This window comes from Streptomyces sp. NPDC005408 (assembly GCF_040606445.1).
Lineage (GTDB): Bacteria > Actinomycetota > Actinomycetes > Streptomycetales > Streptomycetaceae > Streptomyces.
On sequence record NZ_JBEXEX010000008.1, the window covers coordinates 1 to 224828 of the forward strand.

The following is a 224828-nucleotide window of genomic DNA, read 5'->3' on the forward strand; positions in this document are numbered from 1 at the left end:
ATTTGATCTTGCTCCGGATGGCGTTAGGTGGTGTTCACCGACGCGCCTATCGGTGCCGCACCCCCCGGGACGGTGACTCGTGTCTTCGCACCCCGGAAGCACCGGGCTCACCGCTGCACCATTCGCACCACCTCCCTGCACCCGCGTCACCGCCAGACGCGTAACCGACCGGAGGAATCACCCGTGGCCGCACAGCCCAGGTTTCCGAAAGATGCAGTCGCAGCACCGGAGGGAAGGCATCCGGTCGATGAGACCCTGCCTCCTCTGAAAATGTTCACCAGCGGACTGCAGCATGTGGCCGCGATGTACGCGGGCGTGGTGGCCCCGCCCATGATCGTGGGGCCCGCCGTGGGCCTCAGCGCCAAGGAGACCGCCTTCCTGATGGGGGCGAGCCTCTTCACGGCCGGTATAGCCACCCTCCTTCAGACCCTCGGTTTCTGGAAGGTCGGAGCGAAGCTCCCGTTCGTCAACGGAGTCTCCTTCGCCGGTGTGACGCCGATGATCGCCATCGGCAAGGACCGGGGAGCCGACGGCATCACCGTCATCTTCGGCGCCATCATCGTCGCCAGCGTGCTGGGCTTCGTCCTCACTCCGTACTTCTCGAAGCTCGTACGCTTCTTCCCGCCCGTCGTCACGGGCACGGTGATCACCCTGATCGGTGTCTCGCTGCTGCCCGTCGCCTTCCGCTGGTCCCAGGGCGGCAACTCCACGGCCTCCGACTACGGCTCGATGAAGAACATCGGGATGGCCGCGCTGACCCTGGTCATCGTGCTCGCCCTGCGCAAATTCCTGCGCGGCTTTCTCCAGCAGATCGCCATCCTCCTCGGTCTCGTCGTCGGCACGGTCATCGCCGTCCCGATGGGCATGACCAGCTTCGACGCCATCAAGAACGCCGATGTGGTCGGCTTCCCGACGCCGTTCCACTTCGGCGCCCCGCAGTTCGAGATCGCCGCGATCGTCTCGATGTGCATCGTGATGCTGGTCTGTATGACCGAGTCCACCGCGGACATGCTCGCGCTCGGCAAGATCGTCGAACGGCCGGCGGACGAGCGGACCATCGAGGGCGGTCTGCGTGCCGACACCCTCGGCAGTGCGATCAGCCCGCTCTTCAACGGCTTCATGTGCAGTGCCTTCGCCCAGAACATCGGCCTGGTCGCAATGACGAAGGTCCGCAGTCGGTTCGTCGTCGCCGCGGGCGGCGGCATTCTGATCCTGCTGGGTCTGTGCCCGGTCGCCGCGTCCGTCATCGCCCTGGTTCCGCTGCCGGTCCTCGGCGGCGCAGGCATCGTGCTCTTCGGCTCGGTCGCCGCAAGCGGCATCCAGACGCTGGCTTCGGCCGCCCTGGAGAAGGGCGAGAACGCGCTGATCGTCGCAGCCTCCGTCGGCATCGGACTGATCCCGATCGCCGCGCCGGAGTTCTACCACGCCTTCCCCAAGGACGCCCTCGTCGTCCTCGACTCTGGCATCTCCACCGGGTGCATCGTGGCGATCGCTCTCAACCTCGCCTTCAACCACCTGGGACAGAAGAGGAGTTCGGACACCCCGGTGACCACATCGACCGGCTCGGAGGCGGTCGCGGTCCACTGATCCGCCCTCCACCGACGTCCGAATCCCGTTACGCGAACGTATCGATCGCAACCGATCGATACGTTCGCGTGTCCGGGTGTACGATCCGGCGGATCGGAACCAGGGGGAACGATGCGATTCCATGTCGGCCAACGTCATGAGCGGGTGCTCGAACTCGTCCGCGAACGCGGCAGTCTGCGGATCTCCGACCTTGCCACCGAACTCGAGGTCTCGGCCGTGACCCTGCGCCGCGATGTCGAACTGCTCGCCGCCCAGGGGCGGCTGGGGCGTCTGCACGGCGCCGTGGTCTGGCCGGGTGGATCCGACGCGCGAGCGCTCGAGCCGGAGCCAGCTACGGACGCCGCATCCGGCGCGGTCATCGCCATGATCGTGCCGACCACGAACCACATCTTCGCCGACGTCGTACGCGGCGCCCGCGACGCCGTCGAGGCGCGGGGCGGACGGCTGGTGCTCGGCATGTCCGGCTATCTCGACAGCGAGGACCCGGTGCAGGCCGAGCGGTTGCTGTCCGCGGGCGCCGACGGGCTGCTGGTCGCACCGGGCTGGTTCGGCGGAGTGCCCGTCGGGGGCCAGGAGAAATGGCTGCTCGACTGCACCGCGCCGGTGGTGCTCGTCGAGCGCTGGGCGCCGGCCGGCAATCCGGCCGCCGTGCTCGACCGGGTGCGTACCGACCGGGCCCATGGCGCCGCGGCGGCAGTCGGTCACTTCGCGGCGCTCGGCCATGAGGCGGTGGCCGCGGTGATCCAGGACGGCCCGCACGCCTCGCAGATAACCACGGGATATCTGGCCGCGGTGGAGACACTCGGCCTGCGGCCCGTACCGGGCTCGCCCTTCGGCACGGAGCCCAGAAGCACCGAACAGGAACGCTACGACGCGTCGGTGGAGTATCTCGTCGAGGCCGTGACCGAGCACGGCGTCACCGCGGCGCTGGTCCACAGCGACGAGGACGCCATCGTGCTGCTGCCCCGGCTGCGGGCGCGCGGCATCTCCGTGCCCGGGGATCTGGCCCTGATCGCCTACGACGACGAGGTGGCGGAACTCGCGGATGTGCCGCTGACCGCCGTCGCCCCGCCGAAGCGCTCGGTCGGCGAGCTCGCGGCGAAGCTGCTGCTGCAACGGCTGGGCGAGGCGGGATGCGGACAGCCCCAGCAGCCGCGCAGACACCTGGAGTTGCTCCCGGAGCTGCGGATCCGCTCCTCGTGCGGTGCCGCCGGGACTGCTCCCTGATCGATTTTCGATCATGTTGAGCGTCTTGTGTGTTCACCCTTGACGGCAATAGGTCGTCCGCAAAGGATGGGCCGCACTATGACCGACTCGACTGAGCCCGACACCAGTTACGTCGAATCCCGGGCCCCGGGCAGCGGCCGCCGCGCGCCCCGCGCCGCCTTCGACTCCGACGCTCCGCGCATCCCCCTGGACGGCGAGTGGCGCTTTCACGTCGCCCCCGGACTCGCCGGGCTCACCGCCGGATTCGAGGATCCCGGCTTCGACGACTCCGGCTGGGGCAGCATCGCCGTACCGTCCTGCTGGCAGATGCAGGGCATCGGCGCTCCCGCCTACACCAATGTGGTCTACCCCTTCCCGGTCGACCCGCCGCGCGTCCCGGACGAGAACCCCACCGGCGAGTACCGGCGGGAGTTCGAGCTCCCCGGTGCCTGGCCCGCAGGCAGGAGCGTCCTGCGCTTCGACGGCGTCGACTCCTGCTTCGCCGTGTGGCTCAACGGCGAGCACCTCGGCGACGGAAAGGGCAGCCGACTGCCCACCGAGTTCGATGTCACGAGCGCCCTGAAGCCCGACCGCAACACCGTTGCCGTACGCGTCCACCAGTGGTCCGCAGGCAGCTATCTGGAAGACCAGGACATGTGGTGGCTGTCCGGCATCTTCCGGCCCGTCGCGCTGCTGTCCCGCCCCGAAGGGAGCATCGACGACTTCTTCGTCCACGCCGACTTCGACCATCTGACGGGCGCCGGAACCCTGTCCGTCGACACCGGCGGCGCACCCGCCAGGCTCAGCGTCCCCGGCCTCGGCATCACGGACGCGGACCCGTCAGGCCCGCACACCGTCGCCGGTGTCGTTCCCTGGACCGCCGAACAACCCCACCTCTACGAAGCCGAGGTGACCACCGACACGGATCGCGTCACGATCCGGATCGGCTTCCGTCGCGTATCCGTCGAGGGCGGTCAGCTGCTCGTCAACGGCCGCCCCATCCTGCTGCGCGGCGTCAATCGCCATGAATGGGATCCCCAGACCGGGCGCACCCTCTCGTACGAGACGATGCTGCGCGATGTCCTGCTGATGAAGCAGCACAACATCAACGCCGTGCGCACCAGCCACTATCCGCCGAGCAGCCAATTCCTTTCCCTGTGCGACGAGTTCGGGCTCTGGGGCGTCGACGAATGCGACCTGGAGACCCACGGCTTCTATCTCGACGACTGGCGGGACAACCCCAGCGACGACCCGAAATGGCGCGACGCATATCTCGACCGGATGTCCCGCACGGTCGAGCGGGACAAGAACCATCCCAGCGTCATCATGTGGTCGCTGGGCAATGAGAGCGGCACCGGCGCCAACCTGGCCGCGATGGCCGAGTGGGCCCGCACCCGCGACCCTGCCCGCCCCATCCACTACGAGGGCGACTGGGACAGCGGCTATGTCGACGTCTACAGCAGGATGTACGCCGACCATGCCGAGACCGAGCTGATCGGGACCGGCAAGGAGCCCGAAACCGAGGATCCGGCTCTCGACGAGCACCGGCGCCGACTGCCCTTCATCCTCTGCGAGTACGCCCACGCCATGGGCAACGGCCCCGGCGGGCTCAGCGAGTACCAGCGGCTGTTCGAGACCTACCCGAGGCTCCAGGGCGGCTTCGTCTGGGAGTGGATCGACCACGGCATCGCGCGGCGCACCGAGGACGGCAGGAAGTATTTCGCGTACGGAGGCGACTTCGGCGAGCCCGTCCACGACGGGAACTTCGTCGCCGACGGGCTGGTCTTCCCCGACCGGACACCTTCGCCGGGACTGATCGAGTACAAGAAGGTCGTCGAGCCGCTGCGTATCGACCTCTCCGCCGCGGAGATCCGGGTCCGCAACGGCCATGACTTCCGCGACACCGCACATCTGCGTTTCCGCTGGCATGCGGAGGACGGGGAAGGGCCGTGCGGGGCGGGGGAGTTGGCGGTCCCGCCGCTCGCGCCCGGCGAGAGTGCGGCCGTGCCCCGGCCCGTGCTGCCTGCCCCGTCCACCGGCGAGCAGGTGCTGACCGTCGTCGCCGAACTCGCCGATGACGAGCCCTGGGCCCGGAAGGGACACGAGATCGCCTGGGGCCAGGCCGTATCCGCGGCGGCCCCGGTTCCGCACACCCCCGGCCCCCGCGCCGCCGCCACCCGCGACGGCGGACGGATCACACTCGGCCCGGCCGTCTTCGACGCGGCCACCGGACGACTGCGCGCGCTCGGCGGTCTCGACCTCGACGGGCCGCGCCTGGATCTGTGGCGCGCCCCCACCGACAACGACGAACTCGGCCCGCGCCTCGCCGACCGCTGGCGGGAGCGTGGACTGCACCGGCTCACCCACAAGCTCCTCGGCCTCGACGCAGGTCAGGACGGGCTGACCGTCACCACCCGCGTCGCGGCAGCCGGCACCGACGCCGCCATGACCGCGACGTACCGCTGGCACACCGACGGCGACCTGCTGTGGCTCGATCTCACGGCCGAGCCCACCGGCAAGTGGCCCGACCCGCTGCCGCGCATCGGCGTGCGGATGGAGTGCCCGGGATGGATCGACACCGTGGAGTGGTTCGGCCTGGGCCCCGGTGAGGCATACCGCGACACGACGGCAGCGGCCAGGACCGGCCGCCACCGCCTCACGGTCGACGAGATGCAGACTCCGTACGTACGCCCGCAGGAGAACGGCAACCGCCGCGAAGTGCGCCGGGCGCTGCTGAGTGGCGACGGCGGCGGACTGCTGCTCACCGGAGCGCCGCACTTCGACCTCACGGTCCGCCGATGGACCTCCGAGGATCTCGATGCGGCCCGGCACGCTGCCGAACTCACCCCGCGCGACGGGGTGTTCGTGAACCTCGACGCCGGCCACCACGGCATCGGCAGCGCCTCCTGCGGACCGGAGACGCTGCCTCAGCACACGCTGCACGCGGGGGTGACGACGCTGCGGATCGGCTTCAGCCGAGCCTGACGGTTGGCGACGGGAGAGCGTTGCGAAGTGGTCGGTTTTTACCATTTTGGTCAAGTGCTCAAGTAGTTCACCGGAGATGAGCGAATCGATCGTTTCTGAAAGGCCGGAGGGCCGGGGCCTGTGCGTGTCCGCACGGGTCCCGGCCCTCCATTCGTTCGATGCGCCGTTCGATGCGTCAGTCGATGTGGAAGCTCTCTCCGTACACCTTCCAGTCGAGCGGGGTGTTGAGGTTGAAGTTGTTCTTCCTGACGAAGACGCGCTGGGCCGTGTCGACCCGGCTGGTGTCCTCGTGCGCCTCCTCCTGCTTCATCGCCCAGACCCGGGCGTCGAGGAACGCATTGAGATAAGTCTTCTCGTCGCCGCCCTGGGCCGGTGTCTTGGCCTTGGCGAGGGCCTTCTTGCGAATGCTGGTGAAGCTGGTGGAGTCGCCGCCGTCGCCGTGCATCACGATCGCGTCGTAGTAGATGAACTGGCCGAGGGCGCCGATGCCGTCCTGCTTGCCTCGGTTGACTGCGGGGTTGAAGTAGACCCGGTCGCGCTCGTCGTTCTGGGCCTTCTTGAACTCCGAGTCCTGGGCGGCCTTCTTCCAGTCCTTGGTGAAGTTCGGGTCGAGGCCCTGGTGCGAGTCGCTGCCGTCGACCTTGCGCAGCGCGGGCAGGTACTTGGCCAGTACGTTCCCGGGCTTGCGGTCGGTGTAGAGCTCGACCAGATCCAGCATGTCGCCGGTGCCGGAACAGAAGCCGATGATCCCGGCGGTGTAGCCGCGGCCGTCGCCTATGTCCTCGATGTACTTGTACTGGGCCTTCCAGTCCAGCGAGGAGTTCTCCGCGCTGGACACGATCTGCATGGCGATCTCCTTCTTCGCCGGGTCGTCGAGGCCGACGGCGGCCGGGGCTGCGGTGACGCCGGCCTGCGGCGCGGGCTCGCCGGACGTGGCCGCGAAGGCGGTGGCAGGCACAGCGAGCAGAGCCACGCCGAGCGCGATACGGGGGATGAGCTTGAGCGGACGTGCAGGGCGAGCGTGGGGGGCGGGCACCTTGCCTCCATAGGGAGTTCGTCGTTCCGGGTGTTCTGTTAGGAAGCTTTCCTATCAGAGTGCGGAAGTGTCGTACAGCCCTCCGGCGCGCGGAAGTTCAGCCCAGGAGCTCCGTGCTGCTCGCCGGCTCCACCCGCGGCTGCCCGTTGATGCGGTGCCGCTCGATGGACGAGCGGCGGTACACCTCCTCGCGGACCCGCTGGATCTCACCGATCGGCCGGTGGTCCTCACGGGTGCGCCACGGCGTGATCGAAGTGCCGTCCGCGGCGGCCAGGTTCTCCTCGCCGCCGATGTCCTGCCGCGGAATGGCGATCGTCGCCACCGTCACCCACGGCGACAGCTGCTCGGGCCACTCCACCGAGGTGTTGTCCACCGGCATCCGTGCGAGATCGGCATTGAGCTGCACCTGCAGCTCGAAGACGTGGTCCCGCTCGGCGGCCTCCGCGACGAGCGTGGTGCGGAACGCCTCGCCGTCCGCCTGCACATCGACCGTCGGGTGCGTGACGGGCGAGACCGGCACGGTCCGCACCTTGGCGATGTGGTCGCCGTAGCGGAAGGCGCCCATGCTGTTGTACGTGTACGAGAAGAGGTTCTGCCGCGGGACCCGCGTGAAGGACAGCATCGCGAACAGCTCGTCCCACAGCCACTCGTCCGAGGTGTCCAAGGTTCCCCGCCGGGTGAGGAATTCGCCCATCCACGACTTCCGCCGCGCCGGGTTCACCAAGGCGTCGGGCAGCTCGGCGAACAGCTCCTCGATGACCATGTAGTCGTAGGCCGTATTGGCGAAGAAGACCTTGTTGTTGATCAGGTTGAGGTCGAAGGTCGTCGCCTCGGCCTCGTCGGCGAGCAGCGATGCGCCGGGCACGCCGAACATCTTGATGCCCATGCCGCATGCCGCGCCGAGCAGTGAGTCGGCCCGCAGATGGCCGAGCCCGTTGGAGTACCTGACGACCGCGTCGTAGGTGCCGGGCCCGGCGAAGATCCCCTGGGCGTACGGCCCCGGAACCTCACCCACCGTGACGGCTGCCTTGAGCAGTCCGTATGTCTTGCCGTGAGCGGTCCGGACCGCTCGGCCCACGTGCTGCCGCTCGACCGACTCCCGGGTGCGCCGGCCGACATTGCGGACGACCTCGTCCAGTTCCTGCTGGTAGGTGGGCCGCTCGACGGGGGTGTACGACTCGTACCTGACGAAATCCATGGCGGGCTTCTCCTTCGCCGCGTCCTGCGTGGCTGTGTCCTACAAGAAAGTAGCCCGCTATTCAGTTGTGCACAACTTAACTGCTTGTGACGGCGCCCGCTGTGGTGTGCCCGGGGTCAGGGCGGTGGCCGTCGGAGCCCGCGCGGGATCAGCGCCCCGGCCACGCCATGAGGTTGCTGAACAGCTCCGCCTGCTCGATCGCGTCGTCCAGGGCGTGGTGGGTGTGGGGCCGGCGGGAGAGCAGTTCGCGTGGCATCGTGCCCTTGGCGACAGCCCGCAGCGGGAGCCGCGCCTTGGTCGCGTACAAGGTCTTCATGTCCAGGCATCCGGAGTGCCCGAAGGGGCTCGCCCCGGTGAAGCGGATCAGATACCAGTACAGAAAGGTCCAGTCGTACGAGGCCGGGTAGCCGCACATCACCGGCTGGGCGCCCGGGCTCACCTCGCGCACCCAGTCGCTGAACTCGGCCAGCGCGACGGCCGGTTCGCTGCCCTCGGCGATCAGCCGGTCCCGGTCGAGCCCGCTGACGGCCAGGGCCTCGGGCACGAAGTCCTCGCTGATGGGACGCAGTTCACGGTAGAAGGTGTACGCCTCGGGGTCCTCCGGCGCATAGCCGTCACCGTCCTGGCGGCCCGCCACCGCCGCGCCGAGGCTGATCATCGAGTACGGGCCCGGGATCGGACCGTCGGCCTCGATGTCGACGGAAAAGTAGAGACTGGGTTTCACACGACGTGCCATGCCGGGAGCATCGCATCGGGCTGCTCCCGGCACATCCGGTTTTGTCCGCGGGCCGGTCAGACCCGGCTGCCCGGTCCCGGTCAGTCCCCGGGCCGCCAGTCGGGCCGGCGGCCGCTGAAGCCCACGACCTGGTCGAGCAGCGGCGCGTCCTCGGGCACGGCCACGACCGGGCCGAACATCCCGTCCTGGCTCGGGTCGTCCCCCGTCGGCTTCATCAGCTCGTACGACACCTGAAGGCTCGCCTCGCCCGGCTGGTAGTCCTGCCCGGTGGCGCGCGCCAAGTCCCAGCCGTGGATGACGAGTTCGTTGACGGCGACGCGTCCGGCGATCGCGGCCGGGAAGGTGACGCCGCCCGCCTGGGTGTCGCCGTCCCATGCGCCCGGCCGCTGCCGGGCCTCCGCCAGTTCGTCCAGTCGCTGGGGAAGCACGGTGCGCCAGTCGCCGTGGAGCGTCGGCAGCACGGACCCCGGGTCCGTATCGGTCGTGGGGCCGAGGTCCTTGCGCGCCGCGTCCCGGAAGGCGGTGGACAGCCCGACGAGATGGCCGAGCAGCTCCCGTACGGCGTACTTGGGACATGGTGTCGGGTCCCCGAGCCGATCGTCGCCGATGCCGTCGATCAACTGCGCCACGGCGCGTGCGGCGGGGTGGAGGTCGGGGGCGGGGGTCTGCGAAGTGTTGTCCATACACAGGCAGACCCCACCGGCCCCCGAAACTCATCGCCCGCTACGACTTTCCCGGTTTGCGGGCCAGGAGGAAGGCCTGCGGGGTGTTCTCGCGCCGGTCGGGCTCGCGCACCAGCCGGGCGACCTCCACCAGACCCGCCCCGGCGAGCTGCTCGGCGACACGGTCGGGCGGCAGCCGGTAGACGCCGAGCGACGGCGCGTGACCGTAGGCGTGCTCAAGGCGCACCTTCACTCAACCCGAGGAAGTCCAGATGCACCGTCACGCGGCCGGGCCCACAGCCGATATCCGCGACCGGCCCGGCCCCGTCGGCCGCTGTCAGACGCCTTGCTTCGGGCCGATCCGCAGCTCGTGCTCCTGCTCCCCGTGACCGAGCCCGCGGAGCGTCTTGTCCTCCACCGTGAAGTGCTCCTGGAGGCCGAGAACGAGCCGCTGGATGTCTTTCGGGCGACCGTAGACAAGCGCGGGGACGGCTTCGGGAAGCAGAACCGGTTCGTTCAGAGGCCGCCGCCTGCGTACGTCGAAGGACAGCGTGGACACCACGGGGCCGCCGTCCGAGAGGATCCGCCCTGCCCCGGGCGGGGCAGGGGCAAGGCCGAAGATCGCGCTCAGCGTCTCGTAGACGAGGCCACCTGCCCGAGTGGGCTCGATGTGCACCCCGACCGTTCCGTGCCCGCGGTGGTGGGCGGACTTCCGTTCCTTCAGTCGCAGCCGCATGTCTCCAGGATCTGGCGGATGGCGCGAATCCGCCCGGCGGACCTGACCGGGACGCCTCGGCCCCCGGGCGCGGGGGCACGAAACCCCTGACCCCGGGAACAAACCACTCCGGTCCGCAGTTCCGCCGAGCATGACGACCAAGGCCGCAGTCCTGCGTTACACCGCCTTCTCCGGCGACCCCGAGGGGGGCAACCCCGCAGGGGTCGTCCTCGACGCTTCCGGGCTCGACGATGCCGACATGCTTTCCATCGCCGCCGACCTCGGGTACAGCGAGTCCGCCTTCCTGTCCGCGCCGCCCGAGGGGCTCGGCGGGGAGCCCGGACGGGCGTTCACCATCCGGTACTTCAGCCCCAAGGCGGAGGTGCCGTTCTGCGGGCATGCCACGGTCGCCACCGCCATCGCCCTCGGCGAGCGCATCGGGACCGGCGACCTGCTGTTCGCGACGCGTGCGGGGGCCGTGCCGGTGACGGTGGACGAGGAGGGCGGGGCGCTGCGGGCCACCCTCACCACGGTCGAGCCGCACAGCGAGGACATCGCGGACGCCGACCTCGCCGAGGCGCTGGCCGCGCTCGACTGGCCGGCCGCCGATCTGAATCCCGCGCTGCCGCCCCGTATCGCCTTCGCCGGCGCCCGGCATCTGGTTCTCGCCGCCGCGACCCGTGAGCGGCTGGCGGATCTGGCGTACGACTTCGAACGCCTCGAGGCTGTGATGCGCCGTCTCGATCTGACCACGGTGCAGTTGGTGTGGCGGGAGTCGGAGAGCGTCTTCCATGTGCGCGACCCGTTCCCGGTGGGCGGCGTGGTCGAGGACCCGGCGACGGGCGCTGCGGCAGGTGCGTTCGGCGCGTACGCCCGAGAACTCGGCCTGGTCCCCGGGGCGGCGGTGCTCACCCTCCACCAGGGCGAGGACATGGGCCGCCCGGGGGTGCTGACCGTGGAACTGCGCCAGGGCGACACCCGGGTGCGGGTCACGGGGACGGGGACGCGGATCGCCTGACGCGGGCCCTCCGCCCCGTTGGGCGGCGGGCGAGACGTGTGCCGTGAAGGCGCCCGGGACGGTGCTGAGACCGGGCGCCCTCAGAAGGACGTCTCGCGCACACTGGCCCGGTCCGAGGGAACGGTCGTCGCCGTGATCTCCGAGCGGTGCCGGTCGCCCGCGAACGTCACCGTCAGGGTGTCGGGCGCGCTCTGTGTGGTGCTCGCCGTGAAGCCCTGGTTCGGCACCGCCGAGATGAGGCACACCCCTCCGCTTCCGTAGCGCACGGTGGCCTTCCCTCCCTGGGACGCGATGGTGTGCACACCCGAACCGCCCTGTTCGCAGCCCTCGCCACCCGACGCCCCGGACGGCTCCTCCGGAGGAGGAGGCGTCGTGCGGGCGGCGGGGGTTGGCGACGCCGTACGGGGTCTGTCCGTCTTCCGGGGCGGAGTTGGCCTGGACGAAGACGGGCTCGGGGTGGGCTCCGGGCTCGGGGAGGCGCTGGGGCGCGGTGTCTCCGAGGCATGCGGCGAGGCGGCGAAGTCCTTTGCCGCCGACTGCGCGACCGGCGCCGTCGGTCTGGTCGAACCCACGACGAAATGGACCGTGATCATGACGGCCGTGACGCTGGCGGTCGTGCAGGACAGCCAGATGAGCACGTAACGCAGGTACCGGGGCACGACACCATCTTGGCGGACGCGCTAACGTGCCTGCTCATGGCCTCCGTACTTGTCGTCGAGGACGACCCAGTCATCCGGGCCGCGCTGATCGAGGTCCTCACCGGACACGGGTACGCGGTGAAGACCGCTCACCAGGGTTTCGAGGCGCTGCGGCAGGTCACCCAGGGCCCGCCCGACATCGTCGTGCTCGACCTCGGACTGCCCGACCTGGATGGTCTCGACGTGCTGCGGATGATCCGGGGCATCTCACGTGTGCCTGTGCTGGTCGCCACGGCCCGCGACGACGACACGGAGGTCATCAGGCTCCTCAATGCCGGAGCCGACGACTACATGGTCAAGCCCTTCTCGGGCGGCCAGCTCGCCGCGCGGATCGCGGCCGTGCTGCGGCGGTCCGGGCCGGCCGTGGACGACGGCGGCCGGCAGCCGGTTCTCCAGGTCGCCGGGCTCAGGATCGACCCGCTCGCCCGAACCGCGCACCTGGACGGCGGCGAACTCTCTCTGACCCGGCGGGAGTTCGACCTGCTCGCCTATCTCGCGCGCAACGCCGACCAGGTCATATCCCGGCAGCGCATACTCGCCGAGGTGTGGCAGCAGCCGTATCTCGAGGACCAGACGGTCGACGTTCACCTCTCGGCACTGCGCAGGAAGCTGGGTGAAAAGCCCGCGGATCCCCGCTATCTGCACACGGTGCGCGGTATCGGGATCAAGCTGGTCGCCTCTCCGTCATGAGACGCGCTCTCGCAGGGATGTCCCTCGCCGCGACGCTGATGGTCGCGCTGTCCTTTCTCGTTCCGCTCGCCCTGCTCGTACGCGAACAGGCCCGGGACCGGGTGACGACCGCCGCCGAGCAGCGTGCGGCCGCTCTCTCGCCGGTACTCGCCCTGACCACCAGACCCGCCGATGTGCAGCAGGCGGTCTCGGGCCTGGGCTCGGACGACCGGCTCGCCGTACGGCTCCCGGACGGCGGGCTCGTCGGCACTCTGCATGCGCCGCAGGATGCGCTGAACCGCGCGGTGGGCAAACGGGAGACGCTGGCGCTCGACACCGACGAGGGATGGGTCTATCTCCAGCCCGTCGTCCTCGCCCAGAACCGGGTGGCGGTCGTCGAGGCATACGTGCCCGCCGGGGATCTGACCCGGGGTGTGTGGGCCTCGTGGGGCGTCATGTCGCTGCTCGCGCTCGGCCTGGTGGGCGGCTCGGTGCTGGTAGCCGACCGGCTGGGCGCCCGCGTCGTCCGCTCTTCCAGGAGCCTGAAGCGTGCCTCGCTGGCCCTGGGGTCGGGGGATCTCGACGTACGGGTGGACCCGGACGGTCCGCCGGAGCTGCAGGAAGCGGGGGCCGCGTTCAACACCATGGCCGACCGGGTCGTGGAACTGCTCGCCATCGAGCGGGAGATGGTCGCCGATCTCTCGCACCGGCTCAGGACCCCGCTGACCGCGCTGTATCTGGAGGCGGACCTGCTGGGTGGTTCACCGGGCGCTCGGCGGATCACGGAGGCCGTCGCGCAGTTGGAGAGCGAACTGGACTCGATCATTACCGCCGCCCGCACCCCGCTGGCCGCAGGCCCCGCGAACGGGATGATTCCGGCGCGCCCCTGCGAGGTGACCGAAGTGGTGGCGATGCGGCTCGACTTCTGGTCGGTGCTCGCCACCCAGCAGGAGCGGCTGTACGAACGCTCTTTCACGCCGCGGCCGACGCCCGTGCGGTTCCTCGAGGACGACCTCGCCGCGGTCGTGGACGCGCTGATCGGGAACGTCTTCCGGCACACTCCGCAGGGCACTGCCTTCGCCGTACGCGTGGAGCGCACCGACCGGCATGTGCTGCTGACGGTGGAGGACGCGGGTCCCGGCGTTGCCGACCCGGAGGCCGCGCTCACCCGGGGCGTCAGCGTCGGCGGCTCCACGGGCCTCGGCCTGGACATCGTGGCGCGTGCGGCCGGAGCGGCGGGCGGGGAGCTGGAGATCACCCGCGCGTCGATGGGCGGGGCTCGGGTGCGAGTGTCGTTCGGGCTGGCGGGCGACGAGCGGTAGTCGGTCCTACCGGCTTGCGCCAGTCGGTCCTACCGGCTTGCGCCGAAGTCCTGCGTCCACCAGGGGCCGCCGTCCCCGAAGTGCACGCCTATGCCTATCTCCTTGTAGGAGCAGTTGAGGATGTTGGCGCGGTGGCCGGGACTGTGCATCCACGCGTCCATGACGGCCGCGGCGTCGGACTGCCCCTGGGCTATGTTCTCGCCCAGCGCGGACCAGAGATATCCGGTGGCGTCGACGCGGCCGGCCATCGTCGATCCGTCGGGCCCGGTGTGGGACATCACGCCACTGCGCGCCATGACATCGCTGTAGTCGTCCGCGGCCCGGGTCAGCTTCGCGTTGGACATGAGCGCCGAGCAGCCGGCCGACGCGCGCTCCTTGTTGACGAGTGCGAGGACCTGGGCCTCGGCGCCGCTCGAGGACCCGGACCCCGAGCCGGACCCCGACCCGGAGTCGGTCCTCGGCGTGGGTCGCTCCCCGCCACCCGAACTACCCGTGCCGCTCCCGCTCTTCGCCGTCACCTTCGGTGATGCCGCTCTCGCCGACGGCTTGGGCTTGGCGGAGGCCTTCACGCTGGGGCTGGGGGAGGCGGTCACGCTCGGGTTGGCCGAGGGTGTGGCAAGGGGGGTGGCGCTGCCCGCCGCGGCATCGGCCGGTCCGGGGACATCGGCGGCAGCGTCCGTCTTCACCCGGTCCGTTGCGCCGCCCTGGCCGCCGCTCGTGGCAAGAGTGACTCCGACGCCCGTCACGACGGTGATCGCGCCGAGTGCCAGGACGACATTGCGCGCCCGCAGTCCACCCTTGGGGCGGGCATGGGAACGGGACACGGGTCTGGCGGCTCGGCGGGAACTCATGCGTACGGCACCTCGAAAGGAAAAGTCGGTCCTACAAGGGGACCCCGGCAGGCGCGTCCGCGCCCACCGGGATCGTGGGGGGTTGACGAGAGCGTATGCGTGACCGGGTACGGGATGGGCGTTCGATGGACCTTCTTCAAGAAGCCCTAAGAAAGCCCTAAGACTCCCGTCGGCTACGCCGGACATTCACCGTAGGCACGGAGCCGACGGGGCACGACTCGACGAAGGCTCCAGCACGGCCTCCCAGGCGGGCGGGAAGCCGCCGTTGGGCCTCTACGATCCTTGCGTGGACGAGGTACGCGCGCGTGCTGGATCGTGTCGTGACGGAACTGTCGGCGCTGAGCCGTACGGGCGATCACCGACGGGACGCCTGGACCATCCCGATGCCGGAGTGCGCGAGGAGGCGGCCCTGGCAATCGCCGAACTCGACGCCGTCCGTCGTCGGCATACGGACTGATGGCACGACCGCCGGCCACCGCGTGCTGGTGCCCCCCCGGCCGAGCGGGCCTGACGTGACGCGTGCCGCGCAACGGCTGTCGGTCAGGAGCAGTCGAAGCAGTGGCCGATGGGCCGGTCGGGGCACGACCGGCACTCGAAGATGTACACCCCGCCCGCGTCGCCCAGCATGAGCCCGGCCGCATTCTGCGCGGCGAGGCCCTGTTCGGAGCGGAAGGACTCTTCGCCGTCGACGACGGCCCGGTCCTCCAACGGCAGCCAGGTGCGCCAGGATTCTCCGTCGTACTCCCAGCTCGCCACGGTGAGCAGGTGCTCCATCCGCTGCCCGCAGCGGTCGCAGTCCGGCCACCACGGCTCCTGCGTCCAGCCCGGGTAGCCGCCGAGCTTGATCCCTGGGGCGTCGGCGAGGTGGAACTGGTACAGCCAGCCCGTTTCCTGTTCCACACGATTGAACCGATCCCGGAGCGAGTCGAGCACATGGCGCGCCAGATCCCAACTGGGGTACTCCGTCACGGTCTCCGGGTGGACAGCGCAGGGGTTGGGGACATAGTCCTCCGACGCCTCGGCGGGCGGGGGCGGGCTGGGCGCCACCTCGCCGACGGCCGCTGTGCTCCGCCAGTGGACCTGGGGGAGCGGACAGCAGAAATCGCCGTGGTCGAAGGGACACCACAGGACCTGGAGCAGGTCGCGGCCCTCGGGGAAGGGCAGCCCGGGGGCGTCGGCCCGGTGGATCTGCACGATGGGGACGAAGGGTGTCGGGCCCTCGTGGGCGGTTCCCAAGGCGTCGTCCCCACTGCACGTGGGCCACGGCTCGTCGGCCGGCCACAGCAACGGGCCGCCGACCGAGCTGTCATGACACGTCGGCTCGCCGACACGGGGGTGGAGCCGTATCGCCTCCTTGCGGAACGGAGCCACCTCCGGGAACAACTGCTCGACGTCGAGGGGGCGGGGCGGGGTACGGCGGGTCACGTGCGGCTCCGGCGGCGCTGGTGTTCGGGACGGCAGGACTCTACGGCCAGGGTCTGACACCGGACTGCCTGCCCTCTTGTGGGTCGGGCCGCAGCCGTGTCATATAGGTCTGGACCAATACCCCCGTCCGCGGAGGTCCGACCGTGCAACGTCCCCCCACACTCGCCGCGTTGACCTGCGCGGCAGTCCTTGTCCTCACCGCCTGCGGAGGCAAGGACAAGGACACCGAAAGCCCCACGACACCCTCCGGGGTGACGGCTCAGGCGGGCAGCGCCACCTCCGTCCACGTCATGTGGAACCAGGCCACCGACAACAAGGCGGTCACCGGCTACGAGGTGTTCCAGAAGGGCGCCAAGGTCAAAACGCTCCCCGCCACCAGGAACATGGTCGACATCGACCGCCTGACACCCGAGACCCCGTACACCTTCACCGTCCGGGCACGCGACGCCGCGGGCAATCTCTCCGAGCCGAGCGCAGCCGTGCCCGTCACCACTCCGGCCCCCACGCCGGAGGACCGCGCCGCGCCCTCGCGACCGCTGAAGCTCACCGTCCGGGCCGACGGGAGCCGTGCGGCCACGCTGTCCTGGGCGCGGGCCGCGGACGACGTCGGCATCACCTCGTACGACATCTACCAGGAGGACTCCCGGATCCACAGCGTCCCCGGCACGGAGACCACGGCTCGCGTCACCGAACTGCGCCCCGGCACCGTCTACACCTTCACCGTGCGCGCCCGGGACGCCGCCGAGAACTCCTCGCCCGACAGCGATCCCGTGGACCTCACCACCGCGACGGCACCGGGCAAGGGCCCGAGCACCGCGCCCACCAGCCTGAAGGCGACCGCCCGCAAGGGGACCATCGATCTGACCTGGACGCCACCGCGGACGGGCGGCCCGGTCAAGGAGCACCAGCTGTTCCTGAACGGGAAGTTGGCCACGACGATCGTCTGGGGCGCCGCGCCGCCCGCAGGGACGGCGGCGTACACGATCACGGTCACGGACAAGCCGGGCACCCGCTACAGCATCAAGCTGAGGGCCAAGCTGCCGGACGGCAAGTGGGGCGACTTCTCCGCGCAGCGCACCGTTGTGGTCCGCTAGGCGGCTGCTCTCAGCCCCGCGAGGCGACTCCACGAAAGGCGTCCGGTGCTCGGAAGTCACGCGCAGGGTCGGCCCTGCCTTGTCCTGCCGCAACCCTCATCGGCTTCCGGCGGCTCAACAAGCAAAACGGCGCTTTAGCGGAGCTCCGGGGCGCTGCACCGGTCGTGGCCCCGCGTCCATGCGCCCCTCTGGAGCGCTACGCGCGCCGTGGCATCGACGAGGACCGCAGCGTTTACTGAATCGCCATAGACCCACGCATAAGGGGCTTAAGGGAGGGGAAACCACCATGCCAGCACCTAACGATGCGGAACTGACCCGCCTGATCACCGTGTCCACCGGCAGCACGGTGATGGACAACGAGCCGAACACACCAGCCCCCGGGGGTCCTCCGAGCGCTGACTTCCAGCTCATCGTGGAGGCGGTGGCGGGCAACGTGCTCGGCAACAGCGCCGCGACCTACACGCTGGAGCTCGTCTGTGTTGATGAGACGCTGGCGGCCCCCAACGTCGGTATGAGCGTCGCGGCGGTCAACCAGGCGTTCAACAACGCGAACGGCTGGGCCGCCGGCGGCACTGCCGGAAACTTCACCAAGACGCAGACGTTCCCGATCGCAGTTCCCGCCGGCGTGGCACGCCACGTCTTCCATTACATAGGGACACTGGTCGATCAGACCGGAAACGTGGTGTCTTTCATCCGCGGTGAACCGTTCATCGTGGTCTGAGCGCATCTCTTCGCGGACGGTCGCCTGCTCGGCGACCGTCTGCGGCACGCAGGGGCGCCGGCGGTCTTGCTCTCGGGGAGGCCAACCTCGGGTCGGCCGTCGGCGCCGGGGACGACGGTGGCCCCACCGCGCCCCCTCGCCCTCGTTTTCACCGTCGGACAGGCTGGTGACGTGCCCGCCTTCCCGGAGGTGATGGCCCGCCTGCATGGTCCCCGCCGACGCGGGCGGCCCCGCACCGGACCGGCCGCCCGGATGCCGCGCTTGCGCAGGTGTCATCGCTGTCCCGGTTGATCAACGAGGCCATCGCCTGCCGCGCCTGCCATCGCCTGCCGCGCCTGCCATCGCCTGCCGCGCCTGCCATCGCCTGCCGCGCCTGCCATCGCCTGCCGCCACGGCAGGCCACCTGCCGGATCCGAACGCAACGGCCCTGACGCGCGGCCGTTCTCACCCGTCGAGTGCCGCCGCCATGTGGTCGAGGTCGGCGAGGAGCTCGGCGAGACGTTGCTTCGGGACGGCTTCGCTCATGCGCTGGTCGATGGCGTAGACGGCGGAGCGTGCCGCCGCGAGGCGACGGTGGCCCTCCTCGGTGAGGTGGGCGGGCAGAGCGCGACCGCGGTCGGTGGTGGCCGGCCGGGTGATGAGGCCGGCGTCCTGCAGTCCGCGAAGGACGACGTTCATGGACTGCCGCGTGACGAACGTGCCGCGGGCCAGCTCGGCATTGGACAGGCCGGGGCGCTGGTCGAGGAGTTCGAGGCAGGCGTACTGCGGCACCGTCAGGCCGTACTCACGCAGTGCTCTGTCCATGGCGTTGCGCAGCGCCGCGGCGGCGCGCTTGAGGCGGTATCCCAGGCGCTCGGTCACGTCGGCGGCGGGCGGGGCCTGGCTGGAGGGAGTCCCATCATGCATGTCAGGAGTTTGACATGTGTGCGCGCCCCCGTCTAACCTCTGCATATGTCAAAGTCCTGACATGCAACACGAGGAGTACTCATGACTGTCACCGTCGGTGGGCCGGACTTCATCGCTCTGCAGGTCCGCGATGTCGAAGCGGCTGCCGCCTTCTACGAGGAGCAGCTCGGGCTGCGCCGGGCGCCTGTCTCGCCGCCCGGAGCCGTAGTGTTCGCCACCGAGCCGGTTCCGTTCGCCGTCCGTGAGCCGCTGCCGGGAGTGGATCTCGACAGCGTCGAGCGGCCCGGACTCGGCGTCGCCCTGTGGTTCCGGACCACTGACGCGCAGGCTCTGCACGACAGGCTCCACGCCGCCGGGATCCCCATCGTCAAGGCACCCGAGGATGGTCCGTTCGGCAGGATGTTCACGTTCGTCGGCCCCGAGGGCTACGCCATCACCACGCACGAAGGCTGATCATGACCGCCATCGCCATCACCCCGCGCGGGCCGTTTTCACTTGCGGCGAGCATGCGGTTCCTGGAGGGCTTTACACCCGCCGGATACCGCGACGCCTCGGACGGCAGGGGCCTGCGCCTGGCCTTTCCCGCCGATGACGGCTACTCGACGGTGAGCGCGGAGGTGAGGCAGGCGCAGAGCTCGGAGGGCACCGTACGGGCGGATGTCGCCGTGCACAGCGGGAATCCGGGCACGGACGGGATGGGCGTGGCATCTGCGGAATCGGATGATGTGAGCGCGGTGCGGGCGCAACTGGCCCGCATCCTCTCGCTGGACGTCGACGGCGGCGGGTTCCCACGGCTCGCCGAGGGCGATCCCGTCGTGGCCGAGCTCATCGCGGCGTACCCAGGGTTGCGGCCGGTGTGTTTCTACTCGCCGTACGAGGCCGCGGCCTGGGCGGTCATCGGCCACCGCATCCGGATGGTCCAGGCCGCCGCGATCAAGGCCCGCATCGCCGAGCACCATGGACAGCGCGTCGCCGTGGCCGGGGAGTCGCTGCACGCCTTCCCCACCCCACTGGTCCTGCGCGGACTCAGCCGTGTTCCGGGCCTGCCCGAGACGAAGGTCGAACGGCTGCGCGCCCTCGCCGACGCGGCTCTCGCCGGTGATCTCGACGCCGCCCGGCTGCGCGCGATGCCAGTGGAAGATGCCCTCGCCCATCTGCGGACCCTGCCCGGCATCGGCCCCTTCTCCGCAGAGCTCATCCTCATCCGCGGCGCCGGACACCCCGACGTCTTCCCCCGCCATGAACGCCGGCTCCACGCCTCGATGGCCGAGGCGTACGGCCTCAGCGAATCCGACGCCTCCGATGTGCGCCGGCTCGCGAGGATCGGCGACCACTGGGCGCCATACCGCAGTTGGGTCGCGCTCCTGCTGCGCACCCGCCGTGAGGAGCAGGCCGGGCCGGCAGCCCGCGGTCGCTCGATGCGGTAGTGCCGGCGGCGGTCAAGTCCGCCATCGGTGGTCGCGAACCAACCATGACGCCCCCGGTGCGGTGTGCGATACCGGGGGCGTCGTCAGACGTACAGACAGATTCAGCCCGTCAACTGCTCGTACGCCGGCAGCGTCAGGAAGTCCGCGTAGTCCGCGTCGAGGGAGACGTGCAGCAGCAGGTCGTGGGCCTGCTGCCACTTGCCCGACGCGAACGCCTCCTCGCCGATCTCCTCGCGGATCGCGGCCAGCTCCTGTGCCGCGACCTTGCGGGTCAGCTCCGGGGTGGCGAGTTCGCCGTTCTCGAAGACGACGCCCGCGTTGATCCACTGCCAGATCTGGGAGCGGGAGATCTCCGCCGTCGCCGCGTCCTCCATCAGGTTGAAGATCGCCACCGCGCCGAGGCCGCGCAACCATGCCTCGATGTAGCGGATGCCGACCTGGACGGCATTGCGCAGGCCCTCGTACGAGGGCTTGGCGTCCAGGGAGTCGATGGCGATCAGTCGGATACCCGCGTGCTCAGGCGGACAGGAGGGGCCGCAGGAACTGGCTCGGGCTGCCGTGCCAGAAGATGTCGAGGCTGTCTCGGGCCCGCGTCGCGGCCACGAAGAGCAGGGAGCGGGCCCGCTGCAACTCCTTGCGGTGGCGCAACGCGTCGACCGTCCGAAGGCGCAGGATCGCCTCGCGTGGAACAAGCCCCTGCGACACCCCCGCAATGATCATTCGCTGGTACTCGAGCCCCTTGAAACGGAACATCGTGCCGATGTGAACGCCCTCGTCGCCACGCGGGCCGTCAGGGCCGATCTCGACCGCTCTGATGCCGTACTGGGCGAGCGCATAGGCCACTTCTTGCGCCATCGCGTTCGTGGGAACGCAGATGCCGACCTGTTCAAGCGGAATGTCGGTCCATTCGGAGATCAGCGCGGCAATGTCCTCCCGCTCCTCGTCCCAGTCAGTGTTCGGATGGAGCACTGGCAGCCCGCCGCTCAGGACCGACCGATAGCCTGCGAGGTTCTCGGCGTTGCCGTCCAGATCGTCGAAGGACTCTCCGCTCAGGAACCCCAACGCTGAGCCAAGGATCTGCCGTGTCGTGCGGTAGCTCAGCGAGAGCTTGGCGGATCGGCCCCGAATGTTGACCCCGAGGCTACCGAGAGTCACCTGGTTGCTGTAGATGCGCTGGTGTGTGTCCCCCACCAGGAAGATGTCGTTGCGGTCGTGGGCCACCATCGCGCGCAGCATCTTCCAGTGACCCGGCTGCAGATCCTGTGCCTCGTCCACCACGATGTGCCGGTAGCGATAGCGCAGCCAACCCGCCGAACCGTCTTGCAGGTGGATGTTGTCCAGCCCGCCCGCCTCCTCGCGCTGGCGTTCCACAGCCTGAATGCGCTGCTGTCTTTCGATCTCCAGACGGGCGGCGCGCTCGGCGACCTGCCCCCAGGTCTGGCGGCTCAGTCCGTCCAGACGCTGCGCGAACCGCTCCGTCAGCTGCCAGATCTCGGCGCGCTCGGGCCGCGTGACATTCCGGCCGCGACCCGCCCGGCGCGCGCGGAAGTAGTCGGTGCGGGAAGCGACGGCTTGGCCGAGGACCACCTGTGTCCACTCGTCGTGCAGGAAGTCCGCGTCCCACCTTGTCTCGTCCAGCTCGTCGAGCATCGACCGCCATTCGCGGAGTGCCTGGTTGTCGTCGATGGTCTGTTTGCTGCTGCCGGGTTCCGCCTCGCGCACCACACGCAGGGCCAGCTGGTCGACGTGGCTGATTTCCACGCGTGCCAGCAGTTCTTCCCCGCCCAGCTCCAGCAGCCGGGCCCGCAGGTCCGCCGCCAGGTTCTTGTTGTACGTCGTCAGCAGGACGGGCTTGGTACGCCCCGGTGGGAGCTGCGCCACCAGGTGCTTGACCCGGTGGAGGGCAACGATGGTCTTCCCAGTGCCCGGACCGCCGCCCACCCGCGCGGGGCCGGAGTAGTCCCGTTCCACGAGCTTGGCCTGCGTGGGGTGGAGGAAGATCTTCCAGCGCCCGAAGTTTCCGCCTTCGAGAGCTTCGCGCAGCGCTTCGTCCGTCGTGGTGACCATGGTCGCCGGACGCGCGGCCGCGGCCTGGAAGTCGTCTGTGTCCACCGGATCCGGTGCGGCGACCGGCGCCGTGACCTGTTCCAGGACCTCGTCGTACGACTTGCCGTCGAAGAGGGAGAGCAGCACCTCACCGGTGAGCTGCGGTGCGTACTCGACGAGTCCGAGCAGCTGGTCCTCGGTAGTGAGGGTGCGGACCACGGGCAGCAGAGGTTCGGCGACGCCGAGTCCGGTGAGCTGTTCGTCCGTGACATGGGCGAACAGTGGGGAAAGCGCAACTGGTTGAGCAGGTTGAGCAGGTTGAGCAGGTTGAGCAGGTTGAGCCGGTTCAGTCGGGGCGGGCGGAGTCGTCTTCGGCAGCAGACGCTTGGCGAGACTTTCCTCGACGACCTGGAGGTCGACGTACTCGATGCCACCGGTGATCGGGTTGACGCCGTAGGTGACCCGGTCGTACACGTCCTTGCGGTGCCTGACCGAGACGATCAGCCAGTCGTCGGTGCCGAGCCGCAGCAGCAAGGCTCGGTAGTCATCGCTGACTCGCGCGGACCACAGCCGGTTGTCACCGCTCAGTTGCTTCAGCCGCAGACCGGCGGAGTGCGGATTTGCTTTGAACTTGTGCTGGAAGTCGTAGATCGCGCCCTTGACCGTACGGGGGAGTTTCAGGATCTCCTTGTCGGCCTTGTCCAGCAGACGCAGAGTCAGAGTCGCCGCGCTCATCAGTGGTGCTCCCCCCGGGTGGTTCCGTCGTTGCGCTGTTCGTTCCGCTGATCACGATGTCCGGCCGGCTCGTCCGGTTGCACCCCGAGCCGAGCCGCCAGTTCTCTCGCTGTCCAGGCTCCGGCCGGCCGGACCTCCCACCCTGCTGCTGCGAAGGCCCGGTCCCGGTCCGCCGCCTCTGGATCGAGCTCGTTGCCGACGTGCTTGGGAGCGAGGACCACCCCAATCCTCGCCTCCGGCCAAGCCAGTTCCGACATCCAGCCGCGGTCGTCGAGCTCGTACCCGTCTCTCGGCGCGGGGACGCCGAGGGAGGCAAGGGCGACTGCCAGTAGTTCAAGCCCCGGCTCATCGGGATCGAGCAGATCGAGCACGGCCTCCCAGTTGCTGTCCCGGGTGGCGGCCGACGCCCCCTCGACGACCGGCTCAACAGGCGATGCGACGATCGGAAATGCCCCGTCCGACCGGTCCCGATCGGCTTCGTCGACGAGCGTGGTCCGGGTGGACTCGAGCCAGCCCACACCGCCCGCGACGGAGAATTCCTGGGCAGAGAACCCGTCCAGCAGCCTGCTGGTCAGCTGGGCGCTGTCGCCTCCGCCGTGCTCCAGGAACTGCAGCAGGTTGCTCCAGTACAGCCACGCCCTCCAGCGCCGCTTGTGCCGTACCTCGTCGGCGACGGCCGTATCGCCGTCGTCCAGAACCGCGATCGCCGACCATACCGGCGGCGTCTTTCGGCCGTCGGCGACAGCCACAACCCGGCAGCCCGAAGCATCGACCGTCGACAGCAACCGCAGTTTGCCGCCCTGCCCGTTGGGCGCGTTCCCGCGCAGCGCTGCCATGATCTGTTCGCCGACCGTTTCCGCCCCGACGGCCGCAGCCGCGGGCTGCGCGCCGGTCAGCCCTGCCACAACGGCCTCCGCGCGCGCCATCCATTTGTCCGCGTCCGGCAAGCGAAGATACGCGACGAGCAGCTCGGCCGGATTGACCCACACCGACTCGGGGAGCTCGCCCGGCAGACCGCGTCGGACTTGGGCGTAGTAGGCGCGGGCCTTGGCGAAGGCCTGTTCGCCGTACGGCCGCCAGACGGGGTTCTCGGGGGCGGCGGGGGAGTAGCCCGTCTCCCGTACCCGGGTGCGCCACTCCTTCACGTCGTAGTACGTCAGTTGGAACACGCGCACACCATCGGCACGCAGTCGTGCCCGTTTGACCGCGTCGTCGGCCAAGCGGTTGTGCTTGGAAGACGCGTGGAACTCGTAGCCGTCCAGATACAGCGCCAGCCGGGGCCCAGGGGCGTCGAGGCGCTCGAAGAGGACATCCGGGCGCGTTCCGTCCAGGACGCGCTGCTGGGAGACCCGCCACCTGAGAGTCGCCCCATCGGCGCCCGTGAGTCGCAGATCCAGCGAATACGTCCCGGCGGCTGTGGTGTATGCGTCGGCGGCAGCGCGGGCATCGGGCTGGTCGGCCCACTCCTTCAGGGTCTCCACGAACATGACCTCGAGGTCGCTCTCGGCCTGCCGTTCCAGCGGAATGTGCTGTGTGGTGGAGACCTTCGCGGTCTTCCACGCCTCGCCATCCTTGCCGAGCAACTCGTCCAGCATCTGGCGCACTTCGTTGCGGCTGACCCGGTCGTAGTCGCTCGCCGGCACGCGTCGCAGCAGACAGCGGTGACAGCCGTCCTGCCCCTTCTCGATGCAGGGGCAGTTCTCGATGACCTCGCGGGCCTTGAGCAGCACCTCGCGGAAGCCGTCCGCCGATGCCAGCCGATGGAGATAACCGGTGCCGCCGGGCAACCGGTCGTACACGACGAGGAAGCGGCGGGGCCAATCCGAATCGCCGCCGTCGGGCATGGAGGCGGCTGCAATGTCGATGTGGTCAGGATCGCCGCCGTAGCGGGCGGCGATGCCCGCGAACAGTGCGGCTGTGAAGGATGCCAGCCGTTCCCTTGCACGCGCGACGGACGCGGGCAGCAGGATCCGCACCGCCTCGGTGGTCAGCTCGTGCGCGAGCAGCAGCGGCAAGTCCTGCCCCTTGCCCTGCTCTTCGCCGCTGCCCTTGGTCCTGCGGCGCGGGCACCACAGCAGATGGTGTGCGCTGGCCTTGGTGCCGGACGCCAGCGAGTCGGTGAGCGCGTCCTGCGGTTTGTCCGCCACCGGTTGCCCGTCGGCCGTCGCACCGCCGCAACTGGTGCACACATAGAACGGGTTGAGGCGTACGTCGTCGCCCGCGAGCGGGACTGTGCTGCTGCCGTCCTGCCGGTCGACCCCGACATTCAGCGTCCGGATCACCGCGCGCCGGGTGAAGTCGACCCCGAAGGTGGCCGTCTCGTGCCGCCAGGACCCAGGCGCCAGATGCACCGGGTCGATATCGACCGTAGTGAGCACGGCGTATCGCCGCCGGTCGCGCTCGTCCCTGTCGTCCCTTACACGCGCGTCGTCACGCTTGTCGCGGGCAATGACCCGTTTGGGCTCCAGCACATGCTGTACGCATCCGGCATCGGCGATCTCACGGCCGCCGCAGCGCGGGCAGGGCGAGGCATCGGACTGGGCGTTCTCGGTCCGGACGTAGCCACATGCGGGACACAGCCGCCATACCGACCAGGCGCGGCGCTCCGGGCTGCCGATGTCCAGGGCGCGCACTTGGTGGCGGTAGCCGTTGACGTAGAAGCTGTTGCCGGGAGCCAGCTCGACCAGAGCGAGGCGCCGCGAGCGCTCGTAGTCCCGCACTTCGCTGCGGTACGTCTTACGAGCGCCGGCTTCCGCCTCTGCTTCGCTCTGTTCCTCGGTCCAGTAGAGGGTGGCCTCCAGCTGGGTCGTCGTGTCCGCGAGGCTGTAGTTGGGCAGCAGGCCCAGTTCCACCAGGGCGCCGTGGGCACTGGAGCGGCTGAGCTCGCGCAGCAGATCCCCCGTGGACCGGCGCTCGGCCAGCAACTCGCGGTGCTCCCGGTCCTGTTCCGGATCACTGCGGACCAGGCCCTCCATGGCGATGTCGATGGCGGCGATGCGGCGCCGCAGCTCCTCGCGCCGCCCGGTCCAGTCCTCCTCGGCCTCTTGCAACGAGCGGACGACGCCTTCGGTCGCGTACTTCCGCAGCTCGTCGGCGGCGTGGGCGCTGACACCCTCCGCATTCGTCTCGGCGCTCGGGAACAGCAGCAGGAACTCTTCGACCAGCCGCGCCCCGTGCGTGACGGCGGCATCCGCGAGGTCCTGGCACCAGCCCGTCGCTCCGAACAGGGCGGACACCAGCCGGGGCACCGGCATCAGCCGCTCGCCGTCGGCGGTGGTCAGCGCGCCCCGGGCGGCCAGGTCCAGCAGGTGAGCGGTGTACTGGCGGCGCAGGATCTCGACGGCGGACAAATAGCAGCCGGGCGGCACGATGTCGCCCGCGATCATCTCCCGTGGATCGTCGAGGTAGTACAGGTCGCGAGCCCGTCGGCCACCGAAGGCGACGATCAACGCATTGCCGGTCTTGCGGCCCGCCCGCCCCGCGCGTTGCACGTAGTTGGCGGGACCCTTGGGCAGCGAAGCGAGCAGCACAGCTGACAGGTCGCCGATGTCGATGCCGAGTTCGAGCGTGGGCGTGCAAGAGAGAACGTTCGGGTCGGTGTAATGGGTGCCCGACCGGAAGGTGCGCTCCACCCGCTCGCGCTGGGGCCGTGTCAGCATCCCTGTGTGCTCGGCGGTGACGACACGGAACGTGCCGCCGGTCAGGTAAAGACGCCGGTAATAGTCGTCCCGGTAGTCGCGGGCCCGCGACGCCCCGAAGCCGCCTGAGCCGCTCGTACCGATGCCGGCCCTGACATCGGTACCCGTTGACGACAGGTCCGCCTGGGGGGCCCGGAGCATGCCCCGACACTGGTAGCGCGGGCAGGGATGCCCGTACCAGCGCGTCCGGCGCTCGGGCGGAACCACCTGCTGCCAGCCGCAGTCCGCGCAGCTCACGAACGCCTTGTTGACCACGTCGTCGCCAAGCAGACGCACCTCGATGTGGCCCGGCTGCAGCCCGTACACCCGAGTAGTGCGGTCTTGCGCGGTGCGCATCGAGAGCACATGTTCGTCCACCAGGACCGGCAGGAGCCTGCGCAGATACTCGGTCGCTCCGGCCGCGTCCAGCCCAAGGCATCGCCGCGTCCAGTCCTGGTACCAGCCGAGCCGCCCGGTCACCGCGTCGAACGCCGACCGCTCCTTCTGCCCGTCCAGCAGAAACCGTGGCGCGGCCATCCCGTCGGGAAAGGCGGGCATGCCATCGGGGCGGCCGCCCCAGATCTTGAACCGGGCCACACCCGCGTCCTTGATCCATGGCTCCAGCCACCGGTGCCGCACCCCGCCCCGGAGCCGGACGCGCTCCAACAGCCCCCGTACGAAAGCGAGATAGCGCTCAGGCGTCGGCAGGCCGCCCGTCACAACCAGTTGCCCCGGCAGCGACAGATGGAGATCGCGGGCGAGCGACGTGAGCCGCTCGGGCTCGTCGATCAGGACCTCGGCCGCGGCCGTACGTGTCAGCTCCAGGGTGCGGCCCTGCCGCGAGCGCAGCCCGAACTCCATCACGGTGGCGAACGCCAGACGCTCCCCGATCAGCTTCCAGGTCCGGGCGTCCCCCGTGCCGCGGCCGGAAAGCAGCCGGTCCACACCTGGTTCGTCGTGCAGATCCGGCGGTACCACTGCGGCCAGCGCCTGCGGATCGTCGACCGAGTCCAGGACGTTGCCGATGAGGTCGTTCAGCGGGATCGGCGCGCCCGACTCCTCCAGGTTGTGTGCGAGTAGCGAGCGCAACGAGAACTTGTAGGAGGCGTTGGCCACATAGCCGGCTCGGTGCGCAGCGTCCTGGGTCGAGTCATTGAACAGCAGGGTCTTGCGCTCTTCCGGTACGAGCGCGATGTCGCCGCCCGTGAACAACTGGGTGACGGTCGCCGAGGCCAAGGCGGCCAGCGCTGTGCCCAGGAACCGGATGCCGTTGTCCGTTCCGCACGCAGGGCAGCGGTCTTCCTTGGCCGCTTTGTCCGCCGACTTCTTGTCCGTGATGGCGAGGGCGAACCAGGCGTCCTGCAATTCCTCGGCGTCGCTCAACGTCGGCAGCCGGTACGTACCCTGTGCGCCGTCCAGCACCACCACCGACAGCGGGTCGGTGCCGCCTGACGACGGCGTCGCACCCGTCAGCGCGTTGAGCGCGTCTTCGGCCTCTGCCGGGGTGGCCGCGATGAAATACCGGATGCGACGCTTGTCGCGCCCGAGCCCGGCACGCCACACCTTGTCCTGGGCCATGACGAGCTGTTGCGGATCGGCCTCGGGTGACAGCGCCGCCCACCCCGAACGCCCGCAATTACGGCAGTACACCGAGGGCAGTGTGGCGGCGGCCGGACGTGGCGCCGTGTCCGCTCCTGGAATGGCCTGCGGCCGACGCGCATCGGGCGCCCGCGTGCCCGAGGACTCGTCACCCTCGACGGTCACCGGCCCCGCCGCGAGCGCTGCTCGTCTGGTAGCCGTCCGGTCGTCCTCGTACCACTGGAATTCCGGAGTTCGCCCAACACCGCGCAGTACCCGTGTCACCGGCCGCACCCACAGATGCGCCTCGATGTGCAGGAGCGGCCTTGGCCGCTTCTCGTCCGAAGCGGGATCCCGCGCGGCCGACAGCAGCGCCACGAAGCGGGACAGAGCCTGCAGCGCGAGGCGCGGATTCTCCCGGGCGGTGCGCCCCCAGGCGTAGCCCAGACTTCCCAGCAGGTCTCGGAGCTCCCACTCACCACGAGGCTCCCCATCGAGCAGGGACAGCACCTTGTGCGTGAAATCGTGCCGTTTGAGCAGTCTGCCGATCTGGAAGGAGTCCAGTCCGTGCCGGCCGAGGAGCCTCGCCGCGAGCCCGTCCAGGTCCAGCAGATCGGGATGCGCCTCCACTCCCGGCCCGCCCGAGGCCTCGATGACCTCCTTGGGGTCCGGCGGCTCGGGCAGTTCGTAGTCGACCTCCCCTGCGAACTGCTCGGCGGTCATCCGCTCCTCGCCGATCACCGAGTCCGCGTCGAACTCCACCCCGAACACCTGCGCCGCGACATCGAGTATCCCCGCGCCGCCGCCGTCCCCGCGCCCCTCGCCGAGGGTCGCAGACGTCGCCACCGGGCAGATTCCGCCGAGCGGCCGCCCCAGCGCGCTCTGCCCCGTCGCGGACGCGAGCCGACGCAGCAGCATTGCCACGTCCGTACCCTGTGCACCGTCATACGTGTGGAACTCGTCGAGCACCACATACGTGATGTCGGCGTTCTGCCACAGCGACAGATCCTCGCCACGCTGCAGCAGCAGGTCGAGCATCTTGTAGTTGGTGATCAGCACATCGGGCGGCGAGACACGCATCTCCTCGCGCCGCGTCATCACCCGCCGGAAGTCGGTGTCGGGCCTGTCGCCGATGTACAGCCCCGCCGTGACCTGCGCGAGCTCCGGCTGCGCCAGATACTCCCCGATACGCCCGGCCTGGTCGGTCGCCAGCGCATTCATCGGATACAGCAGCACGGCCTTCACGCCGGTGCGCCCGCGCGCCTTCTCGCGGCGGCAGTGGTCGAGCACCGGCACGAGGAACGACTCGGTCTTGCCCGAACCCGTCCCGGTGGTGATCAAGGTCGGTCGGGCGGGCCCGTGCAGCGTGCTCAACCGCTCCCATGCCTTGGCCTGATGCCGGTACGGAGCGAACGCGGGCACCCAGTCCAGATACCGCTGCCACCCGTCTTGCGCAGTGTGGAACGGGGTCCTGATCCGCAGGTACGGCCCCCGGAAGATCCCGCTCTCCGGATGACCGAGGAACCGCTCCAGCGCGAGCCGGGTGTCCTCGTCGGCCAGCGCGTACGTCGTCGTGAGGTACTGGGTCAGACTGCCCCGCAACTGCGCGGCGGCCAGCGTCGGCCTCACGTCATGCTCCCTCGGTGCTGCTGCGTGCGGGTGAACTGGATCAACCGTATATCCGACCTCGGGCACAGTGACCGGTATCGGTGATGACGGGAAATGACGCATGGCCTCAAATGCGCTGTTTCACGATGTTATGTGGTACTTCACGCTGCGGCTAAGGGGCGATACGACGCGGAGCTCTGGGGGAAGCTGCGTTCGCCGAGTCGACGTACGGTCCCGCACTGCCCACACGGCAGAGTGTGCCCACCAGAGACAGTCGGCCGGCGCCCCGGAGTGTGCACCTTGATTCGCTAGGCGCAGGGCATATCTCAGTCGTTTGCTGACGCTATCCCGATGGTGCGGAACCGCGACGATGTCTCACAACATCATTGATACTGTTGGCCGTTGATGCAGATCGGGGCGGGGGCAACGATGACGTTCAACGATGAATGGGCACAACTGAAGTCCGAGGCGCGGGACCGTCAAGCTGCGCAGATGCGACTCAATGCAGCAGCGCCCGATCCTGGCGGGTCCGGTTCGGGGGCCAATGCCGATCTGGTGGTGCACCAGGACGATCTGGGCAAGGTCGGCAATGAGGCGTTCAAGGTCCATGGTGAGCTGCAGAAGCAGGCTGACATCGCGGGCGCGGGGATGAGTAAGGGCGGGGTGGGGTCGACCGCCCAGGCTGCGGCGGAGCTACAGGGCCGGAATTTCAGTGCGGGCGACGAGTTGTACACCACCCTTGAAGTCTGGACTTCCCAGGTCAAGACAGTGCTGCAGATGTGTGCCCACATCTCGAACCACCTGGACTACTCGAAGAAGTGGCACGCCGAAGACGAGGCGGAAATCGCCGCTTCGCTGAGGCGGCGGAACGGCTCGGCGGTGTCCGCCTCCGAAATAGCGAAGTACGTCAAGTAGAGGGGGGTCGGACAGTGGGGGCGTTCTCGTACACGGATCTCATCGAGGCCAATCTCGGCAAGCTGGATGCGGCTGCCGGGGACTGGAAGACCATGGCCCGCGGGCTGGAGAGGCTGCGATTCGACGTCTACAGCGGCCTGGTCCAGCTGTCGGATGGGTCGCAGTGGGCGGGTGTGAACGCCGGGGTCACCAAGGACTTCGTCCGTATGACGGCGAAAGAAGTCGCGGACCTTTACCAGGAGGCCAAGAGCATCTCCAGCGTGCTGGAGGACGCGCACGGCGAACTGGCGCGTGTCCAGAAGCGGGCCAAGGACCTCACTGCGGAGGCCCGCGAGGGGAATCCGACCCGCGAGGAGGGCCCGGATCCAGGCCTGCTGGTGATGGCCGGCCCCAACGGCACGGTGAAGGTGACGGAGGCATTCTGCGACGCCGAGGGAACCTCACAGCGAACCAAGGACCTGATGCAGTGGTACGCCGACACCCTCACGGGACTGGTCGCACACGCGGCGGAGATCGATGCAGCGGTGACCCGTGCCCTGAAGAGAAGCCACGGCGGGGATCCGTACAACGCGGGCCACGCGGAGTACACCTCGCTCGACGAGGACCAGCTGCCGCGTGCCACGAAATTGGCATCGCTCGGCGACGACGCGAGCGGACCACAGCGGGCTGAACTGCGTCGGCTCTGGCAGTCGTTGAGTCCGCAGGCCCGAGCTGAGCTGTGGACGGGGCACAAGGATGACCTTCTGGCGGCCGGCTTGCTCTCTCCGACGGTCAAGCAAGTCGCGCCCGACCGGGGATCAGGGCCGCACGACGTCGAGGAACCCGGAGCGGAGGAGCGTAGAACTCGGGAGAAGATGAATCTGATCGCCGAGACAGCCGACTGGACGGGCGACAACGACGCTTCGCGACACATGGCGCACTACCTGGGAAACAGCGGAACGGATATGGACCTGCCAGTGGACAAGATGATGTCCGATGTCCCCGGGTTCAGAACGCATATCGAGGACGACATCAGGGAGCGCCAGGAGGAGTGGCGCGAGCAGGCACTTGCGGAGTTCAAGAGGAACGGCGGGCAGCCGGTCGCGATGCCGGTGGAGACCGACAACCGGGACTTCAGCTTCACAAAGGACGTCAACGAGAACTGGTTCTACGCGGTCGGATCCACCAGGTCGAACGTCACCGGAGTCGTCACCGTGGTGCCGGATGCGAGCGGCGAGCCCAAGGTCGGTCTCGATTACCAGGCCAACGCCTGGGACCGCTACAACTGGGACAAGGACAAAGGGGTGACCATCGATCTTCCAGGGGGCGGAAGCATGAGCATTCCGGACGGGCAGATGGCCCGCCTCCACACCACGGGTATTGCCCAGGAGTTCGACATGGCGGGTAGCAGCTCGGTCAAGCACTACGACCTGGGCAGCTCCGCCCCGAACTACGACCCCCTCCCGAAGCCCGATGAGCCGGGGCGCGAGGGCGGGCGTACGGATCCCGGACGCGAACAGCAGGAAGGTCGGTAAAGATCCACCGATGAACGGCCCTGGTAGTGGATCCACCAGCGAGCGGTCTGCATGGCGCCGCCTGCCGGTAGTTGGTGTTGTGATCGTCGCGGTCCTCGCATGCGTTGCTGCGGTCGTCGGTGCGTTCACGCTCGTTGGAGACGACGTGTCGTCGGACCAGTCGGAGAAGGAAATGACGTGCTGCTGGAAGAGCGGTGCCACTCCTGCCTGGATGAGCCAGGAGATCGGCATCCGCATCCCGGCGAAGGCTTCCGACCGGCGCGCCGGATACAAGACCGGGCTCCGCTACGACACGGGGTTGCTCTCCTTCGCCCTTCCCAGCCAGGAGGCGGACGTGTACACGTCCCGGCTGATTCGGGAAGGCACGAAAATGATCCGGAACTTCCACCCGGAGAAAAAGGGCTATCGGCCTGCTGCTGCCTTCGCCCACCTCGGGCTGACCGAGCCGGAGACGCTCGTCGAGGGGCTGCGGAAGATCAGCCTCTGCCCTGACGACCTCAAGTCTCCTGAAGGCCAATACCTCCAGCGGTGCGTCGATCTCTTCGCGCACGAATTCAAGCCGGGCGCCACCCGGATCTACGTCCGGTCGACCATTGAGCCGGGCGTGACACCACCCCCGGCGACCACCAAGTAGGCAGGATAGGGCGTGTCGCGGAGAAGGCCGGCCACGACGTGCGCCACCCGGCGTCCGCGTCAGCTGCCCAGCTTCCGCCCGATGTACGCGACCCGGAAGGTGCCCTCCTCGGGCACCAGCCGGAAGTGAAGTCGGCCCGGCCCCGGGGTGAAGCGGCCGTGCCACTCGAAGCAGCGCTCCTCGCCGTCGATGTCCCGGAAGAGACAGAGCCCTTTGCGCTGCTCGTGCTCCGGAGTGACCTTTGCGCCCTGCCATTCCGGCACTGCGGAGGAGCCGGATTCCCATGCGGCAGCAGACAACTGCAGGCGGGCGAGGAGGCCCCGCACCTGGATGAACCACCGTAATTCCAGGCGTTCCAGGTCGCCCTTCACGCGTGGCAGGAACTGAAGCCGTGGGAAAAAGTCGGCACGCTGCTCCCACAACTGCGCCGCCGAGCCGACGGCTTCCAGGCCGACGGAGCACCCCCACTTCTCGTGCGGGTCGAGGTCGGCGCGACGGGCCGCATGACGTACCGGCTCGACGGCCTGCTCCATGGACAGGTCACCGGCGTCGGTCTCCACCAGCCGTCGCACGGTGACGTCCAGCCACGGTCCGGACCAGGCGAGCGAGACGGGCAGGCTGACGGCAAGGCCGTCCATCAGATGCGCCGCGCCGACGCCTTCCACGATCTCGCCCGCGCACTCGTACTCGGCCTCTTCGGGCGAGGCATTCTGGGGCAGCACGTCCGCGAACGGCGCCCGGTTGCGCAGGGCCTTGATGAACTGCCGTTGCGTACGGTTGCGGTTGTCGGCGGCCCATTGCTGGAAGTAGTACCCGGCGGCGAGTTCGGCGGTCGCAAGCGGAGCCTTGGTGACCAGTGCGATGTCCCGCCATGCGCGGGCACCGCGTAACACGCGGACGAACTCGTTCATGGCGCCCGCGACTTCGCCCGGGGATAACGCCGACGTACAAGAGCGCTCGTTCAGAAACAGCAGAAGTGGCACGCCCCGCCCCCTGGATGGTGTGTCCGATGAAACCGTTACGACTGAACGCGCTACTACCCGCGTCAGTCGAGGAGTTGGTCGAGGGAGGCTTCCCACTCGTCGAAGAACCCCTCCGGCCACTCCGAGAGCATCCCGTCGTTGCCCATGCGCGGGCTCACGATCTCGGCTTCGTGTCCGCTGCCCCGCCGGAAGAAGTGCACGGCGGTGTCCGCGGCCGAAATGCGCTTGGTCTTCACGGCGATACGCAGGCCGTTGAGCACATGGTCCGAATGCGTCTCGACGATCAATTGCGCCCCCGCGGCCGCCGATGCGGCGATGAGCGAGGCCATGCGGGACTGACCGCGTGGGTGCAGATGCGCCTCGGGGTTCTCCACAAGGATGAGACTGCCGGGAGCCGCCGACAGACACGCGACCACGATGGGCAGCGCATACGTGAGCCCGAAGCCGACGTTGGTGGGGCGGCGCCGGCGTGTGGAGTCCAGGCCGGTCGTGCCACCGAAGCCATAGCTGAGCCGTACGGAGTCCACACCGGGGATTTCCGCCGCTTCCAGGTTGACCCCGGGACACAATTCCTGCATCCAGGCGACGACTTGGTCGAGCAGCGTGTGCGCCTGGGCCTCAGGATGACGAAGCGGCCCGTCGGGGACGATGTCCTGGGCATGATGACGAAGAAAGTTGACCGTGTGCTCGCCACGGGCTCCGAGGAAGCCACGGCCGATCGCCTCACGGTGCGACCTCGGATAGGTGGTGGCAGGGACGATTCGGTCGGCCTTCAGGTACTGGAAGCCCGAGGAGAACAGCGGAACATCGTGCCGCTCACCTGCGTCGACCTCTTCGCCGTCGGCGTTGAACCCCTTCGGGGGCAGGACGTCCTGTTCGGCGACGTACCGAACGACCCACCAATGCGATCGGCCGTCGGTCATGCGATACCCGACGGTCATCAACGGATCCGGTTCCGAATCGCTTGGCTCGAAGTCCTCGTGCAGTACGTCTTGCCCGATACCGAGCTCCACCAGGTCGCCGTCCAGCAGGAACCCACCGAAGTCCGTGGGATCAAGTGCGTCCGTCGGGTACAGCATCCCCGCGTCGAACGACTGACGAAGCAGCGCGAGCGACTGAAGTACCGTGCTCTTGCCGGAGGAATTGAGGCCGGTGAGCAACGTGACGGGCGCCATCGGGATCCTGGCGGAGCGAAATGCCTTGAAGTTGACGAGCCTTAATTCGTCGATCACCGTGTGGTTCCCTCACCGTGTCCCAGGACGGACTGGAAAAGACTGCGGACTCCCGCGAAGCGGGTGACCACCTTGGCACGGTCGCCGGTGCCCACGGACACCGCGCGTTCGAAGTCCCGCTCGACCATGAGCTGCTTGAACCCCTCGACGACCGCGTCCCGCGACGCTACCAGCGCTGCCCGGTCGCGATCGCTGAGTTCGGCGAGGTTCACCGCCACCGATTCGAAGATGGCCTTGTTGACCGGTGATCGCCGGACCTGCTCCGGGTAGAGCTTGCGAAACGCGTGTCCCCCGAAGATTCCCCAGGCTGCGAGCATGGCCCTCTTGAATGCCTCGGCGTGCGCTTCTCGATGAGCGTCCGGCAGCCGATTGATCTGGCGCATGGTCAGCGCCAGGAACTGGTCGAAGTCCTGTGCCCTGAAGCTGTCGGGCGACGTCAGCCGGAAGGCCATGAAGCGCAGGACCATTTCCCGGTCGGCCATGCGTTCGCTGTACACCCCGTTGCTGGTGGCCGACGTGAACTCTGCCGACTCCGCCAGCGAGGACAGCAACTGCCGTGCGGGCCCTGGGATCAGTGCGTGCCGGATCTCCTGCCGGGTGAGCGGCAGGCCCCCGGTGTTGATCCGGGCGAAGATGTTGAACTTGACGGCCTCAGGAGTGCCTGGCCGGATGACGTGGACGATGACCTGGGTTTCATCGAGCCGGATCTTCAGCCGCCCCGTCAGATCTGCGTAGCTCTTGCCCTCGAAATCCTCCCGCAGATACTCAAGCCCTCGCAGCTTCAGCGGCCCCGCGTCGATGCCCGCCACCGTTGCCAGGGCCTCGGGTGCGATGAACCGGGCGATCGCGGTCAGCCGCTGGATTCCGTCGACGATGGCCCACGAGCTGTCCTGCGCCCACGAGCTGTCGTCGAGCTCGGCGGCGTAGAAGGACGGAATCGGAATCCGCAGGAGCAGCGACTCGATGAGCCGGCTCTGCGCCTCGTCCGACCAGATCCCGGCGCGGCGCTGGAAGTCGGGGGCCAGGTCGATCATCCCGTTGCTCAGCCGGGAGATGAGCAGGTTGATGGTCGGGTTGGAGGTCTGAATCTCGATCTTGGAAGGGTCGTACGGAGCCGTGATCTGATCCGATTCGGTACCCGGATCGGTGTCGGGCAGCTCCAGCTCGACATCCGTACTCCGGCCGTCGGCGCCGACCTCGACGAGGAAGCCCCCGCTGTCCTCGACGGAGCCGTCCTCCTGGTAGCGCCCGTACGTCGACAGCTGATCCTTCGCCGCTGTCCGGCTGCCGATGCTGTCCTCCAGCGACATATCTCCCCGCGTCCCGTCTCGTCTTTTCGGACTGCCTCGTGTATCCCTGACGTCCGATTCTGCCCGATGCGGGCCGGGCCCGGGGGGTGCCGCTCCTGCCGCGGCCGAGCAGGCTTCTGCGTTCCGATGCCCTTCGGGGTTGGTAGATGGCCACTTGCCCTCTTGAGTGTCCTGACGGGTTCACAATGGTCCTCGACGACGCATGAACTCCAGGGCGTGCAGGCGTCGAAGGGGCCGACTGGGCGCACCCGAACCGCGCCACCCAGCCCTTGGATACCTGGCCGCGTGGAAGAACGGACTTTCTGTGATCGCTGCTGGCTCTGGTGGGCAGGTTCATCCGGCCCGCCCCGGTGACCCGTCCCGCATCGGGCCGTACCGGATCATCGGCCGGCTGGGCTCCGGCGGCATGGGCACGGTCCATGCAGGACTTGCCCCCGACGGGCTCCGTGTCGCGGTGAAGGTGATCCACCGGGCGCAGTCCGAAGACCCCGAGTTCCGGGCCCGGTTCCGACGCGAAGTGCAGCTGTCCGCCCGGGTGCAGGGCCCCTGCCTCGTACCGCTCCTCGCCGCTGACCCCGAAGCCGATGCTCCATGGCTGGCTACCGCCTACGCCCCTGGTCCCACCCTCAGCCTGCACCTGGCCGCCCACGGCCCCCTTGCAGGCGGCACTCTGTACGCCTTCGCGACCGGCACCGCCCAAGCGCTGGCCGCCATCCACGAGGCCGGAGTGGTCCACCGGGACGTGAAACCGCAGAACGTCATCCTCAGCCCCGCGGGACCTCGAATCCTGGACTTCGGTATCGCGCACGCCGCCGACGGCACCAGCGTGACCCGTACCGGCGCCATGACCGGCACCCCGGGCTGGATCAGCCCCGAGCACTATCGCACGGGTACCGCCGGGCCCGAAGGCGACATGTTCGCCTGGGGTGCGCTCGTCGCCTACGCTGCCACCGGCCGCCTTCCTTTCGGCGCAGGTGCCACGGACGTGGTCGCGTTCCGCGTCATGTCGGGCGATCCCGACCTCGATGGAATACCCGGGGAGCTACGGGCGATTGTGGAGACGGCCCTCGCGAAGGACCCCTCCGATCGGACAACCGCTGTCGACGCGGCGGAAGAATGCTCGCTCCTCCTCGCCTCCCAAGCCACGCAGGTCCTCGATGACGGAGCGGGGCCGGCGCCAACCTGGGTCGGCGAACTGGTGACGTCTCAATGGGACATGCCACCTCTGGACGACCCGACCTGGCAGCCCCCGCCTCCCTCCTCCAGTAAGCGCACCATCACGTCCGTCCTCGTCGCGGCGGCTGTCGTCGGCGGTGTCGCCGGTGGCGCCCTTGCCTTCCCCATCGACAGCACCGGCGGCGGCACGGGCGAGGCAACCACGGAACCTGTGAGGTCTTCGGACACCACTGCCCGGCCTTTGGGCCCCGCTCGGACAGGCAGCGCTACGGCCGAGCAGCCGGTCGACCCGCGCACGGTCACTGTTCCGACGGACCCGCTGGCCGGGGTGTCCAGCCCCGCCTACACGCGCGCCGGCGACGAATCCCAGCCGCATCCCGACGAGTGGCGGGCAAGCACAGGTGCGAGCAGCCGGGAGGAGAGGGATGCCGCAGAGGCAATCCGGGACCATATGAGGTCCATGCTCGCCACCAAGGACATGGACTTCATGAAGCCAACTGTCACGTTCAACAAGCGGGCGCAAACAGTGATGGTGACAGGTGGCCCGATCTCCACGCTGACCGACGACTACAAGGAAGTGTTCCGCAGAGCAGGCGAGATGGCCGCCTGCGCCGCGCTCGCCCACCGGCTCAAGGACAGCCCCACCACCTGGCCCTACGGCCGCTACTACGTCCATTGGAAGGACTTCGACGGTCAGACCGAAGCGACTTTCCTCGGTTTCGGGCAAGCCACCGAAGGCTGCTTGAACGAGACCGCCGGGCAGTGGCAGGGCAGCGAGTCCGGCATGGTGACCGCCGAGATACCGAGTAGCGACAAGCAGGAGATCCGCGTTGCGGACACCACCGTCAAGGCTGTCACAGCCGCTTGGAACACCAGGGTGGCCGAAGGTCACGGCCTGGACCCCTTCGAAAGCGACGATGCCATCAGCCTCGGCTTCGACCCCGTCGAGAATGCCGCGTATGTATGGGCCTGGGACGGCTACGGAGCGCTCGCAGGCCGTGCTCAGAAGTCCCACTTTCAGGATGTCGCCTCCAAGACTGCCTGTCGCAAGTTCATGGACGAGTACCACAGCAACAAGAAGTGGAACTACACCCGCTGGTCCGTTGCCGTGTACCAGGGCAACAGCGGAGTACCCGAACTCGTGGCCTCGGGAGACTGCGCCAAGCGAAGGGACTGACTTCCGGCCGCCATGGGCGGCGAACCGGGGCCGTCGTATGGCCCGCTACCTGATCCCGGCGCGCTGTGCGTGCAGTTCGGAGCGGACGAGTTCGAGGAGGCGGCCGGTCCAGTTCCTGCCGCGGCCGGCGTTGTCGCCCCAGAAACCGGAGTCGGCGTCGTCGTAGACGAGGGTCGCGTCGCCCGTCGCCAGAAGGATCTCGGCAATCTCGGGGTGCTGGGTGTGCTTGGCCCGCAGTAGGCCGGTCATGACAGCGGCCCGTGCCTGCTCCCAGCCGTCGCGGCGGCGGGCGTCCGCGGCGAGGCCACGGGCGGCGAAGAGGGTGTCCGAGCCCGTGATCGCGGCCCGGGCGTCGGGGTCGGTGGTGGACAGGGCCCAGTACGCGTGGGCGACGGTGGGGTAGGTGACGCCATCGACGTCGATGGGTGCTGGGTAGTCGTTGCGCAATGCCGTCGTGCCCGGGTCGTCCGACGGCTTCAGCGGATACGAGTGGGGCAGATGGATGGCCGGTGCGACCGAGGTCGTCGGTGCGTCCGCCGGGACCCGGGAGGGCCGTTCGGCGATCCACTTCGCCCGGTCCTCGAAATAGGCGACCGCCTCGTCGTAATGCTCCTGCGTGACAGGCTCGTCCGGCCAGGCCTCCACCTGCCCGCCCGGCCCGGCCACCAGGACCTGGAGCGGCCAGTCCTTCCGGTCCATGTCGCCGAGCGCGTAGAGGCGTTGTGTCTCGGGGATGGCGAGGTAGGCGGCGCGGGCGGTGGTCCGTTTCTCCTCGGTCCGGTCGGCGAGGAACGCGTCAACGGCGGTCAGGCACCGCTCCGTCGAGTCGGGACGGCCGTTCAGCTGGTCGATGGTGTCCCGCACCTCGGCGAGCAGCAGCTCGGGGGTGAGCCAGGTGCGCGGCTCGCTGAAGGTCCAGCCGGCGAGATCGTGGCCAGACGCCCTGCCGCCGTCCGGGAGCTCGGTGGCGACCCAGCCGCAATGCAGCTTCTTCTCGAATTCGTCGAGGGTGACCAGCCCCCAGCAGTCGATGAGCGCGTCCGCGTAGATGAACAGGTCGGTCAGGTGGTAGTCGCCATTGCGGATGAAGACGTGCCGCCAGGTCCCGGGTACGCGTATGCCGTCCGCCATGCGGTAGGTGATGCGGTTGCCGATCATCGCGCCATTGTGCCGGACCGCCGGCACCCCGCTGGTGCCTTTTCCGCCTGCCCTTTGTGCGGCTCGTTTCCCGGCCGGGAGGCGTGTCCCACCCTGGAGCGAAACGCCTTTCGGCATGGGCGCCGCCGCGCTATCGGGGCGGGACAACGCCGAGCACTGCCCAGACGGTCTTGCCGGGCGCGGCGCTTCGCGGCGTGATGCCCCAGCGGTCGGCGAGCGCGTCGACGAGCAGCAGACCGCGCCCCGACTCGTCGTCCGGCCCTGGCGGTCGAGGCGCGGGACGGGGGCGCCTTTCGCCGCGGGTGTCGGTGACGTCGATCTCAAGGGCCGCCGGCGCAGCGGCGAGCCGCAGATGGAAGTCCCGCCCCGGCACGTGCCCGTGACGCACCGCGTTGGCCACGAGCTCCGCCGCGATCAAGGTGAGGGTCTCGTTGGCCGTGGAGTCATAGGGATGCCCCCACTCGTGCAGCCGGTGGGAGACAAGCCGCCGGGCCAGACGGGCTCCGCGTGGCGTCGAGGTGAACTGCATGGCGAACTCATGGGTGGACGCGGGATGGTGAACAAGCCCCGCAGGAGGGGTGGTTGCCGGTCTCATGCCTCCCACGCTTCCGCGTCGTTAACTGTGTTGACCAGCAGTGACGCGCTGACTGTGAGGCGGTGTACGCAGTCCGGCGGTTCGTGTACGCGGGCGTGCCCGGTCCCCGCCCGAAATCCGACGTGCGGCAGGGTCTGTTCGGGGAGTTCCTGGGAGGAGTCGCCCGGCGTCGCTTCCCCGCGACCATGACCCGCTGTGTGAGGCGCGGCCGAGGATCCGGGGCGGCTACGGCGACAGTCGATCGAGCACCCACGCAGCGCCAACCGCCCGGCCCGACGGGGCCGTACGGACCGCCCCGGGGCCTGCTGCGCTACCCCTTCCCGGATGTCCCGACCCGCGGCCCCGAGCGCGCCGAACGGATCCGCGCAGCAGCCGGACCATCGTCGAGTACAAGCCTTCCGCGCCCCCTCATCGCCGCACCGGAGCACCGCGGACAAGTGGCTGGATTCCTGCGCCCACGGCGCAGGTGCGGCGGGCACGGGCGCCCCGGAGACCCTAAACGAGGATGGGACACGTCCAGTACCTCACACGGATCGCCCTGAGCCTCACGGAGAAGGGCCCCGGCGGCCGATGATCCACCTTTCTGACCATTCGCCCGCGGTCCGGCGCTCCGCCTCGCCATCATGGGGCCATGCAAAAGCTCGAGGCCCACGAGATGCCCTTGCACAAGGTGTTCAGCAGCGACTACGTCTTCCACATCCCGGACTACCAGCGCCCCTACGCCTGGGAGGAGGAGCAGGCGGTCCAACTGCTGACAGATCTCGTGGAAGCTCTGGACCGTGGAAAGGAGGAGCCGTACTTCCTCGGCTCCATCGTGCTCGTCAAGGAGAGCGGGACGTCGCGCGCCGACGTCATCGACGGTCAGCAGCGGCTCACCACCTTGACCATCCTGCTGTCCGTGATCCGTGACCTTGCCGAGGACCCGGAGGTCCGGGACGACTTGGACAAACTCGTGAGTGAGCCGGGTGCCAAGATCCGAGGGCTCGCCAGGCGGCCACGCCTCAAACTGCGCCCGCGTGACGCGGAGTTCTTCGAGCAGTACGTGCAGAGGAAAGGAGCCGTCCCGCAGCTGCTCACCCTGGTCCCGGAAAAACTGGGCACGGACGCCCAGAAGGCGGTCCTTCGTAACGCGCGAGCACTCCATACCGCACTGGCCGGCTGGTCAGAGGCACGCTGGCTCGACCTGCTGCAGATGCTTGTCGAGCGGACCTACCTGGTCGTCGTGAGCACCCCCGACCTGGACAGTGCGCACCGCATCTTCAGCGTCATGAACTCCCGCGGACTGGACCTGTCGCCGACGGACATCTTCAAGGCGCGGATCATCGGCGACCTCCCAGAGCCGGCGGCAGGGCACTGCGCAACCAAGTGGGAGGACGCGGAAGAGGACCTCGGCCGGGACGACTTCGCGGACCTGTTCCTTCACCTGCGCATGATTTATGCCAAGAAGCGGGCGGAACAAGAACTGCTCAAGGAGTTCCCGGAGCAGGTACTCAGCCGGTACCTCCCCGGCGATGGCGAGGTCTTCGTCAACGAAGTCCTCCGCCCCTACGCCGACGCGTACGTCCAGGTCCGCGACGCCGTCTACGAGGCCTCGTCCGGCGCCGAAAAGGTCAACACCTGGTTCCGGCGACTCCAGCAGGTCGACAACAACGACTGGCGACCGGCCGCCCTCTGGGCGTTGCGACACCACGGGAACGACCCCGTGTGGCTCGACCGGTTCCTGGGCGCGTTGGAGCGGCTCTCCGCCAGCATGTTCGTCCGACGCGTCTACACCACACCTCGCGTCACCCGTTACGCGGAACTGCTGCGCCAGCTCGATCAGGGAGCCGGGCTGGATGCCGAGGCTCTGGAACTGTCGGAGGCGGAGCGTGCCGACACACGGGCCAAGCTGGACGGCGACCTCTACCTCGTGGGCAAGATCCGCAAGTACGTGCTCCTGAGGGTCGACGAGGTGCTCGCACGCGGCCAGGGGGCCACCTATGACCATCCGATCATCACCGTCGAGCATGTGCTGCCGCAGAACCCGAGGCAGGAGTCGCAGTGGACTCATCTCTTCGACGAGGAGCAGCGCCTTGCCTGGACACACCGGCTGGGGAACCTGGTTCTCCTCAACCGGGCCAAGAACTCGGCAGCGCAGAACCACGATTTCGCCGTGAAGAAGGCCACCTACTTCGCCGGCCGGAACGGGGTCGTGCCCTTCGCGCTGACGACCCAGGTGCTCCAGCATACGGAGTGGAACCCTGAGCTCGTCCGGACACGGCAGAAGCAGCTGGTCGGGCTACTCGCCGACGAATGGCTGCTCTAGCGGACCGGGTGCGAGTCCGCTCACCGTGCTGCCTCCCCGTTGCAGACGCAAGCGATCAACTTAGTACGGACTCGCTCAAGGCTTCTGCCCGAATATCGGTCGCATGCGCGATCAGCGCGATCGGTGTGCCAAAGCCGGACGACCTGACCCCGCCCGACACGGAACAACGCCATGCGCCGGATCGGGCCGGCTGGGGGCGGCGACCACTACTCGGAGTCAGGGTGCATTTGTACCCACCTGCCGTCGACGGACTTCATCTCCACGCCGTAGTACGGCTGGGGCGGGGCAACCGGCCGCTGGTCGCGGCGCGGCGCTGTCGGCGGCGGCTTGGGGCGGCCGCCGGGCTGTGCCTTCTTGGCGCGCAGGTTCATCTTCGGATCGCGCTTGCGCAAGGCTTCGATTCGCTTCAGGAGTTCGGCACGGCTGATGTCCTTCGGCGCCCGAACCGGACCAGGCGTGGTCGCCGCACGGATCGGCGGGCGGTCCGGGGCCGACTGACAGGCCCGGTGCGCCGGCTGCCCGCCCAGGGTGAAGGCGAGCTTCTTCCTCGCCACGGGCTGACGGCAGACGACACAACACTTGAGCACAGGCTTCGACTTGAACGCGTCAGACACGATCCCCCCGGATGGCGAGTCCTTGATGGGGCACAACGATAGGCGTCCGGGCGGTAGTTCGGGAGAGTTCGGACGAAAACAGCTGTCTCTCCGCGAATGCGTCGTGCTCAGCGCGCGGCGGCGGGCATGTGAAGCGCCTTTGCGGTCGACCCATTCCGTCGGCGCCGACGTCGCCGCGCCCTTGCGCGCGGGCGTCCTGACCGGTTGCGTGGGGGTGCTGGCACAATCCCGCCATGGACCAGGGGGAGGCGGCCATTTGGGCCGCGGGCATCGGCGTGGGAGCGACACTCGTATGGCACTTGTGGCCGTGGAGACGGGTCGCCGAGCGAACAAGGCCGCACTCGACGCCGCACGGGAGGCAGGCAGAGCCCAAGTCGAGGCGGCATTGGCCGGCGTGCGGCTCCAGTTGGACGGGCAACGCGAGGACACGCTGTGGCAGGCCCGGCGGGACGCGTACGCACAGTTTCTGAACGGCATCGAGAACGTGCGCATGGCGCTCGTCCACCTGGCTGTGGCGGGGCCCCGGTACTTTGAGGAGGGACTGGGACGCGGGAACGACGTGGGGGAGGGGCTGACTCAGGCACGCGAGCAGTACCGTCACCTGCTGCTGCGGCACTCCGCTCTGCGTCTGGCAGTGGACGACCCCGAGGCCGCGGACGCGGAACGGTTGTCACGCCTGGCGGGCCGGCTCATCGAGGACTTCGACGAGTACGCGGGGGCGTTCCCGGCGGGTGACCCCACCCCGTCGTGGCACCGGTTCGAGTCGGGCATGGACGAGCTGCGCGACGGGGTCGAGGAATGGGCGCTCCATGTGCGGGGGCGGGTACAGGAACACCGTGGGGTGGGAGCGCCGCCGTCGCGTCCGGCCGACGACTGAGTGGGCACCCGATGACGCCGACCAGCGAGCCCTTGTTCCTTCTGCGGGTTGTCCCTGAGCAGGCGGCCACGGCTCTGGGCCCCTCGCCCCTCGTGTGGCGAGCTGATGTGCACGTCTGGTCAGTCGCCGTACTCCCGCAAGAGCGTAATCATGTGACGGATCTTCTGCACTGCGTCCTCTGGGAGCGGGTCCGGGTTGAAGTGCATCAGATCGTTGCGGATCTCGCGCAGCTCATCAACCCGCTTCACGAAGACTTTTCTGTCCAGTGGCCAGCCCAACGTCGCCCACGCATCCTTGCTCTGCAGGATGCGCTGGTAGTCCCCGATGGAAAGATCGTCGAACGACGCAATCTTGCGGTCACCATCCGGCGCGCAGAGAGTGGTGACCGTTCCCACGTCAAACGTTTCAGACAGTATGCGTCGCAGTCTTTGATCGAATTCACCGATCAGGAAGAACGGCGTAGCGAGGGAACCGTAGGCTGATGCGACGTCACTGGACGTGACGATTCCGGCGATGGTGTTCGTCTGGTCTCTCACCACGACGAAGTCGAACTCGGTGAGAATGGCCAGAACGTCGACCAGGTGGTGGTCGTACGGAACCTCCCGTGCCGGAATGATCGCTTTGGAAAACGGGGCTTCGGGATCGGCATGTCGTGCACGCGCTATGGACTCCCAGGTGACAGCCCCGCGAAGAGTGCGGTCTCCGACGGTCACTGGCAGTTGAGAGTAGCCGTTGATGGCCATCTCGGTGATGGCTTCCTCGAACGTCGCGGACGGCGACACTGCCACAACTCCCGCAAGTGCCGAGGGCAGGTTGCCCAATGTCAGGCCAAGCGCAGGCACGTCCTCGTCGGCGAGGGGGGTGACAGGGTTCGCCGGCACCGTGCTCGCCGGCTCCGTGCCATCCGTGCCTTTCGGGGCAGCAACGAGTTTGACCACAGCGTCGAAACTCACTGCCTCGAAATCGGGCGAAGTCGTCAGGCTGTGGTTCGCCAGTTCGGCGGCGACCTGGCGGCTGACGAGGTAGCCGCGTCTGACTGCACCCCACCAGGCAATGAGGTCACGAACCGAAAGGGCTACAGGACTTCCCTGCTCAGCATCCTCTCTGGCCTTCTTGAGTTTCTCGTGCCGGAGAGCGGAGGCGGACTGCGGTTCCTCGTCCGAGGGCACCGCTTGCGAAGCTGCGGAGTCGAGAAGCCGCTGGCGCAGCACATCCAGCATCGTGCCGTCACTCGACGCCCAAGCATGCCAGCCGTCAAAGGAGCCTCCACCCACGGCGGCTATGGCGGCGCTGGAGGGGGACTTGAACCGCTGACCGTCGACCAGTTCTATGGAATGGTCAGTTGCAATGCGTGCGCTGTGTGACTCGCCGATGCGAGGCCGGTCGAAGGTGAGCTGCTCACCCACCTGAAGCAGTCCCGCCTCGATCAGATCCGACACGCTGACCCGCCGCCCCGCCAGCAGGTACGACGCTCGACTCGGTGGATTATCGGGAGCGGCGTCGGTGGTGGGGTCTGACATCGGTACTCCTCGGACTGATCCGCCCGCCGGTGCGGCCGGGACGGATTTCAGGCATCTCACGTGCTGGGCAGAGACGAACTGAGTTGAATCCTCACAGAGTTGCCGCAGCCGTGCACGCGGTTCAGCCATGAACCTTTCCCAGCCGAACGGACGCTGGAGGCGGCGGCGTCGAGCGGCCGATGATGGCTGTATACCGCGGGATGAGGACCCCGCCCCGGCCGGCGGACGGTCGAGCAGGCACGGCTCTTCGGGAGGGCGCGGGGCGCCATTCACACCAGAGGGTGAGCCTGCCTGTTTCGAGCCGAACGGAGGTGTGGGATGCGTAGCGTTGATCGGGAGGGCGTTGCGGTGACGGGGGCGTCGTGTACGTGCGGGGGTGGTGGGTGTACGCGGTGTGGGGCGTGACCGGGGGTGGGGTGGTGGCGTTGGGTGTGGGCGCGGGTGCGCGGGAGGCGGTGTGCGGTGACGACGATGGACGACGAGCAGGGCCAAGGGCAGGCGGAGCAAGGGCCCGGGTCGGGCATCTTGCATGTGTTCGGGCGGCAGTTGAAGCGGTTTCGGGAGTGTACGGAGTACGACCGGGCGGCGTTCGGGGCGGCGACGGGGTACTCGGCGTCGACGATCGCGTCGTACGAGCAGGGGCGGCGGGTGCCGCCGCCGAGGTTCATCGAGCAGGCGGATGAGGTGCTGGGGGCGCGGGGTGTGCTGGTCGAGATGAAGGAGGAGGTGGCGCGGGCGCAGTATCCGGCGTTCTTCCGCGATGCAGCCAAGTTGGAGCGGCAGGCCGTTGAGTTGCACTCGTACGACAGCCTCGTACTGAAGGGTCTGTTACAGACCGAGGAGTACGCCCGCGCGGTGTTCGAGCTGTGGCGGCCCTTGCTGGACGAGGCTGTCATCGAGGAGCGAGTCGCGGCCCGGCTCGCCCGGCAGGAGATCTTCAGTCGGCGCCCGGTGCCCAACCTGAGCTTCGTCATGGAGGAGTCTGTACTCCTCAAGCGCATCGGAGGCGACGACGTCTGGCGCGGGCAGTTGGAGCAGGTCCTGCTGATCGGACAGAAGCGCAACGTCGAGATTCAGGTGATGCCGTCTACGCGGGGCGAGCATGCGGGGCTTGGAGGTCCGTTCACCTTGATGGAGATGCAGGATGGGCGGACGATCGCTTATACAGAGGTGCAGGGCGACAGTCGCCTGCACACGGAGCGAAGCAGGGTCCGGGAGCTGGAAGCGACGTACGGGATTATCCGGGCGCAGGCGCTGACTCCAGCAGAATCACTGGCCTTGGTCGAAAGGTTGTTGAGAGACACATGATTGCGCAGCTAACTGGGCGTGTGACGCAGGAACTGGCCTGGTTCAAGAGCAGTTACAGCGCTGGCAACGGTGGCGATTGCGTTGAGGTCGCGGCATGCCCCGGAGCCGTGCACGTCCGCGACTCCAAGGACACCAGCGTTGCGGTGATCACCCTTCAGCCACAGGCGTGGGATGCCTTCGTCGGGTTCGCGGCGAACAGTGGTGTCGTGTAGGTACGCGATCGGCATGCTGTGGGGCGGTTCCTGTGCTTGGGAGTCGCCCCACAGCGTTTGCGTCAGGCCTCCACAGCGGCCGGCTCCGGCGGGGACCAGCGGCCAGCGGTGATCTCCGCGTCGAGCCGCGCCTGGAAGTGCGCGTGCGCGGCGCGCATCTCCGCCTCGCGGTCGGCCTTGTAGAAGGGCGCGGTGTAGCCCTCGGGGGGTGGGGTGGTGGTGGGGTTGGCCAGGTGGTCGAGAAGTGCGGGGTACGTCTCCCTGGCCTGGCCGTGGCCGTAGGCGTAAGAATCGCGTGCCACCTTGCGCCCGTTGGCGTCGAAGAACATCGCGGCCTCACGTTCAGCAAGTACGGGGTAGCGCGACTTGTAGATTGCTACCAGCTCGTCGTCGGTCATGCTGAGCCAGACAGCCACAAGGGCATCAAGCTCCACCAGGGCGGCACGACGCCCGTGTTCCGTCCGTAGAGGCGTGCGGTATTCCCATGCATGTGTTAGGGAAGTGGAAAGCGGGGCCTGGTTGGGCCAGTTGTGCGCCCAATGTTCGTAGCCAGGCCAGGTGGGATGGAACAGTTCCTGCCAGAGTGGAGCGTAAGCGTCCGTCAAACAGTTGAGACGCAAGGTGCGCAGAATGAGCGGGTGGGCGAGGGGATGATTGGGTGCGGGAGCTGGCATGCGAGCGGCCTCTGCCGGATAGAAGTTTGCCTTCCCGATGATTCGAAGCAGATAGTCTGAGGGTAGCGACGCCCAAAATCCGGACGCGGCTACCGTTGAGCGGTTGTCGATTAGAGCCATTGAGTGAACGCCGTGAATGTGGCTGGGGCCCGGGGGGATTAGGGCTGCATAGAGACTTCGCTCACTATTGAAAGGGATCATTACTCGCCAGGCGAGGCGGAAGTACTCGGTGTAACGTCGCCCATTCCAGAGATCCTGGACTGCCTCATACTCCTTCTCGTCGCAGGCTCGAGCATAGTTTGACTTGGGAGTGAAGTCGCGTGCGAGTGTCTGAGGGTTCAGTGGCAGCCAGTCGTTGTTGCTGCGGCAAGGGATCTTGGGCTCCTTGGCGAAGGGCAGGCCCCCGCCGAAGTGTGGCCCCTGTAGCACCACTTCGCTCAGGAGGGAGGTGGAGTGATTCGCCCACCGGATATGGCCATTCTCCTTCGCGGTTTTCTCGTGATAGCCCGATGAAATTCTGGGTTGGAGTTCCCTTACCTTGTTGCTGGCCGCTCCTAGGGCGCGAATAGCCCCTTCCTCAAGGGAAGAAACCGGGTATAGGAGAGGGGCTTGCTCTGGCTGTAGGTCGAAGTCACCCGTGAGCAGTTTCCAGTTGGACAGCGTTTCCCGGTTCACTGTGATCAACCGAGCCCGGTGCGGCCTGAGATCCCATGACCCGCGATGCCGAACTCCCGGAACTGGCCCCTCGCCATCGTGCTGGATCGAACCAGCCAGAGTCTCAGTTGCGAAGAGAGAGCTTGCGTGCGCGAACGAGATCGCCTTACGTCGACCATATACATGAAGCCCAAATAGGGCATTATCGCTGATCTCGGAGAACAGTTTCAATTTGTTCATGAATTGTGCGTGGAGGCGCAGGTGGGAGTATACGGCCGCTCTTAGTCTTCCCTCCTTACTTCCGGCGAAGTGGCTGTCTGGATGGATCAGGGCCGAGATTCCTAGAGGGTTGAGGTTGTGCCAAACGCGACACATAAATGCTCGATAGAGGTCGGGTTGCGTGCCAACCAATAGCGGATACGTTGCCCCGCTGGCCAAATTTGCGGCTGTTCCAGTGTTAGAGGCAAGCTCGTAAAGGAAGAATTTTGCAGCTTGAGGAGTGTCACCTAGGAGCACTTCGTTCCGGCGTAGCCTCCAATCCGCCATAGTGGGTTTGTCAGCCAGTGCGAACCACGGCTCCAGTTCGGCAAGTACCAAGGATTCCTGCCAGGTTGGCCTTACCCACGGCGGGTTACCGACCTGTAGGTCGTAACCATCGCGTCCAAACACCTGAGCGAACTCCAACTCCCAGTGGAAGAAGCCCTGCTGGACCGCGATGTCCCGCGCGGCGCCCGCCCATGGGTAGCGCTCTTCAAGGTGATGCGCCCGGTCCATGCCCATGTAGTCCGGGAGGTCGTCCTCGTACGGGGTCAGCTCGCTCAGGGACTCGAACTCCGAGATCAGCGAGTCCGTCGGGACCTCCTGCGTACCGAGCAGCGACTCCACGAAATCCAGCCAGTCGTCAAGGCCCGCCAGCGGGATGACCGACCGGCGTTGCGCGGCCTGCCCGCCCTTGCGAGCTCCGCGCGCACGACGCTTGTCCACGTCCTCGCGCGTCAGCGCCAGTTGCTTGGCGTCGGCCTGGAACCCGGGAAGCGCGTCGACCTCCCACGCCAGCAGCACGCCGTCGTCCTCGGTAACGACCTCCTGCGTGAGCGCAGGTGCCGCCTCCCGCGCGTACCGCGCATCGGACCCGTCCAGCAGCCCCGCGCTCTGCACCGGCCAGAACCACAGCGCGCACCACGCGTCCATCAGCGTCTTCAGCCGCCAGTACGGCGTGTCCACGGCTTCCAGATCGGCCAACACGTCCTCGCGCTGCACGGCCTCCACAGGCTGGCGCAGCCACTCCCTGTCCGCGCCCCACACCTCAATCCGACGCGAGATGTCCCGCTCCGAGATCTCCAGTCGCCGGCACACCAACCCCCACAGGTACTCCGCCCGCCTGGCCAACCCCTGAAGGCGCGCAACCTGCTTGGCGCTCGGCGACTTGGTGATCGCCTTACGCCACGCCCCCAACGCCTTCGCGTCCTCCGGAGCGAGCGCCTTCGCTTCTTTCTCCCCGGCGACCGCGCCCCATTCCTTCGCCGGAAGAAGGAAGTGGTGCACCGCCCCTTCCGGGAGCCCACCGGCCGCCTCCGTGAGCGGGAAGCGCTCCGGTGTCGTCCCCAGCCAGCCGCCCTTCTTCAGCCGCTCAGCCGAGTAGATCTCCCGACGCCCGCCGATCAGCGAGTTGCCCCGTCGCAGGTGCAGCCCGAACCAGGGTGCCTCCATGCCCGGGTGCATGGTGTTCAGCCACAGCGAAACCTCCGCCAGCTCCACCGCCGTGGAGTTGAGGTCCACCCCGTACGAGTTGTGGAGCGCGATGTATGCCTTGACCTTCTGGAGTTCGACCGGGTACTTCTCCGTGTCGATCGCGTCGCCGGTCTCCTCCTGCCGCCGCCGCAGGTACTCCGCCGCGACCTGGTTGATCGCCTCGTTCAAGAACGCCCCGGACCCCAGCGCCGGCTCGCAGATCTTCCAGTCCAGCAGCTCCCGCGCCTCGGTCGTCGACCCGTCCTGGTCCAAGCGATGCTGGAGTGCCAACTGCACGGTCACCTTCGTCAGCGACTCCGGCGTGTAGTAGGACGCCGACGTCTGACGGTCACGCCCGGACAGCCGGTACACGAACGCCCCCGGCCGGTACCGGACCCGTACCTCCTCGCCCGTGTCCTCGTCCCGGCGCCGTACGAAGACGCCGTCCGCGTACTCGTCCGCCTTCGAGGCAGGCACCAGCCAGGAGCCGTCCTTCGGGTCGCCGCCCTTGGCGACCTCGTACAGTTCCTCGCCCGCCACAAAGCCCGAGTACGACATCAGGCCCTCGTACACCGCGCCGAGCTGGTTGATGCCGAGCTGCGCGTACGAGATGAAGCCGCCGCGTTCGCCCTTCTTGCCCTTGGTGAGCATCAGCTTGCGCAACACCTGGTAGAGCGTGGCGTTGCGCAGTCGCGTGTCCAGGTACCGAGGTCCGCCCTCCGCGTCCTCGTCGTACCTCGGGTCCGGCACGGACTCGGCCCCGATCAGGCGGATGGACTCGCCCTCGAAGAGCTTGGAGTGCAGCGGCTCGAAGCGCAGGCCGATGTCCTCGGACGCCTTCACTTCGACGACCCCGTGCGTACGCCGCGGCCGGTAGCCCTCCTGCACCTTCCGGAACAGCAGGTCCAGCGACTCGTACAGGTAGAAGCCCTCGCGCGCCTTCTCGCCCACCAGGTCCCGTTCGGCGACCAGTTCGCCCAGCCGCCCGAGCCCGTAGCCCTGGTGGTACTCGGGATAGTCGGACGGCAGGATGCCCAGCTCGGGGCGGGCCTCCGCGTAGAGAAGGAACAGGATCCGGTACAGATACCGCAGCGACTCCCGCGTCAACTGCTGCCCCAGCTCCGGGAGGTCCTTGATGTCCTCCAGCCGTACGCCCTCGTGCGAGCGGATACGCTCCAGGACCTCGTTGGCGATCAGCTCGACCGACTGGCGCAGCCCGTCCCTCAGGTCGGAGGAGACACCCACCGCGTGCTTGGTCGACTTGTCGACCAGCCCGGCGAGGGGGTTCTCTCCGCCCTCCTCCGGCGTACGGAGCGAGTCGGCGCCGAACAGCGCGGCCAGGGTGTCGAGTTCCTGGCCGTCCTTGGTGTTGTTTCGGTCGAGCGCGGTGTCCAGCGAGGCCGCGAGGTAGCGGCCCTCGCCCCACATGGCGCGGTCGGCGAGCACGATGACACCGCCGGCCAGCAGCAGGACATACCGCGGGGCGTCCTCGCACGCGAAGAGGAACGAGGCGAGCTTCGACCCGGTGCGTACGGCATTCGCCGAGTCGATCTGCAACGGGTGCAGCAGGCGGCCCGCGCCTTCTGGGTCCAGTGCCGCGTCCGGCTCGGCGGCCCAGCCGCAGTCCAGGGCGACCAGGCCCGGCTCGGCGTAGGCGACCTCGATGTCGTACGTGGTGTCCGCGCGCTCGAAGGTCTTCGTCTGCGGCTTGGCGTCGTAGCCCAGCGCCCGCAGCACCAGGGCGTTGAGGTCGGCCGCCCGTCGGCGCCACTCCGGTGCGTCGTACGTCGTCGCCTCGTCGGCCGTGGCCGCGGCCTCGGCGAAGAACGCGCGGGACTTGAAGTACGGGCGGCGCAGGCCGCGCAGGCCCACGCGCGGGGTGACGGGCAGGGGCTCGGGGTCGCTGCCGGTGTACTCGATCCAGTCGCCCGTGGCCCCGGCTGCCTTCGCCTCCTCCTCGCGCTCCTTCCACTTCGCGAGCAGCCCGGACTTGAGGTCCTTGGGGAAGACCTCGGCCAGGTAGTGCGCGGAGAAGTAGTCGCCGCGGTTGACCAGGGAGTCGTACGTCATGGTGCGGGAACCTCCTGGTTCAGTCGCGTGCGGAAGAGGGCGAAGGTATGGAAGAGGCCGCGTCGAGGACGGCCAGCACGCGCAGCATCGGGCGGCCGGTGGTCAGCAGCGAGTCGGCCAGCCGGGTCAGGTCGGTCTTGGTCGTCCCGCCGGCCAGGCTGAGCTGTTCCCAGTCGCCGAGCCGCTGCTTGTACTGCTCGATGGGCTGGAGCAGCGCCCGGTCCCAGTCCTGGCTGTGCCGGTCGAGGAAGCGCTCGGCCCCCTCCAGCGCCGCCGGGATACCGGCGCGCAGAGCATCCATGTCGTGGTGGTGCAGCGGGTTGGCCATCGTGGGGCCGACACCGGCCCGGCGCAGCAGGGAGACCATGTCGTCGGTGACCTCGTCGCCCGTGACGGCCATCCACTTCACGACCGTCGGGCGGCCCAGCGCGTTGGAGTAGATGCCCTGGATCAGATACGCCGGGGCTGTGACGTCGGCCGTGATGACCGGGGCCTCCTGCCGGCCGAGGCTCACCAGCACCTTGTCGGTCAGCCACTCCACCACCGGGTGGAGGTCGGTCAGCAGGGAGATCTCCGGCCAGCTGGAGGTGGCCGACTCCCGGGCCCGTACCAGCGACAGCTCGGCGAGCTTGCGGTTCAGCGTCACCAACAGGCGCTCGTGCAGGCGCTGTTCGCGGCGGTAGTCGGGAGGCAGGGACTTCATACGGTGGACCAGGTCCGACGGGGGCCGGAAGGAGATCAGGCCCGTCTCGGTGTCGCGGTCCATCTCCAACTGCCGCTGGGCGTCCGGGAACACCTCCCGTACGGCCTCGTCGATGAACTCGCGGGTGCCGGCGAACAGGCGCGGCACGTCCGCGGCCGGGGCCGTGTCCGACCCGTCCTCGTCGGCTCCGTCGTCACCGACCGCGTCGACCGAGCCGAAGAAGTCGGCGAGGAAGTCGTCGTCCGCCTCCGCCGCTTCCGCGGCCGTGTGCTGCAACGACTCCTCGACCGTGCGGCCCTTGAGCAGGTCCTGGATGAGGGACTTCTCCTCGGCCTCCGCCCGGTAGAGCCCGCTGACCGCCTCCGCTGTACCCAGCGAACGGTGCGCCTCGTCCTCGCGCTCCAGCAGACGTTCCGCGACCGTGCGGTCGTCCTTCGCGCTGTCGACCTCGCTCATGAGGATCAGCGCGCGGAACTGCGGCTGGTGGGCCTGGCCGTAGCGGTCGATACGGCCGTTGCGCTGCTCGATGCGGATCAGCGACCACGGCACGTCGTAGTGGATCAACTGGTGGCACTGCCGGTGCAGGTTGACACCCTCGGAGGCCACGTCACCCGTGAACAGGATGCGTACGGGGGTGTCGGCGAGCCCGAAGTCCTCCACGCACTGCATCTGCTGCTCGTCGGAGAGCCCGCCGTGCATCACGCGGGCGGCCTCCGTGAGGGCCTTGCCCTTGAAGCCGAGCGCGGCAGGCACCGTCTCCCGCAGCCACTCCAGCGTCTGGACGCGCTCGGAGAAGACGACGACACGTGCGTCGCTCTTCGGGCCGACGCCGATCGCCTTCAACTGCTCGACGAGCGCGCAGAACTTCGCCGAGTCCGACTCCTTCATCCCCGACGTCAGCTCGCGCAGCCGGTTCAGCGCGATGCGCTCCGGCGCCCGGGGGTCGGCGAACTCCTTGCTGCTCAGGGTCTTGATACGGGCCGCGACCGTCGCCCGGAACGCGACGTGCGACGACAGGAACGACTTCAGCAGCGTGTATGGGAACAGCGGCACGTCGCTGACCGACTTCCCCTCCTCCGGAAGCCACACCTGCGCCAACTCCTCGAACACCCGCTCCTCAGCCGGCGTCGCCACGCAGCGCACCGACTCCGACGGGCCGCGGTCCGCCCACTGGCCCTTCATCTGGTCGCGGACCTCGGGGCTGACCTTCGTCCGCCGGATGAACAGGTGCTCGATGTCCTTCGCCTCGTACCGTTCGGGGTCCCGGATCGCGGCCGGGTCCAGCAGGGCGATCAGCTCGGCGAAGGAGCGGGCATTGCCGTTGTGCGGGGTGGCGGAGGCCAGGATCAGGGCGTCGGTGCGCGGGGCGAGGAGCTGGGCGAGCTGGTTGCGCAGGGAGCCGCGGTTGATCAGGTTGTGGGACTCGTCGATGACGACCGCGTCCCAGCGGATCCGCTCCAGGTGATGCTTGTACTGGTCGGTGTTCTTGAGGGTGTCGATGGATACGATGACGCGCTTGAAGTAGGTGAACGGGTTGCGGCCCGCCGGGATCTCGCGCTGCACCTTCTCGATGCCGGCCGAGTCCAGCCGGATCAGCGGGATCGCGAACCGCGTCCACAGCTCGTGCTGGAACTGCTCCAGGACGTGCTGCGGGGTGACGACAAGAATGCGCTCGCCTCTTCCGCGCCGAATCAGCTCCGCGAGCGTGAGACCGATCTCCAGGGTCTTGCCGAGGCCGACCACGTCGGCGATCAGCAGGCGCGGGCGCAGGTTGCGGCCGGAGAGCGCGAGCTGCGCCGGGCGGTGCTGGTAGGGGAGCGAGTCGAGCAGGAAGCTGTCGGCGAGGGCGAGGCCGCGCTCGGACTGGGGGAGCGGGGTCTTGCGCAGCACGGCCTCCAGGAAGAGGCGGCTGCGGCGGAAGTTCGCCGAGTCGTCGCCGGTCAGTTTCGTGCGTCGCGGGTCCATCAGCTCCACGTCGTCCAGGGCAGTGAAGAACACGGCCTCCTGGTCGCGGACGAACTCGGAGACGCCGACGGCCTCGATCCGGTCGCCGTCATGGGCGGTGCGCGTGACGTTCCGTACGAGCCACTCCTCGTCGCGTACGACGATCTGCGCGCCCGGCGGGTACTGCGCGGTGCCATCGTCCGCCACCGTGCCGCTCGGCCGGTCCACGCGCTCCTGCTCGACGGTCACGGGCGCTGCCTCCTGTGCTGTTGGTGCTCTTCGGGGGTGCTGCGTGGGCGAAGTGTCTCGCGTCAGAACTTGGCGCCCTGCGCGTACGTCTCGCGGAGCTGCTGGGCCACCTTGCGGGCCTGTACGGAGTGACGCAAGGGAGCCGGTGCGACGGGGCGCCTGGTGGCCCGGTCCCGAGACGGCCTCGCGTCCGGGCCCGTCGGGGGCGCCTGGTTTACAGGCTCGGCCTTGAGGGTCGGCGTGTATGCGACGGGCGGGCCGTCCTGGGGTGCTTCCGGCTGTGGCAGCGCGAGCGTGGGGGCCGGGGGGGCGGGGGCTTGCGCCAGCGGCCGGGTCGGTTGCGCCGCGAGGTCAGCGGCGTCCGGTGCAGGCGGTGGAGAGGAGGGCGCGGTGTGTGTGGTCAGCCGACGACGGGCCTGCGCGACCTTGAGCCCGGCGGCCTCGATGACAGCCCGGCATTGCTGGACCACCTCGGACAGCGTGGGGCGGTCACCCGGGGCGTAGGACAGCATCGAGGTGAGCAGCGGCACGAGCGGCTCCGGTGCGGCGGTCAGGTCAGGTGCCTTGGCCTCGTCGGTGATCATGTGGAACAGCACATGGATGTTGTCGGCCAGGTACGGATAGTGGCCGGTCGCTGCGTACAGGAGGACGGCCCCGAGCGCGTAGACGTCAACGGGGGCGGTCAGCGGTTTGACGCCGTTCGCCTGCTCCGGGGCCATGCAGGTGGGGGTGCCCATCACGGTGTTCGGAGCGGTGAGGGTGGCGCTTGCCTCCGTGAACACCGCGAGACCGAAGTCGATGATCTTGGGGCCGTTGGGGCCGAGGAGCACGTTCGCGGGCTTGAGGTCGCGGTGGACCAGGCCTTGCTTGTGCACTGCGGCGAGGGCTTCGGCGAGGGTCGCGCCGAGCGACGCGACAAGCACATGCGGCAGTGCGCCGTGCGTGGTGATGTGCTTGCGCAGATCGGGACCATCCACGTACTCCGTGGCGAGCCAGGGGCGCTCCGCCTCGGGATCGGCGTCCAGGAATGCGGCGATACGAGGACCCCAGATCGTTTTGAGGACCTCGATTTCCTGCGCGAAGCGCAGCCGCGCCTCGGAGTCCACGACCGACGCCTTGATCACCTTGACGGCAGCAGGCTCACCGCCCTGCGACTCCCCGAGATAGACCTGGCCCATGCCGCCCTGCCCGATCCTGCCGAGCAGCTCGAAGCCGCCGAGTTCGACCGGATCCTCGGGGCTGAGCGGGGTGGTCTGCACGCAGGTCCTCGTTCGGGCTGATCAGGGGTGAATGTGCGGGTTACACGGTAGTCGACTGCGTTCCGTGACAGAGCCGGTACCGGGGAATCCGTGCGACTCCGGGCTGAGGTCGGCTCCCGTCGGGCGAGAAGGGAGAGCCAGGCGCGCGCCCCTTGTGACCGGCGCGCCGCTCTCGGGCGGGGGCCGGCATCAAGCTCCGGGTCAAGCTGCCTGACTGCAAGTGGGGCGACTTCTCGGTACAGCGCACGGTGTGGTGGTCTGCTGGGGCGCTCGCCGCGGGCTGGGACAATGGTGTCCGCATCACGCGCCCTCACCAGCCGGAAGGTGGCGTTTCCGCCTTGAACACGTCTGCCTCGACCACCGCTCACCGTGTGCAGATCGAGTACTGCACCCAGTGCCGCTGGCTCCCACGTGCCGCCTGGCTGGCCCAGGAACTCCTCGCCACCTTCGAGGCGGAGCTGACCGAACTCGCGCTCAAGCCGGGGACCGGTGGCGTGTTCGTGGTGCGCGTCGACGGCGAGGTCGTCTGGGACCGGCGCGAGCAGGGATTCCCGGAGCCGACGGCCGTCAAGCGGCTGGTCCGGGACCGCGTGGCACCGGGCCGGACCTTGGGCCACACGGAGAAGTCCGAGAAACCGGAGAGCTAGGGGATACGACTCCGCCCCCGGTGCGGTGTGCGATACCGGGGGCGTCGTCAGACGTACAGACAGATTCAGCCCGTCAACTGCTCGTACGCCGGCAGCGTCAGGAAGTCCGCGTAGTCCGCGTCGAGGGAGACGTGCAGCAGCAGGTCGTGGGCCTGCTGCCACTTGCCCGACGCGAACGCCTCCTCGCCGATCTCCTCGCGGATCGCGGCCAGCTCCTGTGCCGCGACCTTGCGGGTCAGCTCCGGGGTGGCGAGTTCGCCGTTCTCGAAGACGACGCCCGCGTTGATCCACTGCCAGATCTGGGAGCGGGAGATCTCCGCCGTCGCCGCGTCCTCCATCAGGTTGAAGATCGCGACCGCGCCGAGGCCGCGCAGCCATGCCTCGATGTAGCGGATGCCGACCTGGACGGCGTTGCGCAGTCCCTCGTACGTGGGCTTGGCGTCCAGGGAGTCGATGGCGATCAGATCGCCGGGCGCCACCGAGACGTCCTCGCGCAGCCGGTCCTTCTGGTTGGGCTTCTCGCCCAGCACCGCGTCGAAGGAGGCCAGCGCGATCGGGACCAGGTCGGGGTGCGCGACCCAGGAGCCGTCGAAGCCGTCGCCCGCCTCGCGGTCCTTGTCGGCCTTGACCTTCTCGAAGGCGACCTTGTTGACCTCGGCGTCGCGGCGGGACGGGATGAATGCCGCCATGCCGCCGATGGCGTGGGCGCCGCGCTTGTGGCAGGTGCGGACGAGGAGTTCGGTGTACGCGCGCATGAACGGGGCGGTCATGGTCACCGCATTGCGGTCCGGGAGCACGAACTTCTCGCCGCCGTCACGGAAGTTCTTGACGATCGAGAAGAGGTAGTCCCAGCGGCCCGCGTTGAGACCGGCCGCGTGGTCGCGGAGCTCGTAGAGGATCTCCTCCATCTCGTACGCCGCCGTGATCGTCTCGATCAGGACGGTCGCGCGGACGGTGCCCTGCGGGATGCCGGCGTAGTCCTGCGCGAAGACGAAGATGTCGTTCCAGAGGCGGGCCTCCAGGTACGACTCCGTCTTCGGGAGGTAGAAGTACGGGCCCTTGCCGAGGTCGATCAGACGCTGGGCGTTGTGGAAGAAGTACAGGCCGAAGTCGACCAGCGCGCCGGGGACGGGGCGGCCCTCGAACTGCAGATGGCGCTCTTCCAGGTGCCAGCCGCGCGGGCGCATCACGACGGTCGCGAGCTCCTCGTTCGGCCTGAGGGCGTAGGACTTTCCTGACGTCGGGTCGGTGAAGTCGATCTTCCGCTCGTAGGCGTCGATCAGATTGCGCTGGCCGAGGACGACGTTCTCCCAGGTGGGAGCGGAGGCGTCCTCGAAGTCGGCGAGCCAGACCTTCGCGCCCGAGTTCAGGGCGTTGATGGTCATCTTGCGGTCGGTGGGTCCGGTGATCTCCACCCGGCGGTCGTTCAGCGCCGCGGGGGCCGGAGCGACCTTCCAGGAGTCGTCCGCGCGGATCGCGGCGGTCTCCGGGAGGAAGTCCAGGGTGGAGGTACGGGCGATCTCCGCACGGCGCTCTGAGCGGCGGGCGAGAAGCTCGTCACGCCGCGGCGTGAACCGCCGGTGCAGCTCAGCCACAAAGGCGAGGGCCGCGTCGGTCAGGACCTCTTCCTGCCGGGGCAGGGGCTCGGCTTCGACGATGGCCAGCGGGGACGGCGCTGGTGCGGACATGAGCTGTCACTTCCTTCAGCGGGCGGTGCCTGGCGGCCGCCGGGCGTGCAGATACGGCACTCGGTGCCGCAAGAGCCGAGGTACGGTCGCGGGCGCCGTCTGGGGTGTCGGGCGCTTCTGACCAGTGGATAGTAGTTTCCTCATGGTGGAAGTTCAATGGTTTGTTGATATCGAGATTCTCTGGGTCGACAGACCATGGCGCTGAGTGCCACGCCGTTCACTCAAGGTGCGCCAGATCTTCCGCCGTGTCGATGTCGTACGCCTCGGCCACGTCCCCGCACTCGATCAGAGCGAGCGAGGACTCGTGCTCCCTGAGATAGGCGCGAGCGCCGCGGTCGCCGACCGCGCTCGCCGTGATCTCCTGCCAGCGTCCCGCGCCGAAGAGGACCGGATGGCCGCGCTCACCTCCGTACGAAGCCGCAGCGAGCGACTGACGGGAGCCGTAGGCGGCCCGGACGCGGGCCACCGCCTCGGCCCCGATCCCCGGCTGGTCCACCAGAGAGACAAGAGCTGCGTCCGCCGCCGTCACGGAAAGGGACTCAAGACCGGCGCGCAGCGAGGAACCCATGCCCTCCTCCCAGTCGGGGTTGTCGACCAGTACGCAGCCGGAGAGATCGGCCTCCTTCCGTACGCGGTCGGCAGCCGCCCCCAGGACCACGTGCACCGGCGCGCAGCCGCCCTCGCGCAGCACGCGCACCGCGTGCTCGACCAGCGGCCGGCCCCGGTGCGTCAGCAGCGCCTTGGGGCGTCCGCCGAGCCGTCGCCCGCCGCCCGCCGCGAGCAGCAGTCCGGCGACGGTCGGTTCCTTCGGTGGTTGTGCCGGGTGTGCCATAAGGACTCCTTACCTCAAATATGGTCGAAGCGCTGCGCGATTCGTGGTCCGTCGGCACGACTCTGCAACCGTCCGGAGTGCATGCGTCGTCCGACGTGGAGAGTGGGGTGCGACCTTGGATAAAGTGCCACCTCCGATACTGAAGTTCGCCATGGGGGACAAGAGTCGATGAGTGGGCGCGCACACGAGGGAACGGTCTTCCAGCCGCTGGGTGACGAGGATCCGCAGCACGTCGCCGGATACAAGATCGCCGCGCGGCTCGGCGCCGGCGGTATGGGCAAGGTCTATCTGTCGTACACACCCGGCGGCCGTGCCGTCGCCATCAAGGTGATCCGGCCCGACTTCGCCCAGGACGCCGAATTCCGCCGCCGCTTCGCGCAGGAGGTGCAGGCCGCCCAGCGCGTGCAGGGGCTGTACACCGCACCGGTCATCGACGCCGATGCGGACGCCAAGCAGCCGTGGCTCGCCACGGCGTACGTCCCCGGCCCCTCACTCGCCGACGCGGTCAGCGAGCACGGCAAGCTGCCGGTGGAGACCGTGCTGCTGCTGGTCGCCGGAATCGCCGAGGCCCTGCATGTCATCCACGGCGCCGGCATCGTCCACCGTGACCTCAAGCCCGCCAATGTGCTGCTCGCCTCGGACGGCCCGCGCGTTATCGACTTCGGCATCGCCCGGGCCGCCGACGCGACCTCGCTCACCAGCAGCGGCGTCACCATCGGCACCCCGTCCTTCATGGCCCCGGAGCAGGCGGCCGGCAGTCATGTCACCCCGGCCACCGACATTTTCGCGCTCGGCCAAGTCGCTGCGTACGCGGCGACCGGCAGGGCGGCCTTCGGTGAGGGCACTTCGCACGGCGTGCTCTACCGGATCGTGCACGAGGAGCCGGACCTCACCGAACTCCCGGACCAGCTGCGGGAGTTGGTGACCCGCTGCCTGGCCAAGGATCCCGAGGCGCGGCCGTCGGTCGCCGAGCTTCTGACCATCTGCCAGTCCGCCAATGCGGAAACGGTGCTGCGCCGTCCGGAGGAGTGGCTGCCGGGTGCGGTCGCCGCCGAGATCACCACGCGCAAGGCGGCCCCCGCGCCGCCGGTCACTCCGCCGGCCGGACAGGCCCCGGCCGCGCCCGCTGCCCCGGCTCACGCTCCGACGGCACCCGCGGGCGCCCCGGTGCAGCCGCCGGCCCAGCCCCCGGCTCAGGCTCCCGTCCAGTCGCCGCACCATGCGCCCACGCAGACCGCCGCCCAGGCCGCGATGCACGCGCCGACCGCGCACGCCGCGCCCGCAACCCCGCCGCCCGGCTTCGGTCCGCCGCCGCAGACGCCGACGTACGCCTACCCGCACCCGCACCCGCACCCGCACCCGCAGGCCGCCTCCCCGCAGCAGCCCAGGCCGTACCACCACCAGCCGGTGCAGCCGTACAACCAACTCGCCACCTCGACCGCGCCGCCGAAGAAGAAGGGGCGCAATCTGGCCATCGCCGCTGTCGCCACGCTGGTGTTCGGCGCGGTGGCCGGAGGCATCATGTACCTCGCCCTGTCGGGCAAGGACGACAACAAGGGCAACCAGTCGCAGGGCCAGGACAAGGGCGGCAGCTCGCAGAACCCGGCCACCACCGGCACTCCGGGCGGCGGCCAGTCCTCCAAGCCCTCCGAGCCGGTCGCGGACCCGACGCCCAAGACGTACAACGGCCTCAACATTACGGACGATTACGGCATCAACCTCGGCGACGATCCGGTCAAGCCGATTGAGGGTGACAGCGCCAACGCCATCGACTTCGAGCACGAGTGGTACCTCGGCACGATCGATGCCAAGAACGGAAAGATGGTCCTGCTGCGCACCGGTCAGAGCGCCGACCTGGCGACGTGCCGGAACGAGACCCGGTTCGCCACGTCGCTCAAGATCGAAAACCTCTCGAAGGGTGCGAAGTTCTGTGTACTGAGCGAAACGGGGAACGTGGGCCTGGTGACCTTCCAGGGGCGGGCGGCCGAATCGGATCCCAGCCACTACATCACCCTTGATGTGACGGTCTGGCGCGGCGCGATCGACTCCGTACAGCCGTCGTCCTGAATTCGGTCCGCACAGTGGCGCGCACCGCATCGGATGGCGTTAACTTGCCCGCGACTCCGGGCGACTGACCATCGACCCAGGGTTGCCGGTGCGACACAAAGGTGTGCGAGGGGAAGAGCTTTGTTGCGGAGCGTGGGGCAGACGCGGGTGACAGAGAGCGGCGAGGACCCTAGGGCGACGGAGCTGCGGGCTGCCGTCTCCCGGCTCCGCCGCGAACTGGCGGGTCATCCCGGGGAGTTCCCCGACCGGGGCATCGCCGAGGACGAACTGGCCGTGCTGGCCGCGATGGTGGCGGCAGGCGATCCCGAAGTCCCGCGGATGCGGCGCTCGCTGCTGCTGATCGCGGGCGCGATCGGGTCGGTGAGCGCGCTGGGCCCGGCGCTGATGGGGGTACGGAACGCGGTCGACCTGTTCGGCGAGGTACCGCGCTGAACCACCGGGGGTCTGGGGCGGAGCCCCAGCGGCACCGGCTCAGCGGCACCGGCTCAGCGGCGGATCAGGCGGCGCGTCCTCGCCACCGCCACCGCCGACGTACGCGAGTCCACCCCCAACTTCGCGTAAATGTGCACCAGATGGGACTTCACCGTCGCCTGGCTCAGGAACAGCTCCTTGCTGATCTGCACGTTCGAAAGGCCGTCCCCCACCAGTTGCAGCACTTCCAGCTCCCGCTTTGTCAGCGCCTGTGACGGTGTCCGCATCCGGTCCATCAGGCGGTGCGCCACGGCGGGGGCGAGTGCCGACCGGCCGGACGCCGCCGTGCGTACCGCCGCCGCCAGTTCCTCGGGGGGCGCGTCCTTGAGGAGGTAGCCCGCCGCGCCCGCCTCCACCGCCGCCAGGATGTCCGCGTCCGTGTCGTACGTCGTGAGGACCAGCACCCGGGGCGCCTCCGGCAGGGCGCTGATCGCCGCCGTCGCCTCCGATCCGTGCATGCCGGGGCCGAACTGAAGGTCCATCAGCACCACGTCGACTCCGCCCGCCGCGGCCCGGCCGACTGCCAGTTCCGCGGTCGCCGCCTCCGCGACGACGGCGAAGTCGGGCTCGGTGTCGAGGACTGCCCGCAGCCCCGCCCGTACGACGGGATGGTCGTCCGCGAGCAGCAGGCGGATGGGCGCGCTCATACGGAAACCTGCGCCGGGAGCGGCAGTGTCAGCGCGACCGCCGTGCCCTGGCCCGGTGCCGACTCCACGCTCAGCGTCCCGCCGAGCGTCCGCGCCCGCGACCGCATGGCGGGCAGCCCGAAGCCGCCGTCCCCGCTCGGCACCGGCACCGCGGACAGGGGGTCGAAGCCCCGGCCGTCGTCGACCACGTCGAGCGAGACGGACGTGTCCATGAAGCTCAGCGTGATCTCCGCCCGGCCCGCGACGGCATGGCGCACGGTGTTGGCGAGGGCCGACTGCGCGGTACGCAGCAGAGCGACCTCGTACGGAGTGGGCAGCTCGACGGGCGTACCGCTGATGCCGAACTGGACGGCCGGCCCCGTTGCGCCCGCGCACAGCCGCTCCAGCGCCCCGGCGAGTGAGCCGTTCTCCAGATCGGGCGGCGTCAGCGCGCGTACGAAACGGCGGGCCTCGGCGAGGTTGTCCTGCGCGGCCTGCCGGGCCCGGCGCACATGCGCGGTCGCCGGGTCGTCATCGGGCAGTGTCCGCTCGGCGGCCCGCAGCAGCAGCTGGATGCTGGAGAGCCCCTGGGCCAAGGTGTCGTGGATCTCGCGGGCGAGCCGTTCACGCTCGGCCAGTACCCCGGCCTGGTGCTCCGCCTCGGCGAGCCCGGCCCGGGTGGAGACGAGCTCCTCGATGAGCTCGCGCCGGCTCTCGCTCTCCCGGTACAGCGCCCGGTAGCCGAGCACGGTCGCGACGGCGACGGCCGCGCCGAGAGGCGGCCCGATGAAGGTGCCCGGGGTGATCGTCCTGCCGTGCAGCAGAAAGCTCCCGATGGCGGCGGCCGCGGTGACGGCGACCGCGGGCAGTCCCCAGCGCACCGGCAGCAGATGCAGCAGCAGGAAGTACAGCGGGAAGGCGGCCCACAGCCCGTCGGGGGAGAGGGCGAGCAGCGCGAGCCAGGCCGCGCCGAGGGCGGCGAGCCAGAGCGCGGCCGCACGCGGCGAGCGGTGTACGGCAGGGCTCAGCACACCGGCGGCGTACACCGCGGCCATCACGGCGGCGGCCGCCACGACGGCGTACGCATGAGGGGCGTCGTCCGCCACGGCTCGTACGGCGGCGAGTGAGAGCAGCCCTGCCAGCAGCGCGTGCAGGCACAGGCGCAGCACGCGCAGAACGGGGGTGAGGGGGCGGGAATCCATGGCCGTTCCAGCGTAAGCGGGGTGCGCGGGCGCGAGGTCAATCAAAAGGTTGATGTGTGTACACACCGTGGCGCGATGTCCGCGACGGCCTCGCGGGCCAGGCTGGGGCCATGTTCGTCGCATGGAGAGATCTGCGGTTCGCCAAGGGGCGGTTCGCCCTGATGGGCACGGTGGTCGTGCTGATCACGCTGCTGGTGGGGCTGTTGTCGGGGCTGACCGCCGGGCTGGCCCGGGAGAACACCTCGGCCGTCACCGGCCTGCCCGCCGACCACATCGCTTTCGCCGCCCCGCCCGGCGGCCGGCCGGTCTCCTTCACCAACGCGTCCGTGACGGAGGGCCAGTGGTCGAAGTGGCGGCGGCAGCCCGGCGTCACCGGCGCGCACCCGATCGGCATCCGTACTCTGAATGCCGCCGCCGGGGACCGTACCGCCGCGGTGTCGTCCTTCGGCGTCGAGCCGGACTCCGGCCTCGCGCCCGAAGGCGTCGCGCCGGGCCGGGTCGTCCTGTCCCGGAAGGCAGCCAGGGAGCTGGGCCTCGGCGCGGGCGACCGGCTGAGGATCGGCAGCCTGGAGGCGCGGGTCGCGGCGGTCGAGGGAGAGGCATCCTTCAGCCATACGCCGGTGGTGTGGACGGCGCTCGACGACTGGCAGCGGATCGGGCACACCGGCGCGACCACGGAGGAACAGGCCACCGTCATCGCTCTCACCACGGCGTCGGGAGCGGATCTCGCGGCCGGTGACAGGACCGTCGGCACGAAGACCCTCGGCGCCGACGAGGCGCTGACCGCGATCGGCTCCTACCAGGCCGAGAACGGCTCGCTCCAGCTGATGCGCGGCTTCCTCTTCGTGATCAGCGCCCTGGTCATAGGGGCCTTCTTCACGGTCTGGACGATCCAGCGCAGCGCCGACATCGCCGTACTGAAGGCGCTCGGTGCCTCAACCCCGTATCTGCTCAAGGACGCGCTGGGTCAGGCAGTGGCGATGCTCGCGGCCGGGACGCTCCTCGGTACGGCTCTGGCCACCGCGATCGGCGCACTGATCAGCGGCGGGGACGTGCCCTTCGTCCTGGCAGCGCCGACCGTACTGCTTCCCGCCGGCGTGATGATCGGCCTCGGCGCCCTCGGCGCGGCCCTGTCCATCCGGCGGATCACCGCCGTCGATCCCCTGACCGCCCTCGGGAGCGCCCGATGACTTTGCTGCTCGACGACATCACCCTCACCTACCCGGACGGCGACGGGCGGCTGACCGCGCTGGACTGCGTATCGCTGGAGGCCCCGGCGGGCTCGCTCACGGCCGTCGTCGGCCCGTCCGGTTCCGGAAAGTCGAGCCTGCTCGCGGTCGCGGCCACCCTCGTCACCCCGGACCGGGGCAGGGTCGTCGTCGACGGTACGGAGACGGGCGGCCTGGACCGGGCGGGCCAGGCCGCGCTACGGCGCGAACGCATCGGCATCGTCTTCCAGCAGCCGAATCTGCTGTCGTCCCTGACGGCGGCCGAGCAGCTCCAGGTAATGGCCCACCTGTCCGGGCGCAGGCCGCGCGAGGCACGCGCCCTGGCGCTGGAACTGCTCGACGCGGTCGGTCTCGCCGACCAGGCTCACCGCCGCCCGCACCAGCTCTCGGGCGGACAGCGCCAGCGCGTGAACATCGCCCGCGCGCTGATGAACGAGCCCGCGGTCCTGCTGGTCGACGAGCCCACGAGCGCCCTGGACCATGAACGGGGCGCGGCGGTACTGGACTTGCTCGGCGCCCTGACCCGGGAGCGGGGGACGGCGACCGTGCTGGTCACCCATGACCGGGCGCATCTGGAGCGGACGGACCGCACGGTCACGATGGCGGACGGGCGGCTCGTGCCCGTACCCGTGGCGGGCTGAGGCCGCAGCCCAGAGGCGCCACCGGCCCTCAGAGGGCGATGTGGCGTTCGTCCGCCGCGATGGTCCTTGCGCAGGCGGTAGACCAGCTCGTACTGCCACTTCACGCGCAGGAACTCGACGATCTCCGCGCGCCCGCACAGGAACACATCGCGGTTGCGCCACTCGGAGTCCTCGGTACAGCCGAGCGCGACCCGCTCGGGATCCTGTTCCACGCGTCCTCCCCGAAAAGCTGAACGCCCTGCTCCTGCGGCATCGAGCCGTCGGAGCAGGGCGTTGCTGGTTCAGGGATTCAGGGGATCAGCCTTGCGCCGCCGTGCTCGCCAGCGCCGCCGAGAGGTCCTTCGCGACCTCCTGGAGGATCGGGACGATCTTCTCGGTGGCCGCCTCGGTGACCCGGCCCGCGGGGCCCGAGATCGAAACCGCCGCAGCCGTCGGGGAGTTGGGCACCGGCACCGCGAGGCAGCGGACCCCTATCTCCTGCTCGTTGTCGTCCACCGCATAGCCGGCGAGCCGCACCTGTTCGAGCGCCTCCAGGAAGCCCTCGGGCGTCGTGATCGTCTTCTCGGTGGCCGCGGGCATACCGGTCCTGGCGAGCAGCGCCCGTACCTCGTCCGGCGGGGTGTGGGCGAGCAGCGCCTTGCCCACGCCGGTGGAGTGCGGCAGCACGCGCCGTCCGACCTCGGTGAACATCCGCATGGAGTGCTTGGACGGTACCTGCGCGACGTACACGATCTCGTCGCCGTCGAGCAGCGCCATGTTTGCCGTCTCGCCCGTCTCCTCGACCAGCCGGGCGAGGTAGGGGCGCGCCCAGGTGCCGAGCAGCCGGGACGCGGACTCGCCGAGGCGGATCAGCCGGGGGCCGAGCGCATAGCGGCGGTTGGGCTGCTGGCGTACGTAGCCGCAGGCCACCAGCGTGCGCATCAGCCGGTGGATCGTGGGCAGCGGCAGGCCGCTGCTGGCGGAGAGTTCGCTCAGCCCGACCTCGCCGCCGGCGTCGGCCATTCTCTCGAGCAGGTCGAAGGCGCGCTCCAGGGACTGCACGCCACCGCTGGATGCGGGCTTGGCGGCGTCGGTGGTGCTGGCGCTGGACGTTGGCACGTCAACGGTCCTTTCGGGCAGGCGGGCAAGTGAGCAGCCTACCGGGCGTCCGGGCCGGGCACACTGCTCTCGTCAAGGCGTCTTTGCCGGTCAGGGGGCGTTTGTCCACGTGTCGGCAGTCACTTTCCATGGTCCCTTGACGGTCTCCTTGGTGAAAACGACCTTCTGTTTTACGGAATTCTACTTCCACCTTGTGGAAATATCCAGGCATGCGGACGGCGCCGGGCGGGTCTTGACGGAGAGGACTCCGGAGTGAAGACTCCTTCAACAGTTCGTTGAATTTCGCTGTACGGTCCGCTGTACCGGACGGAAGTGAGGGGCACGGGTGTCCAATGTGGACGTGAAGCTGGTACTGCGCTCGACGCGCGTGATCACCCCGGAGGGCACGCGGGCCGCATCGGTCGCCGTCGCCGCCGGAAAGATCGCGGCGGTGCTGCCGTACGACGCCGAGGTGCCGGCCGGTGCCCGGCTGGAGGACTTCGGGGACGATGTCCTGCTCCCCGGCCTCGTCGACACCCATGTCCATGTGAACGACCCGGGCCGCACCGAGTGGGAGGGCTTCTGGACCGCCACCCGCGCAGCCGCGGCGGGCGGCATCACCACCCTGCTGGACATGCCCCTCAACTCCCTCCCGCCGACCACCACGGTCGAGAACCTGCGCACAAAGCAGGATGTGGCGCGGCCCAAGGCACACGTCGACACCGGCTTCTGGGGCGGCGCGATCCCGTCCAATGTGAAGGACCTCCGGCCGCTGTACGACGCCGGGGTCTTCGGCTTCAAATGCTTCCTCTCGCCGTCCGGCGTGGAGGAGTTCCCCGAGCTCGGCCAGGAGCAACTCGCCCAGTCGATGGCCGAGATCGCGGGCTTCGGCGGACTGCTGATCGTGCACGCCGAGGACCCGCACCATCTGGCCGCTGCGCCGCAGGAGGCCGGACCCAAGTACGCGGACTTCCTCGCCTCCCGCCCGCGCGACGCCGAGAACACCGCGATCGAGGGCCTGATCGCACACGCCAAGCGCCTCAACGCCCGTGTGCACGTCCTGCATCTGTCCTCCTCCGACGCGCTGCCGCTGATCGCGGCCGCCAAGCGCGAGGGCGTCAAGATCTCCGTCGAGTCCTGTCCGCACTTCCTCACCCTCACGGCCGAGGAAGTCCCGGACGGGGCAACGGAGTTCAAGTGCTGCCCGCCGATCCGCGAGGCCGAGAACCAGGACGCCCTGTGGGACGGCCTGGCCGACGGGACCATCGACTGCATCGTCTCCGACCACTCGCCCTGCACCACCGATCTCAAGACCCCGGACTTCGCCTCCGCATGGGGCGGCATCTCCTCACTCCAGCTCGGCCTCCCCGCCATCTGGACCGAGGCGCGCAAGCGCGGGCGCACCCTCGAGGACGTCGTCCGCTGGATGTCCGCCGCGCCCGCGCAGCTCGCGGGCCTCAGCCAGAAGGGCGCGATCGAGGCCGGGCGCGACGCCGACTTCGCGGTCCTCGCGCCCGACGAGACCTTCACCGTCGACCCGGCCGAGCTCCACCACCGCAACCAGGTCACCGCGTACGCGGGCAAGACCCTGCACGGAGTCGTCAGGTCGACGTGGCTGCGCGGCGAACGCATCGTGGAGAACGGCACCCTGGCCGAGCCGACCGGCCGGCTGCTCGAAAGGAACAACTGATCGTGTCCATCCCTTCCTTCACCGGTGACGCCAGCCCGTTCGGCGGCGGCGACCCGTACGCCGACTACCGCACGGCGGACTTCCCCTTCACGCACCACGCCGACCTCGCCGACCGGCGGCTCGGCGCGGGCGTCATCGCCGCCAACGACGAGTTCTTCGCCGAGCGCGAGAACATGCTCAAGCCCGAGGCCGCGGAGTTCGACCCCGAGCACTTCGGCCACAAGGGCAAGATCATGGACGGCTGGGAGACCCGCCGCCGCCGTGGTATCTCGGCCGAACAGCCGCACCCGACCGCCGACGACCACGACTGGGCACTCGTACGCCTCGGAGCGCCCGGCGTCGTACGCGGCATCGTCATCGACACCGCGCACTTCCGCGGCAACTACCCGCAGGCGGTCTCTGTGGAGGCCACGTCGGTGACCGGGTCGCCCTCGCCCGACGAGCTGCTCGCCGGCGACGTGAAGTGGACAACGCTCGTGCCCCGCACCGCCATCGGCGGCCACGCGGCGAACGGCTTCGCCGTCGACATCGAGCAGCGCTTCACGCATCTGCGCGTCAACCAGCACCCCGACGGCGGCATCGCCCGCCTCCGTGTCTACGGTGAGGTCGCGCCCGACCCGGCGTGGCTGGGCGTGCTCGGCACCTTCGACCTCGTCGCGTTGGAGAACGGCGGCCAGGTCGACGACGCCTCCGACCGCTTCTACTCCCCGGCCACCAACACCATCCAACCGGGCCGCTCCCGCAAGATGGACGACGGCTGGGAGACCCGCCGCCGCCGGGACAAGGGCAACGACTGGATCCGCTACCAGCTGGTGGCGCAGTCCGAGATCCGCGCGGTGGAGATCGACACGGCCTACCTCAAGGGCAACAGCGCGGGCTGGGCGTCCCTGTCCGTCTCGGACGGCTCGGACTCCTGGACGGAGGTCCTCCCGCGGACCCGTCTGCAGCCGGACACGAACCACCGTTTCGTCCTGGACGCCCCGGCTGTGGGCACTCACGTCCGGGTGGACATCTACCCCGACGGTGGCATCTCCCGCCTCCGCCTGTTCGGCTCGCTCACTGAGAAGGGCGCTAACGGGCTGGCCGCGCGCCACCAGGAACTGGGCGGCTGACGTCACGTAACCGGGGGCGCCGCCCCCGGACCCCCGTACGCGCTTCGCGCGTGTCCTCAAACGCCGGCGGGGCTGCATGTGCGGCAGGGCCGCACATTCAGCCCCGTGGGGGTCCCCCCGGACGAAGTCTGGGGAGTTTGAGGCGCGGGGTCCGGAGGCGGAGCCCCGGTACTACGCGGCGTGCCCCCCGTCCACCGACAGCTCCGCCCCCGTCACGTACGCCGCCTCGTCGCTCGTCAAGTACGCGATCAGCGACGCCACTTCCTCCGGCCGCCCGAAGCGCCCCAGCGCCGTCCCCGCCTTCTGCGGCTCGGCGTACGGGCCGTCCGCCGGGTTCATGTCCGTGTCGATCGGGCCCGGGTGTACCAGGTTCGCCGTGATTCCGCGGGCGCCCAGCTCCCGGGCCAGCGCCTTGGTCAGGCCGGTCAGCGCCGACTTGCTCATCGCATAGAGCGTGCCGCCGGGGCCGGGAACGTGCTGGGCCATGCAGCTGCCCACGGAGATGATCCGGCCGCCGCGTTCCATCCGGGCGGCCGCCGCCTGCGAGGCGAGGAAGACGGCCCGTACGTTCACCGAGATGACCTGGTCCACATCGCCGACGGACAGGCTCTCGATCGGGCCGAGTACGCCGACGCCTGCATTGTTGACGAGGACATCGAGCTGTCCCAGGCGCTCGGCGGCCAAGGCGACGGCCCGGCCCGGCGCATCGGCGTCGGCCGCGTCCGCCCGTAGCGCGATGCCCCGCTGCCCCGTCGCCTCGATCTTGCGGACCACTTCCTGGGCGGCCTCCTCGCCCCGTACATAGGTGATCGCCACATCGGCACCCTCCTGGGCCAGCCGCAACGCGATCGCCGCCCCCATGCCGCGGCTGCCTCCGGTCACCAGAGCAGTCCTGGACATCCGTACCCCTTTGTCAGCAGTTGTCAGTAGTGGTTACGACGTCAAGGAAAGCGGCCCTGCCTCCTCGGCGCTGGCGGCAAACGGACGTTGAATCCCCGTGTGACCCTTCAGCAAGAGATCGTCGGCAACGCCATCCAGATGGCGGTCGTCTCCCTCCAGCCGGGCGGGACCGTCTACTGCGAGGCCGGGAAGTTCCTGTTCAAGACGTCCAACGTGACGATGGAGACCCGCCTGTCCGGACCCGGCGCGGGCGGGGCTCAGCCCTCGGGCGGCCCCGGCGGCTCCGGCGGTTCCGGCGGTTCCGGTTCGGGTTCCGGCGGCATGGGCGGGATGCTGCGCCAGGCCATGGGCACCGCCATGCAGGCCGGCCAGCGCGCCCTCGCCGGTGAGTCCCTCGCCTTCCAGTACTTCACCTCCACCGGCGGCGAGGGCACCGTCGGCTTCGCGGGCGTACTGCCCGGCGAGATGCGCGCCCTCGAACTCGACGGCACGCGCGCGTGGATGGCCGAGAAGGACGCCTTCGTCGCCGCCGAGTCCACCGTGAACTTCGGCATCGCCTTCCAGGGCGGCAAGACCGGCCGCAGCGGCGGCGAGGGCTTCATCCTGGAGAAGTTCACCGGCCGCGGCACGGTCATCATCTGCGGCGCGGGCAACTTCATCGACCTCAACCCCGCCGACTTCGGCGGCCGTATCGAGGTCGACACCGGCTGCATCGTCGCCTTCGAGGAGGGCATCCAGTACGGCGTCCAGCGCATCGGCGGCCTCAACCGCCAGGGATTGATGAACGCCGTCTTCGGCGGCGAGGGCCTCTCACTTGCGACCCTGGAGGGCAATGGGCGGGTGATCCTCCAGTCGCTGACCATCGAGGGTCTCGCCAACGCCCTCAGAAAGGCCCAGGGCGGCGACAAGCAGGGACCGACGGGCGGCCTGTTCTCGACGAATGCAGGATAGGAAGGGCCGACGGCCTGCCGGGCCGACCGATGAATTCCCGGTACGAGGGGGGTCTCAGCTGTTGAACGGAACACCGCAATCCAGAGCACCCCGAAAGAGGAACCTGCTATGGCACAGCTCTCGATCACCACTTTTGTCACCCTCGACGGCGTGATGCAGGCCCCCGGCGGGCCGGACGAGGACTCCAGCGGCGGCTTCGCGCTGGGCGGCTGGTCGGTGCCGTACGGGGACGAGGAATTCGGCCGCTTCATGACGGAGGTCATCGGCCGGGCCGGTGCTTTTCTGCTCGGCCGCCGTACGTACGAAATCTTCGCGGGCTACTGGCCGAAGGTGACCGACCCCGACAACCCGATCGCGACGAAGCTCAACTCCACGCCGAAGTACGTCGCTTCGACCAAGCTGGAAAAGGCGGACTGGGCGGGAACGACCATCATCGACGGTGACCTCGCCAAGGAGGTCGCCGCGCTCAAGGAGCGCACGGAAGGCGAACTCCAGGTCCACGGCAGCGGTGCACTCGCCCACTACCTCATGGCGCACGACCTGATCGACGAGCTCAATGTGCTCACCTTCCCCATCGTCCTGGGCACGGGCCGACGCCTGTTCGCCAGCGGCGCGGTGCCGACCGCGTTCCGGCACACCGGGTCCAGCGTCACGGGCGCGGGCGTGGCCATCCACACGTACGAGCTGGCCGGCCGCCCCGAGTACGGCAGCTAATAGGCCATGTGAAACGTGTAGCACTCACACATCCGCCCCGGGTACGGTGATCGCTCCGTGTGCGAGCCGCCGAGGTCTCCACCAGCTCGTATCCATGGGAGATCCAGGTGTCGTCGATCGCCGTACCCGCGCCCGCGCTCGCACCCCGCCGTGCCTGGCTCACCGATCTGCCCGTGCTGCTCGTGGCCGTCGTCTGGGGTGCGAGCTATCTCGCGGCCAAGGGCATCACCACGACGCACACCGTCGTCGCCGTGCTGGTGCTCCGCTTCGCGCTCGTCCTGCCGGTGCTGGCCGCGGCGGGTCATCGCAGACTGCGGGCGCTGACCGGCGCGCAGTGGCGCGGCGCCGGTCTCCTCGGGCTCGTACTGAGTGGGATCTTCCTGCTGGAGACATACGGCGTCGTGCACACCTCGGCCACCAACGCCGGGCTCATCATCAGCCTCACCATGATCTTCACGCCGCTCGCCGAGGCGGCGGTGACCAGGGCTCGGCCGCCGAGGGCCTTCGTGGCCGCGGCCGGGCTCTCCGTCCTGGGTGTGGTGCTGCTGACCCAGGGCGGCGGATTCACTGCCCCCTCGCTCGGCGATCTGCTGATGCTGCTGGCCGCGCTCGCCCGTACCGTCCATGTGCTGGCGATGGCGAGGATCAAGGCGGTGCGGAACGCGGACTCGCTCTCCCTGACAACGGTCCAACTGGGCGGCGCGGTCGCGGTCTTCGCGGTACTGGCCGCCCTCCCCGGCACCGGCGCCTCGCCCTTGTCCGTGGCCGCCGGATTCGGCCCGCGCGAGTGGGCCGGGCTCTTCTTCCTCTCCGTTTTCTGCACGCTGTTCGCGTTCTTCGTGCAGATGTGGGCCGTACGCCGCACCTCGCCGTCCCGCGTCAGCCTGCTGCTCGGCACCGAACCGCTGTGGGCCGCAGCGGCGGGCATCGCAATCGGCGGCGAACACCTGGGCGCGCCCGGTCTGTTGGGCGCGGCCCTGGTCCTGGCCGGCACGACCTGGGGCCGCCGCGCCGCCGCTTAGATCCTGAGCCGCCGCCTAGGGCCTGATCCAAACGACAGGCCCTAGGCCTTCTTGTACTGGTCCGAGATCATCAGCACCGCGAAGCCGACCACGCCGATCACCACGTTCGCGAAGATCTCCCGGCCGTGCAGGAACTCGAAGTGCTCCGTGACGAATCGCGTGAAGCCCATGAAGGGGAACCAGCCGGTCAGCTCGCGCAGCACCCCGCAGACACCCGCGACCAGCAGCACCATGCCGATGCCTTCGAGAATCCTTTTCATGCCCCGATCGTCGTCGGAGCTGCGGCGGCCTCGCGTCGGCCCTCGGGATGCGTAGCGCCGTCGAAAGTCTGAGCCTGCGCGACTTTGGTAGCTTCCCGCAGTCAGCGCCCACATCCCTGCTCCCGCCTGCGTAGATTTGTCGATATGACGCGCACGGAGTACCCCTGGCTGCTGCCCTCGGCCATGTCGGAGGATGCGGACCTGTCCGGCAACCGGACCAGGTCAAGGCCGCGCCGTACCGTACGCGACTGGGTCGTCGACACCCTCGCTTTCGTGCTTGCCGCGATCATCGGCATGCTGGCATCCGAGGCCGGCCAGAAAGCGGGCAACTCCGACCTCGTCGTCTTCGCCGACCAGGCGGTCGGCGCACTGGCCTGCTGCGCCCTGTGGGCCAGGCGCCGCGCACCACTCGGGCTCGCGCTCACGCTGCTCGTGGTGAGCGTGGTGTCGCCGGTCTCGGCAGGCGCCCTGCTGGTGAGCCTGTTCAGCCTCGCCGTGCACCGCCCCTTCAAACCCGTCGCGATCGTGGGGGCTCTCGCCGTCGCCGGTTCCGCGGCCGCGACCCTCGTGCGCCCCGATCCGACCATGTCGTTCCTGGCCTCGCTCCTCACCAGCGTGATCCTGATCCTGCTGATGATCGGCTGGGGCATGCTCGTACGTGCCCAGCGCCAGCTCGTCGTAGCCCTGCGCGAGCGCGCCCGGCGGGCCGAGAGCGAGGCCGAACTGCGCGCCGAGCACGCCCAGCGGCTCGCCCGCGAGGCCATCGCCCGCGAAATGCACGACGTGCTCGCCCACCGGCTGACCCTCCTCAGCGTGCACGCGGGCGCCCTCGAATTCCGGCCTGACGCACCCCCGGCCGAGGTCGCCCGCGCCGCCGGCGTCATCCGCGACAGCGCCCACGAGGCGCTCCAGGATCTGCGCGAGATCATCGGCGTACTGCGCACCCCCGGCGACGGCGACGGGGGCGACCGGCCGCAGCCCACGCTCGCCACCCTCGACGACCTGGTCGCCGAGTCCCGGCAGGCGGGCATGAAGGTCACCCTCGACAACCGCATCAGCGACCCGGCCGCCGTCCCCGCCGCCACCGGCCGCACCGTCTACCGCATCGCCCAGGAGGGCCTGACCAACGCCCGTAAACACGCGCCGGGCGCCGAGGTCACCGTCGTCGTCAGCGGCGGACCCGGCCGCGGTCTCACCGTGGACGTCGACAACCCCGCCCCGGTCGGCGAGGTCGAGAAGGTCCCAGGATCCGGCCAGGGGCTGATCGGTCTGACCGAACGCGCCACGCTCGCGGGCGGCAGGCTTGAACACGGAGCGACGGACGACGGCGGATTCCGCGTCCGGGCCTGGCTACCGTGGGCCGCATGACTATCCGGTTGCTCGTCGTCGATGACGACCCTCTCGTACGCGCGGGACTCGCCTTCATGCTCGGCGGGGCCGACGACCTCGAGATCGTGGGGGAGGGGGCCGACGGCTCCGAGGTCGCGGGGCTCGTCGACAGGCTCGCGCCCGATGTGGTGCTGATGGACATCCGGATGCCGACGATGGACGGCCTCGCCGCGACCGAGGCGCTGCGCCGCCGCCCGGACGCCCCCGAAATCGTCGTCCTGACCACCTTCCATGCGGACGAGCAGGTGCTGCGGGCGCTGCGCGCGGGAGCCGCCGGGTTCGTACTCAAGGACACTCCGCCCGCCGAGATCGTGGCCGCGGTACGGAGGGTGGCTGCGGGCGATCCGGTGCTCTCCCCGGCCGTCACCCGCCAGTTGATGACACAGATCGTCGACCGCACCCCCGACACCCGCAAGACTTCGGCCGCCGAACGGATCGGCTCGCTCGCCGAGCGCGAACGCGAGGTGGCCGTCGCTGTCGGCCGCGGCCGGTCCAACGCCGAGATCGCCGCGACCCTCTATATGAGCGTGCCGACCGTCAAGACGCACGTCTCGCGCATTCTGGCCAAGCTGGACCTCAACAACCGTGTCCAGATCGCGCTGTTGGCGCACGATGCGGGCCTGCTCGACGAGGACGACCCCACGCAGTCCACGTAGGCTGGCGTGATGACGACCGTCGATCTGAGTGAGTACGGGGCGGAGTTCACCGCGAACCCGTATCCGTTCTATGCGCGGCTGCGTGAGGCGGGGCCGGTCCACGAGGTGCGCATGGGGGGCGGTGAGCCGTTCTGGCTGATCGTCGGTCATGAGGAGGCGCGGGCCGCGCTCGCCGACCCGCGGCTGTCCAAATCGCCCGCCACGGTGGGCGCGATGATGCTCGACGAGCAGGTCATCGGACCGAATCTGCTGGTTCTGGATCCGCCCGACCACACCAGGCTGCGTAAGCTCGTGGCCCGCGAATTCACCGGGCGGCGGGTGGAGAGCCTGCGTCCGCGCATCCAGCAGATCACCGACGAGCTGCTCGACGAGATGCTGCCGGCCGGGCACGGCGATCTGGTGGACGCGCTGGCCTTCCCGCTGCCGATCGTCGTCATCTGTGAGCTGCTCGGAGTCCCGGCCGCCGACCGGGACGCGTTCCGCAAGTGGTCAAACGAGGTTGTGGCTCCGACCGGGGCGGGGGCCGAAGAAGACGCCATCCGCGGACTGGCCGCGTACCTGGACGAGCTGATCGAGGACAAGCGCTGTGCCGGTCCCACCGGTGATCTGCTCTCCGCCCTCATCCGCACCCGCGCGGAGGACGACGACCGGCTCTCGGCCGCCGAACTGCGCGCACTCGCCTACCTGTTGCTGATCGCAGGCCACGAGACGACCGTCAATCTGATCTCCAACGGCATACGGGCGCTGCTCGCCCACCCCGGCCAACTCGCCGCCCTGCGGGCCGACTTCGGGCTCCTGGACGGCGCGGTCGAGGAGATGCTGCGCTACGACGGCCCCGTGGAGACCGCCACCGCGCGCTTCGCCGCCGAGCCGGTCCCGGTCGGGGACCGCCTGATTCCGGCAGGCGCGACGGTGCTGGTCGGCCTCGCCGCGGGCGACCGCGACCCGTCCCGCTACCCGGCCCCGGACAGCTTCGACATCCGCCGGGAAACCCAGGGCCATCTCGCCTTCGGGCACGGCATCCACTTCTGTCTCGGCGCACCGCTCGCCCGCATGGAGGCCCGTATCGCGATCCGCTCGCTGCTGGAGCGCTGCCCGGATCTCGCCCTCGACCCGTCCGGCGGCGAACTCGACTGGCTGCCCGGGCTGCTGATGCGCGGGGTCCGGCACCTCCCGGTGCGCTGGTAGCCGCGGCCTGGCCCCGGCTCGGTCCTGGCCGCAACACCGGCCTCAGTCCGCCGGGATCTCCTCCAGCCGGACCGGCCTGTGCTCCCGCCGGGACAGCTCGCACGCCTCCGCGATCCGCAGCGCCGTCAGCGCCTCGCGGCCGTCGCAGGGGTTCTCGGCCTCGCCCTGCACCATCCGGACGAAGGTGTCCAGCTCCGCCTCGTACGCAGGGGCGAACCGCTCCAGGAACCCGGGCCACGGCTTGGTGGCGGGCGGCGGGCCCTGCGGTTCGGTCGAGGTGATCGGCGTACGGTCGTCCAGGCCGACAGCGACCTGGTCGAGCTCACCGGCCAGTTCCATCCGTACGTCGTAACCGGCGCCGTTGCACCGGGTGGCCGTCGCCGTCGCTAGCGTCCCGTCGTCCAGGGTCAGTACCGCGGCCGCCGTGTCGATGTCGCCCGCGTCGCGGAACATCGAAGGGCCGGCGTCCGAGCCGGTCGCGTACACCTCGACGACCTCCCGGTCGGTCACCCAGCGCAGGATGTCGAAGTCATGGACCAGGCAGTCCCGGTACAGGCCGCCGGAGAGCGGCAGATACGCGGCGGGCGGCGGCGCCGGGTCGGAGGTCATGGCCCGTACGGTGTGCAGCCGGCCGAGCCTGCCCGAGCGCACCACGTCACGAGCCACGGTGTACCCCGCGTCGAAGCGCCGCATGAAGCCCAGCTGGAGCTGGGTGCCGGCGGACTCGACCTCGCGCAGGGCGCCGAGCGTGCCCGGCAGATCCAGGGCGATGGGCTTCTCGCAGAAGGTGGGAAGCCCGGCGCGGGCGGCACGGGCGATGAGGTCGGCGTGGGCGGCGGTGGCGGAGGCGATCACCACGGCGTCCACGCCCCACTTGAAGATCTCGTTCGCGCTGGGCGCGGCCGTGGACCCGGTGCGCTCGGCGACCTCGGCCGCCCGAGCCGCGTCGGCATCCGCCACGACCAGTGAGCCCACTTCCCGGTGGCGGCTGAGCACGCCCGCGTGGAAGGTGCCGATACGTCCCGTTCCGATCAGTCCGATGCGCATGGCCCAAAGGTGGCGGCGGGCCCGCCACGATGTCAAGACTTTGTCCTGACAACCGAACTTCACGACTTCCCGTCAACATTCCGTGCGACTACGCTCGGCGCGTGCCCAAGCAGCCCAGACACGTGACGGACCCGTCCCTGTCTCTTCAGCTGAGCGTGGACCGCACCAGTCCGGTCCCGCTCTACTTCCAGCTGTCGCAGCAGCTGGAATCCGCCATCGAGAGAGGGACCCTCACCCCCGGCAGCCTGCTCGGCAACGAGATCGAGCTGGCCAACCGGCTCGGGCTCTCCCGCCCGACCGTCCGCCAGGCCATCCAGTCCCTCGTCGACAAGGGCCTGCTGGTGCGCCGCCGAGGCGTCGGCACCCAGGTCGTGCACAGCCAGGTCAAGCGCCCGCTTGAGCTCAGCAGCCTCTACGACGACCTGGAGGCGGCCGGCCAGCGCCCCGCGACCATCGTGCTGCGCAATGCCGTCGAACCGGCGAGTGCCGAGGTCGCGGCCGCCCTCGGGGTGGCGGAAGGCGGCGATGTCCAGTTGATTGAGCGGCTGCGGTACGCCCACGGCGAGCCGATGGCCAGGCTGCGCAACCATCTGCCCGCGGGCCTCTTCGACTGCGACACCGAGCGCCTTGAGGCCACCGGTCTGTACCGGATGATGCGCTCCGCGGGGATCACCCTGCACAGCGCCCGTCAGTCGGTCGGGGCGCGGGCCGCCACCGAGATCGAGGCCGAGCTGCTCACCGAGGCGACCGGGGCCCCGTTGCTGACCATGGAGCGCACCACCTTCGACGACACCGGCCGCGCGGTCGAGTTCGGCTCACACATCTACCGCGCCTCGCGCTACGCCTTCGAGTTCCAGCTCCTCGTCCGCCCGTGACCGGGTCCGGACCGGTGGCACTTTCGGTCACGTAAGAATGTCATTCGCGTAAGAATGTTCGGACAAAGTCTTGACGGGGTCCCGTGACCGCCGTAAAAACTCACCCAGCCGCAACCGGGCGGCCGGGAGAGAAGGCGGACCCACCATGCGTACCACCCGCACGGCAGCAGCCCTGCTCGCCGCAAGTGCCCTGGTCGTCGTCGCCGGATGCAGCAGTTCCGGCGGCAAGGAGGCCAAGGACAGCCCCTCCAAGGACGGAGACGGCGTCCCCGCCGCCACCCAGCGCCTCAAGATCGCGATGGTGACGCACTCCGGCGAGGGCGACACCTTCTGGGACATCGTCCAGAGCGGCGCCAAGGTCGCGGCCCGCAAGGACAACGTCGAGTTCCTCTACTCGGCCAACAAGGAGGGCAAGGAGCAGGCCCAGCTCGTCCAGGCGGCCATCGACCAGAAGGTCGACGGCATCATCGTGACCCTCGCCAAGCCCGAAGCCGTCCAGGACGTCGTCAAGAAGGCCGTCGCGGCCGGCATACCGGTCGTCACGATCAACTCCGGCGCCGAGTTCTCCAAGGCGGTCGGAGCACTCAGCCACATCGGCCAGGACGAGTCCGTCGCGGGCGAGGCCGTCGGCGAGGAGCTCAACAAGCGCGGCAAGAAGAAGGCCGTCTGCGTCATCCACGAGCAGGGCAACGTCTCGCTCGAAGCGCGCTGCGCCGGTGTGAAGAAGACCTTCAAGGGCACCGTCGAGAACCTCAACGTCGACGGCACCAACACACCCGCGTCCACCTCGTCCATCGAGGCGAAGCTCCAGGCGGGCAAGGACATCGACGCCGTCGTCGCCCTCGGCGCCCCGATGGCGGCCGCCGCGGTCAAGGCCAAGGACGGCGCGGGCTCCGGCGCCGAGGTCAACACCTTCGACCTCAACGCCGAAGTGGTCAAGCAGCTCAAGGCCAAGCAGATCGGCTTCGCCGTCGATCAGCAGCCCTACCTCCAGGGCTATCTCGCCATCGACGAGATCTGGCTCAACAAGGTCAACGGCAATGTGATCGGCGGCGGCAAGCCGATCCTCACCGGTCCCGCGCTGGTCACCGAGAAGGATGTGCCCGCACTGGAGAAGCTCACCGCCGACGGAACCCGATGACGTACGCGGCGTACCCGATGCCAACCCTCCGACCTGCCGTGACACATACTTGGGCGGCCGGGGCGCGTCACCACGCCCCCCGGCCGCACCGAGAAGCACAGCGAGTACGGCAAGAAGGGCACGGCGTCGTGGCTAGGGCAAGGACAGGGGTACGCGCGCTCGGCGCGGTGCTGGCAGCGGTACTCGGAGCCTCACTCGCGGGCTGCAGCAGCACCGGCGGCAAGCGCGCCGAGGACGCCCGCAAGGCGCAGGCCGCGGCCGGCAAGGCCGCTGTCACCACCCCTCGCTGGACCTTCGCGATGGTCACCCACTCGGGCGACGGCGACACCTTCTGGGACATCGTCCAGAGCGGCGCGAAGCAGGCCGCCGTCAAGGACAACATCAACTTCCTGTACTCCCACAACGACGAGGGCCAGCAGCAGGCTCAGCTCGTCCAGGCGGCCATCGACAAGAAGGTCGACGGACTGATCGTCACGCTCGCCAAGCCCGACGCGATGAAGGACGTCGTCGCCAAGGCCGAGAAGGCCGGTATCCCGGTGATCACCGTCAACTCCGGGTCCGAGCAGTCCAAGGCGTACGGAGCGCTCACCCACATCGGCCAGGACGAGACCATCGCGGGCGAGGCCGTCGGCGACGAACTCGACAAGCGGGGCAGGAAGAAGGCCCTGTGCGTGCTGCACGAGCAGGGCAACGTCGGCCATGAACAGCGCTGCGCAGGCGCGAAGAAGACCTTCGGCGGCGAGCTGCAGAACCTCTACGTCGACGGCACCAACATGCCCGACGTCCAGGCTTCCATCGAGGCCAAGCTCCAGGCCGACCACTCCATCGACGCGGTCGTCACCCTGGGCGCACCGTTCGCCGACGCCGCCGTGCAGGCGAAGAAGACCGCGGAGAGCAAGGCCGAGATCGACACCTTCGACCTCAACCCCAAGGTGGCCACCGCACTGAAGGCCGGGACGCTCGGGTTCGCCGTCGACCAGCAGCCCTATCTCCAGGGGTACCAGGCCGTGGACCTGCTGTGGCTCTACCGGTACAACGCCGATGTGCTCGGCGGCGGGCGCCCCGTCCTGACGGGACCGCAGATCATCACCAAGACGGACGCCGCCGAACTGCAGGAATACACAGAGCGGGGGAGCCGATGAGCGCGACCGCACCACCTGCCACACCGAAGAAGACCGACGAGCGGCTGCTGCGCACCTCACCCCTGCGCAAGCTGATGGGCCGGCCCGAGCTCGGCTCGGTCGTCGGCGCCGCGGCGGTCTTCATATTCTTCTCGATCGTCGCGGACTCCTTCCTGCAGGCGTCAAGCCTCTCCACCGTCCTGTACGCGGCATCGACGCTCGGCATCATGGCCGTGCCGGTCGCGATGCTGATGATCGGCGGCGAGTTCGACCTGTCGGCCGGTGTCATGGTGACCAGCTCCGCGCTGATCTCCTCGATGGTCAGCTACCAGATGACCGCGAACGTCTGGGTCGGCGTCTTTGTCTCGCTGCTGGTCACGCTGGCGATCGGGGTCTTCAACGGCTTCATGCTGACCCGGACGAAACTGCCCAGCTTCATCATCACGCTCGGCACGTTCCTGATGCTGACCGGCCTCAACCTGGGCTTCACCAAGCTGATCAGCGGCACGGTCTCCACGAAGTCCATCGCCGACATGGAGGGTTTCGCCTCGGCGAAGAAGGTCTTCGCCTCGCAGCTCACCCTCGGTGACGTCACCCTCAAGGTGACCATCCTGTGGTGGTTCGCCCTGGTCGCCCTGGCCACCTGGATTCTGCTGCGCACCCGCTTCGGCAACTGGATCTTCGCGGTCGGCGGCGGCGCGGACGCGGCCCGCGCGGTCGGTGTCCCGGTCAACAAGACCAGGATCGGCCTGTACATGGGCGTCGCCTTCGCCGCCTGGATCTCCGGCCAGCATCTGTTGTTCTCCTTCGACGTGGTGCAGTCCGGCGAAGGCGTCGGCAATGAGCTGACGTACATCATCGCGGCCGTCATCGGCGGCTGTCTGATCACCGGCGGCTACGGCTCGGCGATCGGCTCTGCCGTCGGTGCGTTCATCTTCGGCATGACCAGCAAGGGCATCGTGTACGCGGAGTGGAACCCGGACTGGTTCAAGTTCTTCCTCGGAGCAATGCTCCTTCTCGCCACCCTGCTCAACGCATGGGTCCGCAAGCGTGCGGAGGCAAGCAAATGACGGCCCTCGTCGAGCTCGACAACGTCAGTAAGTACTACGGCAACATCCGTGCCCTGGAAGGTGTCTCACTGGAGGTGCACGCCGGGGAGATCTCCTGCGTGCTCGGTGACAACGGCGCCGGCAAGTCCACGCTCATCAAGATCATCGCGGGTCTGCACCAGCACGACGCCGGAACCTTCCTCATCGAGGGCGAGCAGGCGAGCCTGGCCAATCCGCGCGAGGCGCTGGACCGGGGTATCGCCACCGTCTACCAGGACCTCGCCGTCGTACCGCTGATGCCGGTCTGGCGGAACTTCTTCCTCGGCTCCGAGCCGACGAGGGGTACCGGTCCCTTCAAGCGGCTCAACGTCGACCTGATGCGCAAGACGACCCGTTCCGAGCTGCTGCGCATGGGCATCGACCTGCGCGATGTCGACCAGCCCATCGGCACGCTGTCGGGCGGCGAGCGCCAGTGCGTGGCCATCGCCCGGGCCGTCTACTTCGGCGCGAAGGTCCTGGTCCTCGACGAGCCGACCGCGGCGCTGGGTGTGAAGCAGTCCGGCGTGGTGCTGAAGTATGTGGCGGCGGCACGGGACGCGGGGCTGGGTGTCGTGCTGATCACGCACAACCCGCATCACGCGTATTTGGTCGGGGACCGCTTCGTACTGCTCAAGCGGGGCACGATGTCGGCCACGCACACCAAGAGCTCGGTGACGCTGGACGAACTGACGCGTCAGATGGCGGGCGGCAGCGAGCTGGAGGACCTGCGGCACGAGCTGGCGAGGGCGCCGGTGCCGACGCATCTCGGGGGCCACCCGGTGAAGGGCGAGCCCCCGTCCTCCTAGGTCCTGTCCGGCCGATCTTGCCGGGCTCGATCGACCGGACAGGACCTAGCGCCTGCGGCGGGGCTGAATTCAGCCCCGCCGGCGTTTGAGGCGCCGGGGTCCGGGGGCGGAGCCCCCGGTGAACGGCACTCCGACCCGCCGGGTGGCAGAATCGGCCCCGGTGGGCGCTGCCCATCGCCGGGGACATGACAGCCGTCGGCCCCCGCCCCCGAGACCCCGCAGGGACATGAGCACCTACCGCGACTTCGCGAACCGCGGCTCCGCCCGCGCCACCGTCCTGAAGACCGTCGGCACCCGCGAGCGGCGCTCGCATCTCACCGCGCCCCGCGTCCCGACCGTCGGCATCGACATCGGCGGTACGAAGGTGATGGCGGGCGTCGTCGACGCCGACGGCGTGATCCTGGAGAAGCTCCGGACGGAGACGCCGGACAAGTCCAAGAGCCCCAAGGTCGTCGAGGACACCATCTGCGAGCTGGTCCTCGACCTCTCCGACCGGCACGATGTGCACGCCGTCGGCATCGGCGCGGCCGGCTGGGTCGACGCCGACCGCTCCAAGGTCCTCTTCGCACCCCATCTCGCCTGGCGCAACGAGCCCCTGCGCGACGCCCTCTCGGCCCGGCTCGCCGTCCCCGTCCTGGTCGACAACGACGCCAACACCGCCGCCTGGGCCGAGTGGCGCTTCGGTGCGGGCCGTGGCGAGGACCATCTCGTCATGATCACCCTCGGTACGGGGATCGGCGGCGCGATCCTGGAGGACGGCCGGGTGAAGCGGGGCAAGTACGGAGTGGCGGGTGAGTTCGGTCATATGCAGGTCGTGCCCGGCGGCCACCGCTGCCCCTGCGGCAACCGCGGCTGCTGGGAGCAGTACAGCTCCGGCAACGCGCTGGTGCGCGAGGCCCGCGAGCTCGCCGCCGCCGACTCCCCGGTCGCACACAGCCTCATCGAGCGCGTCGGCGGCAACGTCCACGAGATCACCGGACCGGTCATCACCGAGCTCGCCCGCGAGGGCGACGCCATGTGCGTCGAGCTCTTCCAGGACATCGGCCAGTGGCTCGGCATCGGAATCGCCAATCTCGCGGCCGCCCTGGACCCCTCCTGCTTTGTCATCGGCGGCGGTGTCAGTGCGGCCGACGACCTGCTCATCGGCCCTGCCCGGGATGCTTTCCGCAGGCATCTCACCGGCCGCGGCTACCGACCCGAGGCGCGGATCGTCAAGGCCGAGCTCGGCCCCGAGGCAGGTATGGTCGGTGCGGCCGACCTCGCGCGGCTCGTCGCCCGCCGCTTCCGGCGCGCGAACCGGCGCCGCGTGGAGCGCCACGAGCGGTACGAGCGCTATGCGCAGGCCATCCGTAACTCGAGCACCACCCGCCCCACCCAGGAACCGTAGTCATGACCGTGCCCCGCCAGTCCACCTCCCCGGACGAGAATGCCCACCCTCCCGAGGACCACCGCCATATGGTCCGCCGTCGCTGGCTGACGGCGATCATCATCGTGCTCCTCGTCGGCATCCCGGCCGGCTATCTGGTGATCTCCGCGGAGCAGAGCCGTGACAGCGGCCGGGACAAGGAGTCGGAGTCCTCGGCCACCGGCCTGCGGAACACCTGGCCGTCCCAAATGAAGCGCCGCGTCTTCGAGGTGCCGATCCCGGAGAAGTCCACGCACGTCGCGTACTACGAGACGAGCAACTGGAAGACCAGCCGGCTGTACGTGCAGTTCCGTACGACCTCCGCCGGGCTCGACCAGTTCCTCAAGGGCGTCGGCACGAGCCGCGCGCAGCTCGACGACGGTGAGATCAGCATCGGCGCGCGCGACGCCGAGACCGTCCACTGGACCTTCGGCGCGAGCGAGGGCGAGTGGGCGGGCACCAGCCATCCGCAGAAGGACCCGCGCCCCACCCAGGACATCACCGTCGACCTGTCCGACAGATCCCACCCTGAGGTCTTTGTCGTATCGACTGCGACCCCCTGACCGGAGCCCGTGCCTCCAGTCATTACCGTGGAGCGGGTGAGTGAGACGCAGACGCCCCCGAAGACCTTGCAGTACCGGATAGACGGTCCGGACGACGCCCCCGTACTCATCCTCGGTCCCTCCCTGGGGACCACATGGCACATGTGGGACCGGCAGATCGCCGATCTCTCCCGCCAGTGGCGGGTGTTCCGGTTCGATCTGCCGGGCCACGGCGGCGCCCCCGCCCACCCGGCGACCGCTGTCGCCGAGCTCGCCGACCGGCTGCTCGCGACCCTCGACGAGCTGGGCATCCAGCGCTTCGGGTACGCCGGCTGCTCCATCGGCGGCGCGGTCGGCATCGAGCTGGCGCTGCGCCACCCGCACCGCGTGGCTTCCCTCGCGCTGGTCGCCGCATCGCCGCGGTTCGGGACCGCCGACGAGTTCCGCCAGCGCGGAGTGATCGTGCGCACCAACGGCCTGGACCCGGTGGCCCGCAGCGCGCCCGAGCGCTGGTTCACCCACGGCTTCGCCGCCACCCAGCCCGCGATCGTCGAGTGGGCCGTCCAGATGGTCCGCACCACCGACCCGGGCTGCTACATCGCCGCCTGCGAGGCGCTCGCGGCCTTCGACGTACGCGCCGAACTCGGCCTCGTCGGCGTCCCGACCCTCGTCCTGGTCGGCTCCGAGGACCAGGTCACCGGGCCCGCCGAGGCCCGCACCCTGGTGGCGGGCATACCCGACGCCCGGCTCGCGCTCGTGCCCGGCGCATCGCACCTCGCACCCGTCGAGCAGCCCGCCGCTGTCACCGACCTTCTCCTGCGCCACTTCTCCACCGCCTGGCAGACTGCATCCGATTCAACGACGGGCTTGACCGCGATCCCGGCGCCGCCGGTCGTGCCCGCCCTCTCCGCCCCGGTCGCGCCCATCGGCGAGATCGCCCCCGCCCTGCCCGGGCAGCCCGAGGCGGTGCAGCACGGGCGCCCCGACCCGTACATCGCCGGGATGAAGGTGCGCCGAGAGGTCCTCGGCGACGCGCACGTCGACCGGGCCACGTCCGCCGCCGACGACTTCACCGGTGACTTCCAGGAGCTGATCACCCGCTACGCCTGGGGCGAGGTCTGGACCCGCGAGGGCCTCGACAGACGCACCCGCAGCGTGGTGACGCTCACCGCCCTGGTCGCGGGCGGGCACCTGGACGAGCTCGCCTTCCACACCCGCGCGGCCCTGCGCAACGGGCTCACCCCCGCCGAGATCAAGGAAGTCCTGATCCACGCGGCCGTGTACTGCGGCGTCCCGGCGGCGAACTCCGCCTTCCGCGTCGCCCACGCCGTCATCCAGGAGGAGACCACTCCCAAGGCGTAGCAGGATGGGGGCATGAGGCTCATGAAGAAGACGCATTCCTGCATCCGCCTGGAGAAGGACGGGCAGACGCTCGTCATCGATCCCGGCACCTTCAGCGAACAGGACGCCGCCATCGGCGCGGACGTCATCCTGGTCACGCACGAGCACCTCGACCACTTCAACGAGGACCGGCTCAGGGCCGCCCTGGAAGCGAACCCGGGCGCCGGGATCTGGACCCTGCGGAGCGTCGCCGAGAAGATCTCGGCGGCGTTCCCGGGCCGCGTCCACACCGTCGGCCACGGCGACACCTTCACGGCCGCCGGGTTCGACGTGCAGGTGCACGGAGAGCTGCACGCCGTGATCCACCCGGACATCCCGCGGATCACCAACGTCGGCTATCTGGTGGACGGTTCGGTCTTCCACCCCGGCGACGCCCTCACCGTCCCCGACCATCCGGTCGAGACGCTGATGCTCCCCGTGCAGGCCCCGTGGAGCAAGATCTCCGAGGTCATCGACTACGTGCGCGAGGTGAAGCCGCGCCGTGCCATCGACATTCACGACGCCCTGCTCACCGATCTTGCCCGGCCGGTCTACGACCGGCAGATCGGCGAGCTCGGCGGCGCGGACCACGGCAGGCTGACCCCGGGCGAGACCACCGAGCTGTGACGGCCCCACCCGTGACTGTCAGACCGCCCGGCTAGGCTTCTTCGCATGCGCATCGCCACGTGGAACGTCAACTCGATCACCGCCCGACTGCCGCGGCTGCTGGCCTGGCTGGAGAACAGCGGCACGGACGTGCTGTGTATCCAGGAGACCAAGACCACCGAGGAGCAGTTCCCCTCCGACGAGCTGCGCGAGCTCGGCTACGAGTCGGCGGTCCACGCCACCGGCAGGTGGAACGGCGTGGCGCTGGTCTCCCGGGTCGGTCTCGACGACGTGGTCAAGGGCCTGCCCGGCGGCCCGGCGTACGAGGATGTGCAGGAGCCCCGGGCGATCTCCGCGACCTGCGGCCCGGTCCACGTCATGTCGGTGTACGTGCCGAACGGCCGCGAGCCCGGCCACGCGCACTACGCGTACAAGCTGCAGTGGTTCGAGGCCCTGAAGGCGGCGGTCGCATCCGACGCGGCGGCCGACCGCCCCTTCGCGGTCCTCGGTGACTTCAATGTCGCTCCGACCGACGACGACGTCTGGGACCGGGAGTTCTTCGAGGGGCAGACGCATGTCACCGCGCCCGAGCGGGCGGCGCTCACCGCGCTCCGGGCGGCGGGCCTGAGCGATGTCGTGCCGCGCCCCCTCAAGTACGACCACCCGTTCACGTACTGGGACTACCGCCAGCTGTGCTTCCCCAAGAACCGCGGTATGCGCATCGACCTGGTCTACGGCAATGGTCCGTTCGCCCAGGCGGTCAAGGACAGTTACGTCGACCGTGAGGAGCGCAAGGGCAAGGGCGCGTCGGACCACGCGCCGGTCGTTGTGGATCTGGACATCTGACGTCGGTTGACGCGCGCCCTGTGGTGCGCTGGACGGCAGGGATGCGAGGCTGAGCGGTATGAACATCCCTTTCTTGGACAACTGGCTCAAGCGGCACGACGCCGAGCAGGTGCACGGCGACGCCTCCGTCGAGTACGACCCGGAGCGCGCGGCGGCCATTGCCGAGCTGCTCTCGGAGTGTGAGCTGCTGCGTGTCCGAGCAGGGCAGGCCGGGCTCGAACTGGACGACACCCCGGCTTCGTTGGCCGCCCTCGATCAGCTCCCGCCGCGCTGGCGAGACGACCCGGAGGAGCTGCCCTGGCTGGGCAATGACGCGGGTCTGTACCTCGGCACCGTGATCGTCCGCACGGTCCGCGGAGCGGTCTGGCACATCTGGCCGGGCGGCCATCCCGTGGTGCGGCTCGCCTCCGGCCGCGAGATCAGCGTGGTGGAGGCGGGCCTGGACTGGGCGGTCAACGGAGCGCCCCAGCTGTCCCAGGTGTACGCAGAGGCCGCAGAGGCCTGAGCTGCATGTACGTCATTAATACGGCTTATGCCCTATTTATGCGTGTCGAGTGTGAAGTCCCTTGCCGGGCTGGATAGTTTGCGCTGACCTCGACACAGCCGAGAGTGGGTAGGGCAGCGTATGGTCGTCGATCCGTTGATCGAGCTGCGTGACGTCAACAAGTACTACGGACAGTTGCACGTGCTGCAGGACTGACGGGGGGTGCAGGACCCATGACGCAACATCCGATTCACCCGGGCCGCGGCGCTGTCGCCCGCGCGGGACGGGAACCCTGCCGTCGGCAGGCCCCCCGGCCACCGGATCTCGACTACGATATGCCGTTCATCCCCGTGATGACGGTGATCTCCCCGCAACCGGAGGCCGTGGGTCCAGCCCCGGCCGAACCAGGGACGCTGCTGCCGGACGGGGGACCCCCCGCAGCCCCCTGGCCGTAGGGGGAGCAGCAGCTCAGGGCCATTCCCGCCCGGCAGCAGCCGGTGATCACTTCTCGCGCAGCGGGACCGACAGATATGACGGGTCGGCTGCGGACGAGGAGAAGGTCAGCTGCGCGCCGGACGGGTTGTGCTCGATGTAGAGCGGGTCGACAGTGTCGACGACCAGGGCGAGACGGTGGCCGGCCGGGACGTCGTAGGCGGTGGAGAAGAGCTCCAGGTCGACGGCGAACGGCTTTCCGGGTGTCCTGCCGTGGAAGGTGTACGGCGCATTGCTGACCAGCTTGCCGAGGCCGAGCGGGCCCACGTCGTAGAGGTATGCGACGAGGGTGCCGCTCTCCTTGGTGCTTGTGACCGTGGTGTGCAGCGCCGCCGTACCCCGGATGTGCTGCTCGGAGCCGTACCGCTCGGACTGCCAGACGGCGGCGAAGGCGCGCGGGAGCAGCGGGATCGACGCCATCGGGGGCAGCTTGGCGAACTGGTCCAGGATGCTCGACAGGAAGATGACCCCGCCGTTGGCGCCCGAGTCGATATTGGCGAAGATCTTCTTGGAGCCGTCGAGACCGATCTTGCGCTCGGTCGCGGCCACCGACTTCCAGTCGGGGTAGTTCTCGTATTCGCCGGTGGAACGGGACTTGATACGGACCGGCTGCTCGCGGTCGACGCCGTTGTCGACGCCCTTGAGGTAGTGGTCGAGCCACCGATGGGCGCTGGTCCAGGTGTCGTTGGGCAGACCGAGCAGACCGGGGCCCTCGGCCGTCGCATGGTCGCCGGGCCGGAACTCCAGGCGCTTGGGGCCGGTGAGCTTCTCGTAGAAGTCGGCGTACTGGTTGGGCGGGAAGATCGTGTCGCCCCAGGCGTTGCCGAGCATGATGGCGGCGCCGTTGGAGTTGATCCGGTCCAGATAGGTGGCGGGGGAGCGCTTCTTCCCCCAGGCGATCATCTCCTGCTCCTTGGCGAGGTTGGAGGAGAAGAAGTCCGCCGTGATCCGCTGGAACTCCTCGCTCGGCCGGCCGGTGACATATCCCGCCCCCGCGAGCAATGCCGTGGCCTGCAGATGCTGGGTGCGGCCGCTGTAGATGGACTCGACGAGGTCGGCCCAGCCGCTGAGCGCCGCGACCGCCTTGATCCGCTTGTCGTGGCCGGCGGCCAGCAGGCAGATGCCGGCGCCGTACGAGACTCCGGCCATGCCGACCTTGGCGGGGTCGGCGGGGGTGTTCGCGAGCGCCCAGTCGATCACCTTGGAGGCATCGGTGACGTCGGGCGGCCCGGCCACCTCGATGTAGCCGCCCGACTGCCAGAAGCCGCGGGCGTTGTAACTCACCACGACATAGCCCGAGTCGGCGAGCTGCTTGGCCTGGGCGATGTATTCGATCTGGGGCAGGCCCCAGCTCGTGGGCAGCACGATCACGGGGTACTTGCGCGTGCCGTCCGCGCCCGCGGGCGTGACGACATTGGCCTTGAGTACGGTGCCGCCGTCACCCGCGATGTCGACGAACCGTACGTCCGGGGCGGCGGATTGGGCCTGAACAGCGGTCGTCGGGGCGGCGGGTGCCACCCCGGCGGCCACCCCGGCGGCCACCCCGGCGGCCGCCCCGACGGCCGGTCCGGCGAGAAGTGCGACGGAGACCGTACCGATCGCGGTCGTACGCAGAGCCTTGCGCGACTGTCCCACGGGTCACTCCTCACTCGTGTCACTGCAAAGTGACCCGACGGTAACCGGGAGGACTTACCTGAGGTAACTCCCCGGTAAGTTACGCGTGGGTAACGATTATTGGACATGGCGTCAGTTGGCCCGTGGGGCGGGGCGCGGAGCGGGGCTCAGCGCAGAGCGCTCTTCGCCTGCCACTCGCTCCAGGACAGATTCCACTCGCCATAGCCGTTGTTGAGGGCCTGCGTGCCCTTGGCGTCGTCGCCGGTAACCTCGAACGGGTCGCCCACCTGCACCTGGTCGTAGACCCATCGGGCGTCGGCGTCGCTCATGCCGATGCAGCCCGATGACCTGTTGGCGCTGCCGAAGTACCCGGCGTTCCACGGTGCGGCGTGCGCGTACATCCCCGACCAGGTCAGCCGCATCGAGTAGTCGACCATCTTGTCGTAGGCATCGCCCAGTCCCACGGTCTCGGAGCGCATGTTGATCGTGCCCTCCTTCGACATCAGGACGGTCCTGCCGCGCCACGACGCCTTCTCGCCGCCGGGCGTGCCCGCCGACATCGGGACGTCCTTGATCTCCTGGCCGTCCCGCACCAGCTTCAGCCGGTGGTTGTCGAGGTCGACCTTGACGATCTGGTTCTTGCCGACGGTGAGGTTCGTCGTGTAGTCGCGGACGAACCATCCGCCGCCCGCGCCCGAGTCGATGCCGTTCAGATCGGCATTCAGGGTGACTTTGGTGTCCGGCTTCCAGTACTCCTTGGGGCGCCAGTCGGCCCGGTCCTTGCCCGACCAGTCCTGCATCCAGCCCCAGGAGCCCTCCGTCCTGTTGGACGTGGTGACCTTCAGGTGCTTTTCCACCTCGGCCTTGTTCTTCACCGGGTGGTCGAAGACGATCGACAGCGGCTGGGCGATGCCCACCATGGAATTCTTGCCCGGGACCAGCGTCAGTTTGTTGACGGTGTCCGGCCGGGCGGTGGTGAAGTCGGCTTTGGCGCTTCCTCCCCTTTCGTCCTTCGCCTCGACGGTGTAGCTGGTGCCGGGTACGGCAATGCGGTCGGAGGTCCAGGACTTCTTGTCGGCGGATATCCGGCCGGTCAGCCGAGCTCCTTTGGAGTCGATGACCGTGACCTCCGTCAGCTTCCCCTCGGTCAGTGTCACCTTCACCGGTACGCCCGCCCCGGCCTGCTTGCCCTGGAGATTGACGGAGATCACAGCCTTCGCCGGAGCGGCGCCGACTTCCGCCGCGGCCGGGGCGGAGCCGCCGCCGGAACAGGCGGTGAGAGCGGCGGTCAGGACCGCCGTGCCGGCGATCGCGGCGTTACGTATACGGCTCAACTGGAAAACCTCCGATGCGATCTCTGTCGCGAATAGAGAGTCCGGACCGCCCCAACGGGTTGCGGAAGATCCTGGATTTCCCGGGTAGATCCGGTGTGACAAGAAACGCAACGGAAAGGGGCTTTGGTCCCTGGGAATCGCCCCTTGTTACCCCCTGGTTTTCTCGTGGGCGGGGCGGCAGGCTCGCACCATGGACACGACGACGGATCGGACGACCCTGCGACTGCGGCTGAGACGGCGGGTGGAGTGGGTGCCCGTCGCCGCGCTCGTGCTGCTCGTCGCGTGGGGCATCTCCGTGGCAGCGATCGTCGACGGACCCAACGGCATCGCAGGCGGCATCGCCCTGTCGGTAGTCGGCGTGCCCGTCGCCGTCATCGCGCTGAGCTGCGCCGGGCATCTGGTGCGGCCGCTCGGGGTGACCGTCGACGCGGACGGATTGACCGTACGGCTGCCGACCTGGCCTGTCAGAACTGTGCCCTGGTCCGAGATGCGAGGTGTGAGTGCTTCGTCCCCGTATATCCTTCTCGACTGCGACGCTCCCGTGGGGAAGCTGCCGCGCACCTGCCGACTGCGGGCCGCCTACCGCAGACTCGCACCGGAACTGGAGCGTCCCGGCGGCGACGGGCTCTGTTTCGAGACACAGGTCTTCGATGTCGAGGCAGCCGAACTGCTGGATGCCATCAGGCAGTACGCGCCGACAGGGCTCACGATCACCGACGATGCAGGTCGGTAGCGAGCTCCCCGCATGAATCCGCGTACGACAATGCCTGCATGACGAGGCCCGAAGAGCGCGAGCCCGATCCCGGCGTGCCCGATGTCTTCGATCCGCGGATCTACGCCGCCGGTCTGCCGCACGCCGCCTTCCGCGAACTCCGCGAGCGCCACCCGGTCGCCTGGCAGCAGGAGTACGAAGTCCTCGGCTGGCCCCCAGGACCCGGCTTCTGGGCCGTCACCCGTCACGCCGACGTCGTCCGGGTCCTCAAGGACGCCGGGACCTTCTCGTCCCACCTCGGTGCCACCCAGATCCGTGACCCCGACCCGGCCGACCTGCCTTTCATCCGCCGCATGATGCTCAACCAGGACCCGCCCGGCCACGGACGGCTGCGGCGGCTGGTGAGCCGTGCCTTCACCCCGGGGCGTATCGACCGCTTCACCACGGCCGCGCGGGACCGCGCCCGCCAACTGCTCACCGCCGCACGGGACATGGGCCCCATCGTCGATCTGGTCACCGCCGTCACCGACGACTATGCCCTGCTCAACCTCTCCGATCTGCTGGGCGTCCCGGAGAGCGACCGCGGGCTGCTGCTCAAGTGGACCGAGCGCGTCATCGCCTACCAGGACCCCGACGAGCCGCCGGTGCTCGGGCCGGACGGCCGCCCGGTCAACCCCCGCTCACCGGCCATGCTCCAGGAGATGTTCAGCTACGCCCAGCAGCTCGCCGCGTACAAGAGGCGCAACCCCGCCGACGACGTGATGACCTCGCTCGCGCAGTGGGAACTCTCCGACGCGGAGCTGGAGATGTTCTTCTTCCTGCTGACGGTCGCAGGCAACGACACCGTCCGCAGTGCCGCACCGGGCGGGTTTCTGACGCTGGCCGAGCACCCGGACGAACAGCTCAGGCTGCGTGCGGGTGAGGTGGACCTGGACCGTGCTGTCGACGAACTGCTGCGCCGCCACCCGCCCGTACTCAGCTTCCGCCGCACCGCGACCCGCGACACCACGCTCGCCGGGCAGCACATCAGCAGCGGCGACAAGGTCGTCGTCTTCCACGCATCCGCCAACTACGACGAGCGGGTCTTCGACCAGCCGTACGGGCTCGACCTCGGCCGTTCCCCGAATCCGCATGTCTCCTTCGGCGACGGCCCGCACGTCTGTCTCGGCGCCCACTTCGCCCGGCTCCAGCTGCGAGTCCTCCACGAAGAGGCGATCGATCTGCTGCCACCCCTGGTGATGGCGGGCCCGCCGCGGCGGCTGCTCTCCAACTTCATCAACGGCGTCAAGTCGCTGCCGCTGGCGCTGACTTAGGTCGCGGCGCGGTGGGAGCTGCGCGCGGCGGGGACGGGCGTCTGCGCCGTGCGGGTCACATCGGCGACCAGCTCGACGACATCGGGGCCGTACGCCTGGGAGTTGACGACCTTCAGCAGCAGGCAGAAGCTGCTGTTGCCGTGCTTGCGGGCGAGCTTCTCGTGGTGTCGCGAGAGATAGCGGGTGGCCGCCTGGTTGGTGATGGCCCGCTGGCCGCAGAAGAGGAAGACGGGCCGGGCGTCCTGCCCTGCCGTGAGCCGTGCCAGCAGGACGTACTCCGAGACGCCCGGTTCCATGCGGTAGCGGTCCGAACCGATCTGGAACGCGCCCTGGTCGGGGCCGGGCTCCGGATCTGTGTTGATCTTCACGCCGGGCAGCAGCGAGTGCAGATGCGCGGCCATCCGGCGGTTGGAGAACGGACCGCCGACACAGAATTCCGTGCGCTCGCCGAAGCCCTGCTGGGCTATGTCATGCCAGATGATCTGCGCGTTCGCCCCGCAGTCCTTGATCAGCGCGGAGAGTTCGAGCAGCGCGAAGACGTCGAATCGGTGCACGGATCCGTCCCGGCCGGCCTCGCGATTGACGACGAGCAGCGATTCGGAGTTCCCGGGCAGCCCGAAGAAGTCCTGCTTGCGCCGGAGTCTGCGCCGCCACAGATAGGTACGGGCGAGCCAGCCGAGGGTGGCACTGATGCCGGCGGCCACCACGCCGAGCACGATGTTGCGTACGTCGTCAGTCATGGGCGCGCATGTTAGCGGTGTTTGCGGACCGTTGTTCGAGGCGGTCCTGACGGGGCGGTGGCGGTGAAGTTACAGTGCGCGGACGTACGTTGACTGGAGGTACGGATGCGTCGCTCAACCGCACGAAATGTGTCGGTTCTGGCCGTTGCCGCGGCTGTGGTCTCGATCGGAGCGGCGGCCCCACCCCCGCAATCACCGCCCCCCACGCCACCGGTCAAGACTCCGGTGGCCGCCGGGTACGGAGGCGCGGTCGCGAGCGTCGACGCGGATGCTTCGGCGGCGGGCATCGAGGTGCTGCGACACGGCGGCAACGCCGTGGACGCGGCGGTCGCCACCGCAGCCGCGCTCGGCGTCACCGAGCCGTACTCCGCGGGCATCGGCGGCGGCGGCTTCTTCGTCTACTACGACGCCAGGTCGCGCACGGTCCGCACCATCGACGGCCGCGAGACAGCGCCCCGCACCGCCGACGCATCCCTCTTCCTCGAGAACGGCAAGCCGATCCCCTTCGAGGAGGGCGTCACCAGCGGTCTCGGCGTCGGCACCCCCGGCACCCCGGCAACCTGGGACACCGCGCTCGACGCCTGGGGCAGCAGACCGCTGCGGCAACTGCTGAAACCGGCCGAGCGGCTGGCGAAGGACGGCTTCACCGTCGACGCGACCTTCCGCTCCCAGACCGAGGCCAACCAGGCGCGCTTCGCGGACTTCCCGGACACGGCGAAGCTCTTCCTGCCGGGCGGGCAGCTGCCGGTGGTCGGCTCCGTCTTCAAGAACCCTGACCTGGCGCGTACGTACAAGGAACTGGGGCGCGAGGGCGTCGGCGCCCTCTACCGCGGCGAGATCGCGGAGGACATCGTCAGCACCGTACGCAAGCCGCCGGTGGCCGCGGGCGCCAAGCGGAACGTACGGCCCGGCGATCTGACGGAGAAGGACCTGCGGTCGTACGAGACGGTCCGGCGCGCGCCCACCAAGCTCGCCTACCGCGGTCTCGACGTGTACGGCATGGCACCCGCGTCCTCGGGCGGCACGAGCGTCGGCGAGGCGCTCAACATCCTTGAGCGGACCGACCTTTCGAAGGCCACGCAGGCGCAGTATCTGCACCGCTTCATCGAGGCGAGCCGGATTGCGTTCGCCGACCGCGGGCGCTGGGTCGGGGACCCTGCCTTCGAGGACGTGCCGGTGAAGGAGCTGCTGTCGCAGCAGTTCGCGGACAGCCGCGGCTGCCTGATCAAGGACGACGCGGTGCTCACCAGCCCGCTGGCCCCGGGCGACCCGCGCAAGCCCCAGGCGTGCGGCAGTTCGGGCACCGCGGCCCCCACCACCTACGAGGGTGAGAACACCACCCATCTGACGGCCGCAGACAAGTGGGGCAACGTCGTCGCCTACACACTGACGATCGAGTCGACCGGCGGCAGCGGCATCACCGTGCCAGGCCGCGGATTCATCCTCAACAACGAGCTGACCGACTTCTCCTTCGCCCCCGCGAACCCCGCGGTCCACGACCCGAATCTGCCGGGCCCGGGCAAGCGCCCGCGCTCGTCCATCTCGCCCACGATCGTGCTCGACCACGGCCGTCCGGTCCTCGCGGTCGGCTCGCCGGGCGGCGCGACGATCATCACGACGGTGCTCCAGACGCTGACGGGCCATCTGGACCGGGGCCTGCCGCTGGTCGACGCGATCGCGGCGCCGCGCGCCAGCCAGCGCAACCAGACGACGACGGAGCTGGAGCCCGCGCTGTGGAACAGCCCGCTGCGCGCCGAGCTGGAGGCCATCGGCCATGCCTTCCGGCAGAACCCGGAGATCGGCGCGGCGACGGGCATCCAGCGACTGCCCGACGGGCGGTGGCTCGCGGCGGCCGAGAAGGTCCGCAGGGGCGGCGGATCCGCGATGGTGGTCCACCCCAGCGGTGGGGCGGGCTGAGTAACCCGCTCGGCGGATCGCCGGACGCGCAGGGCCGAGTAACCCGTCCGGCGGCCTGCCGGACGCACCGGGCCCGTGAACGGGTAGGGAGCCTTTCGGACACTTCCGGAACTTTCGGACAGAAAGGCTCCCTGTGCGCATTCGACATACCGCTTTCGCGGCAGCCGCCGGTTCCGCGCTGCTCGCGACTGCCGTGCTGCCCGCCGCCGCCCTCGGTCAACCTCACTCCGTCCGGCAGGCCCCGGCAGGCCGGGAGGGCACGGTGGAGGCTGCCTCCCTGCTTGCGAAGGTCCAGGGCTGCACGCAGATCTCGAAGGGCTTGTACCGCAAGGATGCGGGCGCGTCCGCGACCGTCCGGGTCTGCCAGAAGAAGGGCGCGGTGTTCTGGAAGGCGGACATGGACATCGACTGCGACGGCAAGCGCACCACGAAGTGCAACTCCACGACCGACCCGTGGTTCCAGAACGCCACCGCCTTCCAGCAGTCCGACGGCACGCCGCTGAACGCCGAGAAGCTGCCGTTCATCGTGGTGCCGACGGCGAGCCCGATCTGGGACTACCGCACCTCCGCCGTCATGGGCGGGACGGTCGCCGCCGTCATCTACAACAACCGTGTGCAGTACGCGGTCGTGGGTGACACGGGCCCCAGCGGGATCATCGGCGAGGCCTCCTACGCCACCGCCGAGGCCCTCGGCATCAATCCCGACCCGAAGGTCGGCGGAGTCGCGTCGGGAGTCACGTACATCCTGTTCACGAACACGCGGGTGGCGCCGATCGAGAGCCACAGTGGCGCCGTGATCCTCGGCGAAGCCCTCGCCGAGGAATTTCTGCTGAACAACTAGGTCCTGTCCGGTCGATCGGGCCGGATCAGTGAGCGGCCCGCCGCGGAGCGACTGACGACAACGCGGCGTGGGGGCACCTCCCGTGCCCGAAGGGCTACGGAGGAGTGCGTGCCAGGGCACGCGAGCCCGGCAAGATCGGCCGGACAGGGCCTGGGGCGACCTGGGTTGGGCTCCTACAGCGCGGTGAGGATGCGCGGGCCGTCGTCCGTGATGGCAACGGTGTGCTCGGCGTGGGAGGCCCTGCTGCCGTCCGCCGTACGCATCGTCCAGCCGTCGCCCGCCGTGTAGTGGCCGTCCGTGCCGCCGCCGATCACCATCGGCTCGATCGCGAGCACCATGCCGTGGCGCAGCGGCATACCGCGGCCCGGACGGCCCTCGTTCGGGACGCCCGGGTCCTCGTGCATGTGGCGGCCCACGCCATGGCCGCCGAAGCCGTCCGGGATGCCGTACCCCGCCGAGCGGCACACTCGGCCGACGGCGTGGGCGATGTCGCCGATGCGGTTGCCGACGACGGCCGCCGCGATGCCCGCCTCCAGGGCCTCTTCGGCCGTGGCGATCAGGCGCACGTCCTCGGGGCGGGCCCGGCCGACGGTGAAGCTGACGGCCGAGTCGCCGACCCAGCCGTCGAGGACCGCACCGCAGTCGATGCTCACCAGGTCGCCGTCGTGCAGCCGGTAGTCGTCGGGGATGCCGTGCACGATCGCGTCGTTGACGGAGGTGCAGATGACAGCGGGGAAGGGGGTCGGTGCCCAGCTGGGGCGGTAGTCGAGGAAGGGCGATCCGGCTCCGGCCTCGGCGATGACCGCGCGGGCGGCGCCGTCCAGGTCCCGCAGGCTGACGCCGACGGCCGCGGCCTCGCGGACCGCGGTGAGTGCCTGGGCCACGATGCGGCCGGCCTCGCGCATCGCCTCGATCGACGTATCGGTCTTGATCTCTACCATGCCAATTACTATACCGGTTGTGCCGGTATTGGAATACCGGCATTACAATAACGGCATGGTGCGCACCCCTCTCACTCCGGAAGAGCGCGAACGCGGCGAGCGGCTCGGTCAGTTGCTGCGCCGGGCGCGCGGCGACCGCAGCATGGTGGAGGTGGCTGCGGCGGCCGGGCTGTCGGCCGAGACCCTGCGCAAGATCGAGACGGGGCGGGCGCCGACTCCTGCCTTCTTCACGGTGGCCGCGGTGGCTGCGGTGCTCGGGCTGTCGATGGACGAGCTGGCGGTGAGCTGCGCGCTTACGCCTGCGGCCTGAAGGTTTAGGCCGCCTGCGGCGGGCTTTCCCCTACCCGCCCCTTCCCTGAACCGGGGGCTCCGCCCCCGGTCCCCCGCGCCTCAAACGCCGGCGGGGCTGAATTTCAGCCCGTCCGGCGATTGAGGACATGCGGCCGAAGGTCGCATACGGGGTCTGGGGCTTGCCCCAGTTCGGGAAGGGGTGGGTAGGGGAAAGCCCCCGCAGGGCCCGGGCTAGTCCGACACCGCGAGCTGAATCCCCCTGTGCCGCGGCCGTTCGATCTCGTCCAGCAGCGCGATCGCCAGATCCGCGTGCGCGATATGGCCCGGGCCCTCGATCACCCGGCCCTCGGCCGTGCGGTAGCGGCCGGTACGCGGACCCGCCTGGTCCAGATCCATCGGCGGCACCACCATCAGCCAGTCCAGCCCCGCCGCCGTCTCGCGCAGGGTCTCGAACTCCGCGGCATGGCCCTGGCTGAAGAGCCGGTAGGGCTCGGGAAAGTCCGGCGCGTCCATGATGCGTACACCCGGCGCGGTCTCCAGCGTCGACGCGATGCCCAGCGTCAGAAACCGGCGCACACCCGCCTTCGTCAGGCCTGACACCATCGCCTTCGCCGCCGCGACGAAGAACTCCTCGGACGGCATGTCCAGCCGGGCGGAGGCATTGATCGCGGCGTCGTGGCCCGCCGCCAGTCCGGCGACCGACCCGGCGTCCGTCGCATCCCCGCGCACCAACGTGACGCCGTCCGCCGCGAGATCGCGGTACTTGGCGGGATCGCGCACCACCGCCGTCACCGCGTGGCTCCTTGCCGCCGCCTCCGCAACGGCCGCCCGGCCGACCCGTCCGCCTGCTCCGAAAACAATGATTTCGCTCATGCCGGGACGGTAGAGCGGGGATCCCTGGTTACTGCAAAGGTACTGAGCCGCCAACGGGAGGACGGACACGATGAGAGAGCCGCTGCGGGCCGACATGTTCGCGGATCCGGACTGCTCGGGTCGGCTTCAGCCGATCCGCTTCGGCGACAAGTGGTCCGGAATGGTGCTGCGCTGCCTGGAGGACGGCCCGCGCCGTTTCTCCGAACTCCGCGTCCCGCTGCACTGGATCACGCCCAAGGTGCTCACCGAGACGCTGCGTGCGATGGAACGCAACGGCTTCCTGACCAGGACCGCCCATGCCGAGAACCCGCCGCGCGTCGAGTACGAACTCACCGTGCTCGGCCGGTCGGCGCTGGGGCCGATGAATGTCGCGTGCGACTGGGCCAGAGAGCATCTCCCGGCGCTCGCCGAGGCGAGGGAAGCATACGAACGGGGCTAGGGTCTGTCGTTTGGATCAGGCCGGATCAGGGAGCGGCCCGTCGCGGAGCGGCTGACGACAACGCAGCGTGGGGGCACCTCCCGTGCCCGAAGGGCTACGGGGGAGTGCGTGCCAGGGCACGCGAGCCCGGCAAGATCGGCCGGACAGGCCCTAGGGCCTGCGGGTTCAGGTGCGGCTCAGGTGCGGCGTAGTCTCGCGGCGTGATAGCCGAGGACTTCGCCAGCGCCAGGTATGTCAGCGTCACCACCTTCCGCAAGGACGGAAAGGGCGTCGCAACGCCCGTCTGGTTCGCGGTGGACAGCGGTGAGCTGTTCGTCTGGAGCCGGTCCGACTCCTGGAAGGTCAAGCGGCTGGGCAACGACAGCCGCGTCGTCGTCACGGTCTGCGACGCGCGTGGCCGGATCGCCGAGGGCGCGCTGAGCACGGAGGGTACGGGCCGGCTGCTGGACGACGACGGAACGGGCGCGATCCGCAAACTGCTGAGCCGCAAGTACACCTGGCAGTTCTGGCTGGTCGACTGGCCGGCCATGATCGTACGGCGCGGAAAGCGGCCGCACACCGGCATCGCGGTGACTATCTGAAAACACTGCGTGACAGAGCCGTAACATGCCTGCGGTCGAATGCCGGGGGACTGGAAGCTTCCAGACTGGAGGGTTCCAGTCGACGGTGGGGCAGGGGCGGCGATGACGGTGCATCAACTTCCGGCGGAGACCGGGGTGTTCGCGCGATACCTGAAGGGACTGGCCGCGCTCATCGACCCGGGCAGCGGCTGGTACGGCATCTTCTGGCAGCGTGACCCCGAGGGCATGCGGGCCTGCCTGGACGGGACCGAGATCCCGCCCTGGGACGTCGTGGAATCGCTGCTCCAGGACCTCGCGGCGGAACGCGGCACACAGTTCGCGAAGCTGGAGTCCGTACGCGCGCGCCAGCTCCACTCGGCCTCGGCGGCGGCCCACGACCGGCGGCCGGGCGGCCGCGAGGCGTTGGAGGAGCGGCTGGAGCTGATGCTCCGGGAAGAGGTGTACGCGACGGGCCGCGCGGACGAGCTGCTGCGGGGCTTGGCGGGGGAGCCGGAGGGCAGCGCGGCGGCGGAACAGCTGGCCCATGAGCTGGAGTGGACGCGTGACGACTACGCCCGGGCGACGGCAAGGGTGAGCGAGCTGCGGTCCCGCCATGCGGAGCTGTGCGGGGACGCACGCCAGGTGGGCGGGCCCGAGCACAGCCGGGAGGCGGACGACTGGGAGGGCCGCCACGAAGGGGTCCCGGCGGCGCGAACGGCCCATGAGACGCCGCAGGCAGAGGACGACGGCTGGAACGGCTTCCGGGAGCGGCAGGTTTCGTCGTACGAGACGGATGGCGCCGCTGGACGGTCCCCGGCGTACGGCGCGAACGGCCCGGCGTACGAGCCGGACCGCGCCACTTCCGGGCCTTCGGCGTACGAGACGAACGGCGCCGTTTCCGGGGCTCCGGCGTACGTCGCGAACGGCCCCGCTGCCGGATCGGCGGCGGGCGCCTCCGCGGGTGTTGCCTACCAGACGAACGGCCCCGCTGCCGGACCCCAGCCGGGCGCGTCCGCGGGTCCGGCGTACGAAGCGGCCGCGCCCGCCCCCGTAACCCAGCCCGGCCCACCCGCCCTGCCCGACGACTGGTTCCGGCCCCAGCCTGCCGCGACCCACGACGGCCCGTCCGCCCAGGCGGACCCGACGCCTCCCGAGGCAAGGCCTCCCGCCGACCGTCCCGCCGGGAAGAAGAAGCGGCGCCCCCGCGGCGCCCGGTTCGCCGGGGTCGAGGGCAGCGGGGACGAGGTCGCCGCCGTACCCGTGCTGCCCGTCGTCGGCGAGGTACCCCGGGGGGCACGGTTCGGCGGCGCGGCCGGGGAGCAGCAGACGCCCACCGCACTCGAGGCCCCGGCCGGGGCGCGCCAGTCCGCCCGCGAGACCGTCGCCGCGCTCGGGCGGCTGCGGGCCGAGGGACGCAGCGGCGAGGCGCATGCCGTGCTCTGCGAGGCGGCGGCCCGGCCGGCGCCCTGGCTGCCCGTTCTCGCCGCAGAGCTGAACCGCGCGGGCCTCGCCGCCGACTGGATCACCCTGCTGTGGGAGGCCGCATCGCAGCCGGCCTTAAGGCTTGCGGCGGCCGCCGGCGCGCTCGCCGCGGCCGGCCGCGGCGAGGACAGCCGCCAATTGCTGCGGCAGGGCGTGACCCGCCCCGCCGACGACATCGCGGCGGCCGTTCTCGCCCTGGAGGACGAGGGCCGCGAGCCCGAGGCGCGGGCTTTACTGACCGCGTTCGTACAGCTCCACTCTGCCGAGGACACCGTCAGGATCGCCGACCGCGACCCGCGCCGGCTGGTGCCGCAACTGCTCGACGCCGCACGCACGATCTCCGCGGCCCATGAGCGCGATCTCGTCCACGCCCTGCGCGTAGCAGGTCATCTCGGCGCCTGATCTGCGTCCGATCCGCGGCTGATCTTCGCCCGATCCGGGCCCGAACCCGTTCGGTGTGGACCGCTCGGGTGTGAAACATGATCGACTCTGCCGGTTAACGACGATGGTCTTGCCCCAGTGTGTGACGGGGCTTACGTTCTCCTCCTACGCACCGCATCTACGTGCGTAGAGGCTCTCTGGCCCCGCGTCGAAGGAGCAGCTCATGGCCAACGTCGTACGCGCCGCGCTCGTCCAGGCGACCTGGACCGGCGACACCGAAACCATGATTGCCAAGCATGAGGAACACGCCCGCGAGGCGGCCCGCCAGGGTGCCAAGGTGATCGGTTTCCAGGAAGTATTCAACGCTCCCTATTTCTGTCAGGTCCAGGAGCCCGAGCACTACCGCTGGGCCGAGCCCGTCCCGGACGGCCCCACCGTCCGCCGGATGCAGGAGCTCGCCCGCGAGACCGGCATGGTGATCGTGGTCCCGGTCTTCGAGATCGAGGGCGCCGGTTTCTACTACAACACCGCGGCTGTCATCGACGCCGACGGCTCCTATCTCGGTAAATACCGCAAGCACCACATTCCCCAGGTCAAGGGCTTCTGGGAGAAGTACTACTTCAAGCCGGGGAACCTGGGCTGGCCCGTCTTCGACACGGCGGTGGGCAGGGTCGGGGTGTACATCTGCTACGACCGGCACTTCCCGGAGGGCTGGCGTCAACTGGGCCTCAACGGTGCACAGTTGGTCTACAACCCGTCGGCGACCTCGCGTGGCCTCTCGGCGTATCTCTGGCAGCTGGAGCAGCCCGCGTCCGCCGTCGCCAACGAGTACTACATCGCCGCGATCAACCGCGTCGGCCAGGAGGAGTACGGCGACAACGACTTCTACGGCACCAGTTACTTCGTCGACCCGCGCGGCCAGTTCGTCGGCGAGGCCGCCAGCGACAAGGAAGAGGAACTGCTCGTACGGGACCTCGACTTCGACCTGATCGATGTCGTACGGCAGCAGTGGGCCTTCTACCGCGACCGCCGCCCCGACGCGTACGAGGGACTGGTGCAGCCGTGACCAGCCTGTACGACCGGCACCGGGCCGTCATCCCCGACTGGGTCGCCCTCTACTACAAGCAGCCCGTCGAGATCACGCACGGCGAGGGCCGCCATGTCTGGGACGCGGACGGCAACCGCTACCTCGACTTCTTCGGCGGCATCCTCACCACCATGACCGCCCACGCCCTGCCCGAGGTCACCAAGGCCGTCAGCGAGCAGGCCGGGCGGATCATCCACTCCTCGACGCTCTATCTCAACCGCCCGATGGTCGAGCTCGCCGAGAGGGTCGCGACCCTCTCCGGCATCCCCGACGCCCGGGTCTTCTTCACCACATCCGGCACCGAGGCCAATGACACCGCCCTGCTGCTAGCGACCGGACATCGCCGGTCCAACCAGATCCTGGCGATGCGCAACAGCTACCACGGCCGGTCCTTCTCCGCGGTCGCCATCACCGGAAACCGCGGCTGGTCGCCGACCAGTCTCTCCCCGCTGCAGACGCTGTACGTGCACGGCGGCGTCCGCACCCGCGGTCCCTACGCCCACCTGTCCGACGCACAGTTCATCGAGGCGTGCGTCGCCGACCTGGAGGACCTGCTCGGCCACACCCGCGATGTCGCCGCGCTGATCGCCGAGCCCATCCAGGGCGTCGGCGGCTTCACATCCCCGCCCGACGGTCTGTACGCCGCGTTCCGCGAAGTCCTCGACCGGCACGGCATCCTGTGGATCTCCGACGAGGTGCAGACCGGCTGGGGCCGCACCGGCGAGCACTTCTGGGGCTGGCAGGCGCACGGCGAGAGCGGCCCGCCGGACATGCTCACCTTCGCCAAGGGCATCGGCAACGGCATGTCGATCGGCGGTGTCGTCGCGTCCGCCGAGATCATGAACTCCCTTGACGCCAACTCCATTTCGACCTTCGGCGGCTCCCCGGTCACCATGGCGGCAGGCATCGCCAACCTCTCGTATCTGCTGGAGCACGACCTCCAGGGCAATGCCCGCCGTGTCGGCGGGCTGCTGATCGAGCGGCTGCGGGCCATCGGGGCGGGCGTTCCCGCCGTACGCGAAGTACGCGGCCGCGGCCTGATGGTCGGCATCGAGCTGATCAAGCCGGGCACCGACGAGGCGAACCCCGATGCGGCATCGGCCGTCCTGGAGGCCGCGCGCGAGGGCGGGCTGCTGATCGGCAAGGGCGGCGGCCACAACACCAGTGTCCTGCGCATCGCCCCGCCGCTCTCGCTTACCGTCGCCGAGGCGGAAGAGGGCGCCGCGATCCTCGAACAGGCTCTGCACAACGTGTAGTCGACCGTACGCACGAGAGGGAGCGCACCACCATGAGCAGCACCCGCACCCTGATCCGCGGCGGCCTGGTCATCACCGCCGCGGACGAGATCCACGCCGACGTACTGATCGAGGACGGCCGGATCGCCGCTCTCGCCTCGCACGGCTCCGCGGTCGCCGAGGGCTGGACCGCAGACCGCACCATCGACGCGACCAACAAGTACGTCATCCCGGGCGGCGTCGACGCGCATACGCATATGGAGCTGCCGTTCGGCGGGACCTTCGCCTCCGACACCTTCGAGACCGGCACTCAGGCCGCGGCCTGGGGCGGCACCACCACCATCGTCGACTTCGCGGTGCAGTCGGTCGGCCACGCCGTGCGCGAAGGACTCGACGCCTGGTACGCCAAGGCCGACGGCAAATGCGCCATCGACTACGGCTTCCACATGATCCTCTCCGACGTCAATGAGTCGTCGCTGAAAGAGATGGATCACCTGGTGGCGGAGGGCATCACGTCCTTCAAGCTCTTCATGGCCTACCCCGGCGTCTTCTACAGCGACGACGGGCAGATCCTGCGGGCCATGCAGCGCTCCGCCACCAACGGCGGGCTGATCATGATGCACGCCGAGAACGGCATCGCCATCGACGTCCTGGTGGAACAGGCGCTCGCCGAAGGCCGCACCGACCCGCGCTACCACGGCGAGGTGCGCAAGGTCGTGCTGGAGGCGGAGGCCACCCACCGCGCGATCCAGCTCGCCCGCGTCGCCGGCGCCCCGCTCTACGTCGTCCATGTGTCGGCCGACGAAGCCGTCGCCGAGCTCGTCGCCGCCCGCGACAAGGGTCTCAATGTCTTCGGCGAGACCTGCCCGCAGTACCTCTTCCTGTCCACCGACAATCTCGCCGAGCCGGACTTCGAAGGCGCGAAGTACGTGTGCTCAACTCCCCTGCGGCCCAAGGAACATCAGGCCGCACTCTGGCGGGGCCTGCGGACCAACGACCTCCAGGTGGTCTCCACCGACCACTGCCCCTTCTGCTTCACCGGGCAGAAGGAGCTTGGCCGCGGCGACTTCTCCAAGATCCCCAACGGGCTGCCTGGGGTGGAGAACCGGATGGACCTGCTGCACCAGGCGGTCCTCGACGGGCACATCACCCGCCGCCGCTGGATCGAGATCGCCTGCGCCACTCCGGCCCGGATGTTCGGCCTCTACCCCAAGAAGGGCACCATCGCCCCCGGCGCCGACGGCGATGTCGTCATCTACGACCCGCACGCCGAACAGACCCTCTCGGTCGAGACCCACCACATGAACGTCGACTACTCCGCGTACGAGGGAAAGCGGATCACCGGGCAGGTGGAGACCGTGCTCTCGCGCGGCGAAGTCGTCATCGACCAGCGGCAGTTCACCGGCCGGGCAGGGCACGGCCAGTACACCCCCCGTGGCACCTGTCAGTACCTGAACTAGGAGCTCCACGTCATGGACTTCGGACTCGTCCTGCAGACCGACCCGCCGGCCTCGGCCGTCGTCTCGCTCATGCGGCGCGCGGAACGCAACGGCTTCCGCTACGGCTGGACCTTCGACTCGGCGGTGCTCTGGCAGGAGCCCTTCGTCATCTACAGCCAGATCCTCGAACACACCGAGAGGCTCACCGTCGGCCCCATGGTGACCAACCCGGGCACCAGGACCTGGGAGGTCACCGCCTCCACGTTCGCGACGCTCAACGACATGTTCGGCAACCGCACGGTGTGCGGCATCGGGCGAGGCGACTCCGCGATGCGTGTCGCGGGCCGCAAGCCCAACACCCTGGCCCGGCTGGGGGAGGCGATCGGCGTCATCCGCGACCTCGCCGAGGGCCGGGAGGCCGAGGTCGACGGGCAGCCGCTGCGGCTGCCGTGGGTGCGTGGCGGAAAGCTGCCGGTGTGGATGGCGGCGTACGGGCCCAAGGCACTGGCGCTCGCGGGCCAGAAGGCCGACGGGTTCATCCTCCAGCTCGCCGACCCGTATCTGACCGCATCGATGGTCACGGCCGTACGCACCGCCGCGTCCGATACCGGACGCGATCCCGACTCCGTCACCATCTGCGTCGCCGCGCCCGCGTATGTCGGCGACGACCTGGCGCACGCCCGCGAGCAGTGCCGCTGGTTCGGCGGGATGGTCGGCAACCACGTCGCCGATCTGGTGTCCCGCTACGGCGAGCACTCCGGCCTGGTGCCCGAGGCCCTCACCTCGTACATCAAGGCGCGCGAGGGCTACGACTACAGCCACCACGGCCGCACGGGGAATCCGTCCGCGGACTTCGTCCCGGACGAGATCGTCGACCGTTTCTGTCTGCTCGGCCCGGCCGATGCGCACATCGAGAAGCTGAAGGCGCTGCGCGAACTGGGCGTGGACCAGTTCGCCGTCTACAACATGCACGACGCGAAGGAAGCAACCATCGACGCGTACGGCTCCGAGATCATCCCGGCACTCAACCGCTGAAGACTGCTGAAGGGCCAGCCGCCATGACCGCGACCGTACCGCCCCCACCGTCCGATGGACCCATATCCGACCAGGCCGGCCGCGTCGAGCTGGCGCCCGGCGCGGCCCCCTCCGACAACCGCTTCGTCAACGACGACCTGCTGCCCGTACCGGTCGCGCAGCGCCGCTGGACGACCTACAACTTCGCCGCCCTGTGGGTCGGCATGGCGCACAACATCCCGTCCTGGCTGCTCGCCTCCGGCCTGGTCACGCTCGGAATGGACTGGAAGCAGGCGGTGTTCACCATCGCCCTCGCCAATCTGATCGTGCTGTTCCCGATGCTGCTGACCGGACACGCAGGACCCAAGTACGGGATCCCCTTCCCCGTCCTCGCGCGGGCCTCCTTCGGGCTGCGCGGCGCGAATCTGCCGGCGCTGATCCGGGCGGGCGTGGCCTGCGCCTGGTTCGGCATCCAGACCTGGATCGGCGGCCAGGGCATCTTCGTCCTGCTCGGCACGATCTTCGGCGGCTGGGCCGAGGCCGCCGAGGTCGGCGGTCAGCCGTGGACGCTGTGGGTGTGCTTCGTGCTCTTCTGGGTGCTCGAACTGGCCATCATCTACCGCGGGATGGAGACACTGCGGCGGTTCGAGAACTGGGCGGCGCCCTTCGTCATCGTCGGCGCGCTGGTACTGCTGGTGTGGATCGCCACCAAGGCGGGCGGACTCGGCCCGCTGCTCGACCAGCCCTCGAAGCTGGGCTGGGGCGCGGACTTCTGGCCCGTCTTCTTCCCCTCCCTGATGGGGATGATCGCCTTCTGGTCGACTCTCTCCCTGAACATCCCGGACTTCACACGCTTCGGAGCCGGTCAACGGGCCCAGATCTGGGGGCAGTCGCTCGGGCTGCCGACGACCATGACGCTCTTCGCCCTGCTGTCGGTCTTTGTCACCTCCGGCTCGCAGGCGGTGTACGGAGCTGCCGTCTGGGACCCCGTCCAGCTCGCCGCCAAGACCGACAGTGTCTTCGGACTGCTCTTCGCCCTGGTGACCGTGCTGATCGCGACGATCTCGGTGAACATCGCGGCGAACGTCGTCTCACCCGCGTACGACCTGGCGAACCTCGCACCGAAGATCATCAACTTCCGTACCGGAGCGCTCATCACCGGCGTCGTCGGGGTGCTGATCATGCCGTGGAAGCTCACCGAGACACCCGAGCTCTACATCTTCACCTGGCTCGGTCTGGTCGGCGGGCTGCTCGGTACGGTCGCGGGCATCCTCATCGCGGACTACTGGGTCGTCCGCCGTACCGTCCTCGACCTGGCCGGGCTCTACACCCCGGGCGGCCGCTACTGGTACGTCTCCGGCTGGAATCCGCGCGCGGTGGCGGCGTTCGCGGTCGGCGGTGTGCTGGCCGTGGGCGGATCGCACTCGGCGCCGGGCAAGGGGCCCTTCCCCGAGGACGGTCTGATCCCCTTCCTGAAGCCGCTCGCCGACTACGGCTGGGCGGTGGGGCTCGGGGCGGCGCTGGTGCTCTACGTGGTGCTGATGCTGCCGGAGCGGGCCCGGCTCAGCTCAAACTGAACGACTCAGCAGTGGCGCGAGCGCGCTTGTCGGTGCGCTCGCGCCACTCGGTGACTCAGCGGCTCGGCCGCTGCGCCTCCACGATCTTGCGGACCGTGGGCTCGGCCCCCGACCGCCGCTGCACCCGCTCGGCGAAGCCGGGGAACTGGCCGGCGATGGCGCTGAGAATCCTCAACTCCACGGGTGCGACATTGATTTCGGCGACATTGCGCTCCACGGCCCGCACCACGCCGTTCACGACCTGCCGAGGCGAAACCGTACGGACCCCGGCGGGTGTCCCCGAGCCGGTGGCCGCGAACATTCCCAGGTCCCGTACGAAACCGGGCTGGACGATCGAGACGCCGACACCCGTGCCGTGCAGATCCTGGCGCAGGGCGAGCGAGAAGCCGCGCAGCCCGAACTTGGTCCCGCTGTAGAGGGACGAGGACTTGGTCGCAGCCTTGCCGGAGAGCGAGCCGACGAAGGCTATGTGGCCCCGTCCTGCCTCGACCATGGCGGGGGCGAGCAGCCGCGCCAGCACCGCGGGAGCACGGAAGTTGACCGCGAAGGCGCGGTCGATCTGCTCCGGCGTGTAGTCCAGCAGATCACCGCTGGAGGGCAGCGCGGCGTTGGCGATCAGTATGTCCGTACCGGCGGCCTCGTCCGCGAGCCGTCGTACATCGTCGTCGTCCGCGAGGTCGGCGAGGATCGTGCGCGCCCCATAGCGGTCGGCGAGCGGCTCCAGCGCCTCGCGGCGGCGGCCGGTCAGTACCAACTTCGCTCCCTGGGCGGACAGTTCGGCGGCGAGTGCGCCGCCGATGCCGCCGGTGACTCCGGTGAGCAGAACGGTTGCTCCGCTGATGCGCATCTGGTTACCCTCCAGTTCTGTTCGTTCGAACGAACAATAGGGAGGCGGGGCGGTCGTGTCCACAGACGAATTCGGCGGACTGGCGGAGCACGTACGGGTATTGAGCGACGGTCAGGCCTCGTCCGAGGAGCTGGTGACGAACGCGCTCAAGCGCATCGAGGCCAGCCAGTCCACCATCAACGCCTTCCGCTGGACACGCGGCGAGCGGGCCGTCGACGAAGCCAGGGACGCGGACCGGCGACTGGCCGCGGGGGAGCGGCTGCCGCTGCTCGGCGTGCCCGTCGCGGTCAAGGACGACACCGATGTGGCCGGTCTTCCGACGCTCTTCGGCTGCTCCGGCGAACTCGCCCCGGCCGAGCGGGACGGCGAGGCGGTACGCCGACTCCGTGCGGCCGGTGCCGTGATCGTCGGCAAGACCAACTCCTGCGAACTCGGCCAGTGGCCGTTCACCGAGGGCCCCGCCTTCGGTGCCACCCGCAACCCCTGGTCCACCGACCACACCCCGGGCGGCTCCTCCGGCGGCTCGGCGGCAGCCGTCGCCGCGGGGCTCGTGCCCGCCGCCCTCGGCTCCGACGGCGCGGGCTCGGTCCGTATCCCGGCCGCCTGGTCCCATCTCGTCGGCATCAAACCGCAGCGCGGACGCGTCTCCCTGTACCCCTACGCCGACGCCTTCCAGGGCCTCGCCGTCAACGGCCCGCTCGCCCGCACCGTCGCCGACGCGGCCCTGCTGCTCGACGTGGTGCAGGGCCCGCACGCCGAGGACCTCCACCGCCCCGACGCGATCGACGCCTCGGCCGCCGCCCGGCGCGACCCCGGCCGGCTGCGTATCGCCCTGGCCTGGCGGCCCCCGCTCACCCTCACCCGCACCACACCGCACCCCGAAGTACGCCGTGCCGTCACCGCACTCGCCGAAGCACTCGCCGGACTCGGCCATCACGTCGAGGAGGCCCGGCCGCGCTACGGGCTGATCGGCCTCGCCTTCGTACCGCGCGCCACCACGGGCATCGCGGAGGTCGCCGCCCTGCACCCCGACCCCGCGCTCCTCGACCCGCGCACCCGCGCCGCCATGCGGCACGGCCGGACACTCGGCGGCCGTGTCGTGCGCGCCGCCCGCGCCCGCGAGGCCAGCCAGCACCGGCGGATCGGCGCGATCTTCGACTCGTACGACGTCGTCCTCACCCCCACGACCGCCGCCCCGCCCCCGCGCATCGGCACCTTCGACGGCCTGAGCGCCTGGCGCACCGACGCCACCATGGCCGCCGCCTGCCCGTACGCCTGGCCCTGGAACGTCCTCGGCTGGCCCGGCGTCAACGTCCCGGCCGGTCTCACGACCGACGGACTGCCCGTCGGTGCGCAGCTCCTCGGCCCGGCCGGAAGCGAGGAGCGGCTGATCTCACTCGCCGCCCAACTCGAAGCCGACCGGCGCTGGTACGAGAAGCGGCCGCCCGCCCCGCTGATCCCCGGGAGCGTACCGGTGGAACAATGACCGTCATGTCCAGCCCCGCCCGCTCCGCCCCCACCCGACAGCGCATCATCGCCGCCGTCCTGCACATCATCGGCAAGGACGGAGTCGCGGCGGTCACCAACCGGCGGATCGCCAAGGAGGCCGGTGTCTCGCTCGGCTCGGTCACGTACCACTTCGAGACCCAGCACGACCTGCTGCGCGAGAGCCTGCTGCACTTCGTGCGCGAGGAGACCCGCCGCTTCACCGAACTCGCCGACCAGTGCCAGAGCGACGGCGTCGACATCGACGGCGCCGCCGCGCTTGCGGGCCAGGTGGCGGGCGGCACCGCGTTCGACAGCGAGCACATCGCGCCCTTCGAGCTGTACGTCGAGGCCGGACGCGACGAGCGGCTGCGGGAGGCCGCGGCCGAGGCCTTCGCGGCGTACGACCGGCTCGCGGCGCAGATCCTCACGGGCCTCGGCGTCCCGGACGCCGAACGCCTCGCGGCCACGACGGTCGCACTGGTGATGGGCCTTCAGCTGCGCCGCCTCGCCACCGGCAGCACGGCGGACGACCTGGTCGACTCGCTGCTGCTGCTCGCGCGGGGAGCGGTGGGGCAGGACGCGGGGCGCTAGGCCCTGTCCGCACTCCGTCCCGCGCGTCGAGGTCGACGACAATGAGCTTTCCGCCCGGGACCTTGTACTCGCCATGCATCCTGCAACCTCCGGATCGGCCTGCCGCACACCAGGGGTGAACAGGGCAAATCGCACTCCGGCGCGATATGAGGACCGGTCAGCGGACGTCCAGAACGAGGTCCACAACCGGGCGATACTCGCTCTCCGCCGCGTCGTCCAGGGACTTGTGCGTCGCGATACGGAAGATCAGGGCGCGGACGAGGAGTTGACGCCAGTCGGGCAGATACGACCAGCGCTCCAGCAGTGCGGGATCGGCCGCGTACCAGCACAGCGCGTCGACGGCGACGACCGCCGAGGCCCAGGCCGCCGGGCGCCAGTACGGCGGCCAGTCGATGATCGCGGGAGGCAGGCCGGGCTCGAAGAGGACGTTGCCCAGCAGATCGCCGTGGACGACCTGGGCAGGAGCCTCGACCGGACGGCGGGCCGCCAACAGCGGTTTGAGCAGCGGGAAATCGGGGGCCTCGTCGGTCTCCTGCCAGGCCAGCCGGTCCGCTCGCGACCAGGGGTTGTCGCGCACTCCGAGGAAACGCGGCCTGGGCAGGTCCTCGACGGCCGCGTGAAATGCCTCGCCCGCCCTGATGACGTCGTCGGCGCGGTGCGGGTCGGTGGATCCGCCGGTCAGCCGCCAGGCCTCCCAGCCGTGCGCGGCCCAGCCCCCGTCGGCCGCCGGGACGGGGCGCGCCACCCGGAAACCGGGGTCCTCCGGAAGGTGGTGCAGCACACCCGCGCGCCACACGGTCTCCGGCACCAGGGCGGCGGGCTTGAACACCAGCGAGCCCGAGCGCCAGGTGGGGCCCTGGCCACCCGGGAGCGGGAGTGCTGCTTCGGTGGCCCCGAAAGCCGTGAGTACCGAGGTGGACGGGGCGGGGGACTGGCTCATGGCCGGGAAGCGTAGGCGGCTAGCCTGCACAGATGCCGAACATTCCCTTCGTACCCGATGAATTCGAGGTGCCGCGCGAGCTCGACGCCGGGGCTTTCCGCCTCGAGCCGCTGGGACCCGAGCACAATGACGCCGACCTCGCCGCGTGGACGTCGAGCATCGAGCACATCCGCAACACACCTGGTTTCGACCGGGGTTGGCCGCCGGTGGCGGGGATGAGGGCCGAGGAGAACCTCGGCGACCTGAGCAGGCACGCCGAGGACTTCCAGCAGCGGCGCGGTTTCACGTACACCGTCCTCGACGCCCGGACGGACGATGTCGTCGGCTGCGTCTACATCTATCCGGACCGGGCCGACGAGTCCGTGACATCGGTGCGTTCGTGGGTACGGGGTGACAGGGCGGAGCTCGACGGTCCCCTGTACGAGGCCGTCCGTGGCTGGCTCGCCGCCGACTGGCCCTTTGACCGGATCAACTACCGCTGCGCGATCAACTACCGCTGAGGGAGCCCCGCGTGTTCACGACCCGCCCCACCCTCCAGGGCACCTTCGGCATGGTGTCCTCTACCCACTGGCTCGCCTCGCAGTCGGCGATGGCCGTCCTGGAGGACGGCGGCAACGCCTTTGACGCGGCAGTCGCCGCCGGGTTCGTCCTGCATGTCGTCGAGCCGCATCTGTGCGGTCCCGCGGGCGAAGTACCGATCATCCTCGCGCCTGCGGGCGGCGAGGTGCGGGTGCTGTGCGGGCAGGGGCCCGCGCCCGCGGGGGCGAGTATCGGCCACTACCGCTCCCTAGGACTCGACCTCGTGCCCGGGACGGGACCGCTTGCTGCCGCCGTGCCCGGGGCCTTCGACGCGTGGTTGGTCCTGCTGCGCGACCACGGGACCAAGTCCCTTGCCGAGGTACTGCGTTACGCGATCGGTTACGCGGAGGACGGGCATGCGCCCGTCGAACGGGTCGGCGAGACCGTGGAGACCGTGCGAGAGCTCTTCGAGACCGAATGGACCTCCTCCGCCGAGATCTATCTGCCCGGCGGCAAGGCACCGGCGCCCGGCGAGCTGCTGCGTAATCGGGCGCTCGCCGCCACCTGGCGGCGGCTGCTGGCCGAGACGTCGGGCGGTGGCCGCGAGGCCGAGATCGAAGGCGCGCGGAAGGTGTGGCGGGAGGGCTTCATCGCCGAAGCGCTGATACGTCAGGCCGCCCGGCCCACCCTGGACACCAGCGGCTCCCACCACACCGGCACGCTGACGGCGGCGGACCTGGCCGCCTGGTCCGCGACCTACGAGGCGCCCGCGACGTACGACTGGAACGGCTGGACCCTGTGCAAGGCGGGCGGCTGGAGCCAGGGCCCCGCCTTCCTTCAGCAACTGGCGCTCCTGCCCGGCGAACTGCCGGAGTACGAATCCGCCGAGTACGTCCATCTGCTCATCGAGGGCTGCAAGCTGGCGATGGCGGACCGGGAGGCCTGGTACGGGGACGCGGCCGAAGTCCCCATCGGTGAGCTGCTCTCCGAGCCGTACAACGCCTCCCGTCGTGCGCTCATCGGCGAGCGGGCCTCATACGAACTGCGGCCGGGCAGCCCCGGTGGGCGCCCGCCCCGGCTCAGCGCCCACGCCGGGGACGTGGTCGGTGAACCTGGCTTCAGTCCGATGGGCGTCGGCGAGCCCACCGTCGCCCGGGACGGCGCCAGCCGCGGCGACACCTGTCACCTCGACATCGTCGACCGCTGGGGCAACATGGTCGCCGCCACGCCCAGCGGCGGCTGGCTCCAGTCCAACCCGGTCGTGCCGGAACTGGGCTTCCCCCTCGGCACCCGCCTCCAGATGGCCTGGCTGGACCCCGGACTGCCGAACTCCCTCACCCCGGGCCGCAGGCCCCGCACCACCCTCACCCCGTCCCTCGCGCTGCGTGACGGCGTACCGGTCATGGCCTTCGGTACGCCCGGCGGCGACCAGCAGGACCAGTGGCAGCTGCACTTCTTCCTGGCCGTCGCCCTACGCCCTCAGGTGCGGGGCGGGCTGGACCTCCAGGGGGCGATCGACGCGCCGAACTGGCACAACGACAGCTTCCCCGGCTCGTTCTATCCGCGCGGCATGCGGCCGGGCAGCGTGACGGTCGAGTCCCGGACGGACCCCGGCGTGATCGCCGAGCTGCGGCGGCGCGGTCATGACGTCACTGTCGGTGACGCCTGGTCGGAGGGCAGGCTCTGCGCGGTGGCCAGGGACCCGCGTACCGGCGTGCTGTCCGCCGCGGCGAACCCGAGGGGAATGCAGGGTTACGCAGTGGGACGCTGAGCGGACAGCGCGATGTCAGCGGCCCGTGCTTTGCTGGAAACATGATCGATGACTTCTTGAACGGTGATCTTTCCGCAGTCGAGGAGGCGGTCCGCAAGGCGGCCGCCACCGAGATCACGCCGCGCTACCGCCAGCTCGCCGCGCACGAGATCGTCGAGAAGAGCGGCCCGCACGACCTGGTGACGACGGCCGACCGCAATGCCGAGGAGCACCTCACCGCCTCGCTGACGGCTCTGCTGCCCGGATCCGTCGTGGTGGGCGAGGAGGCGGTCCACGCGGACCCGTCCGTGTACGAGGCACTGCACGGCGACGCGCCCGTCTGGATCGTGGACCCGGTGGACGGCACCCGGCAGTTCGTCCGCGGCGAGCCCGGATTCTGCACGCTCGTCGCCCTTGCACACCATGGCGAGGTGCTCGCCTCCTGGACGTACGCGCCGGTCCTGGAGGAGATGGCGATCGCGATACGGGGCGGCGGCGCGCGGCTCAACGACACGCCGATACGGTCGGGTTCGCCGGAGACGGGTGCGGTGCTCGAGGTGGCGATGTCGCACCCCGACTACACGACCCCGGACCAGAAGCAGGCCCTGCTCGGCCTGAACGTGCCCGGCGTCCACGGTCGCCCCTGTGGGTCGGCGGGCCTGGAGTATCTGGACGTCGCTCGAGGCGACTTGGACGCGGTGGCCTTCTCCTGGGAGAACGCGTGGGACCACGCGGCGGGCCTGCTCCTGGTGACGGAGGCGGGCGGGGCGCAGATGACGGTGACGGGGGAGCCGTTCCGTATTACCGGCGGGAATGCGTTGCCGTTCACGGCGGCGAGGGACGGGGGGACGGCAGCGAGGATGCGGGACCTGTTGCGGGGCTGAGGGATCTTCCCGGAACCCGCACCCTGCGGCGGGCCCTCGCAACGGACCCGCAAGACCCTCACCCCGCGGACCCGTCATCGCTCGGCGAGCCGTGACCTCGTCTCGCGGACCAGCGCCGCCGCCGAGTCGACCGCTCCTGCGTCCAGACCCCGCAGCGCCGACGACACCCGCGGCGCGAAGTCCTCCGGTGCCGCAGGCAAGGACGTCGCCGTCCGCAGCGCGCCCTTCTCGTTCAGGCACCACACCCGCGCGTCCGCGTGCAGCGACTGGACCAGGACGCCGAACGCCCTGGCCAGGCACAGCGACACATGCAGCACATCCCCCGTCCCCACCGACTTTCGCGCCGCCGTGACCGAGAAGTCCGCCTCCCACGCCGCGTCGGTCAGCGCGCGGCGCAGCGGCTCCGGGTAGAGCTGGGTCTGCGCCCGCAGGGACGTCAACTCGCCCTCCACGTCGGCCAGTACGCGGCACAGCGCCACCTCGCCCGCGTACGCCGGCGACCAGAAGCCCAGCGGGTGGCCCGGCTGCATGCCCGTTTCGTAGCGGCCCGCCCGGCAGTCCGCCCACACCGCTTCGACCCGGTCCAGGTCCCGCAGGATCCAGTCCACCTGGACCCCGTCCACCGACAGCCAGGCACCGCCGTTGACCCAGGGGCCCCAGCCGCCCGGGCCCGCGATGCCGACCGGGGTGCCCGTGATCTCCCCGGCGAGGTAGGCGAGCGCCTCGACATCGACCGGGCCCCGGTAGTAGACACCCAGATCCCAGTCCGAGTCCGGACGGTGCGCACCCCGGGCGCGGCTGCCGCCCAGAGCCACCGCGCGCACCCCGCGCACCGCCATGAGCTGCTGCGACATCGCTTCGATTCGGGAAATCATCGCCGCGGAGCCTACCGCCGCACCCGCTGTCGGTGCTCCGCAATATCCTGGGGGCCTTGGCCATCGGCTGACAAAGGAGTCCGAAGGTGCCGTCGATGCTCGATGCCGTCGTCGTGGGGGCGGGGCCCAACGGGCTGACCGCAGCTGTCGAATTGGCCCGCCGTGGCTTCTCGGTGGCGGTGTACGAGGCGATGGACACCGTCGGCGGGGGAGCGCGGACCGAGGAGCTCACTCTCCCCGGCTTCCGGCACGACCCCTGCTCCGCAGTCCACCCGCTCGGCATCGGCTCGCCCGCCTTCGCCGCCATGCCGCTCGCCCGGCACGGCCTGGAGTGGCTGCAGCCCGAACTGCCCCTCGCCCACCCCTTTCCGGACGGTACGGCGGCCGTGCTGAGCCGCTCGGTCGGTGAGAGCGCCATGTCGCTCGGGGCCGGTGACGCGGGGGCGTACCGGCGGCTCGTCGCGCCCTTCCTCGGGCACTGGGACACCCTCGCCGCGGACTTCCTGCGCACCCCCTGGGACGGCCTGCCCCGCGACCCGTACCGCCTGGCCCGCTTCGGGCTGACCGCGCTGCAGCCGGCCAGTTGGGTCTCGCGGCGTTTCGAGGGTGAGCGGGCCCGTGGTCTGTTCGCCGGGCTCGCGGCCCACGCCATCGCCCCCACCAGCGGGTTCGCCACCGCCGGGATCGCCCTGTGCTTCGCGCTCGCCGCTCACGAGGTCGGCTGGCCGGTGCCGCGGGGCGGATCGCAGGCGATTTCCGACGCCCTCGCCTCGTATCTGCGTGAACAGGGCGGAGCGATCCACACGGGCACTGAGGTGAAGCGGCTGGACGAGCTGCCCCCGGCCCGCGCGTATGTCTTCGACACCTCGCCGACCGCGCTCGCCAGGATCGCCGGCCTCGGCCAGGCGTACCAGCACTACCGGTACGGCGCCGCCGCTTTCAAGATCGACTACGCGCTCTCGGGGCCCGTGCCCTGGACCGCGAAGGAGGCCCGCAGGGCCGGGACCGTGCACATCGGCCCCACCGCCGGTGAGATCGACGCGGCTCTGACCGCAGCCGTCGCGGGCCGTGACCCCAAGGTTCCCTTCCTGATCGCCGCCCAGCCCAGTGTGGTCGACCCGTCCCGCGCCCCGGCCGGCAAGCATGTCCTGTGGGCGTACGGGCATGTGCCGGCCGGCTGGGAGGGCGATGCCACCGAGGTCATCGAGCGGCAGCTGGAGCGCTTCGCGCCCGGTTTCCGCGACCTCGTGCTGGCCCGCGCCATCGCCGGACCGCCTCACATCGCCCTGCGCAACGCCAATTACGTCGGCGGGGACATCGCCTGTGGAGCGTTCGCCGGACTCCAGACGCTGATCCGCCCCAAGCTCGCCCGCGTCCCCTACGCCACCGCCCACCCCGCGGTCTTCATCTGCTCGGCCGCGACCCCGCCCGGCCCCGGCGTGCACGGCATGTCCGGCCACCACGCCGCGAAGGCCGTCTGGCGCAGCCTGCGCAGGGCGCGAGCTGCGTAGGCTGAAGCCATGGTCGAGATCACGCTCGTGCGCGGAGACATCACCCAGCAGCATGTCGATGCCATCGTGAACGCCGCCAACTCCTCGTTGCTCGGCGGCGGTGGCGTCGACGGAGCCATCCACCGCCGCGGCGGCCCCGAGATCCTCGCGGAATGCCGCGCTCTGCGCGCCTCGCACTACGGCAAGGGCCTGTCCACCGGACAGGCCGTCGCCACCACCGCGGGCCGCCTGGACGCCGCCCACGTGATCCACACGGTCGGCCCCGTCTGGTCCCGGCAGGAGGACCGTTCCGGCCTTCTGGCCTCCTGTTACCGTGAATCGCTGCGCGTGGCACGGGAGCTCGGGGCCAGGACCGTCGCCTTCCCGGCCATCTCGACCGGCATCTACGGCTGGCCGATGGACGACGGCGCTCGGATCGCGGTCCGTACGGTCCGCGAAGCGGCCGCCGCGCCCGTCACCGAGGTGCGTTTCGTGCTCTTCGACGAGCACGCGCACAAGGAATTCGAGACCGCCCTGGCAGCGCAAGGTTGATGTCGTTTTCTCGCTAGCACCGGCCGTGGTGGTGCCGGATGCTTGAGCCATGCACACCGACACCGAGCGCTGCGTACGCGCCGTCCAGTCGAAGGACGCCCGATTCGACGGCTGGTTCTTCACGGCCGTGCTGACCACGCGGATCTACTGCCGCCCCAGCTGCCCGGTGGTGCCGCCGAAGGTCGAGAACATGACCTTCTATCCGAGCGCCGCCGCCTGCCAGCAGGCCGGTTTCCGGGCCTGCAAGCGCTGCCGCCCCGACACCAGCCCCGGCTCCCCGGAGTGGAACGCCCGCGCCGACGCCGTCGCACGCGCGATGCGCCTCATCCGCGACGGAGTCGTCGACCGCGAGGGAGTACCGGGCCTTGCCGCCCGCCTCGGCTACTCCACCCGGCAGATCGAGCGCCAGCTCCTCGCCGAGCTGGGAGCAGGACCGCTGGCCCTGGCCCGCGCGCAGCGCGCCCAGACCGCGCGCCTCCTCATCGAAACCACCCCGCTCCCCATGGCCGAGGTCGCCTTCGCGGCCGGTTTCGCCTCCATCCGCACCTTCAACGACACCGTCCGCGAGGTCTTCGCGCTCGCCCCGAGCGAGCTGCGCGCCCGCGCAACCCGCAGCCGTACCGCACCCCCGCAGACCCCCGGAGTGATCTCCCTGCGGCTGCCGTACCGGGCGCCGCTCAACCCCAGCAATCTCTTCGGGCACCTCGCCGCCACCGGAGTCCCCGGTGTCGAGGAGTGGCGGGACGGGGCGTACCGGCGGACCCTGAGCCTCCCGTACGGGCACGGCATCGTCGCTCTCACCCCGCAGCCCGACCACATCGCCTGCCGGCTCTCCCTCACCGACCCGCGCGATCTGACCATCGCGATCAGCCGCTGCCGCTGGATGCTCGACCTGGACGCCGATCCGGTCGCCGTGGACGACCAGCTGCGTACGGACGAGCTGCTCGCCCCGCTGGTCAACAAGGCGCCCGGCCGACGCGTGCCGCGCACCGTCGACGCGGCGGAGTTCGCGGTGCGGGCAGTGCTCGGCCAGCAGGTCTCGACGGCCGCGGCCCGCACCCACGCGGGCCGCCTGGTCACGGCTCACGGCGAGGCGATCGAGGACGTCGAGGGCGGACTGACGCATCTCTTCCCGTCCTCCGAGGCGCTGGCGGCGCTCGACCCGGAGACCCTGGCCCTCCCCGGAACCCGCCGTACCACCTTCATGACCCTCGTCGGGGCGCTGGCCGACGGCTCGCTGCAGCTCGGCATCGACAGCGACTGGGACAAGGCCCGCGCCCAGCTGACCGCCATGCCCGGCTTCGGCCCCTGGACGGTCGAGGTGATCGCGATGCGCGCTCTGGGCGACCCGGACGCGTTCCTGCCCGGCGACCTCGGGATGCGGCGCGCCGCGGCCGAGCTCGGTCTGCCCTCGACCCCGGCGGCGCTCACCGAGCGCGCCGCGGCCTGGCGGCCCTGGCGGGCGTACGCCGTCCAGTATCTGTGGGCCACCGACGATCACCCCATCAACCGCCTCCCCGCATAAGGAAGTTCAGCCATGACCAAGCAGCACACGGTCGTCGACAGCCCGTACGGCCCGCTGACCCTCGTCGCCACCGACGGAGCGCTGAGCGGCCTCTATATGACCGAGCAGCGTCACCGGCCCGACGAGGAGACCTTCGGCGAGGAGGACCCCGCTCCCTTCGGCGAGGCGATCCGCCAGCTGGAGGCGTACTTCGCCCATGAGCTGACGGAGTTCGACCTGCCGATGCGGCTGCACGGAACGGAGTTCCAGCAGCGCGTCTGGGAGCAGCTGCGGCAGATCCCGTACGGCGAGACTCGGACCTACGGCGAACTGGCCGAGGCGCTCGGCAATGCCGGAGCATCCCGCGCGGTGGGTCTGGCCAACGGCAAGAACCCGATCGGGATCATCGTCCCGTGCCACCGGGTCATCGGCTCGTCGGGCAGCCTCGTCGGCTACGGCGGCGGGCTCGACCGCAAGCAGCGGCTGCTGGCGTTCGAGTCCGGCACGCCCGACGACGCGCTGTTCTAGCCGGAGCTCCGCCCCGCCGCCCGGGCGAGCCGCTCCAGCAGCGCAGGCAGCGCCGTACCGATCGGGTCGCGGACGATCTCGTCCGCGAGTTCGTCGTACGGCGTCGGCTCGGCGTTGACGATGATCAGCCGAGCCCCGTGCTCGGCGGCGATACCGGCGAGCCCGGCGGCGGGCTGGACCTGGAGGCTGGTCCCGACGGCGATGAAGACCTGGCATGCCTTGGTGATGGCGACCGCCTCGCCAAGTACCACGGGGTCGAGCCGCTCGCCGAACATCACCGTGGCCGACTTAAGGATGCCGCCGCACTCCAGGCACGGCGGATCCTCCTCACCGGCCTCGACTCGCGCGAGCGCTTCCTCCATCGGTGCCTTGGCGTGGCACTTGGTGCACACCACGGTCCGTGCGGTGCCGTGCAGTTCGAGTACCTTGCGAGCGGGCATCCCGGCGAGCTGGTGCAGCCCGTCCACGTTCTGCGTGATCACCCGCACAGGCAGCTCCGACCGCTCCAACTCGGCCACAGCCCGGTGCGCGGCATTCGGCTCCGCGTGGAGAGTCCGGTTCTTCCGCCGCATCTGCCACGACCGCCGCCGGATCTCCGGATCGCCCATGTAGTACTCGTACGTCACGAGCTTCTCGGCCTCCGGATCCCGCCGCCACAGCCCGTTCGGGCCGCGATAATCAGGGATCCCGGAATCGGTGGAGACACCGGCTCCACTGAGGATGGCGACGAGAGGCATGCTCATGGGCCGAGGGTAGGACGCCTGTCCGCACGGGGCGAACGGATATCGGGGCGCGACCATCGCCACCTCCTGCTGACGGGGAACTCCTGGCGGCGTCCCTAAGGAACCCGCCAGGGCCTCCGGTTGGAGCGGCACCGTTGTGTGCCGACACCGCTCAGGCGGTGGCCGTGTCAGGGTGGCTGGCGATTTACTGACAGCCCGTGTCGTCGATCTCGAACCGCCACTGATTGTCGACTCAGCCCCGCGGCTTTGTGGCGCCGGATCCCGACGAGGACACGGAAGCCGTGCTCGCAAGGCATTGGCAGATGCAATACGACGTAACCATCCCGGGACCTGCGTGTTCGCAGGAACAGCTGGACAGTCATAAGGGCAGGCGTGACGTACCAATTGGCGGTAGTAGTTTTAACTGCCCGTCGCCCATCGCACCCCTGCCACAACCCCCAACACCAAGGCCGGCACCACCCGGTCCTGGATGGCCTCCTCCACCATGCCGCGTTGTTGGTCGGTGAGGTGGTCGGGGTCGTAGCCGAGGACCTCGGCGCCGCGTCGCACCTGGATGGCGATGGGCCCCATGGATGTGTTGTCGGGGTCGCCGGCGAGACGCCACGGCAGGGTCTCGGGGGCGATTGGGCTCAGCGGGGAGTCCGCCTGTTCGCGGATGGTGTCGGTCAGGTCGTCGAGGATTCCAGGCTGCCCGCCGATCTCCTGCCAGGCGATACCGGCGACCATGTCCGGCGGCAGCCCCGAGTTCAGCGCCGCCGCCTTGATGATCTCCTTGTTCGCCGCGATCCACTCGGCGCGCTCCTGGGCATTGGAGGGCGGGCTCCAGTAACTGTCCTTCGCCCCGGGGAGATTGGCGACTTGGAGTCGGATGTCGCGCAGAGTTGGAGAGACGATCTCATTGCCAGCGATGGGGTAGTAGTCCTGTTTGGGGCCGCTGCCCGGTAGCCGCGTCAGCGGGTTCGCGCTCGCCTCGGCATCGGGGGCGTCCGAGTCGCCCGTGTGCTTCTGGTGGAGCCGGCGCGGCCCGTCAGTCCTTCGGCCTCGCCGACGTTTTGGCACAGAGATACGGACGCGCGAGCAGCAGGCCGGTGCCGGTCAGGGCGATGCCGAAGTACACCGGCGCGAGGTGGATGAAGTCCGTGTAGTGGATCGCGCCGTGCACGACGACAGCCGGCAGGAAGCCGGCGGCCGCCGCCGCTGCCAGGGTCCAGAACACCCACGTCTCACCCCGCCGCCAGCCCCACGCGCTGAGCAGAGTGATCGCCACCGCGGCGGCCATCAGGGCGCCTCCGAACCCCGCGCGGTCGTGGGCGACGAACGGCACAAGCCGGGGATTCGCGATTTCCAGCGTCTGCGCGCTGGTGCCCAGGAAGGCCAGGTCGGTCGGCACGAAGACATCGGTCAGACCGACCACCGAGATCACCGCTCCGCCGACGAACAGCCCCCCTCCCGAGACGATCAGCAGCAGCTGGCCGGCCAGCGCCCGTCGGCGTTCCGGCTCCGGCCCCTCGGGCGCCAGTCGCCACCGCGGTGCGTGCGGGGTCCGACGGACCGCGACCACGAACATCGGGAACAGCACGATGGTGGTGGCCGTGTGCAGGGGTTCCACGAAGCCGGTGGCCAGGAAGTAGAACAGGGTGGGGAAGCCGATCGCCCCCGAGAGCAGGTACACCTCGCGGGCCCAGGGCCAGCCGCGTCTGATCCCGCCCACGGCGAGGCCGGTGTAGAGGGCGCCGATCGCCACCATCGTGCCGGCCATGGTGATCCGATCGTGCTGGAGAAAGTGCACGAGGTGGTGATTGGCGGCATGCATGTCGTGCAGCGTCATGCCGAGGTAGTCGCGGTCGTACCAGAGCAGCACCGGCCCGAGCGTGATCGCCGCGGCGCCGAGTCCGGCGCCCGTCATACCGAGCCCGACGAGCAGCGCCCACCACCAGGCGGGCCAGCGTCGGGGATCGCGACCGACGTCCCGTAGCACCGGAGCGGGCGCGGTGGGCGTGACTGCCTCGGCGACCCGTGCGAACCAGCCGGGTCCGGCCGCGACGAGCACCCCGGGCCGGGCGAGCACGACGGCGCCCGGTTCTTCGAGCGCGGCGGCCGCGGCGGTGACCGACGGGTCGGACATGTGGACTACGTGCGGGTCGTCGCCGCTGGTGAACCCGTCGACATGGGGTCTGAGGGCGGCCTCGGCCTCCGGATCGCAAGCGCGGACGACCATCGGGATCGAGCGGCCGGCAGCGGCCTCGCGTACGGTCTCCGCGTCGGCCGCCGAGACGGGTGCCACCTCGATGACACCAGCCCCGAGCGGGGGCATGGCGCGTAGCGCTTCGCGGGCGAGCGAGGGCGGGACGGATATGCCGAGGCGGACGGTAACGGGCACACCGGCGATCTCGCCGGCGAGCCGCTCTGGCGGACGGCGGTGGCCGAACGACCGAGCGATCAGCCGCGCGCCGACGGGACGGGAGCCGATCGAGGCCAACAGCCTCAGTGCGGTCCGCTGCGAACGGCGCCGGCCCAAGACGGCGGCGGCCGAGCCGCGCAGCGGGTGATAAGTCCAGTCCGGCATCAGTGGCTCTCGCTCTCCGTCGCGGTCACCCGGTGACCGGGCGCGGTCCAGCCGAGCACCGACGTCATGGAACGCAGCGGCGCCCGCGGCGGCATCAGCCGGGCGGCCGTGTCGCGCAGCAGCACCGCGGGCGGCCACGACAGCTGGCCGACTGCGCCGAGCCGGGCGGAGCGGCGTGTGATGGCCTGGGTCCGCGGACGCCGCAGCAGGTCGTACGAGCGGAGCGCGGCGGCCACGTCCGGGGTGCCGTCGAGGCAGTGGGCAAGGGTGACTGCGTCCTCCAGCGCCTGGCACGCGCCCTGACCCAGATTGGGGGTCATGGCATGGGCCGCGTCGCCCAGCAGCGCGACCCGGCCGTGGACGAAGGAGGGCAGCGGCGGAAGGTCGTACAGATCGTGTCGGAGCACCGCGTCCGCGGGGACGGCGTCCAGCAGGGCGGGGATGGGATCCGGCCAGGACCCGAACCGGCGCAGCAGTTCGGCGTACTCGGACGAGCCGGTGGCCGTTCCCGCCGGCAGCGACGCGGTCGCGAAGCAGTACATCCGCCCGCCCGGCAGCGCCGTGTAACCGAGCCTCGCCCCGCGGCCCCAGGTCACCGCACCCTCGGAGGGCGGCCCGGCGAGGGGCTCGGTGACCGTGCGCCAGGCGGTGTAACCGGCGTACCGGGGGCCGGCCGCGTCGGGCCACAGGGCGCGGCGGACCGCACTGCGCAGCCCGTCGGCACCGACCACGAGGTCGGGCCGGGACTCGCCCCTACGGTGATCGACGACCAAGCGGTGGCCGTCGTCGCGGACCGCGGACACCTCGCTGCCCGACCGCAGGCTGTCGGCGGGCAGTGCCTCGGTGAGCGCCCGCAACAGGTCCGCGCGGTGCACGACCACCAAGGGATGGCCGAAGCGGCGCGCCAGCTCCGCATTGTCCGTACGGGACAGCCAGCGGCCCTGGCGGTCGCGTACGCCGCCTGCGGCCTCGACGGCGCCGAGTGCCCGGACGGCGCCGTCCAGGCCGAGCACCTCGAGCGCGCGCAGCGCGTTCGGCCACAGGGAGATGCCGGCGCCGATCTCAGTGAACTCTGCAGCCCGTTCCAGCACCTCGACGCGCCAGCCCCGTCGGTGCAGGGCGATGGCCGCCGCGAGGCCGCCGATCCCGCCGCCGATGATGGTCGCGGCGCGCTCCGGCATGGGTCCTCGCTCTGGGTTCGGGGGCGCCGCCCCAGTCAAGTGACCGTCGATCCGGTGCCCGAGCGGCATGCGACGCAGCGCAGGTCCGGCCGAGCAGCGCCTCATAGCAACATTTCGACAGACGCCTGTCAACGTGCGTAGCTACCGCGGCCAGACCCGGTGAAGACGCGTTGACGGAACACCTGTGTCCGTGGAGATTCCGGCGCCGCCGAGGATCGCGACGAGAGTCATACCGCGAGCGTACGCAGCGGGTCCTCGCCGCCGCGAGCCGATTTGGCCCCCGGCCTCCGAGAGCGAACAGGGCTCAGGCGGGCGGCAGTCCGTTCTCCAGCTCCACCGTCCCGCTGCCCTTCTCCAGCGCCTCGAGAGCGGCCAGCACACGGTGTCCGAGCGAGCCAAGGAGGCGCTCGGGGATCTCGTCACGGGACACCAGCCGCCAGGAGACCAGCTCTTCCTCCTGCAGCTGGATCGCCTCGAACCGCGCCTCGCTCAGCACCCCGCCGTCGTACACATACGCGGCGATCGGCGGCCGAGCCGCGCCCTGCACCCAGTCGACCGCCAGCAGCACGCCCGGCTCCACGTCGAGCCCGATCTCCTCGAGCGTCTCCCTGCGCGCTGCCTGCCGCGGTGTTTCGCCCAGGTCCGACTCGACGGTCCCGCCGGGCAGAGCCCAGCCCTCGCGGTAGTTGGGCTCGACGATCAGCACACGCCCCTGGCCGTCACGGATGAGAAGCGCGGCACCGGCGAGGATGCGGGGCAGGGACGCGATGTACGTGGCGTAGTCAGAGGTAGTCACTCGGGGAAGCGTAACGGGGGTGAGGGCGTCAGCCCTTGGTGCGCGGAGGGTGTTTGCCGGTCGATGGGCTCCGGAGCTGGGCATCGGCCTGTGTGGCTCGCGTCAAGCTGCGGAGAACGCCGCCAACCGCACCGTACGCTCCGCCAGTTCGCTGATCCGAACGCCGTCGAATCCGAACACCGCGCTGCGCACCCGGTCCTCCAGCGGCTCCGTCCACTGCGCGGGAATGGCGGCCGCTCCGCACAGCACACCCGCCACCGAGCCCGCCGTCGCCCCGTTGGAGTCGGTGTCGAGGCCGCCGCGGACCGTGAGGGCGATGGTGGAGCTGAAGTCGCCCGCGCCGTACAGCAGTCCGGCCGTGATGACGGCGGCGTTCGGAACGGTGTGGATCCAGCCCAGGCTGCCCGTCTCAGCTGCCAGTTCGGTGAGCGTGTCGGCCCAGGACGTCCCGGAGGCGTGCAGGGCGACGGTGTGGCGCACCGCGCGGGCCAGGCGGCAGCTCGCGGGGATACGTTCCAGAGCCGACTCGATCGCCTCGCGCGGGGTTTTCGCGGTGAACGCGGCGGAGATCAGGGCGGCCGCCCACATCGCTCCGTACACGCCGTTGCCGGTGTGCGACAGGACCGCGTCGCGGCGGGTGAGCGCGGAGGCGCGGCGTGGATCACCGGGGCAGGTCCAGCCGAAGATGTCGGCGCGGATGAGGGCGCCGATCCACTCCTGGTAGGGATTGTCGTGCGTGGCGCTCAGCGGGGGCCTGAGGCCGTTCGCGAGATTGCGGTAGGCGGCCCGCTCTGCGGTGAACGTCTGCAGGATCGGCAGGTGCAGCAGCCAGGCCTCGCCCACCTGCTCGGTGGTGAACCCGAAACCATGGCTCTCCAGAAGATGCAGCCCGAGGATCGTGTAGTCCACGTCGTCGTCCCGGCAACTGCCGTGGATCCGGCCCCGCACGCACTGGCGCCACTCGGGACGCAGCTGGAACTCGCCCTCCTTCACGTCCGGCGGCGGCCCGGGGAGGTAGTCGGTGAGCGGCAGTGCGTCGGTGCGGCGCAGATAGCGGTCGATACGGTCGCGGGTCCAGTGGTCGCCGTTCTCCACGGGCTTGCCGAGCATGTTCCCGGCGACTCTGCCCAGCCAGCCGCCGAGGATCCTGTCGGCGAGGTCGGGTTGGTGTAGGCCCATACGTCCGGTTTACCGAATGGGCGCCGGAACCGCGCGGTGGTGCGCCAGTTTATACGGCTCCGAGGCCCCGGGCGACGGGACAGTGCCCCACTGTCATGCGAAATGTCAGGCCATGATGGGGTGGCACGGGATCTGATCGTCCGGATAAGGTCATGTCGGCGCGACTGCCTGTTCGAAAGCAAGGGATAGCAAGGTGACGGACGGAGCAGTTATTCAGCCTGCGCGTGTGCTCGTTGCGGCTGACAAGTTCAAGGGTTCGCTCACGGCCGTACAGGTCGCGGAGCGGGTCACCGCAGGTCTCCAGCGGGTCGTACCCGGTCTGGCTGTCGAGACCCTGCCCGTCGCGGACGGCGGCGACGGCACGGTCGCGGCGGCGGTCGCGGCCGGGTTCCAACGCCGCGAGGTCCGGGTGACCGGCCCGCTCGGCGAGCCGGTCACCGCGGCGTACGCCCTGCGGGAGGGCACCGCGGTGGTGGAGATGGCGGAGGCCTCGGGCCTTCAGCACCTCCCGGCGGGCGTCTTCGCTCCCCTCACCTCGACGACGTACGGCTCCGGCGAGCTGCTGCGCGCCGCACTCGACGCGGGAGCCCGGACGATCGTCTTCGGCGTCGGCGGCAGCGCGACGACGGACGGCGGCGCGGGCATGCTCGCAGCGCTCGGCGCGCGCTTCCTGAACGCAGACGGCGAGCCGGTCGGCCCGGGCGGAGGCGGCCTTCGCGACCTGGCGTCCGCGGACCTGTCCGGCCTGGACGCCCGCTTCAAGGACGTGGACCTGGTCCTCGCGAGCGACGTCGACAACCCGCTGACGGGGCCGAAGGGCGCGCCCGCGGTGTACGGCCCGCAGAAGGGCGCCACGCCCGAGGACGTCGCCACGCTGGACGCGGCGCTCGCGCACTACGCCTCCATCCTCGGCCCCGAGCAGGCCGACCTGCCCGGCGCGGGGGCGGCGGGCGGCATCGGCTACGGCGCGCTGGTCGCCCTCGGCGCGAGCTTCCGGCCCGGTATCGAGGTCATGCTCGACGTGCTCGGCTTCGCGCCGGCGCTGTCCCGGGCGACCCTGGTGATCACCGGCGAGGGCTCCCTCGATGAACAGACCCTCCACGGCAAGGCCCCCGCGGGCGTCGCGGCCGCGGCCCGCGCGGCGGGCATCGAGGTGGTCGCGGTCTGCGGCCGCCTGGCCCTGCCTCCCGAGGCGCTGGGCCGGGCGGGCATCCGCAGGGCGTATCCCCTGACGGCGCTGGAACCGGACCCGCAGAAGTGCATGGCGGAGGCGGGGCCGCTGCTGGAGCGGGTGGCTGAGGGGATTGCGCGGGACTTCCTGCTGTAGCGGTCCGGGAGTGCGGGGGCCGGCGCCCCCGCATCCCGAGCGCCGGCTGCTCCCGGCGCACTCTGCGGGCGCGGCCCCCTACCCGCTAATCGGTGAGCGGAAGCCGGACGTGGAACTCCGCTCCGTCGGGGGAGTCGGCGAGCCAGGCCCGGCCCCCTTGAGCTGTCACCACGTCGTGGACGATGGCCAGTCCGAGTCCCACCCCGCCGCTGTACCTGTCGCGGGCACCCTGGACCCGGAAGAAACGGTCGAAGACCCGCTCCCGGTGCTCCGTCGCGACTCCGGGGCCGTCGTCGGCCACGACGAGCTCTGCCGCGGCCTCGTCCGCGGTGAGGGACACCCGGACCACGGAGTCCGCGTGGCGCTCCGCGTTGTCGAGCAAGTTGCGGACCACGGCGCGCAGTTGCTCGGCGGGGCCCCGCATCCGCACGGCGGACAGCCCGGACAGGTCGACGCCGACCTCGCCCCTGGCGCGGATCGCCTCCGCCTCCAGCAGCACCAGCTCGTCCAGGTCCACTTCCGAGATCTCCCCGGGGTCCTGGGCGGCGCCGATACGCGAGAGCGTCAGCAGTTCCTCGACCAGCCGGTCCAGCCGGTCGGTCTCGCGGTGCACGTCCCGCGCGAGGACGGGCCAGTCGGTGCCCGCGGGGTGCGCAAGACCCACCTCCGTGCGTGCCTTGAGCGCCGCCAGCGGGCTGCGCAGCTCGTGCGAGGCGTCACTGACGAACTGCCGCTGCCGCTCGCCCGCCTGCTGGAGGCGCTCCAGCATCGCGTTCATCGTCCTGGCCAGCCGTCCCAGCTCGTCGGTGCCAGGGGGCTCGGGGACCCTGCGGTCGAGCTCGCTGGAGGTGATCTCCGCGACCTGCCGGCGCATGGCCTCCACCGGCCGCAGGGACCGGCCCACCAGTAGCCATGCCGTGCCGCCGACGATGAACAGGAGCACCGGGCCCGCGACGAGCAGGGCGGACAGCGCGGCCCGGACGCCTTCGTCGACCGGTTCGAGAGCTGTCGCGGGCTCGCCCGGCTTCGGCGGGGCGGCCCGGGTCTCGATCGACCTGCGCGGCGACGTCGCACCGCTGGGCCTGTCGCTGCCCGTCGCCGGGCGCGCGGACCTGCGTGACGCGACGACGTGGTTCGCGATCCCTGCGGGCGATGTCCAGGGCGACATCGCGGAGGTCCCGCGCTCGATCGTGGTGGACTACGACACGTTCCGGCACGCGATCCTGCCCGCCGCCCGCAAGGCACTTGGCGGCACCACCGCCGTCACCAACCCGGGCTTGTCCGAGCTGCCGCCCGTCAGCCTCGAATCGCATGTGGCCGTCGACCACCGGGCCTACCCCTCCGACCCCGGCGCTGCCGAGGTGTGGTCGGGAACGCTGCGCAGATCGCTCGAGCGGCGGGCTCCCGGCGAGACCGTGGTCGCCGACAACGCCGCCGAACCCCTCCTCGAAGCGGGCACCGACGCCACCAACGCCAGGACGCTGTTCTTCCTGCTCGGCGTCCCGGGTGTCCTCGTCGCCGCCGCGCTCGGCCTCGCCGCGGCCTCGGCCCTCGCCGAAGCCCACCGCCGCGAGGAGGCGCTGCTACGGCTCCGCGGCGCGTCGGACTCCCACCTGGTCCGGCTTGCCGTCGGCCAGGGAACGCTCGCCGGAGTGGCCGGAACCGTCATCGGCCTGGGCGCCGCCGCACTGACCGTCTCCGGCGTCATCGGACACCCGGTGTGGCGCGAGATCCCAACGGGTCAGCTGGCGCTCACCGTTGTGCTGTCCGCCCTGGTGGGGACGATCGTCACGGCCGCCCGCCTCGTTCCCCTGATCCGGGCCGGTCGCAAGGCGGCCCTGGTGACCGATCGCCGCCTGCTGGCGCCCCCTCGCCCGCCGCTGTGGCGCCGAGCGCACCTGGACATCGTCGCGGTGTGCGCCGGGCTGGCCATCCTGGCCGGAAACCTGCTCGTGGGCGGGCTGAAGCCGGCACCGGTTCAGGGCCCCGCGCTGGCTCTGGCCTTCTATGTGCTCCTGGCGCCGCTCGCGCTCTGGCTGGGGACGAGCCTGCTCACCGTCCGCGGCCTGCTCTGGCTGCTCGCCCGGTACAGCCGTCCCGAGCGGCCACGCCCCCTGACGACATGGCCGGCGACCGCCCTTCGCTGGCTCGGCCGCCGTCCCGCGCGCACCGCCGCGGCCCTGACGCTCGGCGTGCTCGCGGTCGCGTTCGGAACGCAGACCGCCACGTTCGCCGCCACGTACCGCACGGCCACCCATGCCGACGCCCGGGCGGCGTTCGGTGCCGACCTGCGGCTGACCCCGACCACCGAACGGGTCCAGCCCCCGCCCGACCCGGGACCCGATGTCCGCGACGTAACGCCGGTCCACTCGATCCCGGCCCGCGCCGGCAGCGACCGCAAGACGATCATGGCGGTCGATCCGGGCTCCTACCGCTCGGCCGCCGCCATCGCGCCACAGATCACACGTGGCGGAGGGCTCGACGCACTGGCCCGGCAGGCGTCCGGGGTGCTCTTGGCGCAGGAGATCGCCAAGGACTTCGGTGTGGCCCCCGGCGACACGATCCCCGTCACCGTCTTCCCCGACGACCTGGATCTGTCGCAGAAGGTCGATCTGCATGTGGTCGGCGTGTACCGGGCGTTCCCGCCCACCGACCCGCTCTCGGAGATGGTCGTCAGCACGTCGACCGTGCCCCGCCCGGTGCCGCCCCCCGACTTCTACCTGGCCCGTGTGGCGTACGGGCACAACGCCGACGAGGTCGCCTCCCGGCTGCGGCACGAGGGAAAGCCCGCCGACTACTCGGTGTCCACGCTCGCCGACCGCATCCGTCAGCAGCAGCGGGGCCTGACCGCGCTCAACCTCGACGGCCTCAGCCGCATCGAAGCGGTGTCGTCCGCCGTGATCGCCTCGGTGGGGGTCGGAGTGCTCGGCGCGTTCCTGGTGATGGAGCGCAGGAGGGAGTTCGCCGTCCTGCGCACGGTCGGCGCCGACACCCCGCGCACGCTCGCCGGTCCTCTCGCCGAGGGCGCGGTGGCCGTGGCAGGCAGCCTGGTGATCGGCATCCCGATCGGCCTGGGCCTCGGAGTGCTGTCGGTGCGCGTCCTCAGCCTCTTCTTCGCCCTGCCCCCGCCCCTGGCCACCGTGCCGTTCGGAGCGCTGGTGGCCCTCGTCGTCCTGGTTCCGGCGATCTCCGCGCTCGCGCTGGGACTGGCGCTGCGCAGGGTCGACCGGATCGAGGTCACAGCCCTCCTGCGTGAGCCGTGACGTACCGCCGCCCGCATTCCCTCACCCCAGGCGAAACGCGTCCAGCGCCAGCGTCATCTCGATCAAGTCCCGTGGACGCCCCAGTGACCTCGACGTCAGTTGTTCCAGCCGGCGCAGGCGGTTGAACACCGTGTTCCGGTGGCAGTACAGCCGCGTCGCCGCCCTCCCCGCCGAGCCTCCGCAGTCCAGCCACGCGTCCAGCGTCTCCAGCAGCACCGCCCTGTCCGCCGGGTCCAGGTCCAGCAGCGGGCCGAACACGTCCGCGATCAGGCGGGCCGCCAGTTCTGGCTGGCTCACCACCAGGGCCGTGGGGAGCCGTTCGTCCAGGCGCACGATCCGGTCCGCGTCCGGGCCGCACGTACGCAGTGCTGTCTCCGCCAGGCGCCGCGCCAGGCCCAGGTCCGCAAGCTCCGGCACCACCGGGCTGATTCCGCCGGGGCCCTGGCCGTGCCGGTGAAGCACCTCCGACAGCTCCGTCAGCCCCACCCCGTCCGCCAGCGCCACCACCGCGACCTCGTAATCCGTACGCATCCGCCAGAAGAACCGCAGCCCCTCCGCCACCGCGACCCGGTGGAACGGCTCACGCCCTGCCGCGCGCTCCACCCTGACCACGACCACCGCGTACCGCCCCTGTTCCGGCAGGTCCAGCCCCGCCGCCACGCTCGCCGCCAGGCCCGGCGTCGACCGGCCCTCCAGGAGCGCGTCCAGCAGGGCCTGCACCCGCTCGTCGCTGCGCCGCTGCATCTCCTGCTCCGTGCCGCGGTACGCGTCCGCGACCGTTGACGCCTGCCGGTCCACCCCCGCCCACATGTGGGACGCCAGATGCACCAGGACGGGCAGTGACTCCGGGTCCTTGTCCGAGACGATCTCCAGGAGCTCGTCCCAGACGAGATACCCGGCATGCCGGTACGCGTACAGCACCAGATCGAGCGGCAGCCCCTGCTCCGCACGCCGCCGGCCGAGCCGTTCCGCGTACTGAAGGTCCCGCCGCGGCGCCGAACGCGTCGCGGCCAGCGCCTCGATGCCGTACCGCATCGCCTCGTTGATCTGCTGCCAGTGTTCGTCCCGCGGCACGGCGAGGTCGAACTGCGGTGAATGGGCCTGAAGTTCGTCGATGAGCAGGTCCGTCAGATGCGGCACGCGCTCCAGCAGCACCTGGGCGGCGCTCACCAGGACGGACCACTCCCGCTCGGTGCGCGCTCTGTGGCCACCCATGACCGGTGAGGATGCCAGCCCTTGTGCCGGTGCACAATGCGCGCGCCGCACCGCTGGTCATGCGCAGCGATTCAGGCATACCGCCTGGACGGTACGTGTGACCGGTGCTGGTGTGTGCCCCCATAGGGCAATTTCGAACAAGCCCGGAAAGGGGTCCACATGGCTGCCACCTCGCTCGAAGTGCGGGCACTGTCCGTCGGCTACGGGCCGGTACGGGCACTGCGAGACGTCTCCGTCGATGTGCCGGAGGGCGCGATCGTCGCCGTCCTCGGCGGCAACGGTGCCGGCAAAACGACCCTGCTGCGCGCCGTCTCCCGCACCCTCGGCTTTCAGCGTGGCCGCGTCACGTCCGGCAGCATCAGTGTCGACGGCCGTCCGCTGGAAGGGCTGAGCGCGGCCGCGGTCGTCGCCGCGGGCGTCGTCCAGGTCCCGGAAGGGCGGCAGGTCTTTGCGCGGATGACGGTCGCCGACAATCTCCGGGCGGGTGCGCTGGGCGCGACCGGCGGACGCCGGGCGAGTGCCGAAGCTCTCGCCCGGGTGCATGAGCTCTTCCCCGTCCTCGCCGACCGCGCGCACCAGCGTGCCGGACTGCTGTCGGGCGGCGAGCAGCAAATGCTCGCGATGGGACGGGCGTTGATGGCCCGGCCACGGCTTCTGCTGCTCGACGAGCCGTCGCTCGGCCTCGCCCCGCTGATGGCGGCGCGTATCGCCGAGACCGTGCAGGAGATCAACGCCGCCGGCACATCGGTCCTGCTTGTCGAGCAGAACGCGGCGATCGCGCTGCGGCTGGCCTCGACGGCGTACGTACTCGATGTCGGCGAGGTCGCCCTCTCGGGCCCTGCGGACCAGCTCGCCGCCTCGGACGAGGTGCGCCGCCGGTATCTGGGTGTGGTGGACGAGGACGCGGCTGCGGACGCGTCCCGCGCGGAAGCCGAGGCGCCGACGCTGAGCAGGTGGTCGGCGTGACTGCACCCGGTCCCGCCGGGGAGGGCCCGATGAACCCCACCGACACCGCCCTCATCGGCCCCGCCTCCGACCCCGCCCCCACCGCTGCCGTCCCCGCCCTGACCGTCTCCGACCTCACCGTCCGCTTCGCCGGGCTCACCGCCCTCGACTCCGTCTCCTTCACCGTCCAGCCCGGCAGCGTCCACGCCCTCATCGGCCCCAACGGCGCAGGCAAGTCCACCTCCTTCAACGTCCTGTCCGGCGTCTACCGGGCCACCTCGGGCAGCGTCCGTTTCGGCGAGAGCGAGCTCACCGGGCTCCCTCCCGACCGCATCGCCGCCCTCGGCATAGCCCGTACCTTCCAGAACCTCGCGCTCCCGCCGCACGCCACCGTCGCCGACAGCCTGCTGCTCGGCCGGCACCGGCTCACCCGCGCCGGGTTCCTCGCCGCCGGGCTGCGGCTGCCGTCCGCCGCACGCGAGGCGCGTCAACACCTCGACCGGGTACGGGAGATCGCGGAGTTCACCGGAATCGGCGGCGATCTGGACCGGCCCGCGGGAGCACTCCCGTACGGCAAGCAGAAGCTCGTCGAACTCGGCCGCGCCCTGTGCATGGAACCGCGGCTGCTCCTCCTCGACGAACCCGTCGCCGGGATGACCGCGGACGAGCGGCACCGGACTGCCTCCGTCATCGCGGGCGTACGCGACAGCCTCGGCATATCCATCGTGCTCGTCGAACACGACATGGGGGTGGTGATGCGGCTCGCGGACGCCGTGACCGTACTCGACTTCGGGCGCCGGATCGCCGACGGCACCCCCGCCCAGGTACAGAGCGACCCGGCCGTCGTACAGGCCTATCTAGGAACGGAGGCCCAGGCATGACGACCTTCACCGAACTACTCCTCGGCGGACTCTCCATCGGCTCCGTCTACGCGCTGATCGCACTCGGCTTCGTCGTCATCTTCAAGGCCACCGAAGTCGTCAACTTCGCCCACGCGTCCCTGCTTCTTGCGGGCGGCTATGTCACCGCCGTACTCCACGACGACATCGGTTTCTGGGGCGCGCTCGCCGTCGGCATCGCGGGCGCGGCCCTCGTCGGCGCGGCCGTGGAGTTCCTCGTCATGCGCCGCTACCGGGGCTCCGACCACAGCGTGCTGGCCATCGTCACCATCGGCGTCGACATCCTCCTGACCACCGAACTCACCCGCCGTATCGGCACGGACGTCCTCGCGATGGGCGACCCGTGGGGAGACCGCGTCGTCACCATCGGGGACATCACCATCGCGCAGACCCGCATCGCCGCGTTCGTTTCGGCGGCCCTGCTCATCACCGTGTTCCTGCTCGCGTTCCGGTACACCTCGTGGGGCGTGGCGATGCGGGCGGCGGCCGAGAATCCGCAGACCGCGGCGCTGATGGGAGTACGTCTGGGCCGGGTCTCGCTCGCCGCCTGGGCCGTCGCGGGCGCGCTCGCCGCGGTCGCCGCGCTCTTCCTCACCGTCTTCCCGACCCCTGGGCTCGAACGCGCCACCTCACTCGCCGCACTCAAGGCCTTCCCGGCGGCGATCCTCGGCGGGCTCGACTCCACCACCGGCGCGCTCGCGGGCGGTCTGATCGTCGGTGTCACCGAGTCCTTCGCCACCGGCTACCAGAGCGAACTGTCCTTCCTGGGCCGGGGGATCGGCGATCTCGCGCCGTATCTCGTGATGGTGCTCGTCCTGCTTCTCAGGCCGGCCGGACTCTTCGGCACAAAGGAGCCGGCCCGTGTCTGAGACGCTGAAGAACCCCGAAGCAGAACAGGCCATGAGCCTCAAGACGTACGTGAAGAGCCCCAGGGCGTACGTGAAGAGTCCCAAGGCGTACCTCTGGATCGCCGGCACCATCCTGCTCCTCGCCCTGCCCTTCTACCTCGACCGCTTCTGGCTGCAGGCCGGACTCTTCGCGATGGCCGCCGCGATCGGCGCGATCGGCATCAACCTCCTCACCGGCGCCACCGGGCAGCTGTCCATGGGGCACGCCTTCTTCCTGGCGGTGGGCGCGTACAGCTACTGCATCCTGGCGGGCGGCAGCGGCGTGGAGAACGGTCACAGCCTCATCGGACTCGGACTCCCGACCTGGCTCGCCGCCATCCTGGCGGTGATCGTCGCGGGCGCGGCAGGCGGCCTGTTCAGCCCCATCGCGGGACGGCTGCGCGGCGCGTATCTCGGCATCGCCACGCTCGCGCTGATCTTCATCGGTCAGCACGTCCTCTTCAACGCCCGTGATCTCACAGGAGGATTCAACGGCCGGGCGGTCCCGCCCCTCTCGCTCTTCGGCATCGACTTCGACGACAGCGAGACGGTCATCGCAGCGGTCCCTTTCCAGTCCGCCGAGAAGCTCTGGTACGTGGCACTGCTCGCCCTCATCGGCTGCGGTCTCTTCGCCCGCGGAGTGCTACGAGGCCGCCCCGGCCGCGCCATGAACGCCATCCGCGACCACCGCATCGCCGCGGGTGTCATGGGCGTCCCGGTCGCCCGCTACCGGGCCGCCGTCTTCGTCCTGTCCTCGATGTACGCGGGACTCGCCGGTGTACTGATCGCCCTGGTCTTCCAGCGCACCGTCCCCGAGTACTTCGGCGTGATCCTTTCCCTCGAATACCTCGCCATGATCGTGATCGGGGGCCTCGGCACGGTCGCCGGCGCCGTCGTCGGCGCGGCCTTCGTCTCCCTGCTGCCCCAGCTCCTCACCCACTACAGCGACACCCTCCCGCTGGTCTCCGCCCCCGGCACGGGCGGCGTCGCACCCGGGGAGGCATCGCGCTATCTGTACGGCGCCGCGGTCGTCGCGGTCGTCCTCTTCCTGCCCGGCGGACTCACCCGTCTCATCACCTCACGCAAGACCCCTCGGGAGTAGACATGAAGCCACGTCTGTACGCGGCGGCGCTGGCCGCCGCCCTGACCCTGACCAGCGCCGGCCTCGCCGGATGCAGCTCCAAGGCCACCGACGGCGGCGGCGATGAGAAGGATGCCGGAGGGGTGAAGACCGGCGAAGGCGTCACGGCCAAGACCATCAACCTTGGCGTGCTCACCGACATGACCGGCGTCTACGCCTCGCTCGGCAAGAGCGTCACCCAGGCGCAGCAGCTCTGGGCGAAGCAGACCAACGCGGCCGGCGGCATCTGCGGCCGGACCGTCGAGCTCACCGTCCGAGACCACGGCTACGACCCGCAGAAGGCCGTCGCCGCGTACACCGAACTCGAACCGAAGGTGCTCGGCTTCGCCCAGTTCATCGGCTCGCCCTTCGTCGCCGCGGTCAAGGGCCGTATCGACGGCCAGGACAAGGCACTCGTGGTGCCGCAGGCCTGGTCGGCATCGCTGCTGGGCAGCCCGTACATCCGGGTCGTGGGAGCGACGTACGACATCGAGACGATCAACGCGGTCGACTATCTGCTCAGCCAGAAGCGCATCGCCAAGGGCGACAAGATCGGTCATGTCTACTTCGAGGGCGACTTCGGGGAGAACGCGCTGAAGGGCTCGAAGTACGCGGCGCAGCAGGCCGGTCTCACCATCGTCGAGCAGAAGATCAAGCCGACCGACAACGACATGTCCGCCCAGGTCGCCGCGCTCAAGAAGGCTGGCGTCAAGGCGGTCATCATCAGCGCCGGGCCCCGTCAGGCGGCCTCGCTGGTCGGCGTCGCCGCTGCGGGCGGCTTCAAGGTCCCCATGATCGGCAACAACTCCGCCTTCGCGCCGCAGCTGCTCGCCACCCCGGCGGCGCCCGCGCTGACGAAGGACTACTACGTCGCCGCCTCCACCCTCCCCATCGGCGACCCGGGCACCGGCCCGGCCAAGCTCGCCAAGGAGTACAAGGCCGCTTACCCCAAGGACGGCCTCGACAACGGCGTGGTCGCCGGCTACACGGCGGCGAGCGTCTACGGCGAGGTGCTGAAGAAGGCCTGCGCGGCCAAGGACCTGACCAGGGAGGGCATCGACAAGGCGCTGCTGACGCTGTCCTCGTACGACAGCGGCTTCGGCATCACGCACGACTTCTCGGACCCCGCGGTGCCGTCGACCCGGCAGAGTCTCATTCTGAAGCCGGACACGAAGGTGCCGGGAGGCCTGAAGGTGGTGCGGCCCGCGACCGTGGCGAAGGCGGCGGAGTCGTACAAGGCCGGTGGCTGATCCGCTTCCCTGGACATGACGAGGGCCCGGGTGCGGATCGCACCCGGGCCCTCGTCATGTCTACGCACGGCGCTACGGCAGCTGAGCCGCCCTGGCCTCACGGTTCTCACGACGGTTGTCGCGGAACGTGTTCACACGCCGCGCCGTCGCGAAGAGCGGAATCGTCGCCGCCATCACGATCTGCAGCGCGCAGCCGGTCTGGAGCAGCACCTGACCGCCCGGAGCGTCGAACGCCCACGCCGCCAGCATCCCCATCGCGGAGACGATCCAGCCGAGCATCGCCACCGCGAGGACACCCCGCGGCTTGGGGTACTCGACCCGGCTCACCATCAGCCATGCCGTGCCGATGATCGCCAGCAGCGTCGGGATGAACGGCAGCTCGAGCAGCACGATCGAGACGACCGTGAGCGCTCCGAAGGGGCTCGGCATGCCCTGGAACATGCCGTCCTTCATGGTCACGCACGAGAATCTGGCGAGCCTCAGCACCACTGCGAGCAGCACGACGATCGCGGCCACCGCCGAGACCTTCTGCTGAGCGTCGTCCGCGACCATTCCGTACACGAGGACGAAGTAGGCCGGGGCGAGCCCGAAGCTGATCAGGTCGGAGAGGTTGTCCAGCTCCGCGCCCATCGGCGAGCTGCGCAGCTTGCGCGCCACGAGCCCGTCGCAGAGGTCGAAGATCGCGGCCAGCAGCATCAGGATCACGGCGGTCGCCGCGCTGTTGCGCGCCATGCCGCTCTCGTTGCTGCCGGTGAGGTGCGGGATCAGGATTCCGGTGGTGGTGAAGTACACCGCCATGAAGCCGCACGTGGCGTTACCGAGCGTGAGGGTGTCCGCTATCGACAGCCGCAGAGAGAGGGGCATCTCCTCCGCGTCGTCCTCGGTCTCCGCCTCGGGGACCCAGCCCGCCTGAGTGTCCGGATCAATCACGGTCAATTCGAGTCACCCCCGCGGTCGTGGTCTGACCGACCTCGACGGCGACGTCGACACCTTCCGGAAGGTAGATGTCAACGCGCGATCCGAAGCGGATCAGACCAATGCGCTCGCCCTGCTCGACCTTCGTCCCCTGGGGGATGTACGGCACGATGCGGCGGGCGACGGCACCCGCGATCTGCACCATCTCGATGTCGCCGAGCTCGGTGTCGAAGTGCCAGACAACGCGCTCGTTGTTCTCGCTCTCCTTGTTGAACGCCGGCACAAAACCGCCGGGTACGTGCTCGACGGATGTCACCGTGCCCGCGAGGGGAGCGCGGTTCACGTGGACGTTCAGCGGGCTCATGAAGATCGCGACGCGGGTGCGCCCGTCCTTCCACGGCATGATGCTCTGCACCACACCGTCGGCGGGCGAGATGACGCGGCCCGTGGCGATCTCGCGCTCGGGGTCGCGGAAGAACCACAGCATGCCCGCCGCAAGCGCGGTGGCGGGCACGGCGATGGCCGCCGCGCGCCGGGAGCGGCGCGAGCGGGCCAGGCTGAGTGCAGCGGTGGCGACGGTCGGCAGAAGCCACGGCGATGCTCCGCGCGCGAGGCGGACGCGGCCGCGTGGTGCAGAGGTTTGGCTGTGGGGCATGGATGACCTTCGTAGCGGATGATGCCGCGCTGGCAACAGGGGGACGGCGGCTTTCGGGCGATGCTATCGGTTGCGAGCCGCAACTGGGAAAGCCAGAAGCCGAGTCGGCGGCCGGAAGACGATAACAGGGTGTGAGCATCTTCGCGGCCGAACCGACCCAAACGCGACAATCAACCCTGGAATCGGTACTCCTCGAGCAGCCGGCGACCAATGATCATTTTCTGGATCTCGGCGGTACCTTCGCCGATCAGCAGCATCGGAGCCTCGCGGTAGAGGCGCTCGATCTCGTACTCCTTGGAGAAGCCGTAACCGCCGTGGATCCGGAAGGCGTCCTCGACGACTTCCTTGCAGTACTCGGAGGCGAGGTACTTCGCCATCCCTGCCTCCAGGTCGTTTCGTTCCCCGGAGTCCTTTTTGCGTGCTGCGTTCACCATCATCGCATGGGCGGCCTCGACCTTGGTAGCCATCTCGGCCAGCTTGAACTGAATCGCCTGGTGCTGAGCGATCGGCTTGCCGAAAGTGTGACGTTGCTGGGCGTAGGAGACGCCCAGTTCAAAGGCACGCTGCGCGACTCCGCAGCCACGGGCCGCGACATTAACGCGGCCGACTTCCACGCCGTCCATCATTTGGTAAAACCCTCGGCCGGTGGTGCCGCCCAGGACCCGATTGGCCGGAATGCGCAGTCCGTCCATGATGAGTTCGGTGGTGTCGACGCCCTTGTAGCCCATCTTGTCGATCTTCCCGGGAATGGTGAGACCGGGGCGGACCTCTCCGAAGCCCGGCTCCTTCTCGACAAGGAAGGTCGTCATCGACTTGTGGGGGGCCGTGCCCTCCGGGTGTCCTTCGTCACTCCGGCACAGAACGGCGACCAAAGTGGACGTTCCGCCGTTCGTCAGCCACATCTTCTGGCCGTTGAGGACGTACTCGTCGCCGTCCTTGACGCCCTTGGACGTGATGGCAGACACATCGGAACCAAGGCCCGGCTCCGACATCGAGAACGCGCCGCGCACCTCGCCCAGCGCCATCCGCGGCAGGAAGGTGTCCTTCTGCTCCTGGGTGCCGTGCTGCTTGAGCATGTACGCCACGATGAAGTGCGTGTTGATGATGCCCGAGACGGACATCCAGCCACGCGCGATCTCCTCGACGCACAGCGCGTAGGTGAGCAGCGACTCGCCCAGGCCGCCGTACTCCTCGGGGATCATCAGCCCGAACAGGCCGAGTTCCTTGAGGCCTTCGACGATCTGCGTCGGGTACTCGTCGCGGTGCTCCAGCTCGGTCGCGACCGGAATGATCTCCTTGTCGACGAAGTCCCGCACGGTGGCGAGGATTTCCTGCTGGATGTCGGTGAGACCGGCTGTCTGGGCGAGTCGCGCCATGGCTACTTCTCCTGTGCCTTCAGCTCCGGGCGGCCGGGCTGCTCGCCGCCGCGCTCCTTGATGTACGTCTCGGTCGGGACCATCACCTTGCGCCGGAACACGCAGACGAGGGTGCCGTCCTGCTTGTAGCCCTTCGTCTCGACATAGACGATTCCGCGGTCGCTCTTGGAGCGGGAGGGGGTCTTGTCGAGGACGGTGGTCTCGCCGTAGATCGTGTCGCCGTGGAAGGTCGGCGCGATGTGCTTCAGCGACTCGACCTCCAGGTTGGCGATGGCCTTGCCGGAGACGTCCGGGACGGACATGCCGAGCAGCAGCGAGTAGATGTAGTTGCCGACGACGACGTTCTTGCCGAAGTCCGTCGTCTTCTCCGCATAGTTGGTGTCCATGTGGAGGGGGTGGTGGTTCATGGTGAGCAGACAGAAGAGGTGGTCGTCGTACTCGGTGACCGTTTTTCCGGGCCAGTGCTTGTAGACCGCGCCGACCTCGAACTCCTCGTAGGTGCGTCCGAACTGCATGATCAGGCCTCCGGGGCTTCGAACTTGGAGGTACGGGTCATACCGGCGGCCCGTCCCTTGCCGGAGATGACCAGCGCCATCTTGCGGCTCGCCTCGTCGATCATCTCGTCGCCGAGCATCGCCGAGCCCTTCTTGCCGCCTGCCTCGGACGTGCAGTAGTCGTACGCGTCCAGGATCAGCTCGGCGTGGTCGAAGTCCTCCTGCGAGGGCGAGAAGATCTCGTTGGCGGCGGCGACCTGGTCCGGGTGCAGCACCCACTTGCCGTCGAAACCGAGGGCGGCGGCGCGCCGGGCGACGGCCTTGTAGCCCTCCTGGTTGCGGATCTGGAGGTAGGGGCCGTCGATCGCCTGGAGGTTGTTGGCGCGGGCGGCCATCAGGATCTTCATCAGGATGTAGTGGTACGCGTCGGCGTCGTAGCCGGGCGGCTGCTCGCCCACGACCAGGGACTTCATGTTGATGGAGGCCATGAAGTCGGCCGGGCCGAAGATGATCGTCTCGACACGCTGGGAGGCCGTGGCGATCGCGTTGACGTTGTTGAGGCCCTGCGCGTTCTCGATCTGCGCCTCGATGCCGATCTTGCCGACCTCGAAGCCCATCGTCTTCTCGATCTGCGTCAGCAGCAGGTCGAGCGCGACGACCTGCTGGGCGTCCTGGACCTTCGGCAGCATGATGCAGTCGAGGTTCTGTCCGGCGCCCTCGACGACGGTGACCACGTCGCGGTAGGTCCACTCGGTGGTCCAGTCGTTGACCCGTACCACCCTGGTCTTGCCCGTCCAGTCGCCCTCGTTGAGGAACTTGACGATGGTGTGCCGGGCCTCGGGCTTCGCCAGCGGCGCGCAGGCGTCCTCCAGGTCCAGGAAGACCTGGTCGGCCGGCAGGCCCTGGGCCTTCTCCAGGAACCGCGGGTTGCTGCCCGGCACGGCCAGGCAGGAGCGTCGCGGACGCAGACGGTTCACGGGCGTGGTCATGCGGGGACCTCCAGAGGGTCGAGCTTGTTCGCTTTCCGGATCTCGTCGACGATACGGCCGATGATCTCGGTGATGCCGAAGTCCTTCGGGGTGAAGACGGCGGCCACACCCGCCGCCTTCAGATCGGCGGCGTCGCGTGTCGGGATGATCCCGCCGACGATCACCGGAATAGGGGTGTCTCCCGGGCCGCCGGGCCCAGGGGAAGCCGCGCCTGCCTCGCGCAGCCGCTCCAGCACATCCGGTACCAGCTCGGCGTGCGAGCCGGACAGGATCGACAGTCCCACGCAGTGCACGTCCTCCGCGAGGGCGGCGTTGACGATCTGCTCGGGTGTGAGCCGGATGCCCTGGTAGACCACCTCGAAGCCCGCGTCGCGGGCCCGGACGGCGATCTGCTCGGCGCCGTTGGAGTGCCCGTCGAGGCCGGGCTTGCCGACGAGCAGCCGCAGCCTTCCCGAGCCGAGCTCGTCGGCGGTACGGGACACCTTCTCGCGTACGAGAGCGAGCGGGGTGCCCGCCTCGGCGGTCACCGCGACCGGTGCGCTGGACACGCCCGTCGGCGCGCGGAACTCACCGAACACATCGCGCAGCGCCCAGGACCACTCGCCGGTCGTGACACCGGCGCGGGCGCACTCGACGGTGGCCGCCATCAGGTTCGTGGACCCCGCGGCGGCCATCTTCAGCGCGGCCAGCGCCTCGGTCGCGCGGGCCTCGTCGCGGTTGTCGCGCCACTCGTGGAGCTTCGCGACGACCCGCGCCTCGTTGGCGGGGTCGACCGTCATGATCGCCTCGTCCAGGTCCGCGGTGAGCGGATTGGGCTCGGTGGTCTCGAAGACATTGACGCCGACGATCTTCTCGTCGCCGGACTCGATCCGGGCGCGCCGCTCGGCGTGCGAGGAGACGAGCTGCGACTTGAGATAGCCGGATTCGACGGCCGCCATGGCGCCGCCCATCTCCTGGATCCGGGCGATCTCGGCGAGGCACTCTTCGACCAGGGCGTTCACCTTGGCCTCGATGACGTGCGAGCCTTCGAAGATGTCCTCGTACTCCAGCAGGTCGCTCTCGTGAGCGAGGACCTGCTGGATACGCAGCGACCACTGCTGGTCCCAGGGGCGGGGGAGCCCCAGGGCCTCGTTCCAGGCGGGAAGCTGGACAGCACGCGCGCGTGCGTCCTTCGACAGCGTCACGGCCAGCATTTCGAGGACGATGCGCTGGACGTTGTTCTCCGGCTGGGCCTCGGTCAGACCGAGGGAGTTGACCTGGACGCCGTAGCGGAAGCGGCGCTGCTTGTCGTTCTCGATGCCGTACCGCTCACGCGTGACCTTGTCCCAGATACGGCCGAAGGCGCGCATCTTGCACATCTCCTCGATGAAGCGGACGCCCGCGTTCACGAAGAAGGAGATACGTGCGACCACATCGCCGAACTTCTCGGCCGGCACCTGACCGGAGTCGCGGACCGCGTCCAGCACGGCGATCGCGGTGGACATCGCGTACGCGATCTCCTGGACCGGCGTGGCGCCCGCCTCCTGCAGGTGGTAGCTGCAGATGTTGATCGGGTTCCACTTGGGCATGTTGGCCACCGTGTACGTGATCATGTCGGTGGTCAGCCGGAGCGAGGGGCCGGGCGGGAAGACATGCGTCCCGCGCGACAGGTACTCCTTGACGATGTCGTTCTGCGTCGTCCCCTGGAGCTTGGTGCTGTCGGCGCCCTGCTCCTCGGCGACCACCTGGTAGAGCGCCAGCAGCCACATCGCGGTGGCATTGATCGTCATCGAGGTGTTCATCTGCTCCAGCGGGATGTCCTGGAACAGCCGCCGCATGTCACCGAGATGCGAGACGGGGACCCCGACCCGGCCCACCTCGCCACGGGCGAGGATGTGGTCCGGGTCGTAGCCGGTCTGCGTCGGCAGGTCGAACGCGACCGACAGGCCCGTCTGGCCCTTGGCAAGGTTGCGCCGGTAGAGCTCGTTGGACGCCTCGGCGGTCGAGTGACCGGCGTACGTCCGCATGAGCCACGGCCGATCCTTCTGACGCTCTGTCATGTGTGCGTCTCTCAGACGTTGCGGAAGCGGTTGATGGCGTCGATGTGCTTGGCGCGCAGCTCCTCGTCGCGGACGCCCAGACCCTCGCTCGGGGCGAGGGCGAGCACGCCGACCTTGCCCTGGTGGAGATTGCGGTGCACGTCGTACGCGGCCTGGCCGGTGTCGTCGAGCGAGTAGACCTTCGACAGCGTCGGGTGGATCTTGCCCTTGGCGACCAGACGGTTGGCCTCCCACGCCTCGCGGTAGTTGGCGAAGTGCGAGCCCACGATCTTCTTCAGCGACATCCACAGGTAGCGGTTGTCGTACTCGTGGTTGTAGCCGGAGGTCGAGGCGCAGGTCACGATCGTGCCGCCCTTGCGGGTGACGTACACGCTCGCGCCGAAGGTCTCGCGGCCCGGGTGCTCGAAGACGATGTCCACGTCCTCGCCACCGGTGAGTTCACGGATGCGCTTGCCGAAGCGCTTCCACTCGCGCGGGTCCTGGTTGTGCTCGTCCTTCCAGAACTTGTAGCCCTCGGCGTTGCGGTCGATGATCGCCTCGGCGCCCATCGCACGGCAGATGTCCGCCTTCTGCGAGCTGGAGACCACGCAGATCGGGTTGGCGCCGCCGGCCAGCGCGAACTGGGTGGCGTACGAACCGAGTCCGCCGCTGGCGCCCCAGATCAGCACGTTGTCGCCCTGCTTCATGCCCGCGCCGTTGCGCGAGACGAGCTGGCGGTAGGCGGTGGAGTTGACCAGGCCGGGTGCCGCCGCCTCTTCCCAGCTCAGGTGCTGGGGCTTGGGCATCAGCTGGTTGGACTTGACGAGCGCGATCTCGGCGAGACCGCCGAAGTTGGTCTCGAAGCCCCAGATGCGCTGCTCGGGGTCGAGCATCGTGTCGTTGTGGCCGTCGCTCGATTCGAGCTCGACGGACAGGCAGTGCGCGACGACCTCGTCGCCCGGCTTCCAGGCGTTCACGCCGGGGCCCGTGCGCAGCACGACGCCCGCCAGGTCGGAGCCGATGACGTGGTACGGCAGGTCGTGGCGCTTGGTGAGCTCGGAGAGCCTTCCGTAGCGCTCGAGAAAGCCGAAGGTGGACATCGGCTCGAAGATCGAGGTCCAGACGGAGTTGTAATTCACCGAGCTCGCCATGACCGCGACGAGGGCCTCGCCCGGGCCGAGCTCGGGCACCGGCACGTCCTCGAGATGGAGGGACTTGCGCGGGTCCTTCTCGCGGGTCTCGAGACCGGCGAACATGTCGACCTCGTCCTTGTGCACGGTCACCGCGCGGTAGGACTCGGGGATGGGCAGTGCGGCGAAGTCGGCAGACTTGCTGTCCGTCGACTGGATCGCGTCCAGGATTTCCTTCACGGGGTGCCTCCGGCGAAGCGCGTTTGAGGGAACGCTGAGGGGAAACGTCGGGGTGCTGCTGCTGTGGAGGTGTGCCGTCGGTTCGGCGGGTGGTGCTGTGGCAGCGCTGGTGTGCGCGTGAGGTTGCCTGTGACGCAGGCGTCCGGGCGCACAAACCGATGGTTTGCGGGGACAGCCGGCGTACGAATGGTCTCTGCACGCCGGCCGCCCGGACTCCATCAACGTATGGCACGCCGTGCCAGGTCGCAAGACACTGCGTGCCAACAGTTTGAAACAAAGATGCCTCGCGGATGTCATCTGGGCGCCGCACACGCGAAACGGCCCCGCTATGTGCGGGGCCGTCACGTTCCGTGTGCTGCTGTGTGCGATCAGCTCGCGCTCTCCAGGGAGAGGGCGAAGACATGCGCCCGGGCCGTCCCGCCGGCCGGTGCGGTGAGCGTGATCGAGGAGAGCTGCTTCGACGGGTCCAGGGCGACCCTCTGGTGGAAGATCGCGGCCTTCGTGCCCACCGGTCCCGTACGCGTGTGGATCTGGCTGCTGCGCACCGCCTCGGTCTCGCCGTTCGCCGGGCCCGACAGCCACGCGGTGAGCTTGATCTGGACCGTCGACGTCGAGCCGTCGGCGTACGAGAGGACCGCCGGGACGGTCACATTGCCGCTGTCGCCCGCGCCCAGGACATGCAGCCGCGCATACGCCCCCGTCGGGACCGCGATCCTCTGGCCCGCCGCCACGACATTGTTCTTCGAGCCCTCACTGCCGTTGGTGAAGGAGAAGGTGATCCCGTCGTCCGCCGTCTGCCCGGTCTGCGGCAGCTGCGCCATCGGAAACGTGCGGCCGGTGCCGTCGAAGTCGCCGTCCTCGTAAAACATCTCGGTCGTGATGGCGTCATTGTCGAAATGCGCCGTGAGATCGACGCGGGTCACCCCGCCGGTCTGACCGAGCGGCGGCAGCCCCCAGGGCTCGGCCGGGCGGCTGATCCGTACCGGCTCGACGGTCAGATCCGGACGCTCGCCCGCCGGATGCACCACGGCCTCCTCCTCGCGGCCGAGCTGCACCTCCACCTCCCCGCCCCCGAGGTCGCGCCACTGCGGTGCCGGGCCGCCGATCCCGGAGACCGTCACGCGGCCGCTGATCGAGTGCCGGATCCGGCAGGGCTCACCGGCGAGGCTGCGCACCCGCACCCAGCGGGTCCTGGCATCCCGGCGTACCGCGCTGACCAGGAAGGCGCCTTCCGTACGGAAGTCATGGAGGACCGCGTCCCGCCACTCGCCCGGCACTCCGGGGAAGATCCGGATCGTGGAGCCCCAGCTCTGGCAGAGCATGTCGTGGACCGTCATCGCACCCGACAGAGGTGTCTCGATGACAGGCCCCGCCTCGTAGTACATGGTGTTCGGCTGGATGAACCGGGCCACCAGCTCCCGCAGATACTTCAGCGCGTCGTCGCCGCGGCCCATCTGGGTGGAGATGGATGCGGCCCCCGAGAAGGTGTAGCCGCGCAGCGCGCCCTCGAAGCTGATCCAGTGCTGCAGCGAGCGCGCGATCAGATCGCGGTTCTCCTGCTGGTCCCAGTTGACGAGGTAGAGCGGATAGACGGCCAGCATGTGCGAGTAGTGCCGGTGCGACTTCGCGAAAGGCACCCCGGCGCCGATCATGAAGCCCTTCTCGTCCACCGGGTGGTCGGTGAGCCTGGCCAGAACCTCACGCCACTTCGACTCCAGCGGGTCGGTCTTCTTCAGCAGCCGGACTGTCTCGATGAGCGTCGCGCAGCTCCAGCGCAGCAGTGCGAGGTCGTAATTGCAGTCGGGCGCACTGCCGTACTCGGGCGAGAAGGTCTTCGGCAGATGCAGCTTCCCGTCCGCTCCCGGGGTGAGGAAGTGCAGGTAGTAGTTGGTAGAGCGGCGCAGCAGCGGATAGAGGACGTCCTCCAGGACGCCGCGGTCCATGGTGTGGCGGTAGGTCAGCCACACGTTGTGCAACGCCCAGGGCAGATCGCCGACTTCCGCGTCGCCGACGCCCGGCACGCCCACGCTGCCCGCGTCGTCGCACTGCGCGTCCGTGGAGCGCCGCAGGCCCGCGGAGTCGTGGCGGTACTCCGGCTTGAGCGCGCCGATGAGGATGTCGGTGTTCTCGGCGAGGGTGCGCGGGATGGCGTCGAGCTCCAGATGGTTGGAGCCGTAGACCGGCCAGTACTCCAGCTGTGCGTTGAGGTTCCACCACACGCTCGGCCACGGCGTCGGCTCCAACCAGGGGCCGGTCGTCGCCATCACCGGAGCGTGCTCGCGTGCCGCGCAGGCCAGCTTGTACAGCTGGATCCAGTAGAAGCTCTGGAGCATCTGGTCGGGGACGGAGAGGAAGCTCTTGCGGTAGAAGCGGTGCCACCACTCGCGGTGGGTGCGCCGCAGGCTGGAGTCGGGGAGCGCGGCGGCCTTGCGCACGGCGGTGATCACCCGGCCCTCCGCGTCCGTGCCCGGGTAGGAGTGGGCCACGGCCAGCAGGAAGGTGCGCTCGCGGCCGGTCCCGCGCTCCTTGTACGCGGAGGCCGTCTGCCCGCCCGCGTACAGGGCCTGGGTGACGATGCCGAGGCCGTCTTCGTCCCGGGTGACGGGCGGCGGATTGGGCGGGAAGTTCTTGGGCGGGTCCTCGCGCACGATGCGCGGGCTGATCGCGGGGGACGGGCGGTACTCCCAGCGGAAGCCCTCCTCGCCCTTGCTCGTTTCGACGCTCGCGAGCAGGAGCGTGCGGTCGTTGTGGACGAGGGCGCGCAGCGCGAGGGTGCCACGGTCGGTGGTGACCGTGCCGCGTATCTCGGCGTTCCACAGGTCCAGGCGCAGATCGACGCCGGTGATGGTGCCGACCGGCTTCAGGACGAGATTGCCGACCGGGAGGCGTGCCACGCCCCACTCATTGCCGAACTCCGGTCTGTGGTCTTGGACTTCGCTGTGGTGGACGGTGAAACGGATGGCGTTCTCGCCGGGCTCCGCGTAGACGATCGACCCGAGCAGTCCGTTGCCGAGGAAGGGGCCCTCGTACCAGGTGCGCGGCAGCCGTTTCCAGACGAGGTCCTGGGCGGCGAGGAAGCGTTCCCACTCCTTGTCCGTACGCATGCCGCGCAGCGGGGCGCAGGGCTTGGCGGTATCGACGGGCGCGGCGGGTTCGGCGGCGGGTTGGGCGACGGCCTCGGTGGGGGCCGCCATTCCGCCTGTTGCACCGGCGGCTGCCGCGCCGATGGCCATCTGTCCCAGGAATCCACGTCTGTTCACGGGCACCACTGATCAACTCCGTCCAAGGACGTGCACATTGATCCGATGACTGAATGAGTGTGGAGCGTAGGAAGAGACTGATGATGCGTCAAGAGCTCTGATTCATCGGGGGAATGGGGAGCGGTGCGTGGGACCGCTCTCGTGGCGGGAATCCATCAGACATCCCAGGCACGCCAGATACAGCCCGATCGCGGCCCCCGGCTCGCGCACCCGCTGCCCGGAGAGCTGCTCGATCTTGTCCAGCCGGTACAGCAGCGTGTTGCGGTGCATCCCCAGCCGCTCCGAGGCGCGCAGCAGACTGAAGCCGCCCTCGATGTCCTGGCCGCCCCGGAACTCCTCCCGCAGCGTCCGCATCAGCGACATCCGGGACACCGGAGCGGGCCCGTCCGTCGTCGCCCGTACATCCAGCAGCACCGCCGTACGCAGCGCAGGGTGGACGCGATCATCGCGGCCGGCGCGGCCGTATCTGCGGGGCGCGGACTGGGAGAGGCGCGAACAGGAATGGATGGGCCCGCGCCCGATGACCCCGGACGGGCTGCCGCTCATCGGACCCGTGCCGGGCAGGCCGGGGGTGCTGCTCGCCACCGGGCACAACATGCTCGGGCTGATGCTGGGCCCGGCGACGGGGCGGCTGGTGACGGGCCTGCTGACGGGTCGGGCGGATCCGGGCCTGGCGGCCGCGTTCACGCCGGCGCGGTCCGCCCGGAGACGGCGGGTCCTCAAACGCCGGACGGGCGCAACCTCAGCTCCGCCGGCGTTTGAGGCGCGGGGCCTGGGGCGGAGCCCCAGTTCCTAGCCGCGCAGCGCCCGCTCGATCGTGCGCATGACCTCGTCCAGCGGCGCGTCCGTGCGCGCCACCGTCACCAGCACGTCGTCGCGCGTCCGCGTCGAGACCGCCGCCGGACCGGGCCGCTCGCCCTGCTGGGAGCGGCCCGCGCCGATGCCCGTGCCGAACGTGTCCCGGACGATGGCGAAGGCGTGGTCCAGCTGGGCCTCCACGTCGCCCTGGCCCCCCGCCCGCAGCCAGCGGCGCAGCACATGGTTGTGCGCGGTGACGACCGCGGACGCGGCCACCTCCGCCAGCAGCGGGTCGTCGTTGCCGTCGTGGTGGTCCCGCTCGTCGAAGTGGCCCAGCAGATAGCGGGTGAACAGCCGCTCGTAACGGGCCACCGAGGCGATCTCACGCTCCCGCAGCGTCGGCACCTCACGGGTCAGGCGGTACCGCTCGACCGAGACCGCGGGGGAGGCCGCGTACATCCGCATGACCTCCTTGATGCCCCGGCACACGGTGTCCAGCGGATGCTCGTGCGCCGGGGCCGCGTTCAGCACCGCCTCGGCGCGTACGAGCGTGTCGTCGTGGTCCGGGAAGATCGCCTCTTCCTTGGAACGGAAGTGGCGGAAGAAGGTCCGGCGGGCGACCCCGGCCGCCGCGGCGATCTCGTCGACGGTCGTTGCCTCGTAGCCCTTGGTCGCGAACAGTTCCATGGCCGCGGCCGCCAGCTCGCGCCGCATCTTGAGGCGCTGCGCGGCGGCGCGACTGCCTGCGGCACTTTCCGGAGCGTCGGGAGTGGCTTTGGTACGGGTGGGCTTGGCGGGCTGGGGCATGAGCTGAACGTACTGCATTCGTGCAGCAGAGCGCGCCGGTGGGTGCGGCGGCGGCCCCCCGGAGGCGGCGGGCGGGCCGCCCGATGGATCGAGCAGCCCGCCCCAGCCCGCGTCGCGATCAGCGCCGGGCATATTCGCGGAAACCACGTCCCGTCTTGCGGCCGAGGCAGCCCGCGGCCACCAGGTGCTCGAGCAGCGGCGCCGGAGCCAGGCCCGGGTCGCGGAACTCGCGGTGCAGCACCTTCTCGATGGCGAGCGAGACATCGAGCCCGACGACGTCGAGCAGCTCGAAGGGGCCCATCGGATAGCCGCCGCCCAGCTTCATCGCGGCGTCGATGTCGTCCAGCGTCGCGTAGTGCGCCTCGACCATCTTGATCGCGTTGTTGAGGTACGGGAAGAGCAGGGCGTTCACGATGAAACCGGCCCGGTCGCCGCAGTCCACCGGGTGCTTCCTGATCTTCGTGGTCACCTCGCGGACCGTGGCGTGGACCTCGTCGGAGGTCAGGACCGTACGGACCACCTCGACCAGCTTCATCGCCGGGGCCGGGTTGAAGAAGTGCATTCCGATGACGTCCTGCGGGCGCGAGGTGGCGCGGGCGCAGGCGACGACGGGCAGCGAGGAGGTGGTGGTCGCGAGCACCGCGCCCGCCTTGCAGATCTTGTCCAGCGTGGCGAACAGCTGCTGCTTGATCTCCAGGTCCTCGGCCACCGCCTCGACCGCGAGGTCGACGTCGGCGAAGGCGTCGAGCGTACCGGCCGGGGTGATCCTGGCGAGCGTCTCGTCGCGGGCCTCGGCCGTCATCCGGCCCTTGTCGACGGAGCGCGAAAGTGACTTGGCGATACGGGACTTGGCGGTCTCGGCCTTCTCCAGGCCGCGGGCGGCGAGCACCACGTCGTAACCGGCCTTGGCGAAGACCTCGGCGATGCCGCTCGCCATCGTGCCGGAACCGGCGACGCCGACGGAGCGGACCTCGCGGCCGCCCGCCGCCTCGGCCGCAGGCTGCGGCGTCAGGGCGTCCGGCACCACGTCCGAGGTGCCCGGGGCGGCGTAGGTGTAGAAGCCGCGGCCCGTCTTGCGCCCGGTCAGGCCCGCCTCGCTGAGCTGCTTGAGGATGGGGGCCGGCGCGTGCAGCCGGTCGCGGGACTCGGAGTACATCGCGTCCAGGACGGTACGTGCGGTGTCGATGCCGATCAGGTCGAGCAGCGCGAGCGGGCCCATCGGCAGTCCGCAGCCGAGCTTCATCGCGGCGTCGATGTCCTCGCGGGACGCGTACTTGGCCTCGTACATCGCCGCGGCCTGGTTGAGATAGCCGAACAGCAGGCCGTCCGCGACGAAACCGGGCCGGTCGCCGACCGCGACGGGCTCCTTGCCGAGCTCACGGGCGAGCGTGGTGACCGCCTCGACGGCGGCCGGCGCGGTCAGCACCGAGGAGACGACCTCGACCAGCTTCATTGCCGGGGCCGGGTTGAAGAAGTGCAGGCCGAGCACGCGCTCGGGGTGCTCGGAGTCGGCGGCGAGCCGGGTCACCGACAGGGCGTTGGTGCCGGTGGCGAGGATGGCGTCGGGGCGGACGACGGCGTCCAGCGCGCGGAAGACCTGCTGCTTGGCCTCGTACGACTCGGACACGACCTCGATCACGAGGTCGGCGTCGGCGGCTGCCTGCAGATCGGAGAAGGTGCGGAAACGGGCGAGCGTGTTCCGGCGCTCCTCCTCGGTGATCCGCTCGCGCTCCACGGCGCGGGCGGTGGAGGCCTCCAGGGCGGTGACGGCCTGACGGGCGGCGGCGTCGCTGATGTCGATGCCGATGACCTCGCGTCCGGCGCGGGCGAGGACCTCGGCGATGCCGGTGCCCATGGTGCCGAGGCCGACAACGGCAATGGTGTGGAGAGGGGTGTCCATCGGGGGACTCCAGGGATGAGTGACGACTGATGAGGGGCGCGCGGGCGAATACGCCAAGGAGCGCGGGGCGCACGGGAATTCAGCGCACCCGACACGGGGGTCATGGTGCGGGGCCGACGGACTCTGTCCCGGAGTCGCGTCGTACGTCGTGCAGGAACTACCGAACCGACAAACACTCGCGGCGGCTGCGTCACCAGGCCACCGTGAGCTGTGCGGGGGTTACCCGCTCACTTGAGATTAACTCGCGAGTAACGAGCGCGCCAGGGGTGGGACGGTGTGATCTGGATCGCCGACGCGTCGCGGATACGCTGGCCGCCATGGACGAGGAGTTACGGGTACTGGCTCAGCGGCTGCGGGGCGAGTCGGGCGGCTCGGTGGCGTACGAACGGCTGCTGACCACGCAGGACCAGGAGGAACTCGCAGGCGTCCTCACGGAACAGGAACGGCCCCTGTGGGCTCGGGAAATGGCGGCCTTCCGGCTCGGCTGCGCGGGGGACCGGCGGGCTTTTGAGGCCCTTGTCCTGTTCCTCAACCACCGCGATCCCGAACGCTGCGTATCGGCGGCGCACGCCCTGTCCCGGCTGGCCGACCCCCGCACACCGCGCGCCGCGGCCGCGCTCGCCACGAACGAGCTGCGGGTCGCCTACGCCCTGGTCCCCGTACGCCTGCTCACCCGCCTGCGGGCCCCGGAGTCCGTACCGGCACTGATCACCGTCCTGCGGCGAAGGCTCACCCCGGGCGACCCGCACTGGAGGCTGGCGCTCGCCTGTGTCGAGGGCCTGGGCGCCCTGGGCGACCAGCGGGCGGGGGACATCCTCACGTCGGCCCGCACGCACCCGCGCCTGTCGGCGGCGGCTGAGGCGGCACTGGCGCGGCTGGCCTGAAACGCGGCATGCCCGTCGGTCCGGCGCGGGAGCCGGTCCGACGGGCAGTTCTCAGCCTCAGTAGAGCTTGCCGACCGCGATGCCGGTGGTCTTCTTGAATTCCTCGAGCGGCGCACCGTCGAGGTCACCCAACTGCCCCCACTCGACGACCGTCACCGTCCGGCCGTCGCGGCCGACCGAGTAGAGACCGATGTCGGTCGAGCCGACCTCGGGGTCGGCCGTGTCGATGCTGTAGACGTGCGCGCCCTCCTCGACATTCACCTTGCCGTGGAAGAGGGTCTCGCCCTCCAGCCCCGGGTACGTCTCCTTGAGCCGGTCGAGGCAGCCCTCGATCGACGTGCGGAGCTTGGCGGCGAGCGCCTTCGCCTTGGCCTCGGTGGGCGCAACCGATTCCCTCCGGTTGACGGTCCGACGCCCTCAGAGAAAACTTCCACGCGGGCAGCAGGTCGACCGCGGTCATCCCCCTCCCGGGCACCGCCTGTCCACCGGATTACTGGAGCTGCCGGGCGTACCGCACCTCGGGGACCGCTACACCGTCCACCTCGAAGGGTTCCTCCGCGCCGTCCGGTGCGAAGCCCGCCTTGCCGTAGAAGCGGCGGGCGCGGTCGTTCTCCTTGAGCACCCACAGCAGCATCCGCTCGAAACCGTCCGCCGAGGCACGCCCCGTCAGCTCGTCCATCAGCGCCCGCCCCACCCCCGTGGAGACCCGGTCCGGCAGCACGTATATCGCGTAGAGCTCACTCACTGCGGCCGTCTGGCCCTCGTCCCGGCTCGGTCCGAAGCAGCCCCACCCGACCACCTCGCCGTCCAGCTCGGCGACCACATTGGTCACGTGGCTGTCGCCCTTGGTGAGGAAGTCGCGACGCCTTGCCGCGTCCTCGGCCACGCTCATGGCGTCCAGGTACGACTGCGGCATCAGCCCCGCATAGGCGAACTGCCAGCCGCGCACCCGGATCGCGGCGACGGCCTCGCAGTCGTCGAGTGTCATGTCCCGTACCCGGACGTCCATCGCTAGCCCTCTTCCCCGACGAGCGCGAACGCCTCGATCTCGACGAGCAGTTCGGGCCGGAAGAGCGCGCTCACCTGGACCGCCGAGCTCGCCGGGAGCCGCCCCGCGTCGATCACCTCGTCGCGCGCCGCCCGGACCGCCGGCAGATGCGCCACGTCCGTGACGAAATACGTCAGCTTGACCACGTCGTCGAAGGACGCGCCCGCCGCGGCGAGACAGCGGCGGAGGTTCTCGAAGACCCGCCGGGCCTGCGCCGCCGGGTCCCCCTCGCCCACGACCTTGCCGTCCTCGTCGAGAGCGCACTGCCCGGATATCGCCACGAACCGGCCGGTGCCCCATACGGCATGGCTGTATCCGGTGCCGGGGGCGACGCCTTCGGGGGCCTGTACACGGGTGAGTCGCGAAGTCATACGTCCATCCTTGCCTACGCCACTGACAATCCGGAGCGAATATCCCCCGGGCTGCCAGGGGCCCCAGCGGCTCCCGGCTCCCGCGGCCTCCGGGCTCCCTCCCGGCTCAGAGCAGGGTCAGCTGGGTCGGCTCCGCAGCCGCCGGATCCGGCTCCTCCCGCAGCGGGATACGCCGCGGCATCCCCCGGTCCGCCGGCCCTATCCCGAACTCGGTTGCCAGTTCATGGACATGGCGCGTGATCCGGCGCTGGTACCACTTCGGCGCGTACGCCCCCTCCGCGTACAACCGCTCGTAGCGCTGCACCAGGTGCGGATGGTGCTGCGCCACCCAGGCCATGAACCACTCGCGCGCGCCGGGCCGCAGATGGAGCACGAGCGGGGTCACCGACGTCGCCCCGGACGCGGCAATCGCCCGTACCGTCGCCCGCAGCTGGTCCGGGTGGTCGCCCAGGAAGGGGATCACCGGCGCCATCAGCACACCGCAGCCGATGCCGTTGTCTGTGAGCGTGCGCACCACATCGAGGCGGCGCTCGGGCGAGGGCGTGCCCGGCTCGACGGTGCGCCACAGCTCGCGGTCGGTGAAGCCGACGGAGACCGAGATCCCGACCTCGGTCACCTCCGCCGCCTGCCGCAGCAGCTCCAGATCGCGCAGGATCAGCGTGCCCTTGGTGAGGATCGAGAACGGATTCGCGTGGTCGCGCAGGGCCGCGATGATGCCCGGCATCAGCCGGTAGCGGCCCTCCGCCCGCTGGTAGCAGTCGACGTTCGTCCCCATCGCGACATGCGCGCCCTGCCACTGCCGGGATGCCAGCTGCCGGCGCAGCAGCTCGGGCGCGTTGATCTTCACGACGATCTGGGAGTCGAAGTCGAGCCCGGTGTCGAGGTCCAGATAGCTGTGGGTCTTACGGGCAAAGCAGTACACGCACGCGTGCGTGCAGCCCCGGTAGGGGTTGACGGTCCACTCGAACGGCATCCGCGAGGCGCCCGGCACCCGGTTCAGGATCGAACGGGCGCGGATCTCGTGGAAGGTGATGCCGCGGAATTCGGGTGTGTCGAAGGTTCTGGTGGTCACCGCCGACGTCGCGAAGAGCGCGGTGTCCCCGGCCGCCCGGGGGTTCTCGACCAGATTGTCCCAGCGCATGGACGCCTCCTCGGTAGCACTGACCATAGAATAGAACACTTGTTCCCTTGATCACCGCAACCCTGTTCCCCGAACCGGCTCCAAGCGGATTTGGGCGGCCGAACCCGAGGTGGTTGGCTAGGTCCTGTCCGGTCGATCAGGCCGAGCCCGGCCTGATCGGCCGGACAGGGCCTAGCCGCGACCCCCGAAGAACCAAGTGCTGGAGGAACAGGAATGGCGCAGGTCGAGGCCACCACGGAACGGATCATCTCGGCGGACGCGGAGAAGGTGTTCGATGCGCTGGCCGACTACGAGAACACCCGCGCGAAGCTCCTGCCCGAGCACTTCAGTGAGTACGAGGTCCGGGAGGGCGGTGACGGCGAGGGCACGCTCGTCCACTGGAAGCTCCAGGCGACCAGCAAGCGCATCCGTGACTGCCTTCTTGAGGTGAGCGAGCCGACCGACGGTCAGCTGGTCGAGAAGGACCGCAACTCCTCGATGGTCACCACCTGGACCGTCACCCCGGCCGGTGAGGGCAGGTCCAAGGCCGTCGTCAGCACCGTCTGGAACGGCGCCGGCGGCATCGGCGGGTTCTTCGAGAAGACCTTCGCCCCCAAGGGACTTGGCCGCATCTACGACGCCGTGCTCGCCAAGCTCGCTGCCGAGGTCGAAAAGTAGTCGGGCAGAAGTTGTCCGTGAATTAGCCCTGCCAGGTTGCTGTAACGCTCACCGTTTCGAGTGGTTTTCCCCGCGGCGCCGTGATGCGCCCACGTGCCACGGGTCGCGGGAAAGCCCCTGATGAGCGCCCGACGCGCGCTCCGCCAGGGGCAGTTGGGCCCCGCGACGCGCCACTGCCCCCAATAACGTCCCGCTTGCTCCCCGTTGGCGTGTAATGCGAAGAATTACGCCGCGCAGTCGCGACGAGGGGAGCAGTGACGTGGGCGGGATCACTCTGGTGAAGGACGAGCAGGCCGCTCCGGCCTCAGCCGCCCCGCCTCCACCTCCCGGACCAACTGAGGCCACCGCTCTCAGCCCACGCCGCGTACGCCTCGTCTTCGTCGGCCTGATGCTCGCGCTGCTCCTCGCCGCGCTCGAGCAGATGATCGTCGCGACCGCCCTCCCGAAGATCGTCGGCGAACTCCAGGGCCTGGAGCGGATGCCCTGGGCGATCACCGCGTACTTGCTCACCGCCACCATCGGCCTGCCGGTCTACGGCAAGCTCGGCGACCTCTTCGGCCGCAAGGGCGTCTTCCAGTTCGCGATCGTCGTCTTCGTCGTCGGCTCGGCGCTGGCGGGCTGGTCACGCAGCATGGACCAGCTCATCGCCTTCCGCGCCATCCAGGGCATCGGCGCCGGCGGCCTCATGATCGGCGTGCAGGCGATCATCGCGGACATCGTCCCGGCCAGGGAGCGCGGCCGCTTCATGGGACTGATCGGCGCGGCGTACGGACTCGCCTCCGTCGCGGGACCCCTGCTCGGCGGCTTCTTCACCGACCATGTCTCCTGGCGCTGGTGCTTCTACTTCAACGTTCCCTTCGGCCTGCTCACCCTGCTTGTCATCACCGCAGTGCTGAAGCTCCCGAAGCCCGCGGCCCGCGGCCGGCTCGACGTCCTCGGCGCCCTGTTCCTGGCCGCCGCCTCCACCTGCCTTGTGCTGCTGACCAGTTGGGGCGGCACGGAATACGCATGGGGCTCCCGCGTCATCCTCGGACTGGCGGCCGGGGCAGCGGGAACCACCCTGCTGTTCATCGTCGTTGAGAACTACGCCCCCGAACCGATCATCCCGCTGCGGCTGTTCCGCGACTCGATCTTCACCGTCACCAGCCTCGTCGGCGCGGTCGTCGGCGTCGCCCTGTTCGGCGCGGCCAGCTATCTGCCGACCTTCCTCCAGATGGTCGACGGCGCCAGCGCCACCGAGTCCGGGCTGCTGATGCTGCCGATGATGGGCGGCATCGTCGTCGCCTCGATCGTCTCGGGCCGGCTCATCACCCGTACCGGCCGCTACAAGATCTATCCGGTCCTCGGCAGTGCGGTCTCGGTCGTAGGGATGTGGCTGCTGTCCCGGCTCGAGACCGACACCCCGAGGCTCGACCACAGCATCTGGCAGGCCGTGCTCGGCGTCGGCATCGGACTGGTGATGCCGGTGCTCATCCTCGCCGTGCAGAACGCCGTACCGCCCGCCGACCTAGGCACCGCCACCAGTGCCAACAACTACTTCCGGCAGATCGGCGGCAGCATCGGCGCCGCCGTCTTCGGCACCCTCTTCGCCGACCGCCTCACCGGCGCACTCGCCGACCGTCTCCCCGCCGGAGCGAGCCTGCCGGACCCTGAGTCGATTACTCCCCAGCTGGTCCATGCCATGCCGCCCGCACTGCGTGACGGCTATATCCAGGCCTACGCCGACGCGATGCCGCGGATCTTCCTCTATCTGGTGCCGGTGCTCGCGCTCGGCCTCTTCTTAGCCCTCTTCCTCAAGGAGAAACCGCTGGTGTCCCACAACGCCTCCGCCGCCGAGACCGCGTCCGTGCCCCAGGCCCGCAGCGCGCCCGCGTACACCTCCGGCGTTCCGGTCTGCGGCATCGTCCAGCACCACGACGGCAGCGGCGTACCGCACGCCGCCCTCACCCTCATCGACGTGCACGGGCGTCAGATCGGACGCGGCGCGAGCGGCGAGGCCGGGCGGTACGCGCTGAGCGTGCCCGGCTCCGGCTCGTACGTGATGATCGCGGCGGCCGGCGGGCACCAGCCACAGGCCGTCACCGTCACCGTCGGCGAGCGGCCCGTCGAGCTCGATGTCGTCCTCGGCGGGGCCGGACGCCTCGCCGGGGCCGTCGTCACGGCGGAAGGCGCACCCGTGCGGGACGCGGCCGTCACGCTCACCGACGTACGCGGCGACGTGGTCGCCACGACCCGCAGCGGCCGCGAAGGCGGCTATGTGATCACGGAGTTGGTGGCGGGGGAGTACACACTCGCCGCGAGCGCCCCCGCCTTCCGTCCCGCAGCGCTCCCCGTGAGCGTGCAGGCGTCCCGCGAGACGAGGCAGGACATCGAGCTGGCGGGCGGTGCCGTGCTGAAGGGCACGGTACGGGCGGGGGGCGGACGGCCGGTCGAGGAGGCGCGCGTCACGCTGCTAGATGTGGCGGGCAATGTGGTGGACACCCTCACCACGGGCCCCGACGGCACCTTCCGCTTCGTCGACCTGTCGTCGGGGGAGTACACCGTCATCGCCGCAGGTTACCCGCCGGTCGCCACAGTCCTGCAGGTCGCGGGCGGCGGCCGCACCGAGCGCGATCTCCAGCTGGGGCACGAGGACTGACCAATCGTCAGTAATGCGCGGGCGCACGACCTATTCCGCCGTTGCCCGGCGGGCGGCGCGGGCGGCGCCGTACCGTGGTGGCAAGGCCGCACTGACTGCGGCGGGGAAGGAGCCTCCCACCCATGGACAGTGGTGTTCCGCCGACACCCCCACAGCAGTACGCCGTGGCCGGCCGGATTCCGCTTGCCGTGGTCGTCGTGGACGGCGACGGCCTGGTCTCGCACTGGTCGAGCGGCGCGCGACGGCTTTTCGGCCCCACCCGGGACGAGGCGGTGGGCCAGCCCGCCGTCGAACTGCTCCCGGTCTCGGGCGCGCTGGCCGACGACGGCGAGTACGAATCGTACGACGGCTACGGCGGCCTCGGCCCCGGACTCGACGCCTCGCTGAACGGCCTGACCTCCTATCCGGCGGCGGGCCGGGCCCGCCTGTCCGAGCCCGGACGCGACCGGCTCGATGTGCTGTGGTGGGCGTATCCCATGGTCGGGCCCGGCGAGGAGCGGCTCCTCGTACTGGCCGCGGACGCAGCGCAGTTCACGGACGAGGACGAGAGCGTCGAGCGGATAGCTCCGGGATTCGCCCTGCACACCGAGTTCCCCGGCTTCGACGAACTGGCCCGCAGGCTCCCGGAGATCCTGCCGAGCATGAGCGTCCAGGAGTCGACGCGGATCGTCTCCCAGGTCCTCGATCTGGGCTATCCGGTACTCGAGTTCAGCCACCACGACCGGGTGCCTGTCACACCCGACTGGGGAGTGCCCCGGCGCGCGGAACGCAAGGCGCGGCAGCAGGCCGCCGAAGCCGCGGCCGCCGCGGGACAGGCCGTGGACACGGCCGACCTCGAGCAGGACCTCGAATACGCGGCGGTGCGCGAGCGGCTCGAATTCCTCAACGAGGTCAGCGGCCGCATCGGATCGTCCCTCGACCTCGCCCGTACGATCCAGGAAGTCAGCGCGGCCGTGGTGCCGCGCTTCACCGATGTCGCGGGCACCTATCTGCGCGAACAGGTCATCGCGGGCGAGGGCTTCCCGGACGGACCGCCCGACGCGACCACCATGTGGCACCGCGTCGCGGTCGAGCACGTGGACGAGCCGGGCCGCTGGGACGATGTGGTGCCGGTCGGCGAATCCATGCCGTTCCCCGAACACACCCCGTTCTTCCAGTGCATGACCACCGGCGACCCGGTGCTGGTGCCGCGCATCAGCGAGCAGATGGGCACCGCCATCGCCTCGCAGTTCGAGAAGCGTGACATCCGTCCGCTCATCAGCGGGCGTTCGATGCTGGTCGTGCCGCTGAAGGCGCGCAATGTGGTCCTCGGCTTCATGATTCTGCTGCGCCATCCCGAGCGCGCCCTGTTCAACGACATGGACCGCGTCACCGGGGCCGAACTGGCCGCCCGCGCCGGGCTCGTCCTCGACAACGCCCGCATGTATACCTACCAGGAGAACGTCGCCGAGACCCTCCAGGACTCCATGCTGCCGCAGGTCACCCCGCGGATGGCCGGCTGCGACACGGCGACCCGGTATCTGCCGGGCACCCTGCTGGGCCGGGTCGGCGGCGACTGGTTCGACTCAGTGAAGCTGCCCGGTTCGCGCACCGCGCTGGTGGTCGGTGATGTGATGGGGCACGGCCTCAACTCCGCAGCGATGATGGGCCAGTTGCGTACGGCTGTGCAGACCATGGCCGCGCTCGACCTGCCGCCCGAGCAGCTGCTCCGCAACCTCGACGACTTGGCCCAGCGGCTCGGCGAGCACTATCTCGCGACCTGTCTGTACGCCGTGTACGACCCGATCCGCAATGAGCTCCGGATGGGGAACGCGGGCCACATCCCGCCGGTGATCGTCCGCGCGGCCGACGGACGCAGCGAACTCCTCGACCTGCCGACCGGGGCACCGATCGGCGTCGGCGGCGTGCCCTTCGAGAGCGTCCGCGTGCCGGTGGCGCCCGGCGATCGTCTGGTGATGTGCACGGACGGCCTGGTGGAGGTGCGGGGCGAGGACATCGGCGTCGGGCTCGCGACGCTCTGCGAATCCGCCGCGCACCCGGCCGCCTCCATGGACGACGCCTGCGACACCATCATCCGCTCGCTCAACACCCGCGGCGGCCGCAAGGACGACGTCGCCCTGCTGATGGCCCGGCTGAACGGCATCGATCCCGAGGACGTGGCCGTGTGGGAGCTGTCCCGTGAGCCGCGCGAGGCGGCGAGGGCGCGGCGCCTGGTCCGCGGACAGCTGCGCTCCTGGGGACTGGCCGAGCTGACGGAGACCGTAGAGCTGCTGGTGAGCGAAGTGGTCACCAATGCGGTACGGCATGCGAGTGGCAGGAGCGCGGAGCTCCGGCTCGTCCGGGCGGGATCCCTGCTGTGCGAGGTGGCCGACGAGGACCACAACCTGCCGACGATGCTGGACGCGCGCCCGGCTGACGAGCTCGGGCGCGGACTGCGGGTGGTGAGCAGCCTGGCGCGGGAGTGGGGCACGAGCCGTACGACCGAGGGCAAGACGGTCTGGTTCGAGCTCGCGCTGCCGTAGCCACGGCTGCCGCAGTCGCGCGGTGCTCGTGTGAGGGCCCGGCCTGCCGCTCGAACGCCTGGTGAAGGAATGCGCCGGGCGCTTGTCGCGGAAACTCAGGAGCGATAGACCGATCTTGACGTTGTGTCATACCCCTGGGGAGCTGGTCATGAGCGTGACGAGTCGGTACAAGAATGCCTGGGAAGGCTTCTGGAGCGAGGCCACCGGGGAGCCCGGAGCGGTGTTCTGGGACGCGGAGCCGGCGCTGACCGCGGGACTGCATCTCGCGCTCTACGAACCCCATGTGGACCATCCCGGGCTGACCCTGCTGGACCTGGGCTGCGGCAACGGCACCCAGACTCTCTTCCTCGCGGACCGCTTCCCGAAGGTGCTCGGCGTCGATCTGTCCTCCGCCGCGATCGAGCTCGCCAGAAGGCAGGACAAACAGGGTGATGCGCTGTTCCGGGTGATCGACGCCGTGGACGTGGACCAGGTGGCGCAGCTGCATGCCGAACTGGGCGACACCAACGTCTATATGCGCGGTGTACTGCACCAGTGCGATCCCGAGGACCGGCAGCCGCTGGCCGACACGATCGCCACACTCGTCGGCGAGCGCGGGCGGGCCTTCGTGGTGGAGCTCGCGGAGGCGGCCGGCCAGAAGCTCATGGGCCTCGCCCAGTCCCCGTCAGGCCCCCCGCCGAAGCTCCAGCCGGTCTTCCGGCACGGCATCGTGCCGGGCGCGGTGGCGGACGCCGAGGTGGCCGGATTCTTCCGTACGGCGGGTCTCGACGTGATCGCGAGCGGCGAACTGCCGCTCACGACAACGGAGTACGCGGCGGACGGCTCCCGCATCGAACTGCCGTCGACATGGCTGATCCTCGGCCGGAACGCATAGCGCCCGAACCGCCTCTTCCCGGTCGAGCAACCGCCGAGAAGAGGAGTGCCGTGTTCAGCAGAGCAGCCCGCGCCGTGGCCGTCACCGGTCTTGCCCTGCTCCCGCTGCTGGGCCCCACGGCCGGTGCGGCGGCGGACGGGCGTACACCTTCTGCCGCGGCCGCACCGAGCCCGTCCGGCGGACCTCACCTGGAGTTCGACTGGGACGAGGTGGAGGTAGGGGGATGGGCCGCGGTCGGCATCACGGGCATGCCCGCGGGCTGGACCGTCGTCACCGTCACCTCTCCGGCTCTGGAGAAGCCGATCCGTCTGACCCCCGAGCGGAAGGGGGCGTCGCACTCCAACTCGCTCCCGGGAGTGAACAGGGGGGATGTCCGCGGTGACATTTTGCCGGGGGTGTATCCGGCGACGGCCGCCAGCGGCGGCCGCACCGTCGCCACCGCGCAGTTGAGGGTCATACCGCAAGCCCCCGCGCAGATACGCCGGTTCGTAGCCGGCCCGAAGGGCGGGACTCTGGGCAGTACGGATTCCACTCCGGAAGTGACTGTCCGTCCGGGCGGCGAGATCGTCGTTCTCCTCGCGGACGAAAACGGCGCCGAAGAGGAGAACTCCCTCACTGTCACGTCCAAGGCGTTCGAAGAGCCTTTGACCATCAGGACACAGAGTTCGGACGACCCCGGGTGCAAGTGTGACGACGGGGCCACCGTGTACGCGGGACACACCACATTGCGGGACGACATCCCGCCCGGTACGTACGCGCTCACCGTGGTCAGCCACGACGGCGAGAAGACCAGCACGGCACAGCTGGTCGTGGCCGGTGAACCCGTCACGCACTACCGCCCCTGGCTGATCGGGGGAGCCGTCGTCGTTGCTTCGGCGGGGGCTGTGGGGCTTGTGAGGCGCCGTCGGCGACGCTGAGCGGCCGTCCCCTTCCGCCGGCCGCACCGGCATTCGGCGGACCAGACCTCTGGCACGGCCGACGGCCCTGGCCTGCCCGTTCGTCGGCGCGTACCGTGATGCCGTGAAGATCCTCATCAGCGCCGACATGGAAGGCGCCACCGGTGTGACCTGGCCCGCCGACGTGCTGCCGGGCACTCCCCAGTGGGAGCGCTGCCGCACGATGTTCACCTCGGACGTGAACGCGGCGGCGCTCGGTTTTTTCGACGGTGGCGCCGACGACGTGCTCATCAATGAAGCGCACTGGACCATGCGCAATCTGCTGCTGGAGCACCTGGACGAACGGGTCCAGATGCTCACCGGCAGGCACAAGTCGCTGTCGATGGTCGAGGGCGTGCAGCACGGCGACGTGGACGGCATCGCCTTCGTCGGCTACCACACCGGCGCGGGCGCCGAGGGTGTGCTCGCGCACACGTATCTCGCCAACTCGATCACGGGTGTGTGGCTGAACGGCACCCGCGCCGGCGAGGGCCTGCTCAACGCCCATGTGGTCGCGGAGTACGGCGTGCCGGTGGTGCTCGTCACCGGAGACAATCTGACCTGCGTGGACGCCGACGGGTACGCGCCCGAAGCCCGCAAGGTCGCCGTGAAGGACTATGTGTCCCGCTATGCGGCGGTCTGCCGCACTCCTGGCCGGACCGCGTCCGACATCCGTGCCGCGGCCAAGGAGTCGACGGCTCTCGCCGGGCGCTACGAGCCCGTGCGGGGCGGTCCGTTCACCGTGGAGCTGGAGTTCGACGCGGAACATCTCGCGGCCGCGGCCACCGTCGTGCCGGGCGTGGCGGGCAGCGGTGAGCGACGGGTCGCGTATACCAGCGAGACGATGTATGAGGGCATTCGTACCTTTAAGGCGGTCACGACGATCGTCTCGGCGGCAGTGGAGGAGCAGTATGGCTGACATGACAACGCCCATCGACGGACAGGCGCTCGACGAGGTGGTGACCTTCACCTCCGAGCTGATCCGGATCGACACCACCAACAGAGGCGGCGGCGACTGCCAGGAGCGGCCCGCCGCCGAGTACGCCGCCGAGCGGCTGGCCGGCGCCGGTCTTGAGCCCACTCTGCTGGAGCGCACCCCGGGGCGTACGAATGTCGTCGCCAGAATCGAGGGCACCGACCCGTCCACCGATGCCCTCCTCGTCCACGGCCATCTGGACGTGGTGCCCGCCGAGCCCGCCGACTGGTCCGTGCACCCCTTCTCCGGGGAGGTCCGCGACGGGGTGGTGTGGGGCCGCGGCGCGGTCGACATGAAGAACATGGACGCGATGGTCCTCGCGGTCGTACGGGCCTGGGCGCGCGCGGGCATCAAGCCCCGGCGCGACATCGTCATCGCGTACACCGCCGACGAGGAGGCAAGCGCGATCGACGGCTCGGGCTTCCTCGCCGACCACCATCCCGGCCTCTTCGAGGGGTGTACGGAAGGGATCAGCGAGTCCGGAGCCTTCAGCTTCCATGCCGGGCCCGGCATGACGCTCTACCCGATCGGCGCCGGAGAGCGCGGCACGGCCTGGCTCAAGCTCACCGCGCACGGCAGGGCCGGACACGGCTCCAAGGTCAACCGCGCCAATGCGGTGACCCGGCTGGCCGCGGCCATCGCCCGGATCGGCGAGTACGAGTGGCCGGTGCGGCTCACCACGACCGTGCGGGCCGCGCTGGCCGAGCTCGCCTCGCTGTACGGCATCGATGTCGATGTGGACGCGGACGGGTTCGACGCGGACGCACTCATGTCGAAGCTCGGTCCGGCCGCCGCGCTGGTCGAGCCGACCGTGCGCAACAGCGCCAACCCGACGATGCTCGAAGCCGGTTACAAGCTCAATGTGATCCCGGGGCACGCGACCGCCTATGTCGACGGGCGGATGCTGCCCGGCGGCGAGGCCGAGTTCAAGGACACCCTTGACCGGCTGACCGGTCCGGACGTGGAGTGGGAGTTCCACCACCGCGAGGTGGCACTGGAGGCACCCGTTGACTCCACGGCGTACGCCAAGATGCGCGCGGCCGTCGAGCGCTTCGACCCGGACGGCCATGTCGTGCCGTTCTGCATGGCGGGCGGCACCGACGCCAAGCAGTTCTCCCGGCTCGGCATCACCGGATACGGCTTCTCTCCGCTGAAGCTCCCCGTCGGTTTCGACTACGCGGCCCTGTTCCACGGGGTCGACGAGCGCGTCCCGGTCGAGGCGCTGCACTTCGGCGTCAACGTTCTCGACCACTATCTGCGGTCCGCATAGGGACATAGGGGGAGTCGGCAATGGTACCCACGGGAGCCTACGGAAGCTGGCCGTCGCCGATCGACGCGGCACTCGCCGCCTCGCACGACGGCCGCCCGGAGTTCCTCGGCATGATCGGCGACGAGGTGTGGTGGACAGCGCCACGCCCCACCGAGGGCGGCAGACGCGCCCTGATGCGCCGACGGGCCGACGGTGCCGAGGAGTCGGTGCTCCCCGCCCCGTGGAATGTCCGCAGCAGGCTCATCGAGTACGGCGGGCACCCCTGGGCCGGTGCCTGGCGCGCCGACGGCGGACCCCTTGTCGTCTTTGTGAACTTCGCCGACCAGCGGCTGTATGCGTACGAGCCGGACGTGCCGGAAGCCGCGCCGCGTCCGCTCACCCCGCTGTCCCCGGTCGGCGGCGGGCTGCGCTGGGCCGACCCGCAGGTCATGCCGGAGCGGGGCGAAGTCTGGTGTGTGCTGGAGGAGTTCACGGGTGACGCGCCGACCGACGTACGCCGGGTGATCGCGGCCGTACCCCTGGACGGCTCCGCGGCCGGGGACCGCGGGGCGGTGCGAGAGCTGTCCGACGACCGGCACCGCTTTGTCACCGGGCCGCGGCTGTCCCCGGACGGGCGGCATGCCGCCTGGATCGCCTGGGACCATCCGCAGATGCCCTGGGACGGCACGGTGGTGATGCTCGGCGAGGTGACGGAGGACGGTCCGTTCGGCGGGGTGCGGCCGGTCGTCGGGGACACGGACGAATCGGTCTGCCAGGTCGACTGGGCGCCGGACGGCTCGCTGCTCTTCGTCTCCGACGTGGGCAACTGGTGGGAACTGCAAAGGATCCGGCTCGACGCACTCGCGCCGGGCGCCGTGCCGAGCACCGGACTCTGTCCTGGCCGCGGTCAGGAGTTCGGCGGGCCGCTGTGGAAGATCGGCCTCAAGTGGTTCCACCCGCTGGAGAACGGACTGATCGCCGTCATCCACGGCAAGGGCACAACCGCACTGGGGATCCTGGACCCGGAGACCGGCGAGCTCGTCGACGCCGCCGGGCCCTGGACCGAATGGGCAGCCGCCCTCGCCGTGCACGGCGACCGGGTGATCGGGGTCGCGGCCAGCCCGCGCAGCGCGTACGAGGTCGTGGAGCTCGACACCTCCACCGGGCGGACCCGGGTCATCGGCTCGGCGCATGACGACCCGGTGGACCCGGCGTACTACCCGGAGCCACAGATCCGCACCTTCACCGGACCGGACAACCGCGAGATCCACGCCCACATCTATCCGCCCCACAGCCCCGACCGGATCGCGCCCGACGACGAACTTCCGCCGTTCGTGGTGTGGGCGCACGGCGGCCCCACCGGTCATGCCGCGCTCGTCCTCGATCTGGAGATCGCGTACTTCACCTCACGCGGCATCGGCGTCGCCGAGGTCAACTACGGCGGCTCCACCGGGTACGGCCGCGAGTACCGCGACCGACTGCGCGAGCAGTGGGGAGTCGTCGACGTCGAGGACTGCGCGGCCGTCGCCGAGACCCTGGCCGCCGAGGGCACGGCGGATCCGGCGCGACTGGCCATCCGCGGGGGCAGCGCGGGCGGCTGGACCACCGCCGCCTCCCTCACCACCACCGATGTCTACGCCTGCGGCACCATCATCTATCCGGTACTCGACCTGATGAGCTGGGCGACCGACGAGACCCATGACTTCGAGTCGCAGTATCTGGAGTCGCTGATCGGCCCGCTCGCCGAGGTCCCCGGCCGCTACCGCGAACGCTCGCCGCTGCAGCACAGCGACCGGATCGCCGTGCCGTTCCTGCTGCTCCAGGGCCTCGACGACGTGATCTGTCCGCCCGTGCAGAGCGAACGGTTCCTGGCGCAGATGGCGGGACGCGGCATCCCGCACGCGTACATCGCCTTCGAGGGAGAGAGCCACGGCTTCCGCAAGGCCGACACCATGGTCCGCGCGCTCGAGTCCGAACTGTCCCTCTACGCCCAGACCTTCCGTATCAACCGCCCCGACGTCCCCCTGCTGGAGCTCAAGAAGTGACCCTGAATCCCCTGGCCCGGCCCGCGCGACTGAGGCCGGGAGCCAAGGTCGCTGTCGTGTCCACCAGCGGTCCCGTTCCTGACGACCGGCTCGAAGCGGGTCTGGCGATCCTGCGCGGCTGGGATCTGGACCCCGTCGTGATGCCTCATGTCCGCGACCGGCACCCGGAGTTGCCCTATCTCGCCGGGACGGACGAGGACCGCGCCCGTGATCTGACCCGCGCCTGGTGCGATCCCTCGGTATCGGCGGTGATCTGCGCACGCGGCGGATACGGCGTGCAGCGCATGGTCGACCTGCTCGACTGGAGCGCGATACGCGCCGCCGGTCCCAAGATCTTCGTCGGCTACAGCGATGTCACGGCGCTCCATGAGGCCTTCGCCGTCCGGACGGGCCTGGCCACGCTGCACGGCCCGATGGTCGGCGCGCTCACCTTCCTCAAGGACGCGCGTACCCAGGAGTCACTGCGCGCCACGCTCTTCGAGCCCGAGTCGGTACGCACCCTGGGCCTGGAGACGGCCCGCACGATGGTCCCCGGCCGGGCCCGGGGCATCACGCTCGGCGGCTGTGTCTGCCTGCTCGCGGCGGATCTCGGGACCCCGCACGCCCGGCCGTCCGCCCGCGGCGGTCTGCTGCTGATCGAGGATGTGGGCGAGGAGGACTACCGGCTCGACCGGATCCTCACGCAACTGCTGCGCTCCGGCTGGCTGGAGGGCGTTGCGGGCATCGCCCTCGGATCGTGGGAGGAGTGCGGTCCCTACGAGAGCGTTCGGGCGGTGCTGCTCGACCGGCTCGGCGGTCTGGGCGTACCGGTCGTGGAGGAGTTCGGCTTCGGGCACGGGGTGCCGGCGCTGACGATACCGTTCGGGGTCCCGGCGGTGCTGGACGCGGACGCCCGCACGCTGACGCTGGACGAGCCCGCGCTGAGCTGACGCCCGGCCGCACCCCCGCGTGCGGCCGGGCGCCGGGCGTTACTCGCCCGCCGACAGCGCCGCGTACCCGGGGCGGATGACCTCGTCGATCAGGCGACGGCGCTCCGGCAGCGGCAGGAACGCCGAAGCGACCGCGGCGACGGTGAACTCCTCGAAGACCTCGGGGCCGTAGCCGAAGGCGTCCACCATGTGCTGGAACTCCTGGCTCATGGTGGTGCCGGAGACCAGCCGGTTGTCCGTGTTGAGCGTGATACGGAAACCGAGGCGGCGCAGCAGATCGATGGGGTGCGTCGCGTAGTCCTTCGCCGCGCCCGTCTGGAGGTTGGAGGTCGGGCAGACCTCCAGGGCGATCCGGTTGTCGCGTACGTACGCGGCCAGGTGGCCCAGGTCCGCGGTGCCGTCGTCGTGGACCGTGATGTCGTCGGTGATGCGGACGCCGTGACCGATCCGTTCGGCGCCGCAGACCTGCACCGCCTCGTGGATGGACTCGGCGCCGACGGCCTCGCCCGCGTGGATCGTGAAGTGGCAGTTGTGCCGCTTCAGATGCTGGAAGGCGGGCAGATGGCGGGCCGGCGGGTTGCCGATCTCGCCGCCCGCGATGTCGAAGCCGGCCACTCCGCGCTCGCGGTGGGCGACCGTCAACTCGGCTATTTCCAGGGAGCGTTCGGTGTGGCGCATGCCGGTGAGCAGGGCGCGGACCGTGATCCGGCCGCCGCTGCGGCGCTCGCCCTCGCGAAAGCCCTCGTTGACCGCGTCGACGACCTCGTCGAGGGTCAGGCCGCGCTCCAGATGCTGCTCGGGCGCGTACCGCACCTCGGCGTACACGATGCCGTCCGCCGCCAGGTCCTCGGCGCACTCCGCCGCGATGCGCTCCAGCGCCTCGCGGGTCTGCATCACTGCGCAGGTGTGGGCGAAGGTCTCCAGGTAGCGCTCCAGGGAGCCGGAGTCCGCGGCGTCGCGGAACCAGACCGCCAGCTCGGCCGGGTCCTCGGTGGGCAGCTCGGTGTAGCCGCACTCCCGGGCCAGCTCGATGATCGTGGCGGGGCGCAGACCGCCGTCCAGGTGGTCGTGAAGAACGGCCTTGGGTGCGCGCAGGATGTCAGACAAGTGCATGCAGCGGGAGTGTACGGCACCTTCTGGGACGGTGCCGTGACGGGCGTCTCCCGTGCCTGCGCCGTCCTCAGTTCGACTGGAGTACGGGCATGGCGGGCGCCCCCGTCGGCAGCATGTGCTTGGCCGCCAGGATCGGGGTGTCCCCGACCCGTACCACCTGGGTGACCAGCACCGCAGGGGTGTCGGCAGCCCGGCCGAGCTGCTCGCCGCGCCGCTGTCCGAGCAGGGTCGCGGTCACCCCGCTGTGGCCGGTCAGCGCCACCCCGCGGGAGGCCGCGGCAAGGACCGCGAGCATGGAGGTGGCCGCAGCGGGCGCGGCACGCAGCGCATCGGCGAAGGCGGGATGCGCCCGGTCCAGGACCTCCTCGGCGGCCGCCCACTCCTGGCTCAGCGCCGCCGCCGTGCCCTCACCGGCCAGCAGCGACTCCCAGAACCGCAGCTCGGCCCTGGCCGGGGCGAGCAGATGCTGGGTGGTGAAGTCGGTGGGCTCCTCGACGGCCCGCAGCAGGGGCCGCACCCGCAGTGGCGAGCCGCTGGACAGCAGCTCCTCAAGCGGCTGGATGTGCTCGTAACCCCGCCGTGGCGGGCGGTCGTTGACGGTCCGGCCCACTCCCCGGCGTACCGAGAGCAGGCCGTCCTCCTGGAGCAGCAGCAGGGCCTCGCGCAGGGCGGGCCTGCTGACCCCCAGTTCGGCCGCGAGCCTCGGCTCGGACGGCAGCGTGGAGCCGGGTGGATAGGTGCCTTCGTGGATGGCGTCCGCGATCCGCTCGTACAGGACGACGACCGGTCTCCGCTGCTGTCCGCTGACTGCCACTGACTCTCCTCGGCTCACTTGTCAGCAAGTTATGCGAGCCGGAGCGGCCGGGCAACGCTCGCGAGATCTCGGATGAGCTGCGATTTCCGTTCAGCTGTAGTTCACAGCCGGAAGGGCTTGACGTTCTACGCCCGTAGATCCCAACCTGTCTGAGCGCGACTTGTCTGACAAGCAAGATCGCATTCCATTGAGGCATGACATCCAAGGCAAAGGGGCCGACATGTCACCCACGCTCGGCCGGACGCGTTCCGGGGCCGAATCCGACCTGGCGGGCCGCGGCGGCATGCTGCTGGCCATGGTGCTCGCCGTACTCGGCTACCAGATCAACGCCACCATGCTCAGCCCCGCGCTGCCGGATGTCATCGAGCGCCTCGGCACCACCACCGCTGCCGCCGGTCTCTCCCAGACCCTCTTCTTCCTGATGGCGGCCATCGGCCAGGTCACCCTCGCCCGCCTCAGCGACCAGCGCGGCCGCAAGCCCATGATGGTGGTCTGCGCGTTCGTCCTGATCGCGGGCAATCTGCTCTGCGTCTTCGCGCCGAACATCGAGATCTTCATCGCCGGCCGCATCCTCCAGGGCATGTCGGCCGCGATGTTCACCCTCGCCTTCCTCACCCTGAACCAGCTGCTCACCCCGGCCGGGTTCGGCAAGGCCGCGGGCATCGTCACCGCCGTCAACGGCGGCCTCGCGGGCATCGACGCCATCGCCGGCGGCCAGATCGCCGACACCATCGGCTTCCGCGGCATCTTCGTCTGCTCCACGCTGATCGCGGTCGCGGGCCTCTTCGGCGTGCGCAAGTACGTCCCCGACGTCCCGCCCACCACCGCCGACGCCCGCTTCGACTCGCGCGGCATCGCCGCCCTGTCCATCGGGCTCACCGGCATCCTCGTCGGCCTCGCCCAGGGCGCGAGCTGGGGCTGGGCGTCGCCGCTCACCCTCGGCTTCCTGCTCGGCGGGCTCGCGGCCCTCGTCCTCTTCGTCGTCTCGCAGAAGAGCGCCGCCAACCCGGTCATCGACATCGAGGTGCTCGCGTCCCGCCGCGCCTGGCCGCTGCTGATCACCACGGTCTGCACGCTCGGCGGCGCCTTCGGGGCCGTCGCGCTCACGATCCCGCTCTTCTCGCAGGACGCCCGCGTCGGCCTGGGTCTGTCCGCCGTCACCGCCGCCGTCCTCTTCCTCACGCCCATCCAGCTGATCGGCGTGATCTCCGCGCCGCTCACCGGCCGCCTCGGGCCGAAGATCGGCTGGCGCAGGATCGTGGTCACCGGCGCCGTCGCCAACTTCGCGATCTTCGTCTTCGCCACGTTCTTCCTGAACAACGCATGGACCCTGGTGGCCTCGCTGGCCGCCCTCGGCGTCACCTACGGCGGCTTCATGCTCACCGGCCTCAACGGCCTCGCGGTCACCACCGCCCCCAAGGACAAGCCGGGCTCCCTCTCCGGCCTCAACGGCGCCTGCTTCGGCATCGGGGCCTCGCTCGGCATCGCCATCGCGTCCGCGATGATCACCGCGGGCAGCGACGCACAGGGCCCGACCGAGGCGGGTTACCAGCACGCCATGTACGCGGCCCTCACGCTGCTGGCCATCGGCGTGGTCACCTCGCTGCTCATCCAGCGCCCGGAGTCCGGGACCGTCGCCGCCGAGGAAGAGCCGCAGCTGGTGCTCGCCCACCACTGACGCACCACACACCTCACCCGGACGGCCCGCTCCATCGCCCTCATGGGACCAGGATCCGTCCATCCTGGTCCCATGAGCTCCACTCCACTTCTTCCACCGGCGTACCCGGTAGCACCGGCCGGACAGGGCCTAGGCTGACCCGATGCCCGAGATCTCCACCGCCAAGCCCTTTCTCGCCGCAGGTCCGCGGGTCGCGATACGCCACTACGCGTACGAGGACAGCGAGGAATTCACGGAGCAGGCGCGCCGGAGCACCGGGCACCACCGGCCGTGGCTCTTCCCGCCCACCACGGCCGATGCCTACGCCGAGTACGCGGCCAAGCTCATCGAGGACCCGACGAAGGCCGGATTCCTTGTCTGCGAGCGCGAGTCCGGCGCGATCGCGGGCTTCATCAACATCAACAACATCGTCGCGGGCGGCTTCCGCTGCGGGGCGATCGGCTACGGCGCGTTCGCGCACGCGGTGGGCCGGGGCCTGATGGGCGAGGGCCTCGGGCTGCTCGTGCGGCATGCCTTCGGTGCCATGGGCCTGCACCGTCTGGAGGCCAACATCCAGCCGCTGAACGCGGCTTCCATCGCGCTCGTGCGCCGTGCGGGCTTCCGCCTCGAGGGCTTCTCGCCCGACTTCCTCTTCATCGACGGTGCCTGGCGGGACCACGAACGCTGGGCGATCACAAGCGAGATGCTCGACCCCTGACCGTCAGCGCCCCTTGGCCAAACGCATTGAAGATCCGCAGTACCGGCGTGAGGATGGATGCATGCGGAACATCGTGGTCGTCGACGCACCCTCCAACCTGGGCCTGCGGCCCCCGGCTCCCGGCACCGTCCCCGGCTGCTACAAGCTTGCCGGCGCGCTGCGCGAACAGCGGATCGTGCAGCGTCTCGGTGCCTTCGAGGGCGGGGTCGTCGTCCCGCCACGGTACGACCGCGGCGACTGGCAGGAGGGCGACGGGGCCTTCAACGCCGCCGGTATCGCCGCGTACACCCCAAAGCTCGCCGACCGGATCGAACGGCACGTCAGGGCCGGGGACTTCCCCCTTGTCCTCGGCGGTGACTGCTCCATCCAGCTCGGCGCCGCACTCGCGCTGCGCCGCCTCGGACGCTACGGCCTGGCGGCCATCGACGCCTCCGCCGACTTCCGGCACCCCGGCAACTCCGACCGGGTCGGGGCCGCCGCAGGTGAGGAGCTGGCGCTCTCGACCGGGCGGGGACAGCAGGACCTCACGGACATCGAGGGACTGCGGCCCTATCTGCGCGACGAGGACGTACGGCTGCTCGGGATCAGGGACTACTTCGACGAAGACCGGGCCGAACTCGCCCAGTTGAAGATCCCGACGACGACGGTGGGGGAGCTGCGCGAATGGGGCGTGGCGGACACGGCGGGGGCCGTGGTGCAGTCCCTCGAAACGACAGCGCTCGACGGCTTCTGGGTGCATCTCGACGCCGACGTGCTGGATCCGAGTGTGATGCCCGCCGTCGACAGCCCCGACCCCGACGGCCTGCTGCCGCCCGAAGTGACCGCCCTGCTCCGTGCCTTGGTGCGTTCCGAGCACTGCGTCGGGCTCAATGTGACCGTCTACGACCCCGATCTGGACCCGGAGGGCACCGCGGGTGAGCTGCTCGCGGGCCTGATCGTCGCCGCCTTTGCCGAAGCCTGACCCACGGAGCCCCTGGTCAGGGCGGCGTCCTCCGTGTTCCATGGTCGTCATGACGACCGTGCGACGCGCCGTACTGACCCTGCCCGCAGCCCCCGTGGGCCCGCCGAATCCGCTGCCGGCACTGCGTCCGCTTGACGAGATGCACGCCATCGACGAGCGCGCCAAGCAGGAGCTGCCGCGCGAGATGGCACGGCAGATCGGCTACGAGCCGCTGCGCACGCTGCTGCCGGTGCGGGTGCTCGACGGGTACGGCCGCGAGCGCACCGAGAGCCCTCTCGACGCGATCGTGATTGAGAACGAACGGCTGCGGGTCACGTTGCTGCCGGGCCTCGGCGGCCGGATCCACTCCCTGCACCACAAGCCGACCGGGCGTGAACTCCTCTACCGCAACCCGGTGTTCCAGCCCGCCGACTTCGCGCTCAACGGCGCCTGGTACTCAGGCGGCATCGAGTGGAACATCGGCGCCACCGGCCACACCACCCTGTCCTGCGCACCGCTGCACGCCGCCATAGTCCCCGCGCCCGACGGCGGCGAGATGGTCAGGCTCTGGGAGTGGGAGCGGCTGCGCGACCTTCCGTTCCAGGTCGATCTGTGGCTGCCCGAGGACTCCGACTTCCTCCATGTCGGCGTACGGATCCGCAACCCGCACGAGCGGCCCGCGCCGGTCTACTGGTGGTCCAACATCGCCGTCGCCGAGAACGAGACGACACGTGTGCTCGCACCCGCCGACGAAGCCTGGCACTTCGGATACGAGCGCAGCCTGCGGCGCGTCCCCGTGCCCGAATTCCAGGGCGCGGACCGGACGTATCCCCTGCGCAGCGAATACCCCGCCGACTACTTCTATGAAGTGCCGGCCGAGGCCCGTAAGTGGATCGCCTCGCTGGACGCGGACGGTCACGGCCTCGTCCAGACCTCGACCGATGCGCTGCGCGGCCGCAAGCTCTTCCTCTGGGGCTCGGGGCGGGGCGGACGGCGCTGGCAGCAGTGGCTGACCGAGCCCGGCACGGGAGGTTACGCGGAGATCCAGGCCGGGCTGGCGCGCACCCAGCTGGAGCATGTACGCCTCGACGGCGGCGAGGAGTTCAGCTGGCTGGAGTCGTACGGGCCGCTCGCCGCCGACCCCGGGCTCGTGCACGGCGACGACTGGGACGCCGCGCGCGCCGAGGCCGGGGCCCGGCTGGCGGACGCCCTGCCGCGGGAAGCTGTGGATGCCGCGTACGAGGCATGGCGGCCCTTCGCGGACACCGAACCGGGCGAGCGGCTCGCCACCGGATCGGGCTGGGGCGCGCTGGAGGTGCTGCGTGCGGGACACAAGCTGCCCGGCACGCCCTTCGACGAGTCGACGCTGGGCGAAGAGCAGGCTCCCTGGCGGGAGTTGCTGAGGACCGGCGTCTTCCCCGCGCCCCGCAGGGTCGTCCCGCCCGGCCCCTCGCTCGTGGCAACGCACTGGCGCGACATGCTGGAGACAGCCCCCGCCGAACCGCTGACCGAGTACCACCTCGGCGTCGCCCAGTGGCACGCGGGCGACCTCGCCCAGGCCGTACGCAGCTGGGAACGCGGCCTCGAACTCGCTCCGTCCCGCTGGCCGTTGCTCCGCTGCCTCGCGGTCGCCGACCGGGAGGGCGGCCATACGACGCGCGCCGCCGAACGCTACGCCGAGGCCTTCGACGACCTGTGCCAGGAGCGCCGCGACGACGGCGCGACCTGGACGTCGGCCACGGCAGCCCTCGGCCGCGAGGCGATTGCGGCCCTGCTCGCCGCCCACCGCACCGCGGAGGCCCGTGCGGTCTGGGACCGGCTCCGCCCGGCGGTCCAGCAGCGCGGCCGCTTCCGGCTGATCGACGCCCAGCTCCTCATCGCCGAGGGCCGCAAGACCGAAGCCCGCGCCATCTTCGACGCGGGCTTCGATGTGGCGGACCTGCGCGAGGGCACGGAGATCCTCGAAGAGGTGTGGTCGCAGCTCACCGACGAGCCGCTGCCCGAGGCGTACGACTACCGGATGCGTCCTTCAGGGGGCTGAGGCGACCGGCCCGGCTCAGGCGGCCTTGCGGTCGACGTACTCGAAGACCGACCCGTCCGGGTGGACGGCGATCAGATTGCGGCCCACCGGGGTCGGCACCGGACCGGCGACGATCCTCGCGCCGACCTCGGAGAGCGTGGCGTACGCCTCGTCCACGTCCTTCACCGCGATCGTCGCCGTCACCTTGCGCAGCACCTCCAGTTCCGACTCCGGTCCGCTCATCAGCAGGAAGCAGCCGACGGCTGCGACCGAGACGCCGCTGCGCTCGAAGCGCAGGGGCGTGGCGCCGGTGAGCCGCTCGTAGAAGGCCGCCGCGGCCTCCAGGTCGTCGACGCAGATGCGAAGCGTGGTTCCGAGGATCTCCATACGGGCGAGCGTAGTTCGCGCCGGCGGGCGGCGAAATCGATTGCCGGATTGTTCTCGCTCAGGCCCGGCAGAGGACCTCGCCGTGCGGAACCATGAACCAGGCGTCGTCCTGGCCGCCCCAATCCCGCCAGCCGTCGGCGACCGCCGCCAGCCGCTCCCGCGTCGCATGGCCGCCGTCGACCGCGAGTTTCGCGTACACCGACGCGGTCGTACGGTCCGCCCACAGACCGCTCCACCAGGCGCGCTCGTCGGGCGCGGCGAAACACCAGGCGGCGGCCGAGGCGGTGATCCCGGTGAAACCGGCGGCGCGGGCCCAGGACAGCAGTCGGCGTCCGGCGTCCGGCTCTCCGCCGTTCGCCCGCGCAACGCGCTGGTACAGCCCCTGCCACTCGTCCAGCGCGGGGACTTGGGGGAACCAGGTGAACGCGCCGTAGTCGCTGTCGCGCGCCGCGACGATGCCGCCGGGCCGGCAGACCCGCCGCATCTCGCGCAGCGCCTGTACGGGATCACCGACATGCTGCAGCACCTGATGGGCGTGGACGACATCGAAGGAGTCGTCCGGGAAGTCCAGCGCGTGGACATCGGCGACCGCGAAGCGGACGTTGCCGACGCCTCGCCCGGCGGCCGTTTCGCGCGCCTGGCTCAGGACGTCCTCGGCCGCGTCGACCGCCGTCACCCGGCCCGGCGCCACCAGCTCGGCCAGATCCGCGGTGATGGTGCCCGGACCGCATCCCACGTCCAACACGTCCATGCCCGGCCGGAGTTCACCGACGAGATACGCCGCGGAGTTCGCGGCGGTCCGCCAGCGGTGCGAACGCAGCACCGACTCATGGTGCCCATGGGTGTAGACGGCGGTCTCCTTCGACATGGCCGATCTCCTTCTCCGGAAGCGGGTACCGCAACGGTACGCCGGAGTCCCGTATTTCGAGACCTGCGTCTTGATATGTGGACAAGACGTATGCGCGCCCCCGGCTTGAGGGGACCGGGAACAAGATCCGGGCGCACGGCAGTTACGGCTCACATGACGGTTTCGATTCAGTACCTCGGCGGACCCACGGCGATCCTGGAGATCGGCGGCCTCCGGCTGCTCACCGACCCCACCTTCGACCCGCCCGGCGAATACCCCATCGGCGAGCGCAAGCTCGTCAAGAGCGCGGGCCCCGCCCTCGCCGCCGACGAGACCGGCCCTGTCGACGCCGTACTGCTCTCGCACGACCACCACCCGGACAACCTCGACCGCTCAGGGCGGGAGTTCCTCGGCCGCGTGCCGCTCGTGCTGACGACGCCCGCCGCGCACGGCCGCCTCGGGGACGCGGTCACCCCGCTCCCGAACTGGACCTCCCACTCGGTGGGCCCCGTCCGCATCACCGGCGTACCCGCCCAGCACGGCCCCGACGGCACCGAGCATCTGGTCGGCGAGGTCACCGGATTCGTCATCGACGGCGAGGGGCTGCCCACGGTGTACGTCAGCGGGGACAACGCCTCCCTCGACGTCGTCCGCACGATCGCGGACCGCTTCGGCCCGGTCGACATCGCCGTCCTCTTCGCAGGCGGCGCCCGTACCCCGCTGCTCGGGGACGCCTATCTGACGCTGCCGAGCGCGGCCGCGGCCGAGGCGGCCCGGATCCTGGGCGCGCGTCAGGTCGTACCGCTGCACTTCGAGCACTGGGGGCACTTCAGCCAGGGCCCGGAGACGCTCACCGAGGCATTCGCGGAGGCAGGGCTCGACGACCGGCTGCTTCTGCTGAAGCCGGGCGAGAGCGTCGAGCTCTAGGCCGTACGGGGGCTCACGGCGAGGTCCGCCTGCCAGCGCACCTCGCCGTCCCGCACCCGGTCGGAGGGGGTGAGACCGGCCGCTGCGGCCACGGCCGCCGAGGCGAGATGGTCCGGGTGCACATGGGCGACGGCCGTGTGCACCGACCGGCCCGCGAGCCAGCCGACGAGCGCCCGTGCCGCCTCGGTGGCGATGCCCCTGCCCTGCCAGGGCGTGCCGACCACCCAGGCGATCTCGGCCGCACGGCCCCGCCCCGAAGGGCTCACCGTCGCCTGGACGGTGCCCGCCAGAGCGGACTCGGCCCGGAGGCTGATGACCCAGTTGCACCAGGACACGGCCGGATCGGGCGCACCCGCCAGCATGCGGGCGTACCGAGAGCGCAGAGCGTTGACGGTATCGGGCGTACCGCCGATGAAGGTGTGCAGCGACGGATCGGCGAGGGCCTTGGCCATCTCCTCCGCGTGCTCCACGGCGAGCGGCAGCAGCACCAGCCGGTCGGTGCGGATCGGTTCGGGTCCGATCCTCGGCAGCAGCGGGCGCTGATAACGCAGCTTGATCAGCGGCAGACCCGCGCTCGTGTCCACCTCCACGGCGCCGTCCTGACGCCAGCCGGACGCCTCGTAGAACCGGCGAGCACGCTCATTGGCCTCCAGCGCCCACAGCATGGCGCGCGTGCAGCCCGCCTCCGTGAGCTCGTGGACGACGGCCGCCAGCAGGCGCGTGCCGACGCCGGTGCCCCAGACGTCCGGCAGCGCGTACAGCGTGCCGATCTCCGCGGTGCCCGCGGTGCGGCCCGGCGCGTACGACGCGAAGGCGACGATCCCCTCCTCGCTCTCGGCGACCAGCACACCCGCGGTGGGCCTGCGGGGCTGGGTGAGCCGTCCCGTCCAGGCCAGCGCCTCACGCGCCGGGTCGAGCGCGTCGAGATGCTCCTGCGGTACGAGACCGGAGAACGCCGCCTGCCAGGACCGTACGTGGACCGCGGCGATCCCCGGAGCGTCATGGGTCTGCGCGCGGCGGATCTGCATGTGCTCATGGTGCGGGACGCGCGGCGGCCCGTCGATCCGGTTTTCTTCGCCGGGCGCTCCGGAGCGGGAGCCTCAGAGCAGGGCCTGCGGACAGTAGACCGTGAGCGCCTCCCGCTCCTTGTCCACCACCAACTCCGGTGGTGCGATGGTCACTTCACCGTCGTATGCCAGCGGTGTGCCCGGCGCGAGCCCCGAGATCCGCACCTTGTGCATCTTCTGCGCCGCGTGCAGCGGCGAGCGGCTCAGCGGTCCGGCGAGTGCCGCGGCGAGCAGCCGCAGCCCCGGCCGGAGGCCGCCGTGCACCACCCGTACATCCAGCAGGCCGTCGGCCAGATCCTGACGGTGTCCGGGCGTCGGGCCCATCGCCTGATAGATGCCGTTCCCGACGAACAGCAGCCACATCGGGCGGCGGCGGCCCTGAACCTCGGCCTCCAGGGGATGTTCGCCTCGCAGCACCCGCGCCGCCGCGATCACCCCGGCAGCCCAGCCGCCGATGCGCGGCGACCAGTGCTCGCGGATACGCACCAGCTCCGGATAGACGCCCAGGCTGAAGGTGTTGAGGAAGTGGCCCGCCTCACTGCCGCCGCCGTCGCCGCCTTGGCCGCCGTCGCCCGGTCCCGGGGTGAAGCGCCCCAGATCGACGCGGACGGCCGCGCCGCCCGCGAGAGCCCGGCAGGTGTCCTGGACCGTTTCGATGCCCAGGTCGTACGCGAAGTGGTTGAGCGTGCCGCCGGGGAAGACGGCGAGCGGCACACGGTGCGCGGCGGCGACGGTCGCCGCCCGGTTGACGGTTCCGTCGCCGCCCAGGATGCCCAGCGCCCGGCCGCGGCCCGCCGCCTTCTCCAGCTCCGAGGACAGCTCGTCAGGCGCGCACTCCACGACCTCGGCGAGCGGCAGCATCGTATGCACCAGCCGGGCCGAATCCGCCGAGCCCGCCTGCCGGTTGACCACGACCACCAGGCCGTCGCCGTCGGGCAGCACGGGTGCGTCGGTGTGCGGCCGGCCGGGCGGAGGAAGCTGCGAGCGGGTCGGGACCACGCCGCGCACCGCGAACGCCGCCCCCACACCGAGTGCCGCGCCCACCAGCACATCGCTCGGATAGTGCACGCCCGTGTAGACACGCGAGAAGGCGACCGACGCGGCCACCGGCGCGACGATCGCGCCCCAGGTCCTCGACTCCAGCGCCACACCGGTCGCGAAGGCCGCAGCCGACGCTGCATGCCCGGAGGGGAAGGACGTGGTGAACGGCTGCCGCTTCAGCTGCCGTATCACGGGCACCGCGTCGAGCAGCGGCCGCGCCCTGCGCACCGAGCGCTTGCCGATGGTGTTGATGGCGGCGGAGGCGAGCGCGAGCGACGCCACACCCCGTACGGCGGCCCGGCGCGAGCGCGCGCCGGGGCCCAGCGCCGCCATCCCCGCGGCCGCGCCGAACCAGAGCAGCCCGTGGTTGGCGCTGCGGCTCAGCCGCGGCAGCACCGGTTCCGCGAGGGGCCAGTGCCGGGCGGCGACGGCGTGGTGGACCTGCCGGTCCCACCGGCCGAGCAGCCCCGCGACGCCGGCGCGGACCTGGGACATTCCCTCTGAGCGAGCCTGTGAGCGAGCGTGCGTGTGAGCGTCGGACATGGATCGCGGGTACCCCGTGTGCGGCGCCGCCACGCAGGAGGGGACCCATTCGGCCACGTCAGGAGCAGGAACGGACGAACCCGGTGCCCGCCGCGGGGCGCCCGCCTAGGATCGCGGACATGGTCTTCTACAGGGACAACTGCGCGCCTCCGGCTGCCGCTTCGCGCCGCGCGCTGTCCTGTCCCTGTTGCCCGTGTCCCCGCTGACACTGCCGACCCCTTTTCCGCGTGCACCCCCTTCTTTCGAGGAGAGCTGTGTTGTCCCCTGCCCTGGACCGCCGTCATCTGCTGAAGCTGCTCGCCGCCGCGCCGGTCGCGGCCCAGTTCGCGGCCGCCGCCCCCGCAACGGCCGCCACCGCGGCCCCTGCGTCCGGCGCGGCCCCCGACATCGTCAAGCCGCTGCCACCCGAGCTGTTCACGATCCGCGGCACCAACGCCGAGAGCAACTTCCCCGCCCTGCACTCCACCGGGCTCCACACCCCCGCCGACCACTTCTTCGTCCGCAACCACACCTCCACCCCCGTGCTCGGCGAGTCGGACTGGAAGCTCACTGTCTGGGGCAGCGGCCTGCACGGCCGCCGTCCCGTCGAGTTCAGCTACGGCGACCTCCGCTCCCTGCCCTCCGTGACCCGTACCGCCGTCGTCGAATGCGCCGGCAACGGCCGCAACTTCTACGCCACCCAGCAGGGCCAGACCGTCACAGGCACCCCCTGGACGCTCGGCGCCATCGGCGCGGCCCGCTGGCGCGGGGTGCGGCTGCGGGACGTACTGCACCGCGCGGGCATCTCGTCGACCGCGGTCGACGTCATGCCCCGGGGACTCGACGACGAGTTCGTCAGCAACGGCGTGAACCACGGAAGGGTGCGCCGCCCGCTGCCCGTCGCCAAGGCCCTCGACGATGTGATCCTCGCGTACGAGATGAACGGCCAGCCCCTCCCGTACGACCACGGCTTCCCGGTCCGGGTGATCGTGCCGTCCTGGATCGGTATCGCCTCGATCAAGTGGCTCGGCGACATCGAGGTGAGCGATACGCCGCTGTCCTCGCCTTGGACCACGCAGTTCTACCGCCTCTTCGGGGACGCCTATCCTGCGGGCGGCAGCGCACCGCTGACCCGCCAGACCATCAAGAGCGCCTTCGAACTGCCACTCGGCGCGAGCCTCGAAGCGGGCACCACGCACCGGCTGACCGGCCGCGCCTGGTCGGCGAAGGCTCCGGTCGGCCAGGTCGAGATCAGCACCGACGGCGGAGCGCACTGGCACCGGGCGCGGCTGCGTGACACCCCGCACCGGGACGGCTGGGTCCGCTGGACGGCCGACTGGCGCCCGCGCGGCACCGGACCGGCCGAGCTGCTGGCCCGTACGGCGGACCGCGCGGGCAACACCCAGCCGGAGCGAACCGTCCACAACACCCAGGGCTATTTCTTCGACGCGGTGGTCCGCCACCCGGTCACCGTCGTCTGACGCCCGGCCGACTGCCGAGCCTACGCGGCGAGCTCCCGCGCGGCGAGCTCGCGCAAACCTCCGTATAAAGGGTTCGTGGGCGGTGACCTGTCCTGGGGACACGCGGAGGTGACGGCATGCAGCGGACGGCTCCGGAGGGCCGTGGCCCTGTCCGTTACGGACCGCCGGCCCCCGAGTCCGGGCTGCCCGTACTGCCCGAGCTCGCCGACGTGCTCGCGGCCGCATCGGACCGCGCGGCGGGCGAGCCGCCGGGAGGCGGCCCCGAACTGCGGGAGGCGGCCTGCGGCTACTGGTGGCGGCGCGGACTGCGCTCCCGGCCCGAGGAGGTGGCCGCGGCGTCCGGCGCGCAACCCCTGCTGTTCGCCCTGATCGGGGCGTACGGCGGGGATGTGCTGATGCCCCGCCCCTGCCCCGCCTGGTGGACTCCGCAGGCCCGGCTCCTCGGCCGGCCCGCCTACCATGTGCCGACCCCGGCGGAGTGCGGCGGAGTGCCCGATCCGTACGCCCTGCTGGAGACCGTACGCAGAGTGCGCGCCGAGGGCGGCATGCCCAGGCTGCTGCTGCTCTCCGTCGCCGACGACCCCACAGCGACCGTCGCCCCGCCCGAGATGGTGCGCGAGGCGTGCGAGGCCGCCGTCGCCGAGGGGCTGCACATCATCAGCGACGAGACCTGGCGCGACACCGTGCACAGGCCGCATGAAACGGTGCTGCTCAGCCCCGCCGAGATGTGCCCGGATGACGTGACCGTCATCAGCGATCTGGCGGGCGCGCTCACGCCCGCCTCCTGGCCGGTGGCCGTCGCCCGCTTCCCGCGCACCGACGAGGGCGCACTGCGCCGCGCGAGAACCCTCGACATCCTCACCGCGGTCGGCGCGGTGGTCGCCGAACCGATCGCAGCGGCCGCGGCCCACGCACTCGACGAGCCGGGTTCGGTCACCGAAAGGATGGAGCGGGCAGCCGCCCTGCACGCGCGCGTGGCCGCCGAGGTGCACCGCGCGGTGCTCGTCTCGGGAGCGCTGGCCCGTCCGCCGCAGGCGGGCCGCCATCTGTACGCCGACCTCGGGCCGCTGCGCTCCCGCCTCGCCGAGCGAGGCGTGAGCGACTCCATGGAGCTCGAGGAGTATCTGACCGACCGGCTCGGGGCGCCCGTGCCCGGCGGGCACCGGTTCGGCGACGAACTGGGCGCGCTGCGGGTACGGCTGGCCACCGGGCCGCTGCTGGGGACCACTCCCGAGCAGCGGCAGGAATCACTCACCTCACCGGCACCTCTGGAATTGCCGCATGTGGCGGAGGCGTTGAGCATTCTTGGAACGGCCTTCGACGAACTGCGTTGAACGGAGCCCCGGATGACGGAACAGGCGGAGCACTCGGGACAAGCAGACGACTCGGATCAGGCGCCCCACCCAGCACAGGCAACCCACCCGGCACAGCTGAACCACCCCGCACAGGCGGGCTACCCGTCACACGACGCCGCGAACGGCACAGCGGCCCCGCTCCCTGAAACCGAGAGCCCGGCAGACGGCGTACGCCCCCGGTCCCGCCCCCTCAGCGAGATCCGCATCTGGCCGCGGTCCTTCGCCGACCGGCTGACCACCCCCCTCCCCGGCGTACGCGCCATGGCCCGCCTCGCCAGGGAGGGCGCCGTGCGCCCCGGCCCCGACGGGCTGCGCGACATTCCGCTGCTTCCCTTCGCGCCGGGGCCGCTGCCCGCCGTGGACATCGCGACCGTCGCCGTCACCTGGGCAGGACACGCCAGTTGGGTGCTCGGCATCGGCGGGCTCACGATCCTCACCGACCCCGTCTGGTCCCGCCGGATCTTCGGCACCCCCACCCGCATCACGCCCGTAGGAGTGCGCTGGGAGGATCTGCCGCACGTCGACGCGGTGGTCATCAGCCACAACCACTTCGACCATCTCGACGCCCCCACCCTGAAACGGCTGCCGCGCCACACTCCCGTCTTTGTCCCGGCCGGCCTCGCCCGCTGGTTCCGGCGCCGCCGCTTCACCCGGGTGACCGAACTGGACTGGTGGGAGGGCGCGGAGCTGGACGGCGTCCGCTTCGACTTCGTACCGGCCCACCACTGGTCCAAGCGCACCCTCATCGACACCTGTCGCTCGCTGTGGGGCGGCTGGGTGCTGACCGACCAGCTCGGCCAGTCCGTGTACTTCGCGGGCGACACCGGCTACGGCCACTGGTTCAAGGAGATCGGCCGCCGCCACCCGGACCTCGATGTGGCGCTGCTGCCGATCGGCGCGTACGACCCGCGCTGGTGGCTCAGCGATGTGCACACCGACCCCGAGGAGGCGGTGCGCGCCTTCGAGGACCTCGGTGCGCGCAACATGGCCCCGATGCACTGGGGGACGTTCGTGCTCTCCGCCGAGCCGGTCCTGGAGCCGCTCAGCCGGGTCCGTGCCGCCTGGGAACGCACCGGCCGCCCGCGCGGACAACTGTGGGACCTGCCGGTGGGCGGCTCACGCCTGCTGACCGGATGAGCCCGCCGAACCGGGGCGCGACCCGCGCCGGACCCTGCGCCAGACCGTCGGCGCCCCGCTGACCACCACCGTCAGTGTCACCGCCACGACCACGCCCTTCCACGGCTCGTCGAACAGGGAGCCTCCCAGAATCCCGATCAGCTGATACGTCGCCGCCCAGGCCAGGCACGCGGGGATGTCCCCGCGTACGAAGTCGCGCAGCGGCATCCGGCTGAGCAGGCAGGCCAGCATCACCGGGATCCGCCCGGCCGGCACCAGGCGGGAGAGCACCAGCACCGTCACGCCGTGCTCGTCCAGCTTGCGCTCCGCCTGCTCGAGGCGGTCGGGCGCGGCACGGTCGCTCAGCGCCGCGAGCCACCGTGAGCCGTTCTTGGAGCGGATCCCGCGCTGCCCGAGCCAGTACAGCGTCACATCCCCGAGGAACGCTGCGAACGACGCCACCAGAAACACGAACAGCAGCGACAGCGGGGCCGTCTGATGGAAGGCCACCACCGCCGCCGAACTGACCACCGCCCCCGTCGGCACCACCGGCACCAGCGCACCCAGCGCCACCAGCAGGAACAGCGACGGATAGCCGACAGCCTGCTGCGTCGACTCAGGCGGCAGCTTCCCGACGATGTCGGACAGCTGCCCGAGCGTCTCCCACGGCCTCGAAGTCACCGGGCGGCCTCCGGCCTGACCCGCTCGCCGTGCCCGAGCCGGTGCACCGCCACCTGCGGAGCCAGCCGCGCGGCCTTGCGTACGAACTCCTCGCCCGGGGCGTAGAACTCGTGCGGCCGGATCCCGTCCATACCGATCGGCCAGTACGTGCCGTAGTGCACCGGCACGGCCGCACGCGGCGCCAGCGAGGCCAGCGCCTGTGCCGCCCGGCCCGGATCCAGATGCCCGTGCCCGAGATACGGTCCCCAGCCACCCACCGGCAGCAGCGCCACATCGACCGGACCGACCTCGTCCGCCATCGAGTCGAAGAGCCCGGTGTCCCCGGCGAAGTACGTACGCGCCTCACCGCTGATCACATAGCCGAGCGCGGGCGAGCGGTGTGGCCCGAGCGGGAGCCGCCGCCCGTCGTGCATCGCGGGCACGGCCCGCACCACCAGCTCCTCGACCTGCACTTCGTCACCCGGTGCCATCTCGATGACCCGCAGCCCCAGCCGGGCAAGACCCGGCACGGACCGTGGCGCGGCGCGCGGCACCACCAGCCGGGTGCCCGGTGCCAGCCGCGCCAGCGACGGCAGATGCAGATGGTCGGAGTGCAGATGGGACACCAGGACCGCCTCGGCGACAGCGGCCTCGGCGGGAGGCAGCTCACCGCACCGTCTGCGCAGGTGGGCCAGCCTGCGTACGAACAGCGGATCGGTCAGCACCCGCACACCGGAGTCCTCGACCGTGCAGGTGGCATGACCCCACCAGGTGACCTCCACGCCCGCCTCCTCGTTTCCCGTACGCGTACGAGCCTAGGCCCCGGGGAAGTCCGGGTGGCGTCGATGCCGGAGTAGGGTCGGCGTCCGGGGGATCTTCCATGGACGGATTACGAGTGGCGGCCATCGCCAGCCTGACCCCCCTTGAGGAACTTGACCGCGACCCCTTCCTGGTGGACACCCGCAGCCAGCACGCGATGTGTGACCGCTGGGCCGCCGACAAGGGCTATGTCGTCACCCGGCAGCTGCTCTTCTACGGACTGAGCCCCGACCACTGCGGCCTGTGGACGGACATCCAGGCGGGTCAGGTGGATCTGTTCGTCGCGCCCAACGAACGGGTACTCGCCCGGGCCGTGACCTCGTTGCCCGACTTCCTCGCCGCCTGCGAACGCAGGGGCGTACCGCTGGAGACGGCGAACCTCGACGAGCCCGTCTACGACGCCTCGATGAAGGCCAATGTGCATCGCAGGCTCTCCATGCCTACGGCCGGTTACGACGGCTGCTGACCACGCTGCCCGGCCCCGGCCGATCACCCCACCGGATCACGTCCGCCCCTGTGCCAGGCTGGAGACCTGATCCAAGGGTGAGGTGAAAGCAGCGTGGTCGAAGGGCGATGGCGGACGGCCGGAAGAGCCCTGGTGCGCGTGATCGTCGTGTGGGCGGTGTCCACGCTGACGATGCTGGCGCTCGCCGGGCTGCTCCCCGACTTCCAGCTGCAGTCCGACGACGGGGACTCCATCACCAGGACCGCCGTCACCGCCGCCTGGGGCGCGGGCGCCTTCGGCCTGCTGACCGCGCTGGTCTGGCCCGTCGTCGTACGTGCCCTGCTGCTCGTACCGGCCCTGGTGCTCGGTCTGTTGGTGTTCTTCCTCAATGGCTCGCTGCTGCTGATCGCGCTCTGGCTGATTCCCGACGGGCGCGGCGTGGCCGCACCGGAGACCGCGGTCGTCGTCGCCGCCGTGATGTCCGCCGTCGCATCGACGACCTCCACCGCGCTCGCCGTACGCGACGACAACGCCTACCGCCGCAGGCTCTCCCGGCTCGCCGCCCGCCGCAGACGAAGACGCGGAGAGGAAGCCGGGCACCCGGACTCGCCCGGAACGGTCTTCCTGCAGCTCGACGGGGTCGGGTACGAGGTGCTGCGCAGCGCGGCCGACGACGGTGTGATGCCGGCCGTCGCCGGCTGGATCGGCACGACGCACCGGCTCACCCCCTGGCGCACCGACTGGTCCAGCCAGACCGGCGCCAGCCAGCTCGGCATCCTGCACGGCACCAACCACGATGTCCCCGCCTTCCGCTGGTACGAGAAGGACAGCGGCCGGGTCATGGTCTGCAACCGGCCCGCGAGCGCCGCCGAACTCCAGCGCCGCGCCATCGAGCGCACCGCCGACGGCGGGCTGCTCACATTCGACGGAGCCAGCCGCGGCAATCTCTTCAGCGGCGGCTCCGAGGAGCTCGCGCTCGTGCTGTCCGTGGCCGCCAGACGCGGCAGGGCCAACCGCTCCAGGGCGGGCTACTTCGCCTACTTCTCCGACCCCGCCAACGCCGTGCGCACCGCGCTGTCCTTCGTCGCCGAAGTCGCCCGTGAGATAGGCCAGTCGACGCGGGCATGGCTGCGCGGCGACTCACCGCGGGTCGGGCGCGGCGGGCTCTATCCCTTCATCCGTGCCTTCGCGACGGTCGTAGAGCGGGATGTGGTCGTCGCCGCGGTGATCGGCGACATGCTTGCCGGGCGCACCGCCGTCTACGCCGACCTCGTCGCGTACGACGAGGTGGCACACCACTCCGGGCCGCACAGCAAGGACGCCGCGCAGGTGCTCCGACGTCTCGACCGGTCGGTCGCGCTGCTCGCCAAGGTCGCCGAACACGCGCCCCGCGACTACCGGATCGTGCTGCTGTCCGACCACGGCCAGAGCCCGGGAGAGACCTTCGAGGGCGCATACGGACTCACGCTCAAGGATCTGGTGCGCGCCGGGTGCGGTCTGCCGGTCTCGCGTCGGGCGGAACGCTCCAAGAGCGGCGCGGAGGCACGCGACGCGGCGGGCGACGCCCTGCGCATGGCGCTGCACCGGCAGCGGGCCGAGGGAGCTGACGAGCGTCCGGAGGCGGGCTCCGACCCGATCGTGCTCGCCTCCGGCAACCTCGCGCTGATCTCCTTCCCCGACGCGCCCGAGCGCCTCAGCCGCGAGCAGATCGAACGCCGCCACCCGGCGCTGCTCCGCACCCTCGCCAGCCACCCGGGGATCGGCTTCCTGCTGGTACGCAGCGAGGAGCACGGCTCGCTGGTCCTCGGCCCCGGCGGCGCCGAGGTGCCGGTCGACCGGCTGGCCGACCGTGGCCCGCTGGAGGGTTTCGGCCCTGGCGCGGCCGAGGCCGTACGGCGCACCGACTCCTTCCCGCATGTCGCCGACATCATGGTCAACTCGATGCACGACCCGAAGGCGGGCACCGTGCACGCCTTCGAGGAGCAGATCGGCTCGCACGGCGGACTCGGCGGCGAACAGTCCCAGCCGTTCCTGCTGTCACCGCTCGACCTGTCCGCGCCCGTCGCGCCGGACACGGAACTGGTCGGCGCCGAGCGCGTGCACCGGGTGCTGCGGCGCTGGCTGCGCGAGTGCCAGGGGCCGCAGGTGCCGATCGGGACTGCCGCAGAACCCTCCCCTCCGGATACGTTGACGCCGTAAGGCAGAGCCAGACAGATCCAGCGAACCGGGAGTGTGCCCCTTGCGTGCTGTGGTGTTCGATGAGTTCGGGAAGCAGCTCGACGTGCGCGAGGTGCCCGATCCCGTACCGGCCCCCGGCGGCGCGGTGATCAGGGTCGAGGCGACAGGGCTGTGCCGCAGCGACTGGCACGGCTGGATGGGCCACGACTCCGACATCACCCTCCCGCACGTCCCCGGACACGAACTTGCCGGAGTGATCGAGTCGGTGGGTGACGACGTCGCCAACTGGCGGCCCGGAGACCGGGTCACCGTGCCGTTCATCTGTGCCTGCGGCCGGTGCGCGGCGTGCGCGCGCGGCGCCCAGCAGGTGTGCGAGCGCCAGGAGCAGCCCGGCTTCACCCACTGGGGGTCATTCGCCGAGTACGTCCCCATCCACCACGCCGACACCAATCTCGTCGCCCTGCCCGATGCGATGTCCTTCACCACGGCCGCGAGCCTGGGCTGCCGGTTCGCGACCGCCTTCCGTGCCGTGGTGGCCCAGGGCAGGGTGCAGCCGGGGGAGTGGGTCGCGGTGCACGGCTGCGGAGGCGTCGGCCTGTCCGCGGTGATGATCGCGGCGGCCTGTGGGGCCAGGGTCGTCGCGGTCGACCTCTCGCCGGACGCGCTGGAGCTCGCCCGGACCGTCGGCGCCGAGGTGTGCGTGGACGCGTCGACGGCGGCCGCGGGCGTCGCCGACGCCGTCCACTCCGCGACCGGCGGCGGCGCACATCTGTCACTGGACGCCCTGGGCGCTCCGGTGACCTGCGTCAACTCCGTCCAGAGCCTGCGCCGCCAGGGCCGTCATGTGCAGGTCGGCCTGCTGCCCCAGGGCGTGCACCTGCCGATGGACCGGGTCGTCCCGCTGGAGCTGGAGATCCTTGGCAGCCATGGGATGGCGGCGCACGCGTATCCCGAGATGATGCGGATGGTCGCGTCGGGCGCCCTGCGGCCGGACCTGCTGGTGACGACGACGATCGGCCTCACCGATGCCCCGGCGGCGCTGGCCGCGCTGGGCACGGGGTCGGGGACGGGCGTCACGGTGATAGCCCCGCACGGGGGTTAGGGCGGGGGGTCATTCCCCACCCCGCCCCTCCCCGTAACTGAGGGCAGGCCCCAGCCCCCTACCGGGGCTCCGCCCCGTACCCGTACGGGGGCTCCGCCCCCGGAACCCCGCGCCTCAAACGCCGGCGGGGCTGAATTTCAGCCCGTCCGGCGTTTGAGGATACGCGCGAAGCGCGTACGGGGTCTGGGGGGCGCAAGCCCCCCACGCGGCGGAGCCGCACATGTCACAGCCGGGAAGGGGCGGGTAGGGGAACAAGCCCGCCGCAGGCGCTGCCCAACCCCCCTACCCCCCACCCGTTTTGGATCGCCGGGCGATCATCAATACCATCCGGTGATGATCACAAGAAAACGGCCGGCGGCCGCGGCATGCGGCCTGCTCGCCGCCCTCGTCGTCGGGCTCTTCCCGGCCGGCGCCGCCGCGGACGAACCGGTGGCCAAGCTGCCGTCCCCCAAGGTCGAGCTCGTGCTCGACGTCAGCGGCTCGATGCGCGCGCGGGACATCGACGGCCAGACCCGTATGTCCGCCGCGAAGCAGGCGTTCAACGAGGTACTCGACGCGGTGCCGAGCGAGGTGGAGCTCGGCATACGCACCCTCGGCGCCAACTACCCCGGCAAGGACCGGAAGGTCGGCTGCAAGGACACCAAGCAGCTCTACCCCGTCGGGCCGCTCGACCGGACCGAGGCGAAGACCGCGGTGGCGACCCTCGCCCCCACCGGCTGGACTCCGATCGGGCCCGCCCTGCTCGGCGCGGCCGACGATCTCAAGGGCGGCGAAGCGACCCGGCGGATCGTCCTCATCACGGATGGCGAGGACACCTGCGCCCCGCTCGACCCGTGCGAGGTGGCGCGCGACATCGCCGCCAAGGGGAATCATCTCGTCATCGACACGCTCGGCCTGGTGCCGGACGCCAAGACCCGTAACCAGCTCAGCTGTATCGCGGAGGCCACCGGCGGCACGTACACCTCCGTGCAGCACACCGACGAACTCTCCGACCGGGTGAGCCAGTTGGTGGACCGCGCTGCCGAGCCTGTTGTCACCCCGGTGGCCACCGAGGGCGCGCAGGAGTGCGCGAAGGCCCCGCAGCTCACGTCCGGTCTCTTCAGCGACCGTGAGAAGTTCGGCGAGCACCGCTGGTACCGGGTGGACGTCCTGCCCGGCCAGGAGCTGCGCGCCTCGGTGAGCGTCGCGGCCGACCGGGCCGTCAACAACGACTACGGCGTACTGCTGCGGGCGGTGACCGTCCACGGCCGGGAGATCGTCCGCGGCTCCGAGGCGGGCGACGGACGCACCGATGTGATCTCCACCGGGCTGCGCTATCCGAAGGCCCAGCTGGATGACGCGGACGAGGTCAAGCCCGCCGCGGAGACCGTCTGCCTCCAGGTGAGCAACTCCTTCTCGGCGCCCGCGTCGGTGAAGACCGACCCCGGCCTGCCCGTCGAGCTCACCGTCGACGTCGTGGACGCGCCCGACGAGGCGTCCGACGTGGCCGCCTTCGGTCTCGGCCGCGGCTGGTGGCTGCTCGCCGTCCTGGTGCTCACCGGTCTGGTGGCCGGTCTGCTGTGGGGCTGGATCTCACGCTGGCGCATCGCCGTCTGGAGGACCAACTGATGCGTATCACACGTGTGTTGACGACCGCACTGCTGGCCGCCACTGCCCTGACCGGCACGGCGGGCTCAGCCGTGGCGGACGACCCGTCGCCCAGCCCGAGCAAGAGCGGGGATGCGGCAGGGCCGACCGAGGCGGGCACCGGCTTCCGTAACGCCACCGCGATCGAGCAGGGCCAGAAAGCCACCGCCGGAGCGTCCGCGGGCGACTACCTCTACTGGGTGTTCCCCGCCGACGCGGGCCGAAGGGCGACCGTGAAGGCCACGGTCACGCTGCCCGAGGCGGCGGCCCGCCACGGCGCGTCCACGTGGCGCCTCGATGTGTACGACGGGCTGCGCCGCCGCCAGGCCTGCATGTACGGCATGCAGAGCAAGGGTGCGGCCAGGGAAACCGCGTCGGTGGAGCTGTCCTGCACTCTGCGTACGGTCCGCTCCTGGGCCGAGCCGTGGGACAACGACCCGCTGCCGGGCAGCTATTACATCCGGCTGACGGTCACCGATCTGCCCGAGCAGGACCTCGGCCTGCCGGTAAAGGCAGAGGTCGAGGCCACGTCGGCCGACGCGGGCGGTGCGTACGCGGGCGACGGCTCGCTCTCCGCCCCGCTGGTGCCGGGCACGGCCACCACGGTGCGGGACGACGAGGGAAGCAAACCGAAGCAGGCGGCCACCCTCAGTGAGCCGGACGGCGGCTGGTCGTCGGGCTGGTGGTCCGACCGCTGGATCTGGACCGTTGCCGGAGGACTGCTCGGCGCCCTTGCGGCCGTCGGCGGCTACTCCCTCACGCGGGGATCCGGCCGCCGCTCGCCCGTACCACCCGCGGCCTGAACAGGGCGGTGGCCACGGCAGCGATGCCGTGGCCACTCGACCCTTCTCTACGTCACGCTTCTCTACGTCACGCGTCCTGAAGCGCCGCGAGCTGCCGCGCCAGCGTCTCCGTCGACTGGAACGTCGCCCCGAACAGGGCCACATGCTTCCAGTGCAGCGTCCCGTCGGCCGCTATGACAAAGACGGCACGGCGCAGACCGATCCCGGGGGCCGCGACGCCGAAGGCCCGCGAGACGGCCCTGTCGGTGTCGGCGAGCAGCGGCATCCGCAGCCCGTACTTGCTGGCGAACGACTCATGGCTGTCGACGCTCTGCGGGCTGATCGCCCAGACTTCGGCACCGCAGTCGGTGAAGGTCTCCAGGCCACTCGAGTACGAGCAGAGCTGCTTGGTGCAGACGGTGGTGTCGTCCCCGGGATAGAAGGCGATGACCAGCGGACGGCCCCGCTGCTCGCTCAGCGTGAAGTCACGCCGCTCGAAGGCGTCGTCGACCAGAACCCCGCCGGGGAGGGTGAAGTCGTCGACGGTCTGACCTTGTTCAGGTGATGCTGCCAAGGGAACTCCTGCGGCTACGAGTGCGGACGGACGGGCGTGCTGCCTTCTTGCGGCCCCTCGTCGACGGGGTCGTCGAGGGGCCGCGTACCCATACAGTCCACGCCGAAGCAGGCCCCGGATGGAAGACGAACCGGCGATCGTGGCCGGGTTGCAATCGAAGGTCATCGGCGGAACCGATGATGTGGAAGGCCATCCGCTTGTCGCACGGGAACACTGCACGGATCTCCTCGAGGGTCAGCTCCCAGTCGTCGGCGAGTGTGCCGACATCCACGAACAGAGCGGTGAACCCCTCGGCCTCCCGCAGGCGCAACGCCTCGGTCAGCATCGGAGCGGTGGACCTGGCCAGCCGGCCGCTCACGGCGAGCCACACCTGTGGCCCGTCCACCGCCAGTACTCGTACCCGTATGGTCGCTCGCACCTGCGCCCCCAGAGCCGGGGTCCGGCGCACCGCCGACCGGTGCGCAGCCACACGCCTGTTATTCGGCGCCGGGCGGCTCCGGGATTGCTCAGGATCCGGCCACTTTGCCAGCGAGGGAGCACTCTTCGAGCGTGCGCGGACCGGCTCCTTCCGGGCGGGCCAGGGTGCGGCTCGGCACGGGCTGCCTGCCGTGACCGATCCACGCCTCCAGGGCCGTGAAGGCCGAGCGGTGACAGGGCGTCAACGGCCGCAGTTTGTCCGGAAAGACGTCGTACAGCGAGTCGACATGCGTGCCGCCCTCGACGCGGTAGTAGCGGAAGAGCCCGCCGCGGCCCGCGTCGCGCACCATGCGCGCGTACACATCCGAGTCCCGCCCGATGGGCAGCAGAACGTCGAGCGTGCCGTGCAGGGTGATCAGCGGCTTCCCGATCCGGCCGGTCAGTCCGATCGCGGCGACGGCCCGTCGCACCTGCGGCGGACGGGAGGCGTACTCATAGTCCGCGTCGCACGCGGGCGTGCCGGGAGCGCAGTACGGAGTCCCCGCCTCGGTGGGCCCGTCGTAGCCCGGGTCCAGCTCCTCGCGGTAGATCCGCTGGGTCAGATCCCAGTAGTACTGATGGTGGAACGGCCACAGAAACTCCGACCCCGCCGGATATCCGGCGGCGAGCATCGCCCGGTGCGCCGCGTCCGCGCCGGGGCCGCCCGCTGCGTAGACCGGGTAATCGCGCAGTGCGGGCGGCAGGAAGGTCAGCAGATTCGGGCCGCTTGTCCGCCAGAGCGTCCCCTCCCAGTCGACGCCGCCGTCGTACAGCTCGGGATGGTTCTCCAGCTGCCAGCGCACCAGATAGCCGCCGTTGGACATGCCCGTGGCGAGGGTACGGGACGGCGGGCGGTGATAGCGCTGGGCCACGACCGCCCGCGCTGCCCTGGTCAACTCGGTGACCCGGTCGTTCCATTCGGCGATCGCCTCGCCCGGCGCCTCGCCGTCGCGGTAGAAGGCCGCGCCGGTGTTGCCCTTGTCGGTCGCGGCGAACGCATAGCCGCGGGACAGGACCCAGTCGCCGATGGCTCGGTCGTTCGCGTACTGCTCACGCACTCCGGGCGAGCCCGCGACGACAAGACCGCCGTTCCAGTGGTCGGGCAGCCGGACGACGAACTGCGCGTCGTGATTCCAGCCGTGGTTGGTGTTGGAGGCGGAGGTGTCGGGGAAGTAGCCGTCGATCTGGATACCGGGCACACCGGTGGGCGTGGCCAGGCCCGCCGGGGTCAGCCCGGCCCAGTCGGCCGGGTCGGTGTGGCCGGAGGCGACCGTGCCCGCTGTCGTCAACTCGCCGAGACAGGACACTTCTTGGCGCTCGGCGCCCGGCACTTGCAGCCGGGTGATCCGGGTGCAATGGCCGGATTCCGACGCCTGAGGCAGCTGGGCGGCGGCCGGGAGGGCGGTGACGGCGAGCAGCAGCGCCGCCGCGTACGGAACGCCGAGGGGCAGGGGCACGGAGAGACCTCCAGGGGCGGTGTACGGACCGTGGATCAGGGGCAGGTGCCGTCGGCGATCACGTAGTGGCCGACCGGGGATTCCTTGAGGGTGTGGGTGACGAAGGTGTTGTAGAGGCCCATGTTCTGCAGGGAGCCCTTGGCGTAGGCATAGCTGCCGTCGGTGGTGGCCCGCCCTGCCTGCACCTGGTGGTAGTTGTCGGTGGTCCAGCAGGCGACGGACGCACCACCGGTGGTCGTGGCCGTGACCGTGCCGGAGCGCGCGCCCTCGGTTCCGGCGGCGTCCCGGGCGGCCACGCTGTAGGTGTGACTCGTGCCCGGACTCAGACGCGAGTCGGTGAACGACGCGGCCGCCGGAGTGGCGATACGCGCCCCGTCCCGGTACACCGCGTAGCTCGCCGCGCCGTCGACTGCCGTCCAGCTCAAGGAGATTGAGGTGTCGGTGATGCCCGAGGCGGCGAGCCCGGACGGGGCCGGCAGACCGCCGGGACTGGGCGTGGACCCGTCGAGGCCGAAGAACTCGGTGATCCAGTAGCCGGAGCAGATCGAATCGATGAAGTTCGCGGTACCGGTCTGCCCGCACTGCTGCGGCCCGCTGCCCGGATCCACCGGCGTGCCGTGACCGATCGCGGGCACCCGGTCGAGCTCGACGACGACCGTGCCGTCCGCCGCCAGATACTGCTCCCGGCGCGTCTGATTCGGCCCGATCGTGGACGTACGGTCCGGGCTCTGGTCAACCCCGTGCACCGCGGTCCACTGGTCCCGCAGCTCATCGGCGTTCCTCGGGACGACCGTCGGGTCGTTGTCGCCGTGCCAGACGGCCACCCGCGGCCAGGGCCCGGAGTACGAGGGATAGGCGTCACGCACCCGCTGCGCCCACACCGCGGGCGTTCGGTCCACGCCCGGGTTCATGCAGGTGAAGGCCCCCGTGTCCTTGGTGCAGTCGTACGGCAGCCCCGCGACCACGGCGCCCGCCTCGAAGACGTCCGGATAGGCGGCGAGCATCACCGCGGTCATTCCGCCGCCGGCCGAAAGACCGGTGACATACGTACGCGCCGCATCGGCGCCGTAGGCACTCTGCGCATGCGCGACCATCTGGCTGATGGACGCGGCCTCGCCCTGTCCACGCCGGTTGTCGGTCGTCTGGAACCAGTTGAAGCAGCTGTTGGCGTTGTTCGCGGACGTCGTCTCGGCGAAGACCAACAGGAAACCGTGCCGGTCGGCGAAAGTGGTGAGCCCGGAGTTGTCGGCGTAGACCTGGGCGCTCTGCGTACAGCCGTGCAGCGCCACCACGACGGCCGGATGCGCGGGGAGGCCCGCGGGCCGGTAGACGTACATGTTCAGGGCGCCGGGATTGGCGCCGAAGCTGCTCACTCTCTCCAGGGGTACGGCCGCTTGCGCGGCGGGAGTTGGGCCCAGCCACAGAGCAGCGGCGAGCAGGGCGAGGACGGCGGCCAGACGGCCGAGCGACTTGGACAGGGTTTTGGGCAACGGCATCAGGGCCTCCCGCAGGCGTACCGAGGTGCCGGTCACAGTAGGAACGGTCCGGTGGCCGAGGAATGGTGACGTCCCCTATAGCGCGCGCGGCGGACGACGGTGCGCGCACTGTTGCGGGGGTGGGGGTGGAGTGGTAAGAGGGGCGCGGCGGGTGCCGGTCGCCTGCGGCGGGGCCCGCCGAGCGGGCCGCCATTACCTCTGGCGTAATCGACGCCCCGCGCACTGCCCGGCACGCTTGCGGTACCGGAACTCGGGCGGCGCACTCCGTTCGAGTTCCGGGTCCCTGACCAGCCCGTACGACCTCGATGGAGGCTGATCCGCCATGTCCGCCACCCTGCTCGCCGGTATCTCCCGCACCACCGAGCCGCAGACGATGCTGCGCCGATTTCTCGCTCTCGACGCCGTGGTCACCGGCGTGAACGGTCTGGCGTACGTCGCGGCCTCCGGTCCTCTCGGGCGGCTGCTCGGAGTCGACTCGGCCCTCCTCCTCGAACTGGGCGTATTTCTCGCCCTGTTCGGGGCCGGTGTCGGCTATCTCGCCTCGCGCGGCCGCCCGTCGCACCTGCCGGTCAAGCTCGTCATCGACGCGAATCTGCTGTGGGCCGCCATCAGCATCGCCGCGCTCGGGCTCTGGTTCGACCCGACGACCGCCGGTGCCGTCTGGATTCCGCTTCAGGCGCTGACCGTCGCCGGTTTCGCGGTTCTGCAGTGGTCCGCGCTGCGCGCCACCGCTACGGCGTGAGCGACTGCAGATACTTGACCGTCGCCGGATCCGCCGGGAGGAAGGTCTCGATGGCCAGCTCGGCGACGGTCACGTCCATCGGGGTGTTGAAGGTCGAGATGGACGACACGAAGGACAGCACCCGCCCCTCGTGCTCGATCTGCAGCGGCAGCGCGAAGTACGGATAGGGGACGGAATCCTCCCGGTCCTCGGGGGCGGCGCCGGTCTCCGGCAGGGGATAGGCGGCGACCTCGTCGTACAGCTTGCGCAACGGCTCGGAGCGGGCCAGCGCGATCTGGCGATCCATCTGGGCCAGCAGATGACCCCGCCACTCCCGCAGATTGCGGATCCGCGGGGCGAGCCCCTCGGGGTGGAGCGTGATCCGCATGGCGTTGAGGGGCGGAGTGAGCAGCTGCTCCGGCAGTCCCTCCAGCAGCATCGCGATACCCCGGTTGGCGGCGACGACGGTGTACGCGCCGTCGACGACGAGCGCCGGATACGGTTCGTAGCCCGCCAGCAGCCGTTCCATCCCCTCGCGCAAGGCGTCCATCGACGGATCGTCGAGCGGGGTCTCGGCGAATCGCGGCGCGTAACCGGCCGCCAGCAGAAGGGCGTTGCGCTCCCGTACGGGAACATCGAGGTGCTGCGCGAGGCGCAGGATCATCTCCTGGCTCGGGCGGGAGCGCCCAGTCTCGATGAAGCTGATGTGACGGGCGGAGGAGTCGGCCCGCAGGGCCAGCTCCAGCTGGCTGATCCGGCGTCGCTCGCGCCAGCCGCGCAGCAGCGTGCCCACTCCGGTGTCGGACGCGACAGTTGTCATGCCCGAAACCGTAGTACTCGGCAGGAGTGAACAGAGAAGCCCCGGCCGGAACGGGGGTTTCCGGCCGGGGCGGCACAGGGGTGGGGACGCATGGCGCCACCCACGTATAGGTGAACGATAAACGATCCAGCCTCGATCCCTGTTACCGGGGGTCACGCATGTGACAGACGCAACGTTCCGTTACTGGCCGCCGCCCCGTGGCACCACCGTCGCGAGTACCGGCGGCAGCGGGTACCAGTCGGCCGAGACCACGCTCGCGTAACGGCCCGCAAGCAGCCCGACGCGGTCCCGTGCCTGCGGCTCGGTCGGGTTCGTGCCGTCGATCGCGGGCGCCACGTTGTGCGCGTCCGTCATGACGACGAGGTAATGGTTCCGGTCGTACCACGAGGTGTCGATGGACCCGCCCGCGTACGCACTCGCGTCCCCGTCGAAGAGGACGAACCAGGGGCGGATGCCGGCGTCGGCATACCGGGTGCGGGGATCACCCGCGGCCGCGCCGTGGACCGCGGGGAACGCGGCCGCGTCCCGGAGGCGGCCGGCCGCGGCGAGATTGCGCAGATGGGTGGCGTACTCCCGGTCGGTCCACAGCGAGTCCGCCGGATTTCCCTCCTCGACCGTGCCGGGGATGAGCTCGACCACGAACTTGCCCGCGAGGGCCGAGCGGGAGGGCCAGCCGTTCGTCTTCACCGCCGTGTCGAGTTCCGGCTGGCTCCCCGCCAGATCCGCCGGGCGGAACAGGGCGTCACCGAGGCGGGCGGAGAGCAGCGCGTCGAGCGCGGCGGGGCCGCGGCCGTTGTTGTTCTGGAAGCCGTCCTTCATCTCTATCTTGATCAGAATCGGACGGTGGCCGGGGTGGGCGTCGTGCCACGCCTTCATGTCCGAGAAGCAGCCGCCGAGGTCCTGGTTTCTGGCCTTGGTGCGCAGCTGCGCGGGGCTTGAGGCGTTCTCGCAGTTGTTGTCGTTGCCCAGAGGGTTGCTGTGCGAGACGCGCCACGACCGGCCGAACACATTGGTCCAGACGTCGAGTTCGAGCATCCCGGCGCCCGAGTCGAGCGCATCGGCGAAGTACGCGTACTTCGCCTTCTCGTAGGAGTTGTGAACGCCCACCCAGGTGGCGGAGGAGTAGGGCAACTGCCCCGGGTCCACCGCGCTGGGCGTGGCCGCCTCAGCCGGGGCGAGTGCGGTGGCGAGCAGCCCGGCCGCGACTGCTGTCGTGAGGGCCGCGCGCGTGAGCTTCCCCATGGTCCCCTGCCTTTACGTCGATGCGATCAAGTCGACGGAAGGCTAGGGGAGTTGAGTGAACCGGGGGGAGACGGGACTCAGCCGTTACGCGTGGGGGTGCTTTCCCCCGCCCCGCCCCTTCCCGAAACTGGGGGCGAGCCCCCCAGACCCCCGAGGGTGGGGGGAACGTGGGGGCTGACGCCCCCACACCCCCAGTGCGCCAGCTGCGCGGCGCCGGCCCGGCGCCTCTAAGCGTCGGCCGCGCGGCGCGGTGCACCCACCCGCAGGCGTCGGCCGCGCGGCACCGGGTGACCGATGGGCGTCACCGGCAAGGGGGCCGTGCAGTGGGTGGAGCCGGGACGTAGAGCGTGATGTGTGGCGCGGGGACGCTGGTACCTCACGGCAGACCAGAGACGCGCCGTAAATCATGCAGTCCCGGCGCAACCCTGGAGCGGACCCAAAACCCGCACCACACGGCAGGGCCGAGCACGTGCGCCCCCCGCCGCCCCGAGGGACCATGGCCCCATGCTGCTCGCCCGGCTTGCCGATGTGTCACGTGACGTCGCCGCCACCTCCGCCCGTTCGCGGAAGACCGCCGCGCTCGCGGAGCTGTTCGGTGAGGCCCGGGCCGATGACGTCGGGCTCGTCATCTCCTACCTCGCCGGGCGGCTGCCGCAGGGCCGTATCGGCATCGGCTGGAGCGTCCTCAAGGAGCCCGTGCCTCCCGCCGAGACGCCAAGTCTCACCGTCTCGGACGCCGACGCCGCGCTGAGCCGGCTCGCGGGCGTCGCCGGGCCCGGCTCGCAGGCCGAGCGCAAACGCCTCGTGCGCGAGCTCCTGGCCGCCGCCACCGCCGAGGAGCAGGAGTTCCTGATGCGGCTGCTCATCGGTGAGGTCCGGCAGGGCGCGCTCGACGCGATCGCGCTGGAGGCCGTCGCCAAGGCCGCCGGTGCGCCCGCCGCCGACGTGCGACGCGCCGTCATGCTCGACGGATCGCTGCCCCGCGTCGCCCGCGCGCTGCTGGCCGACGGTCCGGCCGCCCTCGAGAGGTTCCGGCTGCGCGTCGGCACCCCCGTCCTTCCGATGCTCGCCCACACCGCGAAGTCGGTCACGGAAGCCGTCCGGACACTGGAAGCCGCCAGCGTGGTCGAGGAGAAGCTCGACGGCATCCGCGTCCAGGTGCACCGCAGCGGTGAGGACATCCGGATCTACACACGTTCCCTGGACGACATCACCGACCGGCTCCCCGAAGTCGTGGCCGCAGCACGCAACATGACCGGTGATCACTTCATCTTGGACGGTGAGGTCATCGCCCTGGACGCCGGCAGCGGACGCCCCGTCCCGTTCCAGGACATCGCCTCCCGCGTCGGCTCCCGCGTCGACGTGGACACGGCACGGGCCACGCTCCCGCTCTCGCCCGTCTTCTTCGACGTCCTCTCCGCCGACGGGGAGCCGACCCTGGACCTCACAGGCGCCGAACGGCACACCGTCCTCGCCCGCCTCGTACAGGAGCCGATGCGCGTGCGTCGTACGGTCGTCGACGACCCCGCGTCCGCGGAGCAGATCGCAGCCGCCGAGGAGTTCTTCGCCGAGACCCTGCGTCGCGGCCACGAGGGCGTCCTGGTCAAGGCGCTCGACGCGCCCTATGTCGCGGGCCGCCGAGGCCGCTCCTGGCTCAAGGTCAAACCCGTCCACACCCTCGACCTCGTCGTCCTGGCCGTCGAATGGGGCCACGGCAGACGCACCGGACTGCTGTCCAACCTCCACCTCGGCGCACGCGCCGCCGACGGCACGTACGTCATGCTCGGCAAGACCTTCAAGGGCCTCACCGACGAGATGCTGCGCTGGCAGACGGAGCGGCTGCGCGAACTGGCCGTGGACGACGACGGGTTCACCGTGAAGGTCCGTCCCGAACTCGTCGTGGAGATCGCGTACGACGGAGTGCAGCGCTCCTCGCGCTACCCGGCCGGCGTCGCTCTCCGCTTCGCACGCGTGCTGCGCCACCGCCCCGACAAACCCGCCGAGCAGGCCGACACCATCGACCAGGTCCTGGAGTCCCGCGCCTGAACCCGGCCCGCGACCGGCGCCCTCAGCGCAGGCCCATCACCTTGTCGGCGAAGGCGGTCAGGTTGTCGACCGTGCGGGTGATCCGCTCGTCCAGCGTGAGGGTCTCCTCGTGCAGGCCGCCGCGCAGCTTCGGCTGCTTCCGTCCGCGGATGTACAGCGAGCAGGCGAGGTCGGCGCAGAGATACGTGCCCACGGTGTTGCCCTCCCGGCCCGCCGCGCCCGCCAGCGGTGCGGCGAAAAGAGTCACCCCGGACGACGCATGCCCCGTGAGGCAGGCCTGGCACATGCTGGACTTCATGGCGCTGGTCCGTCCGGTGGAAGGCACCCGAAGGGTGATGCCGACCGGACGGTCGTCTCGGGGGAGGACGACATGCGCCCGCAGGGGAGCGCCGGGATCGGTCCAGCCGAGGAAGTCGAGGTCGTCCCAGGGGAGTTCGGCGAAATCGGCGGGCAGCTTCAGCCGCGTGGCCTCGCCCTTCGTACAGTTCACGAAGGAGCCGCGTATCTGCTTTTCGGTCAGTGCTTCCACCGGTGGAACGTACACAGAGCGCCTTCGAGCGGGCATCCCATTTATGGTGGCCGAAGTCGCCGCCGCTTCCAGAGCCCATGCCGAGCCGTTTTCCGAAGGGATCCTGGTCATGCCCACAGAGCCGCTGTCGCAGAAGGAGATCGAGGACCGGTTGCGGGAGCTCCCCGGCTGGTCCCAGGAGGGCGACCGCATCGCCCGCTCGTACCGCCTCTCCGCGCATTTCGCGGCCACCGCGATGGTTGTGCACATCGCACAGATCCAGGACGAGCTGAACCACCACTCGGACCTCACGCTCGGCTACAACACCGTTGCCCTGTCGGTGAACAGTCATGACGCGGGCGGCGCGGTCACGGAGAAGGACTTCGAGCTCGCCCAGCGGGTGGAACAGATCGCCGCGGGCCACGGCGCGAGCTGACGGGCCCGGGCCGGGCGGCCCCGGCCAGGCCCCACCCGGGGGGCGGCACCGCCCGGCCCCGCTCCCCGGGTGGCCCGGACCGGCGGCCCCGCCCGGCCCCCAGCCCCGCCTCGCTGAGGCGGCTACCCGCGGCGGGCCAATTCCATCACCCAGTTCGTCAGCCACGTCTTCTCGCCGTCGACCGAGAACGCCTGCTCCCACTTCGCCGTCGCGCTGGTGATGTCCGACCAGAGGAAGCGGACCCGCACATCCTTGCCCTGGTATGTGTCGTCGCCGTAGAACACCCCGCGTCCGTCCGGCCCGAACCCGCCCACCACCGGCGGGTCCAGCACGCCCCTGCGGTCGTTCGACCAGTTCAGCGACCACTCGTCCCGTTCGACGTCGTACAGCCTCAGGGTCAGCCCCTTGAAGCCCATCGTCGGGAACTCGATCTCGTCGAAGTTCGCCCCGCCGTCGAAGTGGCGCGACGCACGGCTCACGGCCGTGAACTCCTCCCACCCGCTCGTCTCGTCCAGGAAGTCCTTGAGGCGGCGGTTGGCCACCACCCACTCGCCCTGGTGGAAGTCGAAGTCGGTCTTGCTCATGAGCGGTCTCCTGTCGTGCCGTCGGGCAGCGAGTCGGCGAGATAGGCGTCGAGATCCGGGCGGTCGGGCACGAGCATGTGCCGCACCCACGCGTCGCGTTCGTGCAGGATCGGCGGCAGTTCCCATACGCAGCCGATCCACGGCCGGTCGGCCCTGTCGATCCGTACGAAATGGGCCGGGTCGCGGTCCGGGCAGTCCAGCACCGGCTGTCCCGCGGCCGCCCCGCCGAAGTGCAGGACGTTGTCCCACACCCAGCTGTACGCGTTGAGGTACGCGCCGTCGTCCCCTCCCCTGTGGAGGACGACGAACGCGGCCGGCGGTGTGCCGTCCGGCTCCGGCAGGAGCTCGGGGAGCATCGCGTACGCGGCCTTCTCGACCGCGGGCTCGATCCCTCCCGGGTCCCCCGTGACGTGGTACCGCTTGATGCGGCGGCCGCCCGCCTCGATCGGTGGCAGCGCCCACAGCAGCTTCTCGGTGAAGGTCATGGCAGGACGCTAAGCCCGCTTCACTGACATCCTGTGTCAGTGAAGTCCAGCCGTCTCGTCTCGATCCTCCTTCTGCTCCAGACCCGGGGGAGGATGACCGCCGCCCAGCTCGCGCAGGAGCTGGAGGTCTCCGTGCGCACCGTCTACCGCGACGTCGATGCGCTGCACACAGCCGGTGTGCCGCTGTACGGGGACGCGGGCCACGCCGGCGGCTACCAGCTGCTCGCGGGCTACCGCACCCGGCTGACCGGCCTGTCCGCCGGGGAGGCCGAGGCGCTGTTCCTCTCCGGGATCCCGGGACCGGCCGCCGAACTCGGGCTCGGCTCGGCGCTGGCCGCGGCCCAGCTCAAGCTGCGCGCGGCGCTCCCGGCCGAGCTGCGCTCCCAGGCCGACCGGATGCGGTCCCGCTTCCATCTGGACGCGCCCGGCTGGTACGCGTCCGACGACGAGGTGCCGTATCTGACGGCGGTCGCGGACGCGGTGTGGCACAGCCGGGTGCTCGACATCCGCTACCGCCGCTGGAAGGAGCCCACCGATGTGGACCGCCGCCTCGAGCCGTACGGCCTGGTGCTGAAGGCGGGCCGCTGGTATGTCGTCGCCGCGCCCGGCCCGCGTACGTACCGCGTCGACCAGATCCTTGAACTCGCCGTGGGTGAGGGGGAGTTCGAGCCGCCAACGGACTTCGATCTGGCCGCGTACTGGCAGCGCTACCAGGCCGACTTCCACGCCAGGCTGTACGGCGGCGATGCGCTCGTCCGCCTCTCGCCCGCCGCTGCGGCCCGGCTGACGGGAGCGGCCGCCCGGGCCCTGGCCGACACCGGCACGGACGAGCCGGACGGCTGGACGCGGGCGCTGCTCCCGATCGAGTCCGTCGACCACGCCCATGGGGAATTCCTGGCCATGGGCGCGGAGATCGAGGTCCTGGGCCCGCCCGAACTCCGCGCCCGGATCGCCGCGACCGCCCGCGCGCTGGCCGAGCGGTACGCCTGAAACGCGGCCCCGTCGGCACGACCCCGGCGCCGGTCAGTCGCGCCACGCGCCCGTACCCGCCGCGTCCTGTGCGAAGTCCGCGAAGTCCCTCGGCGCGCGTCCGAGCACATCCCGCACCCCGTTCGTCAGCGCGGCGTTGTGACCGTCGAGCAGCATCGTGAACAGCGCCGACAGCCACTCCGAGTCCGGTCCCGGGAAGCCGTACTGCTGGAGCATCTCCGCGTACTCCTCGCCCGACAGGGGGACATACCGCACCTCGCGGCCCGAAGCCCGGCCGATCTCCGCCGCCACGTCGCCGAAGGTGAGCAGCCGCGGACCCGTCAGCTCGTGGACCAGTCCCACATGACCGTCTTCCGTAAGCGCCGCGACCACCACGTCCGCCAGGTCGTCCGCGTCGATGAAGGGTTCGGCGGTCTCGCCCGCGGGGAAGGGGATTTCCCCGGTGAGCACCCCTTCGTACATGGCGCCCTCGCTGAAGTTCTGGGCGAAGAAGCTGGCCCGTACGACCGTCAGGTCCAGGCCCGATTCCCGCAGCGCGCCCTCGGCCACCACCGCTTCCGGCTCTCCGCGGCCGGAGAGCAGCACCAGACGCCCCACTCCGCTCTCGGCCGCCACCCGCCCGAAGGACCGCATCGACTCGGGCGCGCCCGGAGCCGCGAGGTCCGGGTAGTAGGCGACGTACGCCGCGTCCGCGCCCCGCAGCGCCGGACCCCAGGTCGACTCGTCCTCCCAGTCGAAGACGACCGATCCCTTGCGCGATCCGGCCCGCACCGTCACGCCGTGCGCCGCGAGCCGCTCCGCGACCCGTCGGCCGGTCTTGCCCGTGGCCGCTGTCACCAACACCGTTTCCTGCTTCAGGTTCTGTGTCATGACTCAAGGTTCGCGGGACCGGTCTGGACTCTCCATGCTCCAAAGACTCAACGCCATATGCGTACGTCTACGTCCGTACGTCCGTACGTCTACGCTGAAGGCCATGGACGCTCTCGCCGGACTTCTGGACGGACCGCGCGCCAGGGGAGCCTTTCTGCTGCGGATGGTGATGGAGCCGCCGTGGTCCATCCGTATCGAGGACCGCGCCCCGCTCTCCCTGCTGTGCATGACCGCGGGCGAGGCCTGGATCGTGCCCGACGACGGTGACCCGGTGCTGCTGTGTCCCGGCGACGTCGCGATCGCCCGCGGCCCGGGTCTGTACACCACGGCCGACGAGGCCACCCGCGAACCGACGGCCCTGATCGGTCCCGGCGGCACCTGTCACACCCTCCAGGGCGAACCGCTCGCGCAGTCCATGCACTTGGGCGTACGCAGCTGGGGCAACGACCCCGAAGGCTCGGCCACCATGCTGGTCGGGACGTACCAGATGAAGGGCGAGGTCAGTGCGCGGCTGCTCGACGCGCTGCCCGAGCTGCTCCATCTGCCCGCCGACATCTGGGACTGCCCGCTGATGCCGGTGCTCGACGACGAGATCTCCCGGGACGAGCCGGGCCAGAGCGTGGTGCTCGACCGGATCCTGGACCTGGTGCTGATCGCCGTGGTGCGGGCCTGGTTCTCACGCCCGGACGCCGAGGCGCCCGCCTGGTATCTGGCCATGGGCGACCCGGTGGTGGGCCGGGCGCTGCGGCTGCTGCAGGACGATCCCGCGCACCCATGGACGGTCGCTTCGCTGGCCGCCAAGTGCGGGGTCTCCAGGGCCGGGCTCGCGCGCCGCTTCAACGATCTGGTGGGGGAGCCCCCGATGGCGTATCTCACGGGCTGGCGGCTCGCGCTCGCCGCGGATCTGCTGCGCGACACGGACGCGACGGTCGAGGCGGTGGCCAGAAAGGTCGGCTACAGCGGCTCGTTCGCGCTGAGCGCCGCCTTCAAACGCGTACGCGGCATCAGCCCGCAGGAACACCGCACCGGTGCCGGTTTGCCGGAACGGCAACAAGACTCGCCATGACGGCACATCGGAGCGACGCTGTGCCCATGAGCCATCACCATGACACGACGCACATCGACTGGGACGAGATGGGCGCGCTGCTCGAGCGCAACGCGCAGTTCCAAGGCCCCCTGTACGAGCAGGCCGCGGCCTGGCTCGGTGAATTGCTGCCGGCGGCCGGGGTCCGGCGGATCCTGGACATCGGCAGCGGACCGGGAGCGCTGACCCTGCTCCTCGCCAAGGCGTTCCCGGGCGCGGAAGTGGTGGCCGTTGACGCCACCGAGCCGCTTCTCGCCCGGGCCCGGGACCGCGCCGACCGTGCCGGGCTCGGTGACCGCGTCCGTACGCACCATGCCGAACTCCCCGACGGCATCGACAAGTTGGGCGAGGCCGATCTGATCTGGGCGGGCAATTCGCTGCACCACATCGGCGACCAGCGCGCCGCGCTCGGCGGCTTCGCCCGGCTGTTGCGCCCCGGCGGGCTGATCGCGCTGGCGGAGGGCGGGCTGCCCGCGCGTCATCTGCCGCGCGACATCGGCATCGGCCGGCCGGGTCTGGAGAGCAGGCTGGAGGCGGCCGCGGGCGAGTGGTTCATCGAGATGCGGGCCGAGCTGCCCGGGGCGAAGGACGAGGTCGAGGACTGGCGGGCGCTGCTCGCCGCCGCGGGACTCACGCCGAGCGGGACGCGTTCCTTCCTGCTGGACATCCCCGCGCCGGTCCCCGAGGCCGTACGCGAACACGGGGTGGCCGAGTTCGGCTGGCAGCGCAAGATGCTGGACGGGCGGCTGGCGGCGGACGATGTCGCCGTGCTCGACCGGCTGCTGGACCCCGAGGACCCGCAGGGCCTGCTCCACCGCCCGGACACGTACCTGCTCACCGCGCGCACGGTGCACACCGCACGCCGGGACTGATTCAGGAACAGGGCTCCAGCCGCCACCACTGGCCGGGGGAGTCGGTGTCCTCCCATTGACGGACATTCGCTCCGTCGTCCGTGCTGCCGCTCTCGACCTCCAGCAGCAGACCGCTGATGAAGCTGACGATCGTGACGGTGCCCGGCGCGTCCAGGTGCTGCTCGATGATCCACTCCTGGGCGCCGAAGTTGTTGGCCCTCCACTGCTGGATGTTGGCGCCGTTCTCGGTGGAGGCGTTGGCGACGTCCAGCCGCTTTCCGCTGGCGGCGTTCACAAAGTGGTAGAGCCCGCTTCCGTTGGGAACAGGGTCGATCTGCCACTGCTGGGCCTGGGCCCCGCTCTCCTTGCCCTGCTGGAAGAGAATCCGGCCGATGACGCCAGCGCCTACGAAGCCGACGACCGACTTCTCGAACAAGCCTGTCCTGACCGGCGAGAAGGTGGTTCTGCGCCCCTTCTCCGCGGAGGACGCGGAGCCCATGGCCGCGATCATCGAGGACCCGGAAGTCCGCAAGTACACCGGGGCGATACATGCCGTCTTCGATGAGCAGCAGCTACGCACGGTGTACGCAGCACGTGCGCATCAGGCCGACCGGCTGGACCTGGCCGTCATCGACAAGGACAGCGGCGAGCTCGTGGGTGAAGCCGTCCTCTACGAGTGGGACGAGCACAATCGCAGCTGCACCTTCCGCACCCTGCTCGGCCCGCAGGGACGTGGCCGCGGCCTCGGTACCGAGGCGACGCGGTTGATGGTCGGACACGGCTTCGAGCAGCTGCGGCTGCACCGCATCTCGCTCTACGTCTTCACCTTCAACCCCCGGGCCCAGCGCGTCTACGAGAAGGTCGGCTTCGTCGCCGAGGGCATCGAGCGCGAAACGCTGCTGCAGGAAGGGGAGTGGGTCGATGCCGTGCGCATGTCCCTCCTGGACCGCGAGTGGGCCGCGCTGCACGGCCGCGCGTAACTCGCCACGTAACCCTGAAGCATGCCAAAGGGCCTGTTCCCGGCCGCTGTTCAGCAGCAGGGAGCAGGCCCTTTGCGTCGATCCGGGACGCGTCAATCCTGGACGTCAGTTCCAGTCGAAGCCGTCCGGGTCGGGCCCCAGCCGCTTGCCCTCGTCCAGGGCCGCGATCGCCTGCATGTCCTCGTCGTCCAGCTCGAAGCCGAACACATCGAAGTTCTCGGCGATACGTGACGGAGTCACCGACTTGGGAATGACCACATTCCCGGTCTGCAGGTGCCAGCGCAGCACGACCTGGGCCGGCGTCCTGCCGTGCTTCTGTGCAATCGCGACGACCGTCGGGACCTCCAGGAGGCCCTTGCCCTGGCCCAGCGGGGACCACGCCTCGGTCCTGATCCCGTGCTCGGCGTGGAAGGCGCGCAGCTCCGACTGCTGGAGCTGGGGGTGCAGCTCGATCTGGTTGACGGCCGGGACGACGCCGGACTCCTCGATGATGCGAGTGAGCTGCGGCGCCTTGAAGTTGGAGACGCCGACGGCCTTCGCGCGGCCGCTCTGCTCGATCTCGGTGAACGTCTTCCAGATCGTGCTGTAGTCGTCGCGCACGGCACGCGGCCAGTGGATCAGGTAAAGGTCGAGGTAGTCGAGGCCGAGCTTTTTCAGCGAGGCGTCGAACTCTTGCAGAACGCTGTCACGGGTCCAGGTCTCGGACGCGCTGTTCCACAGCTTCGTGGTGATGAAGAGGTCCTCGCGGGCGATCCCGGAGGCGGCGAGGGCACGGCCCGTGCCCTCTTCGTTCTCGTAGATGGCCGCGGTGTCGATGCTGCGGTAGCCGACTTCGAGAGCCGTGCCGACCGCCTCAGCCGCCTCGTCGTCCGGCACCTGCCAGACACCGAAGCCCAGCTGCGGCATCTCGACGCCATTGTTCAGGGTGAGGGAGGGGACCTTGCTCACGAGCGGTCGATCCTTACGTCGTCGGTTGGGACTCCTATGGTCAACGATCACCCCGGTGGACGCATTCCCGACCCTGAAGTTGGCCTGATACAGCTCCGACCTTATCGGTCCGGACCATTGACCGCGTCTCATCAAGACGCAACTCTATGGCACATAACTGAACGCCGGACACTCATGTGAACGGATGTTCAGTCCTGCTCCACCATGTGTCACCGGGTAATCGCTCCTGAATCACTCCTGACCCCCACATCTCAGGAAGGCAGGTACGGCTCATGCAGGACAGCAAGGAAACATCGGAGGAAACGGTCAACTGGCAGACCCCCGAGTACATGGTCGTCGAGACCGCACTCGAGGTCACCGCCTACGCCCTCACCGACCGGTAGACCCCGCCGCCATGCTGCTGCAGGTGCTCGGCACCGCGGCGGGCGGCGGACTGCCCCAGTGGAACTGCGCGTGTCCCGGCTGCGCCGGGGCACGCGCACACCCGCACCGGCGCCGCCGGCACGCCTCACTCGCCCTGTGCGCGGACGAGGGCCGCTGGTTTCTCGTCAACGCCACCCCCGACATCGGCGACCAGATCGAGGACAGCCACGCACTGCGGCCGGGGCCGGAGCCGCGCGAATCGCCCGTGGCCGGAGTGATCCTCACCGACGCCGAACTCGACCACACCCTCGGAATCGCCCGGCTGCGCGAGGCCGACGGATTCGACATCCTCGCCACCCGTCCGGTACGGGGCGCACTGCTCGGACGACTACGGCTCGGTGAAGTGCTCGCCCCGTACACCCGTATCGAATGGCGGGAGTTGGGCCGCGAGGCGGAACCGCTGACCAAGAGTGGCACCGTTGAAATAGGTGTCGTACCCGTCTCGGCCAAACGGCCGCGCTATGCCGTCGGCACCGGGGAGGACGAGCGCACCTGGGTGGTCGCCCTGCGGCTGCGCGAGACCACGACCGGCCGCAGCCTGCTCTACGCCCCCGCCCTCGCCCGCTGGAGCGACGACTTCCAGCAGGCGGTCGAGGAAGCCGACCTGGTCATCGTCGACGGCACCTTCTGGGACGACGAAGAGCCGGTACGCACCGGAATCTCCACCAAAACCGCGACCGGAATGGGTCATCTGCCGATCGCGGGGCCCAACGGCACCGCGCGACGCCTCAGCGGGCTGCGCGCCCGCTGCCTCTACACGCACCTCAACAACACCAACCCCCTCGCAGACCCGGACGCCCCGCAGCACGCGCTGCTCGGGGAATGGGGACTCGAGGTCGCCGCCGACCGAATGGTGATCGAGCTGTGAGCACAGTCGTTCTGCCCGCAACGGGCGCCGGTGAGCTGTGGAGCCCCGAGGAGTTCACGGCGCGGCTGCGCGCCGTACCCGCCGAGCGCTACCACGACCGCCACCCCTTCAACGTACGCATGCACGAAGGCGCCCTGCGACCGGACGAGTTGCGCCGCTGGATACTCAACCGCTTCCACTACCAGCGCCACATACCCGTCAAGGACGCGCTCATCCTCGCCAAGTTCGACGACTCGTCGCTGCGCCGCTCCTGGCTGCGCCGGATCCAGGACCACGACGGACTGGTGGAAGGCGAAGGGGGCATCGAGCGCTGGCTGCGGCTCGGCGAAGCCGCCGGGATCGACCGCAAGCGGCTTCAGTCGGGCGCTGAAGTGCTCCCGGGCGTACGGCTCGCGGTCGACGGTTACGTCAACTTCTGCCGGCTGCGCTCCCCGCTCGAAGCCGTCGCCGCATCACTCACCGAACTCGCCGCGCCCACCATCATGCGCACCCGTATCGACGCCTTCGAACGCCACTACCGGTGGATCAAGGCCGACGGACTCATCTACTTCCGCAACCGCATCGGGCAGGGCAGCCGCGACAGCGAGGAAGCCCTCGCGCTCGTCCTCGCATGGGCGCAGAGCAGGAAGGAACAGGAGGCTGCCGTCGCCGCCCTCCGCTTCAAATGCGATGTCCTCTGGTCGCTGCTGGATGCCGTGGACGGTGCGGGGGAGCGGCCATGACCGACATATGGAAACCGGTGCTCTCACGGTCGGTGGTGTTCCGGCACGACCGGGTGCGCGGCGCCGACCTGCTCGTACTGCCCGAACGGGTGGTCGTGCTCCAGGGCAACGCCGGATCCATCGTGCGGCTCTGCGACGGCGCCCGTGACGTGGACGCGATCGTGGCCGAGCTCGCCGAACAGCACCCGGGTGCGCCCGTGGCCGAGGAAGTGCCGGTGTTCCTGGGGCGGTTGCGCAAGGAGGGCTGGCTGAAATGACGGACCCGATACGCGTCGACGCAGACCCGCCGTGGGCGCTGCTCGCCGAACTCAGTCACGGTTGTCCGCTGCACTGCGCCTACTGCTCCAACCCCGTCGAACTGGTCGGTCGGTCAAAGGAGTTGACCACTGGTCAATGGGCCGATGTGTTCCGTCAGGCCGCTGACCTGGGCGTCGTACAGAGCCATCTGTCCGGCGGTGAACCCCTGCTGCGCCGCGATCTCACCGAGATCGTCGCGGCGGCGGACGGCGCGGGCATCCACACCCAACTGGTGACCAGCGGAGTCGGACTGCACGAGAAGCGGCTCGCGGCCCTCGCGGCGGCCGGACTGCGGAGTGTCCAGCTCTCCGTCCAGCACGCCGACCCGGTCGCCTCCGAACTCATCGCGGGAGCACGGTCCTTCGCTGCCAAGGAGCGCGCGGCGCGGCTCGTACGCGAGGCAGATCTGCCCCTCGGCCTCAATGTCGTACTCCACCGCGCCAATCTCGACGCGCTCGACGACCTCGTCGAACTCGGCCTGGCCTGGGGTGCGGAGCGGATCGAGCTCGCCAACGCCCAGTTCTACGGCTGGGCCCTGCACAACCGGCACGCTCTTCTGCCCGACCGCGAGCAGATCGCCGCTGCCCGCGCCGGTGTCGAGCGGTGGCGGGAACGGCTCGCGGGCCGGATGGACCTCGTCTGGGTCGTGCCGGACTACGTCGACGGCACCGCCAAGCCCTGCATGGGCGGCTGGGGCGCGGTCTCGCTCACCGTGGCACCCGACGGCACGGCCTACCCCTGCCCGGCGGCCGCGTCCCTGCCCGGCCTCGACGCCCCCAACGTCAAGGACCACTCACTGGAGTGGATCTGGCGCGATTCGAAGACCTTCAACATCTACCGCGGTGAGGAGTGGATGCAGGATCCGTGCCGCAGCTGCGAGCTGCGCACCAAGGACTTCGGCGGCTGCCGCTGCCAGGCGTACGCCCTGACCGGCGACGCCACCCGCACGGACCCGGCCTGCCATCTCTCGCCGGACCACGCGCTCGTACGCGATCTCGTCGACCGCCCGCGCATCCCCCAGCCGGTGGCCGCACCCGCGTACGCCTACCGCAAGGAAGGACCATGAAGCGACTAACGACTCTGCTGCTCGCGGCCGCTCTCGCCGGCAGCACCCTGTCCGCCGTGCCCGCGGCCGCTCGGCCACTGTCCCGGCCCGCGCCTGAAGCCCTGCCCGAAGCCCCGGCCGCGCCCGTACGGTACGAGGCCGAGGACGCCGTCATCCACGAGGGCGCCGTGGAGAGCAACCACACCGGATTCACCGGATCCGGATTCGTCAACTACGCCAACGCGGCCGGGAGCCATGTCGAGTTCACCGTGGACTCCGCAGCGGCCGGGAGCACCACACTGGCTCTGAGGTTCGCCAACGGGACGACGGCGAACCGCCCGCTCGACATCACCGTGAACGGCCAACTCGTCGCCGACGACCTGGCCTTCGGCTCCACCGGCAGCTGGACCGGCTGGCAGTCCAAGAACGTCACCGCCGCACTGAAGGCCGGAGCCAACACCGTACGGCTCACTTCCGCCACCGCGGCAGGCGGCCCCAACCTCGACTCGCTCACCGTCGGCGAAGGCTCCTCCGCCCCGGACTGGTCCGTCGGGATGGTCGAGTCCACGATGGCCCGCTACTCACCGAGCGCCATCGGCGGCTGGTCCTATCCCGTGGGGCTGTATCTCTACGGCCAGTACCTCGTCTATCAGCGCACCCAGGACGCCCGCTATCTCGCCTACATCAAGAGCTATGTCGACCGCTTCGTCGACAGCGGCGGAAACATCGGGCAGAGCTTCAACAATCTCGACAGCATGCAGGCAGGACGCCTGCTGAACATCCTCCACCACGAGACGGGCCAGGCGCGCTACCAGAAAGCCGCCAAGAAGATCCGGGACCGCCTCAACACCTATCCGCGTACCTCCGAAGGCGGATTCTGGCACTCGACATCGGATTCCCGGCGCAGCCAGCTCTGGGCCGACGGCGTCTACATGGTGAACCCCTTCCTCGTCGAATACGGAAAGGAATTCGGCGACTCCGCGTACACCAGCAATGAGGCGAGCAAGCAACTCGCCGTCTACGGCAGCCACTTGCAGGTCGCGAACGGGCTGCTCAAGCACGCCTGGGACGAGTCGCGCGACGCGAGCTGGTCCGATCCGCAGACAGGGCTCGCACCCGAGCACTGGTGCCGCGCCATCGGCTGGTACTCCATGGCGATCGTCAACGTCCTGGATGCCGTACCGGCCGACCATCCGCGCCGTGGGCAGCTGCTGAGCCTGCTGCAGAAGCTCGCCGCGGGCATCGAGAAATACCAGGACCCGGCCACCGGCCGCTGGTTCCAGGTCGTCGACAAGGGCTCGCACAGCGACAATTGGACCGAGACCTCCTGCTCCAGCATGTTCACCTTCGCCCTTTCCCGCTCGGTGCAGCAGGGATATGTCGACGCGCACTTCGCACAGGTGGCACAGCGCGGCTATCAGGGCGTGCTGGGAAAGATCTCGACCGGCGGCGACGGCCGAACCAATCTCACCGACATCTCCATCGGAACGAATGTCGGGAACTACAGCTACTACATCAAGCGCGACCGGAAGACTAATGACTTCCACGGTCTCGGCGCCTTTCTCATCATGAACGAACAACTCCGGGCGACCAACTCCCTTCGAGGTGAAGGAAAATGACCGCATCCCGCAGAGCCGTACTCGGCGCAGCCCTCGGCGGCGCCGTCGCCGCAGGACTGCCCGCCGTCGCGGCCGCGACGAGCGCCGCCACCTGGCAGCTGCGCTGGTCGCCCTCCGCGAGCAGCGACAAGCTCAAGGCCTTCGAGACCATCGAGGACGACCGGGCGGACTCCCACCCGGCCGGTGCCCCGCACATCTTCGCCGAGGGCGACAACTTCCGGTTCAACATGCACACGGTGGACCGGGACACCAGCACCGACCGCCAGCGCCATGAGGTCACCGGCTGCCGCAACGGCAGCTCCTACCTCCAGTGGAAGTCCGGCCAGACCTGGCGGGTCACGTACTCCATGTTCATCCCCAGCACGTTGAAGGCGACCACCAGCTTCACACACATCATGCAGATGAAGCAGCCCGGCGCGGGATCGTCGCCGATCGTCGTGCAGTCGCTGCGACGCGTCAACGGCGTGCAGACCATCGAGCTCAAGGTCATCGCGGGCGACGTCCTCGTCGGCCGTACGAACCTGGAGCCGCTGCACAACAAGTGGACCGACGTCGACTTCCAGATCAAGATCGGCAACGGTACGTCGGGCTCCGTCCGCTGGATCCTCAAGAGCGGCGGCACCACCGTGATCGACAAGTCGAAGTCGGGCGTCGACACCTTCCTCGCGGACCGGGTGCGCCCCAAGTGGGGCATCTACCGCTCCCTGGGCGACAGTTCGGGCTCGCTGCAGAACTGCCACATGCTCCTCACCAATATGCGCGGCTACCAGCTCGTCTGAGGAGGACGACCATGAAGAGCTTACGGAGAACCGCCGCCATCGCCTTACTGGGCTTCGCGGTCGCGCTGGGCATCGCCCAGCCGCCGGCCGGGGCCGAGCCGCCCGCAAAACTCCCGCTTGCTGCCCCCGCGGCGGCGGCACCCGCACCCGCTGCCGCCGAGTTCAACGTCCGTGACTACGGCGCGGTCGGCAATGGCTCCACCAACGACACCGCCGCCATCAACAAGGCCATCACGGCCGCCAATACGGCGGGCGGCGGAATCGTCCGCTTCCCCTCGGGGACGTACGAGTCCAAGAACACGATCAAGATGAAGAGCAATGTCACCCTGCAGCTGGACGCGGGGTCGACGATCAGCGGCAACGCGGCGGACACCTATGACCCGCCCGAGTCGAACCAGTGGGACAACTACCAGGACTACGGCCACAGCCACTTCCACAACGCCATGATCTACGGCGACAACCTCAGCAACATCGGCTTCACGGGCTCAGGCGTCATCGACGGTGATGGCGCGCTGATCACCGGCAACCCGAAGTCGGGCGAGGCCGACAAGATCATCTCGCTGACGCGCTGCAAGAACCTCACCCTCAGCGGGATCACCCTGCGCGAGGGCGGCCACTTCGCGGCCCTCCTCAACAACTGCGACAACGTCGTGTCCGACCGCCTCACCATCGACACGGCGATGGACCGCGACGGCTGGAACATCATCTCCACCACCAACGTCAAGATCACCAATGCCCATCTGGAGGCGAACGACGACGCGCTCGCCTTCAAGAGCGACTACGCGCTCGGCGCCAAGCTCAACAACGGGCATGTCACCGTCACCGACTCCTATCTCTCCGCCGGCTGCTGCAACGCCCTGATGTTCGGCTCCGAGACCTGCGGCGACTTCACCGACTACACCTTCGAGCGCATCACCATCAAGGGCTCGGACAAGTCCGGCCTCGGTCTGGTCTCGATGGACGGCGCCAAGATCTCCGACGTCCACTACAAGGACATCACCATGACCGACGTCCGCTCGCCGATCATGCAGAAGGTCGGTACGAGAAAACGGTGCGGGAACAACCCCGGCGTCGGCTCCATCAGCAACATCACGTACACCAACATCAAGGCGAACGGCACCACCCCGTCCTTCTCGCCGACCATCTGGGGCGAGACCGGCGGCCGCATCCACGACATCACCTTCAACAACGTCGACATCACCGTGCCCGGCGGCAACGGCACCATGTCCACCAACCCGCCGAGCAACGACCCCAAGGACTACAACCCCAAGGCCATCGGCACTCGTCCCGCCTACGGCTGGTACATCCGCAACGCCGACAACGTCCGCTTCACCGACAGCGAGGTGCGCTTCGCCGCCAATGACGGCAGGCCCGCCGTCATCGCCAACAACAGCACCGGCATCCGCTTCGACCGCTTCACCGCCCAGCGCGGCAGCAGCAGCCCCTCGGACCTTCTCTTCCAGACGGTCAACGGCTACTGCGTCGCGAACAGCGCCAACACCGGCGGCGGTGCGCTGCGCGTCAGCCAGACCGGCTCCAGTCAGAACTGCGACGGCGGCGGCCCCACGCCGCCCACCCGGTACGAGGCCGAGAACGCCACGTACTCCACGGGATCGACCGTCGACTCAGACCACACCGGCTATTCCGGCTCGGGCTTCGTCAACACGCCCAACGCCGTTGGCGCTTATGTGGAGTGGGCAGTGAACGCCACCGAGGCGGGCAGTGTCGACCTCGCCATCGCGTACGCCAACGGCAGCACCACCGCACGCCCGCTGGACATCACCGTCAACGGGGTCACCGTCGCCGCCGCGTCCCCCTTCGCCGGCACCGGCGCCTGGACCACCTGGCGCACGGTCACCCTGCCCGTCGCCCTCAAGGCCGGGGCCAACACCGTCCGCGCCACCGCCACCACCGCGAACGGCGCACCCAACCTCGACTATCTGGATGGCCCCGAATGACCAGACGCCTCTTGGCGCGGCTGGTGCTGGTGGGCGCGCTGCTCCTCGGCGCGCTCACCCTGCAGGGCCCCGCCCGCGCCGATCTGGAACACCCGCGCCAGGACTTCCTGCGCTCCTCCGTCGGCGGTCTCTTCCTGCACTGGGGTCAGCGGACCGCCCCCTCCCACAACAGCTGCAGCCAGTGGGAGTCCGATGTCACCGGTGGCGGCTGGACCCCCGACTACTGGGTGCAGGAGGCGCAGAAGCTGCACACCCAGTACCTCGTGCTCGCCACCTTCCACAGCCGCCTCGGCTACGCACGCCCCTGGCCGTCCAAGATCCCCGGAAGCTGCAGTACGAAGCGTGACTTCCTCGGCGAGCTGATCACGGCCGCCAAGGCCAAGGGCCTCAAGACCATCCTCTATATGACCGACGACCCCCAGTGGCACAACGAGGGCGGCCATGAGTGGCTCGACTCGGCTGCGTACTCGAAGTACAAGGGCCGCACGGTCGATCTGACCGGCCGCGACGGCTTCGGGGAGTTCAGCTACGACAACTTCTTCGAGGTCATGGACCGCTATCCGGACCTCGGCGGCTTCTGGATCGACAACGACAACGCGTACTGGGAGAGCCACAACCTCTACGCGCAGGTGTACCAGAAGCGCCCGAACTACACGATCAGCAACAACAACGAAGACACGCCGATCATGGACATGATCAGCAATGAGCAGAAGACCGGGATGAGCCCGTCGTACGACTACCCCCAGGCGGTCTACACGGCGGGGCCCCGCCTCACGGAAGCCGACTTCAAGCTCCCCTCCACCGGTTCCTGGTGGTACACCGGCTCCGATCCCTCCGTCGACCGCAAGCTCACCCTCGGCCGGCTCATCACCAACGCCGGATCCTCGGTGAAGGCGCTGATGGCCGAGACCGCCATGGTCAACGGCAAACTCCCGGGCAACCAGGTCGCGTTCAACAACTTCACCAAGGGTTATCTCGACGCCATCGCAGAATCGCTGCACGGCACCGAGGGTGGCGGCTATATGCACGGCGGGCTCGCGCCCGGGTTCTGGAACGACGGCGCCCACGGCGTCACGACCGTCAGCAGGGATCCCGACAAGCACTACATCCACGTGCTGACCCCGCCCTCCACCTCCACCCTGCGGCTGCGCGACAACGGCTACCGGGTGACGGGCGTGACCAACCTCCGTACCGGCGCGGCCATTTCGTACAGCCAGAACGGAGGCACGCTCAGCCTCACCGGGCTCGGCGCCTGGGACCCGTACGACACCGTGTTCAAGGTGACCACCGGCGGGCGCGAAGGGATCATCCCCGCCTCCTCGTACACGATGAGCGCAAGCGCGTCGGCGAGCGGGCACGGAGCCGCGGCCGCCGCGGACGGCGACTACCGCACCTACTGGGACAGCAACAAGACCACGCCCGTCTCGCTCCGTTTCGACCTCGGATCGGCCAAGCGGGTGCAGTATCTCGGCGTCAACCAGCGTGAGGACTCGGTGAGTTACGCACGCTCCGGCACCGAACAGTCTGCCCGGATCAGGGACTACCGGGTGTACGTCAGCAGCGACGGCACCAACTGGGGGACCCCGGTCAAGACCGGCACCCTGCCCAGCCGCCGAGGGGTCGCCGTCATCGACATCCCCTCGACCACCACCCGCCATGTCCGCCTCGAAGTGGTCAACACCCATGCTGCATCGAGCGACTCGACCCGCTACAAGCGGCTGCGGATCGACGAGTCGTGGATCGGGACCGCTTATGCGGCGGGCGGCGGCACCACGCCGACGCCGAACCGCTACGAGGCCGAGGACGCCGCCTACTCAGTGGGCGCGACGGTCGACTCCGACCACACCGGCTTCACGGGCACCGGCTTCGTCAACACGCCCAATGCGGCCGGCGCGTACGTGGAGTGGACGGTCCAGTCGGCGACCGCACGCAGCGCATCGATCGCGATCCGGTACGCGAACGGCACCGCCGCGGGCCGTCCGCTGGACGTCTCCGTCAACGGCACGGTTCTCTCCGCGAACCGGGCCTTCGACGGCACCGGCGCCTGGACCACCTGGGCCGATTCGACCCTGACCGTCCCGCTCACCGCCGGAGCCAACTCCGTACGCGTCACCGCCACCTCAGCGAACGGCGCACCCAATCTCGACCATCTCGATGTGGAGGCGCCATGAGACACCGGCTCAGAGGGCTGCTCATTGCGGCCCTCGCGATACCCCTGGCGATAGCGGGGCTCACCGTCCCACGCCACGAGGCCGCGGCCTCCGACAACGGCCTGTCCATCCGGCCCGCGATGGGCTGGTCCAGCTGGAGCTTCGTACGCCGCTGGCCCACCGAGGCCAAGCTCAAGGCGCAGGCGGACGCCCTGGTCAGCAGCGGACTCAAGGACCACGGCTACGTCTACATCAACCTCGACGACTTCTACCAGAAGTGCGACGCCAACGGCTTCACCGTCGACCAGTACGGCCGCTGGGCAGTCGACGAGGCGAAATTCCCCTCCGGCATCAAGGGGCTCGCCGACTACATCCACTCCAAGGGGCTGAAGTTCGGCTTCTACGTCACCCCCGGCATCGCCAAGAACGCCGTCACCAAGAACACGCCGGTCGAAGGGACCTCGTACCACGCGAAGGACATCGCGGACACGTCCAAGACGGAGAAGAACTACAACTGCAAGAACATGTACTACATCGACTACAGCAAGCCCGGCTCCCAGGAATTCGTGAACTCCTGGGCCCGCCAGTTCGCTTCCTGGGGAGTCGACTATCTCAAGATCGACGGCGTCGGCAGCCATGACATCCCCGACGTCCGCGCTTGGGACAAGGCCCTGCGCGCATCGGGCCGCCCCATCAACTACGCACTCTCCAACAACCTCGCCATCGCCGACGCCCCAACCTGGCGACAGCTCGCCAACAGCTGGCGGACCCAGGGCGATGTCGAGTGCTACTGCGGCCCCGGGCCCAACGGCAGCGGCTTCCCGCTCACCACGTGGGACAAGGTGACCGCCCGCTTCACCTCCGCCGCGAACTGGCAGCAGTACGCGGGCCCCGGCGGCTGGAACGACCTGGACTCGCTGGAGATCGGCAACGGCGACCAGGTCGGCCTCAACGCCGATCAGCGGCGCTCCCACATGACACTGTGGGCGATGGCCGCGTCCCCGCTGCTGCTCGGCACCGACCTCACCGCGCTCAACGCCACCGACAAGGCGATGCTGACGAACGACCGGGTGATCGCGGTCAACCAGGACGGCGTCGCCGCCAAGCGGATCGTCAACTCCAGTCCCAAACAGGTCTGGAGCAAGCGCGAGTCCAATGGCGACTACATCGTCGCTCTCTTCAACACCGGCACCTCCGGCAACCAGACCGTCAGCGTGAACTGGTCCCAGGTCGGCTTCTCCGGCGCCGCGGCCGTCACCGACCTATGGTCCGGCCAGAGCGGCGGCACGGTCAGCGGCTCGTACAGCGTCACGCTGAGGCCGGGGGAGACCCGGCTTATCCGGGCCACCCCGCAGTCGGGCACCACCGCGCGCTACGAGGCCGAGAACGCCTCGTACAGCACGGGATCGACCGTCGACACCGACCACGGCGGCTTCAGCGGCACGGGCTTCGTCAACACGCCCAACGCCGCTGGCGCGTATGTCGAGTGGACGGTCGAATCGGCGACCGCCCGGGATGCCGCACTGAGCATCCGCTACGCCAACGGCACCACGGCCGGCCGGCCCATGGACGTCTCCGTCAACGGCGCCGTCGTCTCGGCGGGCCGGGCCTTCAACGGCACCGGCGCCTGGACCACCTGGGCCGATTCCACCCTCAGCGTCCCGCTCAAGGCGGGTTCGAACACCGTACGCGTCACCGCCACCACAGCGAACGGCGCACCCAACATCGACTACCTCGACAGGGGATAACAGACGTGCGACCCCCCACCACACGGCTCCGTAACTCCGCGATCGGCGCGGCAGTCATCGGACTGCTGGGCTCACTGGCGCTGGCGGCGTTCCCCGCCGAAGGCGCGGTCCCGGAGGCACCGCAGGCCGTGGCTCCCAAAGCCTCGGGCGCGCTGGCCGCGGCACCGTACGAATATCTCGGCTGGGGAAGTCCCCAGAAGCCGACCGATGTCATGGCGGCGACCGGCGTGAAGTGGTTCACGCTCGCCTTCATCCTGTCCGACGGCGGCTGCAATCCGAAGTGGGACGGCAGCCGCGCGCTCAAGGGCGGCTCCGACGAGAACGCCATCAAGTCCATACGGGCGGCGGGCGGCGACATCGTCGTCTCCGTCGGCGGCTGGAGCGGCGCGAAGCTCGGCGAGAAGTGCTCCAGCGCCACCGCGCTCGCCGGGGCGTACCAGAAGGTGATCGACGCGTACAAGCTCAAGGCCTTCGACATCGACATCGAGAACACCGAGTTCGGCAATGCGACCGTGCGCCAGCGTGTCGTGGACGCGCTGAAGATCGTCGAGCAGAAGAATCCCGGCATCGTCACCTACGTCACCATGGGCACCACGCCCAGCGGCCCGGACGCCACCGGCAAGGACCTGATCAAGCGCGGCGCCAAGGCGGGACTGGCCGCCGACGCCTGGGTGATCATGCCCTTCGACTTCGGCGGCCACAGCGGCAGCATGGGCCAGGCCTCCGTCAGCGCACTCGAAGGACTCAAGGGCGCCGTCAAGAGTGCATACGCATACAGCGACTCCGTCGCGTACCAGCACATCGGCGTCTCGTCGATGAACGGCAAGACCGACGAGGCCGGAGAGACCGTTACGCAGAACGACTTCAAGACGATCCTCGCCTACGCCCAGCAGCACCACATCGCGCGCTACGCCTTCTGGTCCGTCAACCGCGACCGCAGCTGCAGTTCGGGCGGCGACGCGGACGCGTGCAGTGGTGTCTCGCAGTCCCCCTACGCGTACACCAAGATCGTCGCCCAGTACGGCGGCTGACACCCCGTCGGCAGAACACCCCTCACCCCCCATCCCCCCACGGAGGAACACATGCGACGCAGGAACTTGGTCGGCACGGCGGCTGTGATGGGCGCGGCAGCGCTCGTCGCAGGGCTCGTCCAGTCGGCGGACGCCGGCGAACCGGCGGCCGCCGCAGTGAAGGGCGCCCCGACCGGCATCACCACCATCTCCACCGGCTGGACGATCCCCTGGGGCACGTACTGGATGCCCGACAGCTCCACCGCACTGGTCACCGAGCGCAACTCGTTCAAGGTCTTCAAGGTGACGCCGTCCGGCGCGAAGACCCAGGTCGGCTCCGTCCCCAACTCCCAGACCACGGGCGGCGAAGGCGGACTGATGGGCGTCGCCGTCGACCCCGACTGGTCGTCGAACCACTATGTGTACTTCATGCACACCTCGTCGGACGGTAACCGCATCGCCCGCATGACGTACGACGGGTCCACGCTGAAGGACTACAAGGCCCTGGTCCAAGGGATCAAGAAGAACAAGTTCCACAACGGCGGACGGCTGGCCTTCGGCCCCGACGGCTATCTGTACGCCTCCACCGGTGACGCCCAGACCGGCTCCAACGCCCAGGACAAGAACTCCCTCAACGGCAAGATCCTCCGGATGACGAAGGACGGCAAGGCGGCGCCGGGCAACCCGTTCAACAACCTCGTCTTCAGCCTGGGCCACCGCAATCCGCAGGGCATCGCCTTCGACGCCCAGGGGCGGCTGTGGGAGGCCGAGCTCGGCCAGAGCTCCAAGGACGAGCTCAACCTCATCAAGGCGGGCAAGAACTACGGCTGGCCGACCTGCGAGGGCAACTGTTCCGAAGCCGGGATGACCAACCCCAAGAAGGCCTGGGGAGTTGCTGAAGCCTCGCCCAGCGGCATCGCGATCGTCGACGGCTCGGTCTACATGGCGGCGCTGCGCGGCGAACGGCTGTGGCAGATCCCGATCAACGCCGACAACGAGAACGTCGGCACGGCGAAGGCGCACTACGTCGGCACCTACGGACGGCTGCGCTCGGTCACCAAGGTGCCCGGCTCGAACCAGCTGTGGCTCTCGACGACGAACGCGGACGGGAACGGGGGTGAGCCGGCAGGAGCGGACAAGATCTTCCGGGTGAACATCGGCTAGGGACTTGTCCGGGCGGTCATGCGACTGCCCGGTGTCCGGGTCGGTGGTGCGGGCATGGGGCCCTCCCTAAGGCAGGGAGGGCCATCTCCAACACTGACTGCGAGTAGTGGTCAGGGCTTTGTGACCGTGCACTTCCAACAGGAGGGGTGCCGGGGTCGCCGGGAGGAGACTCCACGTGAATGGTCATGACCTCGGCTCCCCTCGGGGATGTGAGAGGGACCGTTCAGGAGAGCCAGTCGGTGTAGTGGGTGGGGGCGATGCGGACGTCGTTCGGGGCGGTGAGGACGTCACCGTCGACGGCGGCGAACATGCCGGCGCTGTCGTCGGTGACGACAGACCGCCCGTCGCTCTTGGCCGTGAGGGTGAGCCGGCCGAGTTCGTCGAGGGGATAGACGTCAGGGCCCGCGATGTTGAGGACGCCGTTCAGGGGGGTGCCCGCGGCTGCTTCGGCGACAAAGCGGGCAACATCTGCGGCAGCGATCGGCTGGATTGGCGTGCGTGGCAGACGGACGGTGTCACCGTCAGTGGTCCAGGACATCGCTGCGTCCATGAACTCCATGAACTGCGTGGCGCGGACGATGGAGTACGGGACGGGCCCGGCCTTGAGGATGTCCTCCTGGAGTGCCTTCGCCCGGTAGTAATCGAGGTCCGGAACTTGGTCCACTCCGACGATGGAGAGGATGACGAAGTGCCCGACTCCCCCCTTCTCACTCGCGGCAAGAAGGTTGTCCATCGAGGTCTGGAAGAAGGCGAGCGAGGCGTCGTCGAAGGTCGGGGAATTCGTCAGATTGATGACGACGTCTGCGCCCGCTACGGCCGCCTCCAGACCCTGGCCAGTGATGACGTCCACGCCCGTGGACGGGGAGTGCGGTACGGCCTGATGGCCGGCCGTGTTCAGGTTCTTCACGACCTGCGACCCGATCCGTCCAGTTCCACCGATGACTGCGAACTTCATGATCTAGCCTTCCTTCGACGACATTGCCCGATACACGGCTTATGCGGCCTTGATCGCACTCTACGTGCATTCATACTCGGATACTCTCTATCCGAGATAATACTCGGACATCGCGTGTCCGAGTCAATAGCGCCCGCGGGTAGGGTGAAGGGGTGAAGATGTCTGGTGGCGTGGAGTGGGCTCTGCACTGCTGCGTCGTGCTGACCTCGGTGGAGGAGCCGGTGCCGGCAGCGCGGCTTGCGCAACTGCACGACGTCCCACCCACGTATCTCGCCAAGCAGCTCCAAGCCCTCTCGCGCGCCGGGCTTGTGCAAGCGGTGCAGGGAAAGTCGGGCGGCTACGTCCTGACCCGATCTCCCGCGTTGATCACAGTGCTTGAGGTCGTCGAAGCAGTCGACGGGCCCGGCCCGGCGTTCGTGTGCACGGAGATCCGCCAGCGGGGCCCAATGGCGACCCCGCCCGAGTCCTGCACTGCGCCGTGTGCGATCGCCCGTGCCATGGCCTCTGCCGAGTCGGCGTGGAGGAAGGCTCTGCGGTCCGTCACCATCGCCGACCTGGCCAACGACGTCGAATCCGACTCCGGGGACGGCGCCCTTGCCGGCATCAGCGCCTGGCTGAGTGCACCCGGCGCCTAGGCGCTGTTTCTCGGATCTCCTGACGTGAGTGGGGTGTTGGGGCAGGCTGGCGGTATGGGCCGTGGGGATCTGACGAATGCGGAGTGGGATCGGCTGGAGTCGTTCTTACCTCGTGGTGGTGCGCGTGGGGGTCGGTGGAGTGATCACCGGCGGGTGATCAACGGGGTGCTGTACCGGGTACGGACTGGTGTGCAGTGGCGGGATCTGCCGGAGCGGTTCGGGCCGTGGGAAACGGTCTATAAACGTCATCGCCGCTGGTCAGCGGATGGAACGTGGGAGATGCTGCTGTCGAAAGTCCAGGCCGCCGAGGATGCCGCGGGCCGGATCGACTGGGACGTGTCGGTGGACTCAACAGCGGTGCGGGCCCACCAACATGCCGCCGGCGCGAGGAAAGCTCCCCC

198 protein-coding genes and 6 pseudogenes are annotated in these 224828 nt (G+C 69.9%); 119 read left to right on the forward strand and 85 right to left on the reverse strand.

Annotated elements, in window-relative coordinates; translation table 11 throughout:
• The first annotated feature begins 183 nt into the window (after window positions 1-183).
• The 3 genes from ABZS64_RS10530 (at window position 184) to ABZS64_RS10540 (ending at window position 5778) form a co-directional block, all read left to right on the forward strand.
• Window positions 184-1587 (forward strand): nucleobase:cation symporter-2 family protein, encoded by a 1404-nt coding sequence (locus ABZS64_RS10530; RefSeq protein WP_355826089.1) that lies wholly within the window; start codon window positions 184-186, stop codon window positions 1585-1587.
• 111 nt (window positions 1588-1698) lie between these two features.
• Entirely contained in the window at window positions 1699-2814 is a 1116-nt protein-coding gene (locus tag ABZS64_RS10535; protein ID WP_355826092.1) for a substrate-binding domain-containing protein, read from the forward strand.
• Between the two features lie 78 nt (window positions 2815-2892).
• Window positions 2893-5778 carry a glycoside hydrolase family 2 TIM barrel-domain containing protein gene (locus ABZS64_RS10540; protein WP_355826095.1) on the forward strand — a complete coding sequence of 962 codons (2886 nt, stop codon included), beginning with the start codon at window positions 2893-2895 and terminating at the stop codon, window positions 5776-5778.
• A gap of 175 nt (window positions 5779-5953) precedes the next feature.
• Here ABZS64_RS10540 and ABZS64_RS10545 read toward each other — a convergent pair whose 3' ends face one another.
• The 6 genes from ABZS64_RS10545 to ABZS64_RS10570 all read right to left on the reverse strand — a co-directional run bounded on the left by ABZS64_RS10545 (window position 5954) and on the right by ABZS64_RS10570 (window position 10146).
• On the reverse strand, window positions 5954-6814 hold the full coding sequence (locus ABZS64_RS10545) for a chitosanase (RefSeq protein WP_355826097.1): 861 nt from the start codon (window positions 6812-6814) through the stop codon (window positions 5954-5956).
• A gap of 97 nt (window positions 6815-6911) precedes the next feature.
• Window positions 6912-8012: a catalase family protein gene (locus tag ABZS64_RS10550; protein WP_355826100.1), complete on the reverse strand. Its 1101-nt coding sequence runs from the start codon at window positions 8010-8012 to the stop codon at window positions 6912-6914.
• A gap of 148 nt (window positions 8013-8160) precedes the next feature.
• Window positions 8161-8748 carry a 3'-5' exoribonuclease gene (locus tag ABZS64_RS10555; RefSeq protein ID WP_355826103.1) on the reverse strand — a complete coding sequence of 196 codons (588 nt, stop codon included), beginning with the start codon at window positions 8746-8748 and terminating at the stop codon, window positions 8161-8163.
• Between the two features lie 80 nt (window positions 8749-8828).
• A complete protein-coding gene (locus ABZS64_RS10560; RefSeq protein WP_355826106.1) occupies window positions 8829-9431 on the reverse strand; it encodes a TIGR03086 family metal-binding protein in 603 nt (200 codons plus the stop codon).
• A gap of 40 nt (window positions 9432-9471) precedes the next feature.
• Window positions 9472-9663, reverse strand: a complete 192-nt coding sequence (locus ABZS64_RS10565; RefSeq protein WP_355826108.1) for a hypothetical protein — start codon at window positions 9661-9663, stop codon at window positions 9472-9474.
• A gap of 84 nt (window positions 9664-9747) precedes the next feature.
• Entirely contained in the window at window positions 9748-10146 is a 399-nt protein-coding gene (locus ABZS64_RS10570) for a hypothetical protein (protein ID WP_355826111.1), read from the reverse strand.
• A gap of 130 nt (window positions 10147-10276) precedes the next feature.
• On the opposite strand from ABZS64_RS10570, the gene ABZS64_RS10575 reads away from it, so the two are divergent.
• A complete protein-coding gene (locus tag ABZS64_RS10575; RefSeq protein ID WP_355826114.1) occupies window positions 10277-11143 on the forward strand; it encodes a PhzF family phenazine biosynthesis isomerase in 867 nt (288 codons plus the stop codon).
• Between the two features lie 80 nt (window positions 11144-11223).
• Here the strand turns inward: ABZS64_RS10575 and ABZS64_RS10580 are convergent, their stop codons facing one another.
• Entirely contained in the window at window positions 11224-11445 is a 222-nt protein-coding gene (locus tag ABZS64_RS10580) for a hypothetical protein (RefSeq protein WP_175256797.1), read from the reverse strand.
• 70 nt (window positions 11446-11515) lie between these two features.
• On the opposite strand from ABZS64_RS10580, the gene ABZS64_RS10585 reads away from it, so the two are divergent.
• The 3 genes from ABZS64_RS10585 to ABZS64_RS10595 are packed head-to-tail and all read left to right on the forward strand — an operon-like array spanning window position 11516 to window position 13832.
• A complete protein-coding gene (locus ABZS64_RS10585) occupies window positions 11516-11785 on the forward strand; it encodes a hypothetical protein (protein ID WP_355826118.1) in 270 nt (89 codons plus the stop codon).
• Window positions 11786-11838: 53 nt separating this feature from the next.
• Window positions 11839-12531 (forward strand): response regulator transcription factor, encoded by a 693-nt coding sequence (locus tag ABZS64_RS10590; RefSeq protein ID WP_355826121.1) that lies wholly within the window; start codon window positions 11839-11841, stop codon window positions 12529-12531.
• Window positions 12528-13832, forward strand: a complete 1305-nt coding sequence (locus ABZS64_RS10595) for a HAMP domain-containing sensor histidine kinase (RefSeq protein ID WP_355826124.1) — start codon at window positions 12528-12530, stop codon at window positions 13830-13832. The genes ABZS64_RS10590 and ABZS64_RS10595 overlap by 4 nt, the downstream gene beginning before the upstream one ends.
• 29 nt (window positions 13833-13861) lie before the next feature.
• Here ABZS64_RS10595 and ABZS64_RS10600 read toward each other — a convergent pair whose 3' ends face one another.
• Together ABZS64_RS10600 and ABZS64_RS10605 are read right to left on the reverse strand one after the other, a co-directional pair.
• On the reverse strand, window positions 13862-14683 hold the full coding sequence (locus ABZS64_RS10600) for a CAP domain-containing protein (RefSeq protein ID WP_355826126.1): 822 nt from the start codon (window positions 14681-14683) through the stop codon (window positions 13862-13864).
• A 540-nt stretch (window positions 14684-15223) separates the two neighbouring features.
• Window positions 15224-16108, reverse strand: a complete 885-nt coding sequence (locus ABZS64_RS10605; RefSeq protein ID WP_355826129.1) for a DUF1963 domain-containing protein — start codon at window positions 16106-16108, stop codon at window positions 15224-15226.
• Between the two features lie 143 nt (window positions 16109-16251).
• Here ABZS64_RS10605 and ABZS64_RS10610 point away from each other — a divergent pair, with 143 nt between their 5' ends.
• From ABZS64_RS10610 to ABZS64_RS10620, 3 genes and pseudogenes are all read left to right on the forward strand, one after another.
• Window positions 16252-17202 (forward strand): fibronectin type III domain-containing protein, encoded by a 951-nt coding sequence (locus tag ABZS64_RS10610; protein ID WP_355826132.1) that lies wholly within the window; start codon window positions 16252-16254, stop codon window positions 17200-17202.
• A 328-nt stretch (window positions 17203-17530) separates the two neighbouring features.
• Window positions 17531-17923, forward strand: coding sequence for a hypothetical protein (locus ABZS64_RS10615; RefSeq protein ID WP_355826133.1), 393 nt, complete (start codon window positions 17531-17533; stop codon window positions 17921-17923).
• A 129-nt stretch (window positions 17924-18052) separates the two neighbouring features.
• Window positions 18053-18239, forward strand: a pseudogene (locus ABZS64_RS10620) (IS5/IS1182 family transposase); the annotation flags it as partial.
• Window positions 18240-18367: 128 nt separating this feature from the next.
• On the opposite strand, the gene ABZS64_RS10625 reads toward ABZS64_RS10620, so the two are convergent.
• Complete coding sequence (locus tag ABZS64_RS10625) at window positions 18368-18829, reverse strand: MarR family transcriptional regulator (RefSeq protein ID WP_355826134.1); 462 nt, start codon at window positions 18827-18829, stop codon at window positions 18368-18370.
• 81 nt (window positions 18830-18910) lie between these two features.
• Here ABZS64_RS10625 and ABZS64_RS10630 point away from each other — a divergent pair, with 81 nt between their 5' ends.
• Complete coding sequence (locus tag ABZS64_RS10630) at window positions 18911-19282, forward strand: VOC family protein (protein ID WP_355826137.1); 372 nt, start codon at window positions 18911-18913, stop codon at window positions 19280-19282.
• A gap of 2 nt (window positions 19283-19284) precedes the next feature.
• Window positions 19285-20256, forward strand: coding sequence for a DNA-3-methyladenine glycosylase 2 family protein (locus ABZS64_RS10635; protein WP_355826140.1), 972 nt, complete (start codon window positions 19285-19287; stop codon window positions 20254-20256).
• A gap of 101 nt (window positions 20257-20357) precedes the next feature.
• Here the strand turns inward: ABZS64_RS10635 and ABZS64_RS10640 are convergent.
• The 3 genes and pseudogenes from ABZS64_RS10640 to ABZS64_RS10650 all read right to left on the reverse strand — a co-directional run.
• Window positions 20358-20756: pseudogene (locus ABZS64_RS10640) on the reverse strand (malate synthase A); the annotation flags it as partial.
• A 16-nt stretch (window positions 20757-20772) separates the two neighbouring features.
• On the reverse strand, window positions 20773-23037 hold the full coding sequence (locus tag ABZS64_RS10645; RefSeq protein ID WP_355826143.1) for a UvrD-helicase domain-containing protein: 2265 nt from the start codon (window positions 23035-23037) through the stop codon (window positions 20773-20775).
• Complete coding sequence (locus ABZS64_RS10650) at window positions 23037-29921, reverse strand: DEAD/DEAH box helicase (RefSeq protein WP_355826145.1); 6885 nt, start codon at window positions 29919-29921, stop codon at window positions 23037-23039. The genes ABZS64_RS10645 and ABZS64_RS10650 overlap by 1 nt, the downstream gene beginning before the upstream one ends.
• A 408-nt stretch (window positions 29922-30329) precedes the next feature.
• On the opposite strand from ABZS64_RS10650, the gene ABZS64_RS10655 reads away from it, so the two are divergent.
• From ABZS64_RS10655 to ABZS64_RS10665, 3 genes are all read left to right on the forward strand, one after another.
• A complete protein-coding gene (locus ABZS64_RS10655) occupies window positions 30330-30815 on the forward strand; it encodes a hypothetical protein (RefSeq protein WP_355826580.1) in 486 nt (161 codons plus the stop codon).
• A gap of 14 nt (window positions 30816-30829) precedes the next feature.
• Window positions 30830-32329, forward strand: a complete 1500-nt coding sequence (locus ABZS64_RS10660; protein WP_355826148.1) for a hypothetical protein — start codon at window positions 30830-30832, stop codon at window positions 32327-32329.
• Window positions 32330-32408: 79 nt separating this feature from the next.
• Complete coding sequence (locus tag ABZS64_RS10665) at window positions 32409-32963, forward strand: hypothetical protein (RefSeq protein WP_355826151.1); 555 nt, start codon at window positions 32409-32411, stop codon at window positions 32961-32963.
• A gap of 59 nt (window positions 32964-33022) precedes the next feature.
• Here the strand turns inward: ABZS64_RS10665 and ABZS64_RS10670 are convergent, their stop codons facing one another.
• From ABZS64_RS10670 to ABZS64_RS10680, 3 genes are all read right to left on the reverse strand, one after another.
• Window positions 33023-33874 carry a hypothetical protein gene (locus tag ABZS64_RS10670; RefSeq protein ID WP_355826153.1) on the reverse strand — a complete coding sequence of 284 codons (852 nt, stop codon included), beginning with the start codon at window positions 33872-33874 and terminating at the stop codon, window positions 33023-33025.
• A gap of 134 nt (window positions 33875-34008) precedes the next feature.
• Window positions 34009-35178, reverse strand: a complete 1170-nt coding sequence (locus tag ABZS64_RS10675) for a DUF3696 domain-containing protein (RefSeq protein WP_355826155.1) — start codon at window positions 35176-35178, stop codon at window positions 34009-34011.
• Entirely contained in the window at window positions 35175-36488 is a 1314-nt protein-coding gene (locus tag ABZS64_RS10680) for a DUF262 domain-containing protein (protein WP_355826158.1), read from the reverse strand. Before ABZS64_RS10680 ends, ABZS64_RS10675 begins: the two co-directional genes overlap by 4 nt.
• A gap of 304 nt (window positions 36489-36792) precedes the next feature.
• Between ABZS64_RS10680 and ABZS64_RS10685 the strand changes: the two genes are divergently transcribed.
• Window positions 36793-38841 (forward strand): serine/threonine-protein kinase, encoded by a 2049-nt coding sequence (locus ABZS64_RS10685; protein ID WP_355826161.1) that lies wholly within the window; start codon window positions 36793-36795, stop codon window positions 38839-38841.
• A gap of 45 nt (window positions 38842-38886) precedes the next feature.
• Here the strand turns inward: ABZS64_RS10685 and ABZS64_RS10690 are convergent, their stop codons facing one another.
• Together ABZS64_RS10690 and ABZS64_RS10695 are read right to left on the reverse strand one after the other, a co-directional pair.
• Window positions 38887-39999: an NADAR family protein gene (locus tag ABZS64_RS10690; RefSeq protein ID WP_355826164.1), complete on the reverse strand. Its 1113-nt coding sequence runs from the start codon at window positions 39997-39999 to the stop codon at window positions 38887-38889.
• A 130-nt stretch (window positions 40000-40129) separates the two neighbouring features.
• Window positions 40130-40594, reverse strand: coding sequence for an ATP-binding protein (locus ABZS64_RS10695; RefSeq protein ID WP_355826166.1), 465 nt, complete (start codon window positions 40592-40594; stop codon window positions 40130-40132).
• Window positions 40595-41225: 631 nt separating this feature from the next.
• Here ABZS64_RS10695 and ABZS64_RS10700 point away from each other — a divergent pair.
• On the forward strand, window positions 41226-42899 hold the full coding sequence (locus tag ABZS64_RS10700; RefSeq protein ID WP_355826168.1) for a DUF262 domain-containing protein: 1674 nt from the start codon (window positions 41226-41228) through the stop codon (window positions 42897-42899).
• Between the two features lie 206 nt (window positions 42900-43105).
• Here ABZS64_RS10700 and ABZS64_RS10705 read toward each other — a convergent pair whose 3' ends face one another.
• A complete protein-coding gene (locus ABZS64_RS10705) occupies window positions 43106-43453 on the reverse strand; it encodes a hypothetical protein (protein ID WP_355826171.1) in 348 nt (115 codons plus the stop codon).
• 352 nt (window positions 43454-43805) lie between these two features.
• Between ABZS64_RS10705 and ABZS64_RS10710 the strand changes: the two genes are divergently transcribed.
• Window positions 43806-44390: a hypothetical protein gene (locus ABZS64_RS10710; RefSeq protein ID WP_355826173.1), complete on the forward strand. Its 585-nt coding sequence runs from the start codon at window positions 43806-43808 to the stop codon at window positions 44388-44390.
• A 119-nt stretch (window positions 44391-44509) separates the two neighbouring features.
• Here the strand turns inward: ABZS64_RS10710 and ABZS64_RS10715 are convergent, their stop codons facing one another.
• Window positions 44510-45910 (reverse strand): CBS domain-containing protein, encoded by a 1401-nt coding sequence (locus tag ABZS64_RS10715; protein WP_355826175.1) that lies wholly within the window; start codon window positions 45908-45910, stop codon window positions 44510-44512.
• A 471-nt stretch (window positions 45911-46381) separates the two neighbouring features.
• Between ABZS64_RS10715 and ABZS64_RS10720 the strand changes: the two genes are divergently transcribed.
• Both ABZS64_RS10720 and ABZS64_RS10725 read left to right on the forward strand, forming a co-directional pair.
• Window positions 46382-47218 (forward strand): helix-turn-helix transcriptional regulator, encoded by an 837-nt coding sequence (locus tag ABZS64_RS10720; protein WP_355826177.1) that lies wholly within the window; start codon window positions 46382-46384, stop codon window positions 47216-47218.
• Window positions 47215-47430 carry a DUF397 domain-containing protein gene (locus tag ABZS64_RS10725; RefSeq protein WP_355826180.1) on the forward strand — a complete coding sequence of 72 codons (216 nt, stop codon included), beginning with the start codon at window positions 47215-47217 and terminating at the stop codon, window positions 47428-47430. The genes ABZS64_RS10720 and ABZS64_RS10725 overlap by 4 nt, the downstream gene beginning before the upstream one ends.
• A 62-nt stretch (window positions 47431-47492) precedes the next feature.
• On the opposite strand, the gene ABZS64_RS10730 is transcribed toward ABZS64_RS10725, so the two are convergent.
• The 3 genes from ABZS64_RS10730 to ABZS64_RS10740 form a co-directional block, all read right to left on the reverse strand.
• A complete protein-coding gene (locus tag ABZS64_RS10730; RefSeq protein ID WP_355826183.1) occupies window positions 47493-52559 on the reverse strand; it encodes a class I SAM-dependent DNA methyltransferase in 5067 nt (1688 codons plus the stop codon).
• 19 nt (window positions 52560-52578) lie between these two features.
• On the reverse strand, window positions 52579-55413 hold the full coding sequence (locus ABZS64_RS10735; RefSeq protein WP_355826583.1) for a DEAD/DEAH box helicase: 2835 nt from the start codon (window positions 55411-55413) through the stop codon (window positions 52579-52581).
• A 104-nt stretch (window positions 55414-55517) separates the two neighbouring features.
• Window positions 55518-56714 (reverse strand): serine/threonine-protein kinase, encoded by a 1197-nt coding sequence (locus tag ABZS64_RS10740; protein WP_355826186.1) that lies wholly within the window; start codon window positions 56712-56714, stop codon window positions 55518-55520.
• 338 nt (window positions 56715-57052) lie between these two features.
• On the opposite strand from ABZS64_RS10740, the gene ABZS64_RS10745 reads away from it, so the two are divergent.
• Window positions 57053-57361, forward strand: a complete 309-nt coding sequence (locus tag ABZS64_RS10745) for a SelT/SelW/SelH family protein (RefSeq protein ID WP_355826189.1) — start codon at window positions 57053-57055, stop codon at window positions 57359-57361.
• Between the two features lie 65 nt (window positions 57362-57426).
• Here ABZS64_RS10745 and aceB read toward each other — a convergent pair whose 3' ends face one another.
• Window positions 57427-59049 (reverse strand): malate synthase A, encoded by a 1623-nt coding sequence (aceB, locus tag ABZS64_RS10750; protein WP_355826191.1) that lies wholly within the window; start codon window positions 59047-59049, stop codon window positions 57427-57429.
• A gap of 217 nt (window positions 59050-59266) precedes the next feature.
• Window positions 59267-59881, reverse strand: a complete 615-nt coding sequence (locus ABZS64_RS10755; RefSeq protein WP_355826194.1) for a nucleotidyltransferase family protein — start codon at window positions 59879-59881, stop codon at window positions 59267-59269.
• 168 nt (window positions 59882-60049) lie between these two features.
• On the opposite strand from ABZS64_RS10755, the gene ABZS64_RS10760 reads away from it, so the two are divergent.
• Together ABZS64_RS10760 and ABZS64_RS10765 are read left to right on the forward strand one after the other, a co-directional pair.
• Window positions 60050-61948 carry a serine/threonine-protein kinase gene (locus tag ABZS64_RS10760; protein ID WP_355826197.1) on the forward strand — a complete coding sequence of 633 codons (1899 nt, stop codon included), beginning with the start codon at window positions 60050-60052 and terminating at the stop codon, window positions 61946-61948.
• Window positions 61949-62068: 120 nt separating this feature from the next.
• Window positions 62069-62380 carry a DUF5955 family protein gene (locus ABZS64_RS10765; RefSeq protein ID WP_355826200.1) on the forward strand — a complete coding sequence of 104 codons (312 nt, stop codon included), beginning with the start codon at window positions 62069-62071 and terminating at the stop codon, window positions 62378-62380.
• Between the two features lie 53 nt (window positions 62381-62433).
• On the opposite strand, the gene ABZS64_RS10770 is transcribed toward ABZS64_RS10765, so the two are convergent.
• Entirely contained in the window at window positions 62434-63066 is a 633-nt protein-coding gene (locus ABZS64_RS10770; protein ID WP_355826203.1) for a response regulator transcription factor, read from the reverse strand.
• Window positions 63063-64247, reverse strand: a complete 1185-nt coding sequence (locus tag ABZS64_RS10775; protein ID WP_355826205.1) for a sensor histidine kinase — start codon at window positions 64245-64247, stop codon at window positions 63063-63065. Before ABZS64_RS10775 ends, ABZS64_RS10770 begins: the two co-directional genes overlap by 4 nt.
• A 110-nt stretch (window positions 64248-64357) precedes the next feature.
• Between ABZS64_RS10775 and ABZS64_RS10780 the strand changes: the two genes are divergently transcribed.
• Window positions 64358-65437: an ABC transporter permease gene (locus ABZS64_RS10780; RefSeq protein WP_355826208.1), complete on the forward strand. Its 1080-nt coding sequence runs from the start codon at window positions 64358-64360 to the stop codon at window positions 65435-65437.
• Complete coding sequence (locus ABZS64_RS10785) at window positions 65434-66117, forward strand: ABC transporter ATP-binding protein (protein WP_355826211.1); 684 nt, start codon at window positions 65434-65436, stop codon at window positions 66115-66117. Before ABZS64_RS10780 ends, ABZS64_RS10785 begins: the two co-directional genes overlap by 4 nt.
• 122 nt (window positions 66118-66239) lie before the next feature.
• On the opposite strand, the pseudogene ABZS64_RS10790 reads toward ABZS64_RS10785, so the two are convergent.
• A pseudogene (locus ABZS64_RS10790) lies at window positions 66240-66329 on the reverse strand (DUF1348 family protein); the annotation flags it as partial.
• Window positions 66330-66414: 85 nt separating this feature from the next.
• Window positions 66415-67215: an IclR family transcriptional regulator gene (locus ABZS64_RS10795; RefSeq protein WP_355826213.1), complete on the reverse strand. Its 801-nt coding sequence runs from the start codon at window positions 67213-67215 to the stop codon at window positions 66415-66417.
• A 325-nt stretch (window positions 67216-67540) separates the two neighbouring features.
• Between ABZS64_RS10795 and allB the strand changes: the two genes are divergently transcribed.
• Both allB and alc read left to right on the forward strand, forming a co-directional pair.
• A complete protein-coding gene (gene allB / locus ABZS64_RS10800) occupies window positions 67541-68884 on the forward strand; it encodes an allantoinase AllB (protein WP_355826216.1) in 1344 nt (447 codons plus the stop codon).
• Entirely contained in the window at window positions 68884-69996 is a 1113-nt protein-coding gene (gene alc / locus ABZS64_RS10805; protein ID WP_355826585.1) for an allantoicase, read from the forward strand. Before allB ends, alc begins: the two co-directional genes overlap by 1 nt.
• 171 nt (window positions 69997-70167) lie before the next feature.
• Here the strand turns inward: alc and ABZS64_RS10810 are convergent, their stop codons facing one another.
• Entirely contained in the window at window positions 70168-70896 is a 729-nt protein-coding gene (locus tag ABZS64_RS10810; RefSeq protein WP_355826218.1) for an SDR family oxidoreductase, read from the reverse strand.
• Window positions 70897-70995: 99 nt separating this feature from the next.
• Here ABZS64_RS10810 and ABZS64_RS10815 point away from each other — a divergent pair, with 99 nt between their 5' ends.
• From ABZS64_RS10815 to ABZS64_RS10825, 3 genes are all read left to right on the forward strand, one after another.
• A complete protein-coding gene (locus tag ABZS64_RS10815; protein ID WP_355826220.1) occupies window positions 70996-71847 on the forward strand; it encodes an AIM24 family protein in 852 nt (283 codons plus the stop codon).
• 108 nt (window positions 71848-71955) lie between these two features.
• Window positions 71956-72561 carry a dihydrofolate reductase family protein gene (locus ABZS64_RS10820; protein WP_355826223.1) on the forward strand — a complete coding sequence of 202 codons (606 nt, stop codon included), beginning with the start codon at window positions 71956-71958 and terminating at the stop codon, window positions 72559-72561.
• A 107-nt stretch (window positions 72562-72668) separates the two neighbouring features.
• Window positions 72669-73583, forward strand: a complete 915-nt coding sequence (locus ABZS64_RS10825; RefSeq protein WP_355826588.1) for a DMT family transporter — start codon at window positions 72669-72671, stop codon at window positions 73581-73583.
• A 41-nt stretch (window positions 73584-73624) separates the two neighbouring features.
• On the opposite strand, the gene ABZS64_RS10830 is transcribed toward ABZS64_RS10825, so the two are convergent.
• A complete protein-coding gene (locus tag ABZS64_RS10830; RefSeq protein WP_355826225.1) occupies window positions 73625-73843 on the reverse strand; it encodes a hypothetical protein in 219 nt (72 codons plus the stop codon).
• A gap of 144 nt (window positions 73844-73987) precedes the next feature.
• On the opposite strand from ABZS64_RS10830, the gene ABZS64_RS10835 reads away from it, so the two are divergent.
• From ABZS64_RS10835 to ABZS64_RS10845, 3 genes are read left to right on the forward strand one after another with little or no spacing between them, the layout of a single operon-like run.
• A complete protein-coding gene (locus ABZS64_RS10835) occupies window positions 73988-75211 on the forward strand; it encodes a histidine kinase (protein WP_355826227.1) in 1224 nt (407 codons plus the stop codon).
• On the forward strand, window positions 75208-75888 hold the full coding sequence (locus ABZS64_RS10840; RefSeq protein ID WP_355826229.1) for a response regulator transcription factor: 681 nt from the start codon (window positions 75208-75210) through the stop codon (window positions 75886-75888). Before ABZS64_RS10835 ends, ABZS64_RS10840 begins: the two co-directional genes overlap by 4 nt.
• A 9-nt stretch (window positions 75889-75897) precedes the next feature.
• Complete coding sequence (locus ABZS64_RS10845; protein WP_355826232.1) at window positions 75898-77076, forward strand: cytochrome P450; 1179 nt, start codon at window positions 75898-75900, stop codon at window positions 77074-77076.
• Window positions 77077-77118: 42 nt separating this feature from the next.
• Here the strand turns inward: ABZS64_RS10845 and ABZS64_RS10850 are convergent, their stop codons facing one another.
• The gene (locus tag ABZS64_RS10850) at window positions 77119-78123 is read right to left on the reverse strand and encodes a Gfo/Idh/MocA family oxidoreductase (protein ID WP_355826235.1); all 1005 of its coding nucleotides are present in this window, start codon (window positions 78121-78123) and stop codon (window positions 77119-77121) included.
• 155 nt (window positions 78124-78278) lie between these two features.
• On the opposite strand from ABZS64_RS10850, the gene ABZS64_RS10855 reads away from it, so the two are divergent.
• The 12 genes and pseudogenes from ABZS64_RS10855 to ABZS64_RS10910 all read left to right on the forward strand — a co-directional run.
• Window positions 78279-78998, forward strand: a complete 720-nt coding sequence (locus ABZS64_RS10855) for a GntR family transcriptional regulator (RefSeq protein ID WP_355826590.1) — start codon at window positions 78279-78281, stop codon at window positions 78996-78998.
• A gap of 145 nt (window positions 78999-79143) precedes the next feature.
• The gene (locus ABZS64_RS10860) at window positions 79144-80139 is read left to right on the forward strand and encodes a substrate-binding domain-containing protein (RefSeq protein WP_355826238.1); all 996 of its coding nucleotides are present in this window, start codon (window positions 79144-79146) and stop codon (window positions 80137-80139) included.
• 128 nt (window positions 80140-80267) lie between these two features.
• A complete protein-coding gene (locus ABZS64_RS10865; RefSeq protein WP_355826240.1) occupies window positions 80268-81281 on the forward strand; it encodes a sugar ABC transporter substrate-binding protein in 1014 nt (337 codons plus the stop codon).
• Window positions 81278-82330 (forward strand): ABC transporter permease, encoded by a 1053-nt coding sequence (locus tag ABZS64_RS10870; protein WP_355826242.1) that lies wholly within the window; start codon window positions 81278-81280, stop codon window positions 82328-82330. The genes ABZS64_RS10865 and ABZS64_RS10870 overlap by 4 nt, the downstream gene beginning before the upstream one ends.
• On the forward strand, window positions 82327-83154 hold the full coding sequence (locus tag ABZS64_RS10875; RefSeq protein WP_355826245.1) for an ATP-binding cassette domain-containing protein: 828 nt from the start codon (window positions 82327-82329) through the stop codon (window positions 83152-83154). Before ABZS64_RS10870 ends, ABZS64_RS10875 begins: the two co-directional genes overlap by 4 nt.
• Before the next feature lie 226 nt (window positions 83155-83380).
• The gene (locus tag ABZS64_RS10880) at window positions 83381-84541 is read left to right on the forward strand and encodes an ROK family glucokinase (RefSeq protein ID WP_355826248.1); all 1161 of its coding nucleotides are present in this window, start codon (window positions 83381-83383) and stop codon (window positions 84539-84541) included.
• 2 nt (window positions 84542-84543) lie between these two features.
• The gene (locus ABZS64_RS10885; protein WP_355826251.1) at window positions 84544-85122 is read left to right on the forward strand and encodes a hypothetical protein; all 579 of its coding nucleotides are present in this window, start codon (window positions 84544-84546) and stop codon (window positions 85120-85122) included.
• Window positions 85123-85158: 36 nt separating this feature from the next.
• Window positions 85159-86463 (forward strand): 4-carboxymuconolactone decarboxylase, encoded by a 1305-nt coding sequence (gene pcaC / locus ABZS64_RS10890; RefSeq protein ID WP_355826253.1) that lies wholly within the window; start codon window positions 85159-85161, stop codon window positions 86461-86463.
• Window positions 86464-86475: 12 nt separating this feature from the next.
• The gene (locus ABZS64_RS10895) at window positions 86476-87108 is read left to right on the forward strand and encodes an MBL fold metallo-hydrolase (protein WP_355826256.1); all 633 of its coding nucleotides are present in this window, start codon (window positions 86476-86478) and stop codon (window positions 87106-87108) included.
• Window positions 87109-87153: 45 nt separating this feature from the next.
• Window positions 87154-87933, forward strand: a complete 780-nt coding sequence (locus ABZS64_RS10900) for an exodeoxyribonuclease III (RefSeq protein ID WP_355826259.1) — start codon at window positions 87154-87156, stop codon at window positions 87931-87933.
• Between the two features lie 58 nt (window positions 87934-87991).
• Window positions 87992-88438 (forward strand): DUF6278 family protein, encoded by a 447-nt coding sequence (locus ABZS64_RS10905; RefSeq protein ID WP_355826261.1) that lies wholly within the window; start codon window positions 87992-87994, stop codon window positions 88436-88438.
• A gap of 299 nt (window positions 88439-88737) precedes the next feature.
• A pseudogene (locus ABZS64_RS10910) lies at window positions 88738-88872 on the forward strand (amino acid ABC transporter permease); the annotation flags it as partial.
• Window positions 88873-88918: 46 nt separating this feature from the next.
• Here ABZS64_RS10910 and ABZS64_RS10915 read toward each other — a convergent pair.
• Together ABZS64_RS10915 and ABZS64_RS10920 are read right to left on the reverse strand one after the other, a co-directional pair.
• Window positions 88919-90544: a CocE/NonD family hydrolase gene (locus ABZS64_RS10915; RefSeq protein WP_355826264.1), complete on the reverse strand. Its 1626-nt coding sequence runs from the start codon at window positions 90542-90544 to the stop codon at window positions 88919-88921.
• Between the two features lie 146 nt (window positions 90545-90690).
• A complete protein-coding gene (locus ABZS64_RS10920) occupies window positions 90691-91857 on the reverse strand; it encodes an Ig-like domain-containing protein (protein WP_355826267.1) in 1167 nt (388 codons plus the stop codon).
• A gap of 190 nt (window positions 91858-92047) precedes the next feature.
• Here ABZS64_RS10920 and ABZS64_RS10925 point away from each other — a divergent pair, with 190 nt between their 5' ends.
• Together ABZS64_RS10925 and ABZS64_RS10930 are read left to right on the forward strand one after the other, a co-directional pair.
• Window positions 92048-92590: a hypothetical protein gene (locus ABZS64_RS10925; RefSeq protein ID WP_355826270.1), complete on the forward strand. Its 543-nt coding sequence runs from the start codon at window positions 92048-92050 to the stop codon at window positions 92588-92590.
• Between the two features lie 38 nt (window positions 92591-92628).
• Complete coding sequence (locus ABZS64_RS10930; RefSeq protein ID WP_355826273.1) at window positions 92629-93882, forward strand: cytochrome P450; 1254 nt, start codon at window positions 92629-92631, stop codon at window positions 93880-93882.
• Here the strand turns inward: ABZS64_RS10930 and ABZS64_RS10935 are convergent.
• Window positions 93879-94622: a hypothetical protein gene (locus tag ABZS64_RS10935; RefSeq protein WP_355826276.1), complete on the reverse strand. Its 744-nt coding sequence runs from the start codon at window positions 94620-94622 to the stop codon at window positions 93879-93881. The two genes, ABZS64_RS10930 and ABZS64_RS10935, sit on opposite strands and share 4 nt — an antisense overlap.
• Before the next feature lie 105 nt (window positions 94623-94727).
• Here ABZS64_RS10935 and ggt point away from each other — a divergent pair, with 105 nt between their 5' ends.
• Window positions 94728-96539, forward strand: coding sequence for a gamma-glutamyltransferase (ggt, locus tag ABZS64_RS10940; protein WP_355826279.1), 1812 nt, complete (start codon window positions 94728-94730; stop codon window positions 96537-96539).
• A gap of 133 nt (window positions 96540-96672) precedes the next feature.
• Complete coding sequence (locus ABZS64_RS10945) at window positions 96673-97380, forward strand: glycoside hydrolase family 75 protein (RefSeq protein ID WP_355826282.1); 708 nt, start codon at window positions 96673-96675, stop codon at window positions 97378-97380.
• Between the two features lie 173 nt (window positions 97381-97553).
• On the opposite strand, the gene map is transcribed toward ABZS64_RS10945, so the two are convergent.
• Window positions 97554-98321: a type I methionyl aminopeptidase gene (gene map / locus ABZS64_RS10950; protein ID WP_355826285.1), complete on the reverse strand. Its 768-nt coding sequence runs from the start codon at window positions 98319-98321 to the stop codon at window positions 97554-97556.
• Window positions 98322-98376: 55 nt separating this feature from the next.
• On the opposite strand from map, the gene ABZS64_RS10955 reads away from it, so the two are divergent.
• Window positions 98377-98631, forward strand: a complete 255-nt coding sequence (locus ABZS64_RS10955; RefSeq protein ID WP_355826288.1) for a helix-turn-helix transcriptional regulator — start codon at window positions 98377-98379, stop codon at window positions 98629-98631.
• Window positions 98632-98843: 212 nt separating this feature from the next.
• Here ABZS64_RS10955 and ABZS64_RS10960 read toward each other — a convergent pair whose 3' ends face one another.
• The gene (locus tag ABZS64_RS10960; protein WP_355826291.1) at window positions 98844-99485 is read right to left on the reverse strand and encodes an NAD(P)H-binding protein; all 642 of its coding nucleotides are present in this window, start codon (window positions 99483-99485) and stop codon (window positions 98844-98846) included.
• 70 nt (window positions 99486-99555) lie between these two features.
• Between ABZS64_RS10960 and ABZS64_RS10965 the strand changes: the two genes are divergently transcribed.
• The 8 genes from ABZS64_RS10965 to ABZS64_RS11000 all read left to right on the forward strand — a co-directional run bounded on the left by ABZS64_RS10965 (window position 99556) and on the right by ABZS64_RS11000 (window position 108699).
• Window positions 99556-99924, forward strand: a complete 369-nt coding sequence (locus ABZS64_RS10965) for a helix-turn-helix domain-containing protein (protein ID WP_355826294.1) — start codon at window positions 99556-99558, stop codon at window positions 99922-99924.
• A gap of 200 nt (window positions 99925-100124) precedes the next feature.
• Entirely contained in the window at window positions 100125-100505 is a 381-nt protein-coding gene (locus ABZS64_RS10970) for a PPOX class F420-dependent oxidoreductase (protein ID WP_355826297.1), read from the forward strand.
• Window positions 100506-100607: 102 nt separating this feature from the next.
• A complete protein-coding gene (locus ABZS64_RS10975) occupies window positions 100608-102368 on the forward strand; it encodes a hypothetical protein (RefSeq protein WP_355826299.1) in 1761 nt (586 codons plus the stop codon).
• A gap of 202 nt (window positions 102369-102570) precedes the next feature.
• On the forward strand, window positions 102571-103413 hold the full coding sequence (locus tag ABZS64_RS10980; RefSeq protein ID WP_355826302.1) for a nitrilase-related carbon-nitrogen hydrolase: 843 nt from the start codon (window positions 102571-102573) through the stop codon (window positions 103411-103413).
• Complete coding sequence (locus ABZS64_RS10985) at window positions 103410-104690, forward strand: aspartate aminotransferase family protein (protein WP_355826304.1); 1281 nt, start codon at window positions 103410-103412, stop codon at window positions 104688-104690. The genes ABZS64_RS10980 and ABZS64_RS10985 overlap by 4 nt, the downstream gene beginning before the upstream one ends.
• 32 nt (window positions 104691-104722) lie before the next feature.
• Window positions 104723-106129, forward strand: a complete 1407-nt coding sequence (hydA, locus tag ABZS64_RS10990; RefSeq protein ID WP_355826306.1) for a dihydropyrimidinase — start codon at window positions 104723-104725, stop codon at window positions 106127-106129.
• Window positions 106130-106141: 12 nt separating this feature from the next.
• A complete protein-coding gene (locus ABZS64_RS10995) occupies window positions 106142-107143 on the forward strand; it encodes a TIGR03842 family LLM class F420-dependent oxidoreductase (protein WP_355826308.1) in 1002 nt (333 codons plus the stop codon).
• 23 nt (window positions 107144-107166) lie between these two features.
• The gene (locus ABZS64_RS11000; RefSeq protein ID WP_355826311.1) at window positions 107167-108699 is read left to right on the forward strand and encodes an NCS1 family nucleobase:cation symporter-1; all 1533 of its coding nucleotides are present in this window, start codon (window positions 107167-107169) and stop codon (window positions 108697-108699) included.
• 55 nt (window positions 108700-108754) lie between these two features.
• On the opposite strand, the gene ABZS64_RS11005 is transcribed toward ABZS64_RS11000, so the two are convergent.
• Complete coding sequence (locus tag ABZS64_RS11005) at window positions 108755-109546, reverse strand: SDR family NAD(P)-dependent oxidoreductase (protein WP_355826314.1); 792 nt, start codon at window positions 109544-109546, stop codon at window positions 108755-108757.
• 55 nt (window positions 109547-109601) lie between these two features.
• Here ABZS64_RS11005 and ABZS64_RS11010 point away from each other — a divergent pair, with 55 nt between their 5' ends.
• Window positions 109602-111032 carry an amidase gene (locus ABZS64_RS11010; protein WP_355826316.1) on the forward strand — a complete coding sequence of 477 codons (1431 nt, stop codon included), beginning with the start codon at window positions 109602-109604 and terminating at the stop codon, window positions 111030-111032.
• 5 nt (window positions 111033-111037) lie between these two features.
• Window positions 111038-111625, forward strand: coding sequence for a TetR family transcriptional regulator (locus tag ABZS64_RS11015; protein ID WP_355826319.1), 588 nt, complete (start codon window positions 111038-111040; stop codon window positions 111623-111625).
• Between the two features lie 157 nt (window positions 111626-111782).
• Here the strand turns inward: ABZS64_RS11015 and ABZS64_RS11020 are convergent, their stop codons facing one another.
• On the reverse strand, window positions 111783-112565 hold the full coding sequence (locus ABZS64_RS11020; RefSeq protein ID WP_355826322.1) for a TIGR02569 family protein: 783 nt from the start codon (window positions 112563-112565) through the stop codon (window positions 111783-111785).
• Window positions 112566-112597: 32 nt separating this feature from the next.
• Between ABZS64_RS11020 and ABZS64_RS11025 the strand changes: the two genes are divergently transcribed.
• The 3 genes from ABZS64_RS11025 to ABZS64_RS11035 are packed head-to-tail and all read left to right on the forward strand — an operon-like array spanning window position 112598 to window position 115718.
• Window positions 112598-113065: an N-acetyltransferase gene (locus ABZS64_RS11025; protein WP_355826325.1), complete on the forward strand. Its 468-nt coding sequence runs from the start codon at window positions 112598-112600 to the stop codon at window positions 113063-113065.
• Window positions 113066-113076: 11 nt separating this feature from the next.
• The gene (locus ABZS64_RS11030) at window positions 113077-114855 is read left to right on the forward strand and encodes a gamma-glutamyltransferase (protein WP_355826328.1); all 1779 of its coding nucleotides are present in this window, start codon (window positions 113077-113079) and stop codon (window positions 114853-114855) included.
• Between the two features lie 41 nt (window positions 114856-114896).
• Entirely contained in the window at window positions 114897-115718 is an 822-nt protein-coding gene (locus tag ABZS64_RS11035; RefSeq protein ID WP_355826331.1) for an inositol monophosphatase family protein, read from the forward strand.
• 74 nt (window positions 115719-115792) lie between these two features.
• Here the strand turns inward: ABZS64_RS11035 and ABZS64_RS11040 are convergent, their stop codons facing one another.
• The gene (locus tag ABZS64_RS11040; RefSeq protein WP_355826334.1) at window positions 115793-116593 is read right to left on the reverse strand and encodes a nucleotidyltransferase domain-containing protein; all 801 of its coding nucleotides are present in this window, start codon (window positions 116591-116593) and stop codon (window positions 115793-115795) included.
• Between the two features lie 86 nt (window positions 116594-116679).
• On the opposite strand from ABZS64_RS11040, the gene ABZS64_RS11045 reads away from it, so the two are divergent.
• From ABZS64_RS11045 to ABZS64_RS11060, 4 genes are read left to right on the forward strand one after another with little or no spacing between them, the layout of a single operon-like run.
• Window positions 116680-118104 (forward strand): NAD(P)/FAD-dependent oxidoreductase, encoded by a 1425-nt coding sequence (locus ABZS64_RS11045; RefSeq protein WP_355826337.1) that lies wholly within the window; start codon window positions 116680-116682, stop codon window positions 118102-118104.
• A 9-nt stretch (window positions 118105-118113) separates the two neighbouring features.
• Complete coding sequence (locus tag ABZS64_RS11050; RefSeq protein ID WP_355826340.1) at window positions 118114-118635, forward strand: O-acetyl-ADP-ribose deacetylase; 522 nt, start codon at window positions 118114-118116, stop codon at window positions 118633-118635.
• Window positions 118636-118684: 49 nt separating this feature from the next.
• Complete coding sequence (locus ABZS64_RS11055; RefSeq protein WP_355826343.1) at window positions 118685-120160, forward strand: AlkA N-terminal domain-containing protein; 1476 nt, start codon at window positions 118685-118687, stop codon at window positions 120158-120160.
• A gap of 12 nt (window positions 120161-120172) precedes the next feature.
• The gene (locus ABZS64_RS11060) at window positions 120173-120667 is read left to right on the forward strand and encodes a methylated-DNA--[protein]-cysteine S-methyltransferase (protein ID WP_355826346.1); all 495 of its coding nucleotides are present in this window, start codon (window positions 120173-120175) and stop codon (window positions 120665-120667) included.
• Here the strand turns inward: ABZS64_RS11060 and ABZS64_RS11065 are convergent.
• From ABZS64_RS11065 to ABZS64_RS11090, 6 genes are all read right to left on the reverse strand, one after another.
• A complete protein-coding gene (locus tag ABZS64_RS11065) occupies window positions 120664-121410 on the reverse strand; it encodes a Sir2 family NAD-dependent protein deacetylase (RefSeq protein WP_355826349.1) in 747 nt (248 codons plus the stop codon). The two genes, ABZS64_RS11060 and ABZS64_RS11065, sit on opposite strands and share 4 nt — an antisense overlap.
• 399 nt (window positions 121411-121809) lie before the next feature.
• Entirely contained in the window at window positions 121810-122469 is a 660-nt protein-coding gene (locus ABZS64_RS11070; RefSeq protein WP_355826351.1) for a hypothetical protein, read from the reverse strand.
• A complete protein-coding gene (locus ABZS64_RS11075; RefSeq protein ID WP_355826353.1) occupies window positions 122438-123976 on the reverse strand; it encodes a hypothetical protein in 1539 nt (512 codons plus the stop codon). The genes ABZS64_RS11070 and ABZS64_RS11075 overlap by 32 nt, the downstream gene beginning before the upstream one ends.
• On the reverse strand, window positions 123976-125157 hold the full coding sequence (locus ABZS64_RS11080) for an FAD-dependent monooxygenase (RefSeq protein WP_355826356.1): 1182 nt from the start codon (window positions 125155-125157) through the stop codon (window positions 123976-123978). Before ABZS64_RS11080 ends, ABZS64_RS11075 begins: the two co-directional genes overlap by 1 nt.
• 304 nt (window positions 125158-125461) lie before the next feature.
• The gene (locus tag ABZS64_RS11085) at window positions 125462-125953 is read right to left on the reverse strand and encodes an NUDIX hydrolase (RefSeq protein ID WP_355826359.1); all 492 of its coding nucleotides are present in this window, start codon (window positions 125951-125953) and stop codon (window positions 125462-125464) included.
• 102 nt (window positions 125954-126055) lie between these two features.
• Window positions 126056-127132: an ADP-ribosylglycohydrolase family protein gene (locus ABZS64_RS11090; RefSeq protein WP_355826361.1), complete on the reverse strand. Its 1077-nt coding sequence runs from the start codon at window positions 127130-127132 to the stop codon at window positions 126056-126058.
• Between the two features lie 211 nt (window positions 127133-127343).
• On the opposite strand from ABZS64_RS11090, the gene ABZS64_RS11095 reads away from it, so the two are divergent.
• Window positions 127344-128459, forward strand: a complete 1116-nt coding sequence (locus tag ABZS64_RS11095) for a glycerate kinase (protein WP_355826592.1) — start codon at window positions 127344-127346, stop codon at window positions 128457-128459.
• Between the two features lie 85 nt (window positions 128460-128544).
• On the opposite strand, the gene ABZS64_RS11100 is transcribed toward ABZS64_RS11095, so the two are convergent.
• A complete protein-coding gene (locus ABZS64_RS11100; RefSeq protein ID WP_355826364.1) occupies window positions 128545-129402 on the reverse strand; it encodes an ATP-binding protein in 858 nt (285 codons plus the stop codon).
• On the opposite strand from ABZS64_RS11100, the gene ABZS64_RS11105 reads away from it, so the two are divergent.
• The gene (locus ABZS64_RS11105; protein WP_355826366.1) at window positions 129389-131722 is read left to right on the forward strand and encodes an FtsX-like permease family protein; all 2334 of its coding nucleotides are present in this window, start codon (window positions 129389-129391) and stop codon (window positions 131720-131722) included. The two genes, ABZS64_RS11100 and ABZS64_RS11105, sit on opposite strands and share 14 nt — an antisense overlap.
• 21 nt (window positions 131723-131743) lie before the next feature.
• Here the strand turns inward: ABZS64_RS11105 and ABZS64_RS11110 are convergent, their stop codons facing one another.
• Entirely contained in the window at window positions 131744-132937 is a 1194-nt protein-coding gene (locus tag ABZS64_RS11110; protein ID WP_355826369.1) for a helix-turn-helix domain-containing protein, read from the reverse strand.
• Between the two features lie 159 nt (window positions 132938-133096).
• Here ABZS64_RS11110 and ABZS64_RS11115 point away from each other — a divergent pair, with 159 nt between their 5' ends.
• The 5 genes from ABZS64_RS11115 to ABZS64_RS11135 are packed head-to-tail and all read left to right on the forward strand — an operon-like array spanning window position 133097 to window position 138038.
• The gene (locus tag ABZS64_RS11115) at window positions 133097-133903 is read left to right on the forward strand and encodes an ABC transporter ATP-binding protein (RefSeq protein WP_355826372.1); all 807 of its coding nucleotides are present in this window, start codon (window positions 133097-133099) and stop codon (window positions 133901-133903) included.
• Window positions 133904-133932: 29 nt separating this feature from the next.
• On the forward strand, window positions 133933-134763 hold the full coding sequence (locus ABZS64_RS11120) for an ABC transporter ATP-binding protein (protein WP_355826374.1): 831 nt from the start codon (window positions 133933-133935) through the stop codon (window positions 134761-134763).
• Window positions 134760-135650, forward strand: coding sequence for a branched-chain amino acid ABC transporter permease (locus ABZS64_RS11125; RefSeq protein WP_355826377.1), 891 nt, complete (start codon window positions 134760-134762; stop codon window positions 135648-135650). The genes ABZS64_RS11120 and ABZS64_RS11125 overlap by 4 nt, the downstream gene beginning before the upstream one ends.
• 31 nt (window positions 135651-135681) lie before the next feature.
• Window positions 135682-136770, forward strand: coding sequence for a branched-chain amino acid ABC transporter permease (locus tag ABZS64_RS11130; protein ID WP_355826595.1), 1089 nt, complete (start codon window positions 135682-135684; stop codon window positions 136768-136770).
• A gap of 2 nt (window positions 136771-136772) precedes the next feature.
• Complete coding sequence (locus tag ABZS64_RS11135) at window positions 136773-138038, forward strand: ABC transporter substrate-binding protein (protein ID WP_355826380.1); 1266 nt, start codon at window positions 136773-136775, stop codon at window positions 138036-138038.
• Window positions 138039-138110: 72 nt separating this feature from the next.
• Here ABZS64_RS11135 and pssA read toward each other — a convergent pair whose 3' ends face one another.
• The 9 genes from pssA to ABZS64_RS11180 form a co-directional block, all read right to left on the reverse strand.
• Entirely contained in the window at window positions 138111-138968 is an 858-nt protein-coding gene (gene pssA, locus ABZS64_RS11140) for a CDP-diacylglycerol--serine O-phosphatidyltransferase (RefSeq protein WP_355826598.1), read from the reverse strand.
• Window positions 138961-139608 carry a phosphatidylserine decarboxylase gene (locus ABZS64_RS11145; protein ID WP_355826382.1) on the reverse strand — a complete coding sequence of 216 codons (648 nt, stop codon included), beginning with the start codon at window positions 139606-139608 and terminating at the stop codon, window positions 138961-138963. The genes pssA and ABZS64_RS11145 overlap by 8 nt, the downstream gene beginning before the upstream one ends.
• 170 nt (window positions 139609-139778) lie before the next feature.
• The gene (locus ABZS64_RS11150) at window positions 139779-140984 is read right to left on the reverse strand and encodes an acyl-CoA dehydrogenase family protein (RefSeq protein ID WP_324974565.1); all 1206 of its coding nucleotides are present in this window, start codon (window positions 140982-140984) and stop codon (window positions 139779-139781) included.
• 2 nt (window positions 140985-140986) lie between these two features.
• Window positions 140987-141499, reverse strand: a complete 513-nt coding sequence (locus ABZS64_RS11155; protein WP_355826385.1) for a MaoC family dehydratase — start codon at window positions 141497-141499, stop codon at window positions 140987-140989.
• A gap of 2 nt (window positions 141500-141501) precedes the next feature.
• Window positions 141502-142467 (reverse strand): CoA ester lyase, encoded by a 966-nt coding sequence (locus ABZS64_RS11160; protein ID WP_355826387.1) that lies wholly within the window; start codon window positions 142465-142467, stop codon window positions 141502-141504.
• Window positions 142464-144506 (reverse strand): protein meaA, encoded by a 2043-nt coding sequence (locus tag ABZS64_RS11165; protein ID WP_355826389.1) that lies wholly within the window; start codon window positions 144504-144506, stop codon window positions 142464-142466. Before ABZS64_RS11165 ends, ABZS64_RS11160 begins: the two co-directional genes overlap by 4 nt.
• A gap of 11 nt (window positions 144507-144517) precedes the next feature.
• The gene (ccrA, locus tag ABZS64_RS11170) at window positions 144518-145855 is read right to left on the reverse strand and encodes a crotonyl-CoA carboxylase/reductase (RefSeq protein WP_355826392.1); all 1338 of its coding nucleotides are present in this window, start codon (window positions 145853-145855) and stop codon (window positions 144518-144520) included.
• Window positions 145856-146223: 368 nt separating this feature from the next.
• On the reverse strand, window positions 146224-148959 hold the full coding sequence (locus ABZS64_RS11175; protein WP_355826600.1) for a Tat pathway signal sequence domain protein: 2736 nt from the start codon (window positions 148957-148959) through the stop codon (window positions 146224-146226).
• Between the two features lie 258 nt (window positions 148960-149217).
• On the reverse strand, window positions 149218-149700 hold the full coding sequence (locus ABZS64_RS11180; protein WP_355826395.1) for a helix-turn-helix domain-containing protein: 483 nt from the start codon (window positions 149698-149700) through the stop codon (window positions 149218-149220).
• Between ABZS64_RS11180 and ABZS64_RS11185 the strand changes: the two genes are divergently transcribed.
• Window positions 149621-149911: an FAD-dependent oxidoreductase gene (locus ABZS64_RS11185; protein ID WP_355826398.1), complete on the forward strand. Its 291-nt coding sequence runs from the start codon at window positions 149621-149623 to the stop codon at window positions 149909-149911. The genes ABZS64_RS11180 and ABZS64_RS11185 overlap by 80 nt on opposite strands.
• Here the strand turns inward: ABZS64_RS11185 and ABZS64_RS11190 are convergent.
• Together ABZS64_RS11190 and ABZS64_RS11195 are read right to left on the reverse strand one after the other, a co-directional pair.
• Window positions 149908-150738, reverse strand: coding sequence for a TetR family transcriptional regulator (locus ABZS64_RS11190; RefSeq protein ID WP_355826401.1), 831 nt, complete (start codon window positions 150736-150738; stop codon window positions 149908-149910). The genes ABZS64_RS11185 and ABZS64_RS11190 overlap by 4 nt on opposite strands.
• Before the next feature lie 100 nt (window positions 150739-150838).
• On the reverse strand, window positions 150839-152620 hold the full coding sequence (locus tag ABZS64_RS11195) for a 3-hydroxybutyryl-CoA dehydrogenase (RefSeq protein ID WP_355826404.1): 1782 nt from the start codon (window positions 152618-152620) through the stop codon (window positions 150839-150841).
• 317 nt (window positions 152621-152937) lie between these two features.
• Between ABZS64_RS11195 and ABZS64_RS11200 the strand changes: the two genes are divergently transcribed.
• Complete coding sequence (locus ABZS64_RS11200) at window positions 152938-153504, forward strand: adenylosuccinate lyase (protein WP_355826407.1); 567 nt, start codon at window positions 152938-152940, stop codon at window positions 153502-153504.
• A gap of 57 nt (window positions 153505-153561) precedes the next feature.
• Here ABZS64_RS11200 and ABZS64_RS11205 read toward each other — a convergent pair.
• The 4 genes and pseudogenes from ABZS64_RS11205 to ABZS64_RS11220 form a co-directional block, all read right to left on the reverse strand.
• A pseudogene (locus tag ABZS64_RS11205) lies at window positions 153562-153894 on the reverse strand (hypothetical protein); the annotation flags it as partial.
• A gap of 100 nt (window positions 153895-153994) precedes the next feature.
• Window positions 153995-154513, reverse strand: a complete 519-nt coding sequence (locus ABZS64_RS11210) for a GNAT family N-acetyltransferase (RefSeq protein WP_355826410.1) — start codon at window positions 154511-154513, stop codon at window positions 153995-153997.
• 2 nt (window positions 154514-154515) lie between these two features.
• Complete coding sequence (locus ABZS64_RS11215) at window positions 154516-154923, reverse strand: RidA family protein (RefSeq protein WP_355826413.1); 408 nt, start codon at window positions 154921-154923, stop codon at window positions 154516-154518.
• A gap of 106 nt (window positions 154924-155029) precedes the next feature.
• Entirely contained in the window at window positions 155030-156064 is a 1035-nt protein-coding gene (locus tag ABZS64_RS11220) for an Rv2578c family radical SAM protein (protein ID WP_355826415.1), read from the reverse strand.
• 213 nt (window positions 156065-156277) lie between these two features.
• Here ABZS64_RS11220 and ABZS64_RS11225 point away from each other — a divergent pair, with 213 nt between their 5' ends.
• The 9 genes from ABZS64_RS11225 to ABZS64_RS11265 all read left to right on the forward strand — a co-directional run bounded on the left by ABZS64_RS11225 (window position 156278) and on the right by ABZS64_RS11265 (window position 168889).
• Window positions 156278-156721, forward strand: coding sequence for an SRPBCC family protein (locus ABZS64_RS11225; protein ID WP_355826418.1), 444 nt, complete (start codon window positions 156278-156280; stop codon window positions 156719-156721).
• Window positions 156722-156980: 259 nt separating this feature from the next.
• A complete protein-coding gene (locus ABZS64_RS11230) occupies window positions 156981-159359 on the forward strand; it encodes an MFS transporter (protein ID WP_355826421.1) in 2379 nt (792 codons plus the stop codon).
• A 122-nt stretch (window positions 159360-159481) separates the two neighbouring features.
• Window positions 159482-161881, forward strand: coding sequence for a SpoIIE family protein phosphatase (locus ABZS64_RS11235; protein ID WP_355826424.1), 2400 nt, complete (start codon window positions 159482-159484; stop codon window positions 161879-161881).
• A 148-nt stretch (window positions 161882-162029) separates the two neighbouring features.
• Window positions 162030-162755 (forward strand): class I SAM-dependent methyltransferase, encoded by a 726-nt coding sequence (locus ABZS64_RS11240; RefSeq protein ID WP_355826426.1) that lies wholly within the window; start codon window positions 162030-162032, stop codon window positions 162753-162755.
• A 50-nt stretch (window positions 162756-162805) separates the two neighbouring features.
• On the forward strand, window positions 162806-163672 hold the full coding sequence (locus ABZS64_RS11245; protein WP_355826429.1) for a hypothetical protein: 867 nt from the start codon (window positions 162806-162808) through the stop codon (window positions 163670-163672).
• 103 nt (window positions 163673-163775) lie between these two features.
• The gene (locus ABZS64_RS11250) at window positions 163776-164609 is read left to right on the forward strand and encodes a M55 family metallopeptidase (protein WP_355826432.1); all 834 of its coding nucleotides are present in this window, start codon (window positions 163776-163778) and stop codon (window positions 164607-164609) included.
• Window positions 164602-165936 (forward strand): M20/M25/M40 family metallo-hydrolase, encoded by a 1335-nt coding sequence (locus ABZS64_RS11255; RefSeq protein WP_355826435.1) that lies wholly within the window; start codon window positions 164602-164604, stop codon window positions 165934-165936. Before ABZS64_RS11250 ends, ABZS64_RS11255 begins: the two co-directional genes overlap by 8 nt.
• Before the next feature lie 20 nt (window positions 165937-165956).
• Window positions 165957-167960 (forward strand): prolyl oligopeptidase family serine peptidase, encoded by a 2004-nt coding sequence (locus ABZS64_RS11260; protein WP_355826438.1) that lies wholly within the window; start codon window positions 165957-165959, stop codon window positions 167958-167960.
• A complete protein-coding gene (locus ABZS64_RS11265; RefSeq protein WP_355826441.1) occupies window positions 167957-168889 on the forward strand; it encodes an LD-carboxypeptidase in 933 nt (310 codons plus the stop codon). The genes ABZS64_RS11260 and ABZS64_RS11265 overlap by 4 nt, the downstream gene beginning before the upstream one ends.
• A 39-nt stretch (window positions 168890-168928) precedes the next feature.
• On the opposite strand, the gene ABZS64_RS11270 is transcribed toward ABZS64_RS11265, so the two are convergent.
• The gene (locus ABZS64_RS11270) at window positions 168929-170002 is read right to left on the reverse strand and encodes an adenosine deaminase (RefSeq protein WP_355826444.1); all 1074 of its coding nucleotides are present in this window, start codon (window positions 170000-170002) and stop codon (window positions 168929-168931) included.
• Between the two features lie 67 nt (window positions 170003-170069).
• Window positions 170070-170816 (reverse strand): GntR family transcriptional regulator, encoded by a 747-nt coding sequence (locus ABZS64_RS11275; protein WP_355826447.1) that lies wholly within the window; start codon window positions 170814-170816, stop codon window positions 170070-170072.
• Between the two features lie 220 nt (window positions 170817-171036).
• Between ABZS64_RS11275 and ABZS64_RS11280 the strand changes: the two genes are divergently transcribed.
• The 4 genes from ABZS64_RS11280 to ABZS64_RS11295 all read left to right on the forward strand — a co-directional run bounded on the left by ABZS64_RS11280 (window position 171037) and on the right by ABZS64_RS11295 (window position 176172).
• Complete coding sequence (locus ABZS64_RS11280; RefSeq protein WP_355826450.1) at window positions 171037-172494, forward strand: MFS transporter; 1458 nt, start codon at window positions 171037-171039, stop codon at window positions 172492-172494.
• Window positions 172495-172636: 142 nt separating this feature from the next.
• Window positions 172637-173191, forward strand: a complete 555-nt coding sequence (locus tag ABZS64_RS11285) for a GNAT family protein (RefSeq protein WP_355826453.1) — start codon at window positions 172637-172639, stop codon at window positions 173189-173191.
• A gap of 61 nt (window positions 173192-173252) precedes the next feature.
• Entirely contained in the window at window positions 173253-174152 is a 900-nt protein-coding gene (locus tag ABZS64_RS11290) for an arginase family protein (RefSeq protein WP_355826456.1), read from the forward strand.
• Between the two features lie 40 nt (window positions 174153-174192).
• The gene (locus ABZS64_RS11295) at window positions 174193-176172 is read left to right on the forward strand and encodes a DUF5107 domain-containing protein (RefSeq protein ID WP_355826459.1); all 1980 of its coding nucleotides are present in this window, start codon (window positions 174193-174195) and stop codon (window positions 176170-176172) included.
• Window positions 176173-176187: 15 nt separating this feature from the next.
• Here ABZS64_RS11295 and ABZS64_RS11300 read toward each other — a convergent pair whose 3' ends face one another.
• Both ABZS64_RS11300 and ABZS64_RS11305 read right to left on the reverse strand, forming a co-directional pair.
• Entirely contained in the window at window positions 176188-176538 is a 351-nt protein-coding gene (locus tag ABZS64_RS11300; protein WP_355826462.1) for a VOC family protein, read from the reverse strand.
• 58 nt (window positions 176539-176596) lie between these two features.
• Window positions 176597-177406 (reverse strand): class I SAM-dependent methyltransferase, encoded by an 810-nt coding sequence (locus tag ABZS64_RS11305; RefSeq protein ID WP_355826465.1) that lies wholly within the window; start codon window positions 177404-177406, stop codon window positions 176597-176599.
• 153 nt (window positions 177407-177559) lie between these two features.
• On the opposite strand from ABZS64_RS11305, the gene ABZS64_RS11310 reads away from it, so the two are divergent.
• Entirely contained in the window at window positions 177560-178312 is a 753-nt protein-coding gene (locus tag ABZS64_RS11310; protein WP_355826467.1) for an MBL fold metallo-hydrolase, read from the forward strand.
• Here ABZS64_RS11310 and ABZS64_RS11315 read toward each other — a convergent pair.
• The 3 genes and pseudogenes from ABZS64_RS11315 to ABZS64_RS11325 all read right to left on the reverse strand — a co-directional run bounded on the left by ABZS64_RS11315 (window position 178309) and on the right by ABZS64_RS11325 (window position 180915).
• A complete protein-coding gene (locus ABZS64_RS11315; protein WP_355826603.1) occupies window positions 178309-178842 on the reverse strand; it encodes a GNAT family N-acetyltransferase in 534 nt (177 codons plus the stop codon). The two genes, ABZS64_RS11310 and ABZS64_RS11315, sit on opposite strands and share 4 nt — an antisense overlap.
• A gap of 27 nt (window positions 178843-178869) precedes the next feature.
• Window positions 178870-179340 (reverse strand): annotated as a pseudogene (locus ABZS64_RS11320) (GNAT family N-acetyltransferase); the annotation flags it as partial.
• 72 nt (window positions 179341-179412) lie between these two features.
• The gene (locus ABZS64_RS11325; RefSeq protein WP_355826469.1) at window positions 179413-180915 is read right to left on the reverse strand and encodes a phosphatase PAP2 family protein; all 1503 of its coding nucleotides are present in this window, start codon (window positions 180913-180915) and stop codon (window positions 179413-179415) included.
• 305 nt (window positions 180916-181220) lie between these two features.
• On the opposite strand from ABZS64_RS11325, the gene ABZS64_RS11330 reads away from it, so the two are divergent.
• The 3 genes from ABZS64_RS11330 to ABZS64_RS11340 all read left to right on the forward strand — a co-directional run bounded on the left by ABZS64_RS11330 (window position 181221) and on the right by ABZS64_RS11340 (window position 184915).
• A complete protein-coding gene (locus ABZS64_RS11330; protein ID WP_355826606.1) occupies window positions 181221-182423 on the forward strand; it encodes a sulfite oxidase in 1203 nt (400 codons plus the stop codon).
• Window positions 182424-182539: 116 nt separating this feature from the next.
• Window positions 182540-183757, forward strand: coding sequence for an aminotransferase class I/II-fold pyridoxal phosphate-dependent enzyme (locus ABZS64_RS11335; RefSeq protein ID WP_355826472.1), 1218 nt, complete (start codon window positions 182540-182542; stop codon window positions 183755-183757).
• A 12-nt stretch (window positions 183758-183769) separates the two neighbouring features.
• The gene (locus tag ABZS64_RS11340) at window positions 183770-184915 is read left to right on the forward strand and encodes an MBL fold metallo-hydrolase (protein ID WP_355826474.1); all 1146 of its coding nucleotides are present in this window, start codon (window positions 183770-183772) and stop codon (window positions 184913-184915) included.
• Here the strand turns inward: ABZS64_RS11340 and ABZS64_RS11345 are convergent.
• Both ABZS64_RS11345 and ABZS64_RS11350 read right to left on the reverse strand, forming a co-directional pair.
• Window positions 184895-185575 (reverse strand): VTT domain-containing protein, encoded by a 681-nt coding sequence (locus ABZS64_RS11345; protein WP_355826477.1) that lies wholly within the window; start codon window positions 185573-185575, stop codon window positions 184895-184897. The two genes, ABZS64_RS11340 and ABZS64_RS11345, sit on opposite strands and share 21 nt — an antisense overlap.
• The gene (locus ABZS64_RS11350) at window positions 185572-186336 is read right to left on the reverse strand and encodes an MBL fold metallo-hydrolase (RefSeq protein ID WP_355826480.1); all 765 of its coding nucleotides are present in this window, start codon (window positions 186334-186336) and stop codon (window positions 185572-185574) included. Before ABZS64_RS11350 ends, ABZS64_RS11345 begins: the two co-directional genes overlap by 4 nt.
• Window positions 186337-186434: 98 nt before the next feature.
• On the opposite strand from ABZS64_RS11350, the gene ABZS64_RS11355 reads away from it, so the two are divergent.
• The 5 genes from ABZS64_RS11355 (at window position 186435) to ABZS64_RS11375 (ending at window position 192527) form a co-directional block, all read left to right on the forward strand.
• A complete protein-coding gene (locus tag ABZS64_RS11355; RefSeq protein ID WP_355826483.1) occupies window positions 186435-186839 on the forward strand; it encodes a hypothetical protein in 405 nt (134 codons plus the stop codon).
• Between the two features lie 93 nt (window positions 186840-186932).
• A complete protein-coding gene (locus ABZS64_RS11360) occupies window positions 186933-189017 on the forward strand; it encodes a phage holin family protein (protein ID WP_355826486.1) in 2085 nt (694 codons plus the stop codon).
• A gap of 40 nt (window positions 189018-189057) precedes the next feature.
• On the forward strand, window positions 189058-190098 hold the full coding sequence (locus tag ABZS64_RS11365) for a zinc-dependent alcohol dehydrogenase family protein (RefSeq protein WP_355826489.1): 1041 nt from the start codon (window positions 189058-189060) through the stop codon (window positions 190096-190098).
• Window positions 190099-190431: 333 nt separating this feature from the next.
• Window positions 190432-191706, forward strand: coding sequence for a VWA domain-containing protein (locus ABZS64_RS11370; protein WP_355826492.1), 1275 nt, complete (start codon window positions 190432-190434; stop codon window positions 191704-191706).
• On the forward strand, window positions 191706-192527 hold the full coding sequence (locus tag ABZS64_RS11375) for a hypothetical protein (protein ID WP_355826495.1): 822 nt from the start codon (window positions 191706-191708) through the stop codon (window positions 192525-192527). Before ABZS64_RS11370 ends, ABZS64_RS11375 begins: the two co-directional genes overlap by 1 nt.
• A 67-nt stretch (window positions 192528-192594) precedes the next feature.
• On the opposite strand, the gene ABZS64_RS11380 is transcribed toward ABZS64_RS11375, so the two are convergent.
• The 4 genes from ABZS64_RS11380 to ABZS64_RS11395 all read right to left on the reverse strand — a co-directional run bounded on the left by ABZS64_RS11380 (window position 192595) and on the right by ABZS64_RS11395 (window position 196489).
• Window positions 192595-193080 (reverse strand): peroxiredoxin, encoded by a 486-nt coding sequence (locus ABZS64_RS11380; protein WP_355826498.1) that lies wholly within the window; start codon window positions 193078-193080, stop codon window positions 192595-192597.
• Window positions 193064-193498 (reverse strand): hypothetical protein, encoded by a 435-nt coding sequence (locus ABZS64_RS11385; protein ID WP_355826501.1) that lies wholly within the window; start codon window positions 193496-193498, stop codon window positions 193064-193066. Before ABZS64_RS11385 ends, ABZS64_RS11380 begins: the two co-directional genes overlap by 17 nt.
• A gap of 88 nt (window positions 193499-193586) precedes the next feature.
• Window positions 193587-194993, reverse strand: a complete 1407-nt coding sequence (locus ABZS64_RS11390) for a tannase/feruloyl esterase family alpha/beta hydrolase (protein WP_355826504.1) — start codon at window positions 194991-194993, stop codon at window positions 193587-193589.
• 35 nt (window positions 194994-195028) lie between these two features.
• Complete coding sequence (locus ABZS64_RS11395; protein ID WP_355826608.1) at window positions 195029-196489, reverse strand: PHB depolymerase family esterase; 1461 nt, start codon at window positions 196487-196489, stop codon at window positions 195029-195031.
• A gap of 322 nt (window positions 196490-196811) precedes the next feature.
• Between ABZS64_RS11395 and ABZS64_RS11400 the strand changes: the two genes are divergently transcribed.
• Window positions 196812-197231 (forward strand): hypothetical protein, encoded by a 420-nt coding sequence (locus ABZS64_RS11400; protein WP_355826506.1) that lies wholly within the window; start codon window positions 196812-196814, stop codon window positions 197229-197231.
• Here the strand turns inward: ABZS64_RS11400 and ABZS64_RS11405 are convergent.
• Both ABZS64_RS11405 and ABZS64_RS11410 read right to left on the reverse strand, forming a co-directional pair.
• The gene (locus tag ABZS64_RS11405) at window positions 197221-198030 is read right to left on the reverse strand and encodes a helix-turn-helix transcriptional regulator (RefSeq protein WP_355826508.1); all 810 of its coding nucleotides are present in this window, start codon (window positions 198028-198030) and stop codon (window positions 197221-197223) included. The genes ABZS64_RS11400 and ABZS64_RS11405 overlap by 11 nt on opposite strands.
• Before the next feature lie 180 nt (window positions 198031-198210).
• The gene (locus ABZS64_RS11410; protein WP_355826511.1) at window positions 198211-199272 is read right to left on the reverse strand and encodes a phosphatidylinositol-specific phospholipase C domain-containing protein; all 1062 of its coding nucleotides are present in this window, start codon (window positions 199270-199272) and stop codon (window positions 198211-198213) included.
• A gap of 504 nt (window positions 199273-199776) precedes the next feature.
• On the opposite strand from ABZS64_RS11410, the gene ABZS64_RS11415 reads away from it, so the two are divergent.
• Complete coding sequence (locus ABZS64_RS11415) at window positions 199777-201318, forward strand: ATP-dependent DNA ligase (protein ID WP_355826514.1); 1542 nt, start codon at window positions 199777-199779, stop codon at window positions 201316-201318.
• Between the two features lie 22 nt (window positions 201319-201340).
• Here ABZS64_RS11415 and ABZS64_RS11420 read toward each other — a convergent pair whose 3' ends face one another.
• Window positions 201341-201847 (reverse strand): FBP domain-containing protein, encoded by a 507-nt coding sequence (locus ABZS64_RS11420; protein ID WP_355826517.1) that lies wholly within the window; start codon window positions 201845-201847, stop codon window positions 201341-201343.
• A 109-nt stretch (window positions 201848-201956) separates the two neighbouring features.
• Between ABZS64_RS11420 and ABZS64_RS11425 the strand changes: the two genes are divergently transcribed.
• Window positions 201957-202262: a 4a-hydroxytetrahydrobiopterin dehydratase gene (locus ABZS64_RS11425; RefSeq protein ID WP_355826520.1), complete on the forward strand. Its 306-nt coding sequence runs from the start codon at window positions 201957-201959 to the stop codon at window positions 202260-202262.
• A gap of 122 nt (window positions 202263-202384) precedes the next feature.
• Here ABZS64_RS11425 and ABZS64_RS11430 read toward each other — a convergent pair whose 3' ends face one another.
• Window positions 202385-202846, reverse strand: a complete 462-nt coding sequence (locus tag ABZS64_RS11430) for a hypothetical protein (protein WP_355826521.1) — start codon at window positions 202844-202846, stop codon at window positions 202385-202387.
• Window positions 202843-203331 carry a hypothetical protein gene (locus ABZS64_RS11435; RefSeq protein ID WP_355826524.1) on the reverse strand — a complete coding sequence of 163 codons (489 nt, stop codon included), beginning with the start codon at window positions 203329-203331 and terminating at the stop codon, window positions 202843-202845. Before ABZS64_RS11435 ends, ABZS64_RS11430 begins: the two co-directional genes overlap by 4 nt.
• A gap of 39 nt (window positions 203332-203370) precedes the next feature.
• On the opposite strand from ABZS64_RS11435, the gene ABZS64_RS11440 reads away from it, so the two are divergent.
• On the forward strand, window positions 203371-204321 hold the full coding sequence (locus ABZS64_RS11440) for a YafY family protein (protein ID WP_355826527.1): 951 nt from the start codon (window positions 203371-203373) through the stop codon (window positions 204319-204321).
• Window positions 204322-204354: 33 nt separating this feature from the next.
• On the opposite strand, the gene ABZS64_RS11445 is transcribed toward ABZS64_RS11440, so the two are convergent.
• Window positions 204355-205191: an NAD(P)H-binding protein gene (locus ABZS64_RS11445; protein ID WP_355826529.1), complete on the reverse strand. Its 837-nt coding sequence runs from the start codon at window positions 205189-205191 to the stop codon at window positions 204355-204357.
• A gap of 103 nt (window positions 205192-205294) precedes the next feature.
• On the opposite strand from ABZS64_RS11445, the gene ABZS64_RS11450 reads away from it, so the two are divergent.
• Together ABZS64_RS11450 and ABZS64_RS11455 are read left to right on the forward strand one after the other, a co-directional pair.
• A complete protein-coding gene (locus tag ABZS64_RS11450) occupies window positions 205295-206257 on the forward strand; it encodes an AraC family transcriptional regulator (RefSeq protein ID WP_355826532.1) in 963 nt (320 codons plus the stop codon).
• Window positions 206258-206283: 26 nt separating this feature from the next.
• Complete coding sequence (locus tag ABZS64_RS11455) at window positions 206284-207147, forward strand: class I SAM-dependent methyltransferase (protein ID WP_355826535.1); 864 nt, start codon at window positions 206284-206286, stop codon at window positions 207145-207147.
• Window position 207148: 1 nt separating this feature from the next.
• Here ABZS64_RS11455 and ABZS64_RS11460 read toward each other — a convergent pair whose 3' ends face one another.
• Window positions 207149-207625: an RICIN domain-containing protein gene (locus tag ABZS64_RS11460; protein ID WP_355826538.1), complete on the reverse strand. Its 477-nt coding sequence runs from the start codon at window positions 207623-207625 to the stop codon at window positions 207149-207151.
• Here ABZS64_RS11460 and ABZS64_RS11465 point away from each other — a divergent pair.
• Window positions 207624-208106, forward strand: coding sequence for a GNAT family protein (locus ABZS64_RS11465; RefSeq protein WP_355826541.1), 483 nt, complete (start codon window positions 207624-207626; stop codon window positions 208104-208106). The genes ABZS64_RS11460 and ABZS64_RS11465 overlap by 2 nt on opposite strands.
• Window positions 208107-208211: 105 nt before the next feature.
• Here ABZS64_RS11465 and ABZS64_RS11470 read toward each other — a convergent pair whose 3' ends face one another.
• On the reverse strand, window positions 208212-209054 hold the full coding sequence (locus ABZS64_RS11470) for an aldo/keto reductase (protein ID WP_355826544.1): 843 nt from the start codon (window positions 209052-209054) through the stop codon (window positions 208212-208214).
• A gap of 272 nt (window positions 209055-209326) precedes the next feature.
• On the opposite strand from ABZS64_RS11470, the gene pqqA reads away from it, so the two are divergent.
• The 12 genes from pqqA to ABZS64_RS11530 are packed head-to-tail and all read left to right on the forward strand — an operon-like array spanning window position 209327 to window position 222837.
• Window positions 209327-209437, forward strand: coding sequence for a pyrroloquinoline quinone precursor peptide PqqA (pqqA, locus tag ABZS64_RS11475; RefSeq protein WP_355826548.1), 111 nt, complete (start codon window positions 209327-209329; stop codon window positions 209435-209437).
• Between the two features lie 11 nt (window positions 209438-209448).
• Window positions 209449-210345, forward strand: coding sequence for a pyrroloquinoline quinone biosynthesis protein PqqB (gene pqqB, locus ABZS64_RS11480; RefSeq protein WP_355826550.1), 897 nt, complete (start codon window positions 209449-209451; stop codon window positions 210343-210345).
• Complete coding sequence (pqqC, locus tag ABZS64_RS11485) at window positions 210342-211067, forward strand: pyrroloquinoline-quinone synthase PqqC (protein WP_355826552.1); 726 nt, start codon at window positions 210342-210344, stop codon at window positions 211065-211067. Before pqqB ends, pqqC begins: the two co-directional genes overlap by 4 nt.
• Window positions 211064-211324 carry a pyrroloquinoline quinone biosynthesis peptide chaperone PqqD gene (pqqD, locus tag ABZS64_RS11490; protein ID WP_355826554.1) on the forward strand — a complete coding sequence of 87 codons (261 nt, stop codon included), beginning with the start codon at window positions 211064-211066 and terminating at the stop codon, window positions 211322-211324. Before pqqC ends, pqqD begins: the two co-directional genes overlap by 4 nt.
• Complete coding sequence (pqqE, locus tag ABZS64_RS11495) at window positions 211321-212430, forward strand: pyrroloquinoline quinone biosynthesis protein PqqE (RefSeq protein WP_355826556.1); 1110 nt, start codon at window positions 211321-211323, stop codon at window positions 212428-212430. The genes pqqD and pqqE overlap by 4 nt, the downstream gene beginning before the upstream one ends.
• On the forward strand, window positions 212427-214028 hold the full coding sequence (locus tag ABZS64_RS11500; RefSeq protein ID WP_355826558.1) for a glycoside hydrolase family 88 protein: 1602 nt from the start codon (window positions 212427-212429) through the stop codon (window positions 214026-214028). The genes pqqE and ABZS64_RS11500 overlap by 4 nt, the downstream gene beginning before the upstream one ends.
• Entirely contained in the window at window positions 214025-214807 is a 783-nt protein-coding gene (locus ABZS64_RS11505) for a Tat pathway signal sequence domain protein (protein ID WP_355826560.1), read from the forward strand. Before ABZS64_RS11500 ends, ABZS64_RS11505 begins: the two co-directional genes overlap by 4 nt.
• An 11-nt stretch (window positions 214808-214818) precedes the next feature.
• The gene (locus ABZS64_RS11510) at window positions 214819-216765 is read left to right on the forward strand and encodes a glycosyl hydrolase family 28 protein (RefSeq protein ID WP_355826562.1); all 1947 of its coding nucleotides are present in this window, start codon (window positions 214819-214821) and stop codon (window positions 216763-216765) included.
• Entirely contained in the window at window positions 216762-218936 is a 2175-nt protein-coding gene (locus tag ABZS64_RS11515) for a discoidin domain-containing protein (RefSeq protein ID WP_355826565.1), read from the forward strand. The genes ABZS64_RS11510 and ABZS64_RS11515 overlap by 4 nt, the downstream gene beginning before the upstream one ends.
• Window positions 218933-220663 (forward strand): CBM35 domain-containing protein, encoded by a 1731-nt coding sequence (locus tag ABZS64_RS11520; RefSeq protein ID WP_355826568.1) that lies wholly within the window; start codon window positions 218933-218935, stop codon window positions 220661-220663. The genes ABZS64_RS11515 and ABZS64_RS11520 overlap by 4 nt, the downstream gene beginning before the upstream one ends.
• 5 nt (window positions 220664-220668) lie before the next feature.
• Window positions 220669-221694, forward strand: a complete 1026-nt coding sequence (locus ABZS64_RS11525) for a chitinase (protein WP_355826570.1) — start codon at window positions 220669-220671, stop codon at window positions 221692-221694.
• A 51-nt stretch (window positions 221695-221745) separates the two neighbouring features.
• Window positions 221746-222837 (forward strand): PQQ-dependent sugar dehydrogenase, encoded by a 1092-nt coding sequence (locus ABZS64_RS11530; protein WP_355826573.1) that lies wholly within the window; start codon window positions 221746-221748, stop codon window positions 222835-222837.
• 223 nt (window positions 222838-223060) lie between these two features.
• On the opposite strand, the gene ABZS64_RS11535 is transcribed toward ABZS64_RS11530, so the two are convergent.
• A complete protein-coding gene (locus ABZS64_RS11535) occupies window positions 223061-223792 on the reverse strand; it encodes an NAD(P)H-binding protein (protein ID WP_355826576.1) in 732 nt (243 codons plus the stop codon).
• Between the two features lie 158 nt (window positions 223793-223950).
• Here ABZS64_RS11535 and ABZS64_RS11540 point away from each other — a divergent pair, with 158 nt between their 5' ends.
• Both ABZS64_RS11540 and ABZS64_RS11545 read left to right on the forward strand, forming a co-directional pair.
• Window positions 223951-224427, forward strand: coding sequence for an Rrf2 family transcriptional regulator (locus ABZS64_RS11540; RefSeq protein WP_355826611.1), 477 nt, complete (start codon window positions 223951-223953; stop codon window positions 224425-224427).
• Window positions 224428-224481: 54 nt separating this feature from the next.
• Window positions 224482-224828, forward strand: a 347-nt coding sequence (locus tag ABZS64_RS11545; protein WP_355826579.1) for an IS5 family transposase, incomplete at its 3' end; no start/stop codon positions are given.

What these genes read in the sequence shown, in the direction of transcription:
- ABZS64_RS10535 (WP_355826092.1), top strand. Translation starts at nt 1,699, where the DNA reads ATGCGATTCCATGTCGGCCAACGTCATGAGCGGGTGCTCGAACTCGTC.
- ABZS64_RS10540 (WP_355826095.1), top strand. Translation starts at nt 2,893, where the DNA reads ATGACCGACTCGACTGAGCCCGACACCAGTTACGTCGAATCCCGGGCC.
- ABZS64_RS10550 (WP_355826100.1), bottom strand. Translation starts at nt 8,012, where the DNA reads ATGGATTTCGTCAGGTACGAGTCGTACACCCCCGTCGAGCGGCCCACC.
- ABZS64_RS10555 (WP_355826103.1), bottom strand. Translation starts at nt 8,748, where the DNA reads ATGGCACGTCGTGTGAAACCCAGTCTCTACTTTTCCGTCGACATCGAG.
- ABZS64_RS10560 (WP_355826106.1), bottom strand. Translation starts at nt 9,431, where the DNA reads ATGGACAACACTTCGCAGACCCCCGCCCCCGACCTCCACCCCGCCGCA.
- ABZS64_RS10570 (WP_355826111.1), bottom strand. Translation starts at nt 10,146, where the DNA reads ATGCGGCTGCGACTGAAGGAACGGAAGTCCGCCCACCACCGCGGGCAC.
- ABZS64_RS10575 (WP_355826114.1), top strand. Translation starts at nt 10,277, where the DNA reads ATGACGACCAAGGCCGCAGTCCTGCGTTACACCGCCTTCTCCGGCGAC.
- ABZS64_RS10590 (WP_355826121.1), top strand. Translation starts at nt 11,839, where the DNA reads ATGGCCTCCGTACTTGTCGTCGAGGACGACCCAGTCATCCGGGCCGCG.
- ABZS64_RS10595 (WP_355826124.1), top strand. Translation starts at nt 12,528, where the DNA reads ATGAGACGCGCTCTCGCAGGGATGTCCCTCGCCGCGACGCTGATGGTC.
- ABZS64_RS10600 (WP_355826126.1), bottom strand. Translation starts at nt 14,683, where the DNA reads ATGAGTTCCCGCCGAGCCGCCAGACCCGTGTCCCGTTCCCATGCCCGC.
- ABZS64_RS10625 (WP_355826134.1), bottom strand. Translation starts at nt 18,829, where the DNA reads ATGCATGATGGGACTCCCTCCAGCCAGGCCCCGCCCGCCGCCGACGTG.
- ABZS64_RS10630 (WP_355826137.1), top strand. Translation starts at nt 18,911, where the DNA reads ATGACTGTCACCGTCGGTGGGCCGGACTTCATCGCTCTGCAGGTCCGC.
- ABZS64_RS10635 (WP_355826140.1), top strand. Translation starts at nt 19,285, where the DNA reads ATGACCGCCATCGCCATCACCCCGCGCGGGCCGTTTTCACTTGCGGCG.
- ABZS64_RS10645 (WP_355826143.1), bottom strand. Translation starts at nt 23,037, where the DNA reads ATGAGCGCGGCGACTCTGACTCTGCGTCTGCTGGACAAGGCCGACAAG.
- ABZS64_RS10655 (WP_355826580.1), top strand. Translation starts at nt 30,330, where the DNA reads ATGACGTTCAACGATGAATGGGCACAACTGAAGTCCGAGGCGCGGGAC.
- ABZS64_RS10670 (WP_355826153.1), bottom strand. Translation starts at nt 33,874, where the DNA reads ATGAACGAGTTCGTCCGCGTGTTACGCGGTGCCCGCGCATGGCGGGAC.
- ABZS64_RS10680 (WP_355826158.1), bottom strand. Translation starts at nt 36,488, where the DNA reads ATGTCGCTGGAGGACAGCATCGGCAGCCGGACAGCGGCGAAGGATCAG.
- ABZS64_RS10690 (WP_355826164.1), bottom strand. Translation starts at nt 39,999, where the DNA reads ATGATCGGCAACCGCATCACCTACCGCATGGCGGACGGCATACGCGTA.
- ABZS64_RS10695 (WP_355826166.1), bottom strand. Translation starts at nt 40,594, where the DNA reads ATGAGACCGGCAACCACCCCTCCTGCGGGGCTTGTTCACCATCCCGCG.
- ABZS64_RS10700 (WP_355826168.1), top strand. Translation starts at nt 41,226, where the DNA reads ATGCAAAAGCTCGAGGCCCACGAGATGCCCTTGCACAAGGTGTTCAGC.
- ABZS64_RS10710 (WP_355826173.1), top strand. Translation starts at nt 43,806, where the DNA reads ATGGCACTTGTGGCCGTGGAGACGGGTCGCCGAGCGAACAAGGCCGCA.
- ABZS64_RS10715 (WP_355826175.1), bottom strand. Translation starts at nt 45,910, where the DNA reads ATGTCAGACCCCACCACCGACGCCGCTCCCGATAATCCACCGAGTCGA.
- ABZS64_RS10720 (WP_355826177.1), top strand. Translation starts at nt 46,382, where the DNA reads ATGGACGACGAGCAGGGCCAAGGGCAGGCGGAGCAAGGGCCCGGGTCG.
- ABZS64_RS10725 (WP_355826180.1), top strand. Translation starts at nt 47,215, where the DNA reads ATGATTGCGCAGCTAACTGGGCGTGTGACGCAGGAACTGGCCTGGTTC.
- ABZS64_RS10730 (WP_355826183.1), bottom strand. Translation starts at nt 52,559, where the DNA reads ATGACGTACGACTCCCTGGTCAACCGCGGCGACTACTTCTCCGCGCAC.
- aceB (WP_355826191.1), bottom strand. Translation starts at nt 59,049, where the DNA reads ATGTCCGCACCAGCGCCGTCCCCGCTGGCCATCGTCGAAGCCGAGCCC.
- ABZS64_RS10755 (WP_355826194.1), bottom strand. Translation starts at nt 59,881, where the DNA reads ATGGCACACCCGGCACAACCACCGAAGGAACCGACCGTCGCCGGACTG.
- ABZS64_RS10760 (WP_355826197.1), top strand. Translation starts at nt 60,050, where the DNA reads ATGAGTGGGCGCGCACACGAGGGAACGGTCTTCCAGCCGCTGGGTGAC.
- ABZS64_RS10770 (WP_355826203.1), bottom strand. Translation starts at nt 63,066, where the DNA reads ATGAGCGCGCCCATCCGCCTGCTGCTCGCGGACGACCATCCCGTCGTA.
- ABZS64_RS10775 (WP_355826205.1), bottom strand. Translation starts at nt 64,247, where the DNA reads ATGGATTCCCGCCCCCTCACCCCCGTTCTGCGCGTGCTGCGCCTGTGC.
- ABZS64_RS10780 (WP_355826208.1), top strand. Translation starts at nt 64,358, where the DNA reads ATGTTCGTCGCATGGAGAGATCTGCGGTTCGCCAAGGGGCGGTTCGCC.
- ABZS64_RS10785 (WP_355826211.1), top strand. Translation starts at nt 65,434, where the DNA reads ATGACTTTGCTGCTCGACGACATCACCCTCACCTACCCGGACGGCGAC.
- ABZS64_RS10810 (WP_355826218.1), bottom strand. Translation starts at nt 70,896, where the DNA reads ATGTCCAGGACTGCTCTGGTGACCGGAGGCAGCCGCGGCATGGGGGCG.
- ABZS64_RS10820 (WP_355826223.1), top strand. Translation starts at nt 71,956, where the DNA reads ATGGCACAGCTCTCGATCACCACTTTTGTCACCCTCGACGGCGTGATG.
- ABZS64_RS10830 (WP_355826225.1), bottom strand. Translation starts at nt 73,843, where the DNA reads ATGAAAAGGATTCTCGAAGGCATCGGCATGGTGCTGCTGGTCGCGGGT.
- ABZS64_RS10835 (WP_355826227.1), top strand. Translation starts at nt 73,988, where the DNA reads ATGACGCGCACGGAGTACCCCTGGCTGCTGCCCTCGGCCATGTCGGAG.
- ABZS64_RS10840 (WP_355826229.1), top strand. Translation starts at nt 75,208, where the DNA reads ATGACTATCCGGTTGCTCGTCGTCGATGACGACCCTCTCGTACGCGCG.
- ABZS64_RS10845 (WP_355826232.1), top strand. Translation starts at nt 75,898, where the DNA reads ATGACGACCGTCGATCTGAGTGAGTACGGGGCGGAGTTCACCGCGAAC.
- ABZS64_RS10850 (WP_355826235.1), bottom strand. Translation starts at nt 78,123, where the DNA reads ATGCGCATCGGACTGATCGGAACGGGACGTATCGGCACCTTCCACGCG.
- ABZS64_RS10860 (WP_355826238.1), top strand. Translation starts at nt 79,144, where the DNA reads ATGCGTACCACCCGCACGGCAGCAGCCCTGCTCGCCGCAAGTGCCCTG.
- ABZS64_RS10870 (WP_355826242.1), top strand. Translation starts at nt 81,278, where the DNA reads ATGAGCGCGACCGCACCACCTGCCACACCGAAGAAGACCGACGAGCGG.
- ABZS64_RS10875 (WP_355826245.1), top strand. Translation starts at nt 82,327, where the DNA reads ATGACGGCCCTCGTCGAGCTCGACAACGTCAGTAAGTACTACGGCAAC.
- ABZS64_RS10880 (WP_355826248.1), top strand. Translation starts at nt 83,381, where the DNA reads ATGAGCACCTACCGCGACTTCGCGAACCGCGGCTCCGCCCGCGCCACC.
- ABZS64_RS10885 (WP_355826251.1), top strand. Translation starts at nt 84,544, where the DNA reads ATGACCGTGCCCCGCCAGTCCACCTCCCCGGACGAGAATGCCCACCCT.
- ABZS64_RS10895 (WP_355826256.1), top strand. Translation starts at nt 86,476, where the DNA reads ATGAGGCTCATGAAGAAGACGCATTCCTGCATCCGCCTGGAGAAGGAC.
- ABZS64_RS10900 (WP_355826259.1), top strand. Translation starts at nt 87,154, where the DNA reads ATGCGCATCGCCACGTGGAACGTCAACTCGATCACCGCCCGACTGCCG.
- ABZS64_RS10905 (WP_355826261.1), top strand. Translation starts at nt 87,992, where the DNA reads ATGAACATCCCTTTCTTGGACAACTGGCTCAAGCGGCACGACGCCGAG.
- ABZS64_RS10925 (WP_355826270.1), top strand. Translation starts at nt 92,048, where the DNA reads ATGGACACGACGACGGATCGGACGACCCTGCGACTGCGGCTGAGACGG.
- ABZS64_RS10930 (WP_355826273.1), top strand. Translation starts at nt 92,629, where the DNA reads ATGACGAGGCCCGAAGAGCGCGAGCCCGATCCCGGCGTGCCCGATGTC.
- ABZS64_RS10935 (WP_355826276.1), bottom strand. Translation starts at nt 94,622, where the DNA reads ATGACTGACGACGTACGCAACATCGTGCTCGGCGTGGTGGCCGCCGGC.
- ggt (WP_355826279.1), top strand. Translation starts at nt 94,728, where the DNA reads ATGCGTCGCTCAACCGCACGAAATGTGTCGGTTCTGGCCGTTGCCGCG.
- map (WP_355826285.1), bottom strand. Translation starts at nt 98,321, where the DNA reads ATGGTAGAGATCAAGACCGATACGTCGATCGAGGCGATGCGCGAGGCC.
- ABZS64_RS10955 (WP_355826288.1), top strand. Translation starts at nt 98,377, where the DNA reads ATGGTGCGCACCCCTCTCACTCCGGAAGAGCGCGAACGCGGCGAGCGG.
- ABZS64_RS10960 (WP_355826291.1), bottom strand. Translation starts at nt 99,485, where the DNA reads ATGAGCGAAATCATTGTTTTCGGAGCAGGCGGACGGGTCGGCCGGGCG.
- ABZS64_RS10965 (WP_355826294.1), top strand. Translation starts at nt 99,556, where the DNA reads ATGAGAGAGCCGCTGCGGGCCGACATGTTCGCGGATCCGGACTGCTCG.
- ABZS64_RS10975 (WP_355826299.1), top strand. Translation starts at nt 100,608, where the DNA reads ATGACGGTGCATCAACTTCCGGCGGAGACCGGGGTGTTCGCGCGATAC.
- ABZS64_RS10980 (WP_355826302.1), top strand. Translation starts at nt 102,571, where the DNA reads ATGGCCAACGTCGTACGCGCCGCGCTCGTCCAGGCGACCTGGACCGGC.
- hydA (WP_355826306.1), top strand. Translation starts at nt 104,723, where the DNA reads ATGAGCAGCACCCGCACCCTGATCCGCGGCGGCCTGGTCATCACCGCC.
- ABZS64_RS10995 (WP_355826308.1), top strand. Translation starts at nt 106,142, where the DNA reads ATGGACTTCGGACTCGTCCTGCAGACCGACCCGCCGGCCTCGGCCGTC.
- ABZS64_RS11000 (WP_355826311.1), top strand. Translation starts at nt 107,167, where the DNA reads ATGACCGCGACCGTACCGCCCCCACCGTCCGATGGACCCATATCCGAC.
- ABZS64_RS11005 (WP_355826314.1), bottom strand. Translation starts at nt 109,546, where the DNA reads ATGCGCATCAGCGGAGCAACCGTTCTGCTCACCGGAGTCACCGGCGGC.
- ABZS64_RS11015 (WP_355826319.1), top strand. Translation starts at nt 111,038, where the DNA reads ATGTCCAGCCCCGCCCGCTCCGCCCCCACCCGACAGCGCATCATCGCC.
- ABZS64_RS11020 (WP_355826322.1), bottom strand. Translation starts at nt 112,565, where the DNA reads ATGAGCCAGTCCCCCGCCCCGTCCACCTCGGTACTCACGGCTTTCGGG.
- ABZS64_RS11025 (WP_355826325.1), top strand. Translation starts at nt 112,598, where the DNA reads ATGCCGAACATTCCCTTCGTACCCGATGAATTCGAGGTGCCGCGCGAG.
- ABZS64_RS11035 (WP_355826331.1), top strand. Translation starts at nt 114,897, where the DNA reads ATGATCGATGACTTCTTGAACGGTGATCTTTCCGCAGTCGAGGAGGCG.
- ABZS64_RS11040 (WP_355826334.1), bottom strand. Translation starts at nt 116,593, where the DNA reads ATGATTTCCCGAATCGAAGCGATGTCGCAGCAGCTCATGGCGGTGCGC.
- ABZS64_RS11050 (WP_355826340.1), top strand. Translation starts at nt 118,114, where the DNA reads ATGGTCGAGATCACGCTCGTGCGCGGAGACATCACCCAGCAGCATGTC.
- ABZS64_RS11055 (WP_355826343.1), top strand. Translation starts at nt 118,685, where the DNA reads ATGCACACCGACACCGAGCGCTGCGTACGCGCCGTCCAGTCGAAGGAC.
- ABZS64_RS11060 (WP_355826346.1), top strand. Translation starts at nt 120,173, where the DNA reads ATGACCAAGCAGCACACGGTCGTCGACAGCCCGTACGGCCCGCTGACC.
- ABZS64_RS11065 (WP_355826349.1), bottom strand. Translation starts at nt 121,410, where the DNA reads ATGAGCATGCCTCTCGTCGCCATCCTCAGTGGAGCCGGTGTCTCCACC.
- ABZS64_RS11075 (WP_355826353.1), bottom strand. Translation starts at nt 123,976, where the DNA reads ATGCCGGACTGGACTTATCACCCGCTGCGCGGCTCGGCCGCCGCCGTC.
- ABZS64_RS11080 (WP_355826356.1), bottom strand. Translation starts at nt 125,157, where the DNA reads ATGCCGGAGCGCGCCGCGACCATCATCGGCGGCGGGATCGGCGGCCTC.
- ABZS64_RS11090 (WP_355826361.1), bottom strand. Translation starts at nt 127,132, where the DNA reads ATGGGCCTACACCAACCCGACCTCGCCGACAGGATCCTCGGCGGCTGG.
- ABZS64_RS11105 (WP_355826366.1), top strand. Translation starts at nt 129,389, where the DNA reads ATGAACAGGAGCACCGGGCCCGCGACGAGCAGGGCGGACAGCGCGGCC.
- ABZS64_RS11110 (WP_355826369.1), bottom strand. Translation starts at nt 132,937, where the DNA reads ATGGGTGGCCACAGAGCGCGCACCGAGCGGGAGTGGTCCGTCCTGGTG.
- ABZS64_RS11115 (WP_355826372.1), top strand. Translation starts at nt 133,097, where the DNA reads ATGGCTGCCACCTCGCTCGAAGTGCGGGCACTGTCCGTCGGCTACGGG.
- ABZS64_RS11120 (WP_355826374.1), top strand. Translation starts at nt 133,933, where the DNA reads ATGAACCCCACCGACACCGCCCTCATCGGCCCCGCCTCCGACCCCGCC.
- ABZS64_RS11125 (WP_355826377.1), top strand. Translation starts at nt 134,760, where the DNA reads ATGACGACCTTCACCGAACTACTCCTCGGCGGACTCTCCATCGGCTCC.
- ABZS64_RS11130 (WP_355826595.1), top strand. Translation starts at nt 135,682, where the DNA reads ATGAGCCTCAAGACGTACGTGAAGAGCCCCAGGGCGTACGTGAAGAGT.
- ABZS64_RS11135 (WP_355826380.1), top strand. Translation starts at nt 136,773, where the DNA reads ATGAAGCCACGTCTGTACGCGGCGGCGCTGGCCGCCGCCCTGACCCTG.
- ABZS64_RS11145 (WP_355826382.1), bottom strand. Translation starts at nt 139,608, where the DNA reads ATGCCCCACAGCCAAACCTCTGCACCACGCGGCCGCGTCCGCCTCGCG.
- ABZS64_RS11150 (WP_324974565.1), bottom strand. Translation starts at nt 140,984, where the DNA reads ATGGCGCGACTCGCCCAGACAGCCGGTCTCACCGACATCCAGCAGGAA.
- ABZS64_RS11155 (WP_355826385.1), bottom strand. Translation starts at nt 141,499, where the DNA reads ATGCAGTTCGGACGCACCTACGAGGAGTTCGAGGTCGGCGCGGTCTAC.
- ABZS64_RS11160 (WP_355826387.1), bottom strand. Translation starts at nt 142,467, where the DNA reads ATGACCACGCCCGTGAACCGTCTGCGTCCGCGACGCTCCTGCCTGGCC.
- ABZS64_RS11165 (WP_355826389.1), bottom strand. Translation starts at nt 144,506, where the DNA reads ATGACAGAGCGTCAGAAGGATCGGCCGTGGCTCATGCGGACGTACGCC.
- ABZS64_RS11175 (WP_355826600.1), bottom strand. Translation starts at nt 148,959, where the DNA reads ATGCGTACGGACAAGGAGTGGGAACGCTTCCTCGCCGCCCAGGACCTC.
- ABZS64_RS11185 (WP_355826398.1), top strand. Translation starts at nt 149,621, where the DNA reads ATGGGCCCGCGCCCGATGACCCCGGACGGGCTGCCGCTCATCGGACCC.
- ABZS64_RS11190 (WP_355826401.1), bottom strand. Translation starts at nt 150,738, where the DNA reads ATGCAGTACGTTCAGCTCATGCCCCAGCCCGCCAAGCCCACCCGTACC.
- ABZS64_RS11195 (WP_355826404.1), bottom strand. Translation starts at nt 152,620, where the DNA reads ATGGACACCCCTCTCCACACCATTGCCGTTGTCGGCCTCGGCACCATG.
- ABZS64_RS11200 (WP_355826407.1), top strand. Translation starts at nt 152,938, where the DNA reads ATGGACGAGGAGTTACGGGTACTGGCTCAGCGGCTGCGGGGCGAGTCG.
- ABZS64_RS11210 (WP_355826410.1), bottom strand. Translation starts at nt 154,513, where the DNA reads ATGGACGTCCGGGTACGGGACATGACACTCGACGACTGCGAGGCCGTC.
- ABZS64_RS11215 (WP_355826413.1), bottom strand. Translation starts at nt 154,923, where the DNA reads ATGACTTCGCGACTCACCCGTGTACAGGCCCCCGAAGGCGTCGCCCCC.
- ABZS64_RS11220 (WP_355826415.1), bottom strand. Translation starts at nt 156,064, where the DNA reads ATGCGCTGGGACAATCTGGTCGAGAACCCCCGGGCGGCCGGGGACACC.
- ABZS64_RS11225 (WP_355826418.1), top strand. Translation starts at nt 156,278, where the DNA reads ATGGCGCAGGTCGAGGCCACCACGGAACGGATCATCTCGGCGGACGCG.
- ABZS64_RS11235 (WP_355826424.1), top strand. Translation starts at nt 159,482, where the DNA reads ATGGACAGTGGTGTTCCGCCGACACCCCCACAGCAGTACGCCGTGGCC.
- ABZS64_RS11240 (WP_355826426.1), top strand. Translation starts at nt 162,030, where the DNA reads ATGAGCGTGACGAGTCGGTACAAGAATGCCTGGGAAGGCTTCTGGAGC.
- ABZS64_RS11255 (WP_355826435.1), top strand. Translation starts at nt 164,602, where the DNA reads ATGGCTGACATGACAACGCCCATCGACGGACAGGCGCTCGACGAGGTG.
- ABZS64_RS11260 (WP_355826438.1), top strand. Translation starts at nt 165,957, where the DNA reads ATGGTACCCACGGGAGCCTACGGAAGCTGGCCGTCGCCGATCGACGCG.
- ABZS64_RS11270 (WP_355826444.1), bottom strand. Translation starts at nt 170,002, where the DNA reads ATGCACTTGTCTGACATCCTGCGCGCACCCAAGGCCGTTCTTCACGAC.
- ABZS64_RS11280 (WP_355826450.1), top strand. Translation starts at nt 171,037, where the DNA reads ATGTCACCCACGCTCGGCCGGACGCGTTCCGGGGCCGAATCCGACCTG.
- ABZS64_RS11285 (WP_355826453.1), top strand. Translation starts at nt 172,637, where the DNA reads ATGCCCGAGATCTCCACCGCCAAGCCCTTTCTCGCCGCAGGTCCGCGG.
- ABZS64_RS11290 (WP_355826456.1), top strand. Translation starts at nt 173,253, where the DNA reads ATGCGGAACATCGTGGTCGTCGACGCACCCTCCAACCTGGGCCTGCGG.
- ABZS64_RS11295 (WP_355826459.1), top strand. Translation starts at nt 174,193, where the DNA reads ATGGTCGTCATGACGACCGTGCGACGCGCCGTACTGACCCTGCCCGCA.
- ABZS64_RS11300 (WP_355826462.1), bottom strand. Translation starts at nt 176,538, where the DNA reads ATGGAGATCCTCGGAACCACGCTTCGCATCTGCGTCGACGACCTGGAG.
- ABZS64_RS11305 (WP_355826465.1), bottom strand. Translation starts at nt 177,406, where the DNA reads ATGTCGAAGGAGACCGCCGTCTACACCCATGGGCACCATGAGTCGGTG.
- ABZS64_RS11310 (WP_355826467.1), top strand. Translation starts at nt 177,560, where the DNA reads ATGACGGTTTCGATTCAGTACCTCGGCGGACCCACGGCGATCCTGGAG.
- ABZS64_RS11325 (WP_355826469.1), bottom strand. Translation starts at nt 180,915, where the DNA reads ATGTCCCAGGTCCGCGCCGGCGTCGCGGGGCTGCTCGGCCGGTGGGAC.
- ABZS64_RS11335 (WP_355826472.1), top strand. Translation starts at nt 182,540, where the DNA reads ATGCAGCGGACGGCTCCGGAGGGCCGTGGCCCTGTCCGTTACGGACCG.
- ABZS64_RS11340 (WP_355826474.1), top strand. Translation starts at nt 183,770, where the DNA reads ATGACGGAACAGGCGGAGCACTCGGGACAAGCAGACGACTCGGATCAG.
- ABZS64_RS11355 (WP_355826483.1), top strand. Translation starts at nt 186,435, where the DNA reads ATGGACGGATTACGAGTGGCGGCCATCGCCAGCCTGACCCCCCTTGAG.
- ABZS64_RS11370 (WP_355826492.1), top strand. Translation starts at nt 190,432, where the DNA reads ATGATCACAAGAAAACGGCCGGCGGCCGCGGCATGCGGCCTGCTCGCC.
- ABZS64_RS11375 (WP_355826495.1), top strand. Translation starts at nt 191,706, where the DNA reads ATGCGTATCACACGTGTGTTGACGACCGCACTGCTGGCCGCCACTGCC.
- ABZS64_RS11395 (WP_355826608.1), bottom strand. Translation starts at nt 196,489, where the DNA reads ATGCCGTTGCCCAAAACCCTGTCCAAGTCGCTCGGCCGTCTGGCCGCC.
- ABZS64_RS11400 (WP_355826506.1), top strand. Translation starts at nt 196,812, where the DNA reads ATGTCCGCCACCCTGCTCGCCGGTATCTCCCGCACCACCGAGCCGCAG.
- ABZS64_RS11405 (WP_355826508.1), bottom strand. Translation starts at nt 198,030, where the DNA reads ATGACAACTGTCGCGTCCGACACCGGAGTGGGCACGCTGCTGCGCGGC.
- ABZS64_RS11410 (WP_355826511.1), bottom strand. Translation starts at nt 199,272, where the DNA reads ATGGGGAAGCTCACGCGCGCGGCCCTCACGACAGCAGTCGCGGCCGGG.
- ABZS64_RS11415 (WP_355826514.1), top strand. Translation starts at nt 199,777, where the DNA reads ATGCTGCTCGCCCGGCTTGCCGATGTGTCACGTGACGTCGCCGCCACC.
- ABZS64_RS11425 (WP_355826520.1), top strand. Translation starts at nt 201,957, where the DNA reads ATGCCCACAGAGCCGCTGTCGCAGAAGGAGATCGAGGACCGGTTGCGG.
- ABZS64_RS11430 (WP_355826521.1), bottom strand. Translation starts at nt 202,846, where the DNA reads ATGAGCAAGACCGACTTCGACTTCCACCAGGGCGAGTGGGTGGTGGCC.
- ABZS64_RS11435 (WP_355826524.1), bottom strand. Translation starts at nt 203,331, where the DNA reads ATGACCTTCACCGAGAAGCTGCTGTGGGCGCTGCCACCGATCGAGGCG.
- ABZS64_RS11445 (WP_355826529.1), bottom strand. Translation starts at nt 205,191, where the DNA reads ATGACACAGAACCTGAAGCAGGAAACGGTGTTGGTGACAGCGGCCACG.
- ABZS64_RS11450 (WP_355826532.1), top strand. Translation starts at nt 205,295, where the DNA reads ATGGACGCTCTCGCCGGACTTCTGGACGGACCGCGCGCCAGGGGAGCC.
- ABZS64_RS11455 (WP_355826535.1), top strand. Translation starts at nt 206,284, where the DNA reads ATGAGCCATCACCATGACACGACGCACATCGACTGGGACGAGATGGGC.
- ABZS64_RS11465 (WP_355826541.1), top strand. Translation starts at nt 207,624, where the DNA reads ATGGCCGCGATCATCGAGGACCCGGAAGTCCGCAAGTACACCGGGGCG.
- ABZS64_RS11460 (WP_355826538.1), bottom strand. Translation starts at nt 207,625, where the DNA reads ATGGGCTCCGCGTCCTCCGCGGAGAAGGGGCGCAGAACCACCTTCTCG.
- pqqA (WP_355826548.1), top strand. Translation starts at nt 209,327, where the DNA reads ATGCAGGACAGCAAGGAAACATCGGAGGAAACGGTCAACTGGCAGACC.
- pqqB (WP_355826550.1), top strand. Translation starts at nt 209,449, where the DNA reads ATGCTGCTGCAGGTGCTCGGCACCGCGGCGGGCGGCGGACTGCCCCAG.
- pqqD (WP_355826554.1), top strand. Translation starts at nt 211,064, where the DNA reads ATGACCGACATATGGAAACCGGTGCTCTCACGGTCGGTGGTGTTCCGG.
- pqqE (WP_355826556.1), top strand. Translation starts at nt 211,321, where the DNA reads ATGACGGACCCGATACGCGTCGACGCAGACCCGCCGTGGGCGCTGCTC.
- ABZS64_RS11500 (WP_355826558.1), top strand. Translation starts at nt 212,427, where the DNA reads ATGAAGCGACTAACGACTCTGCTGCTCGCGGCCGCTCTCGCCGGCAGC.
- ABZS64_RS11505 (WP_355826560.1), top strand. Translation starts at nt 214,025, where the DNA reads ATGACCGCATCCCGCAGAGCCGTACTCGGCGCAGCCCTCGGCGGCGCC.
- ABZS64_RS11510 (WP_355826562.1), top strand. Translation starts at nt 214,819, where the DNA reads ATGAAGAGCTTACGGAGAACCGCCGCCATCGCCTTACTGGGCTTCGCG.
- ABZS64_RS11515 (WP_355826565.1), top strand. Translation starts at nt 216,762, where the DNA reads ATGACCAGACGCCTCTTGGCGCGGCTGGTGCTGGTGGGCGCGCTGCTC.
- ABZS64_RS11520 (WP_355826568.1), top strand. Translation starts at nt 218,933, where the DNA reads ATGAGACACCGGCTCAGAGGGCTGCTCATTGCGGCCCTCGCGATACCC.
- ABZS64_RS11530 (WP_355826573.1), top strand. Translation starts at nt 221,746, where the DNA reads ATGCGACGCAGGAACTTGGTCGGCACGGCGGCTGTGATGGGCGCGGCA.
- ABZS64_RS11535 (WP_355826576.1), bottom strand. Translation starts at nt 223,792, where the DNA reads ATGAAGTTCGCAGTCATCGGTGGAACTGGACGGATCGGGTCGCAGGTC.
- ABZS64_RS11540 (WP_355826611.1), top strand. Translation starts at nt 223,951, where the DNA reads ATGTCTGGTGGCGTGGAGTGGGCTCTGCACTGCTGCGTCGTGCTGACC.